A 230,686-nucleotide genomic window follows, 5' to 3' on the forward strand; every position below is an offset into this window, starting at 1 on the left:
ATGGGCGGTTTGACGAAAATGCGGTGTGAGCAGCAGTTTTTTTCGCACCGCATCAAAACGGGTCTGGAGATCACAGATCATGGGGAGTCGGACTTCCCCTAGACGCAGTTGGATATCTTGACCGCCGAAATTGGTTGTGGCCACCAGATTCCGTCCGAAGAGCACTCCGTGAACAGTAATGATGTTATCGTGTATGACTAAACGCTCTACAGACTCCACGGTGATATCACCTTGTAACTGCCGGCTCTGGGAGGGGACTTCCAGGGGTAAGAGCTTTTGTATCGAAGTCAGGACTGTTTCTGCAGGCAGGGAAAGCACAACCGGCTGTTGCTTCGTATTGTCGCCGATTGCATTGGTGGTAAGGAGGGCTGGGAGGAGAACAATTATCAGGCAAATGACGCTGCGGGCAAGAGAGATGTGCATAGTGACTTTGAGGTGAAAAGCAGCGTTGTTGCCGCGTTGATTATCGGGAATATATACATTGAAATTTAAACGGATACTCGTCAGGATGCTCTATTTTCTTTATGCTGTCAAGGTCTACTTCCATGGGCATTTGGAAGAAAAAAATGCAGGATCGGTATGAAAAAAAATAGGGGTAGGCATCCTTCACCGCTTCCGCCTGTGCTGACTGTTGATCGGCAGTGCTGTCTGAAAAATATGCCACCTGATCTCGCTGCTGCGCTCCGTTCTGCGTTAACCATCGATAATCCAAAATACCGGGCAGCCAGACAATTTGGCCGGTGGATCGGTAAAAATCTCAAGCCGAAACTTTTTTTCTACCATGAAACAGAAAACCGCCTTTTTTTCCCCCGTGGTTTTGGTAACCAGGCCGTTCGGCTCTGTCGCAGGATAACCGGTCAGTCGCCGGAAATTGATGACCTTCGTCGTTTGCTGCCTCCTGTTTCGTTTTCTTTTTCAGGTGAACTTCGCCGGTATCAGCATGATGCGGTAACAGCCATCCTGGAGCATTCTTTCGGAGTGGTCGAGGCGGCTACCGGATCGGGCAAGACGGTCATGGCTCTGGCCGTCATTGCTCATCGGTGTCAACCGACCCTGATCATTGTTCATTCTAAAGAGTTGATGTACCAGTGGCGCTCACGTATCGAACAGTTTCTCGGGATAGAAGCCGGGATGGCAGGTGACGGTTTGTTTGATCTCCAACCAGTGACCGTGGCCATTGTAAATACTGCCGGAAAACATCTTGATATGTTGCCTGCACAGTTCGGCCAGATTGTAGTGGACGAGTGTCACCGGGTTCCGGCAAGCTTGTTTACCAATGTTGTGGCTGCCTTTGACTGCAAGTACATGCTGGGCCTGTCAGCCACTGCCTTTCGTCGTGAAGACGGTATGACGCAGTTGATCAATATCTATATGGGAGATCGGGTCCATACGGTTGATGGTAAACAACTGGCAGCCAGCGGTGCTGTTGTCCTCCCGGTGTTTGAACAGCGACCAACCACTTTTGTTTATCGATACCAGGGAGAGTATGCGCGGTTGATCAAAGCGCTCACCGTCAACGAACAGCGGAACCGGCAGATTAGCCGCGATGTGGTGAACCTGGTTGAACAAGGGCATCAGGGGACAATTTTAGTGGTTTCGGATCGAGTAGCGCATTGTCATATCCTGGCCCACCTGCTGACAGAGAAGCATATGTCTGTCCGTGTTCTCACCGGTCAGACACCTCCGGAAGAACGGGCAAGGATTGTTGAAGATGTTCAGTCAGATCAGGTGACTATACTGATTGCCACTGTGCAGTTGATCGGAGAGGGGTTTGACTGTCCCGGTCTGTCCACCCTGGTATTGGCCACGCCGATCAAGTTTGAGGGGAGGCTGTTGCAGGTGGTTGGCCGTATAATGCGACCGGCCATGAACAAACAGGCCAGGGTCATTGATTATGTTGATGAGCATGTTCCGGTCCTGCGTCGTTCCGCTGCAATTCGACGGACAGTGTTTGCGGAATGGTGAGCAGCGTTTTTTCCGGATATTACAGGTTCGGCATCTTTGTTTATTGGATGATCTGCAGTGCAAAGTTCATAAAATGTTCAATAAAGAGAGATGAACGAGATCAAAAATGAGGTGACAAGGGGAAGGATGTGGTAAAATTAGTCGCTGTGCAGAGTTGCCTGTTGCTCGACTGACTCGATCGTGACAGGTGCTTTCTTTCTGTTGGCCGGGGATCAGGGGAGAGGTTGAAGCGACCGCCGGTTAACCCGTGTAGATGGCGGATCCTTCCCCCGGTCAATCTCCGGTTGGAGATATGCGGAAACAGCGAACCAGGGGCATTTGGCGTAAAGATTCAGCCAGGACGGCCATTTTGTTTGAATCAACAGTGCCGATGACCATTCTGTATTCAAAGGACCGGCCATCATCAGAAGTCTGGTACTGCATGTTGTCGACAGTAAAACCGTGTTTGGTCAGTAAACTGATAACTTCATTTTCGTTTAATACGTGGTTTCGATCAAAACAGATGCTGTGGTGTGCATAAAAATTTGACGGTAACTTTCCCTCGATCCACCGGAAAACCGAGAGTATCCCCAAGGCTAACAGAGTTGCAATGATTGCCGGAAACCAGAACCCGATGCCGATCAAAATCCCGGTGGCTGCGGTAATCCATATTGATGCTGCGGTTGTTAATCCGCGCACCGATTGACCCTCTTTAAAGATCACACCTGCACCAAGAAAACCGATGCCTGTCATGATCCCCTGTGCCATTCTGGTTGGATCGGTACGAACTGTGTCCAGGGGTACCCCCGGCAGCCAGTTCCACTGATAATACGTGACCAGCATCAGGAGACTTGAAGCCAGGCAGACCAGTGTATGTGTCCGAAAACCGGCCGGTCGTCCATGATAGCTCCGTTCAAACCCAATAACTCCACCGGCAAGGAGTGCGCCGGCCAGGCGGGTGCTGATCATGAGATAATCTGCTTCCATTGCGGTAAGAACTGATTCAAAACCTGTCATAATATGTCTTTTCCGGTTAGCGATAAACTTATGCTATCTGTTTTTATCCATCTGCGCAACGGTCCGTCTGATACCGAATTCCCTGTTGAGGACATCAGGGTGAACCTTCCTGCTCACTCTCCACTCTGTACGCAGTCCGCATAGAGTTGTGTAAATAAATGTGCTGCCGGTCAATGTTTTTCTGCCGTCAGGTGTGGCGAGTGTTGCCAGAGGAGTTTTTCTGAAATGAGAAGCAGGTGAGTCTCTATGAAACTTAAACATACCTTGAAAGTCGGCTATTTCCCTTGGAGACAGTGTGAATTTAAAAAGGGAAGTCCACTGTTTCTGGAGGATGTTCTGCTGAACCAGGTAGTCGTTCCCCTGGCGATCAATCCTGTACGATCGCCCCTGCTCTGTTTGAACAGTCCCGGTTCTGAGCAGAAGCGGAACTCTGAATGAATCTCCAAAGCCGACATCCACAAGCCAGGTTTCCTCAAGATGCACAAGCAGGACAACATGATCAAACGCAGGTGTGAATGTACGGTCCTCCTGGGCGACTTGAGCAGAAAGAAGGTCGATTTTGTACCCAAGCGAGCGTAAAAGGTTTGCAAAGAGAATATTGTTTTCGTAGCATATGCCCCCTCGATTTTCTGTGACGATCTTCCGGTAGAAATGTTCTGGAGACAGCCGCATCGGTTCCGCCCAGTGGATGGAGAGATTTTCAAACGGTACACAGAGGAGATGAGCTGCCTGTAACGTATGTAGAGAGACCTGATCCGGATGTGTAAAAGTATGGTGATCAAGTCTCTTTAAGTAGGCCCGGAGGTGTTCAGGCTCCATTCGCATCCATTTCACGGCATGCATCCATTCGAGATTTGGTGGATAATCAGGTTGAAAGTAGAAATTAATCGGTGGTCACAACGGGGTCAATTCCAAATGATCGTACTTTTGCTGTTTTCCCGGGATACTGATATCTTCTGTTTGAATTGACAGGGGGTGTATGCTGTTCTTATCTGTTTGCTGAGGACAATGACCGGTGGATGTATGTCGCCAATCTGCAGTGTGCCCCTCTATTACCGACGGCGGGAATAATCCCGATAACGGTGGATGCAGATGCACCGTATATACTGTGGGGACAGGTGGTCTGGACCCGATTGACTGAAGGCAGGATCAGATCATTGCAGCTCTGATCTTTTACATGAATAAAGTTTTTGACAGGATACAGGCCGCTGGGACGGCACGAAAATATTTGCCGTCATCTCTTGTCAAACCGTTGGTTTTTTCATCCCTTGTTGCAATAAGCAGGAACCCATCAGAAAGTCAGGAGTAGTATGAGACAGCAGTTTATTCGTAATGTCGCTATTATCGCCCACGTTGATCACGGTAAAACCACCCTGGTTGATCAGTTATTTCGTTCAAGTGGTATGTTTCGTGATAATCAACATGTGGCCGATCGGCTGATGGATTCCATGGAGATTGAGCGTGAACGCGGTATCACCATTACTTCCAAAAACGGTTCGTATACGTATGGTGATTATCAGATCAATATTATCGACACTCCCGGTCATGCCGATTTTGGTGGTCAGGTGGAACGGGTGCTGCATATGGCAGATGGAGCACTCCTGTTGGTGGATGCGCAAGAGGGGCCGATGCCGCAGACTTTTTTCGTGGTAAAGAAGGCACTGGCTGCCAAGTTGCCGATCCTGGTGGTGATCAACAAGATCGACAAACCTGCAGCCCGGTGCGATTGGGCTGTGGATCAGGTTTTCGGCCTGCTGGACCGGCTCGGTGCTCCGGATCATATCCTGGACTTTCCGGTGGTCTATGCCTCTGCCAAGGCCGGCTACGCTGTTCATCAACCGGATGACCCGGTGACTGTGGACACTGGTATGCAGACTGTTTCCGAGATGATCATTCATCATGTGCCGCCACCATCCGGCAGTCCTGATGCCCCTTTGCAGCTGCAGATCAGCACCATTGACTATTCACCGTATCTTGGCCGTTTAGGGATCGGCAAACTTTTGAATGGTCGACTCAGTCTGCGTACTCCGCTGGTGGTTTCCCGCCGTGACGGGACCATTAACCCCGTACGGATCAGCAAGATCTTCGGCTTTGCGAGTAACCAGAAGGTACCGGTCGAAAATGTACAGGTGGGGGATATTGTAGCTGTTGCCGGTATGGAAGATGTGACCATCGGCGTTACCTTTACCGACCCCACCAATCCTCAGCCATTGCCGCTCATTGAGATTGACCCGCCCACTATTTCAATGAATTTTATTCCCAACGACTCACCTTTTGCCGGTCAGGACGGCAAGTATGTCACCTCCCGTCATCTTGAGGAACGCCTTTCCCGCGAGGTTCTCTCCGATGTGGCTCTTCAGGTCGAACCGCTCAGCAACGAGATCGGTTATCGGGTTTCCGGTCGCGGCGAGCTGCATCTTTCTATTCTTATTGAAAAGATGCGTCGTGAAGATTACGAGTTTCAAGTGACTCGTCCGCAGGTGATTGTTCGCGAGATTGATGGTCAGCTCATGGAACCGTATGAAGAGCTGTTTGTGGATGTTGATGAAAAGTTTCAGGGAGTGGTGATTGAAAAACTTGGCAGGCTTAAAGGGCTGCTCATCGACATGCAGGTCGAGAAAGAAATGACCCGTATGAAGTTTAAGGTGCCGACCCGTGGCCTGCTGGGGTATCGTTCCGTGTTCATGACCGATACCCATGGTATGGGGGTGATGCACTACGTTTTTGCAGAATGGGGCCCCCATGCCGGAGAGATTCAGAATCGGATCAACGGTGTGATGGTTGTTAAGGAGACATGCACGTCAGTCGCCTATGCGTTGTTTAATCTCCAGGAACGAGGTAGACTTTTTTTAGGTCCGGGCGTTGCTGTTTACTCCGGCATGATCATCGGCGAACATTGTCGGCCTGCTGATCTGATTGTAAATCCGGCCAAAGGCAAAAAATTGACCAACATTCGTGCATCCGGAACGGATGAGGCGGTTATACTTGTTCCACCGGTAGACATGAGTCTTGAGGACTGTATCTCGTATATCAATGATGATGAGTTGGTGGAGATCACCCCTAAGGCGATACGGTTACGTAAGAAGAAAGGGGTAAGGATAAGAGGATAAATAGCTTTCTTTTCTTCAGGGAGGTTTCATGAAAGAGTTGTTGCTTATCGGCGTGGCATTCGTTGTCGGTATTGCCGCCTTTATAGTTCTTTTGAAAAAAATCGGTGATGGCTGTACTCCCTGACTGCTGCTCTATGGCTCCGTAGGTGCGGGGCTGTTGACCTATGCGGTGTTGAAATTTTTCCTGTCCGGTTAAGTATGATGGCAACCATCAATCAAAATCGTCAGCTACAGGATCCGATTGTCTCAATACGGGCACGAATTGCGGAAAAACGCATTTTTGAGGCCCGATTTCTCTTTCGTCAGTTTGGAGACGTGATTGCACCACAGCAAAAACAGAAGCTGGCCGATGAACTGGCAGCCGTACTGACAGAAGCGGAACAGCTGTTGCAGCGTGCCCGGGCCCATGTTGCAGGTGGTGAACGTGCCCAGGCTGAGCAACTGTATCAAGAGATAGAAAAGGTGGTCATCGATATGCCCGGGGTTGCCGATGAGGCACGGGCATTGGCCGGAGCAGCGGTACTGACGTTGAAAATGAGGGCATCGGCTCCACTTGTCCCGGATCCGGAACAGCAGTTCAGCATCGATCCGGAACCCCGGATTAGCAATCAGAACCATATAAGATTCAGAAAACCGCAGTCAAAAACACGAGCTGCACGATGGCTGGTGGTCTGCCTGGTAGCCGGTGCAGGTCTTTTAACAGCCTCTTTGCTCGTACTTTGGTACAAAAACGTTACAGATGCTGATTTTTCAATCCCTTTTCTGAGCCGGCCATCTGAAAAGATTCAGATCAGGCCGATTATAACGGCAGACCATCCTGCGATGGAACAGGCAGCTCCGGATACGGTTGTCTCCGGAACGAATGGACGGGATGATTCAGAAATGCAGGCAGCTGTTACTTTGTCTCCTTCGTCTGCAGACACACCGGTCTCGGCACCGGCTGGAAAGGTCCGGGTGCACCCTCTTTCCACCCTGGAGGTGGGTACCCTGCAGGTGGAGCAATCAACAGGGCAATGATGTATTGTGCCGTCAATGCCTGTCGGTTTTTTTACAGGACAGGTCGTTTGCCGGTTTGTTTAAAAACATAGTAGTCCTGTAAGATACGGGTATGATCAAAGACCAGCGGCGGCAGGTTTTCCCGGCGAAAGACTGCAGCGTGTTGCGCGTCATCTGCGGCTTCCGGTTTGCCGCTGGCTGTGGCAATGTACACGGTTGAAGCTGTGTGTTGGCGTGGGTCACGATTCGGGGCGGAATAGGTATGGAGTTGTGTTGTCAGGGTTACAGACAATCCGGTTTCTTCGGCAGCCTCTCGGCGGGCAGCCTCTTCAAACGACTCGCCGTAATCAACGAACCCACCAGGCAGGGCCCATCCGTATGGTGGGTTTTTTCGTTCGATCAAAACAATACCATCTTCAACTTCTATAATGATATCGACGGTCGGGGCAGGATTTCTAAAGGTTTGAACCTGGGACCCGCAGGTTGGGCAGAGCATTGACGGCCTCCATTGTTTCATAGGCACAGGGTGCGGATATCTGTCCAGCTGTGGACAACGGGCAATCCCTGGCGGTTGTGATTCCAAGGCTGAGCAAAAACTATGGAATGAACACCGGTTTGACGTAACTGCAGGCAGGTTTCAACGCGATCGTCGATAAAGGCGGTAAGCCCGAGGCTTTTGATGTGCCTGGCCTTATCGTCGTGGTCACCCATGGCCACCACGTGCAGAGCCTGTGCAATCTGAGCAGGGAACATCTGCTTGAGCCAGTAATGTACCGGCTCAGCTTCGGATCGGGCTGTAATGATCGTCACCGGTGTATGGTCTGCCATCTCTGTCAGCACCTCCACTGCACCGGGCATCGGAAGAAGACCGGTGCCCACGGAATCGTGGAGGATTCGGAGAAAGATCTCTTCAGCAATACCTGCATCCATATCAAGACACTGTTCCACGCTAAACTCGGTGATGTGTTCCCGTTTTATACCGCAATAGTCGTACTGTTCGCAGGCGATACGGATAAAAGCTTCGATTGTATCTGCAATAACCCCATCGAAATCAAATCCGATTTCTGCAGGATGGATTTTACCGGTCTGCATGGGAGCGGGGGCTCTCACTGTTCGATTTTGGCATCCTCAACAATGACCTCGTATTTGTAGCCGGCTCCAAAATCCCGATTAAAGGCGAGTGTTCCGGCAATGGTGACCACCTTGCCCTCTTCCACATCTGCAGTGGTGGTGACCACCAGGTCATGATGATTCTTTTTGGCATCACCGGTTCCATCCTGCAGGTGGAGCCAGTTTTTCCCCATGATCATTCGTGAGATCTTCATGATTTTTCCGCGGACATGAACGGTCTTACCATCCAGATCTTTACCTTGTTGAAAACATTCAGCCACAGAATAACTGTCCGGACCGACTGCTTTGTCGATACTGAGATCAGCAGAGGGAACGATTGCACCGGCACTGCCGGTTGATTGCCCCATGGTGTCGATGGCGCCGGCATGTTCTTTGGTGCTGCTCATCTCTGTTCGCAGTGCCGACTCAAAACTGTTTTCCTGCTTACCGGTTTTTGATGTATCAGAGGCTACATTTTGGGCATTGCCATGTTTTTTATCTAATCCCGGGGAGAAGATAATTGTCTCAAACGTGCGGTTCAGCGTGTTCGAGGTGAAATTGTGCATAGGAATACCCGGCATACAGGCAATTGACTCGCCGGTTGTTACCGAAGTTTCAGGAACAGCAACCCATGTTTTTCCCTCTTTGGTATCCAGGTATACGTATGTGTAGCCATTGCTGTTCATGGTTTCAAGAACTGTCCCCAGAAGGACGGTCTCTCCAGATTTCACCTGCGCGGTCTCCGGATCTGGTCCAGCTGTTTTTGTCTCCTTGGCCAGGACAAGTGAGGGAAAGGCCAGCAGAAAGACAAGGGCGGCATGCAGTAAGGTTGTACGGATATTGGTCATGGGGTACTCCTCTTTGAAAAGAAAGATAGCATTGTCAGTCCTGAGCAGGCACAGTATCCTGCAGTATCTTTTCGATCAGGCTGAATCGAACCTATACATTAGAGACGTCGGAAACACTGTCAACCCCTGTCGGGAAACAGTTGATCAAGGCATAGAGCGATGGACCGGCCCCAGACCTGATAACCTCTGGTACTGAGATGGACCTGGTCGGCCAGGAATCCGGGATGAGTGATGGGCAGGCATTGTTCATGAAACGGCTGTACTAAATCGAGGAAGGTGCACTCATTTATGGAATCGGCTACTTGGTGCAGTTCCCGGTTGATCTGTTCGATTTCATGGGAAGGTACAGCCGGCATGGGCATCAGAGAACAGAGAATCAGCGGTACTTCCGGATAGAAAAGGCGCATTCGCTGCATCATAGTGGAAAAAATTGCCGGCACGAACATGTAGCCCATCAGAAGGTTGTTGGTTCCGGACTGAACCAGGACTGCATCAGGATCGGGACAGTCTTCCATCTCATCGACCAGACGTGCGGCCAGTTCTTCCGTCATTTCACCGGCAAGGCCCCGATTGATCACGAACACATCGGGCAGGTGCTTGGGCCAGTTACCCCACTCCACCAGGGAGTCTCCGAGCATGAGCAGTTTAATCATATTGTTTTCCCTCTGATTGATTGTGATTGCAGAACAATGCAACCCATGGCCGGCACTGATACGGTCTGATTGTACTCTACAGTATCGGCGAGTTGCAGGTCAACGAAGTCGTGTGGAGACGGACGACTGGTATCGATGATCTGCTTCCATATTCGATTGCGGGTGGCAGCAGGAACGATGAACCGGGCTGACTCGTTGGGGCTGCCGTTGAGCATGACAAAAAAATCGTCATCTGTTTGTTCCAGTACCGCTCCATTGAGAAGATAGGCCAGCGTTCTGCACTCATGCGACCAGTCCTGTTTGCCGGGATACAGGCTTTGCCAGCGTATCTCCAGAGAACAGCTGTCTTCTTCGATGCCGGTGTTCCCTGACTGGAAAAAGGTGTCACGTCGGAAAACATGGTGGTTTTTCCGGAGTTTGATCAGCTTTTGGAAGAATCGGAGCTGCCCTTGTCTTTTTTTCAGCAATGACCAGTCCAGCCAACTGATTTCATTGTCCTGGCACCAGGCGTTGTTGTTGCCCATTTGACTGCGTCCGAACTCATCACCGGCAACCAGCATCGGGACCCCCTGGGAAAGGAAAAGGATGGTGGTCATGGTACGAAGACGCCTGGCACGAAGGCGGAGTATATGGGGGTTTCTGGTGGAGCCTTCTATACCGCTGTTCCAGCTGAGGTTGTTGTTGTCACCGTCCCGATTGTTTTCACCATTCAGCAGGTTGTGTTTCACATTGTAACTCACCAGATCGGTCAGGGTGAAACCGTCATGACTGGTAATAAAATTGATTGAATTACACGGGCGGTGATTATGACGCTGATAGAGATCTGAACTGCCGGCAATTCGTGTGGCCAGGGCAGGGACCATCCCTAAGCGACCGCACATGAACGCACGGACATCGTCGCGGAAGCGGCCGTTCCACTCCGCCCAGCGATGGTGCGGTGAAAAATGACCCACTTGATACAGGCCCGCGGCATCCCATGCCTCGGCAATGATTTTGGTATGGGCGAGAACAGGATCTTCGGCAATTCTTTCCACCACCGGCGGGTTGGTAAGAACGTTGCCGTTGCCGTCGCGGCCGAGGATTGAGGCGAGATCGAAGCGGAAACCATCGACATGCATCTCAATAACCCACCAGCGCAGGGCGTCCATGATAAGGCTGCGAACAATCGGGTGGTTGCAGTTACAGGTATTGCCACACCCGGAATAATTCAGGTAGTTTCTTTTGTCTGCGTCGAGCAGATAATAGATGGTGTTGTCGATACCGCGGAAACTGGAAGTTGGTCCATCGGCTCCACCTTCGGCAGTATGGTTGAAGACGATGTCAAGAATAACCTCGATACCGGCACTGTGTAGAGCTTTGACCATATCACGAAATTCATTGAGCGGAGCGTGAAGGTCGCTGCTGTATGACGATTTAGGGGCAAAAAATGAGAGTGGGCTGTAACCCCAGAAATTCTTCAACCGTTTTTTGGTTTCCGGATTAATAAACGTCGTTTCATTCTCATCGAATTCCGTAACCGGCATCAGTTCAACAGCTGTGATACCCAGTTGCTGAAGATAAGGGATCTTTTCGATAATCCCCTTATAGGTACCGGGATGACGGACTTTTGCTGTGGGGTGAAAGGTAAAACCACGAACATGCAGTTCATAGATGATGGTATCTTGCAGAGGGATATTGAGTGGTTTATCACCTTCCCAGTCGTAGCTGTGTGTATCAAGAAGGCAACAGGGTTCATAACCGAGAAAATTTCTCGGCCCACCCCAGTTTGCAGAGAGAATTTCTTTGGCATACGGATCGAGTAAAATATGTTGTGAGTCATAGAGATGACCGGTGATACCAGGTTCATAGGGGCCGGATATCCGATAGCCGTAATGGAGATCCTCCGGTACTCCACTGAGCATGATGTGCCAGATATCTCCGGTTTTGTGTACTTGCGGGTCAAGGGGAATCTCTATATAGTCGTCTCGATGGTGAGGAAAGTTGAGAACTAAGCTGACAGAGTGGGCATGCCGGGAAAAAAGGGCGAAGTTTATACCCAGGGGTAAGATGGTGCTCCCCAGGGGCAAAGGAACACCCGTCTGTGTGCGAATGGAGTTTTTCATATTGCAATGAGAATGGTTATCATTATAGTAAAGGGCAACTGGAGAGATAGTACTCGGTTCTCATTATTTTTGGAACTCTTGCGATGGAGGATTCTATGGGACTGTTCAGTAAGCTGATTGATGGGAATAGACCGGAGATCGATTGGGAGATGACGCCGGACTATACGTTTGGAACCTATGAGAGCTGGGGAGGCGTGGAACGGGTTCGCAGTAAAAATGAGCGGGTGTACTATTTTTTCATTGACGATTGGGGAGATGAACCGAAGCTTTGCCTTATGGAACGGGGGATAAAACATGCCCGTATTGTGGCGGAAATACTTGCCCCAAAAGATATGTTGCAACAGTGCATCAGCGAGCAGGGTAAAGTGGCACTGTTTGAACGTACTCATCCCATTAATGAACAAATCAAACAGTGGTTGATTACCAACGTCATAGAGGGAGATGACGGTTCTACGATTGTGCCGTTGAATGTCAGTACAGATCGTGGTGTCGGTTCAACTGGATTACCCACCAGGGATGATCCGGTGGTTGTTGACAAGTACGTTGATCTCCCCGACAAAATGGAAGAGATGAGTGAAGAGGACGTAGCTGCTCTTGTCTTACAATACAATTTTGCCGATCAGGAGCGTAATCCCGGTGGTCAGTTTGTCAACACCCTGGTTGACAACGAAGACGGTTTGACTGTCACCGATAAAAGCACCGGGCTAATGTGGCAGCGAGGCGGGATTGACATAATGAGTCATCGTTCCATCCGCAAGGAGATTGAAAAACTCAATGCCTCGCAATTTGCCGGTTATTCTGATTGGCGACTACCAACCATGGCTGAAGCTCTTTCGCTACTTGAACAGGAGAAAAGCGAACAGGACCAGCATATACATCGGTGTTTTTCCATTGAACAACCCTTTATTTTTGTTGATGCAGTCAGAAAACCCGGCGGGCATTGGTTTGTTGATTTTAAACAGGGGCGAGCCTACTGGTCGTCAGGAACAATTCCCGGTGGTTTTGGCCGACTTTGCAGGTCGATAAAATAAACTTTGCAAAGAAAAAGCTGTTGATTCACAGGGAAGCAGTGAGTAGGATAAATAGACGAAAAATATTTGAACCAGCCAAGGAGTGCCTGTCTGTTGAAAAGGATATTAGTTGTTGATGACGAATCACAGATACGAACCATGCTGACCCAGATGCTCGAATTAGAGGGGTACACGGTGCATACTGCCGAAGATGGCGCAGAGGGACTTTCCCTGGTGGGACGCTATGCTTTTGATTTGGTCGTTACCGATATGATTATGCCGGTGAAAGATGGCTTGAAGTTCATTATGGAACTTGTGCGTGATTATCCTGATCTGAAAATCCTGGCTATTTCAGGAGGCGGGGCCATCAAGGCAGAACGTTATCTGACCATGGCTGGTTATCTTGGTGATATTGCAACACTGGAGAAGCCGTTCAGGCGGGATGCTTTTCTTGCATTGGTTCGAAAGCAGTTAGGGATCGAATAGGAAAGTAATTTTACAGGAACCATAAAAAAGGCCGGCATTATTGCCGGCTTTTTTTATGGTACAGCTGCTGCTCATCAGTTAACGCTTGCAGCCGTTCTTGTCGTGTTGACTGTTTCAACTTTGGCCAGCCGGCCATCTTTTGCTGTTTGGAAACCATAGTTCACCAGTTTTTCCAGGTCCGCCCACATGGATTCGCTCCCCATCAAGGCGACCACAATGGTACGGTTGTCTCGGGTAAACTGACCGACATAGGTCTGGCGGGCGGCAAGAGTGTACCCTGTCTTTCCCCCATCCGTTCCATCAAGACGCCACAGGGCTTTATTGTGGTTGCGCAGAACCTTTCCATAGGTGGTTGAGATGGATTTCTCATGCATTCTGCGAGCAAAATCCTCATCCTGCATTGCATAGCGAAACAGATTGGCAAGGTCACGAGCTGTTGACTGCTGCCCGTTGGCAGTGAGACCCGAAGCGGTCCGACAAACTGTATGGCGGGCTCCCCACATCCTTGCTGTAATCGTCATGAGATTGGCAAAGTTTTCTTCACTGCCGCTTATTTTTTCGGCAAGGGCTACGCTGGCATCGTTAGCCGAGGCAAGTAAAACTGCGTTGATCAGGTCATTGGCCTGGTAGTCCCTGTTGGGATCCAAAAAAATTTTCGAGCTGGGCATGGCAGCCGCCTTGTTGCTGACGTTGATGGTGTCATCGGGTTGCAGCGATTTAAGGGCAATCATGGCCGTTACTATTTTGATGGTGGAGGCAGGCTGCCGAGGGTTATCAGGGGCTTTTGCGAAGATCTCGCCACCGGTATCAGCGTCGAGGATAATGGCACTTTTCGAACTGATCTGTTCACCTATTTCAGTGAAGCTTTTGTGAGCAAACGTTTGCGGCTTCGAGGGAGTCGAAGAGGGAGCGGTTTTTTTATTGCGTGCAGTTTTGTTGGCGTGAGAGGTTGTGGAAGCTGATTTTGCTGACTTTTGGGTTTGTACTCGTTTTGCAGGAACACGGGACGATAATTTTTTGGCAGTGTTTTTACCTGTCCCTGCAGCGTGCTTTTTGGTTGTCTGTTGACCTGTTTTTCCAGCGGCTGTTTTTATTGCGGGTTGTTTAACCGCAATTTGCGAAACCTTGTTCGTTTTGGCCGGGAGCTTGGTTGGAGCTGGTGATTTTTTTTTGTTTGCAGTTGCGGTGGCCAGCGTGGTTGCCGGTTTCCCGTTTTTTTGCTGTGCTGTGGATAACGCAGCCAGACCATCCGGAACAAGCGGGCAGATATAGAGCAGGTTTAAAAAAAAGAGTGACAACAGAAGAGGGGACCATCGCATAGTGAACATAACCTGTGAAGAAAAATAGAAGTGAATCGAATCATATGCCTAATAATATTTCTTTTTCCATGCTGTCAAGCGAATTGACCGTTTTCTTTGAAAGTGTCTCAGGCTTATGGTAAACAGGCGCCATATTTTATGATTGGATAAAACGAAGTGAAAGAAAAGGCGGTGAACGGGATGGAAACACTACCAGATGCCAGAGAAAGCAGCAGCGATGCATGCGAGGACAGCAGTCAGGATCAGGTCAACGCCGTACATTTGCCCGTGATTCAGGAAAATGCAACTACGATCAACGATTTAATCGATATCAGCTGTCGAAAGTATCGTCAACTTCCTGCCATCGGCATGGCGTTGGAAGAGGCGTTGACCTATAAGGAGTTTCATGAGCGGATTCTTTCCATCGCAGCGTATTTACGGCATTTAGGCGTCAAGCAGGGAGACAGGGTTGCCTTGCTTGGCGAAAATTCTCATCATTGGGGAACCGTGTACCTGGCTGTTGTCCGTTTAGGGGCCTGTGCCGTCCCTATCTTTCCGGACCTGCCGGAGGGAGATGTTCATCACATTTTAGGGCAAATGGGGTGCAATATTATTTTTGTGACCCAGAGACAGATTGAGAAGATTTATGATCTGAAGCAGCAGTTACAACACGTTATAACCTTTGACGATTATCATGATAACACCGGGTTGATCACGACCCAAACCTTCAGTGATTTTCTGGCCGAGGCGCTGGCGGAATTCGGTGAGCAGGCCCGTGACGAAACTCTGGAATTTCCCGGCGTCAAAACCGATGACCTGGCCACCATACTGTACACTTCGGGTACTTCCGGCTTTTCTAAAGCAGTGATGCTCAGTCATGGCAACCTGTGTGCCAACGCTTATTCCGCTGCTGGTGTCATTCAAATCGCACCGGGCTGGGTTTTTCTCTCGGTGCTGCCCATCTCGCATATCTATGAGTTTACAGTCGGTCTCCTACTGCCGTTGTTGAAGGGGTGCCGGGTTGTTTATGCCGGCAAGCCGCCGACTCCGGCGATTTTGCAGAAAATCTGCGAGAAAGAACAACCTCATGCCATGCTGATTGTTCCATTGATCATTGAAAAGATATTTAAAAAACGAGTGGCACCAGCACTGGAAAAGAGCAAAATGCTTAGTTTTCTTTGTAAATTCAGTATGAGTCGCAAGATGGTCTACCGTAAAATCGGTGCCAGGCTCTATGCTTTTTTTGGCAATCGGCTTCAGGTGATGGGAATCGGTGGTGCTGCCCTGAATCCCGATGTGGAAACCTTTATCCGTGATGCCGAATTTCCGTTTATCGTCGGTTATGGCCTGACTGAAACATCCCCTTTGCTGGCGGGGGGGCCCCATGGTGATCAGACGATCGCACATGGTTCTGCCGGAAAGCCGGTGCCGCATGTTGAAATTCGCATTGCTGATCCCCATCCTGAAACCGGAGTCGGTGAAATTCTGGCACGCGGGCGAAACATTATGCAGGGGTATTACAACGACCCCGACGCCACCGAAGCTACCTTTACCGGGGATGGATGGCTTAGGACCGGCGATCTCGGCTTAATTGACGGTAAAGGAAATCTCCATATCAAAGGGCGGTCCAAATCAGTTATTGTTCTCTCCAACGGTGAGAATGTCTATCCTGAAGCGATCGAGCACAAGATCGATGCCTTCCCTTTTGTCCTTGAATCGCTGGTGATCGAGAGCTGCGGTAAGCTGGAAGCCTGGGTTTACCCGGATTATGAATTCATCGACAGCAGGACCATGGGACAAAATCAGACTCAACGCCAGCAGTTCATCACAGAGTTGCTTGAGGAGATGCGGACCAGCATCAACACACAGCTTTCCAACTCTTCACGGCTGTCACGGATTCTTGAGCGACGCGAACCGTTTATCAAAACAGCAACGCATAAAATTAAACGTTATCTGTATTCAACCGGCAACATGCAAGCGTAAGCGCTTTTTTTAAAACATCAGGAGAGGGGAAAATGAAAAAAGTTTTTTTGGCAATTGGAGTGGTGTTGCTGGCAGCACAGGGAGATGTCTGGGCGTCTGCATACCGTATTCCTGAACAGTCGGTAAACTCCACTGCACGTTCCGGAGCTTATACCGCATATACCCCCGGAGCTGACGCCACGTACTTCAACCCAGCGAACATGTCGTGGCTTGACAATAAGACCCAGATCGAGGTGAATGGTACCTGGATTCATCTGACGTCGATTTCGTATACAGATGCGCGCAGCGCAACTTTAAGTGGTGATTCGGAGTCGGAAAACTTTTTTATGCCCACACTGTTTGCAGTTTCTCCGGATTTCAATAATTTTAGATTCGGTTTTTCGGTCACGACGCCGGCTGGACTGTCCAAACAGTGGCAAGATCCGTATCCGCGGACCTTTGCGGAAGAGTTTACTCTTAAGGTGTTTGAGTTTAACCCCACGGTTTCGTATAAGTTGAATGATCTTTTTTCAGTGGGGGGCGGGGTTCGTGCCGTGTATGTTGACGGCAAGGTGAAGAGCCGGGGCATTGTTCAGCAACCCAATGTAACTGCTCATAGAGACATGGATGGAGATACGTGGGAGGCCGGTTATAATCTGGCACTGACCGTACGGCCAACCGAGAAAATGAATTTGAGCCTTACGTATCGTTCGAAAGTTGATTTAGGCGTTGAGGGGCATGCAGACTTGGCCACGAATTTGAACAGACTGCCGATTCCACCATTTTCACCCATCCCCTCCACCTATATCGGTGACACCGGTGTTGAGATTCCGTTGCCCGCAGTGTTATCGGCCGCTGTTGCGTACACGTTTTTTGATCAACTGACTGTGGAGTTCCAGTATGACCGGACGTACTGGTCTGACTATAAAGATCTTGATTTCACCTACCCTGTGTCACTGCTCAACCCCGTGTTGACAGGGGCTTTTGACGATCCGGTTGTCAAAAACTGGCAGGATACCGACTCCTGGCGTTTGAGCCTGGTCTATGATTTAAAAAACGATTGGGTTTTGATGGCGGGTTTTGGCATCGATAAAAACCCGATGCCAAGCAGTACAGTGGGTTTTGAATTGCCCGATTCTGATGCCCTCGTCTACTCTGCCGGTGTGCGGTACACGATTAATCAGGCTATGGAAGTCGGGGCAGCCTACCTGTATGATTACAAGAAGTCACGCAGCGTGAACAATATTGCTGAGGACGGCCGGCTGAACGGTACCTTGAAAGATGCCTCGGCCGGACTGCTGACTGTTGGATTTACGTACAAATTTTAATAAACACGTTCTTTTGCTGCTGTTTTGAAGGCCCGGAGTTTTCCGGGCCTTTTTTTATCCTAGCAGGCTGTTGAAAAACAGGAAAATACGAGACAAGGGTTGTTTGTTTGCCCTTCGATAGCTCTTTGACAGTGAGCCCTTGGCCGTTTGTTTGTCATGATGTGTTGCCGGTTTTCATCTTCCGAGGCGCTTCAAGCCGCTCTGATGAGGATTTCCCCTCTTATCCAGAGGTAACTACCCCCAGATTACGCATTCGGACCATGTTGTAGGCTGCCGCAGAGAGCGTGAACAGCCAGTCTATCTTTTCCACGCCTTTGTATCTGGCTTTGCGTAACCAGGCGACGGTCTTCATCCAGCCAAATATCTCTTCCACCCGTTTGCGTTTTTTCCGGCTCACAGCATAACCTGCATGACGGGTGGTCCGGCCATCGATGGCGGAGCCTTTGACTTTCTGCGCTACATGTGGAGTAACGGTCAGGATGCGCAGGTCATCGACGAACTCCTTGCAGTCATACCCTTTGTCCGCGCCGATGGTGACTCGATGTGTGCCCGGAATATCCGAAGCCATGGAAAGGGCGGCCTCGCGCTCCGCCGTCCCGGTTGCCTGGGTCAGGCGGGTATCGACGACCAAACCGTTCCGATTTTCCATCAGCACATGCCCCATGAAGCAGAGCCTGGCCTCCTTGCCTTTTCCTTTTCTGAACAGCCGGGATTCTGGATCGGTGACCGATGCGTGCGTGTCATTGCGACGCTTTTTCCCGTGGAAATCCACTGCCGGATTGCGGTTGCCGCCGGTAGAGACCGGAGGCTCCTCATCTTTGGGCCGAAAGCTCTTCAGCGATGCCCACGTTTCGATCAGTGTGCCGTCAACGGTGAAATGGTCGTCAGACAAGAGTCCGGCTGCCTCGGCTTGGGAACAGATGGATCGCAAGAACATCACCGCAAGATCACTGTGCAGAATGCGCTCCCTGTTTTTGGAATAGACGGAGTGATCCCAAATTGCTTCATCCATGGACAGGCCGACAAACCAGCGAAAAAGAAGATTGTAATCAAGCTGTTCCACCAACATCCGCTCGCTCCGGATCGAATAAAGGATTTGCAGCAGCAGGGAGCGAAGCAGTTGCTCGGGCGGAATCGATGGTCGTCCTGTTCGTGAGTAGAGTTCCCGAAACACAGGGGAGAGTTCTTTCAGCGCCTTGTCAGCCATGATTCGGATAGGACGTAGGGGATGCGTTTGGGGAACCCGGGATTCGGGGGAGAGATAGCTGAACAATTTCTGTTGCTGAATGTCAGGACCGCGCATATTTCCACCTGTTTGTCAGTTATTCCAATTGGTTGGATAATACACGGTATTGTTTTACATGTCCCGTTGTTTATGAGTTTTTCAACAGCCTGCTAGAAGGAGAGAGTGAGAGAAACGGATGATCGGCATGATCACCGCACTGATGATACCGGTATAAAAGAGGGCAAGCAGAATGAAAAAGCCAAAGGGTTCAAGACGTGCATAACTCCGTGCGGTTTGAGGAGGCAACAGGCCCATGAGTACTTTGGAGCCGTCAAGGGGCGGGATGGGAATACAGTTGAAGACCGCCAGCATGATATTGATCCAGACACTGGCGACCAGCATGCCAACCAGCGGTTGCAGGAAAAAAAGCGGCAGGATTTGAAACGTAACCAGAAAGTGGGCCAGAGCTGCGCTGGCAATGGCCAGAATCACGTTTGATCCCGGACCTGCCAGGGCAACGAGTAACATGTCTTTTTGGGGTTGTCTGAAATAACGTGGATCAATCGGGACGGGTTTGGCCCAGCCTATTTTCATGATGATAAAGGCCAGCACCCCCAATGGATCGAGGTGTTTGAGCGGATTCAGGCTCAGACGACCGGCATTCTTGGCAGTTGGATCACCCAGGCGCCAGGCAACGTAGCCATGCGCATACTCATGCACGGTTAAGGCGAACAGGAGTGGCGGTATTTGAATGATCAACTGTTGCATTAAGGCGTATATATCAACATTCATGAGTGATTCTGTCTCCTCGAAAAAGATGAGGTGTATCTCTGTGTTTAGGTACTCAACGCTATAAATTAAGAAAGTGTGGAGGAAAAGCGAGAAAAAAGATGGTGTTTACGATAAAGCGGCGCCGGGAGGGTAGGTGGACTGAATAAAGGACAGTGCATCTTCACGACTGCCGACCTGACCGTCGAGCTGTACTTCGATCAGATGATTGCGAATGGTCCGGAAGAGGGGCCCGGGGATATACCCCATGGCTTTCAGTTCATCGCCGCGAACCAACGGTACAACATTTCTCCAGGTGGTAACATAGTGGGAAACAGCCTGTTGAATGTAGCGCTTGCGGGCAATTGCCATGAGGTAGAGGAGACCTTCGATGTCGAGTTCATGCAGAAGCCAGTAGGTTTCACTGGGCCGGAGAAACGGTCGTTTCTGCATTTCTTGAGCAACACGTTCAGCCTCTGTTTTTTGGGCAATCAGCTTGCGTCGCTGGCGAGGAGGGAGTGAAAATCGGTTGCAGAAGGCAATGAGCTCCTTGGTTCGTGATCGACTCATGATCGCTAGTAAATAGACCATCCACGGTTCAATCTTATCAGGTAGATACAGCAGTTTGAACCAGGAAATCGCCTGGTTGGCCTGGGTGAGAAAATGAAGGAATCGTCGATCGATTTTGAGGTTGGGACGCAGGTCGGGCCAGAGAAAGGGAAAGAGCTTCAGTGCCGCCATCCGCCGTAAAGCTGGTATGGGGTTGTCTTCGGAAAGAATCAGTTTGAGTTCGTGAAAGAAGCGAGGCTCCTCAACCCGATCAAACAGATTCATCTGGACGGTGTTTTTGATGAGTTTTTCGGTGTGTTTGGTGATGGTGAAGTCTAATCGGCTTTCAAAACGGATCGCCCTGAAGATACGAGTGGGATCCTCAACAAAGCTGAGGTTGTGCAGTACCTGAATTCGTCGCTCCTTGAGGTCGTTTTGGCTGTTGAAGTAGTCAACCAGGATACCGAATCGTTTTGGATTCAGATGGATGGCCATAGCGTTGATCGTAAAGTCACGCCGGTAGAGGTCGAGCTTGGTCGAGCTGTGCTCCACGGTGGGCATGGCGGCCGGATGATCGTAGTATTCCAGGCGGGCTGTGGCTACATCAATACGGGACTGGTCAGGGAAGATGACAGTCGCTGTCCCAAATTTTTCGTGGGGATGGACTATGCCATGGCGCTGGGCGGCCAGGGCTTTGGCAAGCCTGATACCGTCCCCTTCAATGACGATGTCGATATCAGTATTTTGTACCTGCAGGATCAGGTCACGGACAAAACCTCCGGCCACGTAGGCGTTGCATCCCTGCTGCTCTGCTATTTCACCGATTTCTCGTAAAAGTACAATAACGTTTTTCGGCAGGACTTGCGTCATGACGCTGCTGAGATGACGGGTCCGCTCAATGGATGGACGTTCGTCACTGCGCAGCAGATCAAGCGAGAGATGTGCAGGGTCGTTGACAAGCAGGGCAAGCAGATCGGTACGGGTAATCACCCCGACAATGTCATCGTCACGCGTTACCGGTAAAAGACGCTGGCGGTTTTCAACGATCAGTCGCTGGATATCGAAGAGAGTGCCGCTTTCAGGTATGGTGGCGATGTCGGTGGTCATGTAGTCAGCCACCGGTATATTGCCCAGTTTATGAAAAATAGCCTTTTCAGCAACCCGGCGTGAGATCATTCCCAGAAGGCCGCAGGGGTTTTCCCCGTTCCCGTCACTGTTGGTTCGTACCACCGGCAGCACGGTGACATTGTAACGGGTCATTAACTGGTTGGCCTGATCGATACTCACTTCCGGGGTGACGGTGATGACCGGCGCACTCATAATTTCGCCGGCCATGGCTTTGGGGCGGACATGGCGGTGAAGTAAACTGATCAACTGTTCTTCAGCTTCAACAATGGTCAGGTTGCGGACCGTGGCGGAGGCTGCGGTGGCATGGCCGCCGCCCCCGAATTCTCTGGCAATTGTGCCGACATTCACTTCAGGGATGCGACTGCGTGCAATAAGGTAGGTCCGTTCACCCATGCTTAACAGGGCAAAGACCACATCAATATTGTCCAGCACCATGAGACGCTGGACAAGGACTGAGAAATCATCGATATAATCCGGCATGGTCAGTTTGCTGACCACCACTGTCACGCCGCGTATGACATAGGTGTGGGCTTCTTGACGCAGTTGACCGAGCAGACTGATCTGTTCGGAAGACAGTTCGCGGGAAATAAATTGAGTGATGATATCCAGATTGGCGCCATGGGTCAGGAGCCATGAGGCTGCCGCCAGATCTTCCGGGCAGGTGGAGGAGTGCAGAAAGCTTCCGGTATCCTCATAAATGCCGAGTGCCATCAGTGTGGCCTCATCCGGCGAGGGAACGATATTTTTTTCTTGAAAAAGACGGGTGAAAATTGTTGTGGTGGAGCCTACCGGTTCGACGATCTCTTGCGAGCCACGGAGATCTGTCTCGGTATCAGGATGATGATCGTACAGATGAACCGTAACAGCAGGGTTGGTTGCACACTCCGCTAATCTGCCTATTCGATCGGCCTGCCGGGTATCCACAACAATCAGACGTTGTACCTTGTCGATATCAATATGCTTGATCTTTTTGAATGCATAGATGTTGCGAAATTCCTGGGCCAGATAGTTGCGAACGGATTTTTCCTGTGATCCGGGGAAAACCAGGACGGCTTCCGGATACAGTCGTTTGGCTGCGATCATGGATGCCAAGGCATCAAAGTCTGCGCCGATATGCGTGGTGATAATATCCATAGCCGCGATTATACACTACTCGAAGAGTCTGTAAAGACAAGGCCGTGTTCTGTGGATTCAGTAGAGGCCTGCAAGGTGTTCTTTTCCATAATATCGGTCTGTTGCCGGTGTGTTTGTCGAAACAGAAATAGGGATTGATGATCTGCTTGTCCATCGGTATCTGTCCTTTATTCAACAAGGGAGATACCGTTTTTGCAGAGTGAGAATTACGACTCTTTTCCCTGTTGTTGCTTGACAACTATTTGTGAATGCACTATTTTAGTTTGATTCACTCGGATTAGGGCGGGTGTAGCTCAGTTGGTAGAGCACAAGCTTCCCAAGCTTGGGGTCGCGGGTTCGAGCCCCGTTGCCCGCTCCACACGGAGATCTGTCCGATAGTGTTGCCGTTTTAACTTCTGCAGATTGCACGGTGGCATGCACCGGTGTTTTTGAAAGTGGGCTTTGCCCGCTTTTTTTATTGTCTCTTCACACTTTACTTGCTGTGAGATCGGAACGTCCCTGAGGACATGACGAAAAGAATAAGGTTGAAAAGAACGGTTTTTAACAAATGGGCAATGATTCAGAACGAATAGTAACGATTGTCCAGGAATTTGCCGAGCCTCTGTTAGCACAGTCAGGTATGGAGCTCGTTGAGGTTCAATTCCGGAGAGAGGGGCATGGCTGGGTGCTTCGTCTGTTTATTGATAAGGAGGGCGGCGTTACCATCGACGACTGTGCTGAGGTGAGTCGTGAGGTCAGTGCCTATCTTGAGGTTGAAGACCCGGTTGAGCACGCCTACCATCTTGAAGTCTCCTCGCCGGGGCTGGAGCGGCCGCTTCGAGGGCGTCAGGACTTCAGTCGTTTTTCCGACCGGCTGGTCCGCCTTAAGCTGCATGATCCTGTTAAGGGGCAGCATGTTCTTGTCGGTACCCTGCTTGGCCTGGAAGGTGAAGCAGTGATATTGGCGTTGGATAATGAAACCGTTTATATCGATTTGGAAAATATAGTAAGGGCGCGTCTAACGTTGTAAAATCCTTGGGGTGAACGTGGAATTGATCGCCTAGTTGGAGTCAAGCATGGTAGGAACAGAAAATCTTAAACGAATTGTCGATCAGATCTGCCGAGATAAAGGTATTGACCGGGCCTTGCTGATCGATGCGATTGAAGAGGCTGTCCGCTCCGCTGTTCGGAAAAAATATGGGGGTCGCCGGGATATCGAAGTCCAGTTCAGTGAAGATCTGGGAGAGATCGAGGTCTTTCAGTATCGTACGGTTGTGGAAGAGGTCTTTGATGAAGAGACTGAGATCTCTTTGGAAGATGCTCGACGGCTGGATCCGGACGTTGAGGTGGATGATGATCTGGGTGAAAAGCTTGATAGCGTTGCCGATCTTGGCCGCATCGCTGCTCAGTCAGCTAAGCAGGTGATTATTCACCGAATGCGTGACGCTGAACGTGATGTGATTTACGATATGTATCGGGATCGCGAAGGCACTATCGTCAACGGTATCGTGCAGCGATTTGAGCGAGGTGACATGATCGTTAATCTTGGGAGAACCGACGCTGTTCTGCCGCGAGACAATCAGATACCCAAAAGATCTTACAAGCAGGGTGACCGTATCCGGGCCTATTTACAGGAAGTACGCCGAGATGCCCGAGAAGGTAAGCATCGTGATTCACAGTTAATCCTCAGCAGAACCTGTAACGAATTTCTGATCAAGCTTTTTGAAATGGAGGTCCCGGAAATTGCCGAAGGCATCGTCAAGATTATGGGTGCCAGCCGCGAACCCGGGTTTCGAGCCAAAATTGCCGTGTCATCCATTGAATCGGATGTGGATCCGGTGGGCGCCTGTGTCGGTCTTAAGGGATCTCGGGTTCAGAATGTTGTTCAGGAGTTGCAGGGTGAGCGGATCGATATCGTACCCTGGAGTCCGGATCCGGTGAAGTACGTGTACAATGCCCTGGCTCCGGCAGAGGTGTCGATGGTGATTGTTGATGATGAAAAAAAATGTCTGCTCGTGGTTGTACCTGATGATCAGTTGTCACTGGCTATTGGAAGGCAGGGGCAGAACGTCCGTCTCGCTTCACGGCTTTTGGGGTGGAGGATCGATGTGAAGAGTGAGTCGAGATACGCAAACGCCGAAACGACAGGCTATCGGGAACTGCTGACGGTTGAGGGGATTGATGAGGGCTTGGCGGATCGGCTGTTTGGAGCGGGGATAACTTCTGTGGAGCAGGTGGCAGAGACTGATGTTGAAAAATTGGCTGTTGCTGCCCGGATTGATGTGGATCAGGCAACGGCTTTACAGTTGATGGCTGCTCAAGTGCAGCCTGGGCAGGACCGGCAGGTTGAGCCAACAACGGATGAAGGAGCAGGAACAGAAGACACCGTGATCTGATGCAAAGAGGACATGTGCCGGTACGAACTTGTCGGGGATGTGGCCGGAAGGCCTCCCGGGCAACCTTACTACGATTTGTTCTGGTTGAGGGGTGCCTGGTTGAAGATCAACAGGCTGTGCTGACAGGGAGAGGGATTTACTGTTGCAATGATCCCGTTTGCCGGGCGCGTCTGGCAAAAAGCAAGAAAATCGGAAATCGGACTGAGCCTATGCGGTGAATGGCTGATGAAGGGAGTGTTTGATGAGTAAGGTTCGTGTTTACGATCTCGCCAAGGAATTTGGGCTGAAAAGCAAAGAATTGGTAGACAGGCTGGTGGCGATGGGCTACCCAGTAAAAAGTCATAGTTCAAGTGTCGATAGTGATATGGCCGCGGATATTCGAAATAAAATAAAAGGGTTAGTGGCTGCTGGCGTTGCAGAAGGTCGTATCGAGATGCGAAAGGAACCCGAACCGGCCGCTAAAAGCAGAGTTGTTGTCCGTCGTCGGTCCAGGGCGGAAAAAGAAGAAGCCGCGAGGAAACAGGAGGAGGCCGAGGCCCAGGCGTTTGAAGAAGAAGTCCAGGCGCTGGAAGCGCGTCTTCAGAAGGCGGGTGCAGACGAGCCATCGATTGCAGAAGATGTCACAGCACCGGAGCCGTCTGACCTTCAGGATAGTGAGCCTGGCATCGTTGAGCCTGACGATGACACTCCTGCCGGGGAGCAGGAACCCGCTATTGTGGTAGAGAAGAGTGAAGAGCCTGCTGAAGAACCCGTTGTCGCTGAAAAAACTGATGAGGCGGAAGTCGCCGGTACTGCTGATGCCGTGCCGCAGGAAACAGAAGTGGAATCTTCTCCGCCCGCCGAGGAAACAGCTGTTGCAGATGTTGTTGAACGACCGAAGCGATTGGCCAGGGTCGTTGGTCGTGTTGTCATACCTGTCCCTGAAAAACGAACGAAGCCGACAACGAAGCCGCAACCCCGTTCGGCGCAGCCTCCTGTTGCAGGCGCACCTGTTGAGGTCCCGGTGGCCGCGGATGATGCACGGGGGGACAAGGGGAAGAAAAAAGGCAAACGAATGGTGGCTATTCAGCCTGAGGATGATGAGCAGGGCAAAAAAAGCCCGGTTAAAGGTCAGAAGAAGGCAAGAGGCCGATTGGATTTCACAACGGATAGTGATGTCGAGTTCATGCGTCCTCGCAAGGGAAGAAAGAAGAGAGATGCAATAAAAAAAGACCAGCAGATGCAACAGGTGGCTGATACCAAGGCCATCAAAAAGCGAATTAAGGTGGTATCCACCATCAGTGTGGGAGACCTGGCCAGGCGTATGGGTATCAAGGCCAGTGAGGTTATCTCTGCCCTGATGCGGTTGGGTGTGCTTGCTACCCTTAATCAGGCCTTGGATGTCGATACTGCTGCCTTAATAGCCGCAGACTTCGGCTACGAGGTCGAGCAGGCCATGACTGAAGAGCTTGAGCTGGAAGCCTTGCAGGAGCAGGAAAGCGAAATGGGCGGAGAGGCCTTGCCCAGACCGCCGGTGGTCACTGTCATGGGACATGTCGACCACGGCAAAACGTCGATTCTCGATGCCATCCGTAAAACCGATGTTGTTGCAGGAGAGGCCGGTGGTATTACGCAACACATCGGTGCCTACCATGTACAGTCTCCTTCCGGTGATCTGACGTTTGTGGACACACCGGGGCATGCCGCCTTTACTGAAATGCGGTCGCGAGGCGCGAAGGTCACTGATATCGTTGTCCTGGTCGTTGCAGCGGATGACGGCGTCATGGATCAGACAAAAGAAGCTATTGCACACTCAAAGGCTGCAGATGTGCCGATTGTCGTGGCTGTCAATAAGATTGACAAGGACAGTGCGGATCCGGAGAGAGTTAAGCGGGAGCTGAGCGATTTTGGACTGATTCCAGAGGAGTGGGGCGGTACCACGATATTTTGCGAGACTTCGGCCAAGAAAGGAATCGGGATTGAAGACCTCATTGAATCCATTCAATTGCAGGCAGAGATTTTGGAGTTACGGGCAGATGCTCTCCGCCGGGCCAAAGGGACCGTGATAGAGGCTCAGCTTCACAAGGGCCGCGGGCCTGTGGCAACGGTTCTTGTACAGGAGGGGACTTTGCATCCCGGTGACAACTTTGTTGCAGGGAATTACAGCGGGAAGGTGCGTACCCTGACGAACGAGCGCGGGGAGCAGGTGCAGGCAGCAGGTCCCTCAATTCCTGTTGAGGTTCAGGGCCTCTCCGGTGTGCCTCAGGCCGGCGACGAATTCGTCGTTCTTACTGATGAGAAGATGGCTAAATCCGTTGCTTCCGCCCGTCAGCTGAAGGCAAGAGAGACTGAACTGGCATCAGCATCCAAGGTGTCGCTTGAGAATCTATTTGAGAAGATAGCCGAACAGGATGTCAAGGAGCTGAGGGTTATTCTCCGTGCCGATGTCCAGGGTACATTGCAGGCCTTTGGGCAGGCAGCGGAGAATCTGTCGACAAAGGCGATTCGCGTTCGATCGCTCCACGAGGGGACGGGGACGATTACTGAAAACGACATCCACCTTGCTGCTGCTTCAGATGCCATTATTATCGGTTTTAACGTTCGGCCTGCGGTTAAAGTGAAGGAGCTGGCGGAACGGGAAGGTGTTGATGTCCGCTCTTACGATGTCATCTATCATGCTCTTGAAGATATTGAGAAAGCGATGAAGGGCATGCTGGAGCCTGTCTATCAGGAAAGGGTGATCGGTACGGCCGATGTCAGGGAAACGTTCCAGGTGCCGAAGGTGGGCACTGTCGCCGGGTGTGCCGTCATTGCCGGGAAGATCGAACGTAATGCCCGGGTTCGGGTATTGCGGGAAGGGGTGGTTGTCTATACCGGAAAAATCGGTTCACTGCGTCGATTCAAGGATGATGTCAAGGAGGTTCTTACCGGTTTTGAGTGCGGCATAGGGGTCGAGCATTTTAACGATATAAAAGTCGGTGATAATCTGGAGGCCTATGTTATGGATGAGGTGGAGGCAACTTTATAAGCGACACGACTATGGCTGTGGATTTTGATTTTAAATTACCAGGTCTCGGACGTCCGGAAAGTTCCCGGCCTAAACGGGTGGCTGAGGCTATTAAGAATGAGCTGACGATCCTCCTCCTGCAAAAGGTGGCGGATCCGCGGTTGAACGGGGTCAGATTGTCCCGGGTGATCGTCACTCCTGATCTGAAATCAGCCAGGGTATATTTTACCACACCGAGCAACCTGGACAGCGGAGTTGCACTCAAAGGTATGAATCGGGCCAAAGGATACTTCCGCAGTCACCTCGCCAGGGTACTTAATCTGCGCTACACTCCTGAGCTGCTGTTTTACTACGACAATCTCAATGAAGAGATTGATCGCATTGATGGCCTGTTTCGGCAGATCGAGAAGGAGCGGAAGCATGAACAGTCCTGATCCGACCGTATTGGCAACGATCCGAAGCAAAGGACACATTTTGCTGGCCACCCATTTTAATCCCGATGGTGACGCCCTTGGCTCCCTGCTTGGAGCAGCTGATATTTTGCAAAGTATGGGGAAGAGAGTTTTTTGTTATCTTGAGGAGCCTATATCCCCACTGTATCGCTTTTTACCGGGTGCCGGTCAGATTCAAACCGATATGAACAGGGTTCGCGAGTTTGTTGACTACGCTCAGGATGACTTTCTTACTCTGTGTCTCGACTGTGGAGATGTTCAACGCCTGGGCCGGCATTACGAGGAGTTGAGCAGTTTCCGCCCACTGATGGTCATTGATCATCACAGAGGGAACAAGGGGTTTGGTGATGGGTTCTGGGTTGAGGCGCATCGTTCCTCCACAGCGGAGATGGTTTATGATCTGGCAAAAGCCCTTGGAATTGAAGTCTCGTCACGGGCTTCTGAATGTCTGTTTGCCGCTATCAGCACTGATACCGGTTCTTTTCGCTATGAATCGACCAGCAGTCATACCTTCAGGGTTGTCAGTGATCTTGTGAGCAGAGGGGTCAAGCCCGAGCACGTTGCCAACAATCTGTATGACAACTACACGCTGGGGCGTCTGCAGCTCATGCAGGAGGTTTTGGCGACTCTGGAAATGTATGAACGTGATCGTATCGCTATTATTCGAGTAACACAGCATATGCTTGACAGGACCTTCACCACCATGGAGGATACCGAGTACTTTATCAACCTTCCCCGGGCGGTGAGTTCTGTGCGGGTGGCTGTGTTTCTTAAGGAAGTTGAACCATTGCATGTTTCAGTCAGCCTGCGGGCTAAAGGGAAATGTGATGTTGCTTCCGTGGCCCGGCGTTTTGGTGGAGGCGGACATCGGAATGCCAGTGGCTTCCGCATGCAGGGACAGGGGGTGGAAGCGGTGCGGGATCTTTTACTTCCGGTACTTCGCGAGGAGTTGCAGGCATAGTTCTGGTGAAAGGGTGTGACGTTTCATGCAGAGATGAGCGAACCTGGACGCAAGGGGTGTTTCTGGTTGACAAGCCGGTGGGATTAACCTCCTTTGCTCTTGTCCGCCGGATTCGTTGGCTGCTTGGTATAAAAAAAGTGGGGCATGCCGGAACATTGGATCCTTTTGCCTCCGGTCTCCTCATCGTTTGTGCGGGGCGGGAAGCTACCAGGCAAATAAATCAACTTATGGCAGGACGAAAAACATACCTGGCCTGTCTTCAGTTGGGTGCAGAAACATCCACCCTGGATCCCGAGGGAACGATCAATGCCACCTGTCCGGTTCCTCACCTTGACCAGACTGCTGTTCAGGCATGTCTTAAAAGTTATATCGGTCCTCAATTCCAGGTGCCACCGCCTTTTTCTGCAGCAAAACACAAGGGCAAACCGTTATATGCCTACGCCCGTCGGGGCATACTGATTCAAAAAGAGGCCAAACCCATCGAAGTCTATCGTCTGGATTACCTGGCGTACGATGCAGTGTCCCACCAGTTGACTGTTCTTGTTGAGTGCAGCCCGGGAACCTATATCAGGGTGCTGGCAGCGGATATTGGTCGATCCCTGGGGTGTGGTGCTTATCTGGAGAGTTTACGGCGCACCCGGAGTGGGCCCTTTACAGTTGAGGAGAGTCTGTCCGGAAAGATCTTATTGGAAGAGAATGGTCTGCAACTGTTATGCAGCAACCGACGAAGTATTGATGAGGTATTGGAGACCATCGGGCAGCCGTCTCTTTGTACTTGCAACAGTTGATGCCCCTCGGGTATAGAAAGGCAAATCGTTCCTCTGGGTCGCAACCCTCTGCCCCAGAAACAGGAACAAATTATCCAGACTCCAGAAAGGCTGAGGGCGTTGCTTTTCTGGCAGCAGAAGGACAATGGAGTGTTCATGGCACAAACAACGGAGAAGAAAAAAGAACTGATTGAACAATTTAAAACCCATGAGAACGATACAGGGTCCTGTGAAGTGCAGATTGCACTTTTGACAGACCGTATCCTCTATCTCACCGAACATTTCAAAACACATACCAAAGATCACCACTCTCGACGCGGACTGTTGAAACTCGTTGGTCAGCGTCGCAATTTACTTAAATATTTGCAGAAGAAGGATGTTGACAAGTATCGAACTCTGATTCAGCAGCTCGGTATTCGCAAGTAAGTCGTTTTTTTGACGGCGAGCCGAAAGGCTCGCCGTTGATATTTTTACAGACGGCGCCATTGCAGGCTACAAATCTTCATAACGACACAAAGGGCACAGAGAGAATTGACGTGAAATGTCGATTGTCGCTGCACCCTTTGTGCCTTTGTGATGTAACTGAGCTGCACTGGTTTGGCCGTTCCCCACGTTATATTCCGAAGCATTCGGAACAGGAGAATTTATGATGCATACAGTAGCAATCGATATCGGCGGGCACAACATATCAATGGAAACCGGTAAAATGGCCAAGCAGACAAATGGCTCAGTAATGGTTTCCAATGGCGACACCAAGGTGCTGGTCACAGTTGTTGCTGAAACTGAACCCAGGGGTATGGGATTCTTACCACTGACTATTGAATATCAAGAGCGGATGTATGCGGCCGGGCGCATTCCCGGTAGTTATTTTCGCCGGGAAATCGGTCGACCGAGTGAAAAAGAGGTGTTGACCTGTCGTCTGATAGATCGGCCTTTACGACCACTTTTTCCGGAAGGGTATGACTGTGAAACCCAATTGATTGCCACGGTTTTTTCCGCAGATCAGAATTTTGATCCGGATGTGTTGGCCATGAACGGGGCTTCCGCTGCCCTGCTTATCTCCGATATCCCATTTGGAGGACCGGTTGGAGCTGCCCGGGTCGGCTATGTTGACGGCCAGTACGTGCTTAATCCGAGCAAGAAGCAATTGGAACGCTCGCAACTGAATCTGGTCGTTGCCGGTACAAAGACCAATGTGGTGATGGTTGAGGGCAAGGCGAGTGAGCTGTCCGAGGACATTGTACTTGAAGGTATCTTTTTTGCCCATGCCGGTATTCAGCCCCTTATTGAACTGCAACTCGAACTTCAACGGCGGGCGGGTAAAAGTAAACGGGTCGTTGTGGCCCCGCAGGTCAATGCAGTTCTTAAAGAGCAGGTTGAGACCCTGGCTGCTTCTGGAATGGAAGAGGTGCTGAGTATTGCAGAAAAGGTGGCTCGTTCTGATCGGTACAGCCAGCTGAAGGCAGAGGTCCTTGCTCAGCTTGATCCGGAGTTGTACGAGTCTGTTGGTCAGGTTCATGAAATTTTAGATGATTTTAGAAAAAGGATGATGCGAAGCCGTATTGTCACGAAAGGCGAGCGACTGGATAGACGTTCTTTTGAGGAAGTTCGACCGATCAGTTGTGAAGTGGGGATCCTTCCCCGGGCGCACGGCTCAGCCCTTTTTACCCGCGGTGAAACACAGGCCCTGGTTATTTGCACACTGGGCAGTGAGCGCGATGAACAGCATCTGGAGGGACTTGGAGGCGACGTGTTTCGCCGGTTTATGCTCCACTACAACTTTCCGCCCTTCTGCGTTGGAGAGGTTCGTCCTTTACGTGGTCCAAGCCGCCGGGATATTGGTCACGGTACGCTGGCTCGTCGCGGTGTTGAAGCGGTCTTGCCGGCAAACGACGCTTTTCCGTATACGTTGAGAGTGGTTTCAGAGGTGTTGGAGTCGAATGGATCCTCTTCCATGGCAACAGTGTGTGGTTCCAGTCTGGCACTGATGGATGCAGGGGTGCCGGTTCGGACACCCGTTTCAGGGGTGGCCATGGGTTTGATCAAAGAGGGCGACCAGGTGGTGGTCCTGACCGACATTATCGGCGACGAAGATCATCTCGGGGATATGGATTTTAAGGTGGTCGGCACCTCTGACGGGATTACCGGTCTGCAGATGGACATCAAAATCGATGGTGTTGACCGGCAGATCATGTCTCAGGCGCTGACTCAAGCTAAAAATGGTCGAATACACATTTTAGAGAAGATGGAAGAGGCCCTGAGCTCACCTCGTGCCACGGTTTCCGAACATGCTCCGAAGTATATCACCATGAAGATAGATCCGGACAAGATCCGGGATATCATCGGCCCCGGTGGGAAGATCATCCGCGAGATGACAGCTGAGTTCGACTCTAAGATTGATGTTGAAGACGATGGGACGGTGAAAATTTTCAGCAATAATGTTGAGACCGCCAATGCCTTGGTTAAGCGGATTCAACAGATCACTGCAGTGCCTGAGGTCGGTAAGATCTATGAGGGCGAAGTCAGAACCATTAAGGAATTTGGTGCCTTTGTCCAGATTCTTCCTGGAACCGATGGTATGGTGCATATCTCAGAGCTGGCGAACGAGCGGGTTAAAAATGTGACCGATGTTGTTAAGGAAGGCGATATTATTAAGGTCAAGGTCCTTGAGATTGATAATCGAGGCCGAATCAGGTTGAGTCGTAAGGCTGTACTTGCAGAAGATAATGAATAATTAGTCAGATTGTATCTCTGATAGGGGCCGGCAACCGCAGTATCACGGTAGCCGGCTTTTTTGTCCTTGAAAGACGGGTGAAGGAGGGGCGATGAAGGAAGTGCACGTGGCGTTTAAGTGGCTTGAACCGGAGCAAAGTACTGATCTGTCATTACCGACTTATGCCACTGAACTCGCTGCCGGAATGGATGTCTGTGCTGTTCTTTCCGAACCAGTGGTACTCAACCCGGGTGAAAGGAGATTGTTTGGTTGTGGTTTTGCGGTGGCTATTCCTTCAGGCTATGAAATGCAGGTGCGGCCCCGATCCGGCCTGGCAACCAAGCACGGAATCACGGTGATCAATGCTCCCGGTACTATTGATGCGGATTATCGGGGTGAGGTGAAGGTCGGCCTGATCAATCTTGGTCAACAGCCATATACAGTCCAACGAGGCGATCGTATTGCCCAGCTGGTCTTAGCGCCGGTGGTTCGAGCGGTTTTGCAGTCTGCAACCGAACTGCCTGCAACAGCTCGAGGAACGGGAGGATTCGGTCATACAGGTCTTGGTGCCGGAAAAGAGGTTGTCGATAGTACTGGTGGTCGTCGGTGAAATTTTCTGTTCTCGGCAGCGGCAGCAGAGGAAACTGCACTGTGGTGGAGGCCGGTTCCACCCGATTGCTTATTGATGCCGGTTTCAGCGGCAAGGAGATAGATCGCCGGTTGAACATGGTGGGCATTGATGCGAGATCTTTGACGGCCATTATAGTGACGCATGAACATGATGACCATATCAGGGGGATTGGTGTCTTGGCACGAAGATTCAATATACCGATCTATGCCAATGCGGCAACCCACCGGGCTGCGGCACCTAAAATCAATCATCTTCCGATAGCCCGGGAGTTCGGAGTCGGTGAATCTTTTACCATCAACGAATTTTCTGTTCATCCCTTTGCCGTTTCCCACGATGCAGTTGATCCGGTGGGGTTTATCATCAGCGATGGTCGCCGGCAACTTGGATACTGTACAGATACCGGCATGGTCACCCGTTTGATTCAGCACCATCTTCAGCAGTGCCAGGCGGTTATTCTGGAGGCAAATCATGATGTTGAGATGCTGAGAAACGGGCCGTATCCCCTGTTGCTGCAGCAGCGTGTTCTTTCCAACCAGGGGCATTTAGCCAACGAAACCTCGTTAGCCCTGGCTTCATTGCTGGCAAAGGAGCAATTGCAACTTCTGGTACTGGCTCATTTAAGTGAAATAAACAATCACCCTGATGTGGTGCGTCGGGTTGCGCACCACTACCTGTCGGCTGACCCTACCATATCGGTCACGCTTTCAAGGCAGGAGCAGCCGCTGCCGCTTGTATCTTTAGGTTCTTGAAAACACGTACAGGTGTCTGGCAGTGGTCTTTAGCCGCGCGGATGGTATCGCCGGTGGATTTCCTTGAGACGGTCACTGTCGACATGGGTGTAGATCTGTGTGGTGGCAATGTCGGTGTGCCCGAGCATCATCTGCAGGGACCGCAGGTCTGCGCCACCGGCCAGAAGGTGCGTGGCAAAGGAGTGGCGGAGCATATGCGGACTGATTGCTTTGCTGATGCCTGCTTGTATGGCGGTCTCCCGAATGATCTGCCAGAAACGGTTTCTGCTCATTGCCGTACCACGATTAGAACAAAACAGTATGGCGTTGGGTTTCCCCTTCAGGAGCACTGGTCGTCCATACTCAAGGTAGTCGCTGATCATTTTTCCGGCTGTGGCGGAAAACGGGACGATTCGTTCCTTGTTCCCTTTGCCGAGGATACGTACATGGCCACTGCTCAGGTTGCAGCTGTTGAGCGAGAGGTTAACCAGTTCGGATACCCGTAACCCTGAAGCATACAACAGGTGCAGCATGGCATAGTTCCGAAGGACCATGGGGGGGTGCTTCTCAGGTAGGCGCAGCAGGGCGTCAACCTCGGTTATACTGAGCATTTTCGGCAGACTGTGCCCAATTTTCGGGGAGTCGATTGCAGTGGTAGGATCAATTGTGATCACTGCCTGATCCTTCAGAAAGCGGAAAAAGGTACGCAGCGTTGCAAGCCTTCGGGCATTTGATCGTGTACTGGTGCGCTGTTGATGGCAGTGTTGAAAATACCGGATAATCTGATCAGTCTGTATATCGCTCAGATACAGCGGGGAAGGAGTCGTATCAAGAAGGAAGTTGAAGAAAGATTGAATATCGGCGCTGTAAGCAGCCACCGTATTTTTGGACAATCGACGCTGTATGGTCAGATATTGTACAAAAAGCGACAGGTACTGACTGAACTGAGAGGCGGCCTTCAAGAGAGGAAAATGATGAAAAGAAATAACCCCAGTGTATGTACTGGGGTTATTAGCTTAAGATCGATTTCTCAAGCGGTTGAACTTTCGAAGTTTTCGCAGGGCTTCCGCTGCTTTACGGCGTTTCTTTACGCTGGGTTTTTCGTAGTATTCACGCCTTTTCAGCTCACGTTTAATACCGTCGATCTGCAGTTTTTTCTTTAACTGCCTGATCGCGTATTCAAGGTCACCTCTGACTTCTACTTCGATCATCGTGCATCACTTCCTTTGGTATGTGGCCATGGCCATTAATAAGAATATTGCATTAAAAGACATAATTTTATCTGGGTATTTACGATTTGTCAATCTAAACAATTGATACGGCAACTGTTTTCAGTGTTCCTTGTGTCATCAAGGACAAATTGTCATGAAACTGAGGAGCTGCAGGTGGCAGAATGTCCAGGTTCACGGTCAGTGCAGCGCCGGCTGTCCTTTTGATTGTTTTTCTTGATCACGATGGTACCATGGTGCATCTTTTGTGAAACCAAGAGTGAATGTTCATTAAGCAATGGGAGTAAAGCATGGCACAGATTCGATTGGCGTTGATCGCTGGAGGAACATCTGCTGAACGTGACGTTTCGCTTCGTGGAGCTGCTGGTGTGGAAAAGGCCCTGGATCCTCAGAAATATAAGGTTGTCCGTTACGATCCGGCCACTGACCTTGCTCGCATAGCTCAGGATGCCGCTTCCATCGACGTTGCCTTTTTGCTTCTGCATGGTATCAACGGAGAAGATGGTACGATTCAGGGATTTCTTGATCTGCTGGGTGTCCCCTATCAGGGGGCAGGCGTACTGGGGAGTGCCCTGGCCATGGATAAGAATTTGGCCAAAGTCCTGTATCAGCTCAACGGGTTGCCGGTGGCGCCTTGGATCATGCTGGAGTCCGGTGACCTGGATGATCCCGGCCGGATTATAGCTGAGGTTGGGCTTCCCTGCGTGGTAAAGCCAGTGCGACAGGGATCTTCCGTGGGGATGTCGATTGTCAGGGATGTGGAGAATCTTTCGGCAGCGTTGCGCTTAGCCCTGGAGCATGACAATGAAGTCATGGTTGAGAAATATGTGCAAGGTCGCGAGTTAACGGTGGGAGTGCTTGGTACAACCGATGTGCAGGCCCTGCCGCTGGTTGAAATTATTCCCTCGGCTCAGTATGAGTTTTTTAACTATGAGGCCAAATATAAACCAGGAGCCAGCACAGAGATCTGTCCGGCCGAGGTGAGTGACAAGATACGGCAAAAAGCTCAGGACTATGCGGTACGCGCCCACCGTGCTCTGCACCTGCGCTGTTACAGTCGCACCGACATGATTCTTGCTGGTGATGAACTCTACCTGTTGGAGACAAATACAATTCCGGGTATGACGCCCACCAGTCTTCTGCCTCAGGCTGCCGCGGCTGCCGGTTATTCTTTCAGTGATCTGCTGGATCGTTTAATCGAGCTTGCCCTGGAACCTCCGGCTAAACCGGTGTGATCAACTGCATGCGGGTTGTTCTGAGTGTATCTGCATCTGGCATCAGAAACGTTGCGTAAAGTAAGGTTCCAGCGCCGGGGGGAGGCGGACCGTGCCGTCCGGATTCTGGTAGTTCTCCAGGATAGCCAGCAGAGTACGGCCCACCGCCAAGCCGGAACCATTCAACGTATGAACCAGCCGGCTTTTCTTTTCTCCTTTGGGCCGATATCGGATGCCTGCCCGACGGGCTTGAAAATCGAGAAAATTAGAGCAGGAAGATATTTCACGATAGCAGTTTTGTCCGGGTAACCAGACTTCAATGTCATAGGTTTTAGCTGCAGAGAATCCCAGATCACCTGTACAGAGAGTGACAACACGGTACGGTAGTTCCAACAGCTGCAGGACAGCTTCAGCGTCGGCAAGTAACTGCTCCAGTTCATGCCAGGATTGCTCGGGTGTGGTGAACTTGACCAGTTCCACCTTTTCAAACTGATGCTGACGAATCAGGCCGCGGGTGTCTTTGCCGTACGAGCCGGCTTCTGAACGAAAACAGGGCGTATAGGCAGTGTATTTGAGTGGCAGGTCGGCTTCGTCAAGCGTTGTATCGGCATGGATGTTGGTGACCGGTACCTCGGCCGTCGGGATCAGCCAGAGATCCCAACCGTCCAGTTTGAACAGATCTTCCTGGAATTTCGGCAGCTGACCTGTGCCGGTCATGGTTTTGGTGTTCACCATGAACGGAGGGAGAACTTCGGTGTATCCATGACGTTGGGTGTGGAGATCGAGGAAGAGGTTGATCAGAGCCCGTGACAGTCTGGAACCGAAGCCCCTGAGCAGTGCAAAACGGGCACCGGCAAGTTTGGCGGCAGTTTCAAAATCAAGAATACCAAGCAGTTCACCGATTTCCCAGTGTGGCCGTGGTGGGAAAGAAAAGGTTGGTATGGTTCCCCATCGTTTGATTTCGAGATTATCCTGCTCACTCTTCCCCGGAGGCACGGTGTCATCGCAGAGGTTGGGGATGGACAGAACAAGAGCCTGGAGCTCCTCTTCGATCTGCACAAGGCTGGTGTCCAGTTCTTTGATGTGGTCGGACACTGCACGCATCTCAACGATCATGGCTTCAGCCTGAAGGTGATCACCCGACTGCTTCAGAGAGGCGATGGTTTTTGAAACCGTGTTGCGGCGGTTTTTGAGCGCTTCTACTTCGGCAAGGGCGGCGAGTCGACGTTGATCTGTGAGCATAAACTGGTCGATGAGCTGGGGATCAACGCCTCTCAACATACTTTTTTGACGGACCAGATCCAGATGTTCTCTAACAAAACGTAATTCTAACATGATGTGTTGCAGGTATGGGGAATATGAGGAAGTAAAACACCGACCTGTTTCAGAACACGCCGATGTGAACGGTTTTTATCATGGCGTCAAGGGAAACGCAACGGGTATTCATTTGCGTTTATTCTTCTGTTTTGCTACGTATTTGCGGGTTTTGTGCTTATGAACAGTCAGGATACATTTTCAGACCATGACAGGATCACTTAAATCATTTGCCCTTGTTCTGCTCGAGTTGCGTCGTTTTGTCAAGCTGCTGGCCGGAACGATTGCCATGACGACCCTGGTTTTTTTCTTTGTTTCCAGTCGTCTGTTAACAGGGGCTCAAGACTTTCTCGGTCAGAAATTATATTTTTTCTCCGTTGCCGGACCCTTTCTTGCGCATGTTAACGTTGCCTTTTTTGGGGCGCTCTATGTGCTTATGCCGTTGTGTATGTATGTGTTGTGGAAAGCCGTCAGCAGACCATTTAAAATTTCAAAAAAACAGCTGTTCTGGTTTGTGGCTACCACCTGTGTTCTCTTTTATGGGGGGACGATATTCTGTACAGCTGTGACCCTACCCTTTGGCATTCAGTTTCTCCTCAGCTATCAATCAGAAGAGCTGCTCGCCTATATTTCAGTCGGTCATTTTGTCAAGTTTGTTATCCTGTTTATTTTTGCATTCGGCCTCATCTTCGAATTACCGGTATTCATGCTTTTTACCGCCCAGGTCGGTATGATCGGCCGTGCTACATATGAAAAATACAGGCGGTATGCCGTGCTGGTGATTGCGATCCTTGCAGCAGTGCTCACCCCGACTCCGGATGTTGTCAATATGGCTCTCATGGGTGTACCGCTTTATTTTCTTTATGAATCCGGTATTCTTTTGATCCGCCTGGCCGGGGCTGAGAAAAAAGAAACGAACGTTAGGCCGAAGCAGTGAGAATGTTTATGTATTTTGGTGTACTGTGTCTAAAAAGGGATAATCTGTATACCGCGGCTTTGAAGCAAGGCAGCGGTTACACCGATGACAGGCGCGTATCCGCACGATGGGCTGCCTGATTTAAAGAAACAAAGACGGATACCCTGTGCCTGAGCAATGGCCAGGGTCATAAAGGCGCCACGCAGAAAGGCGTCTGTGCGGTCGACGCGGTGCTGATCAACGACACGGCAGATTCCGGCAAGAACGTCATGGCCGTCACCGTTTATCAGGTTTGCGGGAGGACGAGGGGTGGAAAGACCACCTAACTGTTCCGGGCAGACCGGAACCCAGTGATATTTGGCCAGAAGCTGTAAACAACCTGTATGGGTTTTACTCTGACCGTCATATCGGGTACAGAGTCCGGTGAGACAGGCGCTAACCAGACATTTTTCCATCTGTTTCATAATCTTTTTTCACATTTGCGGGTTCGAACGAAAAGTTCCATGGCGTTGCGTAAACAAAAAATCAACAGGCAGCAAAACAAGAAGGTGATCTGGATTCTTGGCGGCATTCTGCTCTTTTTTCTTCTGCTCTGGGTTGTGTTTGCTCCGGGGCGCGGCTTGTTTGCTTACCTGAAGCTGCGTCAGGAGATTGTCAGGTTGACTGAAGAGAACAGGCGACTTGAGATACGTAATGTCGAGTTGTCTGAGGATATCAACCGGTTGCGTACGGATGAGCAGTATCTGGAAGGGGTGGCTCGTCAGAAGTACGGTCTTTTGAAAAAGGATGAAACCGTGTTTGACTTTGCACCGCCAAAGAAAAAAAAATAGGCGTATATCGTCTGATGACATCACTATGAAAGAAAAGCCGCAGGAATATGCCGACACCGAAGACCGGTCAGGAAAAGGCCCGGTACAGACAGTGACAGCAGCTGATGTTGATGTCAACATGCTTGCTGTTGTCGCAAAGGGGCTTCGCGACACACTGCGCTATCACCAGCTCATGGGGATCGAAACCTACCCCCTTTCCCCTGCTCTCAGACAACTGCACGACCCCGGCAAACAGTCGAGGAGGGGGACTGACAAGGGGATCGGTACCCCTGATCGGGTAAAGATCCCACCAGTGGTTGCCTCAGGTCCGGAGAAAAGCGAAGTTGATACCCGGTTGCATCTTTTGCAAAAGGAGCTGGAAGCATGCCGGCTCTGTTCGCTGTCGGGTTCGCGTCAGGGTATCGTCCCCGGCAGAGGACAGGCAGGGGCGTCTTTGTGTGTAGTCGGCGATTACTCATTGCAGGAAGGTTCCTTTTCCGAGGCGACTCTCTTTAGTGCTGATGAAGATATCATGCTGTGGAACATGATGAAGGCCATTGGACTGACTCCGGGTGCAGTGTATGTGACCAATGTGCTGAAATGCTGTCCCAACACGTCTGTACAACCATCCGAGCAGAATCTGTTGCTCTGCCGTCAGCATCTGTTCCAGGAGATCGCAATGGTTCAGCCGAAGGTCCTGTGTGCCATGGGAGAACAGGCGGCTCATGCCCTGATTGACACCAAAGCATCACTTTTTGGTTTGCGTGGACGATTGCATTCCTATCGGAACGATCGATCGATACAGGTCATGGTCACATTGCATCCACGATTGCTTCTGAAAAATGCTTCCCTGAAAAAAGCGGCCTGGCAGGATCTGCAGATGGTGAGTCGTCTGCTGCAGACGATGTGAGAGCTGTATCGATCTCGTTGGGGTTGTGAAAAATCAGGATCTGGTTTTACCGGTAACAAACAGCTCAAAAAGTTTCTCAAAGACAAACGGGATTGCCGATGCCTGAGCATTTGCAGAGCCGGCGTAGGCCTTGGTAAGATCAAAGGCGCGTTCAAAGGCATCTTCATAGGCGGATTGTTTTTCGCGTTTTATAATCGTCACAAGTTCCTGGGCGATGTATTCATCCATAAAGATTGCCTGTTTTTTGTAATGGTTCACTCAAGCGCTGTTTCACTTGACTGTCAGCATGTCTGAGAAGAGTCGCCAGGCGGCCGATAGTTCCAGTAGCTATGTATATAGGCGGAAACACTCCCGGCGCCAAGCTCTTTTTTTAGGTTGTGTCTCCTGTCAGGGATGCTGTTGTTTGGGGCAGCGTTGCACCGGCACGCTCAAAAAGGTGTTCTTGTCATCAACCGAAAAATGTGCGTTTTCTTGCGCTGTAGCAGCTCTTGATGTGATGTCATTTTCTTTGGTGTTGCTTGCCAGGAAAAACAGATGGGCCGTGGCCCTGACTCACCGTACATCTCTCTTATCCCTGACCGGCAACAGTACCGCATCTTAAACCCAGAGTGAGGATGGACAGGCTCACGGGTACTTTGCTTGCAAACGGTGACAATTCACGATATGTAAAGATGCATTGTACGTCACAGCAAGCCAATAACGGTCGTTTTCAGATGCCCCTTTCTACTCTTCAACATCACTCTTCGTTTGTTCGCCGTTGTGTGAGCGATATCCTCAATGGGCTCAGTGACGGCCTGACACACTTCTCCGGAGTGAGCCGGGCAGCGTTGATCTTTGCCCTCAGCCCTGAAAGCCCGATGATGATCTGTGATCCGCAGAATCTGCTCAAGGGGCATGAGCCTATTTTTAAAAGTCTGTATATTGACAACCAGCGATGGAGGATCAACGAAAAGCTCCAGTACTGTCGCAGTCGTTTTGCCGAGATATTACCGGTCAAGGATCCTGGTTTGGCGGGTTTGCTGAGTAATGGAGGACACTCGCGAGCTGTTTTTTTTCAGCAATGGTTTACTGAACATCATCCTGACATGTGCTCCATCGGACCGACCGAGTGCTGGCTTGAACATGCGGTATGGCGCTTATCCCACGATCTCGCCAACGATGCGGAGTTGTATACTGGGATTTCCGGTTATTTCCTCAAGGAATATGCGACGCACGCCGTGCGTGACTACATCATAGACCAGATGAACATGCAGCTCGGCTGGGACAGTTTAATGCGGGTTTATCCGATTCTGGATGCAGTGCTGATGATTTCAGGCACTCAGGAGGAGGGATCGTGGCCTGAAGGCAAGCTGTTGTTTGTTGATTCGAGTATGCACGACCAACTGCATTTTCTGGTGCGGTTCCAAAAGCAGTCACAGCCGCGGTTGGTTAATTTTAAACATGTGCGCAAGCTTCTTCTTACCGTGGAACGATCGACACGGCACCTGGTGAGTGATGGCCGGGCGATTTTGGGTATCTGTGACAGCACGTTACCGGCTTTTTCTCTGTGCGCGGATTTTCAGGGTCGACGGGGTTTTTTCAGGGTGAACAGGGCAAAGGTGTGCAGTTTTGCCGATGGACGATTTACGTCAACGACCTATCAGGGCAAACTGGTCCAGCTGGAAGAGGTGCTGCTGGAGACGAATTTAGAACGTGCCGACAGCTTTTTCATGTTTAAAATTGTGGCCAGTCTGGTGCACCATGCACAGAGACAGAAGCATGGCTGCACCATTGTCATTGATCTCAATGAACAGCCGATCGAAATTTCCGGGCAAAATCTTGTGCCTCCGCTTGATCTGCGCAAACCGCTCATCTTAAAGCTGGCCAGATCTTTAGTGAAGGTGGACGGCGCTCTTCACATCGGAGCAGACATGCATCTTCATGGCTTTGCCTGTCTTCTGGATGGCCGCTCTTTTGCCGGTGAAGATCTGGCCAGGGGGGCGCGTTATAATTCAGCCTTACGTTTTACAGCAGAGCACCCGAACATTATTATTGTTGTGGTGTCCTCGGATCGGCCGGTCTCGATTATACACCAGGGCATGGATGTTCAAGGTGTTTGCACCTGGCACCAGCAGGGAGGATGCTTTTACCGGATTGATCATCTTGATACGTGGGTCGGTATCTAGTTTGGGGCTGCTCCTCAAGAGTGTGCCTATGTACTGTAGCTGCTCACTTCCGGTTTTCCCTGGGTATTGTATGCCGTATCAACCAACTCCTGCAGCTGTTTTCGGACCGTCTTCGTTGCCGGGAGAGCGGGGAGATCAGGAAGGAGATTGTCCGCTGGTATCGGAGCGCGGATGCGCATTTTTTCTGCAAAGTGATCATCTCGTAAAGGGGAGATATCCCCGGCCATTCCCCCTGCCCCCTGCACAGAACCACTGTCCAGTCTACGCAGAAAACCCATCATGGTGCCGAGATCATTGTGCCGATGGAAATCTTCGATTTCTTTGTTTATTGCTTTGCCCTCCTCGATAAGCTGCTTCAGCCGGCTGTTATATGAGGTCACCCCGGCACTTAATCGTGTGTAAATATCAAAAAAAAGGTTGTGGAACCGGGAACGGCGGGTGAACCCGTGGATGGTCAACCCCTTGAACAGACGCTGGCGAATGGTCGGTGAGTGGAGTAAATAGGGATCAAGAAAGACCTGATCGCGCAACCCGGTTAACTGAAAAAAGGCATGAATAAGTGACTCACTGCCAAGAAGGATGTACAGGCGGATCAGGTCGAACCCGACATCGTTTTCCAGTTGCCGATAAGCGTTCTGTACATGCTGATTATACTGTTTGCTGTCATCTTCGATCATCTTCCGGAAGCCGAAGTATCGGTCCGCAATCTCCTTTTTGATCTCCAGGGAGAGCATGTCCTCCATGTCACGAATCATAAGAGACCTCTTGCTGCAGGCTGAATGGATGAGGGCGTGTTGTCATTATTGACGTTGCTGTATACCGTGGGGAGAGCTACGGTTACTCCAGAAGTTCGTAATTGTACATGATAACGGGAAAGAATGCATATATGAATAAAGCGGTCGCCGGCATTGAAGAGTCATGCGCATCTGCCTGTTGAGGCAGGTGTACTGTAGAGGTGAGAAAGGTTTATGAGCGAGTCGCCCTTTGGGGATCAGATAAAAAACTCTGTGAAAGAGGCTGCCGATATTGTCGAGGTTGTCGGCGAAGTTGTGGCGCTGAGGCGTTCTGCCAGCCGGTGGGTAGGGTTGTGTCCTTTTCACAGTGAAAAAACGCCGTCGTTTTCAGTTAACCCCCAGGGACAATTTTTTCATTGTTTTGGCTGTGGTGAGCACGGGGATGTCTTTTCCTTTGTGATGAAATATCATCATATGGAATTTCCGGAGGCCTTAAAGGTTCTGGCGCAGAAATACGGTATACCTGTGCCTGAGCGTCAGCTGTCTGCTGCTCAGCGAAAACAACTGCAGAAACGCGAGCAGCTGTACGAGGCCAATGAGGCTGCCGCCCTGTTGTATCAGCATTGTCTGCAGCACTCAAAGTTCGGTGCCGTAGCCCGGAGCTACCTTGAACAGCGGGGCGTGCCGGCAAAGATTATTGAACACTATCGATTGGGCTGTGCGCCGGATCCTGACCAGGTGGGCTGGAGTTATGCAACTGATCAGTTACGCAACCAGGGCATATCACAGGACAGTCTGAGCAAGGCAGGGCTGTCGGCCGTCAGCAACCGGGGCGGATATTATGACCGGTTCCGATCACGGATCATGTTTCCAATTATAGATATGACCGGTCGGGTTGCAGCTTTTGGCGGCCGTATCCTTGGCGATGGTGCCCCTAAGTACATGAACTCTCCGGAAAGTCCTGTTTTTGATAAAGGACGTTTACTTTTCGGCTTGCATCAGCACCGGGAAACCATACGTCGCCAGCGTCGTGCTTTAATCGTTGAAGGCAACTTTGATTTACTCCTGCTGGCGGCCCACGGCGTTGATTGTGCAGTTGCTCCTTTAGGGACGGCGTTAACCCGTGATCACATCCGTTCTTTGCGTCCATACAGCCTGGAAACTATTCTTCTTTTTGATGCAGACGCTGCCGGTTTGAAAGCAGTCATGCGTTGTATCCCTTATTTTTTGGCGGAACAGGTTGAGGCGCGCGTTGCCCTGTTACCTGCAGGGCATGATCCGGATTCATTTATCCGGGCTGAAGGGTCGGCTGCTGTTATCGACCTGATGGAGAATGCCCGTCCGTTGGCTGAGTTTGCCTTTGACAGGCTGGCAGATGAACATGGGTTGACGCTGGCCGGTAAAAATAAAATCATTGCCGAGTTAAAGCAGCTGCTCAAAGAGGCAACAGATGCTGAACAGCGTGGCTTGATGGCCTCTCATTTCAGTGCAAAGCTGGGGGTCTCGCCGGAGTACTTTATAACGGAAAAGGTGATGGCCAAACGTCCGGCCATGTCCACAGCTGCTGCACAACCGCAGGGGTTGGCAGCCTTGTCGAGAAAGGAAAAACAGTTTGTCGATTTTCTTATTTTGCATCCCCACTCTATCGAAGAATTAGAAAAAGCCGGGCTGGATGTGGTTTTTAAGGATTCAGCGCTCCTTCACTTTGTGCAACTTGTTAAAGATGTCGCCAGGGGGGCGAGTTGCCGGCCTGAAGACGTGCTCGAACAGGTTGTTGAAGAACATGACCGCACTTACATCGTCCGGGTGTTGACTCGGATAGCGCCGTCGGAAAGTGAACAGCCGGACCACGCACGACGAGAGTGTGAAGAGCTGGTCCAATGGCTTCAAAAAAATGCCCGCAAACAAACTGCGGCCTCTCTACAGGAAAAGATCAATCAGGCTGAACGCCTGGGCGATACACATCTGCTGATGGAATTACTTCACCAAAAACAGATTCTGCAGCAAAAATGAAAGTTGAAGATTTAACATGTTGAAAAATGATGGAAATTGAGTAAGTTTAAAAAATTGTATTTTGGATGGAGCTCGCCTCTTCCCGGGGGGATGACAAGTGGGGCTGGTTTCTTGATTTCCATGTGAAGCTGATCGATATGATGTTTTGACTTTCCCTGATCTGGAAAGAATGCGCCGGTAATGCACTGAAACAGTAGAACGTTTTAAGGGAGGGGATAATGAAGGCGGACGACTATCTTTTGGACGATGATCATGATCCTGCCGAAGTCGATGGGGAAGGCCGGGAAAGTTGGCTGCATCCTCAGGAAGAGAGTGACTGGGCTATCCGCCATGGTATTGAACGCCGCTCAGCCTTTGATCGCCGTTTAGGTGATGATCGGCGAGAAAGAGATCGCCGGGGCACAGGGAGCAGCATCGATCCGATGAATATCTACCTGCGCGAGATGGGTAGTCAACGCCTGCTCAGCCACGAAGAAGAGATGGAGCTGGCTCGGATGATCGAAGACGGAGAAACACACATCCAGCGAGCCATACTGCGTCTTACCCTAGGTATCACCGCGCTCAATGATCTGGCTGAAAATCTCCTGCGCGGTAAAGTCCGTATTAACTCTGTGGTCAGGGGACTTTCTGATAATGATGAGAAGGAACTGACCAGAGTGCAGGATGCCCTGCTTGATCAGATAGAAAAGGCCAACGATCTTGATGCCAGACGTCGCGAGCTGTTCCTTGAGTTGAAGCATCACGTGGGTGATACAACGAAAGAGGCTGCCATTGTCGAGGCAATACTTGCTGTGGGCATGGATATTGCCAATTTGTTTCAAGATTACCGGCTTTGCTCCAAGGGATTACTTTCAGTTGCAGATGCGGTTAAAGAGCTGGCCCAGAAGTTCAACAAAGTCAGGATAGTTGCCCGTCAACAGGAGCTTCTGCTGGCTGCGCGCCAGCACCAGATGCAACCCGAGGTTGTCAACGTTGATCCTGCGGAAGTCGAGAGGCGGGTTACCCTTGAGCTTGCCGAAACCATTGGCATCTCCTGGCCGGCGTTTATTGAAACCCAGCAGGAGATTGAAGTGGGGCGGGAAACCGCTAAACAGGCCAAAGATACACTGGTTCGGGCAAATCTTCGGCTTGTCATCTCTGTTTCAAAGAAATTTTTGAACCGTGGCATGCAGTTACCTGACCTTATTCAGGAAGGCAACATCGGGTTGATGAAAGCCGTTGAAAAGTACGATTATCAGCGAGGGTACAAGTTCTCCACCTATGCTACCTGGTGGATCCGCCAGGCAGTGGCCCGTGGTATTGCTGATCAGGGTCGGACTATTCGTCTTCCGGTGCACATGATAGAAACCATCAACAGGCTGCTCCGCTTTTCCAAAGACTTCCAACGGCTCGAAAACAGGGAGCCGACTCCAGAGGAAATGGCCGCCCAATTAGGAACGGATGTGGAGAAGGTACATATAGCTCTCAAAACAGCTAAAGACGCCATCTCTCTCGATGCACCGGTCAGCGACGAGGAGACACCCTGCTCAGTGATTTTGTGGAAAACCATGCGTATCCTGACCCCCAGGAGCATTCGATGTCTGAAAGTCTCAAGCGCTGTCTGTGTAAGGTGATGGGATCGCTGTCCCCGCGTGAAGAAAAGGTGTTGCGCATGCGCTACGGGATTGAACTCGGGTGTGATCACACGTTGGAAGAGGTGGGGCAATGCTTTTCCGTCACCAGAGAACGTATCCGTCAAATTGAAGCCCAGGCGCTGAAAAAATTGCGACATCCGACGAGAAGCGAGGAATTGCAAACGTTCATGATAGATTGAGTTTTTGTCCATGCACCAGGATGTTGAAGACTGGCTGACCTTATCGTTTCTTCCCGGTTTGGGATGCACCCTGATTAACTATCTGGTTGAGCAGTTGGGGACGCCCGGTGATGTTTTTTCCAGGCCGGATCAGGTTGCCTCGTTACCCCGGTACGGGACACGTTTGTCAACGCTGTTGAACAGTAAAAAGCAGCTGCGTGCGGCAAGAACCCGTGCTCAGGAAGAGTTGGAGTTGATCGCGAAAGCTGATGTGCAGCTCCTGGTGCCGCCTTCTCCGCAATATCCTGCTGCCCTGTATGCATTTCCTGATCGCCCGGTGCTGCTGTACTGTCGTGGTAACATCGACGTCTTGCAGCAACGTTCAGTTGCTGTTGTCGGCTCTAGAAATGCCACCGATTATGGAAGACGCGTGGCGATGAAGCTGGCCGGTGATTTGGCCTCTGCAGGGCTTACCGTTGTATCGGGTGCGGCGTATGGAATTGATGCGGCCGCTCATCATAGTGCCCTGGCAGCGACCGGCGCAACCGTTGCTGTTCTGGGCTGTGGACTCGATGTGGTGTATCCCCGGGCCCATGCAGACCTGTTTGGTAAAATTAGTGCACAAGGCCTGTTGCTCAGCGAGTACCCTTTAGGGACACAACCTGAAGGGTTTCGCTTCCCGGCGCGCAATCGGATCATCAGCGGGCTGGTTGAAGGAGTCGTTGTGGTTGAGGCCACTGAAAAGTCGGGATCTTTGATCACTGCCAGGTTGGCCCTGGATCAGGGAAAGGAGGTCTTTGCCGTTCCCGGCCGGATTGATTCACCAAGGAGCGCTGGAACCCACCGCCTGATTCAGCAGGGTGCGCATCTTGTTCACACTGTTGATGATATTTTGCTCGGCCTTTCCTGGAATCAACACAGCGGCACTCCCCGTTCCAACGAACCAGCGGAGGAGGATGACCACGCCGGCAACGCCCTGACTGCTCAAGAGCAGGCTGTCCTTGCCCAGATCGACACCTATCCTCGTGATATCGAGACCATAGCAGACCTCACCGGTCTTTCTTTTGCAGAGTTGCATGGCCTCTTGTTGCAGCTTGAGCTCAAAGGACTGGTCCGCCAGCTCGCAGGACAGCAGTATGAGAGCCTGGAATATACAAACGACTGATCCGCTCACCAAGGTATTGCTCATTTTCCGCAGAGCGCTCCGACAGCCTGTTCTGATACCTGCCGGCTGTATAAAATTTTGATAAACAAGGGAAACCATGCGATCGTTGATGATAGCCCCCTCTATTCTCTCAGCCGACTTTGCCCGGTTGGGTGAAGAGATCAAGGCCGTGGAAATGGCAGGAGCAGATGTTATCCATGTGGATGTCATGGACGGACATTTTGTTCCGAACATCACGATTGGACCACTGGTGGTCCGGGCTGTACGTTCTGTGACCGACCTGCCGATTGACGTTCATTTGATGATAACGGATGCTGATCAGTATATTCATGACTTTATTGATGCCGGAGCCGATTGGGTGACTGTGCACGTTGAAGCCTGTATTCACCTGCACCGTACCCTCACCGCAATTCGAGAACGGGGAAAAAAGGCAGGTGTGGTCCTTAACCCGGCAACCTCTCTCATGACCCTGGAATACGTGTTGACGGAAGTTGATCTCGTTATGCTGATGAGTGTCAATCCAGGATTTGGCGGGCAATCATTTATTGAGACATCACTGGAGAAAACCAGGCGTCTTCGTCAGATGCTTGATGCCGTAAACCCAGCGATCGGTATTGAAGTCGATGGTGGTATCGGTCCTGCAACCATAGCAAAGATGGCGGCTGCAGGTGCTAATATTTTTGTTGCCGGTTCGGCAATTTACGGACAGCCGGATTATCAGGCTGTTATTTCCCAGATGAAACAACTCGCAAGAGATGCCGCAGAAGAGGGGATATGAAAGACTTCACTGCTTTGAGAGCGGTCCATCAGTTACAGGACCTGGCGAAAAGACCATATGACCTGACATCTGATAATGCGTTAACCGTTCAACGTCTTGAAACCTTTAAGACATCGATGTGTGGGTTTGATCTGCTGTATGCAACGCAGCGAGTCGATGAGAACATTCTGAAGGCTTTGCAGGAACTTGCCGATGAGGCAGGGCTGGTTGAAGCGTTGGCGGCAATGCAGACCGGTGCTGTGCTGAACCGGATTGAAGGCTATGCCAGTGAGGATCGTCAGGTGTTACATACGGCGTGTCGGGATATCTTTACCGAGTCACCAATGGCCGGGGACGCGTCTGCCAAGGCGCAGCGTGAACTGGCAAAGCTGCAGTCTTTTCTTGATGAGCTGGCGGATGGAACTGTGGTTAATCAGGCGGGACAGCCCTTTTCAACCATGGTGCAGGTTGGTATCGGTGGTTCAGATCTTGGGCCCAGGGCGATCTGCCTGGCGCTGAAGGCATACAGTCTGCCGGGCCGTTCTGCACAGTTTATTGCCAATGTTGATCCTGATGACGCGGCCGAGGTGTTGCAGGAGTTGGACCTGTCGACAACTTTGTTCAATATTGTGTCAAAAAGCGGAACCACCTTGGAGACCTTGACCAATGAACAGCTGATTCGCGATTCCCTGATAAAGGCCGGTCTTGACCCGGCACATCATGTGTTGGCAGTAACCGGTGAGGGAAGCCCCATGGATGATCCCAGCCGTTATTTACGATCCTTTTACATGGAAGACTATATTGGCGGCCGTTACTCTGCCACTTCAATGGTTGGTGTTGTCACATTAGGGTTTGTACTGGGTTTTGCAGCAGTTATGGAGTTCCTGAAAGGAGCGCACGAAGTGGACCGCGCTGCCCTGCAACCTGCTGTTCGCTCGAACATTCCACTGCTGCTCGCTCTGTTGGGGATCTGGAATCATAATTTTCTTGGGTATCCCACGGTGGCAATCTTGCCGTACAGCCAGGCACTGTCACGTTTCCCGGCACATCTGCAACAGTGCGACATGGAGAGTAATGGTAAATCTGTCACCCGGCAAGGGAGAGAGGTCGCTTGGAAAACCGGTCCCGTGGTCTGGGGAGAACCCGGGACCAACGGGCAACATGCCTTTTACCAGTTGATCCATCAGGGAACAGAGGTGGTACCGGTTGAATTTATCGGCTTTCGTCAGAGCCGATACGGTGTGGATGTCATGATCGAAGGCACCTCTTCACAACAGAAGCTGGTGGCAAATATGCTTGCCCAGTCTTTGGCTCTGGCAATGGGTAAGGACGACGAAAATCCAGCCCGGCGTTTTCAGGGAAATCGACCGAATTCAGTGTTGCTGGCGGATCGGTTAACGCCGAGATCGATGGGGAGTCTGCTTGCAATGTATGAACATAAAATTGCGTTTCAAGGATTTTGCTGGCACATCAACTCATTTGATCAGGAGGGGGTGCAGTTAGGCAAAGTTCTTGCTCAACAGCTTTTATCGATTCTTACCCAACCAGACAACCAGTATGGAGAAGAGGTGTTGGGGAAACAGATGCTCCGCATAGCCGGTTTGTACTGAATCGCAGTCAGGTATTGCGGGGTTTTATGGCAGAGCAGAAGCCGGTTAATTTTGTTGACAAAGATGTGGCGGACGTTTATGCTCTGTGTTCTGAATGACCATTCAATATGGTGTTGTGCGTTCCTGCCTTTAATGACGTGCTTTTTTGACGTGTAGTTACTGTTCAGGCCGCTTGAGTGGGCAGGTACTTTTAATCACATACTCTCTAGGAGGAACCCTGATGGCAAAGCATGAAACGCCTCTATTGGATCAATTGGAATCTGGTCCGTGGCCGAGTTTCGTCACCGATCTTAAAGAGCAGGCTGCCACAAAGCCTGAATGTTGGGACATTCTTGGTCAGCTTGAACTGTCCTACAAGGATCGGATCACCCATTGGAAGCATGGTGGTATTGTAGGTGTTTTCGGGTACGGTGGCGGGATCGTCGGCCGATATTCAGATGTCCCGGAAAAATTTCCTGGTGTAGAGCACTTTCATACTGTTCGTGTTGCTCAACCGTCAGGCATGTACTACACAACCAAAAACCTTCGTGACTTGATGGATCTGTGGGAGAAGTATGGCTCCGGCGTGACCAATATTCACGGCTCCACCGGTGACCTCATTTTCCTTGGAACGCGCACCGAGAATCTCGAGCCGTTGTTCTGGGATCTGACACATGATTTGGGACAGGACCTCGGCGGCTCGGGCTCCAACCTGCGTACCCCCTCTGCTTGTCTTGGTGAGTCTCGTTGCGAATGGTCTCTGTACGATGCTCAGGAGGCCTGTCACCAGCTGACAATGATGTATCAGGATGAAATTCACCGTCCGGCCTTCCCCTATAAGTTTAAATTTAAGTTTTCCGGCTGCCCGAACGACTGTGTTGCCGCGGTTGCTCGTTCCGATTTCTCCGTAATCGGCACCTGGAAGGACAATATCCGGATAGATCAGGCTGCAGTTAAAAAATATATCAACAATGAAGCAGGATATCCGGCCAATGGCGGTGCCCATAAGGGCGGACCGTGGGATGGTAAGTTCGATATCCAGGCGGAAGTTCTTGATCTTTGCCCAACCCGCTGTATGTGGATGGAAGGCGATGAGCTGAAGATTAACGATGCGGAATGTACCCGTTGCATGCACTGTATTAACGTCATGCCACGAGCTCTTCGCCCCGGTGTACAGAAAGGTGCCTCCATTCTTATCGGCGCTAAAGCACCGATTCTAGACGGTGCCCAGTTCTCCACCTTGATTATTCCATTTGTTGAGGTGAGTGCAGAAGACGATTTCCAGGGCCTTGTTGATGTTATTGAAAAGGTATGGGACTGGTGGATGGAAGTTGGTAAAAACCGTGAGCGGGTCGGTGAGACCATGCAGCGCGTCGGATTGCCGACCTTCCTGAGAGTTATGGAGATAGATCCTTTGCCGCAGCATGTGCGAGAGCCGCGTTCAAACCCGTATATCTTCTGGAGAGAAGAAGAGGTGCCCGGTGGTTGGGAACGTGACATTGTAGAATTTAGAAAGCGTCATGCTGCCTAAGCTCCGTAAAGAATATCCTTAACGCAATCACTTTATGAGGAGATAAGATAATGGGTTACGATCCGAAAAATCCTATGGAAGGCCGGATTACCGACTTAGGGCCGCGCTATTACGGTGATTTTTTGCCACCGGTTATTAAAGAGAACAAAGGTAAATGGCTCTATCATGAGATCTTGGAGCCGGGCGTACTTGTGCATGTTTCTGAGACCGGAGCAAAGGTGTTCACCGTTCGTTGTGGCTCAGCCCGTCTTTTGACTGTGAACCGTGTCCGTCTGTACTGCGACATCGCTGATCAACATTGTGACGGCTACGTCCGTTTCACGACTCGCAACAACGTTGAGTTCATGGTTGCCAGTGAAGAGAAGCTGGAAGCACTGAAGGCCACCCTGCTCAAACATAAAAATGTTCTGCCGATCGGCGGCACAGGCGCCTGTGTGACCAACATCGTTCATACTCAGGGCTGGGTCCACTGTCATACCCCGGCAACCGATGCATCCGGACCGGTTAAAGCAGTTATGGACGACCTGTTCGAGTACTTTGGATCCATGGTTTTGCCGGCACAGGTCCGTATCGCGTTGGCCTGCTGCCTCAACATGTGTGGTGCTGTCCATGCTTCTGACATCGCGATTCTTGGTATTCACCGCAAGCCACCGATGATTGACCACGATCGTATTACCGGTGTTTGTGAGATTCCACTTGCTGTTGCCTCCTGTCCTCTGGGCGCAATAAAGCCTGCAAAGGCGACCAACTCGGCAGGCGAGGAAGTGAAGTCAGTTGCAGTCAATAACGAGCGCTGTATGTTCTGCGGTAACTGTTATACAATGTGTCCGGCTATGCCACTGGCAGACCCGGATGGTGACGGCATCGCCATTCTGGTGGGTGGTAAAGTTTCCAATACCAGATCAGCACCTAAGTTCTCCAAGCTGGTGGTCCCGTTCTTGCCGAACACAACTCCACGATGGCCGGAGGTTGTCGCCTGTGTACGACAGATCCTTGTGGCCTATGCTAAGGATGCGAAGAAGTATGAGCGACTTGGTGAGTGGGCGGAACGAATCGGCTGGGAGAAGTTTTTTGAGAAGGCAGGAATCCCCTTTACTGATAAATCGGTCGATGACTATCGACTGGCGTACGACACGTGGCGTACAACTTCACAGTTTAAGTACACCAGCCATACTGCAGCCTACACCGAGTAACGAGGTTAATGTGATGATCGGCCCTGGGATGAACAGGGCCGATCATTTTTGATTTTTTACTATGACGAGGAGCATGTTATGGCACTAAGCATAGAAGAGCTGAAAAAAGCCATCATTGAAAAGGCGAAGAAATCTCCCAAAGCGCAGCTGTACATTAAGGATTTCTACGCATGTGATCCTGATACCAAACCCAGAGACATCAAAAAAGTCGCCAATGCACTGGTCACCGAAGGTGAACTGATGTTCTGGTCATCCGGTTCGACGACCATGTATGCACGTCCAGACCGCATTCAGAACGAAGAAAAATAGATCTTTTCAACTGAAAGGTTGAAAGCAGAGACCATTTGTTGGATCTCTGCTTTTTTTTTTCTGCAGAGTAAGACAGCAGTTAACTTGCATGATCCATTTTCAGACGCACACTGACTCAACAAATCGAATAGCCAGAGAGATGGTCGCTGCTGGTGCTCCGGCCAGGACGGTGGTTGTCGCCGGCAGTCAGTCAGCTGGACGCGGTCAGTATGGCAGGGCCTTCAACTCACCTCCTGGGGGATTGTACTTCTCAAGTATAGTCGAGCCGCCCCTTCCTGTCATAAAGATACCCTTGGTTACACTTGCTACAGGAGTGGCTTGCCGTCGCGTCCTTCATGACAGTTTTGATATTCAGCCAATGCTTAAATGGCCGAACGATTTGTTTCTTTCTACAAAGAAGGTGGCAGGTATTCTATGTGAAAGTATCAGTAGGCAGCACCGCGATCCTGCAAGAGTTAAAGTCATTGTTGGTGTTGGCCTGAATGTAAACAGTACAATCGAACAATTTGATCCTGAGATCAGACCTTTAGTTACAACACTGCAAGAGGAGCTGGGCTATCCTGTTGATTTGAAGAATTTACTTCACCAAATCCTCTCTGCCATTGACAAAAGTGTGAAAGATCTTTCGGTAAATCATAGAACTGTTCTTGATGAGTGGCAGAGATATGATATGCTTCTGCATAAACCGGTGAAGTACCTCATAGAAAATGAGCAAATCAAAGGGGTCGGTCACGGGTTAACACCTGAGGGCTATTATCGGATCTGCGACTATGCCGGACAGGAACACACTGTTATCGGCGGTCAACTTCGGCTGGTCAGTCCCCAGTAGTCTTTTTAAGAACCGGATTGGTTTTTTTTCCTGTAAAGACGTCATCCGTATAATCTGATCGAAATACTGCCAAGCAATACGCCATGAATGATAAAAGGTATCGTGCACTTGTTGCCTATGAAGCTGCTGACAACACAATACAACGTCGGATCGAACAGAAAGATATAGACTCTCTGCCTGCAGGTGATGTTCTTATCCGGGTACACTACTCATCATTGAACTACAAGGATGCCCTCTCAGCCAGCGGTAATCGTGGTGTCACAAAACAATATCCACACACACCGGGTATTGATGCTGCAGGAATCGTCGTAACCTCAACTGATCCGGCATGGCAAAAGGGCGATCCGGTTATCTGTACGGGCTATGATTTGGGAATGAACATTGCCGGTGGTTTCGGCCAATACATACGGGTACCCGGCAGTTGGCTGGTTCGCCTCCCGCCCGGTCTCACACTACTGGAGAGTATGCGATTAGGAACAGCCGGATTCACCGCAGCGCAGTGTGTCTGGCATCTTGAACGAAACAACATCACTCCTGATAAAGGTCCAGTCCTGGTCACTGGTGCAAGCGGAGGCGTTGGAACTGTCGCTATTGTATTATTACGGGCCATTGGTTACAAAATTATCGCTGTAACTGGAAAACCCTCCGAGCACGCCTTTCTTACAGGCATTGGTGCCCATACTGTCATGAGTCGTAAAGAATTATTAAAAGATGCTGATAAGCTGCTGTTGCCGACACGCTGGCATGGGGTGGTTGATACTGTTGGCGGTGCTTTTCTTGCTGCAGCCATTAAGGGCACAGCCTTTGATGGCGTCGTAACCTGTTGTGGTAATGCGTCCTCCAGTGAGTTGGCGCTTTCAGTGTACCCGTTTATACTGCGGGGTGTTCATTTGATCGGTGTCTATTCAGCTAACTGCCCAATGGAAAGGCGAGTACGCATCTGGGAGAAATTAGCGGGAGAATGGAAAATTGACCGACTGGACACCATCAGTCGTCTGGTCAGTCTTGATCATCTTGAGGTTGAAATGAAGGCCATGCTTGCTGGAAAAGGGAAAGGACGCTGTGTCGTCGATTTAGGAGGAGCTGAGGATGTCTCTTGAGTTGGCAAAAGAAGTGATTGCAATAGAAGCTGAGGGGCTTCTTACTGTTCGTGATCGACTTGGTCATGAATTTGAAGTGGCAGTTGATATTATGATGAACTGTCCAAGTAGAGTCGTGGTCACTGGAATTGGAAAATCGGGCATTATCGGTCAAAAGGTGGCGGCAACCCTTAACTCTACAGGAACGTCTGCGATATTCCTGCATCCGGTTGAGGCTCTGCATGGGGATTTAGGCATGGTGACGTCTACGGATGTTGTCCTTGCTCTTTCGTACTCAGGGGAAACAGCCGAACTTAATCGTTTGTTGGGTAGTCTGAAGGAGCGTCGGATTAAAATTATCGCTCTCTGCGGTAACATTCAGTCAACTCTTGCTCAGCATGCAGAGGTGACCTTGAATGTTGCTGTACCCCGTGAGGCCTGTTCCCTTGGTTTAGCACCAACAACTTCAACAACAGCAACCCTGGCTCTGGGTGATGCCCTGGCAGTTGCCCTGTTGAATCGGAAACAGTTTCGAGCCGAGGACTTTCGACGGAATCACCCTGGAGGCAGTTTGGGGGAACGGTTGAAAGTTGCAGTTCGGGAGGTGATGCTGACTGGAGTGCAGGTGCCGGTCATCACAGATGACCAATCAGTATCAGATGCGGTGTTTGAATTAAACAGAAAGAACCTGGGGGCGGTAATGATTCAGGATGCAGCAAACAAGCTGGTGGGAATCATTACGGATGGAGATATCCGGCGGACGCTCTCCGTTCACAAAAATCTGCAGGAAGTTCATCTGACAGAGGTGATGACAAAAAATCCGGTGGCCATCGGTGGCTCACTTATGGCTGCTGATGCATTGAGCATCATGCAGCAACGCGAAATCACCGTCTTGGCAGTCACATCTGAACAGGGCTGTCTGGAAGGTATTTTGCACCTGCATAACCTGCTGGGTAAAGGAGAATTTAGATTTTTGATTTAATCAAAGTCTGTATCTTCGATGTTCAGAGGCATGCCTTCAATCATGGTAAATTGACCAACGACCTGAGCTCGTGTCGAATTGATAGTGCAACTCCAGTTTAGAGGTACTCCCCTGACTGCGTTCCAGACAGGTAAGGTTGAAAATAAGACTGTTCCCGATTTTTTTTGAAAACGTTGCCTTCGGCTGTGAGAGCTTTGACCCTTTAAATGTGGGATAGTTAGCGCGGAAAATAGTCTCAAAATGTTCTTCCAGCCAGGCTATTTTTTCATTTTGTAAGGCAATTTGTTGAGATTTTGCGATTTTTTCGTTTATTTTTTGGCCCACAATTTTCACGGTGGGATCTGACTGGTAGTTACTCGTCCGTATCAGCCTGAGAATTTCTCTGCTGTGTGTTAAAGCCGTATGCATATCACCCTTGTTTTCAGCAACAACAACTGCTTCCTGTAACTGTGCTATTTTAACGAGAAGCAGGGTCTTCTCAATTTTTCCTAAGGACTCCTCCTCCATATTTGTTGCAGAGTCCGGCTCAGTCGCCAGAAGATTGAGAGCATTTTGATATTCCTCTATGGCGGCCGGCCAGTTTTTCTGTTGATAGGCTTCTCTTGCGGTGGACAAGGTGAGATAAAGACGGGAGTTGATGAGGAGCCTGTGTAAATCCTGCCGTTCTTTTTCAGTCACTACAGTCGGGTTAACTGTTATAACCTGTTGAGCCTGCTCGAGGTATCGAATAGTTTCTTTCCATTGAGATTGGGTAAATGCCTTTTTTGATTGATCCAGCTCATGCCGAAAGGTGGCTGCTGTCATTCTGTTGGTTATGTCGCTGGTACTGCCCAGTGTTTGAATGTTACCGGATATGGTCAACGCGTTTCGATACGCTGCCGCTGCTTCATCCCAGTTTTTTTCCCGTTCTGCACGCTCAGCAACTGCCAATGCATACCGCAACTCTAAAGATTGGATAGTTTCATTAAGCATCGACTGCTGTTTCACAAGATTATGCTCAGCAGCAAATTTCATGGCTTGACGGTATAGTGTCAGCGACTCCAACAGCTTGTTCTGCCCGACAAATATCTGGGCTTGATCGGTCATGATGTTGAGTTCTTCCTGTGCCGATGCCAGTCCTGCCGGGATATACTCGCCTTGATAAAAGACTCGTCCCCGCAAACCCTCTTGAAGATGCTGGGATGCAATGAGCTCTGAGATGACTTTTTCCTGAGCACTTTTCTTAAAACGAAGAATGGTCAAGTTCGACAAAACACTTCGGGCGGTTTCCAGATTTTCTAAGGCTGCATCAAACTGTTTCTTATCTATAAGCAGTTGTCCTTTAAGCAGTTGGGCTTGAGATTCGCTCAACAGATCCTGATCGTTAAAGTAGAGAGAGATAGCCCCTATGAGCAGCCCCAGAAATCCGATACTGATGAGAATCGGTTTTATCGGGAGAGAAGATATCTTTGCAAAAGGCTTCCCGGTCGACAGCGGGCGGCGCTGCAGAGGAGTCGAAGCTGCTGGGTCTCTCGCTGTCTGCAACCGTTCAGTTTTTTTTGCGCTGATTCCATCGATTTCGGCCACTTGAAACGATTGCTGAATCCGTGTTCGCAAGGTGTCAACTTCAGGGGCATCAGGTGCAATGGTCAGTAAGTTGTCAATGACTTCAAGTGCCTCTTCGTATTTTCCTACATCTTCAAGCTGCTCAGCCAGTTTAAAGAGTTGATCAGTTTTTCTAAGAGTTCTGCTGATCTCCTGTTGTAACTCTTCGCGGTCAGGGAAATCGATGTTGTCAGGTATTTCGGCCAGGAGTTTGTTGGCCGTAAAAATTTTGTGACTATCAATAAGGTCCCGAATCTGTTGGAGGTCATCCGGCGTAACAGGCTTGACCGGTTCGAGGAAATCATCACTTTCAAGGCCAAGTGCAGCAAAGGTGTCTTCAGTCAGGGAGTCGAGGGGAGCCCCTGTCTCTTCAATATCAGCAATGCTGATGGTGTCAAGGGGGAGCTGGTCACTGTGACGTGTATACCATTCTGCCGCTTCCTGGTTAAAAGGGTCGTTAAGGTTATAGACATTGCCGCAGATCATTTCTCCTATATGGAGAATAAGATCCGGAAGTGACGGATTTTGCTGCCAGTAGTCTGCCAGGCGAATGGCTGCGGGATCAAAATCAGGATGGAAGATCGGGGTCAGTGGCTTGGCAATGGGTGCAAAATGAGGGTAACCAAAGGGCAGGCTAAGACGTATCCTGTGTTTTTCACCAATACTGATCGAATGCTCATTTTCTCTGATATACCCGCGCAGAGTATACTCAATCTCATAATTGTCAGGAGGCTGGCCTGTCGTTCCTACCAGGACTATATGAGGGTACAGTTCCAGTAGTTCTCTGAGTTGCGTATATTCGTCGGCAAGTTGTTGTGAACCCATCACCATAAAAGTAACCTACCTGGTAGAAGCTGTTGTGCGGGTTTCCGATCTTAAACGAGGCAGAATGATCAGGAGCGACCTTTTTTTGTGTGGTACTGCAACAGTCATAGTTTTTTAATAATTGTAAAGTATTTCGGCGTTTGAAACAAGTCAGCGTTGCCTCCAATGCATGAAAAAGTCTTTGGATGGCGGAATGCAAAAGATTGTTTGAGTGCAGGAAAAGAGATGTGTACACTAATTACAGGATTAAGAAAATTGAGACTGTACACACTCCATGAAAACATTCAACACCGCATTTGAAATCACCCACGTTCAGAACTGTCCATTATACATGCAGGATGACTGTTTTGTCCTGACTGACAAGGCAGTGGAATTACCATTGGGACGAGCCTCCTGCCTGATCCTGGTACGAGAACTGACAGGGGTACTCTTCACCTTGATTCCGGATGCGGACCAGTGTTTTGCTAAACATCACAGGACGATTTTTACGTGCGGCGGATGCACCGGGTTGATCAAGTTCAGACTGACCGAGAAACCTGTCATCAGAAATAACAATAAAGATGTGCCGGCTTTTTCAGAAAATCCCCAGTCAGTTATCAGCGGCCGGATTGAGGCGATCCACCCGGCTGAGCTGCTGCAGGTCTTTCATATGCATCAGAAAACCGGTCGTCTTGTCCTCGAATTTGCAAACGGCTCTGCACGGGTAACCTTCAGAGAAGGCGGCTTATTGGCGGCACGTTTTGAAGATTTTGATAATCAGGAGGCGATTTATGCAATGCTGGCTGAAAAGAAGGGAACGTTTCATTTTATTCCCGGTCTGCCGGATGCACTGATGCAGACACGGGAAATCGGTGATTTTATGATGATCCTCATGGAAGGTTTACGGCGTCTTGATGAGGAAGCGTAAAGATATGCCTAATCCTTTGTACAACAGGACGTATTATTTTGAAAAGGCGGCAGCTTCAGGATACTTAAGAAATCATCCACATGATACTGGGCAGTCAACCGCTTGTTTTTGAAGGCAATCAGTTCAACACCACTACCGGCACAGTGCTCCTGGTCAACTTCCGAATCTCCAATGTAGATAGCATGTTTTGGTTCCACTTGAAAATGGTCCAGTATCATGTACAGACCGTCGGGAGCGGGTTTTGGACGTGGCGCTGTCAGTGCGGTGACCACCATGTCAAACCATGGGCGGAGAGCGAAGGTGTCAAGAATCGTATCCATGGTATCGGTGCGATTTGTTGAAATAGCTGTCTTATACCGCACCTTGACCTGTTGAAGAAAGGGCAGCAGATCCGGTTCCATGGTCATATGGCGAAGAAACTGCCTGTAGTCGAGATTTTGACGATACGACTCAATGGTGGCGGGAGGGATATGTGTATGCTTCCGGAATATATGCGCTACGGAATGACGGACATTGTGAATATGAACGTACTGTAGTTCTTCTTCATCCATCTGTGGACAGTCAAAAGCATGCAGAAGGTGGTTGTAGTAGTGGCGGTTTGCCTCAAGAGAGTTAAACATAACGCCGTCACAGTCAAAGATAACAAGTTGTAGCATCGTCTTTAGGAGCGAAGAGGAGAAGGGTTACAGGTTAGTGACTTCCCGGGTAAGTTGTTCGAAAAAGGTGTGCATGAACGCATGCCGCTGCTCAGCCATCTTACGTCCTGCTGAGGTGAGCATCTGTTTGCGGATAGCGGACATTTTGACCACAAATTCACGGTAGGCCGTGTCATCAAGTGAATACGGCAAGGTTGCAAAAGGATCAACTTCAGGGTTATGAAGACGGGCACCGATCTGGCCGGCAAAGAGAAACGCTCTGCCGATCCCGATGGCGCCAATGGAATCCAGTTTATCAGCATCAAAGAGAATTTTTGCTTCCAAGCTCTGCGGTTGCTTGTTGTCACGGTATCTGTGCGTTCGGATACAGTGACAGATCGCTTCGATTGCCACTGGAGTATACCCAAGCTTGTCAAGCAGTGGTGCTGCAAGTTCAGCACCGCGCTGAGCATGGCATATCTGTCCGAAACTCTGACTTTCGTCCTTACGGCCGATATCATGAAGCAGGGCCGCCGGAACGAGAACGTCCAGCCGTCCTCCCATCAGCCGGCCGATGGTGGTAGCGTTGTGCAGGACGCGCAGGCTGTGATCAGGACCATGTGCTCCACCCTCCGCCTCACAGTAAACACGACTGATCGATTTGAGTTGCTCAAGGAGAGCTGGATTGTCGGCGATACTGCTCATCATGCGAAAAGATGATGCTTCATCACTGCTGCTGTCAGGAAAACCATTCGCAAACCAGCCATTCAATACCAAGAAGCAGCAGATCCTCATCACTGCCGGCTACTCCTCTGAGCTGTCGCGTATGCAGTGGTGATGGTAAATGAATGTGCCCACTGACCAACTCTTGGCGGAACCGGTCTATATCATACAGGACAAGTATGTACTGATCCAGTTGTTGAGGTGTTGGGTGGAAGGTCTTGTTGCGGATGCTTTGATGCTGATACAGGGGAAGTAAGGCGTCATTGAACCGATTGTACAGTGTCAGACCTTGCTCCTGGAGATAGGTCTGAGCAGTCTGGGCAACCGGTTCTGTAAACCCTTTACAGTGGGGTTCCCGCAGAAGTACCAGAGATTCGATGACCTCACCACCATCACTACACGCTCCGCCTCTGCCTAAGGGATAGGCCCGACAACTCCCCGGCCGGTCGGGGTAAACGGAACAGCCCTGTTGGTTCACGAAGACGCAGGATGCCCGGCCATCGTCTATCATTGTCAGATAGCAGATAGGTAAAATCTGATCCTGCTGTTGTTCAATAATGACGTATCTCTCAAGAAATTGGCCGGAGGTGACAGCCAAGGCACTTTTCAGTCGGAGAACATCATAGGGACTTAAGGCGAGATCAAGCTCGCGACAGCATTCGGTAAAACAAGAGATCCCGGGATGACAGGCAAAGGCGAATGGCTGTTTTGCCGAAATAGTCTCAAATTGTTCCGTTAATTCGGTCGCTGTCATCGAGAACCTCTCCATTTAAGAGTCAGCATGGGAACGGCAACAAAAATAGATGAGTATGCGGCAATAGCCAGACCAATAAGCAGGGCAAACGAAAAATCATGGATTGTTGAACCACCCAGCAAAAAGAGGGAGAGTACCGTGAAAAGCACGGTGAGGGTCGTAATGATGGAGCGTGCTAAAACCTGGTTGATTGAGTTGTTGATGATCTCGTGAAAAGGAAGCTCCGGATTGTTCCGCATATTTTCACGGATTCGATCAAAGATAACCACCGTATCATTTAACGAATATCCTGCCAGGGTAAGAAGAGCTGTGATAATGAGGAGGGTCAACTCCTTGTCAAAGAGCCAACATATACCAAGAACGGCTAAGACATCATGAAATGTGGAAGCAGCGGCAGCCAGACCGAAGCGCAGGTCGAACCGGAATGCCAGATAGATCCAGACTCCGACCATGGAGAGGATGATGGAGATAACAGCCTTGCTGCGCAGGTCAGCAGAGGTTGAAGCACCGATTTCAGACTTGCTTTCCATGGAGAAATTTTTGTCTGCCTGTTCTTTATTGAGGAGGTCTGTTATTTCGTCACTGATATTACCAAGCTGTTCTTCCGATTGTTTTAACTTTACAATGAGTTCATTTTTGCCGGTTACTTCCTGCAGTTCCACCCCGTGGTAGCCGTGATTTTGCAGGGCATGCCGTATTTCATCCAGAGCAAATGGTTTTTCCGCCCTGTACTGCAATAAGACGCCTCCAGAGAAATCAACCCCCATGTTTGCCTGACCGCGAACTATCTGAATAAAGGCGATTAAGCCCAAGACAGCGAGGGCGGTAGATATACTGTAAGCGACTTTCCTGACTCGCATAAAATCAAAGTTCGATTTTTTTATGAAGCTGAAGAAGTTGAGCTTGTTGAGTTTTTTGTACGTAAACAGGACATCATAAACTGTTCTGCAGAAGAACAGGACAGCAAAGAGGTTGAGTATGAGCCCTATGGACAGCGTAATGGCAAATCCTTTGATCGGGCCGGTACCAAAGAGAAACAGGGCTAAAGCCGTGATCAGTGTGGTGATGTGGCCGTCAATGATACTTGAAAAGGCACGGCTAAACCCCGCATCCACACCGGCGCGAAGTGATTTTCCAAGGGCGAATTCGTCACGCATTCGTTCGTAGATAAGGACGTTAGCATCAACTGCCATACCGATGGTGAGAATAATACCGGCAATACCGGGTAGAGTCAGGGTTGCGCCAAAAAGTGCCAGGCCTACAAAGAGCAGGAGGATGTTCAGCACCATCGCAATGTCGGCGATTATCCCGGAGGTTCGATAGTAAAAGACCATAAAGATGACAACAAACAGTGTCCCGACCAGTCCGGAAAATATGCCCTTGTCAATGGAGTCCTGCCCCAGACTGGCACCGACAGTCAGGTTTTGCACCACATCAACCGGAGCGGGTAACGCGCCGACCCGAAGGACAATTGCCAGATCAGTGGCCTCGTTGTGGGTGAAGTTGCCCGAAATCTGTGCGCTGCCCCCCAGTATTTTTTCACGAATGACCGGGGCGGAACGGACGATTTCGTCCAAAACAATGGCCAGCCGTCTACCCACACTTTTTTCAGTTATGGTTGCAAAGACCTGCCCGCCACGGGAAGTAAGGTCCAGGCTGACGTAAGGCTCATTAAACTGCCCCCCGATCCGGACCTGCGCATTTTTCACCATCTCACCGGTCATCAGGACCGGGGTTTCAAGAAGAATGGGTACCCGGGATTCTCTTTTGGTTTTCTGGTCAATTGTTTTTTCAAAATATATTTCTGTACCCTGGGGTAATCGGTGCTGGAGAGCCAGGTTGAGCTGCTTTCTGCTTTCACCTTCCTGCCATTGGCCAGTTTTTACTGCCTCCTCGACCAGCTCCATCAGGTGTGTTCCCGGGTCTTCAGCCACCATTTTGAATTCCAGCTGTGCAGTTTGCCCAATGAGATCCATTGCCCGCTGCGGGTCCTTGACACCAGGGAGTTGCACAACAATCTGGTTGTCCCCCTGCCGAAGAACAATCGGCTCGGCAACACCGAATTGATCAATACGGTTCCGGATGATTTCAAGGGACTGGTTGACCGAATTCTTTTTAATAAAATCGATCTCATCTCGTTTTAACTGCAGGGTAACCCGCGGGAAAGAGCCGGTCTCGGCGAGAACCTGGGTGTCGAGATTGGGAAACCGTTCTGAAAGAATTTGTTTGACAGTCTCCACCGCGCCAATGTTGGGGAGGGTGAACAGTACACTTTTGGGGTTCGCCGACTCCATCCGCACAGCGTTGATGTTCTGTTCAGCCAGAGCTGATTTGAAGTCTGAAGCGGCAAGGTCAAGGGAGTTCTCGGCAGCTTTTTCCAGATCGACCTGCAGAACTAAATGCATACCACCTTGTAAGTCCAGGCCAAGTTTGAGGCCGGCAGGAGCAAGATATTTTTTCCACCAGTCCGGCAGGTCATGATACAGTGAAGGGGTGAGGGCCAATCCTGCAAAGACGAGTAAGAATACTACCAGCCCGATTTTGAGCTTTAAGATGGAGTTCATGACGACAGTACCTTCAGTGTAAAAGGGGAAAACGGCGCATCATTTATAAAAAGAGTAACATATACGGCGTTTCACTGCTTTGCGCAATGGCGTGTTGTTACTTTTCATAAAAGAAAGATGTTGGGTTGTAAAGAAGATCAGACAATATGTTTAATCTGAAGCAAGAGGTCAAGGCGTACGGTTGATCGCCGCCGCCATGCAGGCTGCGCCAAATCCGTTGTCAATATTAACCACAGCGAGTCCTGGTGAGCAGCTGGTCAACATCCCGAACAGAGCGCTGTAGCCACCGGCGCCAACCCCGTAGCCCACACTGGAGGGGACACCAATGACCGGCGCACCGGTTAATCCGGCAACCACAGAGGGTAATGCGCCTTCCATGCCGGCAACAACAATGATCACCCTGCCTTGCTGCAGTAATGGGGACTGGGTCAGAATCCGGTGAATACCGGCTACTCCGGCATCATAGATAGTTGCGACCGTGTGGCCGAACCACTCTAAAGTGATGCGTGCTTCTTCAGCGACACGGAGGTCTGATGTGCCGGCGGTGACAACAACCACGGTACCCGAACCACTGCCTGTGGGAATATACTGTTTGTTGCCGGTCAACAGGCGAGCTGTTGCATGGTACGTGAGTTCAGGAAGTTGAGCGCAGACGGCTTCAGCCTTTTTACTGTCTACCCGTGTTGCCAGCACCACCGATGGTGTCTTCAGCATGGCTGAGAGAATCTCTACAAGCTGTGGGATGGTTTTGGTTTCCCCGAAAACAGCTTCCGGCAGCCCTGTGCGGAGGTCTCGATGGTGATCAATGCGAACCTCTCCCAATGTCTCCACAGGCCAGTGGCGTAGGCGGTCCATGGCCTGGCTGATTTCGATGGAACCGTCTTGAATCTGTTTCAGCAGTTCTTGTAGCGACCGTTTGTTCATAGATCTGTCTGCAAAGGAAGAGCGGGAACTGTTTATGAGCGTCCGGGCAGCAAACTGTTTACGCAAAACGCTCGTTTTGTTAGATTACAACGATTTATTACCCTTTCTAGATACCTGAATATCGAGCCTGGGTCAACTAACTGGAGAAAACTGATGACCGACAACCTCTTGCCCGACTTTTTGCGTGCGTTGCTGCAGCCCGGAATCTACGACCACCCCGTTCATGAAGTTGAATTGATACAGACGCACATTTCGTGGGTTATTCTTGCCGGTGATTATGTGTATAAATTTAAAAAACCAGTAGATTTTGGTTTCCTTGATTTTTCCGATCTGGCGAAACGACATCGGTGTTGTGAACAAGAGTTGTTGCTGAATCGGCGCTTATGCCCGGACATCTATCTTGCACTCATCCGGGTGACCATTGATGCGGCCGCACACTTTTCCCTCAATGGCAAGGGGGAAGTCGTTGAGTACGGTGTTCAGATGAAGAGAATGCCTGAAGATCGTATGATGGTACATCTTATCAGAGACGGTCAGCTGACAGCAGACCATATTGAGGCCCTGGCCACTGTTCTGGCTGATTTTTACCAGCGTGCTGAGCATGGTGAAGACATTGCCGGATTTGGTACTGCTTCTGCGGTGGGGGTCAATGTTGCAGAGAATTTCGAACAAACAGCCTCTTTTATCGGGAAAGGTGCCTTGAGTCAGGAGCAATACGACAGTATTGTTCGGTATTCACATTCTTTTCTTGCGAATGAAGCCTTATTTCAACGTCGTATTGATGACGGATATATCCGTGATTGCCATGGCGATCTCTATTCAGCCAATATCTGTTTGGCGGATAAAGTCTATATCTACGATTGTATAGAGTTTAATCAACGCTTCCGCTACAGTGATATTGCAAGTGATGTCGCTTTTCTGGTTATGGATCTGGAGTTTTATGGACTGGATGAGCTGGCTCGTCTTTTTGTGGATCGATTTGTACAGAAAACAGGAGATAAAGGACTCATCGGAATGCTGAACTTCTACAAGTGTTATCGTGCCTATGTGCGTGGCAAAATAAATGTATTTACAGCAGCAGACCCTGCAGTCGATCCTGCAACCAGAAGTCTGTGCAACAGGAATGCCGCCACCTATTTTAGGCTTGCCCAGCGCTATGCAGAGGGCTGAAGGAGTGCGTGTGCAGCGAGCTGAGTATATGATCGTCGTCTTCTTTGGTATGACAGCGACCGGGAAGTCTACACTTGGCCGGGCCTTGGCAGCCTATTGCAGTGCACCGTATTTTAATACCGATATGGTGCGTAAAGAACTGACAGGGCTGCAGGCAAGCCACCGGCAGCGCGAAGAAATAGGGCAAGGGATTTATAGTTGTATTTTTAGTGAAAAAACCTATCAGGCTCTTCTTGATCGGACGAACGCGGAGTTTATTAAGGGAAAACGTCTTGTGATTTTAGATGGTTCGTACAGTAAACGTACGGATCGCGACCAGGTTCGGGAATTGGCAGCAAGATGGGGTGGGGGAAGCATGTTTATTTTTTGTACCTGTTCTGAAGAGGAGGTGCGCCACCGACTTGCTAAACGTGCTGCTGACCCATCAGCTGTTTCAGATGGAAGGTGGGAAGTTTATCTGCATCAGCAGAAAACTTTTGAAAAGCCCGACCTCCTTGACGAGTCCGACTGCCTGCAGTTGAATACAGAACAGTCAACAACGGATATGGTGCATTGGTTGACTGCTCAACTCTGTCTGAGCAGGTAGGTCGCTGGTTCGGTTGTTACAGGTTGTCCAGTTCAGGTGCATTTTCCGGGGCAAGTGGTTCTGAAACTTCAGGTGGTATTTCCGGCAGGTTTTCTGCTTCTTTTTCTTCCTTTCTCTCAGATGGCGCCTTGGTCATAAATTCCGGCATCCATCGATTCATCCCCCATTCCGGTTTGTTGCCCGCTTCCAGATGCGTGAGAAGCTCTTCTGCTTTAGGAGCGAGACTTGAATCGGGATACCGAGTCAAAAGATATTTTAACCTGTGCCTGGCCTCGTCGTACCGGGCTGTGCGTACATAAAAAACAGCGACCATGTACTCATGGTTGACGAGAAACTCCGTGGCATCTTTGATGCGTGATTTTGCCTCCTTGGCATAGGGAGACTGGGGATAGGCGTTGATCAGGCGGTTAAATGATTTGATGGCCTCTTTGGGCCCGGAAATGTCTCTGTCAATACGATCGGTCCTGTTATAATCACACATACCGGTTTGAAACAAGACATAGGGTATAGCCTCATTGGTGGGATGCCGTTCCTCGAAGGATTTGTAGAACACCTTGGCTTCAGCATACTGTTTGTCATAATAATGGGCGTCAGCAGATTTTAGTTGTGCCAACATGGCCTGAGTGCTGAACGGGTGCTCGTCAAGGATAATTTTGAACTGCTTTATGGCCTCGCTGTAGTTACCGGTATTGTAGGCATCCATACCAAGAACAATCAGTTCTTCGGGCGGCAAAGATTTTGGTTCTTCCTCCTCTCCGAAGGTGAGTTTGCTGAACATTCCACTGAACGTGGAGCATCCTGAACAGACGCTCATGGTTATGAGTAAAAACATCACTGCAAACCGTGAGATGGCCGTATGATATGTGTTTTGAGATGGAGGCATGAGCGAGAACCTTATTCACTGCAGTTGAGCGGTTGTTCCAGAGTTTGGTTACCGAGGTAGTGTTCTATTGCTAACTCAGCAACCGCACCTTCACCGGCAGCGTTTATAATCTGACGAAAATTTTTGCTGCAGATATCGCCCGCAGCGTAGACACCCGGAATAGACGTTGCCATATCAGCATCGGTTATAATAAATCCACCAGCATCTGTTCGGAGGTGTCCGGCAGGGAAGAGTTCGTTGTTGGGTGTGGTGCCGATGAAAATGAAGATCCCGGTCACCTGAAGGGTCGACTCCTCATCATTTCGGTGTTTGAGGCTGAGACTCTGGACACCGTTTTTATCTCCCTTGATTGCCGTGACCTGTGTGTTCCAGATGAAATCGATTTTCGAATTGCAGAACGCTTTTTCCTGCAGAACTTTGGTCGCCCGCAACGTATCACGTCGGTGAATGACCGTTACCCTGTCAGCGAATTTGGTTAAGTGCAGGGCATCTTGAATAGCGGTGTTTCCACCACCAACGACAGCGATTTTTTGATGACGGTAAAATGGCCCGTCACAGGTTGCACAGTACGAAACCCCACGACCGGCAAAGGTATATTCCCCTGGAATTTCGAGTTTTTTTGGTTTGGCACCTGTGCAGAGAAGAATGGTTCTTGCGGTAAGAGCTTCTCCGTTTTCAAGGACAACGGTTTTGATGTTATCGGTGAGCTCAAGGGATGTAATGGTTGCAAACCGTTTCTCAAGGCCGAAACGATCAGCATGTGCTGTCATCTTATCCATGAGATCAAACCCTGATATCCCTTCGACGAAACCGGGATAGTTGTCGACCCAGTCGGTAACAAGAACCTGACCGCCGGTTGCCCCCCTTTCAAGGAGCAAAACTTTGAGGCGACCGCGAGCCGCGTATAATCCGGCGGTTAAGCCTGCGGGCCCACCTCCAACTATGATCAGCTGATACTGAGCGTGTTGCATGTTCACCTATAACAAAAACGGCACGGTGCTTTCAATGCAGAGTCGAAAAGAACCGTGCCGGAGAAAAGGCGTCAGATAGCTTTTTTAATAAGTTCCTGTAACTGTGTCTTGCCTACAGCGCCGGTGATCTGATCGACAACTTCTCCCCCCTTGAACAGAATGAGGGTGGGAATGGCACGAATACCAAACTTGCCCGGGGTGGCGGGATTATCGTCAACATTCATCTTGGCGATGACAACCTTTCCTTCAAATTCACCGGCCAGCTCATCAATGGCCGGACCGATTGCCTTACAGGGGCCACACCATGGAGCCCAGAAATCAACCAGACAGGGGAGTGCATTGCCGATGACGGTGCTATCGAACTCGCTGTCAGAGACGTGGATTACTTTGTCACTTGCCATTTTGTCCTTCTCCTTTTAGCTTGCCATAAAAAATGAGCAAATTCATAATTTTCGCTTTTCGTTCCTTGCGATCATATGATGATATTTTCCAAATTTGCCATTCTACTCTGCCGACCCCATAGTGACAAGGAGAAATTGATTAACCGCGTGAACACTGGCGATGACGCTGGTCTTCATTTTTTAATTTTGACAGGAAAACATAATTTATTATATAACTTATGCTTTTCTTGTGATGCAATGTTTCTTGCATATTTCTATAGGAGGTCCGATGAAGACAGAACATTCTATGCAGTTGTTTACAGATGCCAGGACACTGATTCCCGGCGGCGTCAATTCGCCGGTTCGGGCCTGTCGAGCCGTTGGGACAGACCCCTTATTTGTTGCTGAAGCATCAGGATGCACGATCACTGATGTTGACGGGAACCGTTTTGTCGACTTCGTTGGCTCCTGGGGGCCGATGATTGTCGGCCATGCTCATCCCGAAGTTGTAGAAGCTATCAGGAGTACGGCCGGTCGAGGGACGAGTTTCGGAGCTCCTTCTCCCCTGGAGATTGACCTGGCCGCTGAGGTGTGTGCAGCTGTTCCTTCACTTGAAAAGGTTCGTTTTGTCAACTCCGGCACCGAAGCAACCATGAGTGCCGTCCGGCTCGCCCGAGGATACACCGGGCGCAAGATGGTTGTGAAGTTTGACGGTTGTTACCATGGCCACGCGGATTCTTTTTTAGTCAAGGCAGGTTCAGGTCTGATAACGCTTGGTATACCTGGAAGCCCTGGTGTTCCTGATGATATTGTCAAAAATACCATTTCGATTCCATACAACGATGAGGCTGTGCTGGATGCGACTTTACGCAACCCGGAGCTTGATATCGCCTGTGTCATTGTTGAGCCGGTAGCCGGGAACATGGGAGTGGTGCCGCCGTCAGAAACCTTTTTGCAAAAACTTCGTCAACTGACCAGTGAACTTGGTATTGTCCTTATTTTTGATGAGGTCATTACCGGATTTCGTCTGGCACTGGGGGGTGCCCAGGAGTATTTTGATGTCACCCCTGATCTGACCTGCCTTGGGAAAATCATAGGAGGCGGTCTGCCGGTGGGGGCATATGGGGGGAGGAGTGATATTATGGACTTAATTGCCCCGGAGGGACCGGTCTATCAGGCCGGCACTTTATCGGGAAATCCACTTGCCATGGCAGCCGGGCTGGCTACGCTTGGCATTGTCAAGCAGCCTGGATTTTATAAGGAGCTGGAAGAGAAAAGCGAGTGGTTCGGTAATGCATTGAATGCGGTGGCTGCCTCCTTGTCGGTTCCGGTTGTTTTGAACAGGGTGGGTTCAATGATGACCTGTTTTTTTACCCCTGATCCGGTGACGGATTTCCAGAGTGCCTCGCATGCAGAGACCGATCTGTATGGAGAGTACTATCGTCAGATGCGATCCCAGGGGATCTGGTTGGCGCCATCGCAGTTCGAAGCACTTTTTGTTTCAGCAGCACATGAACGCAAGCACTTGGAAAAGGCACTGGTCGCGGCTGAATCCTCATTCAAAAAATTGATGAAATAGATTAAAATTTGTTGCCTTTGCCGGTTGAGCATGCTACCACTAGCCCTGATTGTTGCACCTGGATAGATAGACAGTGGGAGCGGAGATATTGAATGACCGCAAGGAGACATTCCGGCAATTGGCGCTGTACAGCCAGGCTGGAATGTCATTTGTGTTTTCCATTCTGATCGGTTTTGGGATGGGATGGATACTTGACCACAAAGTTTTTGCAGGAAAAACCGCCCCGTGGCTTACGTTTATTTTTTTCGGGTTTGGAGTTGCCGCTGGCTTTAAGGGGCTTTGGGATATGGCCAGGAAAATAGAAGATGAATGATCAGGCTTGTTCTGGAGAACCAAAGGACATCACTTGCATACTTACCCGGATAGTTGTCTGCAGCGCGATCCTGACGCTGATACTTGTGCTGGGAAGTTGGTTTGTGGCAGGCTGGCCGTTCGCACAGTCGCTCTTAATTGGTGCGGTGCTGGTCAATGGCAGTTTTCTGTTGTTGAAACGCGATGCCCAGCGATTGATACACAAAGTGAGCTTGAGTCAGACTGTGGAAACAGTGGTCATCGGCAGTGAAAAAACCAGGTTTTTTTTGAGAACCTTTGCCCGATTGACTGTTATCGGGCTCTTTTTGTTTGTGATAGCCAATCATATTCCCATTAATGTGGTTGGATTGATTTTTGGTTGTGTCACAGTTGTGGTGAGCATCGTCATTATTGGCTTAAGCGCTGGCAGGCGCTGGACGCTGAACAAAGTTTGAGGAGTGAGCAGGCTATGGAACATCCGATATTATTCATCTCTCTGATCCTTCAGGCGTTGGGGTTACCGGTGCCGCACACTCCGGTCGGAGCAACGCTTCTTGAGAAAATTTGTGAGCCGTATATGACCTATACCTGGATGGTCATGATCCTGCTGATCATAGTGCCGAGATTAACGATCGGGAAGCTGGAGATGGTGCCCGGCAGTGGACAGAATTTCTGGGAGGTGATGGTTGGCGGTTTGATGGATTTCTTTACCGAAAACCTTGGAGAGAAAGGGGCGAAGATGCTGTTCCCGATGATGGCCACCTTCTTTTTCTATATCATAATCTCCAATATGATCGGTCTTATTCCCGGGTTCATGTCGCCGACGTCCAGTATCAATATCACATTGGCCATGACCCTCATTGTCTGGGTGACTCATCACTTTCTTGGTTTTAAGTATCATGGTTTACGGTACTACAAGCACTTCATGGGGCCGAGCAAGGTAATGGCACCCTTCATGTTCTTGTTGGAGCTTATCAGTAACTTTGCACGACTGATCTCACTCTCCATGCGACTTTTTGGTAACATCCTCGCCAAAGAGGTTTTGCTCGGTGTTCTCTTTATGCTTGCCGGTGCATTTTTTGCCCCGCTGCCTATCCTCTGTCTTGGAGTTCTGGTCTCGGTGATCCAGGCAGTGGTGTTTGTTCTTCTTTCCCTGTTGTACTGTGCCGGAGCAATGGGGGAGGCGCATTAAATCGATTTTAATTTCCGTGTAACGGAGAAGAAGGCCAACATATTTCACTTATTTTGGAGGAACACAACAATGGATAAACTTAGTCTTGCCCTGATTTGCATCGGTGCCGCCCTTAGTATTGGTCTTGCCGGTTTTGGTGCTGGTATAGGTATGGGGCACGGTTTGCGCGGTGCTTGTGACGGGGTTGCTCGTAATCCTGAAGCTAGAGGTGCAATAACCACCACCATGATTCTTGGTATGGCTCTCTGTGAATCTATCGCTATTTACGGGTTGGTTATTGCCTTTATTCTTCTCTATGCCAACCCCTTCAAAGCAGCACTTGGTATGTAAACAGGACGTCGAGATAAAAGAGTCTTTACAGATTAAAAAGGCTGCGATGCTGTTGTCGCAGCCTTTTTTTATGCAGTGTGCCATGGATACTTGTTGTATTGATCCGTCTAAAAAAAAAATGAGCCGGGTTTACCTGCTCTTGGTATTTTAGCTGCCAACCCCACTGATACCTCATCTTTTTTCAAACTTGCCCAACTGTATGGTTTACAGGAGCACAGACTTTTTCATGCAAAGCTGTACTCCGGGGCTACCTTTTTTTTGGCCGGACCGACAGTCGGCGCACCGATGGCGGCCCTCACCCTGGAAAAATTGATTGCCCTTGGAGCACGTAAAGTTGTTGTGTACGGCTGGTGTGGCTCATTACATGCGTCCCTACAACCCGGCGCTCTTTTTTCTCCCACAGGGGTGGGGATGTGTGAGGAAGGAACAAGTGCTCATTATCCCCTGAATGATCCTTATTATGATGAAGAGTGGCACTCTTTACTTGTGCGTGTCTTGACAAATGCCGGTCACCAGGTAAGCCAGGGATTGATCTGGACGACAGATGCGTTGTACAGAGAAACCCGTCAAAAAGTAGTCCAATACAGCGCACGCGGTATTTTGGCTGTTGATATGGAGTATACGGCTTTGCGTACTGTTGCCGCCTACCGCCGGATCAGTCTTGCGGCGGTTATGAAGGTGTCTGATGCCTTGTTTCTTGAAAACTGGGTTCCCCGGTTTCAGCTGAAACGGTTTCAAGCGGATTCTCGGCGGCAGCTTGGTCAGCTTTGCGTGTTTTTGCAGGAAGGTGAGTTAGCTTGAAAACGTTATACATGGTGAGCTTAGGCTGTCCCAAGAATTTGATTGACTCAGAGGTCATGCTGGCCGCTCTGGAACGTGCTGGTTATCGCCTGGTCGCGTCAGCTGATCTTGCAACGTTGGTGTTGATCAACACCTGCGGCTTTATTCGCCCCGCAGTTGAAGAGGCCATCGACACAGTTTTAACCCTGGCCGAGAATAAAGAAAAATGTCCTGGACAGTTGCTGGTTGTTGCCGGCTGTATGGTGCAACGATACGGCGAGGCGTTGGTCGAGGAGTTGCCTGAGGTGGATTTATTTGTTGGCCTTGATGATTTTCATCGTCTGGATGAGCTGGTAGCGGACATTGAATCCGGCACACGATGTATCGTTACCTCCGGAGCGGCCGATTTTTTAATGGATAGCCGTATTTCCCGTCGGATCGCAACCCCACCGTACCGCTCTTATTTAAAGATTACTGAGGGATGCAACAATCGTTGTACCTATTGTCTGATCCCTTCGATCAGAGGTGTGTTACGTAGCCGGACCATCTCGGATTTAACCAGTGAAGCTGTCCAGCTGGAGCAGCTTGGGGTACGTGAGCTGTCCCTTGTTGCACAAGATCTGACCGGTTATGGGCGTGATTTGCAAGAGCCTGCTGATTTGGTTTTGTTATTAGAGTCGCTTCTGGAACACACTTCAATCCCATGGTTTCGTCTGCTGTATGCCTATCCAAGCGGTATCAGTGATGCCCTTTTGCAGCTCATGGTTCAGCAACCGCGAATATTGCCGTATATTGACGTACCATTCCAACACGCCAGTGATACGGTCTTAACCGCGATGAATCGGCATTACCGTCAAGCCGATCTTGACGATGTGGTGCGACGTATCCGATCGCAACTGCCTGAGTGCGCCATTCGCACAACCCTTATTGTTGGCTTTCCAGGTGAAACCGAAAAAGATGTTGAAATTTTGCGTGCGGCCCTTGAACGTTGGCAACTCGATCATGTCGGTGTTTTTCAATACCACGACGAAGAGGGGAGCCTTGCCTCTGCATTGTCTGCAAAGGTGTCGGCGCAGGAAAAAAAGAGACGTTATCAGCTGATTATGGAGGTTCAGGCCAAGATCAGCACCCAGCGCCAGCATCGATTTGTAGGACGGGTAGAACCGGTTTTAATTGAAGGTGTGAGTCAGGAGACCGACCTTCTGCTGGAGGGGAGAAGCAGGTTTCAGGCACCGGAAATTGACGGATGTGTGTACATCACCTCAGGGAATGTAAGCCCCGGTGATATTGTTCCGGTACGTATCACCGAGGCGCATACATATGATTTAGTGGGTGAAGTTATCGCAAAGAGTACCAATGCGTAAAGAGAAGAAGGGCAGGTAGGGTTTTATCAGCTCATCTTGTTGACCCGCTCTCGCAGATCCTTGCCAACCTTGAAAAAAGGTAATTTTTTGGGTTTTACCTTGATCTTTTCGCCGGTTTTCGGATTCCGGCCGGTATAGGAGTCATATTCTTTGACAACGAAGCTCCCAAAGCCCCTGATCTCGATGGATTCACCGCGGGCGAGAGCGTCGCTCATGGTTTCAATAATGGTATTGGTTATTGAAGCTGCCTCCTGGACTGGAATGTTTGTCGCTTCGGCTAAGGCTTCTATTAGTTCTGACTTGTTCATTCGCGTCCTCCTTCAGGGACCCCTTCATCACGGATACCTGTTAGCTCCTCGCTAGTTTACTGTCAGTGATACATCTCTTGTTGGAAAATTATATTCACATTGTTGTGAAATTTAATCAGGTATGTTTTTGATTGTAAAGGATTTTTTACGAAAAGATTTTTTTTATGTCTGTTTCTGTAAGAATTCTATATTTCCCTGAAGCCAACGTACCCAGAGTGAGTTTACCATAGGCAACTCTTTTCAAGTGCAGAACCTTGTGATGGACGGCTTGAAACATTTTTCGTACCTGTCGTTTTTTTCCTTCATGAATGACAATTTCGATCAATGTCTGAGTGTGGGTTTTATTGAGTACACGAATTTTTGCGGGCCTGGTCCGGATGCCGTCGATTTCTATTCCCTGGCTGAGATGCCTGAGGGCACTGGAAGAGGGAGAACCGCTGACCAGGGCCTCATAGGTTTTTTTTACTTCAAATCGGGGATGAAGGATGCTGTTGGTCAAGGCGCCATCGTTGGTCATCAGCAATGCTCCTTCGGTCTCAATGTCCAGTCGCCCAACCGGAAAAAGACGAAGCGGGATGTCGGCCACGAGATCAGTGACAACAGGTCGCCCCTGCGGATCCGAGAGCGTAGTGACATAGCCGGCAGGTTTATTGAGCAGGATGTACACTCTGTGCTCAAAAGAGATCTGTTTACCATCAAAGGTGATGATGTCCCGTAATGGATGGGCTTTGCAGCCCATATTTGTGACGACTTGTCCGTTCACCTGAATCCGGCCTTCACGAATGAGCTGCTCTGCACCACGGCGAGAGGCAAGTCCCGCCTTGGCCAGGATCTTTTGCAGTCGTTCCTCCACCAGGCTATGCATCTGAGGACAGTGATCCGGATGATTTACAAGACGGATTCAATGGAATTGTCTGGGAAGAAGTGCGGCGATCCGGTCATCGACCTGTTGTTTGGTGGCAGGGTCAACTTCTAGGACCTCAGTGTACCAGGGTTTCATTCGACAATCAAAGACGATCGGCGGTTCAAGACCGACATGAAAACGATGGACGGTTTGTTCTCGTCCATGGATATCAGCAGCCGGTTCAAAACGGGTGAAGAACGTCCAGAGAAATTCCTGTAACGAGCAGGTCGCCTCTTTTGTCGAGTCAACGAGCAGAATGACTGGCCATGGAGCTACTCCGGCATGACGGGCCAAATGCAAGGCGAGCTGAGGTGCGTTTTCATACGACTCACCTTGAACGACCAGGGTGCCGGGAAGGAAAGTCAAAGGATGACTGCAGTGCTCCGGCAGGGATCCGGAAAATGCAGTGGGCAGATCACGGAGTTTTTCCCGGCCGAGACCAAGCATCATGGCTTTGGAACCTTTGTTAACCGATGGTCCTGTATAATCCAGGGTGTCCTGGGATACGTTGGCAAAGATAAATAAATCACGCTGCCAGTGAATACGTTCCAGAATGTGCTGCCAGAGTTTTGGAAAGTCTGCAACATCAATGCTGCCATCGGTCAGAAGGAGAAACTTGGTTAAAGAAAGTTGTCCCTCGCCAAGAATCCGCAAACCCGCAGCAAAGGCTTCGCGAGGATACCGGTCGGTAACTCTTGCTGCTGCCAGGCAGTGAAAACCGGTCTCTCCAAAAGTTTTCAACTGCACAACCCCTTTCATAACAAGCGGGAACAGTGGAGAAAGCAGCTCCTGAAGGAAATCGCCGATAAAAAAATCTTCCTGCCTGGGGCGACCGACAACAGTGGCCGGGTAGATGGCATCGCGTCGATGGTACAGGTGTGTTGTCTGAAAGACCGGGTAGTCATGCTGCAATGAGTTGTAGCCGTAATGATCTCCAAATGGTCCTTCCGGTCGGCGGAGATGGGGGGGAACCGAACCTTTGATGGCAAATTCAGCTTCAGCAATAAGCGGATGTCCACCAAGGGGATCAGTGACCATATGCAACTTGCTTCCCTGCAGCAAAGAGGCAAGGAGTAACTCTGGTATATTTTCAGGTAAAGGGGCTATGGCGGCAAGTATGAGAGCCGGAGGCCCGCCAATGTAGAGGGTCAGGGGAAGGGGTTGGTTTTTTTGTTCAGCAGCGAGATAGTGATATCCTCCCCCTTTGTGGATTTGCCAGTGGATGCCGGTGGTGGTGTCATCAAATCTTTGGGTCCGATACATCCCCAGGTTATGTCCTAAACCATCCGGATGCTCAGTGTACACCAAAGGCAGGGTCACAAAGGCTCCTCCATCAGAATGCCAGGATGTGAGCATAGGCAATTCCGTAAGCCGCGCCGGTTGTTGTCGACATTCAAGTATCGGGCCTTTTTTAACCGTTTTCAGGCCGACACGAGCGCCCTGTAGAAGCAGGTCGCGAGCCTGCCAGAGTGTTTGCAGGGACGGTGGCATGGAATGGTTCACCAGATCAACCAGCCGCTGCACAAAATCAAGTGGTCGACGGCCGAAAGCCAGTTCCAGCCGTTGATTGGTCCCGAAAAGATTTGTTACCACTGGGAAGGTAGAGTGCTTTACTCGTGTAAAAAGAAGGGCCGGTCCTCCTTGGGCGATGACTCTTCGATGAATTTCAGCTATTTCCAGGTACGGATCAACCGGTGCGTCAATGGTGAGCAGTTGATTATTTTTTTTAAGTAAATCAATATATTGGCGTAGATCGGTCGGATAGTGCATGCGGTATGATTGAGTGCTGTTTGTTCTGGGCAATCAGTGGTGCTGATGCTCTTCGTTGAGAAAGAGCCGGTGATACTCATCACTGCTCAGGTGGTTGCGCATGATCACTGTCAGGAGATCAACCACCTGGTGGATCTCTTCCTCGCTCATGCGGGGTACCAAAGAGGAGAGAAGGTTCGTATCACTGAACTGACGCAGAAAGGTGATAAGCGATTTTTCGTCGGTAGTGCGGTCAAGTCCAAAAAACATCTTCTTACCCTGCCAGAAATTTCCACCAGACTTTCCGGCTGCGCGGACCATCAAACTCACAGAAGAAAAGACGTTGCCAGGTACCGAGTTGTAACCGCCTGTTCTGCAGTATCAGGGTTACAGAGGAGGCGGTAACAGCGGTCATAAGATGAGCCGGTGAATTACCTTCACCATGAAGGTATGGGTAGTCCGAAGGGATGATCCGAGACAGTGCGCCAAGAATATCTTTTTGCACATCCGGATCAGCTCCCTCGTTAATCAACAGGCCAGCCGTTGTATGTGGGTTGTAGAGAATAACGATGCCGTCCTTACAGTCGAAAGAGGACACCTCGTGTTGCAAGCGGTTGGTTATGTCTATCATCTCCAACCGCTTGCCGGTGATAACAGCTATCTCGCCCCGAACCATGGTCGGCTCACTGCACTGCGTACGATCTTACCGGAGTTGCCATGTACCGTACTGGTCACGACAGGCAGTGCTGTATGTCTTCTGACGTTTACCGTCGATAATCGCTTCAATCTCAGCGCGTCGACACACCTGGCTGGAGCTCGCATCCTGATAGGCCGGCTGCGGTGTTACCGCATATTGGTTACCGCTGTCCGGATTTACCCAGGAAGAGCGCTGGTTGGACATACCTCGTTCATACGCATGGTTCAGCTGTTCACGGTCATATTTATCCATTTCGTTGCCAACAATATAACCGAGCATGCCGCCTACAGCTGCCCCGATGAGGGTTGCGCCTGTATTATGGCCAATTGCCTGGCCGATGAGAGCACCTGCTGCTGCACCACCGGCCGCACCTGTTTGCCCCCTTGTGGCACAGGAAGAGAGGAGTAAAAGGGCCAGTAATGCAAAAATACTCAAGTGTTTCATAATCATTCTCCAATCGTGCAAGACGTTTTTGTTAAAGAGTCAGGGAGTTTTCTACTTGTCTGCACTCCCAGATGCTTTAGGGCCTCAGTTCGGGCAATCAGATTGCCCCGGCCGGTGCTTAAACGGTTTCGGGCCGTGTGCCATGCCTGCTGCGTTTGATTGAGGCGAAGACCAATTTCTTCAAAGGCCTCGGTAAAGCCAACGAACTTATCATAAAGATTACCTGCCTGTTTGGCAATAAGTAAACTGTTTCTGTTTTGTTCGTCCATCCGCCACAGATGATGAATGGTGCGCAAGATGGCAAGCAGGGTTGATGGACTGGTAAGGATGATTTTCTGCTCCATGGCGGAAAGAAGTATCTCGGGATCATGTTCCAAGGCGAGCTGGAACGCCCCCTCAATCGGCATGAACAGCAAGATGAAGTCAAGGGCACCGGGGCCTGGTAACTGTTGATACTGTTTGGCTGCCAGGAGTTTAATATGGCGTTTGATCGAGTCAAGATGCGACTTGATCTGTTGCGTTCGGGCTGCCTCATCAGAGGCGCTGTGCACTTCGGCAAAGGCTTTGAGCGAGACTTTGGCATCAATAATGATCGTCCGATCCTCTGGCAGATAAACCAGGGCATCCGGTTGAAGGATTGATCCGTCATCGGACTTGTAACTGACCTGTAACGCGAATTCAGTACCGTTACGAAGACCGGAGGCCTCAAGAAGTTTGGTGAGAATCATCTCACCCCATTGCCCCTGTACCTTACTGCTCCCCTGAAGAGCCTCGGTCAGGTTGGTCGCATCAATGCTTATTTGCCGGTTCAGCTGTTTGAGGTGTTCAATTTCTTTCAGTATTGATACACGATCGCGGAGATCCTGGTCGTATATTTCTTCCACCTTTCGTTTGAACTCCAGTAACTGTCCGTGAAAGGGACGAAGGAGCATGGTGAGAGCAGAGGTGTGTTGAGCAGTAAGGGCCTGACCTTTCTCAGTTATGATCTTTCCTGCCAACAGCTGGAAATCCTGTTCAATCTGCCGGCGGACTTCGGTGAACAGCTGATTTCGTTCCTGGGTTTGCTGTTGCAGGGCAGTACAGGTTGTCTGTAAGGAGATGTTTTCTAAATCAAGCCGGCGTACTTCTTTGGTGAGCAGTGTGTGTTCTGCCTGCAGACGTTCAAGTTCAGATGCACTGTTTTGAGAGGTTTTCTGTGCATGTTCCAGTCGATGTGACAACGTCCAGTGCCGTCGGTGACTGCGACTGAGGTTCCAGAACAAAATCGGGGCAATCAGTACAGCTGTTACAATTCCACCCAGTAAGAATGAGTCAATGTCGACCTGATGGAATAAAGCAGCCAGTGGATACACGGTGAAGAAAAGAAAACACTGGAAGTTCTGGTTTACCGGCGCCGCGAAAGGCAGCGTAATTCCTGTAACTCATCAAGCAGGTCAAGGATCAGGGCACAGCCGGGCAGATTGACCTCAAGATCACGGTGCAACCGCATTGTTGTTTGTGCTCTTTTGATGGCAAGAGATGTGAAACGCCACTCCATTTCTGATTGTCCTTCCGGGCTGATGATGCCTTCAGCGATCATTTGGTGAATCATCTCGGTATTGACATTGCAAAGTCTGCAGAGGTCGGACAAGGTGCAGCGGGTTGTTTCATTAAACACGACACCTTGAATGTAAATCGTTTGTTCAGTCATTGTTTAGCTCTCCAGTCCGGCACGTGGGTTGAACGCCATCTTTTCCGCCATGGTACGGTAGAGGGCTCGTTGCTCTTCATTCTGTGCCTCTGGTACCACAATCTGTAATGTGACGATTTGGTCGCCAAGGAGGCTGGCTGTGCAGAGACCTCTGCCCTTGAGTCGAAGTTTTTTACCGGCCTGTGATCCCGGTGGAATTTTTAATTGGACATTACCGCCAAGAGTCGGCACAGTAACCTTGGCGCCTAAGGCTGCTTCCCATGGACTGATGGGGAGAGTAAGATGAATATCTCTTTTTTCGGCATGAAAGAGCCGGTCTTCCTGAAAAGAGATTTCCAGATAAAGATCTCCGCCCATGTTCTCTCCATACCCGGGTGAACCCTGCCCTTCAAGGCGAATACGCTGCCCCGCGACAATGCCTTTAGGTATGGTTACATGTAGTATGTGGGGGCGGGTGGTCACCCGTCCGGTAGTATCTACCACAGGTCTGCTTAAGGTAATGGTTTGACGGGAGCCGTGATACGCATCAGCAATGGGAATAACAATTTTTGCATGCTGGTCACTGCCTCGCATGCGCACGTTACGGTCCTGACGGCTCTCCGTGCGGGCATGCCCGAACAGTGCTTCAAAAAAATCACTGAAATCGCCGGCATCACCTGCAGAGTACCCGGTTCCGCTAAATTCAAAGCCTGCGTCCCAGTTGGGAGGTGTTTCAAAGTCCTGTCCATGCTGCCAGTTCGTTCCGAATTTATCATAAGCAGCTCGTTTTTCAGGATCTTTCAGCACCTCATAGGCTTCACCAATCTCCTTGAATTTAGTTTCAGCATTGGTTTCCTTGCTGACATCGGGGTGATATTTACGGGCTACCTTTCGATAGGCCTGTTTTATCTGGTCTTGGGTAGCATCACGTGAAACGTCTAATATTTTATAGTAATCTTTATATTCCATGATTGCAGTAAGAAGATGTTAGAGGGTTTGTCACCAGATAGTAAGGATATCTTCTCAAAAAGAAAAGAAAAAAAGAAAAGAGCCCTTTCCTCTTGAAGGGCTGGTGCTCTTTCCTTTATGCTGACGCCATGTGTAAACAACAAACATGCAACAATATCATAATGACGGGTTTTCGCGGAACCGGTAAGACCACGGTGGGAAGAATCCTGGCCGCCCGTTTACAATGGAATTTTCTTGATATGGACGAATTGCTGACGCAACGGTTCGGTGCTTCAATTTCGGAAGTTGTGGCCCGTCATGGCTGGCACTGTTTTCGGCAATCCGAATCGAAACTGCTCCGGGAGTTGCAGACCATCCGGCATACGGTTTTAGCGACCGGTGGTGGTGCAATCGAGCATCAGCAGGAGTGGCTGCAACTTCGTCAACATGGATTTGTGGTCTGGCTGGACGCTGCTATGCAAACCATTGAGCAAAGATTGCAGGATGACCCTCACTCCATGCAGCTGCGCCCCTCTTTAACAGACCAGACTGTTGCAGATGAAATTCGCACAGTACTGGAACGGCGCACCCCTCTTTACCGAACAGGTTCAGATCTGCGTTTGCTCACAGACAACAGTACACCGGAACAACTGGCCGACCAGATCTTACAGGTGGTTGGTACGGACAGCTGATGACCTGTGAATCCATGAGAAGAGTTATCCTGTAAGATAAAAATACATAGAAGCAGAAGGGATAAAGTGTATGAAAGTGTCAGGGCTATCAGGGGAGCAAGACAACCGTATCCGTTGTGTTTGGATGGTAACCCGTGAATATGATCAGCTGGCCGGAGCCGGTGGTGTTAAGGATGTCTGCCGCCAGTTGGCTGAGACATTGGTTACCCATGCTGATTGCATGGTACGCGTGGTGCTGCCCCGCTACGGGTTCATGAATACCGAACGTCTCGGTTGTCGGCTCCTTCCCGTTACGCAGACAAGTGGTCGCATCGGTGCACGGCGGTATGACCATATCTTTCACGTTGATATGGATTATGCGGATGAAGAGCGACGAGAACCCGTCGCCGTCTGGCAAACCGAACGTAATGGAGTAACACTCTTCCTGGTGGAAGCTGATCGTTATGCGACAAAGCGAGACGTCTATACCTATACTGAGGAGGATGAAGGCGAAGTTGTCTGGCAGCAAAAGGGCCGGGGCCACTATGATTTCTTTGCGATGAATACCCTTCTGCAGAAAGCGGCCCTTGATCTGATGATTCTTCTTGATGAGCATCCCGATATTATTCACTGTCACGATGGGCATTCGGCGACCTTACCCGCCATCATGCGTGAAGCTGCTGGTTATCGTCATTACTTCCGTCGAACAGGTGCAGTGGTCACCATTCATAATGCAGGGAAGGGGTATCATCAGGAGATTGGCGATTTAAAGTTTGCGCAAGCCATCACAGGCCTTCCTGAAAGAGTGGTGCAGGGGGGGATATTAGACGATAGTTTTGATCCATTCATGGCTGCTGCGGATTATGCTGTCATAAATACGGTCAGTCAGCAGTATGCCCTGGAATTACAGCAGACGTCTGAAGATGCCCGGACAGGCTGGCTTGGCCATGCCCTCTTGGAAAGAGGTGTCACCCTTGCCGGTATTACCAATGGCATTGATCCTGGTTCATTTGATCCTCGTTTTGCCGAGCAATTAGGGATAGCGGCACGTTACGATGTGTTTAACGGTGATTTTGAAGGGAAGAGAGTATGCAAGGCTGATCTGCTTACAGCAATAGCCGCCCACGGCTCCTGGGAGCAGGTCAGACAGTACGGTGAGCTGATCAATGATGTTGAAAGGCCTCTTTGCACCTTTGTCGGCAGACTGACTTTGCAAAAGGGGGTTGATATCTTTATCCGCGCTTTACATGAGGTGTTGGGGCAGGATCCAGCTGTTCAGGTGCTCTTTCTTGGTTCAGGGATGCGGGAGTTCGAAGTGGATATCGAGCGATTGGCAACATCAGGGTCGTTTCAAAGAAGGGTTTGTTTTCTGAAGGGCTATGATCCACTATTGGCAAACAAAGTCTATGCAGCCGGTGATTTTTTTATTATTCCATCTCGTTATGAGCCATGTGGTCTGACCGATTACATTGCCCAGCTTTTCGGCAATATACCCATAGTCCACCATGTTGGGGGATTGGTTAAGGTTGTGCACGAAGAGACAGGTTTTTCATACCAGCACAATACGCCGACAGTGCTTGCTGATGCACTTCTGGAAGCCGTACGCGTGTATCAGCAACGACCCCATGTTTTACGATCAATGCAGATGACCGCTGTGCAGCGAATTATGCAACTTCATACCTGGCAAAAAGTGATGGTTGCCTACCTGGAACTCTATCAACGGGCAAAAAAGATGGCAGCCGGAGAGTTTTAAAGGTTTTTTGCTGTGTGCCACGGAATTGTATCGCATCCAGCTGGATTGTGCTGGAATGGCTGCTTGACAGAATGTTGACGAGCTTGTTTTATTGTTTCACTTGGCGGGCAGTTATCGTCCGTGCTTAATTTTGGGTGTGCTTAATATATGCAAAAAGCAGTTGAGCCTTCGGACCAGAGAGGAGCTAAAAAACTGTCACTGTGCTGAGGAAAACAGACTAACCAGTGGAGCAAAGGCTGTGATTACCAGTGACTAAATACAACAGTTCGTCGGAACAAATTTATACAAGGAGTATGTTATGGCTATAAAGGTAGGTATCAATGGTTTTGGTAGGATCGGCAGGAATATTTTTCGTGCCTTGAGTGAAGACACTGCTTTTGCAGACATTGAGATAGTCGGTATCAACGATTTAACTGATGTCAAAACCATAGCCCATCTGTTGAAGTATGATTCAGTGATGGGTCGATTTTTGCACGATGTGTCTGTTGCTGAAAACAGTATTGTTGTAAACGGGAAGAACATCCCGATCACCAGTTTCCGTAAACCCGGCGAGATCCCATGGGCGACTCTGGGGGCTGAGTACGTACTTGAGTGCACCGGCTTGTTTCGTGATCTGGAATCTGCGAAGGCACATATTGACGGCGGGGCCGGCAAGGTCATTATTTCGGCACCGGCCAAGGGAGAGGTTAAAACCATTGTCATGGGGGTGAATGAGGATGAATATGATCCCACCCGGCATCATGTGGTCTCCAATGCCTCTTGTACCACGAACTGCCTTGCACCGGTTGCTCAGGTTATTCTTGCTAATTTTGGGATTAAACGCGGGCTGATGACCACGATACACTCTTATACCGGTGATCAAAGGATCCTTGACTTTCCGCATTCTGATCTGCGTCGGGCCAGGGCAGCTGCTCTGTCTATGATACCAACGAAAACCGGTGCCGCTGCCGCCGTATCTTTGGTCATTCCGGAGCTGAAGAATAAATTTGATGGGTTGGCGGTCCGGGTTCCTACCCCGAATGTTTCGCTTGTTGACGTTGTGATCGAGGTGGAACGTGAGACCACAGTTTCAGAGGTCAACAAAGCCCTGTCTGATGCTGCCAACCGATACCTGGGGTACACGGAAGAACCGTTGGTTTCCATTGATTTTCAGGGAGATCCCCGCTCCTCCATTGTTGATGGACTATGCACCAAAGTATTGGGTACAACCGTGAAAGTTATGAGTTGGTACGACAACGAGTGGGGGTATTCCAATAGGATGCTGGATTTGGTGCTACATATGGAGGCTAATAAATTTTTATAATTCTGATGCAGAGTAAGCAGATGTCTATACAGCAGTAACGTTTTTTAATCTCACCCCAGAAGGTTGGTTCCAGAGACCGATAGAAGACATCGTCTCCCCTGCGCTTTCAGAGCAAGAAGTACAGGGGGATATACTGATCTTCAAACACTTTTCCTGATAAGAAAACCTGTAAGAATCAACCCTCTCATCCTCTGCCGGCCGACACGAAAATCCGTGCCGGTCGGCCCTCATCCAGACTTTTCAAAAGAGGAACCAACACCTTGTTCTTGGAGTATCGGTGTGTGTATATCGGTAAATTCATACCCATTATTACTCTATCCCTTCAGCAGCATGATCTGCTGTTGAGCCGGCTGTGGTGAGCTGTGCTGCCGGAGCAGAGCTGGCGGGGTAGTTCTAGGGACAGGCAGGAAATCCAATTTCAGGGATGGTCAGTTCCCCTGTATCTGATGTTTCTCGTCTTCAGTTTTTTGGGCTTGGATTGAAAGGAACGTGGATTATGGGAGAGTTGAGCGAAATCCGATTGTTCAGAAAAGAGAGATAAGCCATCCGGCAAATTGTTACGACATGCCGGACGGCTTCTGTGTTCTGTGGGCTAGGTGTAGCGGCTGGTGCGTCAAGCCCTTGGGCAAGATAGTGTGGGGCTACCGCGTGTTGATTTTAGACATGGTAAAGCCTGCAGAGGTTTTTCAGCCGGCGACTTTTCCTGTCCCCTTGCATGTCGGACACTTTTGGTCAGGGGTACAAACTTGACCGTCATCTGTTTTTCCTTGCCACTCACTGCTTGTCTCGCAAACACCCTCGATGACTCCCTTACCGTTGCAGGTGGGACAAACATTGGTTTTTTTATCGTCAGCCATTGTAACCTCCGTTAGATGATGTAAAAACAGTTCAATTTGTGGCAGCACTATATATCAAAATAGGAAAAAATCAATGACTTCCTTGGAAAGGCGGTATGCGTAAGGCTGTTGATAACAGGTGCTAAGGCAAATACTATTCGATATGTTCATAGAAATTAGGGGCATAAAAACAGCTGCTTGTTTTCAGTGCGGCCAGGAAATTCGTACAGATGAGGAATACGAAAGAGACAGATGCAATTAATGGATGCTCGTATCTTTCCCTAGAGAAAAATCGACTGACCGGGCAGCAGCATGTACAGCCTGTTGAGCAAGAGAACCGCCGGTCGAATCACAAGGTGTTTCGTTGCCAAAGATAAGTTTTACGACTTCACTGACCGTGAATGCATCTATCGAGGTTGCCGGCATAAAGGATTCATTATCTTCTTTGTTTTGAATGCGTACAAGCAGGCCCCCATGTAACAGGCGGGTGACTGTCTGCCGAACATCGCTTCGTCGAATCTGTGGCAATCGGCTGTTTAAAAATGCAAGGGAAGTGGCGGCACGTCGAGAAAATTGATCATGAACAATTTCCAGGACATCAACGGCTACCTGTAATTGCCTTTGCGGTGAAAGAACTGTTTCGGAAAAATGATAATACCTGTGATGCTGTAACGCATAGGCAAGGGACGCTCCGAGAAGAATAAAGGTCCAGCCGATATACAGCCAGATCAGAAAGAGGGGAATGGAGGCAAAGGACCCGTAGATAGCGTTGTAGTTTGCCAGCCCAATTTGCAGGAAAACATAGAGTTTTTGAAAAGCAAACCAAAAGACTGATGCAAAACAGGCACCGGCAAAAGCGACGGAAGCTTTGACTTTTGTATGGGGGAAAAAAAGGTACATTGTCATCAGGGTCAGAATGATAAAGACAAAGGGTGCCATTTTGATGCTGATGATGAGCATCAGCGCGGAAGGCAGAAGAGCATTCAATTTGTCCATGATGCTCTGATGGGCGAGAATGGTTTCAGCTGCTAAGGCTATGTTAAGTGACAGGGGCAACAGGATGAGCAGTGCCAGATAGTCCATGATTTTACGGAAAAGAGGACGGCCTTCAGATGTGTGCCAGATAACATTCATGGCTTCCTCAATGGAAGCTAATACAAAGAGAATTCCAATAATGAGCCCAAGTACACCAAAGGCACCCAAAGCGGCAAAGTTGGTTCGATCAACGTATTGAAAGACAATGTCGACAGCCTTGTGAAGATGTGCCGTTACCGGTGCTGCATCAGTCTTTGTTGCAGGAGGAGCTGGAGCCGTTGCATCGTTTTCGCTGTGTGCTGCTGATTTTTGTATGTGCAGGGATGGTTGCTCCAGCTGATCAATCAGACGGATTGCCGCTTGTTTGAGCTGTTCGTCGCTGCCCAGGCCCTTTAAGACCGAGGTGCTGAGAGCCAGGATGGGGACAAGAGAAAGAAGTATTAAATAGGTGAGCGAGGACGCTCTGATGGCCAGGTTGGTTTTCCTGAACTCATCGCTCATGATCAGTAGAATGCGTATGCTGATCCGGATGAATTCAGTCACCCTGTTGCTTGCTGGTGAAGATCTGAAAGCCCAACGGTGTAATCGGGCTGTTCTGCTGGACACTGCCGGAGTGTTTGTCTGAGAGGAGGAGATATGCACCGTCTCGTTCATGATCTTACCCGTGTTCATCCCAACCTGTGCTGCAGCCATTTTTCAAGAGTTTCGTCGACAAGTTCCCGTTTAACCGGTTTGGCAATGTAGTCGTTCATCCCTGCTTCAAGGCAGATTTCCCGGTCACCTTTCACCGCATTGGCGGTCATCGCAATGATAGGAACAGCCTCAAACCCTCTGCTGCGCAGTTCTCTGGTGGCGGCAAGACCATCCATTTCCGGCATTTGAACATCCATAAGAATAAGATCAAAATCATCGGGACTGGCTGTGTAAGTATTCACAGCTTTGCGACCATCGGCAGCGACTTCGACCTCATAGCCCAGTTTGTTGAGAATCAGTACGGTCAACTTTTGATTAACCGGATTGTCCTCGGCTAATAGTATCCGTGCCGTTGATGAAGGTTTTTTTAGGGCACTGATTCCGTTCGTTGAAGTTTTTCCGGCAGAGGTGGTTCCTGCAGCTCTTTCATCAGTGCTAAGCAGCTTTTCTATAGTTTTGAAAAGCGTCTCCCGTCTAATGGGTTTGCTTAGAATGGCGTCGAAGCCGATTGTTTCCCAATGTCGAACATTTTTCTCCTGAAAAGAGGTGTGAGCTATCAGGGGAATATCGGCTGTTTCGGGAATGTGATGCCGTATGAGATGAGCTAACGTGCTGCCATCCGGATCCGGCATGTGCATATCCAGGATGATGAGATCAAACGAGACGCCCTGCCTGTACGATTGACGCAAAAGTGCAGGAACCGTACTGCTGTCGCTGACCGTAGTTACCTTAAATGCTGCGGAGCGAAGAGTATGGCTGAGAATGTCCAGATTGTTGGGGTTGTCGTCAACAAGGAGAATCCTTTTGCCGGTTAATGCAACTGTTTTGAAATCTTTCGCCTGTTGATGTGCAACTTTTTTAAATTGTGCAGTGAAGTGAAAGGTACTGCCTTGACCAACCGTACTTTCTGCCCACACATGACCATCCATAAGGCTTGCAATCTTGCGGCAAATGGCAAGGCCTAATCCTGTACCGCCGTACTTCCTTGTTGTGGAGCCGTCAGCCTGTTGGAACGTCTCGAAAATCGATTCGAGCTTGTCTGCGGGAATCCCTATGCCGGTGTCGCGAACTTTTGTATGCAGGGTAATGGTATCCTCTGTCTCTTTAGCGGTCATAAGTGACAGTTCAAGTTCACCCTGTTTAGTGAATTTGACCGAGTTCCCCATGAGGTTCAGCAACACCTGGCGGAATCGACCGGGATCTCCTGTCACAGCGGCAGGAACGGTATCGTCAACCCGGCAGAGAACTTCCACGGACTGAGAAGCAACTTTGGGATGTATGAGATCACACACATCCTGGGCAATGCTCTCCGGATCGAAGCTGACACTTTCAAGCGTGAGCTTTCCAGCCTCTACTTTTGAAAAATCGAGGATGTCGTTGATCAAGAAGAGGAGGGCGTCGGCACTGTGTTTGATTGTCTGAGCAAACTCTTCCTGCTCCGTATCAAGTGCAGTATCCAGTAACATATCTGTAAAACCGATAATGCCATTCATCGGGGTGCGGATTTCATGGCTCATGGCGGCAAGAAACTCGCTTTTGGCGATATTTGCAGCTTCCGCAGCTTTTTTGGCGAGAAGCAATTCTTCTGTTTGTTTGTGAATTTCTGCCTGTAATGTCTCGGAATAGTTGAGCTGTTGTTCCTGTATCTTTCTGTAGTTTTGTTCGTTTTCCGCCATTATTTCCTGAAATTTTCTTTCCAGGACTTCAGATTTACGGTCAAATTGTTTTTTTTGAATTCGAAGCCGATTAGTTGTTTCATTTGCTTCACGCTGGACCAGAAACAGGCGAATCGCCAGACGGATGGCGGACGCAGCCCAGGGAGTGGAGCAGTTGCTCATTTTTTTTGTGTCCGAAGTTGCAAGAACATACCCCGGCAGGTCCGGAACAAGGTACAGGATGTAGTTTCGGTCTTTGAGCTGAAAGGTACCTGAAGATAATTTTTGTTTATTGTCTTGAATGCAAGAGATTGCCAGTGGGGTGGGCAAAGGGAAATCGGCGGAGGCTATATGGTGGCCGAAATGATTAAGACAGAAAAAAGAATGGTCATCAACTTCTTGCACCAGATGTGCGTGGATTAGCGTCAGGTCACCAAGTGGGTCGGCAAAATCAGCAAACAGCGGCGCAGTCAGCATAAGGAAACCTCACACGCCATAGACATCTTTTATTTTTTCTAACTCTTCGGGGAGATCTGCGGCAAGCACCTTATATTCTTCAATGTTATCTTGAATATGGTCTGCCAGTGATGTGTTCAACTGGCCTGGTATCCTGTCGTTAATGGCTGAAAAGTTCAGTTGGTCAATGATGTATTCACTTATTTGCAGGATACCGGTGGGTGATTGCGGTGAAATTAGCGATACGGAATCCAGGTGATGATCACGAATAGCTTCAGCAATCGGAGTGGACATCTGCCAGTTTTTGGCAAGTGTGTACCCAATCTCGCAGTGATCGGTCTGTAGAAGTTGCTGTTCAAGCACGGTGATCAGAGGAGGGAAATCCGGCTCAAGTTGCTCTATGAGTTGTAAAAAGGCAACTGGCTCTGCATCTAAAATAACAATCAAACCGATGTCGTGTAAGATACCGCACAGATAGGCGTCGTCGCCATTGATCGAAAAAATACGCTCAGCAATCATTTTACAGCATGTGCCGGTGGCTGCACTGTGCAACCACAGGCGTTCCGGAGAAAATCCATTCATTTCGGAATGGCCACGAAAAATCTTCCAGATAGCGTCACTGATCACGAAGTTGTGGAGGTTTTTCATGCCCATAAGGGCAACTGCCCGCGAAATTGAGTCAACCTTTCTACTCAGACTGTAGAATGAACTGTTGACCAGGGTCAGCAAGCGGGCGACAAGTGTTGGGTCGAGTCGAATAACCTGTTCAAAGTCCTGGAGGGTGGATTCCTCGTCGTTCATCAATTGGACCAGCTTTGTGGCTATATGGGGGAGTGTTCTAACGGTTTTCGATTTTTCAATCAGTAATTGAGCCGAAGACATAGAATAGCTCCCTCAAAAAGACTGAACGTCGACAACAGGGCCGGGAAGAAATTATCTGGTGAGCTCTTTTTTGCTGATGGCTTCTGACTTAACCCTGTCGAGTAACTCGGCCAACACCGGTTTTACATTTTCCCGGATATCACCGGCCACCACAATGAACAGAAGATCGTCCCCAGGGGTAAACGTCCCGGATTGGGTTTCGATTATTATCTCATAAATTCCCGGCCGCTCAAGGTACTCCTGTCTTAGCTGGGTAATCTTTTCTTCATTAACAACGGTTTCCAGTGCGATTACATCTTGACGGCTGTTGCGAGACCAGTTGCGGGCGATCCCGTTGTGAACGAGGATCATGCCAACGTTGTCTGCAAAGTCAGGCCTCTTTTTGAGATCTTGAATAGTTTTTGAAATATCCATGGTGTGTATAAGGGGAGCTGTTGTGAGAAGTGGTACAGAAGATTCTGTTTTGGTCGCTTGGTTTTATAGTCGTGACTGCTCTACAGTAGATCGTTGGCGTGCAAGACGCAACGAGTTTTGCTTGTCGGCGGGGAGACGAACGAGGTAGTTACCGGGAACCGCGTGTTCGCCATTAAGGACAGGACGAAGTAAAGCAGGGTTGAGTCTGGAGAACTGCTCGGCCGACAGTCGATAATAAGATTGTATCTGTTTGACCGGTGTATCGTTTTTCAGCCGTAAAGTGATGATGGGTTCTGGACGTTCGAGCGAAAATTTGTGAGTTTTCTCGATTTGTTGTGCTACACGCAAGGCGGCTATAAATTCAGAATAAAAATTACGGGATGCAAATTTAAATGCCCCCTGATTGTAAGAAGTAAAGATCCTTTCATAAGTGCCCATTTCTTTTTTTGCCCGCATTGTCCCATTTCGGCCATAGTTATACGCGGTCAGTGCCAGTGGCCAGCAGTGCAACTTGTTGAAGTTGTCTTTAAGCAGTTGTGCAGCAGCTTCGGTGGCGGTATAGGGATCATAACGTTCGTCAACGAGTTCATTAACCGTCAGGTATTCTTTGCCGGTTGAACGGGTAAACTGCCAGAGACCGGCAGCACCAGCCTTACTGTAGGCTTTGGGGTTGAATGAGGATTCAACATGGGGCAGGTAGATAAGCTCGGATGGCATGCCTTTGGAAATGAAAATTCTTCTGAATGTTGGTAGATATTTACCCGAACGGATAACGCCTTCGTAAAAACGATCACTTTGTCCCAGCTGGAAGCGGATCGTCTCTTGAGCAGCATGATACGCTGCAGGTCGATTGGAAGGAAACAGTGATGCTATGCGGCGTTCTTCCGGTGTTCTCGGTGGCAAACCATTACCAAGTCTCAAGAGAATGGCCCTGATCTGCTCTTTGGCAAGTTCAACGCGTTGTCTGTTTATTTGTTCGGCATTTTTTGTTTTTGCTTCGACAAGATGAATAACAGTGTACACCTTTCCAAGGTTGTCTCTGTCATGAATGATTCCCTGGCGAGTGGAGTACCGACCGTAGACATTCTCCCAGAATTTAACATGGGATTTTATACAGGGATAAACAGGAAACCTCTCTGTTGCGTAGACTGGCAGGTGAACGATAAGAACGAGGAAGACTGTAACGGTAAAAACTGAAAACCAGGTGTTACTTTCTTTTTTCGATACAATGGAATTCATGGTACATGTATTTCCGCGTTGGTAAAAGACAGGCCGTACTTGTTCACTTGTAAACAGGATATCGTATTCTGTGTCTTTAAGCCATAGATACTGTCGAATCGATAACTTCTATTGTAGGAAAAAGACTTCAATTGCGTCAAGTTATGTACATGCCGATTATTGGTACCCTTGGCTATATAGTTTCTCCTGATGGGCGGCAAACCCTGCTTGTTCATCGAAATGCCCGCACTGCAGACCAACATTACGGCAAGTATAATGGGCTGGGCGGAAAAATGGAAGCTGATGAAGATGTCGTTGCCTGTATGCGCCGGGAGATCTGGGAAGAGGCCGGTCTTACTTGTGTCGAGCTGCAGCTGCGCGGGACAATTAATTGGACCGGATTCGGCCCGAACGGGGAGAACTGGCTTGGATTTATTTTTTTGATTACGGTCTTTTCCGGTATCCCCAGGTTAATCAATGAGGAAGGGGAGCTTGGTTGGCATGCTGTTGATACGCTTGCCACGCTCCCGATGTGGGAAGGAGACCGTTTGTTTTTACCGTTGGTGTTTGATGGAGATCCACGTCCATTCCATGGGTACATGCCTTATGCCGGCGGTCAGCCGTTGTCATGGAGTTATTCGCGTCTGTGACGACTCTGTTTTCCAAGACAGGTGCCTTTTTTCGGCTGTAAACAGGAAGGATGGTCATGAATCGAGAAAGCCCGGGGATCCATGCGGTTTCCCGTTGGCCAATGGTTCATCGATTTTAAATGGCAACTCGTGTAACCATTCTGATTTATTCAGTATAATGAATGCCTCTCTGTTTTTGGAGGGGATATTTTCAGGTAGCCTGTAAAGTTGTTGCGTACAGACCGCTTGATTTGTATAGTTACACATACGTTGGAAATTTGTAGTTATTGCCATAATTTCATAAGGTTAGAAGATTTACTTTTTGAATAACTAAAAATGTAAAGGATGTAACATGGATAATAATGCAGAACTTATTCGCCTTGAGAATTTTGTTGACAATTTGCTGACCAAATTTAACCAACTTAAAGCGGACTATCACGCCCTGCAGGAAACCTTGCGAGAACGGGATGCGGAATGTGCAGATCTCAAAAACAACGTGTTTAACTTGAGCACTGAACGCACAGAGGTCGGGAACAGGGTTTCAGACCTGCTGACACGCATTCAGGAGTGGGAGACAGAGCAAGGGGGAGCTCATGATAGAGATGACTTTTCCGGTGACAGTATACAAGGCTCGTTGTTCAGAGGTGAAAATGAAGGTGAAGAAAGTTTTGATTAACTTAATTTATTGACACTGATGCAAGATCGTCTTGTACGCTTTCAGTTATTTGGGCAAGAGTTTACTTTCTACAGTAACTCCACGGAAGAAGAGGTTGAGTCGGTTATACAGCTGCTTCGACAGGAGCTGGAAAGTGATGGCAACCTGAATCGTGGCTCAGTTCCCTCCAGTAAGATGCTGGTTCTGGGCTGTTTACGGATGGCTGCAAAGTATGTGCAGTTGCATCGTGAGTTCGAGGAATATCGATCGGCTCAGGAATCGGTGGTCAGCCGTTTACTTCAGAAAATCTCTACAGCAGGAGGATTAAAGGAAAAAGAGATTTTCTGAATAGTAATTTTTTGTTTCAACTTTATAGTTAGTAGAGAACGAACCTGTCATGCCCCTACTCTGTTGGTGATCTGCGGAGTATTGAGCCAACTCTCGTAAAAAGGGCAGTCTTCAGGTTGATCTATGGAAATCTGTTTAGATTTCCAGCAGTCAACCAAGACCTTGCCCACCTAATTTAATTAGGTTTAATCATTTCGCAGACACGGCAGCGTGGGGGCTTTTTGTTTACCCGATAAAGATCGTTTTGCAGTATGTGATTTTTTTTGTAAAAAAGAATGTCTTTCTGTGTGGATAGACGGATGAAACAGGCCCAGTGCCTGGATGATACCCTGAGGCGATCAGGTTTACGATATACGAGTATTTCTCATTATAGGTTGTTCTAGAGAGAAATATCTGTACATGTTTTATAATAATCCTATTTTATAGAACGTTTCAATAGAGTAGACCTCTTGATGGTGCTGAGTTTATCTTAAGTTTTGCTCAGCATCTTCTTCGTGTGCTTTAGCCTACCTTTCCGTCTCCTGCAGTAGTTTCTCTTAACGATGTCAAAAGGCATTTTTTGCTACAATTCATTTTTCCCGACACATAGGATCGTGAATTGTTTTTATATATTATTGAGGTGATGGATGATGGATTTGAATATTATTATTTTACTCTTTACTCTAACAAGTCTTGTAGCAGGGCTTGTTATTGGTATTCTTTTACGGAAAAAATTGGTTGAAGGTAACCAGAAGAATATTGCATTACAAGGACGTCAAATTATTGAAAACTCAATCAATGAGGCGGAGCAGATAAAAAAGGAAGCGATTCTTCAAGCAAAGGAAGAAGCATTTTTTATCAAACAGGAAGCTGATAAAGAGTTAAAAGCTAATCGACTTGAAATTAAAGAGGATCAACGACGATTAGATAGAAAGTTTGATGAAGTACAAAAAGAATTCCAAATTCTTGAAGAGAGACAAACTTATTTAAAATACCGAGAAGAAGAGTTAATTGATCAAGAGGCGGAAATTGTTGGACATCGACAGAAGCTCGACGGATTAATTGAAGAACAACGTTATAAACTCGAACAGATCGCTGGTATCGGTCAAGAGGAAGCCAAAGTTCAGTTGATGCAGCTTATAGAGAGTGAGGTGCGCATGGACTGTGCTAAGCGGCTGGTCCGAATTGAAAATGAAATGAAAATTGAGGCTGACCGTAAAGGTAAGAATATTCTTGCCCTGGCTATTGCCCGATATGCCGGAGATTATGTGGCTGACAAGACTGTTTCCGTGGTCTCCTTGCCCAATGAAGAGATGAAAGGACGTATTATCGGTAGGGAAGGCCGTAATATAAGAGCAATTGAAGCGGCGACCGGTGTGGATATTATTATCGATGATACTCCAGAGGCAGTGATACTCTCCGGATTTAACCCGATCCGACGAGAAGTTGCCCGTCTGGCCCTGGAACAGCTCATATCTGATGGCCGCATCCATCCTGCCCGGATAGAGGAAGTCGTGCAAAAGGTATCAGAAGAACTGGAGGTTGGCATCCGTGAGTCCGGCGAGCAGGCGACCTTTGATGTTGGGGCTCACGGCATGCATGTGGAGTTGATTAACCTGATTGGACGATTGAAATATCGTACCAGCTATGGACAAAATATCCTTCAACATTCACTGGAGGTGGCTTTTCTTTGTGGAGTAATGGCAGCTGAACTGGGCTTAGATGTAAAAAAGGCCAAAAGAGCTGGGTTGCTCCATGATATCGGCAAAGCGGTGGATCATGAGGTAGAGGGGTCACATGCTATTATCGGCCGTGATCTGGCGCGTAAATATGGTGAAGCTGAAGATGTTGTTTATGCCATTGGTGCGCATCATGAAGACCAGCCTCCTAAAAGTGTGCTTGATGTGCTGGTTCAGTCTGCGGACGCACTTTCTGGTGCCCGTCCGGGTGCACGTAAGGAGATGCTGCAAAGTTATGTCAAGCGGCTTGAAGATTTAGAAAAAATCGCTAGTGGATTTACCGGGGTGGAAAAATCTTATGCCATACAGGCGGGCCGTGATTTACGCATTATAGTGGATAGTCAAAAAATCCGGGATGAAGAAACGGTTTTGCTCAGTCGTGATATAGCAAAGGCAATTGAGGAGCAGCTTACTTATCCCGGCCAGATCAGGGTAACGGTAATCCGTGAAACACGAGCTGTTGAATATGCAAAATAGGGGGAGGCATGAAGTCGGTTGCAGAACAAATAGCCTTGATTGAGCGGGGTGTGGTTGATTTCCATTCTAAGGAGGAGCTCGCCAAAAAGCTTACCCGTTCTTTGGAAACCGGAACGCCGTTAATCGTCAAAGCCGGGTTTGACCCAACGGCCCCGGATCTGCATCTTGGTCACACTGTGCTTGTCCAAAAAATGCGCCATTTCCAGCAGCTTGGACACAGTGTGCATTTTCTGATAGGCGATTTTACCGGCTTAATCGGTGACCCTTCAGGGAAATCTGAAACCCGGCCGCCACTGACACCAGAGGATGTGAAACGAAATGCCGAGACCTATAAAGAGCAGATATTCAAAATTCTAGATCCAGAGAAAACAAAAGTCGTTTTTAATTCGACATGGTTAGGAACCTTGACTTCTTTTGACATGATCCGGCTTGCGTCGGAGTTGACTGTTGCCCGAATGCTGGAGCGAGAGGATTTTAAAAAGCGGTTTGAAGCGAACCGGCCGATATCAATCCATGAATTTCTCTATCCCCTTATTCAAGGCTATGATTCTGTTGCGATGAAAGCCGATGTTGAATTGGGGGGGACGGATCAACTGTTTAATCTGCTGATGGGGCGTGACCTGCAGCGCAGTCGCGGATTGGAGCCACAGGTGGTCTTGACGGTACCTTTGCTTGAAGGCTTAGATGGCGTTAATAAGATGAGCAAATCACTTGGCAACTACATTGGTATATACGAGTCGGCGGGCAGCATTTTCGGGAAAGTCATGTCGATCAGTGATGACCTTATGTTTCGTTATTATGAATTGCTCAGTGACCTCTCCATGGCAGAGATTGAGAACATGAAGTGCCAGATCGGCAAGGGAGAATTACATCCCAAAGTAGCTAAGGTTCAATTGGCAAAGGAAATTGTGACACGATTCCACAGTGCTATAGCTGCGGATGAAGCTGAGCGTGCCTTTGAGCAGGTGTTCAGCCGTCATGAGCTGCCGGATGTTATTGATGAGGTCAAGATAGCGACAACTGAAACCGACCTGTGGATTCCAAAATTGTTGGTGAGTGCAGGGCTTGTGAAGTCAACTTCAGACGGTCGGCGCATGATTCAGCAGCATGCAGTGTCTATTGATGGAGAGCGGATAAGTGATGTGAACGGCACCGTCCCTGCAACAGGTAGTGTGCTTGTCAAGGTGGGAAAGCGTAAGTTTTGCCGAATCAGTTTTGTTTAAATTGAGTTAAAGAATCGGTTTGAAGCAGTAGTGAGGAGCCTGTGCACAGCAACACTTTTATTACTGTTTAAAGAAAGATTTTTGTTACTTTCTGTCAGTCAGGGAGTGATGGTCGGACTCTTTTTTTGGCAGTCTTCGCAGATACCGGTAAACTCAATATGATGTCCGAGTATGAGATGTGGTGATGCAGATGCTGCTTGGGCTACGAGGTCTTCTATAATCGGCACGTCGATGTCATCTACCCGACCACATGTTGAACATCGGATATGGTAGTGATCATCGGTTGTTGCGTCGAATCGTTTTTGGGTACCACCGACCTCGACCTTGAGGATCATGCCACAGTCGGCCATCAGTTCGAGGTTACGATAGACAGTCCCCAGTCCGATATGCGGTAACCGCTTGCGGACCATATCGTAGAGTTCGTTAGCAGTTGGATGCGTTTTGACTTTTGACAGCTCTTCAAGAATGACTTGACGCTGTGTCGTCATTCGGATCATCTGGGTAGGTGCATTCATAGTTTGTATCAGTATATATTTCCGTACATAATTGACGCTAAGAGTTACCATGATTGTTTTTTATTGTCAAGATGGGAACTTTCTCCTGGTCGATTTTCTACCACATTGAAGGGTAAAGGTATGGATTGTTTCGATTCCTGCACGTGGCCTGCTGTTGTGCTGTATTTTTTTATACCTGTTGCATGCAGTGATGAAGATAGAGAGGCACGGTCGTCATTCCCGTAACAGGAAGTAATGCGTGTCTGTTTACTCTGTATTACTCAAAAGATATGGGTGGGTTAAAGTAGCCAAATCCCAGTGATGGAAACCTGTGTCGTAATTGCTGTAGCCATTGCCTGATGCCCAATGGTGGTTGCTGAGGCTGGTGGTTGATGACCTGGAGGTAAAATTCCGGATCCATGTTAAGATTACGCAACTGTAAAAAATCAGGTTGAAATTCGCTGATCAAGTTGCAGAGTGCAGTGAACTCCTGGGGATCATCGGTACAGCCCGGCAGCACAAAATAATTAAGTGAGACATGTCGCCTGAATTGCTTCATGACTGTTATGGATCGGCAGACATCAGTCAATGAGAATCCCTTCGGTCGGTAATATGCTCTATGTTTGTCAGACTGTGCACTGTTAAGAGAAATACGGATAGAGTCGAGACCAGCTCTGGCAAGCTGTTTTACTGCATCGGGAAGGCTGCCGTTTGTGTTGAGATTGAGTGTACCGCGGTCTGTTTGAGAACGAATGAGACGGACACTTTTTTCCAGCAGATTCGCCTGGAGAAGTGGTTCACCTTCGCACCCCTGTCCGAAGCTGGCAATGGCTCTCGGCGCCAGCTTCAGATGAGGAACAGCGATTTCTGCAATTTCCCGGGCAGTGGGAATAAAAGATATGCGGTCTTGTGTTGATGGGCAGCTGCCGGACGGTTGTAATGAAATACACCCGGCACATGCTGCGTTGCATACAGGAGAAGTGGGAAGCGGTGCCTCCCAGCGTCTTAAAAAATAATTGCGGGCAGCCGGGCATCCGTACGTGAGGCAGCATTTACCGAGATGTTGAATGAGTCGGTTGTGTTGATGTTTCCCCAGGTGGCTGAGGGTCCGCCGTTTAAGGAGTTTGTGGTCAAACTGATCGGCATCCTGCCGTTGATCCGCATCGCTACGAAATCCTGTGACCCACATCTTGCCATCGGCCCATCCTACAGCAGTATAAGAAAAAAGCGGGAGAAGAGCCGGCTTAGGGCTGCATGTCTGATAAGCTGCCGTGTAAATGGCCGTATGGGCAGGGGCCATAAAAGCGGCAACTGCCTGAATAGGATCTCCCGGAGTATAGGGGTTAGTCGCAAGGAGTGTCGGTTCTCCACTGTTGGGGTCGATGCCGACCGGGAGTCGATCAGGTAAACGGAACAGCTCGCTGCCAGGGGGGAGTTCAATGAGATCTTCAAGTTGCGGTTTGTAAAATTGACCTGCAGAACTGCCGGCCATTGTCAAACCGTTGTAATCGATTATATGCCCGGCTGGATCGGCAAAGAGTAAGGCAGGAACACTTCTTGGATGTTTCTCCGGCATAGAATGACGTGTCTACCGGGACCGTATTTTTGATAATACCGAGTCCACGGTTCGGTAGATTTCCAGATCATCCCCAAAGACATCCTGTATATTCGGATGATTAACCAGATCCTCAATAATATATTGCGTAAGATACAGACTGACAATATTCGGGTCTGGTGTCAGATTACGGATCGGCGCTATTTTGAACTGTATATCAAACTCTTCCTTGTCACCGAGGTTTTGCAGTTGCCGAGCCATAACTTCTTGGATGGCATGCACGGAATTGGTTTCAATAATATGCTGGTCAAGCAACCGTTGAACCAGAGAAACCGCCAGCTCCAATGCCATTTCCCGTGATTTTTTTAACATGAGCTGTCGTTCTCGTTCACGTTTACGATCAATGGCGTCGATGGTCCTGTTGGTGGAGCTGCTCGGGTTAAGATGGCGGGCCATATGGTCTCCTTTTAAAGGGTCAAATTCGCAGGCCTGGCGTGAGTTAAGACATCATCTGTACTTACGCACAAAAACAAGGGTATGCTAGTGGTTGGAACCCCTGTCAACGACTCTTTTTATTGTTGGCAGGTACAGTACAGAGTAGAGAGAGTGACTTGACACCTTTTCTTTGTTAACAAGTCAGCCTTCCATTATACTGTATCGATGCATGTTAGACACTCGATTTTTGTAGAGAAAGTCTATTTTTCTCCGGCACATTACGGATTGGCAAGATTCCTGACCACTGCCTGCTGGTTTGAAGCGTTTTCCTCACTTGTGTACAGTTGGCTTAATAAGTCTATTTTGTCTCTTACCTCAGGGGCTAATTGAAGGGAGTACTGGTTGACGTATTCTGCCGCCATCCTGTGGGTATTGAAGATCGGGATATTAAGACGCAGATTGTTTAATGCTTTTTTCATATAATCATCTGGTCTTTCATAAAAAGTCTGCAGGATTGAAGGGAGCAGGTCATAAAAAGCCGACGCGTCCTCCGTATAGAGAAGGGCATCCGGTGCTTCGCTGAGATCAGCCTTTTCGACCGGGCCTTCGTACCCGAACTTCCAGCCAGTCTGGCCCCCATGATAACCCTCTACCCACCAACCGTCCATAATACTGATATTGGGCGCACCGTTCATGGCTGCTTTCATGCCGCTCGTCCCGCTCGCCTCGAGCGGGCGCTTTGGGTTGTTCAGCCAGGCATGCACGCCACTGACCATCATCTTGGCAACCTGCATGTCATATCCGGGTATGAACACAAGCTTGCCCAGTCCTCTGCTCCGGACAAACAGTTCTTCCTGGTTGTCGAGAATGAGCTTGAGGACAGATTTTCCCGGCTCATCAGCAGGGTGTGCCTTGCCGGCAAAAAGAAAGTTAACCGGCCAGTTGTGAGTTATCAGGATGTCGGACAGGCGGGCGATATCGTCTAGAATGAGATCTGCTCTTTTATAGGTTGAAAATCTTCTGGCAAACCCAATTGTAAAGACACCCGGCCGGAGCCATTCGTTCTCCGGTACGTTTGAAAGATGGTTAGGGGGGTCGATCCACGTTTCAACCATCTGCTCCCTATGGGTTCTCAGCATATTGTTGACATATTGGATCAGTTGGCGGTTGTCCTCATGCCATGCCGATTGAAGCATTGGACGTAATTGCAGCTCGCATTCAGGAGTAATGGTCCGAAAACAACCGGGGTCACTGCGCCACGTCTGAAGGGAAGGTATGCGGTCAAAGCAGGCGGCCCGTTGATCACTGATCCAGGTTAAGTGGTGCACTCCGTTGGTGATTGCCTTTATTTTGTGACCAAATTCGGGGAACTGTTTTTTTGTAACATCCCGGTGCAGCCGGCTGACGCTGTTGATTGATCGGTTGATCCGCATCGCCATGGCTGTAAAATTATACTCATGAGGGACGTCGGTATCATGAGCCAGCAGGTTGAGGATACGATCAAAAACACTGTGGCTGATGGTTGAATAAAGGTGGCGTGAGAAACGATCATGCCCGGCCTTGACCGGAGTGTGGATAGTATAAACTATCTTTCGGGAGACTTTTTCGGCAGCTGTTATTATATTGGCGTCCGTCATCTGCTCCAGGAAATCGTCTCCCAAAGTGGTCTGCAGCTCTTGAAGGATCAGATGAAGGATAACGGTGGCGCCGTGCTGTTCATTAAGGTGGATTGTGTCAGTGCTGAATCTAAGGACATCGAGAAGCGGCAAGATTGCCGAGCCGAGCATACGGCGTTGATTTGCTTTGATGATGGTTGATTTAGCATTGTACAGTTGATGAGCCGAGTCTGTTACCCATGCCGGTGCCCCTGGTAAACAGTAATCAATCAAAAATTCCGGAACAAAATAGTCAAGTTTGTCAGAGATCTCCAGTTTCATCCACACGTGAGCAGAGACAAGCGTCGGCTTTAACTGGCCGTTAAAAAAAGGAACGGAAATCGTCAGTGGTTCTGTCGGCTCGTGAGGATCACGTAATTGAAACAAGGTGGGGGTACTTTCAGGGGCCCAGCGCGTTGCATGATCAATCTGACCGACCTTTGAATCAACGAACTGAGAGAAATACCCTTCGCGGTAAAGAAGACTTATGGCGAAGACCGGAATGTGCAGATCAGCGAAACTTTTGAGGGTATCACCGGCAAGTACACCTAACCCTCCACTGTAATTGGGTATTTTTCGCGGCCCATGAAAATATTTATTCAGGAAATCATTCACCATGGGACGGGATGAGGAAAATATTCCAGCTTGCTTCAAGACATCGCGAACCGGATGGAAGACATCCGGATCAGCCCCTATTTCCATTGATATATATGCTACATTGGCCCTGTGTGGGTCAACAAGCCTGTTCCAGACTTCGTCAAAAACGACTTGACTGACGCCGAAAAATGTACCGAATTGATTTGAGCAGATCATTTGCTCAACGCCAGTGGCGAGTGTTGTTACAGGAAGGTTCATGGGAAAAGGAGTTTTTCTTATTAGCTGAAGTGAATAATTTATTTTTTGTAAGAAGCGATATTAAAAAGCGATCGATATTTTTGCAAGGAGATTCATTTTTGAGAGAGAAAATTCTTGTTTTTCTAGTATAATACGGTAAATTTGGAAAACTTGTGTGGTTTATTTTATCATACTATCGGAGGGATAAATGAGAAGTAAAAATTTGTTACAGTTTGCCACTTTAGTGGTGCTGGCCTTGGGGTTGGTCGTATCGGGTTGCAGTAAAAAGGCGCCTGAGACTGTTCAGCAGGAGGTCGGTGCAGAAGAAGGGGCAGGGGTTAGTGAATCATTGGATACCATGGATACAGGCATCATGGAAGGAAGGACTTCCGGGCCTATGGTTCCGGTGTACTTTGAGTTTGACAGCTCGGAGATCGTAGGTGAGCAGGTGCAGCGTATTCAAACCAATGCTGACTTTCTAAACGGCAACCCTGGTGTCCAGGTAAGGATCGAAGGGAACTGCGATCCCAGAGGGACGCAGGAGTACAACCTTGCCCTGGGCGAACGTCGTGCACAAAGCGCTAAATCCTATCTGACGAGGTTGGGTGTCGGTGCTGAACGGTTGTCAACAATTAGCTTTGGAGAAGAAAAACTGTTGATTTTCGGGCACGATGAAATATCGTATGCGCAAAACCGGCGTGATGATTTTGTTATCATAAAATAACACGGTGCTGTGATGAGATGTGAACCGGGTTGGGAATTGTCCCCAGCCCGGTTTTGTTTTTTTAGAAGGCGTTTTTTTATTGTTGTGCAGGTTGAGAATTTTTTTTGAAGGAGTAAGAACTGTGAGTATAATGAAGAGTTTGTGCGGATGGGTTGGCAGTTTGTTGATAATGGCAGCGCTTGTTTTTAATGGCCAGGCAGCGGCAGCAGATACAAAGATAGCTGTCATTGATATGAAACAGGTCCTCTCAACTTCCACAGCCGGTAAACGAGTAGAGGGCATCATAAAACAGAAAAGAGATTCTTTGCAGAGGTCTTTCAAGAAAGAAGAAGATGAACTGATAGCGCTTCAGCAGGAGATGGAAAAGAAGGGTTCAGCCTGGAGTGATAAGGTCAAGCAGGAGAAATTCGGTGCTTTTCAGCAAAAACGTCGTGATTTTGCTGTAAAACAGGAGGAAGCCGGGCAAGAGCTTCAAAGGCTGCGCGAGCAGCATGTTAACCCTATTTTGAAAAAACTTGAGGAGGTTGTGTCTCAAGTTGCTGCTAAAGGCGGTTATGCCGTCGTTTTGCCGCGCAATGTGGTTTTGTACAGTAGTGATTCCATCGATATCTCGAACACCGTCATCTCTGAACTGAATAAAGTAATGAAATAGCAGTCAGATCTGGTGTTGTTGGTATGATTCAGTCTGTTTTGCAAAAACGTATAGCCCAGTTCGCCGATGCCAGAATTCTTGTCATCGGCGACATCATAGTTGACCATTTTTTGTGGGGAACTACAAATCGTATCTCTCCGGAGGCACCGGTACCGGTCGTTAATGTCCAACGGGAAGAGCTTTTATTGGGTGGTAGTGCCAATGTGCTGCGGAATATCGTCTCTCTTGGGGGACAAGCCGCGTTATGCGGCATTATCGGTAACGATGCGATGGGGCGGAAAGTACAGGAACTCGTTGCTGAGCTGGGGGTATCAACGGAAGGACTGGTTGTCGGTAAGCGACCTACCACAGTGAAGACGAGAGTCGTTGCCCAGGGGCAGCAAATTGTTCGTTTTGACCGTGAACAGACAGGGGCGCCCTCAAGAGATTCGTTGCATGCTTTACTGAATTTCCTGGAAAAGCACCTGCCTCGCTACGATGCGATTATGGTGTCGGATTATGCCAAAGGGGTGATCGGAGAGCCGCTGATGGTTCGTCTGCGGCAGTTTCTACAGGAGATAAGGCGGCATGATAAACGATCATTGCCGCTGATTGTAGATCCTAAACCAGTCAACATGCACTGTTTTGTGGGGGCAACTATTATCACTCCCAATCATTATGAAGCTATGCAGATGGCTGGAATCCGGGCAGATGATGAGCGCGGCCTGGCAGCGGCCGCCCGCCAGATTCGTGACGATCTGGGGTGTGAAGCGGTCCTGATCACCCGAGGTGAAGTGGGAATGTCGTTGCTGCAGTCTGATGATCAGATCGTGACGATTCCAGCTATGGCAAAAGAAGTATATGATGTCACCGGGGCAGGTGATACTGTGGCGGCGACCCTTGCCCTCAGCCTGGCAGCGGGAAGCAGGATGTACGAGGCGGCCGTGTTGGCCAACCATGCAGCCGGCATAGCCGTGGGGAAAATCGGTACCGCCTGCGTGACGTTTAAGGAGTTGGCAGCAGCTGTTCTTCATGGTGCACGTGGATAAAATTGATTCGGCTGAGTCACACGAGACAGGGGAGATGACATGCGTCCACGAAGCATGACAGGTTTTGGCCGCGGTGAGGCCTCTGAAGGTGGGAAGATTTGGGTTGCTGAGATCAGAACCGTTAACCACCGTTTTCTTGATCAGCGAGTAGTTTTACCCCGTCTCTTCACAGTCTTTGAAGAACGTGTGAAAAAGCGGATTGCTTCGGTCTTTGATCGTGGCAGGGTTGACGTCACCTTCAGTTTGACCGGAGCAAAGAGCATTGAGCCGCAACTGGCGATCAACAGAAGTGCTGCTTTGCAGTATCGTCGTTGTCTTGAAGAGTTGATCAGCGAGTACGGAGCCGTTGGTCCGATTACCTTGCAGGATATGTTAACCCTGCGCGATGTGATCAGTCTGGAAGAACAGTGCCCTGATCTGGAGATCGAGTGGTCATTGATTTCAGCCAGTTTGGATATTGCTTTAAAAGATTGTGACATCATGCGGGAAAAAGAGGGTCAGGCCCTGAAGGACGATCTTCTTGCGGGGGTAGAGAGGTTTGCCGCCATCACTCAGCAGATAAAAGACCAACTGCCTGTACTATTACAACAGCGTCAGGGTGATCTGCGCATCAGGATCCAGAATTTACTCATTGGTATCGATATTGATCCAATACGTCTTGCCCAGGAAGTGGCCATTATTGCAGATAAAAGTGATGTGGCCGAGGAGATTACCCGCCTGGAGAGCCACATTGCCCAGTTTGGGTGGTTTCTTGGCAGCAACGAACCAGTCGGCAGACGGCTTGATTTCCTCCTGCAGGAGTTCTTACGTGAGGTAAACACCTTATCCTCAAAGATCGCAAATGCAAGTATTGCTCACCTTGGTGTTGAGATGAAAAATCAAATTGAAAAACTGCGTGAACAGGTTCAAAATATTGAGTAATGCGGTTTTTGTTGTGCTGTGAAGAAGTCGAGTTTGAAAGCCATCCTGCCCGGGTTTTCTCATCAGTAAAAAGTGAATTTTATTATGGATAGCAGACTTGTGAACATAGGTTTTGGCAATGCCGTTAAAGTCAGTCGCATTCTTGCCGTTGTAAATCCAGGCTCGTCGCCGGTCAGAAAATTAAAAGAGGATGCCAAGAGCGAAAGAAAATTAATTGATGTAACCGAAGGGCGACGAACCCGAGCCATCTTGATTCTTGATTCAGGTCACCTTGTTCTGTCTTCTGTGCAGCCGGAAACCCTCCACCATCGTCTGTTGATGATGGAGCATGAACTACGTAACCCTGACTATGCACTGGCCAAGGTAGAGCCAAAATGAACGGGAATGGTGGTATGTTGCTCGTGGTATCCGCACCATCCGGATGCGGGAAGAGTACCATTGTAAACCGGGTGATGCAGATTCTGCCGCGTTTGGTTTTTTCCGTATCCCATACAACCAGGTTGCCGAGGTCCGGCGAAACAGATGGTGTCCATTATCATTTTGTTGATAAGGCCACTTTTGCGGCAATACAAGATCAGCAACCAACAGGTTTCCTGGAGTGGGCTGAGGTACATGACCATAAGTACGGCACAAGTGTGGATGAGATCAATCGGCATCGGCAAGAGGGCATGGACGTCATCCTCGACATAGATGTGCAGGGAGCTGCACAGGTACGACAGCGAGCCAATCCGGTGTCAGTTTTCATCGCTCCACCGTCATTTGCAGAGTTAGAGCGGAGGCTTCGCAGCAGGAAAACTGAAAATGAGGCGACTATCAGGGTACGACTTGCCAATGCACGAAAGGAGATGGCCTGTGCAGATGTATACGATTATCTTGTTGTGAACGATCGGCTGGAAGATGCTGTGGAGAGTTTGAAAAGTATCATTATTGCCGAGCGTTGTCGCCGTCGTCGTCTTTCCGATGGCCAAGACGCAGATTGGGGTGCCTGATGACGCACAACTCCAGCCGGGAAAATCAGTCGTCGCCTGTGGGAACTGCCGGACCTGAACCTGAGTCTGCAGAAGATCTTGTCTGGGGTGTTCATCCTGTCCAGGAAGCTCTGGAAAAAGACCCGACCACAATTCGTGAAATAACCGTTCAACAGGGAAAAACAGGGTATCGACTGCAACGGCTCATTGATTTGGCCAGAGACCAGGGGGTTCTCGTTCGATTTGCGAGCACCGATAGATTAGGGGTACCCCGGCACTGTCGCCATCAGGGTGTGGTAGCCCGATTGAACGCTGTTCGCGTATTCCCCTTTCCCCATCTTTTGGAGCGATTGGCTGATCATTCGCAAGAAAAACCCCGGACAGTCTTAGCTCTTGACTCGCTGCAGGATCCTCGTAATCTTGGTTCCATTCTCCGGTCAGCTCTTGCCGCCGGTTTTTCTGATGTGCTGATGACTCGCGAACGCAGTGTGCCTCTGACAGGTACAGTGGTCAGGGCGTCAGCCGGAGCTGTAGCCCATCTTCACCTCTATCAGGTCGGCAATTTAGTCGATGCTTTAGACTCTTTAAAAAAGCATGGTTACTGGATTTACGGCACAGTAACCGAACAGTCTGCAGCATCGATTTATACGGTTGATTTTTCCGGCCCAATCTGTGTGGTCATCGGCAGTGAGGGGAAGGGATTGCGGCCGCTGGTACGAAAACAGAGCGATTTTTTAGTGACCATTCCCATGCAGGCGGCGTTTAATTCGCTCAATGTCTCCGTCGCTGCAGCGATTGTCATGTTTGAAATAGTTCGTCGTTACCCTGAGTAACCACGTGCTGTTGGCCGAAAAATAGTGTGGTCTTGTCAGGGGGTGTGATGTTTTATCATCACAAACTTCCTTTCTTTTGCAACTGCGTCTTAAGGAGATCACCCAAAGTGCCCATGGAAGAGGGTGTTTTGCTCTCCGGAGCGGGCCTGTACTTTTTTTCCTCGAACTCTTCAGTCTCCTGGTCAGCAAGAGTCAAAGCGATGCGTTTTTGTTCACCATCAAATGATTCGATTTTGATGGTTACCTCCTGCCCTGTTTCGATAACCTCCCGCGGATGATGGATGCGGCGACCTGCTCCGAGTTTAGAGATATGAAGAAGCCCGTCAATGCCTGGTTCCAGAGTTACAAAGGCACCAAACGGTACCAGTCGGCTGACTGTGCCCTGGTGAACTGAACCTGCCGAATATCGAGTACCTGCTGACTCCCAGGGGTTTTCCAGAGTTTCGCGGAGGCTTAAGGAAATTCTGTTTTTCTCCCAATCCAGCGTTTTGATGATCACTTCAACCTGCTGGCCGAGATGGAGCTCATCTTCCACCTTATCGGTTTGTCCCCAAGTGATTTCCGAAATCGGAATAAGGCCATCAACACCACCCAGGTCAACAAAAGCCCCGAAATCACGAATAGAACTGACGGTACCTTTGACTCGCATACCTTCGTTCAGCTGTGACTTCAGCTCCTCCCGTTCCTGCTGGCGCCGTTCTTCCTGGATTGCCCGGGCAGAAAGAACAATGTTTCGTCCCTGGTTACCATACTCGATTACTTTGAAGAGAAAGGTCTTTTCAAGGTAATCTTCAGGGTTTTCCACCTTGCGAATATCCATCTGGGAGTAGGGACAAAATGCCCGTTGGCCGGCAATGGAAACCGAAAAACCTCCTTTTATTTCTTCGGTGACTCTTCCTTCAACCGGTATACCCGAGATAAAGGCCTCTTCAAGCTCTTTCGCAATAACCTGACCGGAACCCAGCCGAGTGGTAAATATCATTTCTCCACCACGATCAGCCAGGAAAAAAACCTGTACTTTGTCACCAGTGGCAACGGTGAGCTCTCCTTCCTGATTGCAGAGTTCTGAGGCACTGAGAACCCCTTCACTCTTCTGGCCAACATCAAGAAAGATATTTTCCCCACTTATACCAACGATCGTTGCCTCCACCTGGTTACCAGGGCGAAGAGATTTTTGAGAAGCAGGAGTATCAGAGAAAAGATCAGCAAAGGTTTCATTACTCATGGCGATGTTGTTGTACTGTAAAAGAAATTGAAGTTGATATGTCCGGTTGGAAGTTATCTGCTCAACAATACGCGTGTCCACAGGGGAGAGCAGGTCAGCCTGTCCGTTTGCGGAGTGTACATATGGTGACCTGGAAAGATAGTCTTTCAGGATTCATATACAAGAAACTGTAGGGTTCTATTCTATATGCCGGTGGAAAAGACAAGTCCGTGTTTACAAAAAGTCATGGCTATACTGTTTTTATTCAACGGTATCTGTTCATGGTACCAGGATTCCGGTGTTCTACTGTCGTATTATTTCGGTTCCCGGAGCGGTGTTAAGTTGGAGTAATAATTGTACTTTTTGTCGATCTCCCCGTTGAAGGGCATTCAGGCGAATGTTGGTAAATTTTAGTTCGGTCATGGCTCCGAAATGGTCCTCCATGAGCAATCGATCAATAATCAGACTGGAGGTGAACCAGAGCTGTACACGTTTAATTTGAGGGTGTGGCTGCCTGGGGGTGAGCAAAACACTTTCCAGATCTTTTGGGGGTTCATTGAGTAAAAAAGATGCATCACCCTGTGCTGCTATAAATTCGTCCACAAGCTTTTTGGTGCCAGTGAAAATAGCATACGTTATATCGGTTTCCAGATCATGTGCCGGGGAGATAATGAGCTGCTTGTCTTCCGGTGTATAAATCGAAAGCGTTGTGCCATCGTTGATAATCGTCTGTTCCAGTGCACCTGTGTAATTCCATCGCATAATCCCCTGTTTGGTCGAGGGGGGGGAGCTGGTATCGGTCAGACGATAAAAAACCGCGTTCCCTGTACCCTGTTTAATCCGACCACTGTTTTGCGTTGTCTGGGAAAAATTAAATTCCAGGCTGTGGAGCTGCTGATACTGCTTCTGCAATTGCGTTACCTGCTGTTCAGGAGTCGGAGGGGACGCCGCAGCAACAGGCGAGGCAAAATACAGCATCAGAATTGTGAGTATCAGACACAGGGGTAAGTGCTTATACATCGGTTTTCTCCAGTGTAACAGAGCGACCAAAAATTGTGCTGGCAAGATCGTGCACCGGTGCAGGTATGTCGGAAACAAAGAAACGACTTGATTGTTCCGGGCAGTAAAGTTCGCTGCGCATCTTCTCGTCAGCGGCAAGAAGAGCTTTGAGGTGCAAAGCTACTTCAACTGAAGAGTCAATAATCTGTACTCGGCGGCCGATCCGAGGAACAATAATCTTCTTGAGCAAAGGGTAGTGCGTGCAACCAAGGATTAAGGTGTCAATTTGTTTGTCCCGGAGAGGCCGCAGGTAGTTCTTAACTATCATCTTTGTTTCGCGCCGCCCCAGCCAGCCCTCTTCAACCAAAGGAACGAGGAGTGGACAGGCCTGGTTGTACACCCTGCAGTCAGATCTTGCCGCCTGAAGTCGCTGCTCGTACAGACCGGAATTGATGGTGGCTCTTGTTCCGATCAGGCCGATTTTTCCTGTTTCACTCACAGAGACTGCCCTTGCCACGGCCGGCGAAATAACATCAATAATCCGTTGACTGTACGTATTTCGCAAGAAGGTCGAGGCAGTGCTTGCAGCGGAATTACAGGCAATAACAATCAGTTTTGCGCCCTGATTCAGTAAAAAATCGGTATTGCGATGGGAGTATTCCGTGATCATGGCCGGACTTTTTGAACCATACGGCGTCCGGGCAAGATCTCCAAGGTAGACAAAGGGATAGCCCGGGCAACACTGCTCAATAGCGCGGGCAACAGTCATACCCCCGACTCCGGAGTCAAAGATGCCGATCATGACAAGCTGATGATTTTACTTGCAAACTATTGGCTGTGGTTCGGTGGTGCACAGGATGAACAGAACATATTACTGAAGTGCGCACTGAAAACTCTGTCAGGTCGGATATATTTATCACAAGGAGCGTCCGGATGTACGACTTTTTGATGAGCAACACTTGGGGTGATTCTTTTAGCCCGTGCCTTTTTACAAGAAACTACCTTTATTTTGTTCTGTTTTTAGTACGCATTTCTATAGCTTTGCGCAGATTTTCAGGTAATCCTCGTTCTTTCCCCGATTGCGAGCGTTTTTCGGAAAGTGCTTTTGAACAGAGAGGCTGTCGTGCCGAAAAACCATGCTTTTTTCGGTATTCCCTGGAGGTGAGCCCATGTGATCTTAAATGTTTCGGAGAGAGCATTTTAAACTCCTGCCCACATTCCAAACAGATAATTTTATTCCTCTGTATGGATTTTTTGGGGTCCATTACAGGGTTGGTCTCTTCGGGTTCTGCTTCAATTCCGTTGGCCTCAGCCTCCTGAAGAGATTTTAAGGTCTGAAAGGTATCATTAAGAGCAGCTTTTATTTCTTCGGTGGTCATTTGTTTACTGCTGATCTGTGACTGAATTATTTCAGCGGTCATTTCAACAAGGGATTTGCTCATTGTGATCTCCTGTGCAGAAAGATGAAGACTATTACTATTATTTTACCACTGTACAAGAATAGAGCATGTATGTATCAAATGCAAAGTTTTATTTCTTTAAAAGGACACATTTTCACATACAGCAGTACTGATAGCAGAGAGATCGAAAATCTGACCAATTATTCTTACCTGTTTGAGGAATAAATTTTATTTGATTGGCCGAGGATGAGGCGTGATTGCGATAGATGTTCTTGTATCACCGTGTTACATTTTTGAATGTCCTGATCAACTGTCTTCAAAATAGTATTTCTGGTCAGTCGCTCTAGAATAATGAAGGTTTCGAGGAAATAGTACAGATGATTTTAAATCATCACTGCTCAGGTCTTTTCCTGCAGTAAAATTTGTGACGAAATAATAGTTCGGGTTGATAGCAGTTTGGACGGTTGCATCATATTTCTTTTGGCGCACAGGCCAAGCAGCAGGAGAGGAGAGGTATCTGCCGGCTGGAATCCGGTGCAGTTCAACGTTGTGTTGCAGATGTTTCATAAAAGGGGACACCGCAATTGACAAATACCGTTGACAGTAAGAAGGACAGGTATTAATTTTTTTCTCCATATCTAACGAATTGGTTATTGTTTGAACCTTTAAATAGAGCGTGTGTGAGGTACAGTTATGCCAGTGTACGAGTACGAATGCAGCGGGTGTAAGAAAATTTTTGAAATACAACAGCGTATCGCCGATGCTCCTGTTTCAACCTGTCCGGAATGTGGTGCTGATGTGAAAAAGCTCATTTCCATGAGTTCTTTTCAGCTCAAAGGTGGCGGTTGGTACGCTGATGGATACAGCTCAGCAGATAAGGGCTCCTGTGCCGACACAGGATCGGCACCATCCTGCCCGGCAGGAGCAGGTGGTTCCTGTTGCCAATGCCCGGCGGCGGCAAGCTGACCGAAATCTTTTGTTTGCAGATCTGAACCCGGCCATGTGCCGGGTTTTTCATTTTCAGACGATGGAAAGATCATGCCTGCGCTACGGTTTGCTGATGATGGCCATGGCATCCCCATAGGAGAAAAATCGATAACCACTGTCGGCAGCCTGCTGGTAGGCCTCAAGGATGCGTTGTCGCCCGGCTAGTGCAGAGACAAGGAGGAGTAGTGATGATTTCGGCAGATGGAAGTTGGTGATCAGGTTGTCCACCGTACGAAACCGGAACCCGGGATAGATATACAGATCGCACTCGCCGGTTCCCGGCTGGATATTGCCGTGCGGATCAGTAATAAACTCAAGGGTCCGCACGGTCGTGGTTCCCACTGCCCAGATTCTTCTGTTTTGATTTTTTGCCCGTTGGATGACAGCCGCTGTCTCAGGAGAGACTGTGTACCATTCCTTGTGAATACTATGCTTTCGAATATCTGAAGTCCGTATCGGTGCAAAGGTGCCATATCCGACATGCAGAAGTATGTCGGCGATTTCAACACCTTTGCTCTGTATCTGCGTTAACAGTTGATCTGTAAAATGAAGCCCGGCCGTTGGAGCGGCAACTGAACCGGTTTGATACGCATATCGGGTCTGGTAACGGTCTTGGTCTGCAGCCAGATGGCCTGTGGGGCGGTTGATGTAGGGCGGTAACGGTATCTGACCATGATGTTCGAGGAGTTGCTCCAGACTCTGTGTGTTTTGCAGGTGAAACTGTAAGGTAACCTCTGCCTTACCGTCCGGATGGAGGGTGTTGATACGTGCCTGCAGCTGCTCACTGAAAAAAATCAGGCTGCCGATTTTTGGCCGTTTGGCACTTTTAATGAGAGCAGGTGCCACTGCCTCTGACCATTGTCCACCCGTTGAGCTGGAAATACTGTGAGGGAAAGACAGAAGAAACAACTCAGCCCTGCCTCCGGTCTCCTTGTGACCGAGCAGCCGGGCGGGAAATACCTTGGTGGTATTAACGACAAGTACGTCACCCGGCCGGAAAAATGTAGAAATATCGGTGAAGATACGGTGACCGATAGCTTGAGTGTTCAGGTCCAGTATGAGCAGACGAGAGCGGTCACGTTGAGGTGCCGGAAACTGGGCAATCTGATCAGCCGGAAGGTCGTAATCGTAATCAGATAATTGGTAAGAGAGTTTAGGCATAGTTTCTGGTCAAGAAAGGACTGGTGATTTACTTGCAAAGCCCGATAGCCTACTTTACATTGAGGTAAATGTCTTGACTAAATCTGTGAAAAAATGGGTGTGCCAAAAGAAGCTCCCTGGTCTGTAGAGGAAGAACTGATGATACTGTTGACAGCCGCAACAGATATTGAAATGGGAGCTTTTCTTCATGCTTACCCCTTGCCTCAAGGTGTATCAACGTTGCTGACCGGTGTTGGACCGGTGGAAGCAGCGGTTCGTGTGTCCGCTTTTCTGGCTGCAAGCGTACCTCCACCATCTGCTGTCGTGAATTTTGGTGTTGCTGGTGCCTATGTGCTTGCCGGTCGAGAAAATGCGGCGCTGCTCGACATCTGTCTGGCTGAGCGTGAAGTGCTGGCTGATTTAGGAATCTGTGAGCAGGACGAGGTGCAGACTTTACATGGTACAGGCTTTGCGCTTGAGTCTTGTGTTGAGCTGGATATCGAACTGCTGGTACGGGCGGCCCGGATACTGACAGCAGCGAAGATTCCTTTCAAACAGGGTGTTTTTGCCACGGTCAGCTGTGTCAGCGGAACGCAAAAACGGGGAGCACTCATAGCAGAGCAGCATCACGCACTGTGTGAGAACATGGAAGGGTTTGCCGTGGCCAGAGCATGCCGCTATTTTGGAGTACCGATGTTTGAATTGCGTTGTATCTCCAACACCGTTATTGATCGGAAATTGCAGGATTGGCAACTGCGTGAAGCTTGCAACAACTGTGGTGCTGCGATCGCTTCTCTTATTAATGGACTCAGGGATGACTGATACTGTTTCACTACGCCTTGGCTATTCTCCGTGCCCCAATGATACGTACATCTTCAATGCCCTGGTGCATGGGCGTATTCCCCTTCATCGGTGCAGGATTGCCGGTGTTCAGCTTGAAGATGTCGAGACCCTCAATGAATGGGCTCTTGAGGAAAAATTGGATATCACCAAACTTTCCTTTCATGCCTTTGCTCATGCCCGGGATCACTATACCTTGCTGCAATCCGGTGCAGCGTTGGGGAGAGGGTGCGGCCCCTTGCTGATCACCAGCAGCCGCAGTAAACCTGCTCGTCCGGCTGATTGGAAAATCGCAATTCCGGGAAAGTACACCACTGCAGCCCTGCTGCTTCGTCTTTTTCAGCCCGCATGTCGCCGTCTGGTGGTTATGCGTTTTGATCAGATTATGACTGCTCTGGCAACGGGTGAGGTTGATGCCGGGGTGATCATTCATGAAAGCCGGTTTACCTACCAAAGTTTGGGATTTTGCTGTCTTCAGGATTTAGGCGAGTGGTGGGAGCAGACCACAGGCCTGCCTATTCCCCTGGGCTGCATTGCTGCAAAAAAATCCATTCCCACAGCGGTGCGGCAGGAGTTTGATCAGGCTATTGCCGCAAGTATTCGTTGGGCTGATGCGCACAGCGAAGCAGGGTGGGAGTATATCCGTACTCATGCCCAGGAAATGGACATTCAGGTTATGCGCAACCATATCGGACTGTATGTCAACGAATTTTCAAAAGACATCGGCAACGAAGGCAGGCGTGCAATCCGTGAGCTGCTCAGGCGCGGTGCAGAGACAGGTCTTTTCCCTGTATATGATGATGAGAGGAGCGAGGAGTAGGTATGGATGGGGTGCCGGTATGGGGTTGTGTGCTTATCGGTGGTAAAAGCCGACGTATGGGACGCGCCAAACATCTCCTTGAGCAGGATGGCATCACCTGGATTGAGCGGACAGTCTGCCTGCTTGAGACCATGGTTGAACAGGTTGTGATCGCCGGTGCCGGGGAGTTGCCCCGATCGTTGTCCAGCATACCACGGGTTGATGATGTGCCGGGTATTGGTGGTCCGTTGGCAGGTATTCTTGCTGTTTTTCGTCGGTACCCCCAGGTTTCGTGGCTGATTACAGCCTGTGATCAACCGGAGATCAGTCCAGCTGCCCTGTGCTGGTTACTCGAACAGCGGCAGCCGGGAGTGATGGCAATACTGCCGAGTTTGGCTGCAGATGGTCGTCTTGAGCCGTTATTTGCCTATTATGATCAACAGTGTCACCATCTGCTGGAAACAATGGCGGCAAAGAGAGCGTTTCGTTTGAGTGGTCTCCGGACAGAGGCGGGAGTCATCACTCCGCAGCCGCCACTCAGGCTGCAGTGCTGCTGGCGTAATGTAAACACCCCTCAGGAGTTGGCACAAAATAGAGGTGATCAATCGTCTCATGAGCAGGGGAGGGACCAGGCATACGGTATGTGCCCTTCTCAAGGGGCGAGCGGGTTACCAGCTGATGGGGTGTAAATGCTACTTGGTGGACAGCTGCCGGATCGAGCGGGTCGTTGCAGTTTTACCCCTTGTCGCGGGGTATACCCGAGGGGTTGATGTAAAAGGGAATGGTTGAATGACAGGTCGGGAAGGAACAGATCAGCAGCAATGGCGGGAGGGGATCGGCAGATTGGAGCGTTTTTTTATTCTCACTGCCGCAGAATGCCCATACGCTATGGGGAAAAAAGCCGTCTATCATCAGGCTGCATTCAGCAGGCTTAACGATGAGACCATGGCGTTGTTTCTTGAACATGGCTACCGCCGCAACGGCAACTGCATGTACAATATGCGTTGTCCGGATTGCTCCCTGTGCGTCCCGATCCGGCTGCGAACAGGACGACTGCAACCAAATCGTAATCAGCGCCGGGTATGGAAAAAAAATCAGGATGTGGAGGTGGAGATTGCACCCCTCACCATGTCACAGGAAAATCTGACCCTTCTGCAGCGGTTTCTTTTCACCCGATTTCCCGAAGGGCAAAGCAGCGCTGAAAGTTATTACGGGGGATTTTTTATTACCAGTACCAGCCGCTGCTTTGAAGTCAGGTATCGGGTCGAGGGACGGCTGTTAGGTGTGGCGATTGTAGATGCCGCCCCGTTGTGGCTAAACGCGATCTATTTTTTTTTCGATCCGGATCAGGGATGGCGAAGCCCTGGTACGCTCAATATCCTGACCCTTCACCATATCTGCACAGCTCAAAAGATTCCCCTGCTCTATCTGGGCTACTGGATCGACGGGCATGCCGGGATGGGATACAAGAACGTATTTCGCCCCCATGAGCTCCTGATCAACGGTGTCTGGCAGGAAAAAGTTTAAGCAGATTTTCTCTGGTACGTGGTGACGGGCCAGGCACTGTTCTCATCGGTCTTTCCCTGTAGTTTGACAGGCATGCGGTTTAAGAAGAGATTTCCGGAACCTGACCGAGTAAAAAAGGTGCCAGGTGTAAGTATCTGGTTGTCTTTCGTTTTGTATCAATGTCAGCATAGACACGTTTTAACTGCTCCACGGTCAGGCCTGCTCCCCGGGCCACCTCTGCGATCGGCAACCCATTGTTTTTCCCATACAGACAGATGTCCATCCGTTCATAGGGCAACGAAAAGTAAAACTCATCCTGTCCCTGAGGAAGTGAATACGTGTCTGTGGTCGGGCGTCTGTTTCGGATCTCTTCCGGCACACCCAGATACTCTGCCAGCATGTACACCTGTGTTTTATAGAGATGGGCGATGGGTTTGACGTCTGCTGCACCGTCTCCCAGTTTGACAAAAAAACCCTGATCGTATTCCAATCGGTTTGGCGTGCCTATAACCGCATAGTGCATCCGGTCCGCATAGTAATATTCCAGCATCTTCCGGGTACGCTGTTTGAAATTAGTGGCGGCAACAATGGCGAGATAGGCGTTGAGCGGCAACCGCTTTTTTATAGTCTGACCATGGGGAGATTCGGCAATAACACTGAAGTAGGTAAATCCCTGGTGGTCGGCAACGTTTGGGATAACGATCTTCGATTTCCAACCCTGACCGTACTCGGGAACAACCGACTGAACAGCCTGATCATACCGTTCATAAAAACGAATGGCTTCAAGAATAGGGGTGATGTCCTCGTCAATGGCTGTCACCCCGAAATGTTTGGCGAGTCTGCCGCTGATGCCGAGGGTTTCTTCGGAGGAATGCAATTCCGCCATCTGCAGGGCGATAACTTTTTCAGGTCCGAGCGCCCTAACCGCCAATGCTAAGCAGACACTGGAATCAATACCTCCGGAAATACCCAGGACCAATCCTCTTCGTTTAAGCTGTTGTACAAGCAGGTTTTTCAGTTGCAAACAGATTCTGTCGACTTCAGTCGCCAGATCCAGGCTGAAAAGGTTTTGTGCGTAGGTCTTGTCAAAGCTCATTGCCGTCTCCTTTCGCTTGATACAACAGATAGAGGATTCAGGCCTTTTCTTTCCAGTCCGGACGCAGGTGCAGCTCGGTGAGCTGCTTGCGAGAGACGGAAGCAGGCGCATCGGTAAGCGGACAGGTTGCCTTCTGCGTTTTGGGAAAGGCAATAACGTCTCGAATGGAGGACGAGCCTGTCAGCAACATCATTAAACGGTCGACACCAAACGCAATGCCGCCGTGGGGTGGAGCACCGTGCTCCAGGGCGCGGAGGAGAAATCCAAATTTTTCTTCGGCCTCTTCCTGACCAATGCCCAGGGCTTGCAGAATGGTTTTTTGCAGTGCCGGGTTGTGAATACGGATCGAACCTCCGCCGATTTCATTGCCGTTGAGCACGAGGTCATAGGCCCGACTTTTGACCGCAGCCGGCTCAGTCTCCAACAGCGGCATATCTTCTTCACGGGGCGCGGTAAATGGATGATGGACTGCCGTGTACCGTTTCTCATTCTCATCGTATTCGAGTAGTGGGAAATCTGTGACCCAGAGGAAGTTGAATGCCCGGCTGTCCGTAATCAAGCCCAATCGTCGCGCTAACTCTAATCGTAGCTCAGAAAGAACCTGATGTACAGTGCCGGCTTTGTCAGCACCAAAAAGAATAAGGTCGCCGGGTTTTGCATCAAGGGCCTGCGCCATGGCGGTAATTTCCGTCTCATTGAAAAACTTTGTGATCGGTGACTGCCACTCATCATCTTTCACTTTGACCCAGGCCATGCCGCGGGCCCCGAAGCGACCGGCATACTCGGTCAGATCATCAAGATCCTTGCGTGAGAAACCGCTGCAGTCTTTAGCATTGATTGCCTTGACCACACCGCCGCTGTTCATTGCTGCTTGAAAAACTTTGAAGTTACAATCGCGAAGGATAGCAGTCAGATCAACCAGCTCCAGGTCAAAGCGGGTATCCGGGCGATCTGTGCCGAATCGGCGGATGGCCTCGTCATAGCTCATACGCGCAAACGGTGTTTGCAGATCGATTCCTTTGATGGTTTTAAAAAGCGTGCTGATCATGCCCTCAACAATGGAGATAATTTCATGTTCAGAAACAAAGCTGAGTTCCATATCGATCTGAGTGAACTCAGGTTGACGGTCTGCCCGCAGATCTTCATCGCGAAAGCATTTGACAATCTGATAGTATCGATCCATGCCGGCAATCATGAGTAACTGTTTGAAGAGTTGCGGTGATTGGGGCAAAGCATAAAATTTACCGGCATTCACCCGGCTCGGTACCAGATAATCCCGAGCACCTTCCGGCGTTGAGCGAGTCAGCATCGGTGTTTCGATTTCAAGAAAATTCTGTTCGTTGAGGTGGGAGCGGACGGTCTGCAGCACCTGATGTCGCAGTATGAGATTGCCTGCTATTTCCGGACGACGGAGATCAAGATAACGATACTGGAGACGCAGGGTGTCGGAAACTTCAATATCTTCGTCCAGGGGAAAAGGTGGGGTTTCACTGGCATTCAGGATGCGCAGATCATGCACCAGCACCTCAATGGTACCTGTTGCCAACTTGGGATTTTCCATGGAAGCCGGACGTTGCATCACCCTGCCCTGAACCGCTATGACCCATTCACTTCGCAGCTGGTGAGCCTTGGCATGGACGGCTTCGTCAACCTCCGGGTTAAACACCACCTGGGTAATTCCCCAGCGATCTCGCAGGTCAACGAAAATAACGCCACCGTGATCACGACGCCGGAGAACCCAACCCATGAGGATGGTTTCCTGATCAAGATGCGACAGGTCCAGATCGTTACAGGTGTGTGTGCGCCGAAGCGCTCCCAATGATTCCATGTTTATTCTCCGTGTAAAAGGTGATCGCCAAGGTGAGTGAGTCTGAAAAGATGTTGCAGTATAATGGTGAGAAGGTGTGGATTACTGCGGTGCAGGACCTATAATATCAGCCAGTCGGGAACACCATTCTTCCGGAGTGTCGGTCAGTGCAAATGGCTGTTGCTCCTGTGTGTGCATGTTGCGAAGAATAGCTTCGTGTTGAAGCCACTCGTCTTCACCAAGAATAAGGCTGTAACGGGCATTTATTCTGTTTGCCTGCTTGAGTTGTGCCTTGAGGCTTCGTCCGGCGTAATCGATGGCTGTTTTAACCCCGTTCTTCCTGAGTAAGTGTGCCAGCCGGCTGCAGGCGTTCAGGGCATTATCACCAAGGGCGATTAAGAAGATGTCCATGAAGCTTGCAGTATACTTTTGTGTGCTCTGCTGTTCCATGAGTAGGGCCAGGCGCTCCAGTCCCATGGCAAATCCAATTCCTGAAAGGGCAGGTCCGCCCAACTGTTCAATGAGGCCGTCATACCGTCCTCCGGCCCCGACAGCAGCCTGTGCACCAAGAGCCGTGGTGAGGAATTCGAAGGTGGTGCGTGTATAGTAATCAAGACCGCGAACCATGAAGCGATTGATTTGAAAATCGAGGTCAAAGTGGTGTAATGCCTGACCAACGCGCTGAAAGTGGTCATCACAATCACGGCAGAGCATATCAAGTAACGAGGGGGCGGACTGTACCACTGCCCGGCAGGTTGCCTGTTTGCAGTCTAAAACCCGGAGGGGATTAGTGTGGGTTCGGCGCCGGCAGTCATCACAGAGGTCGGTGTGATGCTGTTTTAGAAAAGCCACCAGCAGGGCTTTAAAGGGCGGTCGGCAAACCGGACAGCCCAGGGAGTTGATCTCCAGGCTGGTGTGCAGTCCCAGTTCATCGAGCAACATCTGGCCCATGGCGATGAGTTCGGCATCGACCAGGGGCTCTGTGGCACCGATAATCTCTGCATCCAGTTGATGAAACTGGCGTAATCGTCCTTTTTGTGGACGTTCATGACGAAACATCGGGCCAATGGTATAGAGCCGTTGTACTGGTTGCTGTACATGCAGACCGTGCTCAATGAAAGCCCGCATGATGGAGGCCGTTGCCTCCGGACGCATGGTGATGCCCTTGTCGGGAAAGCTGTACATCTCTTTTTCCACGACATCAGTCGCCTCACCGATGGAGCGGACAAAAAGTTCGGTTTTTTCGAGAATTGGCACCCGGATTTCCTGTAAGCCGAAACGTGCAAAGATGTCTCTGGCTCGCTGTTCAATATATTGCCAGCGGTCGATGGTGTCGGGTAAAATGTCTTTGAAACCGTTAATAGCCTGAATTTTCAAGGGTAACTCCAAATACGTCTCATTGTATGCTGCCGGTCAGGAGCAATGGTACTTATCAGTATAATAAAATCCATAAAGTTAATCGAGAAACAGGTGAAAAGTCAAGCGCATGCGGTTGTGGTATGGTAGAATATAACGATTTTGATTTCGTGTTGCAGGACAGGTGACTGCACTTGACAAACACTTCGCGACTGTGCATGGTTTATTTTTTTATTTCGATTCTTTGCCGTAGAGTTAAAGAAGTTTTTATTTTTTTTCAAAAGTAATTTTTTTGTTGATGAAGAGGTTTGAATGAAACTGCCGGAACTGAAAATTGGCTCATTTATCGCAAAAATTCCGATCATTCAAGGAGGGATGTCTGTTCGGGTTTCCACTTCTGCTTTGGCCGTGCCGGTTGCCGAGTGTGGAGGTATAGGCACCATTGGCGGTTCGGGCTTACCAGTGCCGGAGTTACAGGAGGATATCCGTAAAGCCAAGCAGGCGACCAAAGGGGTGATTGCTGTCAATATCATGTATGCCATGAAGGATTTCTATGAACTGGTTATGGGTTCTATTGAAGCCGGGGCAGATATGATTATCACCGGAGCCGGGTTTTCCAGGGACATCTTCAAAATCGGCAAACAACACAATATCCCCATCGTTTCCATTGTCTCTTCTCCGGGGCTGGCTACCATGGCCGAAAAACTGGGGGCTTCAGCGGTCATTGTTGAAGCTGCGGAAGCCGGTGGTCATCTGGGGACACAGTTATCACTGCGCGACCTGTTTCCAGCGATTCGCAAGGTCATTTCAAAAATCCCGCTGATTGCGGCCGGCGGTATTACCAACGGATTTGAGATGGCGGAAATGATGGATAAATACGGTGCTGACGGTGTTCAGATTGCCTCACGTTTTGTCCTCAGCAAGGAATGTGCGGTCTCTCAGGCGTTTAAGGAGGCCTTCCTCAGGGCCAGGAAAGAAGATATTGTCCTGGTCTCTTCTCCGGTGGGGATGCCGGGCAGGGCGATCAAAACACCTTTTGTCGATAAGATGCTCAACGATGAAGATATATCGGCTGGTAGATGTCAGTTTAAATGTCTGAAGAAGTGCAGCCATAAGTATTGCATCAGCGAGCGGCTGCTGGCGGCGCTCAACGGTGATCTGGAAAATGGTCTTTTCTTCTCCGGTGCCAACACGTTCAAGATGAAGGAGATTCTTTCCGTCAAGGAAATCTTCGACAGTTTTGTGCGAGCTGCTGAATCGGTGTACAAAGAAAAGTGCGCTGTCTATTGAGTGCCGGGAGATTTGCGCAGGGCAAAGGTTGATATCCCCTCTCCACTGCAGAGTATCTAGAGATGGAGCCGATCGTTCAAATGTCTGATCAGGATGTACAGGTGCACACAGCTGCTACGATTATTCCTGAATCAGCGCATCCAATTCGAGAACAGCACATTGACCGCGAGGCGCTCAAGGTGCTGTATCGCCTCCGCGACGCCGGATTTAAAGGGTACCTTGTCGGTGGTGGTGTTCGTGATCTTTATCTTGGTAAAATTCCAAAAGATTTCGATATCTCAACAGATGCTCGCCCGGGGCAGTTGCGTCGGATGTTCCGCAATAGCCGCACCATTGGGCGCCGGTTCAGATTGGTGCAGGTGTTTTTTCGGGGCAATAAGATCATCGAGGTTTCAACACTGCGTTCACGAAGTGAATACGATATTGACAGTGATGATCAGGTGCTGCCCTCAAACAACACCTTCGGTACATTGGAAGAGGATGCATTTCGACGCGATCTGACGATCAACGCGTTGTTTTACGAGATAGAGCAGCACACCATTATCGACTACACAGGAGGTGTTGCTGATCTTAAACAGGGAATCATCAGGGTCGTTGGTGAGCCTGCTAGACGTTTCACCCGGGATCCTGTCCGGATGATGCGGGTTGTTCGTCACGCCGCCCGGACAAACTTCGAAATCGAGAAAAGGGTCTTTACTGCACTCAGCGAGAATAGTGAGAAACTGCGCTTATGCCCGCCGTCGCGCGTTCGTGATGAGATTCTGAAAGACCTGCAGTCCGGCTGCTGTCGATCATGGGCAGAGCTGTGTATGACCTCGGGGCTGTGGCCGGTTCTTTTTCCTCTGTATACGTTTGGACAGATGGAAAACGGCGAGCAGGTCCGACAGCAGTTACTTGATGTTTTTTCAGTTCTTGACCGTCTGCACAGCTACCGGGAAGATGCTGAGATACTGAAAGTTCCCGATTCTATCCTGTTTGCCTGTCTTCTTCTCCCGTGGGCCTGCCATCGGTACAATCTTCCGGAAGTGAATGTCCGCGGTCAGGGGTTTCATCGTTTATCCCGAACAATCCGTGACGAAATTGACCATGTTTTCGGAGAACCGTTTAACATGCAGCGTATGGTCAAAGAGATGATAACGACCCTGCTTGTCAACCTGTCCACCTTCCATCATGCCCGAAAGCAGGGTGATGATCCTAAATGGCTGAAAAAGAAAAGCTATTACCGCGATTGCTCTCGTTTTTTTGACATTTATCAGGAGTCACGAGGGATTGGTTTGGTGAAGGTGGAACAGTTTATCCCTGATAAACCCAAAACACAATCTGCCATTGATGCTCTGCCGGTTCAACAAGAACCGAGTGGTGGCGGCCGTTCCCGTGGAAGAGGCGGGATGAGCCCGGCATTCAGTCAGGCCCGCGGCGGCGTGTTTGGCCTGCACCGTGCCAAGAGGTAAGTTGGTTGGAAAGATCAGTGCGGTTTTTACTTTACAACATCCGCTATGGCACCGGCAATGGCGGACGTTTCCACTTTCCCTTTCCTTATGCCGGTTATTTACGGCAATCTGAGCAGAATTTCCTTAAAATTCTCGAGTTTATCAGATCTGTTAATCCTGATGTTCTGGGGTTGGTCGAGGTTGATGGCGGGTCGTTTCGTACCAGACGAAAGTGTCAGGCGGAAATGATTGCCGAGCAGCTTGGCTATCACCATGTGGTTGAAACCAAGTACGGCTTTGGCTCAATGGCTCAGAAGATGCCTTTGTTGAAAGCACAGGGTAACGCGGTTCTCACCCGGGCGCCGATCGTCAGCTACCGGCACCATTATTTCGATGAGGGCATGAAACGATTGGTTATTCAGGCATGTACAGAGCATCTGACTATATTTTTAGTGCATCTCTCTCTCACGTACCGCAATCGTCAGTATCAGCTTGAACGCCTCTACCGGCTTATACGTGCTGTTGATCGACCTATGATTCTGGCTGGAGATTTCAATGTTCTCTGGGGAATGCGGGAGTTGGAGCTGTTTCTGGGTGCCACCGGACTGGTCAGTGCAAATCCTGAGAAAAAGCCATCGTATCCCAGTCGGGCACCAAAACGAGAACTCGATTTCATTCTCCATAGCCCGGAGTTGAAAGTTATCAATTTTCAGGTTGCTCCGGTCACCTATTCAGACCACGCTCCACTCATCTGTGATTTTTCCATGTAACAGTACGAGTGCCTTATCTTCCCTGTATCGGGGGCAGGGCGATAATGCTCCCGTTTCTACCGGTCATACCATTTTGCAGTACACTTGCCCGTCGGTAGGAAAAAAACTGATGGTTGCAGCGAGTGCACAACCCAATCACATCGATGTGGTGTGGCAAAATCCCACTCTCTTCAAGCTGTCGGCAGCTGATTGCCCAGAAATTAAAATAATGCGGTCGTACCTGATAAGCCTGCATCCAGGCTGGTAACTCTCTGCGGTAGTGGATAAATTCGGCACAGCATGGGCCAAGAGACGGACTGATGACTGCCCTGAGATTCTTCGGGTGTACAGCAAACTGTTTGCTTAAGCGCTGGACAGTCTTGCTGATGATGTTGAGGACACTGCCACGCCAGCCGCAATGGACAGCTGCAACCACCTGTTGTTTTGGACATGACAGCAGCACAGCCTGGCAGTCTGCCTGTTGGATGAGCAGGCCGATACCGGGTGCGGTGGTGATAAGCGCATCATATCCGTCTGCCTCTTCGTTTTCTGGATATTTCTCGTCAATTACGGCAATCTGATCACCATGGACCTGGTGGACGGCACAGAGTCGGTCAAGGGTAAGTGTTGTCCGAACCAGCTCACGGTTTGCCTCGACGTGTTCAGCTGCATCACCGACATGGTGGCTCAGGTTTAACGAGGCGAACAGTCCGCTGCTCACACCGCCCACCCGAGTGAACAGAGCATGGGGAACCGGCAGCAGCTCGCTGGTGTAGTGTGGAATCGGGTCTAGGGTATAACGCATATATTCTGCACAGTAGGTAGAGAGAACAGAGCATCGTGCATGCTCAACGCCTGAACACTAGACCATTCTTGTTGACAGAACAACATGAGTCTAAACGATCACAGATAAATGTTCCGATGATCAGATTCTTCCTGCTGATTTTTCATAACAGGATGCAATATACGGTGGAGCAGAGTAACTCAGCGGAGGAGGTGGCTGTGATTGGAGAAAAAGATCACATCTGCGCCAGATTCGTGATGAGGTTGTACGTGAACCAGCCGTCCCCGGTGGAGAATGACTGTGGCTTCGCGGTTTGTGTATCGGCAGCAGCCCGTTGAACTGTTGTCCCTCCAGGCATGGAGTAGTTCTGCTGATTCTGCGGGCTGTGGGTTACGGGGAGGAAGCACCGGTTGAGCGATATGCCCCCAACCGGTGACTGTCCATTAGAGGTAGGAGAAGGTTGTCTTGTTGTTTTTACGATTGACCTTGACCTTGCCGCCTTTGGTTAATTTGCCAAACAGAATTTCTTCGGTGAGCACATCACCGATCTCTTTCATAATCAGGCGCCGTAGAGGTCGGGCTCCAAAAGCCGGCTCGTATCCTGTTTGTGCCAGCCAGGAACGTGCTGCCGGGCTTAAGGTGATGGTGACCTTCTTGCTTGCCAGCTGCTGTTGCAGTTCGAGCACCATCTTGTCGACCACCTTTTCCACGGTTTCCGGTTCCAGGGCCGAGAAGGTGATGATACCATCCAGTCGATTGCGAAATTCCGGTGAAAACAGATTTTTCAAAACCTTTTGTTCCTTTCCCGCAGAATCACCGATGAACCCAATAGTTCGTTCGCTCATTTCCCGTGCACCGGCATTGGTGGTCATAATTACAATGACATTACGGAAATCTGCCCGGCGGCCGGCATTATCCGTAAGAGTGGAGTGATCCATTACCTGCAGAAGAATGGAAAAGACGTCGGGATGAGCCTTTTCGATCTCATCAAGTAACAGGACAGTGTACGGATGTTTACGTATGGCGTCGGTAAGCAGGCCCCCCTGGTCAAAACCGATATAACCGGGTGGGGCGCCGATCAGTCGAGACACTGCGTGTTTCTCCATGTATTCACTCATGTCAAATCGTTCGAAGTGAACACCTAACGAGATGGCTAACTGTCTGGCTACCTCTGTCTTCCCAACACCGGTGGGGCCGGCAAAGAGAAACGAGCCTGTGGGCGATTGGGGATTACCCAGACCAGCGCGTGATCGCTTCACTGCCTTGACAATTGCTTCAATTGCCTCGTTTTGACCGAAGATGACTGCCTTGAGTTTATTGTCAAGGTTGAGGAGCTGGGTCGTGTCATTGCTTACTTTGCTGCTTACCGGTACTCGGGCAATTTTTGACACAATCTGTTCCACATCGCGCACGCCGACCGTCCGTCCGGTTTTACCGTTGAGACGAAAATAGGCACCGACCTCGTCCATGACATCAATGGCCTTATCCGGAAGAAAACGATCGTTAATGTAACGGTTCGCCAGTTCAGCCGCCGCATCAATCGCGGTCCGTGCATAACGGATCTGGTGATGTTCCTCGTAGCGGGATTGTAACCCGCGCAGGATTCTGCCGGTATCAGCCACCGACGGCTCTTCAATATCTATCTTTTGAAAACGCCGGGAAAGCGCACGGTCTTTTTCGATATGATTTTTATATTCCTCATAGGTGGTTGATCCTATGCAGCGGATGGTGCCCGCCTGCAAAGCAGGCTTGAGCAGGTTGGAAGCATCCATGGATCCACCACTGGTCGCCCCGGCACCGATGATGGTATGCATCTCATCAATAAAAAGAATGGCTTTTTTATTTTTTTCGATGGCGGCCACGACTTCTTTTAAACGTTTTTCGAAATCACCCCGATACTTTGTCCCGGCAACCAGGGTACCAAGATCAAGCATGTATATTTCTGCATCCTGTAAGAGATCCGGAACGAGCTTTTTAGGGTCAGGTTGAGGATCTTGACGGGCGACACTGTCTTCGTGAATTCTCAAAGCCAGTCCTTCAGCCATGGCCGTCTTCCCGACTCCAGGTTCGCCGACCAGCAGAGGATTGTTCTTTTTTCGTCGACAGAGAACCTGCATCATTCGGTAGAGCTCATGATCCCGACCTATTAATGGATCAATGCCACCTTCAGCCGCGCGTTTGGCAAAGTTGACGGTGAACTCTTCTAACGCATCACCGGTTGCATTTTCCTGCTTCTTTTTTGAAGGATGTTGTCCGGGAGCCTGTCGCAGGGGTTCACTCTGCAGGTATTCCGGGAGGCTGTGGGAAATATACTCCACCACCTCCAGTCGTCCGACCCCCTCGCTTCCCAGGAAATAGACGGCATGGGAATCCGGTTCAGTGAAGATTGAGACCAGAACATCGCCGGTATCAACCTGTTTTTTGCCGCAACTTTGCACATGGTTGACTGCACGCTGCAAAACCCGGTTGAAGGCAACGGTTTGTGCGGGTTCACCTTCAGCGGTTTTCATGACCGGCATACCGCTTTCAAAAAAACGTTCAAGCCGTTCTTTCAGTGTTTCGTTATTTCCACCACACTTATCAATGATATGGCGGGCAAGGTCATCATGGAGCAGTCCGTACAGCATATGCTCCACGGTGACATACTCGTGGCGATGATTTTTTGCCTCTTTTATGGCCTTGATTAGAGCGATCTCTAATTCTTTACTCAGCATAATGGTGTTCCTCGGTAGAGCGAATATCTTGCACAGCTTTGGGTAACGCCTGGTGCCTTATCGGCTAAGGTTTGGTTGTTAACTGTCTGGTTCCAGTGAACATCTCAGTGGGTATTCGTTTCTTTTTGCAATGCGGTGCACCAGCGCCACCTTGGTTTCTCCTATTTCCCGTGTGTAGACTCCTGCTATACCTCTTCCTTGATGATGCACATTGAGCATGATTTGGGTAGCTTCTTCGATGTTTTTATGAAAAACAGACTGCAGAATCATGACGACAAAGTCCATGGTTGTGTAATCATCATTGTGCAATACAACTCGATAATACGGTGGCTCCTGCAGGGAGGTTTTTTCTGTTATGTCAGGTTTATCCTGAATGAGAGTATCTTCTTTTGCCATCATCAAGGCGGTTCTGGGAAAAATCTATGTATTTTTTACATGTACTGCTCAAGGCGTCGGTAACAAGAAGATGTACGTTAGAACCGTCTTGTCCACGGTCACTCGGCATTTTTCAGTTACCCACAAGTATTTTAATGCTCACTGTGGTTTTTGCAAGGGCAGTGGAGTGGCTCCCGGTTGTTTTACCCGGTGTATGCCGCGTGCATGGAGGTAAGGAGGCTGTGGAGAATCGTATCTGCAGCTACAGGGGATCCTTTGAGTTTCATTTCTGCTTTCAGCAGTAACTGCAACCAGGTGATAAGAACGTGTGTGCTGAAGTTATAGGCTGTTTTGAATTGCATGTATGAGGCGTAAGGGTGGCGGCTGCCAAATTCTTTTTTGAAGAATTCTTTTTCTTTGAGGCGGGACAGACAGACATGTTGGAATGTCTGAGCATTCATGGAGGGCAGAAAACCGATTGCAGGTTGCTCTGCCAATGCTTTGCTGAGAAGAAGACTGCGGGTATGGTTGCGGAGTGTTGCTACAATCGCCAGCGGATGGATATTATTTTCCTGAAGCCTGGTCGCTATGGTTAAGAGGAGCGGCAGGTTTTTACCGGACAGGGCATTGGTCAGCTCAAAAAGTGCTTCTTGACGGGTTCGACCAACAAGGAGATCAAGATCATCACGGGTTATCTCCCGGCGATCACCTGTATAGGCCATTACCTTACGGAGCTCCATGACCAGTGCCACGGGATGGAACCCCACCCGCTCCAGGAGTACGTCGGTCAAAGAGGGAGCCATGATCTTGTTGTCTTCAGCCAGAGTCTGGCGAAGGAGATGGTGAAGGATCTCCAGTTGTGTTTTTTCGGCTTTGATTCTTGAATCGGCTTTGGCGGTTATGTCTATAACAGTCTGTTCATCTTTAAGCATTTTGAACAGTTTCGTGCGTTTATCAACCTCTTCGGCGATCAAAATAAGAAAGTTGCTGTCCGGTATGCCGGCTTTCAGCGTGGTCGCCAAGATCTCACCGGATTGGGAAGAATCGGGAACAGGTGCGGAATTCTCGTCAGTCAGAGTGTCCAGGTAGTCGTTGATATACTGTACGTCCTTGCCGGGATGCAAAAAGCCGAAACACTTTTTCCACTCTGTTGCCGATAACGATGCCAGATCACTTTCGTGGTGTACTGGGTCCAGACCACCACTTTTCAGAAGGGCTTTGAGCGCCCGTTGGGCCTGGTCCGGTTTGTCATCGGCATGAGCTTTGCAAAATCGCTCCCATATTGACTTGGCAATGTTTTTTGAAAGAAAGAGACGTGTGTCGGTCACGCGATAAATCTGACGACCGGGAAGGAGACTGAAGCTGCGCAGCCTGGCGCAGGTAGTGGTGCTGTCTTCCCGGTCACCGTCGATGGGATGAATCGTACCGCCGTGTTTTTGCAACAGCACTTCAGCTAACTGATTGGCTGTTCGCAGGCAAAGGTAGCGTTCGCCGAAAAATAGATACACCTCTGAAGGCTGTTTTGCTGCCTGCTGAAGCAACTCTGAAAGTTTATCGTGGGTATAAAGCGGCACAGTTACCAAATTCCTCTGGAAGGAATAAATCGATCCCGAGTCGCTGTGCCGCTGGTTTGCTCAGTTTCATCCAGGATCTTATGCAGGATAGCGGTGAGCGATCCGGGTAACAGATAATCTTGACCCCACTCACTTCGAAAAATGGGAGCTGACTGTTGAGCTACGGTTTTCCATGTGATATGCGACGGATTGTTGGCAATGATTTCGAAAAACATTTTGTTGTACGGATCGTTAATAATGGCCACTCCTGTGCCGATGCTGGCCAATATATCGACGGAACTGGCAAAGAGTCGGGTCAGAATGGTATATACCTTGACCCCGCCGCACGATCCTAAACTGAGGAATCGTTGTTTGCTGCGAAGATCAGCCTCGGTGATCCTGCCCTCCTCAATCAGCTTGGTCAGTGGTTCAATGATCTGTTCTGAGCGCCAGTAGCTATGCCCCCGCTGAGCAAGCATTTCGTCTTTGGAAAGGATAAAGCGTCTCAGCATCTCCTTTTGATTTTCCATATTGGAATAGACGAATTGTGTGTGAACGATGGTCATACCGCCGACATTCTTGACAAAGGCCACGGCAAAGTGCCGGTCGCGCATTGATCTGAACAACGAGGCCAGACCTGCACCGCTCATCCGTTCAATCTCCTGTCGGAAGGCCGGAGTCAGGGTTGGAATAGTGTACTGTTGTGAGGGGACTAAACGGTAGCCGTTGTTTAACAGAAGGTTGGCATTGGATATGAAAGACTGTCTTCCATCATCATCGGGATGAAACATGGAGACTGAACCAAGGCGGCCATCCTGTTTCCACTCTTGAAATGGCGTTGTCTGATAGTTGTCAAGGTTGAGAGCACCGTAGCGGACAACGAGTCTGCTGATCAGGAGGCGGTCATTCGGGCCAAGGAGTTCCGGGTACGTTTGCAGGTAGTACTGCAGAATAACATTGACCAACTTGGCAAAAGAGGAGTTTTCGGCCTCACTGTTTTCTGCCATGGTCGTGATCAGAAAGGTGCGGGCATCTGGGGTCAACACCTTAAGGAGGTGGCTGAAGGTTGCAGAAAACAGCAGGATAGAGTCCTCATTGCGGAAGGCCGAGGCAGTGACCAGTTTGAGGATTTCTCGTTGCTTGACTCCATCTGTAGGAAAAAAGGTGGTTAATCTGCCCTTTTGGGCACAACTGGAGATGAAGTCTGCAACCAAACGGCTTTCCGGATCGATTGAGCGAAGGAATGCCAGGAGATCTCCTTGATTCCTGTTTGCGATACGGGTCTGCAGCACTGGAACCACAACTGAGCGGAACGAAGAATCATAGAGCTCGCTCCCTTGAGCTGTGATGGCGTACAGGTTGGCAACGGTCAGATCACGAGCGGTTTGGACACGGGCCGCTGCTGTGGCCTGTTTGAGCACTCCAATGGCCTGGCCCCTGTTGCTGCTTCGGAATTGTCCGGCAAACTGTTCTCTGACCGACGGGGGGAGTTCAGCAAATTTGGCGGCCAGCTGTTGTGTTGACCAACTGTTGAGCGTGGCATCGGAGATCTCATAGCCATTGGCATCGGTAACCGAGTGAAAGTTATTGATCCTCCATATCGCCTCGGTCCCTCCATCGTACAAGGCCTCAAGGAGTACTGTTTTCTGCCTGCTGTCCAGTTTGCTGAACTGAGTTTCCTGAACATTGGTGGGCAGTGCAAAGTAACCGACCAGCCAGTTCCAGGCATCCCGGGGAGTCAGCAGTTTGTTGGTAAACAGGCAGCGAGCATTCCAGGCGTCATCCTGGCGGAGTTTTTGCAGGAGTTCAAGGCCGTCGAGCAGAGTTTCCGGGTCCATGCCACGTACTTTGGCATAGGTTTCAGCAGCTCTGGCCTGGTTGTCTTTCAGACGTGCCAGCAAGGGCATTCCTTTCTGCGCCAGATCCATCCGCATGCCTCGAACTGAGAAAAGAGCCTGGGCAGCACGGTTGTTGTAATCAGGCATGTTGTTGAATGTCGTAATCATCGGGACAGCAATACCGGCAGTGGCACCCGGCAGACTGACGTATTTACGAAAGGAACGGCCTGCCTCAAATCCCATTTCTTTGATGGTGTTCAGGCTGGACATGCCCAGGTCAATGTTGACAGTGTCCATATCGGCGAAGGCTTCGAAGGTCTGAACCTGTTCAAAGGTAAATCGCTCGCGTCCGAGTGTATCAATAGCCTGTTTCGCATGCTCGAAGCTGACACCGGGTAATCCACAGATTTTGCGGAATATTCGTTGTGCATTATAAGGCATTCTTGGTATGGCGACTCTGCCGTATTCGACCTGCTGGCTGGTCAAACCAGGGATATTCTGATATAGGTCAAAGGTCTGTGCGGCACTGGCCTGGTTGAGTTGAATGTTGGCTGCAGACGGTGAAGCACCTGCGCCAAAGAGAGGAGAGGCTGTAACAGTTGCAAGGAGTACAGCCACAGCGGACAGTAGACCGGAACATCTGCAGAACCGGAAGAGTCGACGATAAGGGGCATGATGTTGCATAGCGTCATGAGTAGGTTTATGGAATGTGAGAGATTGCACAGATGGGTGCCACGGATGGCCTTGCTGGTGGCCATGGTCTTATGGGGCAGCTCATTTGTAGCGTTGAAGTACGGTTTTCAGGAGATGCATCCTTTACTGATTATTTTTGGAAGGATGGCAGTCGCTTCACTTTGTTTCCTTCCTTTTAGCCGCTCGTTTTTTCGTATGGGGTTGCGAAGGCACCATCTTTTACCGCTTGTGACGATGTGCCTTTGCGAGCCATGTTTCTATTTTCTTTTTGAATCAGCGGCCCTGGTCCATACGACTGCCTCTCAGGCTGCCATGATTACGACCATGCTGCCGCTCATGGTTGCCATAAGCGCTGGTTTTTTCCTTGGCGAACGTATTGCTGTCCGGACTGTTTTTGGTTTTACCATCGCGGCTACCGGTGCAATGTGGCTCAGTATTTCTGCCAAGGAAACTGCTCAGGCCCCAAATCCCATGTTGGGGAATTTCCTTGAGTTTATGGCTATGATCTGTGCAGCAGGCTATACTATTCTAATGAAACGATTAAGTAAAGAACTCCATCCTTTTTTTCTCACCGGAATACAGGCTTTTGTTGGCGCGTTATTTTTTCTGCCTGTCTTGCTGATACCCTCTGTTCAGGACACGTGCCTGTCGTTCAACGGATGGATCGTTATCTTGTATCTGGGAACGGTGGTGAGTGTGGGGGCATACGGTCTGTATAATTTTGGCATCAGTCGCATCCCAGCCGGTCAGGCTTCAGCCTTTGTGAACCTGATACCGGTTTTTACGATAATAATTAGTTTTCTGGTGCTGGATGAACGTTTGACTTCATGGCAGTGGCTGGCCAGCGGCCTTGTCATGACCGGCGTGTTTTTAAGCCAGAGCACTGTTGATATGCACCGAATAAAAAGTAAAACATGAACAAGACATTGATTCTTCTTGGTTTATTGTTCATTGTTGCCGGGCTGTTCTGGCCCTGGTTACGAACTGTGCCCTTTGGACGTTTGCCCGGTGATATTGTCATTGTTCGAGACGGCATCCGTTTATTTTTTCCGCTTGCCACCTGTCTGGTCGTCAGTGTGATCTTGACAGTTTTTTTCTGGCTGTTTCGCAAATAAACATATCGTTTGGGTGAGTGTATTTGGTGATAGAGTTTCCTGCGAGCCGTCCAGGATGGCGCAGGTCTGCGCCGGATTTGCTTGCTGACGAGGTCTGATACCTGTCACACAGGTATTTTCTCTGCAGTGTATTTGATAAACGATGTTCTGCGGTATGTCCTGACGAGGCATTCGTCTTTCTTCAGTGCCTCAGCGTGTCAGCGGAAAGAGGGAGTCGATGACCGTGCAGTTTATGAAGCGTTGCTGCATACCGTATTGAATGCACGATATGTACGCTTATAATGATGCAGAGAGATACGCCGAAGGTCTGACTGTTAGACGGGTCTTTTTGTGACGATCGGGAGCGTTTTGTCTCAACAGGGAGGTGAAAGAGGGCTGTTTCCCTGACTCTGTTGGTCGATTGATTCCAGGTGCAACAAGCATGTACCAAATCACCGTCATGTCCGGCATCTTGCATTGTTCTATGACGGCTTGAAGCAAAATGACCGGGTTGACAGAGTCGGTACAGGTACGTGTACGTCCAAAGAGTGGGATCACCCCTCAACTGTCCTCCGGCAATCGGCTGGAAATACCTACAGCGTTTTGCTGATTAAAACTTGCAGCGCTGCTGTTTTTTACTGGTTGCCCGGAGGACATTGGCTCTCCAGCCCGGTCAGTCGTAACCGCATCCCTGTCCGTAATCTTTCAGGGTCAGTGATTTGGTCTTTATTGAGCCGATAGACCGCCTCCCAGGCGGATTGCCGACAGAGCACGCGTTCTGCAATCAGGCTAAGACAGTCACCTGGCTGTACAGTGTAGTAAACAGCAGGAAGAGGAGCAGAATTATCCTGTGGCTGTCCGTTTTTCTGAACAGTTGTTTCTTCCTGCCTGTCCTCTGTTGAGGGCGTCACACTCGACAGGGTGTTGTTTGTGGTTTCCTTTTTTTTTGCCGGCCGGGGTGCCTCTGCCTGTGTTGTGACGGATTGTCTGTCGGTGGTTGGTGTCGATGGGGGTGCAGGCCTGATCTGGTTTGAAATTTCAGCTGCTGGTGCATAAGAGTCGGTTTTCGCGTTCACAGCAGGTGCTGTCGACGTTTGTTGGTGCGCAGTAATTGTTGTATCCAGAGAAGATTCTTTCGCGATTGGTGGAGGGGATACGGGGTCCTGCCGCACTGTTATAAAGAGGGTGAGTGTTGCCACAGCGGTCAACAGCACTGCGCCGGTTATGATAAAACGTCGGCTTGGGTTGTTGCTTTTCTCCTGGGTTGTTGTCTGGGCAGCTGTTGCACGGATACGTTTATTTCTTCGTTGGATCGCACGCGATAAGGCAATGGCATCGTCCACACGTTTAATATGTTCGTGAAGGCCCGGAAAGTCGCAAACCTCATTGAGAACTGACATATACACTGTTTTAGCTTCTTCGTTTTTACCGGCTTGCTCAAGGCTTTCAGCCTGAGTAATAAATGTCTCGGCTTTGTGCTGCCGCTGTTCAATTTCCAGTCGATAGGCATTTTGTTCGGCAACAGAAAGGGAGGATTCAGTGACGGCAAGGAGTGTGCCGGCTTCAACTATTCGGCCGGCATCAATCAACTCCTGAATGGAAGGTGAGGGCTCGGTCTGCAAAGGTAGCCTCCTGGCAAGATGAACTGTTGCTGAAAGCGTAGCTGCCTGCCGCCTGTTTTGTCAAGACTGGAGACAAAAAAAGGGGTGCCGGAAAGGCACCCCTCTGAACACCGGATAAACCGGTGCATCAATTATCAGCTGATGTGGTCACTGACAGCAGCACGCTCACCCTGGAGCTCTGCCTCAGTTTTCTTGATCATCTCACGGCTGAAGTCGCTGATTTCAAGACCTTCAACAATTTTCCATTCGCCGTTTTCACAGGTGATTGGAAAGGCGAAGATCAGATCTTCATCAACAGCATAGGGGTTGCCCTTGCTGTACACACCCATGCTGACCCACTGACCGTTGCTGCCAAGCGCCCAGTTTCGCATGTGATCGACAGCAGCGGATGCAGCGGATGCTGCGGATGATGCACCCCGGGCCTTGATGATAGCAGCGCCGCGTTGCTGTACCGTTGGAATGAAATCGTTCTTGTTCCATTCGTCGTCCACCAGTCCTTTGACTGCTTTGCCATCAGCGGTGGCATAGCTGATATCCGGATACTGGGTTGAAGAATGGTTACCCCAAACAACCACTTTCTCAACTTTGGTGGAGTGGGTGCCGGTTTTTTCGGCGATCTGCGACATGGCCCGGTTGTGATCCAAACGCATCATAGCGGTAACGTTGCGTGGATTGAGTTTAGGGGCATTTTTCAAGCAGATCAGAGCGTTGGTGTTTGCCGGGTTGCCGACGACCAGGACGCGAACGTTGGGATTAGCATTGTCGCTCAGAGCCTTGCCCTGGACAGTGAAGATCGCGCCGTTGGCGTTGAGCAGATCGGAGCGCTCCATGCCTGGACCGCGTGGTCGGGAACCGACCAAGAGGGCAAAGTCTGCATCTTTGAAAGCAACATTGGGATCGTCGGTGGCGATAACGCCTGCAACCAGCGGGAACGCACAGTCATTGAGCTCCATCAATACACCCTGCAGAGCGCCCATTGCCGGTGGAATTTCCAGAAGCTGCAGGATGACAGGCTGATCCGGACCAAGCATGGTACCGCTGGCAATACGGAAGATGAGAGAATAGCTGATCTGGCCGGCGGCTCCGGTTACTGCTACACGTACTGGTGCTTTCATTTGTTTCTCCTTGTGGTTAAATCGAGTAAATTAGTAGATCAAAACGATTTGGCAATCTACCGTAAGGTTGTTGTTTAAGCCCTGATAACAGGAGTACTGTATGGGAAGTAGCAAGTTTTGATACAGCATGACCAACGAGCAGATATGCAAGTTACGTTGATATTTCAGAAGGAGTCTGGAGAACGAGTTGTCAGGCGTGTCTGAGCAGGCAATCACTTCGCTGCATGTACACTCTCACGTCATCTGGAGTGTTCTCTCCTACGAGATATCTCCTTTCAAATCCGCCGATATTGAATACAGGTCAACGGTTAAAAAGTCAAGAGCTCTTTACCTCCGCGATCACTCTTCTGCTGTTAAATTTTCCACCACAAGATCACTGTAATGATCGGCGATAATCATCATGAGAGTCTCGTAGGTAAAACCCCAGATAAAGCCTTCGGTTGCCGGAATACAGGGAAACAGAACCTCCGGACAACGTGGACTCATGGGACGGCGTATGATATTGTCCGTGTCACGGAGATATTCAAGGTCCAGCCATTCGTGACAACTGATTTCCGCTTTTTGTAATGTTATGACCGGCTGTATTGATATCTCAAAGAGGAACGTTGTGACCGGAACCGGTCGGTTGAGATAGTTGCCGGCAGGTCGGGCCGGATATGTCTTGACAAGGCTGTCTGTTGAAAGATAGATGCCGCACTCCTCATAGGTTTCACGGAGGCAGGTCGCCAGCAGTGACGGGTCGTCTTCATCGTGTCTGCCGCCGGGAAAAGCGTAGTGTCCTGACCAGGGGTCTCGTGGGTTTGCTCTGCGTTTCAGGAAAAGCACCTCTGGGCTGGGGGTGCGTGCAATGATGGCGGCAACAGCGGCCTCTTTTGTCAAAACAGGTTCCATGATTACAGTATCTATACCACAGCATCGGCTGATGCGCTAGATGCAGATATATTCCTTTTGTGGCTCTTTGCGATTGTTCAAGATGCATGGTTGCAGAATTTGAAGTTGTATGAAACTGTTTTTTTGTTCCTATTGCCCTATGCTGTGCACTTCTTTGTGCACCCTCTGTGTCTGTGGCAGCAGCATGTCGGCAATGCAGACCAGAATAGATGTGATTGATGACAGGGCATGATAGAGCGGTATACAACCGTGTCGTTAATCTGAGGTATGAAATGATGGGTAACCAATGGCAGGAGGTCGCCGTCGTATTGGGGAGAGAAACCGATGCATGCAGCTGAGCCGCCCTATCAGGGATTTGAACAGGGACCGATTCGGCCGCCCAGTGAAAGCGGCAGTCTGCTGATTCGGGTGACTCGTAACTGTCCCTGGAACCGTTGTACGTTTTGCGGGTTGTATAAAGGTCAACAGTTCAGTCAGCGGCCTGTAGATCATGTGCTCCGGGACATTGATACTGTGCGATATTGGGTTGAACGGATCCAGAACGGTCAGAACGGGGATGTGGAGGGAGACGTTGTTCTTGATCCAGCCTCGGGTGAGAGTGAGTGGATGGCCGCCTATGCAGCTCGTAACTGGCTGCAGGCCGGAGCTCGTTCAGTTTTTCTCCAGGACTCAAACAGTCTGATTATCAGACCTGATCATTTAGTGGCAATACTTGATCATCTTCAGGCAACCTTTCCCGGTGTCGAACGCATCACGTCCTATGCCCGGTCTCAAACCATTGCCCGGATAGATGATGACAGTTTGCGCGGTATTGCGGCAGCCGGGCTCAACCGCATACACATCGGTCTTGAGTCCGGGTGCGACCAGGTCCTTGATCGGGTACGGAAAGGAGCGAGCCAACACACGCATATTCTTGCTGGATGCAAGGTGAAAGCAGCCGGAATTGAGCTCTCTGAGTACTATATGCCTGGGCTCGGCGGCAAAGAGCTTTCGATGCAGCATGCACTGGAAAGTGCTGAAGCCTTAAACCGGATCAACCCGGATTTCATTCGTTTACGTACCCTGGCATTGCCTGCCGGTCTTGTGTTGACCCGTGAACAGGCAGACGGCAATTTTGTTGCTCTTGGCGATCAGGAAACAGCCAGGGAGTTGTTGGTTTTTCTGCAGTCACTTTCCGGGATTACCAGCCACGTCAAAAGTGATCATATTCTCAACCTGTTTGAGGAGATTGACGGTGTGCTGCCCAATGATCAGCACCGTATGATTGCGGTGATTCACCGGTTCCTGGCCATGCGGCCGGAAGAGCAGGTCGTGTATCAGATTGGTCGCCGAACCGGTCTTTTTCGAAAACTTGATGACTGCAACGATCCGCCTCTTCGCCGGCAGGTGCTTAAGTATGTGGAGCAGTGGGGGGTGACGCCGGGAAATGTGGATCTTGTCTGCAGTGAACTGATGCAACGTTTTATCTGAAATGAACCTTGTTTAGACGACGACACCGTGAGTCAGAAGCAAGCAGGATTTAAGAAGATCTACATTGAAATCACCAACCGCTGCAACCTGGGCTGCTCATTTTGTGTCAGAAGCAAGCGCCCTTTGCAGGATATGGATATCACAGCTTTTGCCGAAGTGCTGGAGCGTCTGCAGGGGTACACGCAAGATCTCTGTCTGCATGTGCTGGGGGAACCGTTATTCCACCCTCGATTTGCATCGTTCCTCACACTCTGTCATGCCTTTGGCATGCGCGTCAACCTGACCACCAACGGTACCCTGATTAAACGGCATCGACAGCTTCTGCTGACAGCTCCTGCCCTGCACCAGCTGAATATCTCTCTCCACAGTTTGGATGAACTCTCTACTGATGCGGCTCGAACACACTTACAGGAGATTATCGCGTTGACCAGGGAGGCAAGCCGATCGACTGCACTGTATGTCAGCCTCCGGTTCTGGAACATGCATGTGCATACACTTTTGCAAGGCTCCGAGAAAAAACACTGGCTGCTCAATGAACTGGTTGCTGCTTTTACTGATGCACCGGTGGATCTCAACAGTGGATTGAACGGGCGTGGCCTTTGTTTGGCAGATCGGGTGTTTCTCAATCCAGAGCTGCCATTCACCTGGCCGCAACTTGCCTCGCCCGAGCTTGATAAGTATGGCTCGTGTCGTGCTCTGCGAGATCATCTGGCCATTTTGGTTGATGGCACGGTTGTCGCCTGCTGTCTGGATGCTGAAGGTCATCTGACGCTGGGCAACATCTTTCAACAGCCTCTTGCTGAGATCCTGGCCGGCTCTCGTGCCGGCCGTATTCGGGAAGGCTTTGCTCATCAGTGGTTACTTGAACCACTTTGCCGCCGGTGTTCGTATCAGCGGCGATTTACCCGTCGTCATCCTGATGGTAACCAGTCAGCCTGGAGAACAAACGTTTGTCGGGATAGTGCGGGCAGTGCGCCGGTAAAGATCCGTTGAGTGAAACAAAAGAACCTCTCTGCCACCGCTGAGAAGCATAGCGGCAGGAAGAGAGGTTGTCCTGTTTGAAGATAAATGGAGAGGATAGACAGCTGTTCGTACAGTTGGTTACATTTTTCGATACATATCAAGGAGACGTTCTTTTGTTATGATCTGCTGCCAATCCTTACCAAAGCAGTTCTCCCAGAGCGGGGTCAGACCAATGGCTACCTCGGCCATGGTCTGCAGGGACTGTTCATCAAGGTCTTTTGTCAGGTTGCGCGGCAGATGGATGTCGTGTTTTTCCATCATGCGGCGGAACTCCCGTACCCCTTCCGGATAGACCTCTTCGAGGTGATCGAAGGTGATGCAACAACCAATACCGTGATGCGTTCCGAGCACAAAGGCCAGTCCGTATGAAAGTGCATGGCAGGCGCCTACCTGGGAGTACGCGATGGACATGCCTCCAAAGTAGGAGGCCATCATGAGTTTATCGTCTTTGTCCGGATGGTCGTCAAGAAAAACCTGGCGGCAGAGAGCAACAGATTTTTCCGCATAGGCACGGCTGAATTCGTTGATGTAGGTGCCATGTAAGGATTCGATATCATGGATATAACAGTCCATGCCAGTATAGAACCACTGGTCCTTTGGTACACCGTCGATAAGTTCAGGGTCAAGCATGATCTGATCGTACACCGTGAAATCAGAGTTGATGCCGAGCTTTTTCACCGGCCCGGTCAGCACAGTGGTGCGGGAGACTTCTGCACCGGTACCGGCCAAGGTGGGCACTGCCGCATGGTAGACCGCTGGATTTTTAATGAGATCCCAACCCTGGTAATCGGCGGCTGAGCCGGGATTGTTGAGCATCAGGGAGATCGCTTTGGCAATATCCATGGTCGATCCGCCACCGATGCCGATAATACCGACCGGCTTGTTCGGATTGTAGGCCTGTATCTGGGCGACAAGCTGGTCGATATACTTTGTGGTCGGTTCGTTATCGACATTGACCAGGATGAGGAGATCGCCTTTTTCCATGGGGATCCGGTTTTTCAGCGGTCGCTCCTTGAAGATATCGTCAAGTACAAAGACGATATAGGAGTCCGGTGTCACTCGTTTGGGAGCAAGGATGTCACCTAACTGGTTGAAACTGCCACGTCCGAATATGATATTGGGGACTATTTTGAAATTTCTATACATTGGATACGTTACCTGTGTAAAAGTGGAAGGATAGACCGGTATGCAGTAGGTTAAAGTTTTTATTCCGGTATGGTGAACAGGGCTGTATTTTTACCAGACAGCGGTATAAATCTCAAGAATGATTTGAGAGCCTGTCTGTTGACAAAGCAAAAGGCAACGGATCAGTATGCAAGAAATCGAGACCTTAACCAGGGTGCTTTACGCAGACACCCCACAGAGCACGCTCTATCATTACACGACCTTCAGCGGGTTACTGGGGATTGTTCAGAGCCGGACCCTATGGGCCAGTGATATTCGTTATATGAACGATTCTGCAGAGTTGCGACATACCGCCGACCTGATAGCTGCCGAGGTGCGTGAACGTATCGAAGATGGTCGGGCCAACTCAAGCCTGTTATCCCAGTTTGCCGACTGGGTTGCACATTGGATTACCAGTGGCCACATGCTGTTTGGCGCGTCTTTCCGCTCCCACGGTAATCTACTCAGTCAATGGCGAGGTTACAGCCTGCCGGGCAAAGGGGTGAGCCTGGGTTTTTGCCCCGAGTATATCCTTCGTTGTGCGGCCAGGCAGGGGTTCATGATTGGTAAATGCATCTATGAGCCGGCACGTCAGCAGAACCTGATCGGGCAGGTGGTCGACGCTGTGGAACGGTTGGGAGGAACTCGGGAGGATGAGAGTTTATCGGCTGTTGAACGGTCGGCCCTGTATCGCGAATCATTTGCCGCCGTGGAAACCGATTTGTTGCGTATCGCTGCTATCCTTAAGCACCCCTCTTTCCGTGAGGAAAAAGAGTGGCGGATCGTCTCGCCGGTCTTGACCCGTTCTGGTGAAATTCCCATTCGTTTCCGTGAGGGGCATGATATGCTGGTGCCGTATATTGAGTTCGATCTTGCCGGAGAAGGTGGGGCTCCGGTCATGGATCATCTGTACCTCGGGCCGACGGAAAATATGAATATTTCAATGAACTCATTGCAGATGTTTCTTGAGCAGTCCGGCATTGTTCCCAAACGCGGTATTGATTACTGCCGGATCCCTTTTCGCCAGCGGTAATCAGGACAGCAAAGAGATAACTCCGGATCAGAGAAATTTTTCCTGCTCAATCCAGGCCCGGGTGCCCAGAGAGGTGCAGGAAAGGCTGGCAACCTCTCCGGAACGCTCCAGACTGAGCAGAAAATCACATTCCAGGATATAGTGGCAGAAAGCACCATGAAAAATATCACCGGCGCCGAGAGTATCAACAGTTTTCACCTGCATGACCGGAATTTCCCTGGTTTGACCCTGACAATGGGCAATGATCGGTTGACCATCCCTGGTAATGGCAATACACTGGATACCCTGTTGTTGTAGAAAATCCGTGAGCCCTTCCTGATTGGTACTGCCGGGCAGAAAAAAAGCATTCGAGCAGATGGCGTAGTCAACCAGCGGTAACAGGTTTTCCAATCCGTCTTTCCAGCTGCCGCCGTCAAACACCACCGGAATTTTCAGTTTTTTCGCCAAAGTGGCCAGTTGAATTGCCTGCGGTAAATAGTAACCGTCGAGCAGCAGGACGTCAGAATACTCCAAAGTGTTTTTATTGATGGTGTCGGAACGAAGTTTGCGCAGATCTGTGCTCGAATACACCACACTGCGTTCACCACAGGAGAGATCAACAATAATTGTCGAAAGAATCGGCGGCCTGCGTGGTTGATCGGTACAGTCGATGAGCCGGACTTTGTGATCAGCAAGGTCCACCTTGGCAATATGAGCCATTGGATGCTGTCCCAGCCCGGTGAGCAGGGTGGATTCGTTGCCAAAGGCGGCAAAGGCAACTGCGGCATTGGTTGCCGGGCCGCCGGCATAAGCGAGCTGTCGCTCGGCTTTGAGTTTTTGGTTGCGTTCGAGAAAATGAGGGACATAGTAGACAGTATCAGCAGTCGCCAGTCCGAGGAATGTACCTTTATGCATGATCGATAGTTGGCTGAGTTAGGAAAACGTACAGCTTTGGTATGTATACTGATTGTATAATAGCCGAAATCGTATTGGAAAAAAGTATTATCCCTGCATTGCAGAGCGTAACAACAATAAAACTTGCAAAGGAGCACTATCATGGTCCTGACCGCATCGACTATGCTGGCCCTGGGGGCCGGCGCACCATCATTCGTCCTGCCGGACACCAGCGGAAACACCGTCCGACTCGAAGATTTCAAAGGGGCTGCCGGTTTGCTGGTGATGTTTCTCTGTAATCACTGTCCTTATGTCAAGCACGTGCAAAAGGAATTAACGGCCCTGGGGCATGCGTACATGGCCAAAGGTATTGCCATGGTCGCCATCAGCAGCAACGATGCCGATGCGTATCCTGATGACAGTTTTGTTCGCATGGGTGAGGAGGCTCGCCGGGCAGGTTATCCCTTTCCCTATCTCTACGACAAAACGCAGGAGGTGGCCAGGGCATACCATGCTGCCTGTACCCCGGACTTTTTTCTTTTTAATCGTGATCTCGAACTTGTCTATCGGGGGCAACTTGATGATGCCCGACCCGGGAAGCCGGTACCGGTCACAGGGCGTGATCTGCGCAGAGCGCTTGATGCTCTTCTGGCAGGTCACCCGATTTCTCCTGAGCAGAAACCGAGCATGGGCTGTAATATCAAGTGGCTGCCGGGTAATGCACCAATATATTTTGCAGGTGGATGAGCGCAGTGTAACGGCGCATCCGGAGAATACGGATAAAACATCTCTCCTGTTCTGCAGGCGGAAGTGGTTTTTATGGTAATGAGCCGGTGAAAAACGGCGCATGAACTGTTGTGCTGTTGACTGCTCTTTCTTTTCTTTACGGCTCATCTGTCGGAGTCAGCGAGTAAAGTCGGCGTCTTTATCCCGCTGGACTGTCTCTCTTGTAGCGATTTACAAGAGGAGTGTTTCTTTGAGCATCCGATGATCCCTCCAAAAGAACCCGGCTTGCCGGATATATTTTTTCCTGTACAATAAGAACGTTGATTGCCTGTTGTACGCAGCCAGAACACTTACCAACGGAGATTTTCATGGATAAACACATTGTTGATCCGGCTGATAACCATGCCTATGCATCTGTTTTCCAGGGAACCGGAATAGAAGATTTTAAGATCTGTATCCGCCATCATCTGATGAGCTTTCAGGGACGTGATCCGGACCGGGCTGGGGATCAGGATGTTTATCGGGCCCTGTCCTATGCCTTGCGTGACGTTTTGATGGAAAAATGGATCAAGACGCAGAAGACCTTTTATGCAGGTAAGATGAAGCGGGTTTATTACCTCTCGCTGGAATTTCTAGTCGGACGTTCGCTTGGTACCGCCATCCTCAATATGGGGCTCATGGATGAGGTGACACAGGCGATTGAGCAGCTGGGATACGACCTTGAAGAGTTGCGGGACTGTGAAGAAGACGCGGCTCTCGGCAACGGTGGTCTTGGCAGGCTGGCCTCCTGCTTCATGGATTCCATTGCCACTATGAAGATCCCGGCCTATGGCTACGGCATTCGCTATGACTTCGGTCTTTTTAACCAGCGAATTGTTGACGGCTACCAGGTGGAGACACCGGACAGTTGGCTGCGGTTGGGCTCACCCTGGATGTATGAGCGCACCTCGTTCATGTATCCGGTTCAATTTTATGGTCATGTGACAGCAACGACGGACAAGTTGGGCAATTACCGCGCCAGGTGGGTTGATACGGAGATTGTCATGGCCATGGCCTGCGATATGCTGGTGCCGGGTTTCAACAATGACCATGTCATCAATATGCGTCTTTGGAGGGCCAAGGCCTCCCGAGAGTTGGATTTACGGTATTTCAACGTTGGTGACTATATCAGCGCTGTAGAAAGTAAAGTGCTGTCTGAGACTATCTCCAAGGTGTTGTATCCCAGTGATGACATCAGTGAGGGCCAGGAGCTTCGGCTCAAGCAGCAGTATTTTTTTGTGGCTGCAACCTTTCAGGATATTTTACGTCGCTATCGTAAAGATAATGATACGTTCGATGATTTTCCCAATCAGGTGGCAGTTCAACTCAACGATACTCATCCTGCCATCGCCATCCCAGAGTTGATGCGCCTGCTTCTTGATATTGAGGGCCTGGGTTGGGAACAGGCCTGGAACATCTGCGTCAACACCTTTGCCTATACCAATCACACGCTGATGCCGGAGGCTCTGGAGACATGGCCTGTTGATATGCTCGGTCGGGTTTTGCCCCGGCACCTTGAGATTATCTATGAAATCAACCGGCGCTTTCTTGAGGAAGTGGCGAACCTGTATCCTGGGAACACCCGAAAAATTCAGGAGATGTCACTGATTGAAGAGGGGTCGGTACGACGGGTACGTATGGCCAATCTTGCCATTGTCGGCAGTCATTCGGTGAACGGTGTGGCTGCGTTGCACAGTGAGCTCCTCAAAACCAATCTGTTCCGTCATTTTCATGAGATGTGGCCGGACAAAATCAACTCCAAAACAAACGGCATTACACCCCGCCGCTGGCTGTTGAAGTGCAATCAGGGGTTGGCGGGATTGATCGGTGACAAGATCGGTTTTGACTGGGTGGTTGATCTGGATAAACTTCGCGGTCTGGAGTCCTACTGCGATGATCCGGTTTTTCATCAGCAGTGGCAGACTGTGAAACTGGAGAACAAGAAGCGATTAGCCAGGATCATTACGGCAACCTGTGCTGTTGACGTGGATCCGGGCAGCCTGTTCGATATTCAGGTGAAGCGTATTCATGAGTATAAGCGACAGTTGCTCAATGTTCTCCATGCGATTGATTTTTACCATCGTATCATCACCCACCGGGACGAACCGGTGACCCCGCGAACAATTATTTTTGCCGGGAAGGCCGCGCCATCATACTGGAAGGCCAAGTTGATTATCAAGTTGATCAACTCGGTGGGCGATGTGGTCAACAATGATCCGCGTGTGGGCGACCGGCTGAAGGTGGTCTTCATTCCCAACTACAGCGTATCTCTGGCTGAACGGATTATCCCGGCGGCTGATCTTTCCGAACAGATATCCACTGCAGGCACCGAGGCATCAGGGACCGGCAACATGAAGTTTGCACTGAATGGTGCCTTGACGATCGGTACCCTTGATGGAGCCAATATCGAGATCCGCGAAGAAGTGGGGGCAGAGAATATCTTTATCTTCGGCATGACCGCTGAGGAGGCTGAGTATGAGAAAAAATGCAAATCTCGTAAGCCCTGGCAGATTTACGAAGCCAACCCTGCTGTGCGTCAGATCATTGATGCCATTGGTGGCGGTGCCTTCAGTAATGGTGATACCGAACTGTTTCGACCGTTAGTCAACGATCTGCTGAGTGAAAACGATCCTTATCTGCTCCTGCTTGATCTGGAATCCTATCTGGACTGTCAACGGCTGGTGGGGCAAACGTATGTTGACAAGGCGATATGGACCCGACGATCAATCCTGAATGTGGCACGGATGGGTAAGTTTTCCAGTGATCGGACGATTAAGGAGTATGCCGAACAGATTTGGGGTCTGAAGTTGGAGAGGTGAGCGGTACTGAACTCTTGCAGCGGGTATGAGCCTGGACTGCTGCCCGGCTTAACTGCAGGGTGGGGGGGGGTCAGGCCTCTTTTCGAATGAAACTGTTACTGTAGTGCTTGAGTTCTGCAATGGATTCGCGAATATCGTCAAGGGCGAGATGATGACACTCTTTATCGAATCTCGGCAGGTTAGGTGCCCAGCGCCAGGCCAGTTCCTTAAGCGTGCTGACATCGATGTTGCGATAATGGAAATATCTCTCCAGTTCCGGCATGAAACGCGCCAGGAACCGGCGGTCGTGCCAAACTGAATTACCGCACATCGGCGAGATTCGACGGCGGACCCACTGTTTGACAAAATCCAGGGTTTCCAGCTCAGCCTGACGACATGTCACTGTACTTTGTCGTACACGCTCCAGCAGTCCTGATTCCCGGTGATGTTTTCTGTTCCATGCATCCATAGCTTCGAGCACCTCTTCCGGCTGATGAATGGCAATAACCGGTCCATCGGCAAGGATGTCCAAGTGGGGGTTGGTCACCACCGTTGCCACTTCGAGGATCTTGTCTTTCATGGGGTTCAGTCCGGTCATTTCCAGATCAATCCAGACTAAGTTGCCGTCACTTTGCATTGAACACCGCCCTCCGTTTCATCTGTTTTAATCAGTTGTATTCAGTGTTTACTTATACTGGACCACAGCAAGTCACCTAATTCAATCCTTTTGTTGAGTGGTACCATGGCTGCTCTTGTCTCTACTGTACATAACGATAATCATTCGAAAAGACTATGGGGGTGACAGTAAGCCTGAATGGAGACAGGGGCAGTGATTTCAGTTTTTTTTAATCTCAGCACACACTGTCTGGGTAGTCTCTGCGGGTTGTGCCAACAGTACGACGGTAGCGACAGGGGATCCAATACCCTGAAAGAGCCCCTGGCAGTCACCTCCAGTAACAGGTAGCTGTTATTTCCTTTTTATATACCATGTTTAAAAAAAATGGTGTCTGAAAACCGGTGTACACGACCATTGATCGTGTATACCGGCAGTCTGTGAGACTGCTGCTGCCCTGCAGACAATCACAATCTGCAACCACAGCGCATAGTGCAATAAAGCAGAAGTGTGATCAGTTGACAGACTCTGACGGGAGCAGTACGGGGAGGACAGCTGTATACAGGCGTGCCTCTTTTGCTTGCCCGGCCGAAACCCGCCCTGATGCAGTCATAGGTGACTGATCTCCGATTATCATGTAAACAGGAGGATACTCCATGCAACAGCGAATACCTGTTATCACACCTGAGGCACCGGCTGCGATAGGCCCTTATTCACAGGCTGTCCGCACCGACTCCTTTTTGTTTACCTCCGGTATTATCCCCATTGATATACAGACCGGCGGTATCTCTGAAGGCAGTATTGAAGAGCATGCCCATCTGGTTTTTCGGTATTTGAGCGCTGTTGCCGAGGCTGCAGGTACGTGTCTGGCCCGGGCGGTCAAGGTGACGATTTTCTTGACCGATATAGCACATTTTCAACAGGTCAACGCGGTGTATACCCAATACTTCAACGAACCTTATCCAGCCCGAACTGCTCTCCAGGTTGCAGCGTTGCCCAAAGGGGCGATGATTGAGGTTGAAGCGGTTATCCTGTTATAAGGTGCACGTTATCCTTTAGGTTCACCGGGCGGTGCGTTTGCAGGTCACCCCCCGATAACTCAACCTGTGTGCGGCTTTTCTTATGTTTTTATTTCCGCAGAAGGTTTTTGAGATATGTTGCATGTCTTGGTCTGCTATCTCACTCGTACAGAAACTTGATCGGAAATGGTTGAAGTATCTGGAAGAATTGAGTTGCAGGCAGCGTGGCAGATTTAAAAAATGTTTGACAGCTCAGCACTTTTACAATAGTAAGTACCCATTTTGTGCTTGCACTATTTGCTTCATTTTCCAAGGATTGATGATGTGAAAAAAGTGCGGGACAATGGTGGAAACAGCACATTTTTTCCTGGTCCGAGAGAAGAGGGGATTGAGTCTGTTTGAGTTTCCTCGTCCGTATCCTGCAATGAGTTTTCTCAACCTGAATGGGAGGTAAACAATGGCCTACACATCCATAGAATTCAGCTGTTCTGATGGCATTGCACGCATAACCTTCAACCGTCCAAAAGCTCTTAATGCACTTAACGCTGCCCTGCTTGACGAATTTGCCGACGCACTGAAAAAAGTCAGTCAAGACGAAGCAGTTCGGGTTTTGCTTGTAACCGGGGCCGGGGAAAAATCTTTTGTGGCCGGTGCGGATATCACCGAGATTGCTCCTCTGAGCCCATTAGGGGCGAAGAAGTTCGCACAACGTGGGCAGACTGTGATCGGGCAGCTGCAGGATCTTGCTGTTCCTGTCATCGCCGTGGTCAATGGCTATGCGCTGGGTGGGGGGTGTGAAGTGGCGTTGGCGTGTGATTTTATCTATGCGTCTGAAAAAGCAATTTTCGGGTTGCCGGAAATCAGTCTCGGGGTCATTCCCGGCTTTGGAGGCACACAGCGTTTACCTCGTATTGTGGGGGAAAGTCGTGCCAAAGAGATGATTTTAACCGGCAAACATATAAGTGCGACTGAAGCCCTGGAGATAGGTCTGGTGAACAGGATGTTTCCTCCGGACACTTTGATGGAAGCCGCCATGGAGACAGCCAGGATGATCGCCTCTAAAGGAAAGGCTTCGCTTTGCGCAGCTAAACAGGCGGTAAATCAGGGGCTGAACGTTGATCTGCCTACAGGAATGCATATTGAACGCGATCTTTTTGCCCTCTGCCTGGCAAGCCCTGATGCCAAAGAGGGGACAGCAGCCTTCCTCGAAAAACGCAAGCCGGTTTTTACCGGCAGTCTGCATGATTAGATGCCTGTTGTGCGTAACTCAAAAAATGGAGCTCGAAATCTATGAATGAGGTGGTGATAGTCAGTGGCTGCCGAACCGCGGTCGGCTCTTTTGGCGGCAGCCTGAAGAGTACACCGGTGGTGGACCTGGGAGCCCGTGTCATGCATGAGGCTTTACGTAAAGTGGGGTTACGCCCGGTGGCTGATGCGGCCACGCTGTCAGTTGCACCGAAGACGCTGAAAGATGAGGGAGTGATTGACCTGGAGCGAGCAGCTGAAAGTTGGGATACAGCTGCACAAGACATTGCCGTTGATGAGGTGATTATGGGTAATGTCCTCCAGGCGGGTCAGGGGCAAAATCCGGCTCGACAGGCCATGATACGGGCGGGGATATCAAAAGAAACTCCGGCCTTCACAATCAACAAAGTCTGTGGTTCCGGACTGAAAGCCATTGCTTTGGGTGCACAGGCAATCATGACCGGTCAGGCAGAGGTCATTCTTGCCGGTGGTCAGGAAAATATGTCCATGGCGCCCATGGCACTGCCGAAAGCACGGTGGGGGCATCGCATGGAGCTTACCGGTGTCGGTGAGATCTATGACCTGATGGTCTATGATGGTCTCTATGAGATCTTCTATGGATATCACATGGGGGTAACAGCTGAAAATATCGCCAGGATGTACAGTATCAGCCGCGAGGATCAGGACAGACTCGCAGTGCTGAGCCATGCCCGAGCCCTTCAAGGTATCCAGAACGGATTGTTTGCAGATGAAATTGTACCGATACCCGTGAAGAAGGGCAGACAGGAGGTAGTTTTCTCCCGGGATGAACGGCCCATGGAGACTTCCATGGAAAAGATGGCCGGGTTGCGTCCGGCGTTTGATAAAAACGGCACGGTTACAGCCGGGAATGCCTCAGGTATAAACGATGGTGCAGCTGCTGTTTTACTGATGAGTGCTGCCAAAGCTGCACAGCTGGGTCTGCAACCAATGGCAACGATTGAAAGCTTTGCCTCCGGCGGCCTTGATCCTGCTTATATGGGGTTGGGGCCGGTACCGGCGATTCAGAAAGCTTTGGCCATGTGCGGAAGAAAAATAAGTGATATCGACCTGATCGAACTTAATGAAGCCTTTGCTTCCCAGGCAATCGGATGCATGTTGGAGCTGGGTATTGATGTGGAGAAGCCCAACGAGTTGGGCAGCGGCATCTCCATGGGACATCCGATCGGCTGCACCGGTGCTCGGCAAATGGTTACTGCGATTCACCATATGCAACGACAGCACTATACCACCGGATTGATCAGCATGTGTATTGGCGGCGGCATGGGAATGGCCATGGTAATCAGTCGAAAATAATTCAGCGGTTTGGTGCATGGATTAGCGTCGCACCTGCAAAAGAGAAGGGGAAACGATATGGATGTCAAAATATTTGGAGTAATTGGTGCGGGACAGATGGGAAATGGTATCGCCCAAGTGGCTGCTGCCAGTGGTCTGAACGTGATCATGAACGACATTAACCAGGATTTTGTTGCACGTGGACTGGCCACAATCAGCAAAAATCTGCAGCGGAATGTTGACAAGGGAAAACTGACAGCAAGTGAGAAAGAAGCTGTTCTCGGTCGAATCAAGACCTCTGTTGACATTAAGGATATGGCTGCCGCAGACTATGTTGTCGAGGCTGCTTCCGAGAACGAGGCTATTAAATTTAAGATTTTCGAAAGCCTTGAAGAAGTTTGTCCTGCACATGCTATCCTTGCTTCCAACACCTCCTCGATCCCGATCGGTAGAATTGCTGCGCATACTAAACGGCCTGGTAAGGTAATCGGTATGCACTTCATGAACCCTGTTCCGGTCATGAAGCTCGTGGAAGTGATCTGCGGCCTGGCCACATCTGCTGAAACTCTGGAGGTGACTCTGGCGTTAATTAAGCGCATGGATAAAACTCCGGCTCAGTCCAACGATTTTCCAGGGTTCATTGCCAATCGAATCCTCATGCCGATGATCAACGAGGCGGTCTTCTGTTTATATCATGGTGTCGGTACCAAAGAGGATATCGACACTGTCATGAAGCTGGGTATGAATCACCCGATGGGGCCCTTGGCACTTGCTGATTTAATAGGGCTTGACACCTGTCTGGCAATCATGGAAACCCTGCATCAAGGCCTGGGAGACTCCAAATATCGACCTTGTCCTCTGCTGCGACAGTATGTTGAGGCCGGTTGGCTCGGTCGAAAGAGCGGGCGCGGTTTTTATAGCTACGAATAAAGCGCTCATGAGTGTTCCAGGCGATTGTCCTTGTCAGTAAATAACACCAGTGGCTGCGCGATGAGTAAACAGGCTTTTCAAGATCAGTATCCTGCTGAATATGCCCACTGTTTCGGTTGCGGCCGTCTCAATCCTCACGGTTTTCACCTCAAAAGTTACTGGGATGGAGAGGAAACCGTGTGTCGATTTACACCGGGCCCGGAATACACCGGAGGCGTTCCCGGCAATCTGTATGGAGGGCTGATTGCCTCGCTCTTTGACTGTCATGGTGCAGGTACAGCGGCAGCGGCTAAATCCAGAGAAGACAGAAAGCCTTTGTCGCGTTTTGTCACCGCATCATTGCACGTTGATTTTCTGTTGCCGACCCCGATCAACACAGAGCTGGAGATACGAGGTAAGGTCAGGGAAATCAGAGGACGAAAGGTAACGGTCGAGCTGGTGCTTATTGCCCAGGGGACGACTTGTGCCACTGGAATGGCGGTTATGGTGCAGATGAAAAATCCGGATATATAAAATGCCTGGCTGCAGGTGTGAGTATGAACAGCTGCAGAGCGTTTGCGGGGGCTGCCGGTTGACAAAAGTATACCGACCATGTCGTTAGGGTCATTGCAATCATGATAGATATAGACGAGAAGTACATCAGATTTATATCCCGGGGGAAATGAGCATGAATTTTGAATTGACTGAAGAGCAGAATCTTATCCGTGACATGGTACGCAGCTTTGCTGAAACAGAGGTGGCTCCATCGGCGGCAGAGCGAGATGAGCAGGAACATTTTGACAGAGCCCTGATGTTTGATCGCCTTGGTGAGCTGGGGTTGACCGGGATCGTTTTTCCGGAGGAGTATGGCGGCGGCGGTGCAGACTACATCAGTTATGCAATAGCTGTCGAAGAGCTTTCCAGAGTCTGCGGCTCCACCGGTGTGACGCTCTCGGCGCATCTCTCCCTTTGTGCCAACCCTATTTTTATGTTCGGGACCGAGGAACAGAAACAGAAATTTCTCACCCCGCTGGCCACGGGGGAAAAGTTAGGGGCGTTCGGGCTGACCGAACCATCGGCCGGTTCCGATGCCGGTGGTACAAAAACCACCGCTGTTCGTGATGGGAATGAATGGATTTTAAACGGCTCGAAGATTTTTATCACCAATGCAGGGGAGGCCGAGACCTACGTCGTTTTAGCCCGTAGTGACAAAACAGCCCAGAAGCACCGTGGTATCAGTGCCTTTATCGTTGAAAAAGGCACGCCGGGTTTTTCTTTCGGCAAGAAAGAGAAAAAGATGGGAATCCGCTCTTCACCGACCATGGAACTCGTTTTTGAAAACTGCCGTATTCCTGCAGAGAATCTTCTCGGTCAGGAAGGGCAGGGATTCAAAGTGGCTATGCAGACCCTTGATGGCGGCCGGATTGGTATTGCCGCTCAGGCCCTTGGTATTGCTCAGGGTGCTCTGGATGCAACTTTGGCATATGCCAAAGAGCGTGAGCAGTTTAATAAGCCGATTGCTGCTTTCCAGGGTGTTTCGTTTCAGCTGGCTGATATGGCAACCCAAATCGAGGCCGCCCGATTGTTGGTATACAATGCCGCCTACCGTGCCAGTGCCGGTCTTTCGTATTCAAATGAATCAGCCATGGCCAAGCTCTTTGCAAGTGAGACAGCCATGAAGGTGACAACCCAGGCCGTTCAACTGTATGGAGGGTATGGGTACACCCGTGAGTTTCCGGTCGAACGTATGATGCGTGATGCTAAAATTACCGAAATTTACGAAGGGACCAGTGAAATTCAACGGGTGGTTATCGGTGCGGCACTTACCAGGTGACCTCGTAACCACTACTGTAGAGGCCAGGAAAGAGAGGCCGGCCGCCTTTCTTCCTATGGTTGCACTAACCGGCCGAAGATCGTTCGTTTTTTCATATGAAGGGGGCCTGCATGGAGTTTACCCGTGAAATTTATTGGAACGTTGGTCATGGGTTCACGACCTTGGGGCCTATGTACGGCCTTCTGCTGGTAGCGCTGGTCTTTTTTACGGTTGGGTTTCTCAAACGAATCACTGTGTACCGTCTGGGACAGCCCTTGAACCGAACCGATCAGCGAGGGGTACGACTGAAGAGTCTGTTGGAAACAGCTCTCCTTCAGACCAAGGTTTTTCGGGTTCCCGGGGCGGGGACAGCACATGGCGTCTTTTTCTGGAGCTTTTTTGTACTCTTCATCGGCACTGTACTCATCGTTATCCAGGCCGATTTTACAGATCTCTTCTTTGGGATCAGATTCCTTAAAGGGACCTTTTATAAACTTTTTTCCTTAACACTTGATCTGGCCGGTCTGGTTGCCCTGTTCATGCTGAGCGGCCTGCTGGTTCGCCGCTATCTGGTGCGACCGGAAGGTCTGACCACCAAGAGTGATGACGCCCTCATGCATTGCCTCCTTTTTGCGATCCTTATTACAGGATTTGCTCTTGAGGGTGCACGCATGGCGGTGACTGAGCTGGGAACACCGTTGGCCGGCTGGTCTCCCGTTGGTTTCGGCGTTGCCTTGCTGCTCTCCGGTATCCAGGAGGCAGATCTGCGTACTCTGCACAGCACCCTCTGGTGGATACATCTTAGTTTAGCGATGGGCTTCATCGCGGTTATTCCCTACTCTAAGTTTCGTCATATCGTGACAACGAGTGCCAATGCCTTTCTAACGGATCTGGGCCCGACAGGCAAATTAACCACCATCAATCTTGAAGACGAGGATATCGAAAAGTTTGGTGCCGATACAGTAACCGACCTGAGCTGGAAGGATATTTTTGATGCGGATGCCTGTACCCTGTGCAAGCGCTGTCAAGACCGATGTCCTGCATATGCCACAGATAAACCGTTGTCTCCGATGAAACTGATCAATCAGATAGGTGCAGTTGCCTTCTCTGATCGTACGGCGAATCTGCTTGATACCATAACACGTGATGCCATCTGGTCGTGCACCACCTGCCGAGCCTGTCAGGATATCTGTCCGGCCTCAGTGGAACATGTGAACAAAATTGTCGAGATGCGGCGGAATCTGGTGCTGATGGAAGGAGAGTTTCCCGGTGAAGAGGTCATGGCTGCCATGGAACAGACCGAAGTCAACGGTAATCCGCTGGGAATGGGCTATGCCTCCCGGGGAGACTGGGCAGAGGGACTCGGTGTCAAGCCTCTTGCTGAGGATCCTGAGGTGGATGTGCTCTATTTTGTCGGTTGCTATGCCTCCTTTGACAAGCGCAATATTGCCGTTGCCCGGAGTTTTATTACCCTTTGTCAGGCTGCAGGCGTCAAGGTAGGCATCCTGGGGAAGGAAGAAAAATGTTGTGGCGAACCGATGCGCAAGATGGGCAACGAGTATCTGTATCAGACCCTGGCCATGGAGATGGTCGAGGCTATTAAGGGGTACGGGGTACGGACTATTGTGACCACCTGTCCACATTGTTTTAATACACTGCATAAAGATTATCGTGATTTTGAGCTTGATGTCACAGTCATTCCGCATGTTGTTTTTCTTCAGCAGCTGATAGCTTCCGGTGCTCTGGCGGTGAAGCCTCTGGAGTTTACCTGTACCTATCACGACTCCTGTTATCTGGGCAGGCATAACGACATCTACGATGCGCCTAGAAATGTCATTCGAACCGCCGGCGGTCGGATTACCGAGATGACCAGGACTCGTGATCAGTCGTTTTGTTGCAGTGCGGGCGGTGGCCGAATCATGGCTGAGGAAAAGTTAGGTACCCGAATGAATATCAGGCGAGTGCAGATGGCGGTGGCTACCGGGGCTGACAGGTTACTGAGTAATTGCCCGTTTTGTTTGACGATGTTTGAAGATGGCATTAAGGGAGCCGATGTTGAAGAACAACTGCGGCCGTATGATATTGCCGAGGTGCTTGCCGAGCGGATTGAACCTGTTGGCACTGAGGGATATTGATATCACGTACGAGATTGCTGGAGGAGCACGATGAAAATTCTTATATGCATCAAACAGGTTCCTGACATGGAATCTAAATTTAAGGTTGATAGTGAGGGCATCTGGTACGATCGTGCTGATCTTGCCTGGCGGATGAACGAGTACGATGAATATGCGGTTGAGCAGGCCATCCGTCTTAAAGAACAGGTGAAAGAGGCTGACCTGACCGTTTTGTGCATCGGTCCGGGGCAGGTTACCGAGACCATCAAGAAGGCGCTGGCCATGGGATGTGATCGGGGAGTGCACATAGCAGATGCAGATTCTTACAAAAAAGAACCCATTGAAATTGCCGCAATGATCGCTGGTTTTGCTCAGGACAAGAACTTTGACATCATCTTTACCGGTATGCAGTCACAGGATCGCGGCAGTGCCCAGGTAGGGGTCATGGTTGCAGAGCTGCTGGGCATACCTGCAGTAACGACCATTGTCGATTTTCTCTACGAGAATGGTACCATTCAGGTCAAACGTGAGCTGGAGGGCGGAAGCAAGGCGGTGGTGACTACCGGCACCCCGGTTCTCCTTACCTGTCAACTGGGATTGAATACTCCCCGTTATCCCACCCTGCCCAACATCATGAAAGCCAAGAAAAAAGAACTTTTAACGGTGGAGGGCAGTACCGGTGACATTAGCCGGATGCAGGCAACAGCAGCCTGTTATTTTCCGGAAAAGAAGGGCGGTGGGCTGGTGCTGGAAGGAGATGTCGCTGAACTTGCCGATAAACTGATTCAAATATTGAAAGAAAAGACCAGCATCCTGGCCTAGGAGAGTCTATGAAAACGTTACTTGTAGCGGAGTTTCGCGAAGGAAAGCTACGCGCTGAATATATGCAACTTATTGCGTTTGCCCAGCAGCAACAGGCCGATTCTGCTATGTTTTTAGTGGGAAGTCCGGACGATCTCCCCCATTTTGCAGGCAACCTGTACCTGGCTGATGTGCATAAATACGGTGAATATAACCCCAGTGTACACAAGCAACTGCTGCTGGATGTTATTGCCAGGGAGCAACCGGCACAGATCGTCTTTATGCATTCCTCTTATGGGTGGGATCTTGCCCCCCGGCTGGCCGTTGCCCTGAAAGCTGCCCAGATTTCCGAGGTCATTGCGGTTGATGCGGATGGATTGCCGGTTATTCCGGTCTGTAATGCTAAGCTGAGACGGAAAATTAAAGCAACCACAGCGCAGAAAATCATAACAATTCAGGCAGGAGCCTTTTCTCTGGAAGAAGAACCTGCTGCAACGCCGACTGTGGTGGCTGTTGATACTGATGTCAGCGGCAAGGTGCAGTGTACCGGCTATGAGGCCGCTAAAATCGAAGGTGTCGATCTTGGGAAAGCTGATGTTATCGTCAGTGCCGGACGTGGTGTGGGTAAACCTGAGAATGTGGCAATGGTGCAGGCCCTGGCCAAAACTCTGGGTGGTGAATACGGTGCCAGCCGCCCGGTGGTTGATGCCGGCTGGCTGGATCATAATCGTCAGGTTGGTACCACCGGCAGCACGGTTGCCCCCAAACTGTATGTTGCCTGCGGTATTTCCGGAGCTATTCAGCACCTTGCAGGTATGAAAAAGTCGGATTTTATTGTGGCTATTAATACAGACAAAGATGCACCCATAGCTGAGGTGGCGCATGTCCTGGTGGTGGCTGATGTCAAGCAGTTCCTGCCCGTGTTGACAGAAAAACTGAGTGCAGGATAACCTGCCTGATCATACACTTCCATTTCTCTTCCGGGACGTGCGGATCATGACTGATCTGTACGTCCTTTTTTTATTTTCTTACAGGAGTTTAGCACCCAGGGGGACCGGGCGGTCGGGTATGCAGAGTACCACTTCGCCTTGTGCATTATGAAATCCGGTGATCAGGCACTCGGACATCAGAGGTCCGATTTGTTTCTTTGGAAAATTGACCACGCCCACAACTAAACGCCCGATAAGTTCTTCCGGACTGTAAAGAGCGGTAATTTGCGCGCTGGATTTTTTTATGCCGATTTCCGGACCGAAATCCACATGAAGAATGTAGGCTGGTGTGCGTGCCGCTGCAAACGCTTCAGCCTTTTTAATTTCACCTACCCGTAGTTCTATCTTTGCAAAGTCATCCCATGTGATAGTGTTCATCGATTGTTCCATTGTGCTGTGCTCTGTTGTGTTTTGTATCGTTTATCTGGCTTGGAGATCGTTGCCTTGAATAAAAAAAGCCGCTCCAATTGACTGGTGCGGCTTTACTCATTGCAATAAAGGAGGGGAAGTTAACCGGAAACCACCTCAATGCCCTCCAGTTTCCAGTTCTCACTGCGGACCGGGCGAGCCCATGTCCACTCTTCGGCAAACTTGACCGGTTCGGTCATGCTGCCTTTCACTACATTGCCGGTGTGTTCGTCAATGGTATAATCAAGCAGGTTTGCGGTAAACAGCACTGTGATGAAGTCTTCCCCATCAGTGCTGCCTGCAGCAACAATTTTCACGTTGCGAATGGCTATACTTTCCAGTTTGTTGATCTGCCCCTGTTCACGCATTTCAGCAAAGTGGTCGGCATACTCTGCAGCCAGCTGGTTGCCCAGGAGATGGCGATAGGCATCCAGATCGCGCCGCATCCACCCGGCCTGTACCTTAAAAAAGACATCTGAGGCCACTTCAAGAAAGTATTTATCATCAAATCCGGGATCTGTTTGACGAATAGCGGTAAGTCCCTGTTCGACCGGATCAACTGCATAAGGAGACGATGTCGGTGATTCGGTTTGGGTGGTTTGCCCGCCAAAGCTTCCCAGGCCGGATTGAAATCGATTGGCTTCAAAGGGTGGTGCCTGGTAACCGGCAGAGGGTGCCTGCGGCCGGTTGATAAACCGTCTGTACAGGAAGTAACCAATCCCGCCAAGCAACAGGAGCGGTAGAATTCCCATACCGCTGCCGCCGGCTCCGAAGAGGCTGCCAAAGAGCAACCCTCCCAGTGCACCGCCAAGCAGGCCGCCCATCAGGCCACGACCAAATCCTCCGGCAGGTTGTTGCGGTGTCTGTTGACGCTGATTGAAATTACCCTGTGTGGATTTGGGGATGACCGGAGAAGCTGGTTGACGAGAGGGTGCACTGAAGGAGCGACCTCCGCTTCGAGATCGGGCGTCGGCATTGTCAGGTGTGATGCCCACGTCTACACAGGTCAGGGTGAACAAAACAAGGAAAAAAGGTATGCATTTTTTCAAGAGTGCAAGCATGATTGGCAGTCCGTTGCTATGTTGGAATGAAGAGAAGAGGGCGGCGATGCGTTTGCCGCTGTTGTCTTTAACCGTATGCTATGAGTGCGCACACCATAACAACGGACTTCTATAAGTCAAGTTGTATCCGTAACGCGCTGATACTGTCTGAACGATTGGAGCTCTAAAGGGAGCTTTTTTACATACACTGTCGTGCTATGATCGGGCCGGATGATCTTTATGAAAAAGGTATAGTCACCATTGCGACGGAACCAGGCGAGCATCTGGAAACGCTGTCACTGGTTCTTTCTGCGGTTGGTATTGATCATTGGCTTGATCCCTCCGGCAGTTCTCTTCTCGTTCCGGTTGATCGAGAGCAGGCGGCTCGCTTTCATCTTGAACAGTACCGTCTGGAAAACCGTGACTGGCCGTTACCGGCACCTGTGAGCCACAGGACTTTAAAGCATCAGACCTTTCCTGCTTTGCTTGGCATGACCATGCTCGTCTTTTTGTATGGGTACACCGGCCCATGGTCGTCAGCACACCACTGGTTCACCAGAGGTATGGTCGACAGTGCCGCTATTCTGGAGCATGGTGAATGGTGGCGACTTTTTACCGCGCTCACACTGCATGCGGACCTTGCGCATCTTCTTGGTAACTGTGTTCTCGGCGGAGTCGTCATCGGTCTGTTAAGTCAGATGCTCGGTTACGGTTTTACCTGGATGTTACTGATACTGTCGGGTGGAGCTGGCAATTTTTGTAATATCGTGCTACGACAGCATCCACATGCTTCAGTGGGGTTTTCGACAGCCGTTTTTGGAGCCATAGGTCTGTTGATCGGCCTGACAATCGGGCGCAGCGCGTCCCCCCGTCCTTATCGCGCGGTACTCCTTCCCTTAGGTGCAGGAGCGGCACTGCTGGCCATGCTTGGCAGTGGTGGTGAACAAACTGATCTGGGTGCTCATTTTTTTGGGTTTGTGATCGGTAGTGTCCTTGGCCTGCTGCTGGGTGTATTTCGTGTTTTCAGACAACTTCAATCACGCGGATATCAACCATACCTTTTCCTGATTGTTCTGTTGGCGTTATTTTCCTCCTGGTATGCTGCATTGCAGTAAAATTTTGGTGTGATCTGCGCAAAATTAGGGCTGCTCCGTGGAAAAGCCGGGTTGTATCCTGAACTTGTTTGACGTAATGGTGTTAAACGCATAATATGTGCGTTGTTTTATTTCAGTCGAACTGATTTCGAGAAGGTGTGATTCGGTCTGCATCGATACACCACATTTTACTTATCTTATTGCCAACAACCGATGGGGTCATGCGATGCCAATGAATGAACAACCGCCCTGGGGCAAGAAAAAGAAGCCTATGGGGCCGGAGGATTTTCTTGCTCAACTTATCCAGAAAATCCGTGATGCTTTTGAAAATAAGGAGGGTGCTCCTTCCGGCGGTGACGACAGCGGACAGGGCAGCCCGCCCTCAGAAACGCCATCCGGCCTTTTTGCAGGGGCCGGCAAGGTGCTGGCAATCATAGCGGCCGCCCTTGTTCTCCAGGGAAGTTTTTCCTCGTTTTTCACCATACGGCCCGGGGAAGTGGGCATCATTCTCCGTTTCGGGCAATATGCCCGCACAACTCTTCCCGGGTTGAATTTTAAAATTCCCTATATAGAGGAATTGCACAAAGTTGATGTTGAGAGCGTTCGCAAGGAGGAGTTCGGCTTCCGTACTCGTGCGCCTGGAGTGGCCAGTACCTTTGAACGCAAGGGATACGATATGGAATCCTTGATGCTGACCGGTGATAAAGACGTGATCGAGGTGGCATGGATTGTCCAGTACAAGGTGAGCGACCCGTTTAATTACCTCTTCAAGGTGCGTGATGTCGCAAAAACCGTGCGAGATGCATCAGAGACGGTGACCCGGCGTATTGTGGGAAATATGGACTTCGATTATGTGCTGGGTAACCGTGAGGTCCTGGCTGCCAATGCCAAACAGGAGTTGCAGGGGCAGGTGGATCGGCTTGAGTGCGGTATCAGTATTGTTACCCTGCAGCTGCTTGACATCAACCCGCCGGAACAGGTGAAACCAGCGTTCAACGAGGTCAACGAGGCGGATCAGGATATGAAACGTCTGGTTAACGAGGCTGAGGAGACCTACAACAAAGTGATACCTAAGGCGCGCGGTAGTGCTAAACAGATCGTTGAAGAGGCCCACGGATATGCTGCAGAGCGCATCAACCGGGCCAATGGAGAGACCACGCGGTTTAAGGCGATTGCCAAAGAGTACCGAGGTGCAGAAGAGGTCACCCGCCAGCGGTTGTATTTAGAGACCATGGAGGAGGTGTTGCCGAAAATCGACTCCCTCTATGTTATTGATAAGAGCCAGCAGGGGCTGTTGCCGCTCTTTGACCTCACCCGTAAGCCGGGCAAAATGCCGGCACCCACCGGTGAGTTGAATCAGAAATGATCTCTTTTCTTTATTTTTTCATCTCCTATTAGTGACGATCTCATGGATAAATTTATTCGCCTTTTTTTATTGATCATTCTCGGTGGCATCGCCATCACGGTTTGGGATGGTTTTTTTATTCTTCCTGAAGGCCAGCAGGCGGTTATCACCCAGTTTGGGAAGCCGGTCGGTAAGCCGGTCAATCAGGCCGGACTGAAGTTCAAGACACCTTTTATTCAGATGGTTCAATATTTTGACAAACGGATACTGGTGTGGGACGGGGATCCTAATCAGATACCCACCAATGACAAAACTTTCATCTACATGGATAATACCGCTCGCTGGCGCATAGTTGATCCCTTGCGTTTTCTCCAGGCTGTGGGCACAGAGGCGCGGGCCAAATCTTTGCTGAACGATATCATTGCCGGTACTGTACGCGACCTGGTTAACAAGCATGACCTGATCGAGATTATTCGCAGTTCTGATTGGTCCGAGGATTATATGGTGGTCTCCATGGCACGGGGGCAGGATATGATTGCGCCACCGAAGGTGGGAAGAGATAAGATCAGTCATATGGTGCTTGAGGCCGCCTCAAAAGTTACCCCGCAGTATGGTATCGAGCTGTTGGATGTGATGTTTACCAGGGTAAACTATATAGAGACCGTTCGTCTTCGAGTCTACGATCGGATGGTTTCAGAACGAAAACGAATTGCAGCGGAGAAGCGTTCAACCGGAGAGGGCCGTAAAGCGCAGATCCTGGGTCGGGTGGATCGGGAACTTCAGGAGATTACCTCAACTGCACAGCGTGAAGCCATTGAAATTCGCGGTAAAGCCGACGCCGAAGCTGTCAGGGTTTATGGGCAGACCTATTCTGAATTCCCGGAGTTTTATGCCTTCCAGAAGAGTTTAGAGAGTTATCGTGCTGTGATCGGCAAGAATGCTTCAGTGGTCCTCACCACTGAATCCGATCTTTTCCGCTACCTGAACAGTCAGAAGGTCCAGAGATAGGCGCAGAACGCTCTTTTTTATGACGAATAGAAGAACTGTATGCCGGAAGTGCTGACGTCAGTTTCTGGAGCAGCGTATTTTTTTGCAGGGTAGTGTCTCCGGCTTTTACTCATCGAACATGATGTACGGACCATCTTCGGCAAAACTGGGCCGCTGTTCCGGGGAATAAGGGATTCTGCCCCGTTGCTCCAGTAATCTCTCGAAGTCGAGGAGTTCTTCTTCTGTGCTGATGGTGTCCAGCCCCAGCTGCTCATAACGGCAGTCACAGTGTATGAGCTGGCCGCCGCACCAGGGACACAGTTCCACCGGACATCCCAGCTCATGGCACTCTCCACTGACGGAATGACAGGCTGGACAGATGTCGGTATCCGTTTGTAAGGGTTCATAGATCATCAGGCTCTCCGGAGCGGCACAGATTGCAGAGAATGCCCCGGCACTTTCGTATCCAAAGAAATCGAGCAGTTCGTTGCTTAAAAAGCCATCCGCCATGCAACCCTGGAATTCAAGGCCTTCATTGGACACAAGGTAGAGGTAACGGTTTTGACTGGTACAGGCGGCAAGCAGGAAGATACCGTGATGCCGGTTGAGTAGGCGTATCTCTTTGATCCAATCCTCCCTGGCCTCCGGCAGATAACTGTAAAATTCATGCAAGACGGCAAGTGCAATACGATCTTCACGGTAGATGTCTAAAAGATCTTCCGCAGCATCCCGGTTTTTTTCCGGCACCGAATAGTCCATGGCCTGGAGGATTCTTCTTCTTTTTTTTTCCAAATCTTCGAGTAGCATTTTGCTCTTCTCCTGTCTGTCCGGGTCCTTATAAATATGCTCAAGATACAGCTGATACCGGGAGGCAAAGTTTACCGAACCGGCACGAGGCTGTCTTGAATTTTCGTGATAAATGCGATATTGTGCACCGCCTCGATATATAGGTTGCGGCAGTGCAGCGTGCTGCTTGAGCGGGGTATGACAAACAACTGCAGATGGAGTCCCGGATCGACTCCTCTTTTTGTTTCAATGTACGACTTCCTCTTTATTGTGAATACCGCCCATATCTTCTTTGGTTGAGCGGGATTATATCCTGAAACTATTCCCGTGTCTTGGAGACATCGTGATGCCTGAAGAAAATTTCTTCGACCGAACCGCAGAGTTAATCATTGATGGTAAGTCTCATTATTTACCTATTCTTGAAGGAATCGAGGGAGATAAATCCATTGATGTCAGCGACTTATTAGTCGATACCGGGTACACAGTGTATGATACCGGATACAAGAATTCAGCCTCCTGCTGCAGTACTATTACCTATCTTGACGGTGATAGAGGTATCCTTCGTTATCGCGGGTACAACATTGAGGACCTGGCATCCCGCTGTCTGTTCATCGAGGTGGCGTACCTGTTGCTCCACAACAAGCTGCCGAATCGGGTGGAGCTGGAAAATTTTCGTACCATGCTTGAAGAGCATGCCCTTATTCATGAAGACATGGTACATTTTTTAGACAAGTTTCCGCCCCATGCCTCACCGATGTCGATCCTGTCGGTGATGGTCAACAGCCTGCACAACTTTTACCCGGAAATGAGTGCTGATCCGCTGGAAAATATTGATCTGACCGCCAGCCGACTCATTTCAAAAATTCGTACCATTGCCGCTTTTTCTTATAAGAAGTCCATTGGGCAGCCTCTGGTCTACCCTCGAAATGACCTCTCCTACTGCGGCAACTTTCTGAACATGATGTTCGATACACCAGTCAGACCGTACATTGTTCTTCCGGAGATCGTTGCCGCCCTCAATAAACTGCTGATTCTTCATGCAGATCACGAACAAAACTGCTCAACTTCGGCCGTCCGCCTGGTTGGCAGCTCCGGAGGAAATCTGTACTCTTCCATCTCTGCAGGCATCAATGCCTTGTGGGGACCTCTGCACGGCGGCGCCAATGAGGCGGTTATTCATATGCTGGAAGCCATTCATAAGGATAACAATAACTATAAAAAATATATCGCCAAGGCAAAAGACCGCAGGGATCCTTTCCGTCTTTCTGGATTTGGACATCGTGTTTATCGAACCTTTGATCCAAGGGGAACAATTATTAAAGATGCGTGCGATGGTATTCTCACGATTCTCAATTTTGAAGATCCGCTCATGGATATTGCGCGTAATCTTGAAGAGATCGTGCTCAATGACCCCTATTTTGTCAGTCGGAATCTCTATCCGAACATCGATTTTTATTCAGGCATTATCTACCGCGCCCTGGGGATCCCAACCAATATGTTTACGGTTATGTTTGCTTTGGGAAGATTACCTGGTTGGATTGCGCAGTGGAAGGAGATGCGTGAAGATCCGGAGACCAAGATATATCGTCCTCGTCAGATCTATATCGGCTCACCTGCCCGCGAATTTGTTCCCCTGGGGCAGCGTACCTGAGTAAACAGGAACTGGCAGGCTGGCCTAAGGCCAAAAGGAGCATTGTGGGAAGGTTGTGCTTCAGCCATAATCGACACCTTACAGTTTGACCTGGACACGATACGTCATCGATATCGTTTTTTCAGCGGGAACGGTGCGCATCCAGGTGGCGGCCTCAGCGGTTTCCTGCACGTTTCTGTTCAATTTTTGAGTATTTTTCACTCTCCTGTACTTTGACGGTTACCTGTTTCTGACAGGCCTTGTTCAGATCAATACCATACTGACTTTCAGCCACTGCAGAATGCGTGTCTGTATTAGTCCCCCTGTACTTTTTTGTAAACTCGAAACATCCCTCCATCCAGTTGTTGGCTCAGGCTGTTTGTTAACGCAGTTGCTGGTTTAATCTGCGTACTCGCGTCCTCGAACGCTAAGATCTGCATCCCTTCCGGCAGGTTGATCAACCGGCGATCTCTGATCAGGTTGAGATTTTGGCTGAACACGGTAACAGTGCGCTAAGTATCGAAAAATATCGTATACGCATGTTGTCCCGGACTGAAAGACAAGGGGAGGGGACAGACTGTTTCCTGTGCAATCCGGCCCTGAAAGGCGAATAAAACAGGAGAATTTGAAGGAGTATTCTTTTTTTTGGGGGGAACGGTCAATCAACTGTTGAAGTGATCAGCTGCTTGATACCGGTTAGAAGTTAAGGCCGGTTTGTCCTCTTTTGTAATCGCTGTGAGAGTAAAAAATCAGGGAGTCATATCAGATGGATGTACTGTTAAAGAGGCGACAGTATTCGCGTACCAGCTGCCAGCGCTGGGGTAGACGAAGACGAAAGTAGAGTGGACTGAGCATCAGGATTCGAATGGCTTCCCGCGAGTTCATGATAACACCTCCATACAGTGGTTTTGTTTTAATCTATTCAAAAAGCATTCCACATTGATAAACAACGGAACATCAATCGGTAACGGTACATTCTTTCAGTTTTCTCCGTATTGTGCTGACTGAAGATACATTTTTTTCCGGGAAAGTGGAGAAAAGATGCTTTTTGTACCGTTTTTACGAACAGATTGAAGTGTGGTCTTTTTGGGTCAGTGGATTTGTATATCCGGGTTGACTGCTTTGAGGTGTTACGCATTTTCGTCTAGATTCTGACCGTGACTGACGTGTACCACCAGGGGAACCCGAAGAGGCATCGCCTCTTCCATCTGCTGCTGAACCAGTGCGGTCACTTCGTCCAGTTCGTTGTCAGGGACTTCCAGAACCAGTTCGTCGTGGATTTGTAACAGGAGCCTGGCCTGGAGTTGACGGTGTTCCAGTTCATGATGCACCCGTAGCATAGCCACCTTGATGATATCGGCTGCAGTGCCCTGAATGGGCATGTTGATCGCCGTACGTTCTGCAAATTCACGCTGTACCCTGTTGTTGCTGCTGATGTTCGGTAAAAGCCGTCTGCGACCCAGAAGCGTGGTGACATAGCCGTCTGTTTTGGCTTGTGTGAGCACTGAGGCCATAAATTCCTTTATACCGGAAAAATGAGCCAGATAGCGGTCAATAAAAGTCTGTGCCTCTTTTCGACTCAGGTGGAGTTGGCTGGCTAAGCCAAAACTGGACATACCGTAGATGATACCGAAGTTAATGGTTTTGGCTACTCTTCGCATCTCTGAGGTCACCAGTTCCGGGTTCACAAAAAATATTTCCGCCGCGGTCTGTCTGTGAATATCCTGGCCACTGTGAAAGGCGGTCAACAGGGCAGCATCTTCCGAGTAGTGAGCTAATACGCGCAGATCGATTTGGGAGTAATCCGCCGAGAGCAGACAGGAACCCTGAGCAGCTACAAATGCGGAGCGAATTCGCCGTCCTTCTTCGGTACGGATGGGAATGTTCTGCACATTGGGATTGCTCGAACTCAAGCGGCCGGTAGCTGTTCCACACTGGTTGAATGAGGTGTGTACCCGACCAGTCACCGGATCACTCAGGCTGGCCAATCGATCGACATAGGTTGATTTGAGTTTGGCCAGGTTACGGTACTGGAGGATTTTGGCCGGCAGTTCATGCGTCATACTGAGGTTCTCCAGTACTTTGACATCTGTTGACCAGCCGGTTTTTGTTTTGCGTCCCTTGGGCAGCTGTAGTTTTTCAAAGAGTACTTCACCCAACTGTTTTGGTGAGTTGATGTTGAATGCCATCCCTGCCGAGGCATAGATGGCCTGTTCTTCAACAGCTAAGCGCTGCTCAAACTCTTGTGAGAGCTGCGTCAGAAGCGCTGTATCAATTAAAATACCTGCCTGTTCCATGGCAGCCAGTACCGGGATCAGCGGTCCTTCCATATCTTCCATCAGTGACAGAAGCTGTGCCTCATCCAGTTTCGGCTGCTGTTCGCGATAGAGTTGCAGTGCACCGTATACATCTTCACAACTGTAGTTTTTGGCAGCCTCCAGCTCGACCCGGCTGAAGGCGTCTTCCTTTTTATCACCAGCAGTTACTTCCGGATAACTGGTCATCTGGAGTTCAATTTCCTGGCAAAGATCGTCAAGCCTGTAAGAATGGCGATCCGGATCAAGAAGCCAGGCACCGACCATGGTGTCATACAGTGGTCCGCGGAGTTGAATGCCTCCATTTCCGGGAAGGGCAAGGACAGCCAGGTCGAATTTCAGATTGTGTCCGATTTTGGTGATATGCTGATCTTCCAGCAGTGGTTGAATGGTGCGGATAAGCTGGCTCAGCTGCAGTTGACCGGGCTGCAGTTGGCCGGCGTTGTCACGATGGCCGCAGGGAAAGTACCAGGCATTCCCTTCATGATCGGCAAGTGACAGCCCAACCAGTTGAGCATGCAGGGTGTTCAACGAGTTGGTCTCCGTATCGAGCACCAGGTGTTGCACCCCGGATAATCGCCGGGCCACTGCCTCTAGCTCCGCCGTTGTCTGGACAAGATGAAAGTTTGCAGTCGTGATCTTTTTTGCAGGAGCCTGATTTTTGAGCAGTGAATAAAATTCTAATTCAGTGAGAAGCCGGCGCAGCTCTTCGCTATCCGGTGGAAGAATATGATAACTGGCAATATCGGTCGGTATGCCGACTGCTGTATTGAGGCGGACCAGGTCACGGGACAGAAAGGCTGCATCCTGATGATCTCTCACCTTTTCCATGGTCTTTGACAGTTTCATGTCTTTGATCTGTTCATACAGGTTGTCCAGGCTACCGTATTCGTTCAGCAGTTTGAGTGCCGATTTGGGGCCGATCCCGGGAACACCGGGAATGTTATCCGAGCTGTCACCGGTCAGGGCAAAATAATCGAGAAGCCGGGAAGGGGGCAGACCGTATTTCGATTGCACAGCAGTCTCATCCATTACCCTGTCGTTCATTGGATCCCACAGGCTGACATGGGGAGAGACGAGTTGTAACAGGTCTTTATCACCTGAGACGATGACGACCCTGTGTCCCTGTTGGACCATCCGGGTGACAACAGAAGCAATCAGATCATCTGCCTCCTGACCCTCTTGTTCGAGCAGACAAAAACGGTACGCCTGAACAAGTTGGCGTATATATGGAATCTGCTGAGCGAGGTCATCAGGCATTGGCGGGCGGTTGGCCTTGTAGTCTGCATACAGCTGATGACGAAACACCGGTCCCCGGGTATCAAAAGCAACCGCCAGGTACTCCGGGGCCCGTTCCCTGATCAACCGACGGAGAATAGCGGCAAATCCATACACTGCATGAGTCGGCAGCCCACGGGAATTGGAAAGCGGCTTAATTGCATGATAGGCCCGATAGATATAGGCGCTGCCGTCAATGAGATAGATTGCAGGTGCAGACATGGAGTCTCCGCGAACTAATGGGAATGAAGATGTATCAGGACGCCGGCAGATAGATTTTGTCGTATGTGGGTGCGGGAAATGCCGTGCGCACTGCTGTTTTTTTAAACAAATCGACTTTAGCAGAGCTTGTCAGGGTGTACCAGATATAAAAAAACCCGCCGTCTGCACGGCAGGTTTTAAAAAGAACAGGTTGTATGCAGATGTATGGCGAGGTTTCAGTCCTTGCCCACCCGAACCCAGATTGCTTGCAGCCCTTTATCTCCTTCTTCCATGGCAAAGGTCACCTCATCACCTTCAGCCAAGTCGTCCAGTGTGCCATCCTTCAGGCTGCTGGCATGGAAGAATACATCAGTATTGTCGCTGCTTACAATGAATCCATACAGTTCGTCCGGCACAATTTTGCGGACGACTCCCGAGGTTTTGTTGTTGGCAGGAGCGCCTTGCGTCTTTGTGGTTTTATGGCTTTGTTTCTTTCTGACAATCTCTTTAAGCCGACCACCGAGAACATCAAAGGCTTCAACCAGCAACGGTCGAACATTTTCACCCCGACGTTTAACGACAACGGTGTCGTTGGGCACAGCTGCCACAAGTCGGACCTCATGTCCACCTTCCTTATATCCTGGAGTGGCCTCAATGGTTACTCGCAGGTGCAAAACCAGATTGGCATAATGGCGAATCAGCTTAGCTTGCTCCTCGTCGATTTTTTCTTGCCAGCTTTTCCGAAGGTCCAGATTCTTGGCTTCGATTTTCAATTCCATAAGCATCCTCCACAAAGAAAGATTCAACGGCCCTATGCCGTTGCCTAAGGTTGTGCGCTGTATCCTCTTGTGAGCAATCTTCACCGGTTCTCAGGTTCTTTGTTTCCTGACAGATAAGTGGGAAGGACGTGACAGAGCAGGAGAGAAGAGGGAGAGAAGCGAGTGATTCTGAAAGGATACAGGTAACCATGCCTGTAATATAGCCATTGAGCCCTGGAGAAATCAAGAGAGAAGCACATTTTCTTGACGGTAGCCTGTGAAGACCTGTATGGTGGGGCCATGAAAATGCAGAGAGTAACAGGAGTTGTCCTGCTTAATCTTGGTGGCCCGGAACGTCCTGAAGATGTTCGGCCGTTCTTGTATAATCTGTTTTCCGATCGGCAGATTATTCGACTGGGGCCGTCTTTTTTACAAAGGCCGATCGCCTGGGCTATTGCCCGTCGCCGTGCTCCGAAGAGCATAGCAAATTATGCGCAGATCGGCGGTGGCTCACCCATCAGAAAGACAACAGAAGAACAGGCCCGTGCACTTGAACAGCTGTTGCAGGAGGATGGTCGTTTTTTCGTCCGGCCCTGTATGCGCTACTGGCATCCCTTTGCGGCGGAAATACTCCAGGAGATGAGACGGCTCGGGGTTGAGGAGATTGTAACACTGCCGCTGTATCCTCATTACTCCATAGCGACCACGGGTTCATCCCTGTCCGATCTGCAGCAGTCGATGGATAGACTCAATTGGCACATCCCTGTTCGCACTGTTCTTTCCTGGCCGACCGAACCACTGTTTATCGCCTGTCTGGCCGATAGAATTCTGGCTGGTGTGCAACGTTTTAATGGGGCGGACGTGCGGGTGGTCTACAGTGCGCACAGTTTACCCGTGCAGTTTATTCTCGAGGGGGATCCCTACGTGGATCATCTGCAACAGTCCATTGCAGCCATTGAAACATGTACCGGTATTCAGGGGCATCTGTGCTATCAGAGCAGAAGTGGTCCGGTGGAGTGGCTGGGGCCGTCGTTACCCGACATGCTGACAACTCTGGCAGCAGAGGGGTGCACTAATGTGCTGGTGGTCCCGATCTCTTTTGTTTCAGATCATGTTGAGACGCTGTATGAGATCGATATACAGTACCGACGGACAGCTGAAGACCTGGGCATGGGGTTTGCCATGACCACGGCTCTCAACGTTGATCCCCGGTTTATTTCCGGTCTCCGCAACCTGGTTCTTGGCAGCCTGAGTGACTGAAATCAGGTTACTGCTGACCGCCCTGCACAGGAAAGCTGCGCATCCGTACATTCATGATAAGACCAATGGCCGCCATGGTGGTCAGCAGCGAAGACCCACCGTAACTGAAAATAGGCAGCGGTACACCAACCACCGGTAAAAAGCCCATTATCATAAACAGGTTGATCAAAGCCTGCCAGAAAATCAGGGCAACACAGCCAAAGGCGAGAATAGAGCCCAGCTTGTCTTTGGCTGACATCGCCACATTCAATCCCCAGATCAGCAAAAAGAAATAGCAGCTGAGCAGAAACAGAGAGCCGGCAAAACCCCACTCCTCAGCCCAGATCGCAAAGGCGAAATCCGTATGTTTTTCCGGTAAGAATTGGAGGTGCCCCTGTGTACCGTCGAGGAACCCCTTGCCGAACATCTTGCCACTGCCAACAGCGATTTTAGACTGCTCGATCTGGTAGCCGTGGTTCATGATATCAGCCTCTGGATTGAGGAAGGTCTCAATGCGTTGGCGCTGATAATCTTTGAGCAGGAATTTCCATGCGAAAACAACACTGCCAATAGCCATGGAGCCGAGAATGACCAGGGTTGTCCAGCGTAGCCTGACATACAAGGTCATGGAAACGAAAAGGATGCAGCAGATGAGTGCCGTGCCGAGATCCGGCTGTTTAAGAATCAGCACAAAGGGCAGCGCTATAAGAATCCCGGGTTTGATAAGATCACGCAGGCGGTACCCGCCCGGCGCATCGGTTTTGGCAAAGCAGGCAGCGAGTACGAGAATGAGGGAGAGTTTTGCCGGTTCAGAGGGTTGGAGGTTGAAAAAACCAAGATCAATCCAGCGCTGGGCTCCGGATATGGGATTGACGAACAGCAGGGTGTACAACAGTAATAGCAGGATGGCCGCATAGAGCGCATAGCTCAGTTTGATGACTTTATGGTAGTCATGAAAAAGGATGAGGAGCATGGTTGCTAGGCCGAAGGTAAAGAAGAGCAACTGCTTGTAAAAGATCTGTGAGGCTCCTTTTTCGGGGATGTACGTCGAACTGTACAGGTTGATGAAAGACAGAGTGGCGACGATGAAGAGCATCATCAGCATGACCCAGTCAAAATTTTGCAGAAGACGTCGGTCAAAATGAAACATATTCATTACTGTCGAGCCTCGTGAGGTTGCCCGGGGGGATTGATTCTGTCAGGATCAGTGTCCGCCGGTGAGAGGGATTCCTGATCTGCTATCATGTCTTGTGAGAGAACGACCTGGCTCCCCGATCGGGTTGACTGAGGGGGCTTACTTTCGTCCTGCTCGGCAAACTTGTCGTTGAAGTACCTGTTGAGCAGCTTGCCGGCAACCGGGGCTGCTGCTGAGCCGCCATGGAGACCGTGTTCAACCAGGACGGTGACGACCACTTCGGGATTTACAGCCGGTGCAAAGCAGGTGAACCAGGCATGATCCCGGTACTTGTAAGGGATATCCTCTTCCTTCAGATGCATATACTGGGCAAGACGGACCACCTGGGCAGTGCCGGTCTTGCCGCCGACGATGATTCCGTGCTCAGGATTGACCTGAGCTTCCCGACCGGTCCCTCTGCGACTGTTGACAGCATCGATCATACCTTCCCGCACCCGTTTCAGGTTGCGTCCCTGCCCCTGCATTCTGGCAAGAACTTCAGGTTGAAAGGCACTGACCACCTGACCATCCGCGTTGATCACCTTTTCAACCACTGCGGGTTTAAACTGCGTTCCACCATTGGCAATAACAGCGGTCATCTGGGCAACCTGCAGGGGTGTGGTCAGGTCGTATCCCTGACCAATGGAGATCGAGAGTGTTTCCCCCTCATGCCACTTGACATTGTATTTTTTTCTTTTCCAGTCGGAACTCGGTATAATACCAGGTTTTTCGTGTTCCATTTCAACGCCGGTTTTCTCTCCCAAGCCGAACATTTTAGCATATCTGGCCAGTCGGTCAACGCCCAGCTTAAGACCAACGGTGTAGAAATAGACATCGCACGATTCAGCCAGAGCCCGGCGAAGACTGACACTGCCATGCCCTCCTCTTTTCCAGCATCGATAGGTCCGGTTACCAAACCGCATGGATCCCGGACAGAAAACCGGGGTGTCCGGCGTGATGACACCTTCAGCCAGGCCGGCAAAAGCAGTGACCGTTTTGTAGGTTGATGCAGGCGGGTACTGGCCCTGCACCACCTTGTTGATCAGCGGATGGAGCGGGTTGTCCAGCATTGCTTTCCAGGATTTCTGGGAAATACCGCCGACAAACTCTTCAAGATGAAGTTCCGGAGCACTGGCCAGGACAAGCAACCTGCCGGTGTTTGCTTCCATCATGACCACGGCACCGGCCCTGTTGTTTGCGGTCATTTCTTCTTCAGCGACTTTTTGCAGTTCAACATCAATGGTCAGGTGGAGATCATTGCCGGGCATGGGCTCGTCTCCCTTCAGGGTTTGCTGTTCAAACCCCAGGGCATTGACCTCCATGTTATCATGGCCTTTTTCGCCCCGCAAATCGTATTCCCGCAGGCGTTCCAGCCCCATTTTTCCTATAAGATCGCCACCTCTGTACAGGGTCTTATCCGCTTTGTCCAATTCATCTTTGTTGATTTCCCCCATGTACCCAATCAGATGAGAGGCCAGATTGCCGTAGTGATAGATGCGTAGCGGTACAACCTGGATTTTAATTTCAGGGAGGTGCATACGGTTGTTTTCAATCCTTGCCACGGTTTCCCAATCGATATCTTCAGCCAGCCGAACAGGGATATGGCCGGGTGTACCTGCCATTTTACGGATCTTTTCAAGTAAGGTGGTGGTGTCCTGCTGAAGCAGCCGTGTAAGATGTTTGAGCCACTCATCGTTGATCTTGTTGCTTTCCCGTATCCAGACGACATTGAATGACGGTCTGTTGGTGACAATCTCCCGGCCTTTACGATCGTAAATGTTTCCCCGTGGAGCGGCAATTTCAATAGAACGAACCCGGTTGGAATCGGCTTTCCGGCTGTACTGCTCTCCTTTTTCCACTTGCAGAGACCAGAGACGGCTGACAATAATCGCAAAGAAAAGGACGACGAGAATAAGGGAGGAGAGCGCTTTTTTTCTGTAACCACTTAAATCGCTTTCATCCCTTTTCGGGAGCTGCGGATGTTTGTCACCGGATGTCAACTCCGCATCCAGTAGGGAATCGACCCTTTTACGGTTCTGTTGACCAGGGTGTTTTGTGTTGCTGCGTAAATGAGTTCTGACTGTCACGTCATTACCTGCACAAATCGAATCGTTTCACGTTGTCCGTCGGCGGCGGTTATCACTGCGTAACCGCAATTTATTGCGAGGCAGAAAATTTCGATGAGAATATTTCTGCAGAAGATCAAAAAGAAAAAATAACGGGTACGTTGCACCGGCAACGAGGACCATGTGGATAACCATTTTCCACCAGGCCCAGGCAGCCTGTTGACCTGGAGCAAAGAATTCCAGGAAAAGATAGAGTGCCCAGGAAACGGCAAGATAGATCAGGGATATTAAGGGGATCTGGTATAAAAGTTCATTCACAGGCAGTTTTGAGGATATCTGCTGCAGGAGAAAGTATCCGCTGAAGCACGACAGAGCATAGGTTCCCAGCACTGTTCCGGAGAGAACATCAAGGACACACACCAGTGGAAAGAGGATAAGCAGGCTGCGCACCAGATCAAGACGGAGGGCAAGATAGGCGACAAAGACATAGTGTAAATCCGGCGAAAAAGATGAAACCGGGGAAGGCATGAAGACTGTGGTCTGCAGCACCACCAGTAAGATGCCGGCAAGTATAAAAAATACAACAACCATTACCACTTTTCCCTGATTGTGCCGGTACCGGCACTGTTCACATAAAGATGTCAGGCTATGCGTTGAGGAGACGGATTGAACGATTACTGCTGTTCCATCTTTTCGATTTCACTGGACTTCGGTTGCTCAAGTATCAGCAGATTCTCCAGTTTCTGATAATCCACCGAAGGCGTCACCTCAATTTCATGAAACATACCGCGGGATTTTTTAATGATTTTTGAAACAACCCCCACCTGCAGACCGGTTGGGAAAACCCCTCCGTAGCCGGCGGTTACCACATAATCCTGTTCTTCAACTTCAGCTGTCTTTAAAATATATTCAAGACGATAGGTCAGCGTGCCATTCCCTTTAAGGATACCACGTACACGGGATTTCTGCAGGAGAACATCAATGGCGCTTGACGGTGCGATTGCCAGCAGGACTTTTGCGTAATTGGGCGTGACGGCAAACACCTGCCCCACCACACCGTCACTGTTGATCACCGGATCTCCTTTGGTTATGCCCTTGTTCGCTCCCTGGTCGATAATGACGGAGCGGTACATTGCCGACGGATCTTTACCAACAATGGTGGCAGGGACAGACTGCTGCTGATCAAGGGTGTTTTTGAACTCCAGCAGCCGGCGCAAACTGGCGTTGGTTGCCAGAGCTTCGCGGCTTCTGTTGAGCAGGACCTCTTTGTCCTGGAGTTGTTTAAGGAGTCGCTTGTTTTCTTCAGAAAGACGCAAGCTATCCTGAAGGATATCAACATACTCCCTTTTAAAGGTTTCGACGTGATTACTGCTTACCGTGACTATCTTCTGCACTGGGCCTACCATTTCAAGGACCAGTTTATGGAGTGGTCCGAAGGTCTGGCTGCTCAGTGTGGAGAACAGGAAGATGAACGCCAGGGTCGTCAACAGTCCGACGAAGATGATGATACGGAAGAGCCGGTAACGGTCGCTCCGTTTTCGGTTGCTTTTTTTTCTCATGAGAGAGGAATAACAGCGGAAACCATTGCAGCGGTAAAGTGCAGGGCAAGATGCCCTGTCCCGGAATGTGTCACCAGTGAACTACTCGATGGCGATTTCTCTCAGGATACTGATGTTATCCAGGGCGCGTCCTGAACCGAGAACCACTGAGGTAAGCGGGTCGTCCGCCACAATGATCGGCATGCCGGTTTCAAGTTTCAGCCGGGTATCAAGATTTTTCAGCAAAGCACCTCCACCGGTGAGCACAATTCCCTGATCAACAATATCAGCTGCCAGCTCCGGTGGTGTCTGCTCAAGAGCGATACGCACGGCATCAACGATGACGTCGACCTGTTCGGCAATGGCGGACAGAATCTCTTTAGAGGTGATGGTGAGGGTTTTGGGAATACCGGCGACCAGGTCGCGTCCCTTGATCTCCATGGTCTGGTAGGGCTCTTCCGGCATTACATCGCCGATGGTATTTTTGATCATTTCGGCAGTACGTTCACCAATGGCAAGGTTGTGCTTGCGTTTGATGTACTGCAGGATGGAGTCATCCATCTTATCACCGGCAACCCGGACAGATTTCGAATACACAATGCCGGCCAGTGAGATAACCGCTACTTCGGTTGTGCCGCCACCGATGTCAACAATCATGTTGGCTGTCGGTTCTGTGATGGGCAGGTTGGCGCCAATCGCCGCAGCCATCGGTTCTTCTATCAGATAGACCTCCCTGGCTCCGGCGGATTCGGCGGTGTCCCGTACAGCCCGTTTTTCCACCTGAGTGATGCCGGAGGGCACGGAGATGATGATCCGGGGGTGCACCAGAGTTCGTCGATTATGGGCCTTGTTGATGAAGTACCGCAGCATGGCTTCGGTCACTTCAAAATCAGCGATAACTCCCTCTTTCATCGGGCGGATGGCAACAATGTTTCCCGGGGTGCGGCCGAGCATCTGCTTGGCTTCCATGCCCACCGCCAGTACCCGGTTACCCCGAGCGTCTTTACGTACAGCCACCACCGATGGCTCACGGAGTACTATACCTTTTCCTTTGACATACAGTACAGTGTTTGCGGTTCCAAGATCGATGGCCAGATCATTGGAGAGCCAACCAAAAAGAAAGTTAAGCGGAGAAAACATTCCGGTAGCACCTATAGATAAGGAGTAGTGGCGGTACCTGCCTTCACAAGAACGATGTGGGAAAATCCGGGGCCGCCATAATGGTCGTCATGGATAAATAAACGGTGTACATTACCAGCTGAACCCCTGCTTGGCAATTGATATGGTGCATGTTTGAAAAAGAATTGAGAAAAACTTGACAGCTTCTGATGAAGCATGGTACATGGTTGAAACCTTGACGTAAGGGGCTATAGCTCAGCTGGGAGAGCGCTTGAATGGCATTCAAGAGGTCACCGGTTCGATCCCGGTTAGCTCCACCATCAGACTTTACAAACCCGCCTTTCTTGAACAGGAAGGCGGGTTTTTTTATTGGCCGTTGATAGCCGTCGTGATACGCCATCATCAGAAATTACCAACAGATCCCTCGCTGTCTTCTCAGCCGTCTTGGCGCAGAAGCTCAGCCGAGCCGTCTATTTCATGCTCAAGAACCGGCAGGGGTTCAGTCTACAGAAATTCCTGATCGTATGATCGAGGGGACGGGCGAGCCTGGCTCTGACTCCGGCATGCAATGGTACGACCAAGTCGTTTTGAATGGAACGGCACGAGGGTATGTGATTGTTTCTGGGATGCAGCAACACAATCCTTGCTGCAACTACCCGGCCTTCTAAGGGTTGGGCCTCGGCGTCATTGTGCGGCCTTTGCGCGAGACAGGATGCTTTCAACAAGTGGGCGAGGAAATACTTGTTGAACTGTCGTAGGATCAGCACGGATTTCCTGAGCGGCTAAGAAATTGGTTACCTCAAAGCGAACTTGATCAATAGCAGCCACTCGTACTGCGCCCTCGCTTACAAGGCCACCGAAGGAGTTGCGAACTTTCACCCAAATATAATACTTGGGATAGGAAATGCCGGTTTGGGTAGGCCTTTGGCGAAGAAGTTCATAGTCGACGCGTGGTGCCTGAAAATATGATTGAAGGTCACGGACTAACAGGCTGGAAAACTGACCTGAAGTGGGGACGTTTGCCTCTATGTGCGAACTCGCAATTGGATCTCCGCATGCCGAGCTGCAGAAAGCAATAAAACAAGCCGCGAGAAATATCATGAAGTGTCGGAGCATAGTATCGCTGTCTTTTAAGAGGCCCAACGTTCCGGTTCAGGCGCGCGCGGCTTTATGCGCGTCGCCTGCAACCGGTTGTTAGAGCGCGGATAAGCAGAACCTACCATGCAGCGCGCTCTGGAGCAGGTAGATCATGCTCGTGACATAGCGAACGCGCTGCCTCAAGAAAAGCCGCTGGTGCGCTTGGGTGCACGAAGACAAGATCAACAGTTGTGGAAAGCTGGATGGGTGGCGCGAACACTCGGAAGTCCGGATTGTTCTCGGCTTCAAAGTGATTATTTCGAAAGTGCTGCTGGTCTAATCCTTCGACGATAGGATAGTCGTCCGTGAAAAACTCTTAATATTCTGAAATATATAGATAAATGATGAAAAGTATAGCACTGTAAATTGCAGGATATTGCACTTTTCCCCTTCAATTTCTGGTGATTTTCGATGCAGCCGAAGAAGCAGATTTCCAGCCCCCAGTTGGACATGTTCCGTAACCGTCTGGAGAGTATTCTCAACCATCGTCATGAGTTGTACCAGCTAAGCAGACTGATTGACTGGGGAGTGTTTGAAAGCGAGTTTGGCAAGCTGTACTCTGAGGAAGGCCGGCCGGGGCTCCCGATTCGTTTGCTCGTAGGCCTGACCTACCTGAGTCATGCGTTCAACACGTCGGACGAAGAGACAGTACGGCGGTGGGTGGAGAACCCGTACCATCAATATTTCTGCGGGGAAGAGTACTTTTGTCATGCGTTACCGATCGATCCGTCTTCGTTGAGTCGCTGGCGGAAGAGGATAGGTGAGCAGGGATCGGAATTGATCCTGAAGCTGACTGTGCAGGCGGGCTTGGCGAGTGGAGCGGTTGCACCGACGAGTTTGGCGCGGGTCATTGTTGATACGACTGTTCAGGAAAAGGCCATTGCGTTTCCGACCGATTCACGATTGTACAACCGCAGTCGGGAACGACTGATCAAGTTGGCTGCGGTTTGGGGCATTCGTCTTCGGCAGAGTTACTCCCGTCTTGGACGTCAGGCCTTGTTGAAGGCCGGCCGGTATTTTCACGCCCGCCAAACCCGAAGAGCCCGTCGGGAGGTAAAACGGCTGAAGACCTATCTGGGCAGGGTGTATCGGGACATTGTGCGCAAGATCGAAGGGCAGCAGGCGCTTGGCCCTGTTTTTCATCCGGAGCTTATGCTGGCGGGGCGGTTGTTGACGCAGCAGAAACAGGACAAGAACAAGCTCTACAGCCTGCATGCACCGGAAGTCGAATGCATTGCCAAGGGCAAGGCACACAAGAAGTACGAGTTCGGGGTCAAGGTGAGCGTGGCCACCGCCAATCGAGACAACTTCGTGGTGGGCATGTTGGCTGAACCTGGCAATCCCTATGATGGCCACACCCTGGGCAGGGCCATTGAGCAGGTGCAGCGGATCACGGGTTGTTTGGTTGAGCGCAGCTTTGTTGACCGGGGTTACCGTGGTCACAACCTCAAAGACCCGCAGGTCTTGATCTCCGGTCGCAGACAGGGGATGACGCCGCAAATGAAAAAAGAACTGAAGAGGCGCAGCGCTGTTGAGCCGGTGATCGGTCACATGAAGACGGACGGCAAGCTTGGACGCAATTACCTGCTGGGTACGTTGGGTGACACCATCAATGCCCTGCTTTGCGGCGCAGGGCACAATATCCGCCTGATCCTCAAGAAGTTGAGGGAAAGGTTGTTTCTTCTTTTTACCGGATTGCTTTTGGTCCTCTGGTGCCGCTTCGATGGGCAAAAAAAGGGTGCCGGAGCGATCGTCCCGGCAATATGAAAAAAGGCTTTTTCAAGGACGACTAGGATACATTGCGACCGCGCGAACTTCGCTTTCGTGTTCGAAGATCTTGTTCTTATGCGTAATGTACTCGAGCATGTTGAGTGTAGGCAGCCGCTCGGTCGTGTAGTCGATGTATCGGACGACTCCGATATCTACGTACGCCGGGAGTGCCGCCCGTAGCTTCGACACGGTCGTCCGTACCGCCACCGACTCTGAGTTGTCCGCGTAAAGGGTCCACATTTCAGGATTGAGGGCATCATTGAGATGCCAGCAGCTCACGTAGTAGCGTGTCCGGAATGCGGCGGCAACCCGAGATATGAGCTGTCGGTTGTGCTCGATCGTGCGTCTTTGCTCCTCTGATGCGGCGCCGTCCACTAGCGCCTGCCAGTAGTTTGAGCCCCCCACCGGCTGCGTACCTTCCAGAGGATCGCCGAGGTGCGCGGCGTTTGGCATGAAAAGGCGACCTTCTTTCACCATCCATTCAAACTTGTGCCGAGTCAGGAATCGCCAAATCGGAGCATGAGGGTTGGCAGGTTGCGGAAATGCGGGATGGTGAACTTGCTCGACCATGAGGAGGTGCCAGCACTCCGCGCTCTAACAAGGTATTAGCTGGACGGAATCGTCCAGCTAATACATTCAATAGTATTGCTAATGATAATAGCACAAAAACATGTCAAATCTATTATATTTCACAATGAAATGATGCTTAAAAATCCAATGGGCTTTTTGCCTCTTTTGCCGTCTTGCCTGGTATGCAGTGGGTATACATCATCGTTGTTCTCACATCGGTGTGGGCCGGCATCGTTTGGATTGTCCGTATGTCGTAGTCAGCTTGTAAAAGATGGGTCGCGAAACTGTGGCGAAAAGTGTGCGATTTAACGCAGTTAACGAGTTTTGCCATCCATACGGCTCTTTTCAACGCGCCCTGAACGTGCGATTCATGCAGGTGATATCGTCTCCATTCTTTTGTTCCTGGAATCGGGGTCAGTTCCTTTTGCGGCAGCAACCATTGCCGGATGAAATATTTTACAGCGGCCGGATACTTCTTTTCGAGTGAACCGACAAGAAATACTCCGGCATAGCCTGTTGCCCATGACTCCCACGGTCTGGATGGGCAAAAGCACGGCAAAGGACTGCCACACTTTGCGGTACCAGCCGCTGTCCTCCATCTCTTCCAGGACAAGGGTATCCTCAACCGGGCAAGAGAATGTCGGCTTCGTTAATGGTAACCAGAGCCTCTTCCTGATACAGCTGGTTTAAGAACTGTTTGTGCTGTTGCCAATCGATACGACCGTCTCGTTCCAGGGCTGCCTGGTATGTTGCTATAGAGGTGGGCTGCTCAAGCAGACGGAGTGTGGCTCGGTAAAAGCTGTGGGGTATGGTGATGATGCCGCTGCCGGTGAACAGACAGACCGTGCGTTGGTAGGGGATCGGCTGTTGTTCGCTGGAGCTCAACTGTTGCAGCAGGGGGAGGAGGTCAAGATAATCCTGCTCGTGTATACTCATGCGACTGCGGTCGAGCTGCACCTTATCGGCATCACAGAGCGCGGGGCGGGTACTGGTTTCCGGTTCAGGTGCCAGGGTGAGTTTGTTGACACTAAACCGGATGAGATCTGGCAAAAAGGGTGGTCGGCGCAGTGAACTGCTGCCAAGTTCTTTGCCCAGTTCCTGGATAATGGAGACCAGTGGTGGTGCCGCGAAAAAAGTGGTTGCTTGCTCGTCTGCCAGATAGGGTTTGAGGACTGTTGACAGGATCTGCAGCCATTGGGTCTCCATAGAGGCCAGTAGAATATGGAATAACTCATGGCAGTACTTTTCGATCAGTTCAAGAACCAGCAGGAGGGCCTCGTGTTGGACCAGAAAATCCTCTTCTGCCTGTGGGACCAGTAAGCAGAGGTTATCGACTGGGAAACGATAACGAATTCCCCTGTCAACCTGCTCTTTTAATAAAAGAAATTGAGAAAAATCACGCGGATTTTTCTGGTGCTCCTCCCAGTACCGACTGGCTATGTCACTGGAGAGATGATCGTAGCGCACATGCACCGGAAGCCCCTCACGTATCATTCGATGTTTAAAGAGGAGGATAGCTTTGATCTCCTCTTCCAGGTCGCGGGTGGACAGGGTTGGATGATAGCGGCTGAAGAAGATCTCTATCCGGACCTTACCGTTAAAAAACTCGGCCACAGTGTGCAGGTTATCTTCCATGGCTGCAAGTTCATAAGTATATCCCCGCTTGATTCTCTCCCGGTGCGTATTCACGGTCACCTCTGGAGAAAATTCGAATATCGGTCGCGTGTTTTCCCAGTGAAAGGCGTACTGATACAGCTTAAGAAACTCCTCATCAAGAAGATGCCAGGCCCCATAGTTGAGGGTAAAGTGGCCGCGCAGATCCGGATCATCACCAATGGCCTGAAACAAGGTTTTGATCATGACAGGGTCGTTTTCGTAGCAGAGATAAAGCACCGTGGTCCACTGTTTGAGCTGATGCAGGTCGGCAAGGGTTGAGGGGAGAGCCCGTACAATGGGGAGGGGGCGACCGGAATGAAGTCGGAAGGCATGACGGCTGCCGCCGCAGTAGGCACAGTCAAAAATACAGCCGCGGCCAAGCAGGAGGGGGAAGCCGAGCTTGCTGTTGATTTTATCGATATAGATATCAGCGTCGAGCAGATGTGAACAGTCGGTAAAGGTCAGCTGATCAAACAACTTTTGGTCGATTAACCACGTGCTATCGTTGCGTCGTACTGTCCCTTCCGTATCTCTCCAGACCAGATTGGCAATTGATTGCCTGGCGTGGCCTTGAACAAGTTGCAACACCGGTTCTTCCGGATCGCCGGTCACGACACAGTCAAGCGCCGGGACACTGCGCAGAAGATCGTCAGCAAAATAAGAGGCTGTGAACCCGCCTGCAAAGGTCAAAACCGTGTTGCTCCAGTTCCGGACCAGCTGCAGGGCTTCCAGCAGGCCATGGGCTGTTTCCTGCCAGTGACAGGCCAGCCCGACATGGGTGGGTTGCAGTGTGGTGAGCACCCTGGTGAGTTGTTTGTGCAAGGTATCCTGAGAGTAGAGTGCCGGATTAAACAAACGGGTTTCGACTCCCTGTCTGCTGAGAAGGTCGCAGAGACCGAAGCATCCCATGGGGATGTAGAAGAAATAGGGGCTGGCACAGTTGATGAGCAGAAGGCGTGGTGACATTGGCAGGCAGTATTTACTGTTTGTTGGTTTGTGAGAAAAAATGCCGTGGTGCCTGCTGCACCATCCGATCTTCAGCAATCTCAGTGAACTGGTTGAGCAGCATGTTCACAAGCAGTGCGGCGGTTTCATCAATTTTTTCGATTTGATCTTTGCGTACAGTCTGGAAAAACTGATCGCAGATACCCAGCTGCTCCCGGCTCCAGTGGCTGGTGAAACCTTCTTTCCCCCCTTCCGGTTGTAACAGCGCCGGGTCTTGCCTGTAATCCCGGCGGCCATGGGCCCAGTTGATAACATGCTGATAGAAAAGCAGGCTTCGGTCAAGGAGGATATAAAGCAGTTGAATGTTGTTGACCGGCCCCACCTGCAGCTGTTCACTATCCAGCTTCATCCCCAGGAGCCGTGAGCCGCTGAGCAGCTCCTTGCCTTTCAAGGCGGTGGCACCGGCACCGATCAGACCTCCGACTGCTGAGAATATCCCAAAGGAGGTACCGATGGTGGCGGCATCAATGCCGACTCCGGCCGCTGCACCGAGTAAGGCCCCGGCCAGAATAAGCTGACGATCGGTCAGGCCGAGAAATTTCCAGGTGCGTTGACTGAACAGATCTTCTTCCAGGATGGACTGGGGGGGCAGGTCGAGATGAAAGATGTTGTGTTTGAAGAGTTTTCGGATTGCCTGTTGGGTCCTGCGTTCCTGATCAGTAACATAGGTGAGGTATTGCTGATGAAGTTCCGTGCGCAGGGATTCCTGCCGGCCCTTTGGACAGGGCTTTACCCGTTGATACGAGAGCACGTCTTGCAGAAATGCGACAACAAGGGCCGCAGTACGCTGATTGCGTGCTTTCCAGTCCTCCTTAAAGGCCTTGATCACGAATCGGAGGGTTGGTTCCAGTTGCTGATCAATGCTTTTCAGGCTCTCCAGCAGCTCAATCCGTTGCCGATAGGTGGCCCGGTGGGCATTAAATATCCGAACCGCATTGAAATGTTGCCGAAAGGTGGCAAGCCATTTTTCCTGGTAAGCACTTTCTTCTTCTTTGCAGTTGAGCACTGCCATACGGGGGGCACCACTGAGACGAAGGATTTCCATCTCCACCTGGTCCACATTTCTCAGCGGTCGCGAACCGTCAGCCACAAAGATAACCCCTGCTCCCGCCGCCACCGGCCTGAGCAGTTCGCAGTCGTCGGCAAAGAGCGGGTTGTCCTGATGGGCGTGAATGAATGCGGGCAATAACTCCTCAGGTCCTTCATGGTTCTGTAACCAGCGGAGGGTCTGACGTGGATTCTGAAAACCCGGGGTATCAATGAAACGAATAATAGTCCGGCCGTCGATGCGCACAGGGAACGTCCGGCAGACAGCCGTTTCACCGGGAACAGGGCTGACCCGCACCGAGTCATCTTCAGCAAGCGTTGAAAGAACAGAGGACTTCCCTTCGTTGGGATGACCGATGATGGCGAATTCGGGTATCTGTGACATCATGACTGTATCAGGGGGCGTACTTCGAGAAAGGCGTCTCCCACGACCTGCATCTTCTTGGTCCAGATCTGCAGGTGTTGCAGATCAACCGGTGTCAGCATGGTTGCCGGTGTCGGCCGACCAATCAGGAGCAGGATGATGGGTTTATGGCGGCCGATCAGCAGTCGCAGGTTGCGCAGCATCTGTTCTGTCTCTTTAAGTGGCGGCTGCCAGGCTTCCTGAAGGATGAAGATACCGGCTGTCATCTCGCCGATGTTCTGAGCATCCAGTTCGTTGTCGCGCGCTGTTTGCAGCGTTTCCAGGCCGTCGTAACGAATCCAGCCAAAACTGACATGGGGTTCTATTTTTCGCAGATATTCACGTAAAAGGTTTTTTGGGCAGTCGTCGAAAAGCTCATCCGGGATGAACACATACCACTGTTCGCCAATGGAATCCAGGCTCGATTCCATTGGTCTGTCTGCCGGAGTTGCCGGTACAGACAAGGAAGCCGCTGCTTTCTGCGATTTTCGGGAAGACGTCTTTTCCAGCATGCCACTGGTGTCAACCTGTGCAGTGGTCATACGCAGCAGAAGCCTGCGGGTCTTCAGATCGTTGCCGTAAAGTCGCTCCACAGCTTTTTGCTGGTAGATCAGACCTGCAACAAGTAAGACGCATCGGGGCAGTAATCCATAGACCAGCACGGCACAGACCAGAAAAGGCCACCAGGAGATGAGATCAGTGGTGGCAAGATGCGCAATGCCATCCTTCAGTATTATCCGGCTGCCCTGAATATGCTCAAGACCCGGCACAGCCGCGGGAAGAAACCACGACCAGGGCAGGGCCGTCCATTGGACAAGGGCAGCTATTGTCTCAGCGGAAAGTTGCAGGCTTGACTGCCAGGCAAAGGCGATATCAGAAAAAGTTACCTTGGCCAGGGTGGCAATGATCACCCCGATGTTAAAGCCGATACCACCCAGTTGCAGAAAGATGAAACCCGGCCGGATAAACAGTGCTGCCAGCTCCTTACGTTGATACATCCCGCTGGTAAACGAGGCCATTTCAAGGCGCTGTCGACCTGTCAGCAGGGGGTGCATCTTTTTGTACAGCCAGTTCAAAGCGCGTATGAACAGGCGGTTTATCAGTCGATAGGTTATGGAGGATGTCAATGAGCGTTGGCAGAGACCACGGTAGATGAAGAGTGCACCCTGTGCCCCGAGCAGTGCGAGCTGGAGGAGCACAAAGAGACCGAAGTACAGGGAAATATTTAAAGGTGCAGTGCCTGAGTAGAGGAGAAGAGAGCCGGCTGCACTCAGACCGGTGAACAGGCCCAGCAACAGGATCAGCCAGCTGCAGAAAAAGGAGAACTCCCGCCAGATTGCACCGGGCAAGGGCGTGTCTTCGTGTTCACCGGCATGTTGATACTGGTGCCGACGGCTGCTTACCCACTCCCGGACCAGCAGGGAGTTTGAGTGTTCTGTCGTGTGTTCGGATCGCCGGGGTTTAATTGCGGTGAGATAGATTGTTCTGTCGCGTTTGTTGAGAGCCGCTGCTCCTTCGCGTTTTTCTATCTCCTCATCGATCTTGAAAAAGTAGTGGAGGTCAATCAGATCAGCGATGTTCCAGCGTTTGGCCACGATCAGTCCTCAGATAAACAACTGCAGTGTCTTTATCGGTATCACGGCACTGCAGGGGGTGGGGCCGCCCGACAGGGAAGACCCCGGGTTGGCGCTCTGATTTTTTTCTTGTCCTCAATGTTGTTTTTCTCCTTCGAGAAAACAGGTGAGCTGGAAACCCTTGCCCTTCATATTGACTTCAGCTGAACAGGAAAAACAAAAATCGCGGTTCAAGCGGGAGCGAACCGCGTGGGAGGCGTTGATACGCATGGGCTCGGAGAGTGTCTGCAAACGGGCGGCAGTGTTGACCGTATCACCAAAGATATCGTAGAGATACTTCTTGGTCCCGACAATTCCGCCGATCACCGGTCCGGTGTGAATGCCGATCCGTACCTCCCACCTGTGGTTGGCTGTTTCGTTTCGCCTGGTTAAGTAGGCGATCATCTCCAGGGCTGCAGTTGCAGCATGCTGGGCGTGGTATTGGTTGGGTTCGGGAAGACCGGCAACATAGAGGTAGGCGTCCCCGATGGTTTTCATCCGTTCACAGAGATTGGCCTCGGTAATCTGATCAAAGGCGGTAAAAAGATCGTTGAGTTCACTGATCAGGGTTTCCGGGGGGAGAAGAGTGGCCGCCGAGGTGAACCCGACAATATCCACAAAGCAGACGGTTACCTCGGCATAGTGCTGGGGTGTGCATGAACCTTTTTCCATCAGTTCCGCCGCCACCTGAGCAGGCAGTACGTTGAGGAGCAAGGCTTCGGATTTTTGCTTTTCCAGTTCCAGTTGCCGGTTTTTTTCGGTCAGTTGTCGCTGCAGGCGACAGATTTTAAGATGGGTGCTGATTCGTGCCAGAACTTCCGATGGCTGAAACGGCTTGGTAATGTAGTCAACGCCACCGGCGGCAAATCCGTTGACCTTGTCACTGGTATTGTCCAGGGAAGAGATGAAGATGATCGGAATCTCAGAGGTTGCAGGATGTTTTTTCAATAAGCGGCACAGTTCAAGTCCATCCATCTCCGGCATAAGGATATCAAGAAGCAGGAGATCCGGCCGCTTTTGGGCAATCTCCGCCAGAGCCTCCTTTCCACCGCCAACCAGTCCGACCTCATAGCCTGCCTTTGAAAGGAGGTTGTACAGGATCTTCCGGTTGATCAGCGAGTCGTCAACAACCAGGATTGAGGCTGGTCTGTCAGGCATTTCACCCCCGGAGGTCTAGAGTGCCGGGTCGGCGTGATCGTTGGTGGAGCGCCATATCGATGAGAACAAGCGCCGCCATGGATTCGACGATGGGTACGGCCCGGGGTACCACGCAGGGGTCATGTCGTCCCTTGGCTGCAAGGGTTACTGTCTTGCCGTCAAAATCGACAGTTTCCTGAGCTATGCCGATGGTCGCCACTGGTTTGAAGGCCACCCGGAAGATGATGGGCTCACCGTTACTGATCCCGCCCTGGACACCGCCGCTGTAATTGGTGCGGGTGCCCAGCGTTGTACCTTTCTGAATAAAAGGATCGTTATGCTGACTGCCGGACAGGCGGGTACCGGCAAATCCGGAGCCGATATCAAAGCCCTTGGTGGCCGGCAGGGAAAGCATGGCCTGGGCCAGACGCGCCTCCAGTTTGTCAAAGACCGGTTCCCCTAAGCCGACGGGTACATTGCGGCAGACACAGGTCACCACCCCACCGGTGGAATCCTTGGCATCCAGCACCTCTCTGATGCGGGCGGTCATACGGGCGGCTGTGGCCGGGTCCGGGCAGCGGATCGTCTGGCTGTCGACCTCGGTCCGGCTGATCTGTTCGATGTCCGCAGGCGGAGCTTCAATATCACCCACCGCACTGACCCAGGCCACGATCTCGGTGGCATAGGTCTCGCGCAGCCATTTCTCAGCAATGGCACCGGCTGCAACCCGACCGATGGTCTCCCTGGCGCTGGAGCGGCCGCCGCCGCTGGAGGCGCGGATACCGTATTTCATCTGGTAGGTGAAATCAGCGTGGGAGGGGCGGGGGATATTGCTCATCTCACCATAGTCCTGTGGCCGCTGGTCCCTGTTATGTACCAGAAGCATGATCGGGGTGCCCAGGGTGCGACCGAACTCGGTTCCGGAATAGATCGTGACCTGGTCCGCCTCCTGGCGGGGGGTTGAGAGGTCGGACTGGCCGGGACGTCTGCGGGAGAGTTGCGGCTGGATGTCGGCCTCGGTAAGCTCCAGTCCGGGCGGACAGCCGTCAACAACAGCACCGACACCCTTGCAGTGCGATTCGCCAAAGGTGGTGACTTTATACAGGGTTCCCAGACTGCTGGACATATGGCCTCCGGACTGTGGTCAATGGCGTTGCGTCGTACAACGTGTGTGAGCGTTGAGCATGGCGCGGCTTCTGTTCTTTTACAGCAGAGGATTGTACCTTGTTTCGTTGCTCAACCAAAGATTGAATCGTTATAATCGTCATTTTATGACGGCAACAGCTGCCGAACAGATGAGGATAGTGACACGTGGCGACACGCTGGGCCCAACAAAGGGTCGGGTCAGGCTCCCCCATCATATAAAAAAAGACTTTTGCCGGGTTTGTCCCGGGCCGGTTGTTTATTGCAGGGTTGTTTTACAGAGGTCAATTACGGACCTAAAAGTTTGTCCATGTACCAGTCCGCCGCCTTATCCAGTCCTGATTGGATTGAAAATTCAGGGGTGTAGCCGAGCAGTCGCCGCGCCTTGCCGATATCAGCCAGGGAATGACGGACATCTCCGGCCCGGAAATCACGATAGACCGGCTCGGCCGTTGCAACGGACGGTGCCCGGTTCGCCACACGCTCTCTGATCAGGAGGAAGAGTTCGTTGAGTGTGGTGCGTTCACCAAAGGCAACGTTGTACACCTGGCCCGCCACCTCTTCACCGGCGGTGGCGGCGAGGATGTTCGCCTGTACACAGTTGTCGATGAAACAGAAGTCACGGCTGGTCTCCCCGTCACCGTTGATAAAAACCGTCTCGTTTTGCAGCAGCCCGGCAAACCACTTGGGGATGACCGCGGCATAGGCGCCGTCCGGATCCTGCCGTTGGCCGAAGATGTTGAAATACCGCAGACCGATGGTTGCAAATCCATAAGCACGATCAAAGACATCGGCATACAGTTCATTGACCAGTTTGGTCACTGCATAGGGTGAGAGTGGATTGCCAATCTGCTCTTCCACTTTGGGCAGGCCCGGAAAGTCGCCATAGGTCGAGCTGGAGGCGGCATACACCATGCGCCGTACCCGGGCATCCCGGGCAGCCACCAGCATGTTGAGAAAGCCGGTGATATTGCACTCGTTGGTGGTGATGGGATCTTCAATGGAGCGGGGAACCGAACCAAGTGCCGCCTGGTGGAGGACATAGTCAACGCCGGTGCAGGCCTCACGGCAGGTGGACAGGTCCCGGATATCACCTTCAATAAAGCGGAACTGTTGCCAGGCTTCCGGTGTGACCCGTTCCTCAACTTCGGTGAGGTTGAACTGGTATCCTGTGGCAAAGTTGTCGAGACCAACAACACGTTGTCCGAGATGCAGCAAGGTTTCGAGAAGGTTGGAGCCGATAAAACCGGCAACCCCGGTCACCAGCCAGGTGGTCGGCTGGGCTTGAAGATATTCCAGACGATCTTGATAGATCTGCATGGTCATTATTTCCCTGTTTGTTGAAGTGTTGTATGGTATCGGTGTCGTTGCCCGGTACTGGTTTGCCCTGAATCATAGCCGTGCGCGTACCGAGCGTCAATGACGATACCACTGTAACCTCCAGATACCTGTTATGCCACTTCTCCGAAAAATTATTCATATTGATATGGATGCTTTTTTTGCTTCGGTCGAGCAGCTGGATCGGCCCGAGTTACGCGGGAGACCGGTCATTGTCGGCGGCAGGCCGGAGAGCCGTGGCGTGGTGGCGGCCTGTTCCTATGAGGCCCGTCGCTTTGGTATCCGTTCAGCCATGCCAAGCGGCCGGGCTCATCGGCTCTGCCCCCAGGCTGTTTTCGTCAAGCCTCGCATGACTCGGTATAAGGAAATGTCACGACAGATCATGACGCTGTTTCACCAGTATACAGATCTGGTCGAGCCTCTGTCTGTGGATGAGGCCTTTCTCGACGTGACTGCCAACCCGCTTGGTGAGCCGTCAGCCACCCGGATGGCTGCAAGGATTCGCCGTGAAATTCAGACAGCCACCGGTCTGACCGCCTCGGCAGGTGTCTCGTACAATAAGTTTTTAGCCAAAATCGCCTCCGGCTACCAGAAACCGGACGGGCTGACCGTTATTGCTCCAGCGCAGGCACAGGGGTTTCTGGCTGTCCTGCCGATCGGTAAGTTCTATGGCGTCGGCCGTGTTACGGAAGGCCGGATGCACAGCCACGGTATTCATACCGGTGCGGATCTGCTTCGTTTTTCCCGTGAGGAGTTGACGGCGCTGTTCGGCAAGGTCGGCGGTTTTTTTTACGACATGGCCCGGGGCATCGACACCCGGCCGGTCTCACCGATCCGCATTCGTAAGTCCATTGGTGCGGAAGTCACCCTGCCCGCTGATGTGCTCGATCTGTCCAAGGTCACAACGATACTGTTTGAGCAGGTGCAGCGTGTTGCCCACAGTCTGGCCGCCCATCAGACCGGTGGCCGTACGCTGACGCTTAAAATCAGGTACAGCGACTTTACGACCATCACACGTTCCTGCACCACTGCTGATGGATTTTTTGATGCCGATGACATGCTCCGACAACTGCCCCGTCTCCTTGCCGCCACTGCGGCCGGCTATCGTCAAATCAGACTGCTCGGTGTCACCGTGGCGAACCTGTGCACTGAAAAAGAGGCGCGTTCTCTGCGCTTGAGGCAGTTATCTCTGCCTTTCCCGTCAGGCTGACTCTGTGGACAAGGTGATCTGTCGTATGTTCACAGAGGATCTCAAGTGTATTACCGGTCGGGCGGGTACGGAAAACAAGGTATTTCCGCACCTGGTCCTGTTCTACTCCCTGATCATGGGACTAGTCCAGGAGTGAGCCGCCATCGCGTCGTTGCACAACTCCTCAAGTTGCACGATCACCGCCTCTAAACGACGGTTGTCGGCCGGTGGCGGCGTTTTCCTCAACTCTTCACGCAACAGAGGCGATTGGCGTCGTGCCAATTCGATCTGATCTTCAATCTGGTCGATGGCCATATGAATGGTCATGGTGATATAGTCGTCAGCTTTGACTGGCTGTTTTTTGAATTCGAAGTGTGAGCGGAACTGTTCGATCAGGTGCTCACCCATGACAAACAGGCTGTGAGAGATGAGTTTGTTCGTAAACCCCGAGGACAGGGGCAGAAAGCTGATGGTGTGGGCATACTGTTGCATCATCGGCCGGTTACGGGTGCGAAGAACCGTGACAATCAACTGGTAGAGCAGCTTCGCATGGGAACGTGCCACGGTGCTGCTCACAGCCTGCAGGTCAGTGGCAGCGCCGGCTGTCTCCCGGTCCGGTCCGGTATCGCGAGCAGCCATTGCCGGGGCGGTTGCCGACCGGGTTGTGAGCTGTGTTGTAATGGCATCTACCATGTCATCACGGGCATTGGTCAGGGCTTCACAGAGCCGGTCGTGGAGAAGCAGCTGGGGACGATACGCGGTTTTAACCAGCATGGCCTCGTTCCAGCTTCGCCAGAGTTCCGGGTTCTTTTTCATGTTTTCAACGAGAAAGACCAGCCTTCTGATGATGGTTTTACGCGGTGTTACCTTCCAGTCCAGGTGATCGCGGGTACGGGCGCTGTCCGCCACCAGCTGCTGATCAATGTAGTCAAGCATCCAGAGCCGTTCAAAGGGTTCTTTGCCCTGGAGGTGACAGAGCACATATCGGGCAAGGACCATGGGTTTGAGAAGCCATCGAGGGGTAAAGAACGGTTTGCGTGGGGCATTGTAATAAAACTGGGTGGCAACATTGAAGAGTTCCAGATGTGAGACAGCCCCGTCCGGGCCGCCGTTGAACACGCAGATCTTCTCCAGCTCGTTGCTTTTGTCTAAGATCCGCAAAAACAGCTGCACCAGATCATGCACGTGGATATAGGGAATGGCTGAACGGCCACGACCGGCAAGGATATGGGATTCGAGTACTTTTCCGGAGCACCAGTTGTTGAGCATCGTGTACAGTGGCGGATACTCACACCAGTCGCTGAACACCGCAGCAATTCTGACGATGGCGCCGGGCACCCATTGGGCATACTCATGGATCAGTTCCTCACCCTTCCGTTTACTGCGGGCATACGGAATCGGGGCGTCGGGCGCTGTCTGTTCATCCACAGTCACTCCAAACCGGCAGGCCGCCTGGGAGCTGGCAAAGATAAAGCGTTTAACGTGCAGCTCTTTAGCCAGATCGAGCATGTTCCTGGTGCCCCACACGTTGGTTCGCACATATTCAGGATGCTCCTGGTTGGTGAAGTCGTAGTAACCGGCCAGGTTCACCACATAGTCGATACCACCATGGTCTCGCAGTCGTTGACTGTTGGCAAGCAGTTTGTCCCGGTCGGCGATGTCAACCTGAATCCAGCGCAGGTTGGCCTCCGGCTGGACACCGGCCTCTTCCATGGAGCGGCGGGCCACACAGAACAGCCGGAAGCTGCCGCCGGCCGCCTTGATAAAGTTGCGTCCGACAAATCCGGATGCACCGGTGAGTAGTATTCCTGGCAGTGTTGCATCCATATCTCCCCCTGTCGACAGGCCAAGGCAGTTCATAGGCGTACATGGGTACTGTTCGTATGGATAGAAAAAGGAAGCGGTTCTGTCAAGCAGGTACACATCTTTTTCGTTGTCAGGCAGATGTGAGATTATGCTGTTTTTTTAGAGGGTATGGTGTAGGACATCTCCATGCAAAAAGAATCTTCCTCAACAGACAGGTACAGAGACAGCAAACCCATTGACTCACCGGTACACTGTCTTGTGGTCGGTGGCGGTGCGGCCGGTCTGCTGGCGGCAGGGCAGGCGGCCCTGGCCGGGGCGGATGTGCTGGTGCTTGAAAAGATGTCTCGCCCGGGCCGCAAGCTGGCGATTACCGGCAAGGGGCGGTGCAATCTCACCAATGTTGCACCTATAACGGAGTTCATCGACCATTTCGGGCCCACCGGTTCTTTTCTTCGCCAGGCCTTTCACCGGTACTTTACCAGTGATCTGCTCGAATTTTTACAGGAACTTGGAGTGGCCACGGTCACCGAACGGGGCGGGCGTGTTTTTCCCGCATCCGGTGGCGCACCGGAGGTGGTAACAGCACTGCTTCGCTGGCTTGAGCGCTGTGGTGCTGCTGTGCGCACCGGTGCACCGGTTGAGCGTTTGCTGATCACCGATCAGGCCGTCACCGGTGTTGTCTGCAACGGTACGGTTCTTCCCTGTTCCACCCTGATCCTTGCCACCGGCGGCGCCTCCTATCCGCTCACCGGTTCCACCGGCGACGGCTACCGGCTGGCCGAGCAGGCCGGGCATCGTCTTGTTCCTGTCCGTCCCGCCCTGGTGCCGCTGATCACCGAGGGTGAGTGGGCCGGCCGGGCGGCTGGTTTGCAACTGCGCAACACCCGGGTGCAGCTGTACATCAGCGGCAGAAAACAGGCTGAAGCCTTTGGCGAATTGACCTTTATGCAGTTCGGTCTCAGCGGTCCGGTCATTCTCACCTTAAGCGGTCGGGCGGTGGATGCTCTGAGACAAAGACTGGAGGTACATCTGGTGCTGGATCTTAAACCCGGCCTTGATGAGAAAAAACTTGATGCGCGACTGATTCGTGATTTTGAACAACGGCACCGGGAGCCGCTTGACAGCGTGTTGCGCGGCCTGCTCCCGCAGGAGCTGGTGCCGATTGCCCTGGAGCTCAACGGGTTGGCCCCTGATCGACTGGCCGGCACTGTTCGCAGTGTGGAGCGTAAACAACTCCGTCACTGGCTGAAGAACTGGCGGCTTCGTATTGTCGGGCATCGACCGATGGCCGAGGCCATTGTCACTGCCGGCGGAGTCGATACCCGTGAGGTGGATCCCCGTACCATGGGCTCCCGGCTGGTACGGGGTCTCTTCTTTGCCGGTGAGATTCTCGATCTCCAGGCCGACACCGGTGGCTACAACCTTCAGGCCGCCTTTTCCACCGGCTGGCTGGCAGGACGTGCTGCGGCTGCTGGGTAACCCGGCCTGCGGTACTGTCTTGCTACCGCCATCTTCCTGCGGTCAATCGCAGCTTGCCCTTGAATCCCTTGGCAGATTGCAGGGGGATGATGAATGCATTGCCATCGTCTTGCGCATCCCGCCCACGGGAATCACTCCAGGCGTCATCGGTCATGTTGTAGCGTACGTTCCAGCTGCCTTTATCAGGGGTGGCACGGATAACAATGGTGTCGCGGAACAGGTATTCACCCGGAATTTTCCGGTCTAAAAACAGAAAACCGTCAATCTCATACTCTGTACTGGAGACGCAGAGCTCCACGCCAAAGACCAGGGTCCGCCCGATGGTGATCTTGGCTGTATCGAGAAAGACCGAGAACAGCACCGGCATACGTGGTGTAGTGAGGCCATCGACCCTGTCGACCCGAAGAATCTCGTCATAGGAGCGAAAGATTGCCGAATAGGTCTCTTTGCGGCGTTCGGTGAGTTTGTAGTCAGCACCGCGGGGAGAGACTGTGGCCTCGAAAAAGTAGGAGACACGGACCTTCTTTTTTTCATCATAGGCCTTTTGCACGGTTGGCGGCAGAGGCAGGTTGTCCACCTCCAGAACACCGTCCACCAGCACGTTGCCAAACAGAAAACGGGTCAGATTCTGATACCCCTCCTCAGAGTTGACAATGCCGAAGGGACCGCTATGACTGCGATGCACAAAGGCGCGGCGGGTATTTTGCACTGCGGCGTTTTCGATCTTGACCAGGCCGTCACTCATCTCACCGGCCATGACTCGGGAAAGACCGGCAGCTGCACCATAATCCTTGTAGTTTGTCCCCACCAGACAGAAAAAACGCTCCGGATCAAAGGTGTTGTTGAGATCGTCAACCCGTTTCGGCTTGCCGGGAAGGGCCAGGTATTCGGCCATCTTGTCGCGGCTGAAGTTGTTCATGTCAAACAGACCGAGAAAATCGGGCACGTTGATCCCGGCTATCTCAATACCGTTGTGGGGAGTGGCATAGGTAAACACCTTGTCCACCAGTTTTTTGACGGCTGGTTCCGACACCTTCGGGTTCTGGAGGAAACAACGGCAGACCAGGCCACCCATGGAGTGGGCCACCAGATACACCTTAAAGGCCTGTTGCGCCTCCTCATCATCCCCGCAGACCTGGTCTCTGATCTTTACAATCAACTCACCCAGCCCGGCCGCCGCCTCGACGATCGACGGGACCTTGCCACTGCCGAGATCCGTATCAGCCTGTTCATAATAGCGGTAAATGATGATGCTGCGCGGCGAGATTGTATCCGTACGCTCCTGACCGTCCTGGTAGACGTCAAGATAGCCGTAATCTTTCATGAGCCGGACCAGTGGTGACTCAAAGATATGCCGGGCCACCTTGCCGGTCCAGTCCTGACGGGTTTTGGTGGCTCCCAGGTTGAACCCCATATAGGGGGTCGACACCGTGGCCTCGATTTCATTTTTGGTCATGGCGTACCCACGGACATAGATGATCGGATAAAAGGGCGGGGTGATCAGCGTCATGTCATCCTCCTGATAATGTGGGGCGAAAGGGGAGATGCGGACTGCAGCCGCACCGGTTTAAGCACTGTATCGAAATTACGCTGTTTCGACCTGGTTGACTGTACGGTTGGAGCAGGTCCGGCAGCGGGGCCACTGCTGGTGTGTCATTTTTTAGACCTGCCGGTGCCTGGAAAAAGAGGACCATAAATACGGGTTCAAGGCAAGGTACAATTGGCGTGGAGAGCCGGAGGTTTTCTTTTTTATCTTTTTTATACTGTCGTGATCAATGCTTTTTTTGCCGGATGTGTGCTGGGTACCGGATACGGCACGGTGATCCAGGTTCAAAAGGAAAACCAGCGATCGATTATTTTGGTGCTTGTTGTTCCCCCTGGTATTGGGTAAGGTGTCATTCTAAACTTGTTACCTGATGATATTATTAAGAATTATTATTTTCTCTTTTGCTGTTGATCAGCCATTCGATATTTCCGGAAAGCTCAACGATCCGGTAGAACATTTTTTGTGCAGGTCGTCGGCCGGCTCGCCATCGGGCCTCAGCAGACATGATCTGTCCTCTCTGTACTCAGTTTTTCCTGACACGGGTGATCCGGCATTATGAGCCTTCCTGACATTCGATACAATATTGACGATCAACCGCCTCCCGTCGCCCTGTTTCTTTTTGGTGTGCAGTGGCTGGCTGTCATGGGGGTAGCCGCCATCATTATGGGGAAGGTGGTGGCAGCCCTGCACTATACCGACCCGGCTGCCCAGTTTCTCTACATGCAGAAACTCCTCTTTTTAATTGCCGTGGCCCTGATCGGCCAAATTTTTCTGGGGCACCGTTTGCCGCTGGTGGTCGGGCCGGCGGTTATCCTGCTGGTGGGGATTATCTCCAGCATGCAGCAGGATATCGCTGCGATTTACTCCAGTATCATGATCGGCGGTCTGTGCCTGAGCATACTCTGCGCCTCCGGTCTTTTTCGTTATGTGGCCCGACTCTTTACAACCAGGGTTGTGGCCACCATCCTTATCTTAATCGCCCTGACCATCACCCCCACTATCCTCAAACTGGTGTTGACTGCACCAGGTCCGGACAGGGTACCAGCCAATCTGCTCTTTGCCCTTATCCTGCTGCTGACCATGATTGCCGGCGATCGCCTGCTTAAAGGAGTCTGGCGTTCAACCCTGCTTGTCTGGGCACTCATCGGCGGCAGTCTGGGCTGCGCCTGGCTGCTTCCCGGCACCACGGCAACGTATCAGAGCAGTTTACCGCTTTTTGCACCGATGTTCAGCCAGTGCACAACCAGTCTGAGTTTGAATCCCGGCCTTATTCTCTCCTTTTTGATCTGTTTTGTTGCCCTGGCCATTAACGATGTGGGCTCCATTGAATCCATCGGCAAGCTGCTCAATCCGCCGGAAATGGAGCGACGCCTGACCAGGGGCATGGTGCTGACCGGTATAACCAATGTGGCGGCCGGTTTTCTGGGGGTGATCGGTCTGGTGAACTTTTCCCTGACCACAGGTATCATTGCCTCCAACGGCAATGCCTCCCGGATCAGTTTTCTGCCTGCAGGCCTGATTCTGTTACTGGTTGCCTTTATGCCGCCGGTGGTGGCCTTTGTCTGGAATGTGCCGGCCGTGGTGGTGGGAACTATCTTACTGCACATCATGAGCATGCAGCTGGCAGCCGGTCTGATGGTGGCCTTTGGTACCTCTGGTTTTACGTTTCAGGACGCACTGGTTATCAGTCTTCCGGTCATGGTGAGTGTGATTGTATCGTACCTGCCGCCGGAGGCGGTGGCGTCTTTTCCTGCGCTGCTGACTCCCCTGGCCGGTAACGGTTTTGTGGTGGGTACCCTGACCGTTCTTCTGCTGGAACATGTGCTGCTGCGCCGGGCAGTGGAACCTGGAAAGTGATGTCCTGTCCGGCAGGGTGCCGCAGCGCGTACCGGTGTTTCCAGAGTGCTGCGGGTGTGTTGCCGGCACGCGCATCTTTTCTGTTGGTGAGGCTGACTGCCTGTTAAAAAATAAGGAAACTACTGTTCTCTCTTTTTTTTCCCGACAAAACAAAGTACACACCGAATGTGTGAGGAAAGGTTTAACACTGTGGTAGTTGCTGCATACAGCTAAAGGAGGACAAGCAATGACAAATCCAAAGGTTCGAGCAGTTTTTTTCTTTTGTCTTGTGCTGGCTTTCGGTGTTTTAATTTTCGGCGGTTACATCATTTACAAAGAAAAACCGCCCATCCCTGACCAGGTCACGGATGTCTCGGGGAAGGTTCTCTTCACCGGTGCGGATGTGATCGATGGCCAAAACTATTTTTACAGCAGAGGCGGTCAGCATATCGGTACTATCTGGGGACACGGAGCCTACCTGGCACCTGACTGGTCAGCCGATTTTCTGCACCGGATGGGACTTTTTCTGGCAGCCAGACATTTCGGTCTGGACGCGGAACAGGCGGCCGGCTTCACAGACAGCGACTTCAAACAGCTCAACCCTGCTGAACAGGCGCAGTTACAGGTACAGGTCACCCAGGAGATGAAGAAGAATCGGTACAATCCGCGTACCGGTGTCCTGACCTTCACTGATTTTCAGGCCGAGTCCTTTGCAGCACTGACCGATTATTACACCGAACTCTTCAAGAACGGTCACGATCGCATGGCCCTGCAACCGGGCATTGTGCGCAGTGCTGAAGAGGGACGCCTGATAACCGTGTTCTTTGCCTGGCTCTCCTGGTCCGCAGGTACACAGCGGCTTGATGCCGATCATACCTATACAACCAACTGGCCCTATGATCCGCTGGTTGGCAATGAACCATTGCCGGACTTTCTCATCTGGTCCATTGTCAGTGTGATCCTGCTTATCTTTGCCATAGCCGGGGCACTGTTTGCCTATCAGCGCTACATCGGCCAGGATGAGTATCCAGCTACACTGCAGCTCGATTTTCCGGAACCCCAACCAACCAGCAGTCAGAAAGCAACACTGGTGTACTTCCTCACTGCCATTGTTTTATTCACGCTGCAGCTGGGGCTGGGGGCAACCACAGCGCACTTTACGGTGGAGGGCAACTCGTTCTTCGGTATTCCACTGGCCTCTTTTCTTCCCTATGCCGCAGTGCGTACCTGGCACATTCAGTTATCCATCTTCTTTATTGCCACCTGCTTTCTGGCCGCCGGCCTGTTCATCGGACCGTTTGTCGGCAAAGAGCCAAAGGGACAGACCTTTTGGGTCAACACCCTTTTCGGGGCCCTGGTGGTGGTGGTGGTCGGTACTCTGGTCGGCACCTATCTTTCAGTGGCTGGTTTTTTTGACGGCGACGGGTTCATGTTCGGTCATCAGGGCTATGAGTTCATCGAACTGGGGCGTGCCTGGCAGCTGCTCCTCATCGCCGGGATGATCATCTGGCTCATTCTGGTCTGGCGTGCCATCCGACCGGCCATGCAGGATGAAAAAGATGCCGGCGGGCTGACCCACATGCTGTTGTACAGCTCCATTGCCATCCCGCTTTTTTACATGGCAGGTCTTCTGTACGGCAAGGGAAGTCATCTTTCCGATGCCGAGTACTGGCGCTGGTGGGTGGTGCACCTGTGGGTGGAGGGCTTTTTCGAGGTGTTTGCCACGGTGGTGATGGCGTTTTTGCTGTCCCGCATTGGTGCCGTCAGCAGAAAGTTTGCCCTGACCAGTGTGTACTTCATTGTTTTTCTGTACCTGGGCGGTGGAATCATCGGTACCTTCCATCACCTCTACTGGAGCGGGACCCCGACTGCTATTATTGCCCTTGGCGCTGTTTTTTCCGCCATGGAAGTTGTTCCGCTTTCCCTGTTAGGGTTTGAGGCTGCGCACAACCTGCGGGTTGTGGACGCCGGTGGCAAGGCCTATGCCTATCGGTGGCCCATCTACTTTTTTGTGGCTGTTGCTTTCTGGAACCTGGTGGGTGCCGGTGTGTTCGGCTTCTTGATCAACCCACCCATTGTCCTGTACTATGCCCAGGGTATCAACACCACACCCATCCATTCCCATGGAGCACTGTTCGGTGTCTACGGCATGCTTGCCATCTCGCTGATGCTCTTTTCGGTCCGTCATATTGTGACCAGGGCATCCTGGTCCGATCGTTTACTGAAGTGGAGTTTCTGGGGATTAAATGGCGGACTTGCGGGGATGATGGTCTTCAGTCTGATCCCTTCAGGTTTTTATCAGTTCTACCATGCCATCAAAGAGGGGTTGTGGTATGCGCGCAGCCCGGAGATCACCTCCGGGGAGTTTATCCGTACCGTCACCTGGATACGCATTGTTCCGGACATGATCTTTGCGGTGGGCGCTCTGGCACTGTTGCTCTTTTTGTTGCGGGCCATTCGCATCAGCTTTTTTTCAAAGACGCAATAAACCATGCATCAGGAGGCGGTTCACCGCCTCCTGAAGTCGCCGAAGATGACTCCGCACTGTTGCAACCGGATGGTTGCAGAAAGTACTGTTCACACACAGGCCATCAACAGCCTGTCCTGCTGACAGCCGCCATCAGGTTGCAGAGAAAACAGGACTGTTTGTTCTGTTTTCTTTTGTCGGGCTGAAGGCGGCGAGACAGTGAAGAGACGCAGGAAAAGAAGAGGAGGGGAAATGATACGCAGGGAAGATACCGGTCTTCTGGTGATCGATATTCAGGGAAGGTTGGCGCAGATTGTTCATGAAAGCGAGCAGATGCTTGCCAATACGGCCAATCTTATTAACGGCGCGCGTCTTTTGCAGCTGCCGGTGCTGTGGTTGGAGCAGAATCCGGAACGGCTTGGGTCGACAACTGCATCTCTTGCCGAATTGCTTGCCCCGGCAGAACCGATTACCAAGTACACCTTTGACGCCTGCAAAGAACCGTCATTTGTCGAGGCCGTCCGTCGTACCAAGGTGTCCACCTGGCTTGTCTGCGGGGTTGAAACTCACATCTGTGTCTATCAGACGGTCATGCACCTGAAAAAGTTGGGCTATGATGTGGAGCTGGTGTGTGATTGCGTTTCTTCTCGTACGCTGTTTAATAAACAGCTGGCCATGGAGAAGATGGCTGCCCGGGGTATTGGCATGACCAGTGTGGAGATGTGCTTATACGAGCTGGTGGTGGACTGTCGGGCCGGGGAGTTCAGAGATCTTCTTAAGATTGTCAGATAGACTTTGGGGGTGTTGTTCGGGCAAGCTGTTGTCTGCGAACTTCCTCTCGATACGGTTTGTTCCTCCCGGCCGTCCGCTGTAAAAAAAGAAGCGGCAGAATGTTTATGTTTCTGCCGCTTCTTTTTTTTAAATGGTCACCTGCAACACCGCTGATTCTGTCATGATCGGTGTAGTACACTGCAGTCCGATGCTTCTGTTTATGAAAGACGGATGAAGCAGAAGGAGTTGCTCATATGGTTTAGTATCCGTCACATCACAGAGCAGCGGTGTCAGGTCTTATCACCTTATGGTGACAGCCTTCTGTTAAAATTGCTTGCCTTCAATATTTTTTCGTAACTGCGCGATTTCCAGACCAAGGGATACGCACTGTTTGTCGTCCATGCAGTAGTCGGCATCCGTAGTCGCCAGGTAATGGTCCAGCTTGTGCACATCTTTTTCAAGATGAACCACCCACATCTTCTCCTGTTCGTCCCAGCTCACATCGACATTCATACCACATGCGCCGATATCAGGGTAGAGAGCCGTGATCTTGTCGCAGAGTTCTTTCTTGTCGTGCATTGTCATTCTCCTTTTCGTCGATAGGTTTGCCTTCTGCCGGTGACGCTGAACAGCCTTTTGCAGTGCGTAAACGACACCAAATTATCGTAGCCCCACTTTAACCATTTTTGGCGGAATAACCAGCGAAAAGCAGGGAAACAGGTTACTGCCGATCAGAAAATTTTGTGACAGGCATGTTTTGTGATATTCTTTTAAAGAGCCGATAAACGGAACGATGCAGATTTTTTATACGCCTCGGGCCTGTTCTTTATCAGATTATTTTCTCATTAGTGTCATGATTATAAAACAGCCGGACGATAAACAGTCGCAGATAGCGTTTCTTACCGAGCTTCTTGTCCATCCTGAGGCTGACTCCACCACCAGAAAGAACATCCGGAAAGAGATCCGCCTCATGCAGGCGGGTATTAAGGGTGAGAAGGAAGCTGCCTATGAGATGAAGCTGTATTGGGGTCACTCGAAGAATTGGATGGTTCTCAACGATTTACGTATAGAACACAATGGCTTTGCCGCTCAGATAGATCATCTGCTCATAAACCGCTGGCTTGAAATGTGGGTCTGTGAGAGCAAACATTTTGCCAATAGCGTCGAGATTAATGAGCATGGCGAGTTTCTGGCGTTTTCCGGGAACAAGTCCTGCGGTATTCCTTCGCCCATTGAACAGAACAACAGACACATTCTGATCCTGCAGCGGTTTTTTGACTCCGGAGTGGTCAAGTTGCCGACTCGTCTTGGTTTTACTCTTAAGCCTGTCCTGAGAAGTCTGGTCCTGGTGTCCAAAGGTGCCAGAATCGACAGGCCAAAGAAAAAGATTGATGAATTGTCCTGTGTTGTCAAAAACGATCAGCTTTTCAAAACCATCGATAAGGCGCTGGATGAGAGTAACCCGCTCATAATGGCGAAGCTCATCGGGCAGGGAACTCTGGAAGAGGTAGCCCGGGATATCGCCGGACAGCACAAACCAATTCAGTTTAACTGGGCTGCAAGGTTCGGTCTTTCCACCATCGAAAAAATGCCTGTATCCGTTGTCTGTGAAGCCGTGCCATCCTGGCAGAAAATCACCGACTCAAAGGCCACGGCAACAGATCCGGGAACAAAACGTGCCGCTGGTGCCGCCATACTCTCTCCGGAGAAGCAGCATACCTGTCATGCCTGCGGCACAGCCATAACCGATAAGGTGGTCAGGTTCTGTCTGGGAAATATATCCAGGTTTAGCGGCAAGGTGTACTGCCTGGCCTGCCAGAAAACTGTACCTGCTGCAGGTAAATGCTCAGCTGAGCCGGCATTGAACAAGCCTGGGCAAAAACGCATCTGTCATGCCTGCGGTGTACCCCTCACCTACAGTGTGGCCAGGTTCTGCTGGACCAACACATCCAGATTTGGTGGCCTTCTGTACTGCATGGATTGTCAGAAGACGGTCTGATCAGGCAGATACAGGGGCAGGCCGGAGATGACCATCTTCGCCTGATATTCCAACCGGCTTACCTCAAAGTGCCGCTTGCAGCGGAAACCCTACAGACTGCCTGTTTTAGAAAGTCGGCCGAGAATGTTGTCCGGTACAAAGCCGGTGAGGCTTCGCTGGGTGGCCCACTGGATGGTCTTGGGGTCTCTTGCCGCCCCGGTGCAGAGGAGCTTGGGGTCTGGCGTTTTTCCGGCCCGCGCGAGATCCAGACGATCTGCATCAAAACAGGTCTGCACCGTGCTGTCGGCATGGGTTGTGGCCCTGGTGTGCAGACTGCACGCTGTATAGAGCAGGTCAAATTCGTCATCCGGCAACTCAAAGTATTTTCCCCGATATAACCTGGCCAGCTGTGCACCCCGGGGGCCATGCTCCATGTCCCGGCCATCTGTAAAACGGCGGCTGTCATGAAACACAGCAAACAGCCGTACCACATTAGTGCTAGCACCAGTGGACTGTGCCAGATGCAGGCCATTATCATACACCCTGGCCCAGTGTCCCACCCCGTGCAGGCCGTTCCAGTCTACCTCAAATTGGTTTTTAACTGCTTGAATAAGTTCGATATTGATCATGGTGTGTACGTTGTGTGTGTGGTTTGTACAGTGAGAAAATCTCTTCCGACAACCCTCCTTGTCAGGCAGCAGGGTTTCAGATGAACCGGTCCAGAAAAAAGAGACCAACAGCAGGCAACAGCAGGATGATCACCACCCCCAGACAACCGCTGCTGTTGCGCGGCTGTCTCTGCTCTTTGCTCATCTCTTCAAAAAGAATGCAATCCAGAGCCGGGTCGTCATCAAGCAGTCCGTCCGGCTCAACAGGTTCATGGTTCATCAGATCCTCTATGGTCCAATTGCCTGGTGATGTGCCCCGTTTTTTCCTGTCAAACTGTTCAGGCCAGCTGGGAGATCGTCTTGCGAAAACGTTGTAAAGAGAGCATAGAGAGCAGGATACCTATGATGAACAGGGCCAGAAAGGGTTTCCACACGGTTTCAATTCCGGCCCCGCGAAACAGGATGGCCTGACCAAGTTCGACAAAATGGGTAGTTGGCACGACCTGCATTAGATCCTGCACAAGTTCGGGCATACTTTCCCGGGGCGTCCGCCCTCCGGACAGCATGTTCATGGGCATGATGGTCAGCATGAGCAACAGGCCGAACTGCGGCATACTGCGCGCAACAGTGGCCATGTAGATCCCCATCGATGTCATGGCAAACAGGCAGAGCACCGTACCGCACAAAAAAAGCAGGATGGAACCTTCAATCGGCACCTGCAGCAACCCGCGCACCACCAGATGAAGCGACAGTGCCGTGGCTGCCAGCACCACCAACCCCATGGCGCAGATCTTTGACGCCATGATCTCACCGGGTGTGATCGGCATCACCAGCAGATGTTCGATCGTGCCGTGCTCACGCTCGCGGATGAGTGCAGCGCCGGTGAGGATGATGGAGAGCATGGCCACCGAGTTGATGACCTCGGCAATACTGCCGAACCAGGACTGTTCCAGGGTGGGGTTGAACCGGATGCGCAGGGCCAGATCCACAGGCAGTGCCTCTGTGCTGCGATAACGATGAACAAATTCGTTGATCTCGGCAAGGACAACCTGCTGGATATAGCTGTTGCCGGTAAAGGCCTGACTCATGCGGGTAGCATCGATGTTCAGCTGGATTTCCGGGTTGCGCGATGCCAGCACATCACGTTGAAAATTCGGGGGAATATTCAGAACAAACGTAAACTCGCCACGGTCCATGCCCGGGTCGGTCTCACGCTGGGTAATCATCTTCGGCCGCGTGAACTCCGGCGGATAAAAGGCTGAGCTGATGCGGGCGGACAGGGGTGAGTTGTCCTCGTCCACAATGGCTATGGCGGCGTTGTGCATGGTTTCCGGCTGCGAGGTGGCCGCAGTATAGATCGAGACTGTGAACACGTAGAAGATGAGGATCATCATCATCGGGTCGCGGGCCAGGCTCCAGAGTTCCTTGCGGCCGAGACGGAAAACATTTTTAAGTGTCCGCGTCATGTCATTTCTCCTGTTTGCGCAGCAGCGCAACGGCTGTGCCGAGGATGACAGGTACGGCGGCTGCCAGCGGCCACAGCGCACTGTGCAGGTCGGAGAACACCAGGGCTTTGTTGAAGACACCGCGGCTGATGATGAACATGTGGGTTGCCGGATACACTTCACCGGCCAGACGGCTCAAGCCTTCCATGGCAGATACAGGGTTCAGAAGCCCGGCCAGCTGAACAGCGGGCAGCATTGTGCCGATCATTGCAAAGAACATGGCCGCGATCTGACTGCGGGTGGCTGTGGAGGCAAGCAGCCCCATGCCTGTGGAGATGATGCAAAAGAGCAGGGTGGCTGCAGTCAGGGTCGGAAAACTGCCCTTGATCGGTACACCAAAGACGGTTACTGCCAGAAGGCTCATGCAGAAGAAGTTGATCATGGCCAGGAAAACGTAGGGCAGTTGTTTGCCGATCAAGAATTCAGTCCGCGTCACCGGGGTGACGTAGAGGTTGATGATGGAGCCCAGCTCTTTTTCGCGGACCACTGCCAACGCGGTGAGCATGGCAGGCAGCATCAGCAGCAGCAGCGGAATAACCGCTGGTACCATGGCAGGCAGACTTTTTACGTCGGGGTTGTAGCGGTAGCGATCCTGGATAGTGGCATTGGGCATGGCACCTGTTCCCAGGCGTTCCTGTGCCTGCATGGCCAGCCAGTGGCGATGCAGGCCCTGTACATAGCCTTGCACAGTCTCGGCACGCTGCGGCATGGCGCCATCAACCCAGGCACCGATCTCCACCTTCCTGCCGCGCATCACGTCTCGCCCGAACCCCGGTGGTATTTCTATGGCCAGCGAGATCTTGCCGCGTCGCATGCGTTGATCAAGATCCTGATAATCCACCAGGGGCGGTTGTTCAATAAAGTAGCGTGAACCGGAGATATTGAGCGCATAGTTGTGACTTACGGTTGTCTGGTCGCGGTCCAGCACTGCATAGCGCAGATCCTCCACATCCATGGTAATGCCGAACCCCATGACAAACATAAGCAGCAGTGAACCGACCAGGGCCAGGGTTGCCCGCACCGGATCCCGCTGGAGTTCAAGCGTCTCACGCCAGGTGTAGCTGAGCAGTCGCTGCAAACTGAAGCGTTGGTGTCGGGCCGGGGGCTCATCAGCACCGGTGAGCACTACCTGCCCGTTGTCCGGACGTTGTCCCTGCTCCTCCGGTTGCGTCTCACCTTCAGCTTCAAGCAGATAGCCGATGAACGCATCCTCCAGGGTTGCCGCCCCGCGTTTTTTCACCAGATTGGTCGGGGTGTCGCTGTCAAGCACCTTGCCGGCATGCATCATGGACATGCGATCACAACGTTCGGCCTCGTTCATGAAGTGGGTGGAGATAAAGATCGTGACCTTATCCCGACGCGACAGCTCGATGAGCAGTCGCCAGAAGTTGTCGCGGGCCACCGGATCGACTCCGGAGGTGGGCTCGTCCAGGATCAGCAGCTCGGGTTTGTGGACCATGGCCACGGCCAGAGACAACCGCTGTCGCATGCCGAGCGGGATGGATGCCGGCAGGCGATCAAGGATCTGTGTCAGGGCAAAGCGCTCGGCCATTTCCGCCACCCGAGCCGCAACCTCTTGTTCCGGAACATGGAACAGCTGGGCATGCAGTACCAGGTTCTGCTTCACGGTCAGCTCATTGTACAGGGAAAACGCCTGCGACATGTAGCCGACCCGTCGCCGGGTATCGATATCTTTGGGGTCAACCGCATGACCAAACAGCCAGGCCCGACCCTCGGAAGCCGGTAGCAGTCCGGTCAGCATCTTCATGGTGGTGGTCTTGCCACATCCATTGGAGCCCAGAAAACCGAAGATCTCACCGCGACGGATGCGAAAGGACACGTTGTTCACTGCGGTGAAATCACCAAAACGAATGGTCAGCCCCCTGGCCTCAATGGCAATGTCGTCCTCATCCACTGCCAGCGGAGGGATCACCACCGGCACATGCCCCTGTTTTTTGTCCTCCGGCAGCAGACGGATAAAGGCCTCTTCAAGGTTGGTGCTCTGTGTGCGTTCCAGCAACTCAGCCGGTCGGCCTGTCGCCAGAATCCGGCCGTCATCCATGGCCACCAGCCAGTCAAAACGCTGGGCTTCATCCATGTAGGCGGTTGCCACCACCACGCTCATGGATGGCCGTTCAAGACGGATGCGATCGATCAGCTCCCAGAACTGCCGGCGGGCCAATGGGTCCACGCCGGTTGTGGGCTCGTCAAGCAGCAGGAAGTCCGGATCATGGATAAGCGCGCAACACAGACCGAGCTTCTGTTTCATGCCGCCGGACAACTTGCCTGCCGGACGTGAGAGAAATGGAAAAAGACCGGTGCTGTGTGTCAGATCATCGATCCGGCGCCTGCGCTCTTTGGCATCATGACCGAACAGCCGGGCAAAGAACTGCAGATTCTCTTCAACCGACAGAGTGGGATAGAGATTTTTCCCCAGGCCCTGGGGCATGTAGGCAATGCGCGGACAGACTGTATCGCGATGGCGTTTTTTTGCCATATCACCGCCCAGTACTTCAACTGTGCCTGTTTGAATGATGCGTGCGCCTGACAGCAGGGACAGTAAGCTGGACTTGCCCACACCGTCGGGACCGATGATGCCGACCATGCAGGCGGCAGGTATGTTCAGGCTGATAGTGTCAAGTGCAGCGGTGTCCCCGTAGTGCAGACTCACCTGCGTAAGGCGGGCAACGCCGGTTGCCGGCAGTTCTGGCATGCCTTACTCCGTAAATCGTGAGGAGAGCTGTGCCGGCCATTTTGTCTGCGGATCGAGTTTGACCCAGGCTTCACCCGGCAGACCGGTTTTGACGTGTTCCAGGTGTTTGTGCAGCAGTGCGGGCGGGATCTGCGCCTTGATACGGAACATCAATTTCTGGCGTTCCGAGGCAGTTTCCACGGTCTTTGGTGTGAACTGGGCTGTGCTGGAGACAAAGGACACAGTTGCCGGAATCGGGATGTCAGGAGCGGCGTCCAGAACAAGACGAACCTCGGTGCCAAGAGCCAGACGACCCGCAGCCTCACTGGGCAGAAAGAAGGTCATGTACACATCGGACAGATCGATGACGTTCAGGACACGACCGCCGGCCCCCAGCACTTCGCCGGGTTGTGCCACACGAAACTGAACACGGCCGTCGCGCGGGCTTTTCAGTTCGTTGTCACGGATATCGACCTCGACCTTGGCCACCGAAGCCGTGGCTGCCTTCACCGCCGCGGTTGCACCGATCAGCTGAGCTTCAGCTGCCTTGATCGCGGCAACAGCAGCTTCGGCCTGGGCACGGGTGGCTGCCAGGGCTGCCTGGGCGCCGAGAACCGCTGCCCGGTCATCGTCCACCTCCTGAACTGAGGCCGCGCCTTCCCTGGAAAGTGTTTCCGAACGGACCAGACGTCGCTTCGCTGCATCCAGCTCGGCTTCCCGCTGAGCAACAAGCGCCTGTGCGGCTGTGGCATCGCTTTTGCGCAGTGCAACCTGGGCCTCTGCTGCCGCCACATTGGTTTCGGTCTGGTGCAGAGATGCTGCAGCCTCATCCTGCTGGGCAATTAAGCTGTCGATATCCATCTTCACAAGCGTCTGACCGGCACGAATAAAGTCGCCTTCATTGACCAGAATGTCGCTGATCCGACCCGACAGCTTGGTGGAGATATCGATTTCAGTGGCCTCAATCCGGCCGTTGCCTTTAATAAAGCCGGCTTCATGGTTGGAGTTGATATACTGCTGCCGGCCCCACCATGCCGCGATACACAGGACTGCGACAATGAGGATAGCGGTGATGATACGGTTGAGGGAAAAAGATCTCTTGGTACTCATGGCCTGTTCAGAGGTTGGGTTGAAGGAGCCTGGTTGTCTGTTGGCGCGGCAGAGGCGGCAAGATCGCTACCACCACCCAGAGCGCTGTACATGGTAACCTGGTTTGAAAGCAGGGCGCGGCGTGTCTGCACCACCTGCTGTTCTGCGTCCAGAAGGCTGCGTTCGGCATCCAGGACTTCCAGATAGGTGGCGGAGCCGTTGTCGTAGCGCAGTTGTGCCAGCCGTGCACGTTCGGTCTGGGCAGCCCGGCTGATCAGCTGGACGTCGAGTTGTTCGCGAAGCCGGAGGCGTATTGCCAGGGTGTCTGCTACTTCGCGAAACGCGCTCTGAATGGTTTGTTCATACTCGGCGACTGCCATGTCACGCCGGATTTCCGACAGTTCGAGGTCTGCCCTGCGCCTGCCGGCATCAAAGATGGGCAGGGAGATGGTGGGCGCAAAGGTCCAGGACCTGCTGCCCGATCTGAACAGGCCGTCCAGCTCCGCGCTGGCGGAGCCAAGGCTGCCTGTCAGGGCAATACGCGGGAAAAACGCGGCCCGGGCGGCACCGATATTGGCATTGGCGGCACGCAGGCGGTGCTCGGCGGCGATGATGTCGGGGCGGTTGGTCAACAGTTCGGCAGGGAGGCCGGGCTGCAGATCAGCAAAGACCGTTGTCTGGTCAGAGGATGCCTGTTGCGGCGGCAGATCCGAATCTCCGCCGACCAGAAATCGCAGGGTATTGAGCTGCACATCCCGCTGCTGTTCGAGTTGTGCCCACTGTGTCTGCGCCTGTGTCAACAGGGTCTGCACCTGAGTGACATCCAGTTTTGAAGTGGAGCCGACTTCATAGCGGCGCTGGAAAATACGGTACGATTTTTCACGGCTGTCAACGCTCTGGCGTACGATCTGCACGCGTTCATCGAGTTCGCGCAGGGTCAGGTAACTGTTTGCAACCTCGGCGATCAGAGCGACGCGGGCAGCCTGTCTGCCGGCTTCCGTTGCCAGCCAGCTCTCCAGAGCCGCACCTTCCAGGCTGCGTACCCGTCCCCACAGATCCAGTTCCCAGGTGGTCAGGCCGAGCTCTGCCCGATATTCGCTACCGGTTGTGGCCTGGCCCATGGGACTCAGGTCTGCCGGTACCCGGGAGCGTGCTCCCCGGCCATCCACATTGATCTGCGGAAACCGTTCACTGCGTTGAATGCGATAGGCGGAGCGGGCCTCATCCACGCGCAAAATGGCCATGCGCAGGTCGCGATTGTTCTCCAGCGCCAGCTGGAGAAGTCGAATCAGGGTCGGATCGTTAAAGTACTCCTGCCAGGCCAACTCAGGGACAGGTGTACTGTGCGCTTCGGGTGACGCCATTGGATACGTTTGGGGCACAGGGGCGTCGGGTCTAGTGTAGGCAGGTGCCATGGAGGTGCAACCGGGCAGGACAGCAAGTGTGAAGATCATCAACACAACAGTCAGCCAAGGCAAACCGCAGCTGTGATGCATGTGTTTCCGCAAGGGGGAAGAGGTCTGGGTAGTCATCTGGTTTATTTTTGCTGGTACGACAGTATACTCATCGTTTCCTTGTGCCGGAGGAGACTTGGGGCGGTGACCATGAGAACAAAGCTGCACAGCACTCTGCAGAGTGAAGGGGCCGCAGCAGCCGGCAGACCTCAGCATTTTTTCCGGGTAGGCAGCAGGCAGTCAACCGGCTCGTGACCCTGCCATAATACGCCTGATTGGCCTTTTTTGCAAACACTGGTCTGTGGAAGAGGCTGGAGAACGTTGCCATGGAATGCTGCTGCACATCATGCCCCTGTGTTGTGCCAACCCCCGATACAACAAGTTGCTCTGTCTCTGCGCAGATTCAGCGTAGGGCCCAGCGCACCATCCACATACCCGGCAGCATGGGCAGCCATAAGGTAAACCCGCGCAACAGCAGGGTTGCCGTCAGTGCGGCCTCCACCGGCACGCCCATGACGCCCAGCATCCCCACGCAGGTTGCCTCGAAACTGCCTAAACCCAGGGGAATCGGCCCGATGGTGGCAACCATGGAGGCGAGCACAAAACACGGGAAAACAGCCCAGATCGAGACCGGTATGCCGACGACCTGCAGCATCACCCAGAGGGTGGCGCTATCGAGGAGGAAAACCGAAAGGTGCAGCAAGGTGGCGATTATCATGAGCAACGGCTTGTGCATCAGTTCGTCGGGCGCATCGGCAACATCGTGCATAAGTTGCTTCAGGCCGGGGGTATGTTGCAGTATCTTCGGCAACTCTTGATACTGCAGATTTCGCAGCCAGAGCGCACCGGTGGGGATACCGGCGGCTACCAGGGAAAAAACAATGACCACCGCCACAATCCAGACATGGACCGCATGATAGAAGTGCAACAACCCAAGGGTTGCCAGCGCGGCAATCAGATAGGCCCCATAGTAGGCCACCAGACTCAGCAGCAGGGTGGCCATGCACAGCTGATTGGGAATTCCGCGGTGATTGAGGGCTGCCATAAAAAACGCGGTTCCACTGATGCCGCCGCTGGGTACGGCCTGATCGGAAAACAATTTGGCAATGCCCAGTGGAATGAGGGGCAGCAGGGGATAGTGCGTCCCGGCGACGCGCAGAGACAGATACCAGACTGCGGCCACGCAGAGATAGGTGGTCAGCTGCAGAAAAAGTGCTGCCACCAGCCAGACCGGCTCAGCCCTGCGCACAAGGTGCACGAAATTCTCCAGCTCCCCGATATGGGTGACCGCGAGTATCAATCCCGCCAGAAGCAGCAGGCCGGGCAGCCGGTTCTTCAGCTTCTGCAGCAGAGACTGTTGCATAGAGACCGGCTCCACTATGAAGAGACACCCGTCTGTTGCGGTCTGCTGAACCGCCGAAAGAAGATATGCTTGGTCATTTCAGAGACCAGCACATAACAACCGGTTATGGCAATAATCGCAATCAGCACCGGACCCGGCAGGGGGGCGAGTTCAAAGACAGCACCGATGGGCAGGAACGGCAGCAGCAACGTCAACACCACCATCCCTGCGATACTCCACATGAGAAAACGCCCGGGTCTGCTCTTGAAAAAGGGTTGATTGGTTCGAATAATCAACAGGACAAGCAGTTCCGTCATCAGCGATTCCATGAACCAGCCGGTGCGGAAAACCTCGGCCACCTCACCTGCCAGGGTCAGCAGTACCGCAAAGGTGATAAGATCGAAGACAACGCTCACCAGGCCGAAGGTGAACATGAAGTTACGGATCAGCTTGATATCCCAGCGATGCGGCGTAACTTCCCAGTCACGGTCCACGTTGTCGTCGGCAATACCCAAAGCCGGAATATCCGACAGGAAGTTGTTCAGCAGGATCTGCTTTGCCAGCAGCGGCAGAAAGGGCAGAAACAGGGAGGCGATGGCCATGCTGATCATGTTGCCGAAGTTGGCGCTGGTGGTGATGAAAATATACTTGATGGTATTGGCAAAGGTCCGGCGGCCTTCATTGATGCCCTTGTGCAGAACCTCCAGGTCGTGTTCCATCAGGACAAAGTCGGCAGCCTCCTTGGCCACATCCACGGCCTGATCCACTGAGATGCCGACATCCGCGGCGTGCAGTGCCGGTGCGTCGTTGATGCCGTCGCCAAGATAGCCCACCACGTGTCCTGTTTTCTGCAGTGCGCTGATGATACGCTCCTTCTGGTTGGGGTCGACCTCGGCAAACAGGTTGACCTGCGGGGCCAGATGCCACAGAGCCTCATCCCGCATCTCGTCCAGATCGGCGCCGGTGATGATGCGCTCCACCTGAAACCCGACCGCCTCGGCAACATGCCGGGCAACATGGCGGTTGTCGCCGGTGATGATCTTGGTCTGCACGCCGAGGTGTTGCAGTGCATCCAGGACATTGTGCACATTTTCCTCGGGCGGATCAAAGAAGAGCAGAAAACCGTCAAACACCATCTGCTGTTCGTCATCGCGCGTGTAATGCCCGGCCTGCTCAGGCATGTCTTTGTGGGCAACACCCAGCACCCGGTAGCCCTCGGCGCTCCAGGCGGCGAAATGCTGTTGGATGGTTTGGCTATACCCTTCATTAAGGGGAGCGATTGTCTGAGCTGTCTGTACCCGGTCACAGACAGCCAGAACGTTCTGCAACGCTCCCTTGGTGATCATCCGGCATGTTTTGTCAGCTTTTCGTCCAACAACAATGCTCAGACGTTTGCGCGTGAAGTCATACGGAATTTCATCCAGCTTTTCATAGTCCTGTGCTGTGAGGCCTTTTTTCTGGGCTGCTGCAATCACAGCCTCATCCAGGGGGTTGGAGAGCCCGGTTTCAAAAGAGGAGTTGAGATACGCCAGATGCAGAACCGTCTCGTTGTTCTGTCCGGTTGTGTCCAGTGTCCTGTCCAGCTCCACCACACCTTTTGTCAGGGTACCGGTTTTGTCGGTGCAGAACACGTCCATGCTGCCGAGGTTTTCGATGGCATTCAGACGTTTGACAATAACACCGTGCGTTGCCATGGTTTTTGCCCCGCGCGACAGGGTGATCGTCATTATGGCAGGCAGCATTTCAGGGGACAGGCCCACGGCAAGGGCCATGGCAAACAGCACTGTCTCAATGGTCGGGTGGTGCAGGATGATGTTGATCGCCAGAATGACCACCACAATCACCAGCATGACACGGACCAGCAGCATGCCGAAATGACGAAGGCCGCGCTCAAACTCTGTCTCCGGTGCCCGCAACGAGAGGGTGCCTGCAATTTGGCCGAAATGGGTTGCTGAGCCGGTTTGCACTACCAGGGCTCTGGCAGTGCCGCTGCGGACCGATGTTCCCATGAACACGCAGTTGTTGCGTTCAACAAGACCGGCACCTTCGGGCACAATACCCGGCTTTTTTTCCACGGGAAAGGTTTCGCCGGTCAGCAGGGCCTGGGTCACATGGAAATCCTGCGCCTCGATCAGCAGTCCGTCACCCGGGATCAGGCTGCCCGCGCTGAGCAGGACAATATCGCCGGGCACCACATCTTTGACGGAGATCGACAGGCTTTGTCCGTCACGGACAACCGTTGCCCGGACCGCCACCTGTTGCTGCAGTTTTTCCACAGCCTTTGTCGAACGAAACTCCACAATAAAACTGAGCACTGTGGTAATGACGACAATGGCAAGCACGATCAGGGCATTCAGCCAATCATGTACCACGAACGCCACGAGAGCAGCAAAGATCAGGATCAGAACCAGCGGGTTGCTGAACCGTTGCAGAAACAGGCGCAGCGTCTTTGCAGAGCCATGGTCAGCCGTCGTCGCATTGGAGCCGTACTGTTGCAGACGTGTTGCCGCAGTGGAAGAGTCCAGCCCTTTGGTATGGCTCTTTAGGGCCTGCATGACCTCATCGGCCGGCCGGCTCCAGTATTGGGCAACTGAGAGGGGAGGGTTCATGGCCTGTTTCTCCGGTAGGTGTTGAAGAAAACCCGTCCACTGTTTTCCATTGTTTTTATGGAACGTTGTGCGCGGGTAACATGGTGCTACGGTAAAACGGGTGTGGCCAAAGCTCGTGTCGAGTGTTACCGGTCTCTTCTTTCCAGGCTAATTAATCAGAGTACTCTGTATTTTCCTGCGGGATCGGCTGATCAGTGGGGCGATGTCCGTTTTTCTTTTCCGGCCTGGATGAAGGATGATCAGCACTCCGCCTGCGTATACGCTGGATTTCGGAATCAAGGTTCATGGTCAGATAGATGTGCTTGTGCGGATGGCCGAATCCCTGTTTCCGGAAAAAATGGAGGGCACCCAGGTTCTCAGCAGAGGTGTCTGCCAGGAGCATGCGAATGCCCCGTTCGATCATAAGATCCTTGAACTTCTGGAAGAGTTTGTCGGCAACGCCGTGCCGCTGGACGTCCGGATGGACCCCCAGCCAGATCAGGTAGCCGTATTTCCAGGCGGAATGGGATTTGATAATGGTTGTCCCCAGTAAAAAACCCTTCAGCTGCTCTTCGACCTCTGCCACAAGGCAGAACTCCGTATCACTGTGAAAAAGCCCCACCACTTCGTAAACATCCCAGGTCCGATAGGTGTTGGGCGCCTCATCAGCCGTGTAGAGCATCTCTCCCAAATGAAAAACCGGGGCTATGTCATCCACCTCCATCTCGCGTATCCGAACTGAAACACGCCTCTCTTTTCCTTCTGAAGATCCCACAGTATCACTTTGTCTGATTGTTGATCGTTTTCGGATCCGGTCTCTGGAGATCCGGTCCTGAAGCATTCTTGAAGTGAGCTATAATAAATTCAGTTGCACATGATGTCCAGAGTGCGAGGGGCTGACGGTGCATTTATCTGATCGGGCAGGGGGGAAGGAATTGAACAGCAGGCGCTGAAGCAGTGGTCTGCGGCCATACGATAGTCTGCCGGGGCAGAGAACGATCAAAAGCTGTGTGCAGAGGGTTGACCGGGTAACAGGATGTTTCTTCTATTCAGATCGAATAATGATGTTTGAGTATTTAATTCGGATGTGGCTGAAATATGGTCGAAAAACAGCATGTAAAACAGTGTTTCCGTACTTGGGATTGAATACTATAAATGACGATGGTATATCCTGTTTCAATTGTTCATGATAACAATGTTAATCAGGACCAGTTCTGTAAAATGCAAGATATAGTAGTCTGTCACTATAGGTTTATGCTGCTGCTGGAGACGAAAAATGGCGATATCAAATAAAAACCGAAACGTTATACGCTTGGAGTCTAACTCATGAACTGGTTGGAAAACCTTTCAAAAATACTTCCTGTGGACAAGATCTACGAGGATATCGCGCAACCAGCATTTCGGGAAATCGGCGATGCTGCACGAAGTAGTGTCAGAGCTGCCCGTTTCCTTCTTGCTCCCGTAGACTATCTCGCTGCTCACCAGGTTCGATGGCAGCGATGGCTGAAGAAAATAAATGACCAAGTCCCTGAAAAAAATCTAATCCTTGCTCACCCTCAGCTAACAGGTCCAGCAATTGAGGGGCTGCGATACCTTGAGGAAGAAAATATTCTGGCGGAGCTGTTTGTTAACCTTTTAGCGCGATCCATTGACAAAGACCGTGTTAGTGAAGCGCATCCCGCCTTTGCAAAGATCATCGCTCAGCTTTCACCGGATGAGGCGCTGATCATCTATCTTTTGAACAAAGAAGAACGAATATTAAAGCAATACTCCAAGTACTTTCACAAAACTTCGACATTTGGCCCGAGGGAAATAGTGGAGAATCATTTTCCCCTCGCTAAACTGGCTTACCCGCAGAACTATTTCATGTACATGGATCATCTTTTCAGTCTGAACTTGGCCGGTGTGTGGCAGCATGGAAATCAAGAGCCAATTATGAAAAATGGGCTCCAAACAGGAGTAAACATCACTAGCTACGCTCAACTGACTCCGTTTGGAAAGCTTTTTTCCAAAGCATGCCTTCCGAATAATATCGATGAATGGACGATATAACAACTGGATAGATGGTGGTCTGAAAACTGGCTGCACCTCAATACCGCTGGTGAATTTCAACGTCAGGCACAATGAAAGAGGGACCATGTTTGTCTGAAATGTAGCTGCTGTTGTCAGTCAATCCAAGTAAGAGGTGGATTTACTTCCTGGGCACCACGTGGGGCTCGCGCCTAATCACTCATTCAAACCAACGCCGTTTTGCGGCGCGGCTTAACTTTAACAGTACCTGGCAAAGATCCTATGGCATCATCAGACATCATCAACATCAAAAGTCCGTACCCTTTTTTCGAGACTGTGCAGCGTCTGCTTGCTGCATTTGCAGCAAAGAACATCAAGGTTTTTGCAACCATTGATCAGCAGGCCGAGGCCAGTGCTGTGGGGCTGACAATGGAACCAACCACTTTGATCATCTTCGGCAACCCGCAGGCCGGCACACCGCTCATGCTTGCCAACCCGCAGGTCGGTGTTGATCTGCCGCTCAAGGTGCTCATCAGCGAGTCAACTCCTGGAGAGGTTGTTGTCTTCTTCACTGCTGCAACAGCCATCATCAAGCGTCACGGGCTGCCATCCGAACTCACTGCAAACCTGGCAGCAGCTGAGCGTTTGATCGAGGCTACGCTGAGCAGGAGCACTGACTCCTGACAGTTTGTGCAGGCTGTTCCACAGTTATCGGTCTGATCTCCAGCAGGTAGCTGCCGGTAAACAGAGGAGCCATCCCGGGCAACTCAGACACAGCAAAGACAATGATCCGCAATCGGACGGATGCTGGTTTTTCTGACCGGTCATTGCCCTCCTTCAGCTTTAACCATCATTCAACAGCTGGAACCTGGTGATGCATTCTCCATGCAACCTCCCAGCTGAACACTGTTGCGTTTAAACCATCTTTTTCAAACTCATCAACCCTGATCGCCCTGGACAAGGTTGATCCCGCCACACTTTCATTTCATATTTTTCTTCATAATTTCAATTAGATATTGAGAAGTTTTCAGGTGAACAGCAGGTTTTTCCTGTTGGGCAATGTAGCTGCATCAAAAAAATTTAGGAGACTCTAACAATTTACTTGTCAGCTTATTTATTTTCGCTATAGTGGATTTCTCGATGAGGGAGCCTGGTCATGCAGGCATCGTGCACCCGACTTGGTCTTTCCATCATCAAAGCATGCAGACGGAGCAATTCCGATTTTTTCTCCGGAGTTTTTTTACCCGTTGAATGCAGACTCTTTAAATCATCAGTGTCTGGTTACGGTACAGATTGAACGCTCTAACTTCTTGTTTTTTTGTTTATAAATAAACAAACATGCCTGTGATCGACTTGAACAGTCATCCCTTTCACCGACACCCTGTTGGAAACTTTCCGGAGGATGGGGCAGGTGCCCATCGGGAAGCTGGTTTTTGCACAGGGCATGGAGCACATGTCATCGGCGGTCTTTTGCCGGTGCATGGCCACATATCAAGGCAGCAGGCAGGTAAGCATGTTCACCTGTCTCGATCAGTTTCTTTGCATGCGTTTGTTCAAATCGCAGACAGGCAGGGCCCCAGAGCCGCAACGGTTTATACACTGGATTCACCAACCATTGATCTGCGTCTCTCTCCGCCTTTTGGGGCAACTTTCCGCAGACAAAAAGGGGGTCCTGCCTGTATCCGACGACAATTATTTGCAGAAAATCCGAGCACGGGTGCTCTTTTGCTTGAAAACGATTTGCAATTTCGCAGGTGCGGTCTGTCCGGGAAAAACTTGCGGAACAAGCATCGGCTTGAGTGGCGGTTAGGCATTTTTCCCCAGGCTGAGCAGGACTTGTTTAACTGAATATTTTCAATATATTCACTAACATCAACCAAGTAGTTGTCATAAGGATCTATCATGTCCAACAGTCCCAGTGCCATGTCGGGCAGAAAAAAACCCGCCCCCCTCAACATGGTTCCGGAAGCACCCGGTGCTGAGGCCTCGTACTTTGCCGCAATCTCTGATTCCCCTGTCAGCAGGGCGTTCAGCCGTAAGGTTTCCGTTCACGCCGGAATGGGCGGTGTTCCGGTTCCCAGGGAAGAGATTCCCGCTTTGCAGGAGCGTTTGCGTGCCGGGCGTGGCGGCCGTCCTGCCGCTGCCTATGTGCACTTGCCCTATTGCGAAAACAAGTGTCTGTACTGCGGATTTTTTGGCGGCAAGTACACTGAAAACGCAGGGGCAGTGTACCTTGAGGCCCTGGTACGGGAGATTGAGCTTGAGCGGGCGTACTGTAACCCGGAAGCTCCCATCAACGCGCTCTACCTTGGCGGCGGTACTCCCACTGCCATGCAACCGGATGAGCTGCTGCATCTCCTGCAGACCCTGAAGCAGGTTCTGCCTCTTGCCAATGATTGCGAGATCACGGTTGAAGGACGCATCCATAATTTTGAACCGAAACGGATAGAAGCCTGTCTTGAAGGGGGAGCCAATCGATTTTCCATCGGCATACAGAGCTTCAATACAGAGATCCGTCGCCGTCTGGGCCGTATTTCCACGAAAGAAGATATTATCCGCAACCTCCGATTTCTTGCCCGCTATAACCAGGCGGCACTCATTATTGACCTTATCTATGGACTTCCCGGCCAAAGCCTCACCGACTGGGAAGATGATATCCGCACCTTTCTTGATCTGCCGCTGGACGGCGTGGATCTGTACCAGCTCAACATTTTTCCGGGCAGCGCACTTTCCAGCGCTATTGATACAGGCAGAGTTCCTCCGGCGGCGTCGTTGCCGCAGCAGGGTGCTTTTTTTGAGCGGGGCGTGGCATTGATGCAGGGTGCCCGTTGTCGCCGGCTGTCCATGAGTCACTGGGGACGCACTGCGCGTGAGCGGAATATTTACAACCCCCTGGCTAAAAAAAGAGCGGACTGTCTGCAGTTCGGCGCCGGTGCCGGCGGTGTTCTGCAGGGGTGGTCCATGTTCAACCATCCCAAGGTTGAGCAGTATCTTCAATGTTGTAATGCCGGAGAAAAACCCGTGGCCATGATGGCTGCGCCGTCGCCGGATATGTCGGTAGTGCGCGTTATTCTGGAGCAGATGGAGTTCTGCCGGTTGAACCTGAACGATGTTGATGCGGCCTTCGCAGGCTGTACAGGCAGGAACGGAAAGAAAAAGGACGCACACACCCTGTATGCGCCTCTATTGGACAACTGGAAAAAGGCGGGGCTTGTCACCCAGGATGGCCCCTGGGTGGAACTCTCGCTCGCAGGCCAGTTCTGGCAGGTAAACCTCACACAAGCGCTCATTGGCTGGCAACGCCAAATGGGCAAGGAGTAAGTATTGATGCATCCACTACATGCATATCCACTTAAACCATTTCTGCTTGCGTTCCCGGTCACGGTCTTGCTCACTGTGGCCGGTATGCCAACGGAAACAAATGCGGCTGAAGACGCTCCGGTTAAACTGGAAAGTGCAGAGACCAAGCCCCGCCAGGGACAGACTACCCCAGGAGAGGCAAGCGCGCAACCAGACACCGCCCCGGATCCTGAAAAAACAACGGAGACTCTCCGGGAGGTATCGATCACTGCGACACGTACCGAACGGGAGATCTTTGATGTGCCTTCTTCCATTGCAGTGATCGGCCCGAAACAATTAGCGCATGAACCGCAAGCCACCATTGCCGAGCAACTGCGGGATATCCCCGGTGTGCAGGTCAATGACGGCGGTATAGGCGGTGGGGCGAAACGCGTGTCCATCCGTGGCGAGAGCGGATCCAGAGTGCTTGTCCTGATCGACGGCATGAAGATTTCCGAACAGAAATCCATGGACGGCAGCATGATAATGATCGACCCGCTCAATATAGAGCGTATCGAAGTCATTAAAGGTCCGGCCTCTGTTCTGTACGGCTCGGAAGCCATTGGCGGCGTGGTGAACGTTATCACCAAAAAAGGTGGAACAAGACCTGTGCAGGGGACTCTGGCGACCACCTATAACAGTGCTACCAACTCGCTCACTCCCTATGCCTCGCTGTACGGCTCGTATAACGGCTTCAGCTATCGTGTTTCCGGTGACTATACGGACGCAGACGACAAACGCGGCGCTGACGGCAAATTGCCCAATACCGGTTACATGGAAAAAAACTGGTCGGCCTACCTTGACTATGCCTGGGAAAAGGGCAGGGTTGGTGCCGGGTATGACCACTATTGGAGCTCCAACAGTATCCCGGGCGTTGTAACGACGGAAACAACAACCAATACGATTACCGCCGGTATGGGATCCCTGAATGTGACAGGTCCGGCAACTGTCGGCATAGATCTGGATCTGCCCAAGTGGAAAAGAGACCGTGTCTACGCATTTGCTGAATTCGACGAGATCTCAGAGGCGCTGAAAAAAATAAAGCTCACACCATTCATGCAATGGACCCATAAAGATTTCACCAACACTATTTCTCTGGACTATGACGCCGGCGCTCCTTCTCCCATGCCACCTCCAGGCGGGCGATTTTTGTTCGAACAGACCATGGAGCAGGATATCTGGACACGCAACAAACAGACCAGCCACGGCCTCAACCTGCAGACAGATTGGATGCTCGGTGCGTCTCATTACGTTATTGCCGGTATGGACTATCTCTATGACGATCTGGATGCATCCACAGAGACGACCATGGACATGCTGCTTCGCATGAGACCCAACAGCAACAACCCGTTTATTCCCTGGGTGGAGGTCCCTGCGCAAACTTATACGAACTATATCTATAAGGGGAGTCAGAAGACATTGGCCGCCTATGTACAGGATGAATGGCTCATTACGCCGGACTGGACGGCCACCATCGGTCTGCGCGCAACCTGGATAGATTCCAAGCTCAGCGACACCAACGACCCTGCTCTGGACGAGAGAAGCACTACGGACAGTCATGTCGTGGGAAGTGCCGGTCTTGTTTACTCCGGCTTTGAAGACTGGCGCCTGCGCGGCACCTATTCGCAGGGGTATCGGTACCCCTCATTGAACCAGTTGTACATCGGCACATCGCATGGCAACAGCGGGTACAATTATCCGGACCCTAATCTGCAACCGGAAAAGTCGAATAACTTTGAACTGGGAGCACGGTACGATGCCAACGGCTTTGTAGGTGATTTCGGCGTATTTTATTCGATGGCGGATGACTACATCGCCATGAAGTCGCTGCCCAACACCTTTGATAACCAGTTCACCAATATGGATTCCGCAATCACCTATGGTGCGGAACTCATTCTCAGCTACACGTTTGAGCCGTGGGAGCTGACACCATATGTCAGTGGAGCATACCTGCACCGCCGCTACGACCAGGGGGAGAACGGGGGCAAAACATCCGACACCGGTGATCCGCACTGGACAGGACGGGCCGGCCTTAAATACGAGCACCGGTACTCCAGCAGATTCAGCGTGTATGCCGATGCCTTCGGCCGTTTTTCATCAAGAGCTAAAGAGAAAATCGACGACGATACCACAGACTATCAGGCGGGCTGGGGAACAGCCAACCTGGCCCTTGGCGCGCGTTTTGGCGAGGAACGCAATGTCTTTGTGGACCTGGGACTCAACAACCTGTTTGACAAGCGGTACACACCGGCAAAAAGCTCTGTGGAAGATGCCGGCTTCAATGCCGTTGTGCGGGTTGGGATGGAATTTTAATGTCGTGCACCTGGTACAAAGGTCTGTGCCAGGTGCACAGTCAATGGTTTTAGATTTTCAGGGGAGTTTGTATGAAATCCGCAGAGATCATGCTTCCAGGAGACACCCCCATGCCTCCGCTTGTGGTGAATGGAGAGGCGAGTGCGTACCGACGGACACACTGGACCACGCGTGAACTTGTGACCATCGGCGTATTTGCCACGATAATCAAGGCCTCGACCATCATGCTGGCCTATGCCGGCGGCGGTATGAATCCGGTCACGCTGGCGGCTAAAAACTGCCTGTATGCCACGTTGATGATTGTGCTGCTGCATAAAGTCCCGCGCACCTGGACCATGACCCTGGCCGTGGGCATAACCTCGCTGATCTCTCTGCTGCTCATGGGGCAGGGTATTCTGCACGGGCCAGCCACGGTGGTTGCCTGTCTGCTGGGCGAAGGGGCCATCTCTATGCTGGGAGGATATGGCAGAACCCGCAACATCGTCGTGGGGGTGATGGTGGCCGAAATTGCCTCTAAGGCGGCAGGCCTCGGCCTTTCCTGGCTGGTTATGCGGGAACAGCCGGGCATGCTCATTGTTGCCACCGTGTTTGTCGCCATAGGTGCTATAGGAACTTTTCTGGGAAGTATTACCGGAATCCGGTTTATGAAGGAGCTGCGTCATGCGGGCATCATTATTCACTAACACCAACACGGAAACCTTTGTCGCCGGGCTGGATGTGCGGGCAAAACTGTTGATCTGCATAGCCGGTTCCGTGGCGTCCATTATTCTTTCCTCACCGCTCAGTCTCGGATTGATTCTGGGGTTGAGTACCATTCTGGCGTTTGGAGCGGCCAGACCCGGAACCATTATGAAGGCATACTGCTTTGGCCTGCTGATGATGTTTATTGCCATGGGCTGCACCGCGCTCATCGGGCTTGCCGTACCAAGTCTGATGCGTTGGAACTTTGTCAGTCTGACGGTACCGTTTTTACGGATGCTTGTTTCCATCAACCTGCTGCTCATGCTTGCGCTTTCCACCTCTGTACAGGAGTTGTTCAACCGGCTGCGGATGGCACGTCTGCCTACCTGGCTCCAGATACCTCTTTCCGTGGCCATACGTTTTATCCCGACCTTTCTTGAAGATTGCGCCCAGATACGCGACGCAGCCCGTCTGCGTCCGAGCAGAGGATTGACCGGGTTATGGCGCGGCATGGTGGTGCCGCTGTTGTTTCGTGTACTGTACTCCGCAGATGACCTTGCAATGGCCGCTGAACTCAAGGGAATCAGCACAGCGGGGCAGGCAGGGGGCGAGACGCTTCCCGGTCTGGGCCAACGTGATTTTGTGATGTTGACGCTGACTGTTGTTGCTTTTTGTGCGGCAATTGCTCTCCAGCACTTCGGACCGCTCTTTCCCCCCCTTCCCATGTGAGTTGTGCCATGTTGCAGATGTCTTCAGTTTCTTACTCGTATCCCCATGCTGCGAACCTGGCCGTGCGTGACATCTCTTTAAGCCTTGCGCCTGGTGAAGTGATGCTGTGCACCGGCCGGAGCGGCTGCGGCAAGTCCACGTTGACCAGGCTGGTCAACGGGCTTGCTCACCATTACCTTGGGGGCACTGTGCAGGGCCAGGTACTGGTGGATGGTCAGGACCCCCTGCACATCTCTCCGGCCGAGCTGGCCCGGCATGTGGGAACACTGTTTCAGGATCCGGAGCGGCAGTTTTTCGCGCTCACTGTCGGGGATGAGCTGGCCCTCAGCTTACAGTGGCGAGGATGGTCAGCGGACGACATTCGGCAGTCGGTCGACGAAAGTGCCTGTTTGCTCGGTATCGAAGACATGCTGTCGCATACGATTCTGGGTTTGTCGGAAGGACAGAAACAAAAGGTGGCTCTGGCCTCTCTGTTGGCGGCCCGGCCAAAGCTGCTTGTGCTGGATGAGCCGACAGCCAATCTGGATCCTGAATCAACAGCCGAACTGACGCAGATCCTTGCCGAATTGAAAAAACAAGGCATTGGGATGTTCATCGTCGATCATCGTCTGCACTGGTTGCGTGATCTGGCTGACAGCGTTCTGGTTCTGGAGAACGGACGGATTATGGCTCGCGGCGATTTTTCCATGCTGGACGATGCTGAGTTGCGGGTGAAGTACGGCCTGCGGGCGGCAACGGTTGACGATCCGCGCACCACCCTGCCTGATATGTACACAAAACAGGAGGCAAAATCGCCTGACCGGGAGACCGCCTTTTTCAGCTGCCATGACCTTGTGTTTGCCTACCCAAAAGGCAAGCCGGTTTTCTCCGGAGAAAGCCATAGCTTCAATCCCGGTGATATCATTGCGTTAATCGGGGAAAACGGCGTAGGCAAGACAACACTGGCCCGCCTTCTCACCGGGCTGGAACGCCCACAAGAGGGAAGTGTTCAGATAGGCGGGAATGCTGTGAAACCCAAACGGCTTTCCCGTCACGTGCAGGTCGTCTTGCAGAACGCCGGACACCAGCTCCGTATGAAAAGCGTCATGTCCGAGCTGGAGGACGCAGCGGAAGGCGTTGTCCCAAAAGAAAAGCATGCGGCGACCGTACAGTCCTGCATGGAAACGTATGCGCTCGACCAACTGGCAAAACGGCATCCCCAGTCGCTTTCCGGTGGCGAAAAGCAGCGTCTGGCAGTGGCCTGTGCGGCTATCAGGCAACCGGACATGCTGATTCTGGACGAGCCGACCAGTGGTCTGGATGGTGAAAACATGCAGCGCATGGCGGAAAGTATGCGGCGCGTTGCCGCTGACGGCGCCTGCCTGCTGGTAATTTCCCATGACCTTGAACTTATTCAACACGTATGCACGGGGAAAATCGTGCTGCAAAAAAATACAGGAGATATTGCGTAATGACTTCCACCAATTCGTCTACAACTGGAACACTCCGCTCGCTGGTGGCGGAAAAACTGGCTGAAAATCCAAACTTCATGCCGCAGATGCTGGCCAAAGAACTGGGCGTTCCCATGCGCCGCATTATCGAAGCACTGCCCGATTCCATGCGATCATACGCACCGGGATCGGCATTCATTGCCATCTGGGAAACCATGACGACATGGGAAAAGGTTACCTTTATGGCTGAGACTCCGGGGGCTATTCTGGAGATCTCCTGTCGGCTGCCCAAAGGCAAGGTTGCCCATGGCATGTACAACCTCATGGATAAGACCAACCCATTGTGCGGACATCTGCTCATGACTCGGGTTGATTCCATCTGGTTTGTTTCCAAACAGTTGTTCGGCCTGGAAAGCCATTCCGTGCAGTTTTTCAATATGCAGGGAGATCAGTGTTTCAGCGTGTATCTGGGACGGGATGAAAACCGGCAGATCATTCCTTCGGTAAAAGAAGGGTTTCTGGCGCTTAAAGCCGAATACCCCTGCACCTGCAAAAACGAAACAGGCTGCAAAGAGAGTGCACCGATTCAAGAGGGGGCATCCATATGAAAACGCTGATCGTCTATTCCAGCCGTACAGGCAATACGCGTATGATCGCTGAAGCTGTACACTCTGTCGCCCCTGCAGACGCCGAATTATTTGCCGTGGCCGATGCACCGGACCCGGCAGACTACGATCTGCTTGCGTTGGGATTCTGGGTGGACAAAGGTGAACCGGACAGGGCCATGACAGACTACATGGGCCGTGTGCAGGGGAAATCCGTTGCACTGTTCGGAACGCTCGGGGCCTGGCCGGATTCGGATCATGCGCGGGAGAGCGTGCAGAAAGCTGTTGATCGTGTGCCCGGCAGCAAGGTGCTCGGCACCTTTATCTGCCAGGGTAAGATTGATCCGAAAGTCCTTGCTGCCATGGCCAAGATGCCGGAGGCGGCCAAACACCATGCCATGACCGCAGAGCGAAAGGCCCGTATCGCCGAAGCCGCAAAACACCCTGATGAAAACGACTGTGCCGCGGCGCGAAAATTTTTCACAGATATTTTGCAACAGGTCAGCGTGAAATAGGTGGTGATTGCCGATGAACCGGTACAGTCAAAATGAACACTTCGGAAAGCTCGTTGTCTGAACGATCAGCTTTTTGACGATCTGGACGAGCGCCAGGAACAGGAGCTGTACCGGTTCATGCAGGGATAAAGCAGCCGGGCCGGTCGATGAAAAGAAGGACAGTGCATATCACCGGCACGGTAAACGGAGATATTGTCTTGCCAGGGTTTTTATCTCAAAAACACGAACACGATTTTCCTGATACAAATGTAAGGTATTCTGTATGTCTATGTCTCTTATTTATCACAAGATAGGACCGGCTGGTGTTGTGCTTGTGCTTCTTTCCTTTGCAGCCCTGTATTTTTCCATAAAAAATGTGACGTTGCTGCTGCTTATCAACAGAGATTTTCGTCAACGTTTCAGCAAAATAGAGTCCGGCGAACTGTCGTATTCCTCCGAACTGCACAGGCCGCAGAATCCGCTCAGTGGTATTATTGCGGCGGTTGTAGAGACACATGCCACCCACTCCAACGATATCCGTGCTGAAGTGGCGTATCTGTTCCACCGTAACTTTGAGCGTATCAACCGCGACATCACCTGGCTCAAGCTCATCTCGGTCATTGCTCCGCTGCTGGGATTATTGGGAACCATGCTCGGGATGGTCGCCGTGTTCCGTGAACTTGCAGCCGGGGCAGGAGCCGCCAACGCAGCCACGTTGGCCAACGGTATCTGGGAAGCACTCATCACAACCATCATGGGGCTGACAGTTGCTGTGCCGACGTTGGTTGTTTTTTATTTTTTGAGTCTGAAAATGAAAGGCTTTCATATTGAGGCCATTGAGCACAGCTACCGTGCTGTGCATCTGTTCCAGCGCAACTGTCCCCATGCCAGGACAGTACACGAAGCAGAATCCTCATCTCAAGGCAGATGCCCCATGAGCGGGCAGGACGGAAAAACAGTTTTGCAAAGCGACTGTCCTTCTGTGGAAGCGGTCTGAAAACGCCGCCGGTAACAGGTAAATTATGTGTTCAGAGGATTGGTTATGTCGGAAACGTTTTCTTTTGAAGATGAAATTGATGCCAATATTGATCTGACGCCACTGATCGATACGGTATTTATGCTGCTGATCTTTTTCATTATGGCGACCAGCTTTTCCAAGCCGGTGCTTGAGGTTGCCCTGCAGGAGGCCCAGGGAGCTGTTGTTCAGGAAAGGGAAGAGGAGCCGCTCACCATCACGGTGACCGGAGATGGTCGTATTATGTGCAACGATGAGGAAACATCCCTGGAAGATTTTGAGTCGGTTATCGCTGCCCGCCCTGAAGGGGAGGCCGTGGTGTTTAATGTGGATAAAACAGCGAACTTCGGCATCTTTGTGCATTTGCTGGATATAGCAAAGAAGAATGGTCAGACTGATTTCGCCATTATCACGGCTCAGGAAGAGAAGCCATGAGTACGACTGCCTGTGCCTCTTTTGTATATGGCCGTACGTCTCGGGTCGTCGGCCTGGCTGGAGCGTTAACCGGCCACGGCGGGCTGGTGATTCTGGCTCTGTTGTTTTTATCGCAGACGCCTGCAATACCTTTGCCGCCGCCTGTTGAAGCGACAACCATTGCTCTGCAGGTTGTTGCTCCACAAAAAAAAGTATCACAACCGGCGCCGGTAGAGCCGCCAAAGCCTGTGCCTGTGTCCAAACCAGCAGTACAGCCGGCAAAATCAGCACCCATAGAGCCTGTAAAGCCAAAGTGCGCCGTGACGCCGCCTGTTCCCAAACCGGCGTTACAGCCGTTACCGGAACCTGCGCATTCTGCTGTTCAGCAAAGTTCCGAGCCTGCACCTGTGCCAGCTCCCCGGCCTGTCACGCAACCGGCGCAGATGGCAAACACCGGGCAACCAACCGCTCCACCTGACACACAGGCCAAACAGACGCTGCTTTCCTATCTGGTGGCACAGATTGAAAAACATAAACGCTATCCTGCCCAGGCGCGGCGAAGGGGTATTGAGGGGACTGTACGGATGAAAGTTTCCATTGATTCGGCAGGCAATCTTCTTGCCATAAGCGTGCTGGATGGTGCAGACCCGCTGTTGGCAAAGGCAACGCAATCCGTTGCCAACAAGATCCGGGAGCAGTGGAAAAGCTCCGGCAGCGGTGCGTCTGTGTCTGTCATCGTACCGCTCAGGTACTCCCTTGTGGAATAAATGCCTGGGCGTAAGCAGGTTCGTTCAAAACTTTAATATGTGTATAAAGCGCAGCTGTGCAGCGAATCGCCCGGGTTGTTGCTCCTTAAACCATTGAAATTGCACGACTGCATTAACCACACGGGACACCAGAGTCATTCTGCGCGGAATGACATCAACCTGACTCAGACATCACCCTGTCACCTGCAACGGTCATTCTGCGCGAAGGACGCACAGCGGCCGTAGTCGCAGAATCTATCGTCCTTGATGTGCCAAACGTGGACTCCACGACTGTACCGCATTCTGCGTGGAATGACATCAACCTGACTCAGACATCACCCCCGTCACCGACAACGGTCATTCTGCACGAAGGGCGCGCAGCGGCCGTAGTCGCAGAATCCATACAATCCAGACTCAAATCTTTCCAATCCGGATTATTTTGCTCAATCAAAGCAATTTTCCAGGCTCTTTTTCTGTTTTGATTTTTTTCTCCAATTCGATAGCAGCATGGATATCTTCTCCAGATTCGTACCAAACCAGCATATGCACAGTATATTTTGCGCTGAAGCTTTCAGTGTGTGTTTTGTTTTTATGTTCATATATACGGTGCTCCAGGTTACTGGTCACTCCGGTGTAAAGCGTTCCATTTCGTTTGCTGGCGAGAATCGGGGTGGAGGTGTGTTTCTCTTCCATGTGGCGTTCCTGCATAAAACTGGATTCCGCGACTACGCGCGGAATGACTAGTGTTCTGTTTGGTTCATATCGTCTTTTAATTTTCAAGGAACTTCTGAAGCCATATGTCAGAACTGCGAGGTCAGAAGAAGGAAGGCTGCACCTGAAACCCTTGAAATTGCATGACTGAACTAACCGCACGGGACACTAGCTCAGACATCACCCTGTCACCCTGCAACGGTCATTCTGCGCGAAGGGCGCGCAGCGGCCGTAGTCGCAGAATCCATCATCCTTGATGTGCCAAACGTGGACTCCACAACTGCACCGCATTCTGCGCGAAATGACATCATTTTTTTTTACAATTTTGTATACCGGAAGCAGCCGTACTTATGGTATTGGCTGTCACAGTCTTTTCTTTGCAGTTTAAAAGGTCCATTGCGGGGTATGATAGGCCATACATGCGAAACACATGCTTATCGGCGGGTTGTCTGTGCAGGGGACCGTTGATGGCACTTGATTGTCTCTGCAAACATCTCCCGTTGTACACACCCCCATTGTCCAGAAACATCAGCTAAAAGCAGGTTGTCTACAGGTACCATGCACATGTATGCAAACACTATTGCCAGGGAACTTGGCATCCGGACTTCTCAGGTAAAAGTCGTCTCTGCCCTTCTTGATGACGGCGCCACCATCCCCTTTGTCGCCCGTTATCGGAGGGAGGCCACGGGCTCTCTTGATGAGACACAGATTACAGCTATCCGTGACAGAAGCGCCGACCTCCTCAATCTGGACAAACGCCGCTCCGCCATCCTTGCCTCACTTGCTGAGCGAGACCTCTTAACCAAGGATGTACAGCAGGCAATCGAGGCTGCGGCCGATCTGACCACGCTTGAAGACATCTATCTGCCTTACCGGCCCAAGCGAAAAACCAGGGCATCCATTGCCAAAGAAAAAGGCCTGGAGCCGCTGGCAACTGTGCTGTATGGCCAGAGTAAACAGCAGGTCGAGGTTGAACCTTTTGTAAATGCGGAAAAGGGTGTGGCCACGGTTGAAGAGGCCTTGGAAGGTGCCCGTGATATCATGGCCGAATGGATCAGTGAGGATGCCTCGATCCGTGCCGGTCTGCGGGATCTTTTTCAGCGCCGATCCACCATCACCTCAACTATTATCAAAGATCAGGAAGAGAAGGGCAGTAAGTTCAGGGATTATTTTGATTGGCAGGAGCCTGTCACCAAGGTGGCCGGCCATCGACTGCTGGCCATGTTCCGCGGTGAGCAGGAAAAAGTTCTCAGCCTTTTGTTTCGACCGCCCGAAGCCGACTCATTGGCTTTTCTGCACCGTTACCTGGTTCGTTCCACAGGTTTTGCCGGGCAGCAGGTGGCCCTTTCCCTTGAAGACAGCTACAAACGATTGCTGGCGCCTTCTCTGGAAAATGAACTGCGCCGAAACCTGAAAACACAGGCAGACCAGGAGGCCATTGCTGTGTTTGCCGAAAACCTGCGTGAGCTCCTTCTCGCTGCACCACTTGGGCAGAAGCGGACCATGGCCCTTGACCCTGGATTTCGAACCGGGGCAAAGCTGGTCTGTCTTGGTGAGCAGGGAGAACTGCTCCATTCCACAACCATTTATCCGGTGTTCTCCGGAAGACAGCAGGAAGAGGCAGCCCAGACAGTCCTGCAGCTCTGCCGGCAGTACCGCATTGAGGCCATTGCCATTGGCAACGGTACCGCCAGCCGGGAGACCGAAGCCTTTGTGCGGGGTTTACCGCTTGCACCGGAGGTGATTGTCACCATGGTCGATGAAAGCGGTGCCTCCATCTATTCGGCCTCAGAGGTGGCACGTGCGGAATTTCCCGACCATGACATCACGGTGCGCGGCGCTGTCTCCATTGGTCGGCGACTGCAGGATCCACTGGCCGAACTGGTCAAGCTCGATCCCAAGGTCATCGGCGTTGGTCAGTATCAGCATGATGTCAATCAAAAGGCATTGAAACAGAGCCTGGATGACGTGGTGATCAGTTGCGTGAACAAGGTTGGTGTCGAGGTCAACAGCGCCAGCAGGGAACTGCTGACCTATGTGTCAGGACTGGGCGAAACACTGGCAGCCAACATCCTGGCCCATCGCAGCGAGCACGGCGCCTTTACCACCAGAAGACAGCTGTTAAAGGTGCCCCGTCTCGGGAAGAAGGCATTTGAACAGTGCGCCGGTTTTTTACGTATCCACGACGGTAAAAACCCGTTGGATCGTTCAGGTGTGCATCCCGAACGCTACGACATTGTCGAGCAGATGGCAAAGGACTGCGGCTGCACCGTGGCAGCGCTCATCGAACAGGAACACCTGCGGCAACAGATTGATCTTACGCAATATGTAGACGATGAGGTCGGGCTGCCGACCCTGCAGGATATCATGGCCGAACTTGCCAAACCGGGTCGCGATCCACGACAGTCATTTACTGCCTTTGCCTTTGCCCCGGGGATTGAAAAGCTGGAGGATCTGCAGGAGGGCATGGTGCTGCCGGGTATTGTCACCAATGTGACCAGATTCGGGGCGTTTGTTGATGTCGGCGTGCACCAGGACGGTCTTGTGCATATCAGCCAGCTTGCTGATCGCTTTGTAAAGGATCCCGCCGAGGTGGTCAAGGTACGGCAGCAGGTGCAGGTGCGCGTTCTGGAGGTGGATACAAAGAGAAAACGCATTGCACTTTCCCTGCGCAACACCTAAGGCCTTGCGGCTACATCGCAGATGTTGCTGTTACGGTGCAGTCTGTGGTGTGGCCGCACTGATAAGCTGGTGGTCATAGCTGTCTGTGGTCGCAGCCTCAAGCAGCAC

208 protein-coding genes, 2 tRNA genes, 1 other RNA gene and 3 pseudogenes (2 of these 214 running past the window's edge) are annotated in these 230,686 nt (G+C 51.0%); 113 read left to right on the top strand and 101 right to left on the bottom strand.

The window, feature by feature from the left end:
- Positions 1-423: the 5' portion of a hypothetical protein gene (locus tag HP555_RS06155; RefSeq protein ID WP_199264299.1), read on the bottom strand. The gene continues 207 nt to the left of window position 1, outside the view; the window shows 423 of its 630 coding nt (coding positions 1-423); the start codon lies at positions 421-423; its stop codon lies off the left edge, out of view.
- Between the two features lie 156 nt (positions 424-579).
- Here HP555_RS06155 and HP555_RS06160 point away from each other — a divergent pair, with 156 nt between their 5' ends.
- Entirely contained in the window at positions 580-1,965 is a 1,386-nt protein-coding gene (locus tag HP555_RS06160; protein ID WP_199264300.1) for a DEAD/DEAH box helicase, read from the top strand.
- A gap of 273 nt (positions 1,966-2,238) precedes the next feature.
- On the opposite strand, the gene HP555_RS06165 is transcribed toward HP555_RS06160, so the two are convergent.
- Together HP555_RS06165 and HP555_RS06170 are read right to left on the bottom strand one after the other, a co-directional pair.
- Positions 2,239-2,961 carry an MgtC/SapB family protein gene (locus HP555_RS06165; protein WP_199264301.1) on the bottom strand — a complete coding sequence of 241 codons (723 nt, stop codon included), beginning with the start codon at positions 2,959-2,961 and terminating at the stop codon, positions 2,239-2,241.
- A gap of 33 nt (positions 2,962-2,994) precedes the next feature.
- Entirely contained in the window at positions 2,995-3,786 is a 792-nt protein-coding gene (locus HP555_RS06170; protein WP_233249291.1) for an arylamine N-acetyltransferase family protein, read from the bottom strand.
- 485 nt (positions 3,787-4,271) lie between these two features.
- Here HP555_RS06170 and typA point away from each other — a divergent pair, with 485 nt between their 5' ends.
- Together typA and HP555_RS06180 are read left to right on the top strand one after the other, a co-directional pair.
- Positions 4,272-6,071, top strand: coding sequence for a translational GTPase TypA (gene typA / locus HP555_RS06175; RefSeq protein WP_199264303.1), 1,800 nt, complete (start codon positions 4,272-4,274; stop codon positions 6,069-6,071).
- A 198-nt stretch (positions 6,072-6,269) separates the two neighbouring features.
- Complete coding sequence (locus tag HP555_RS06180) at positions 6,270-7,088, top strand: hypothetical protein (RefSeq protein ID WP_199264304.1); 819 nt, start codon at positions 6,270-6,272, stop codon at positions 7,086-7,088.
- Between the two features lie 31 nt (positions 7,089-7,119).
- Here the strand turns inward: HP555_RS06180 and HP555_RS06185 are convergent, their stop codons facing one another.
- From HP555_RS06185 to glgX, 5 genes are all read right to left on the bottom strand, one after another.
- Positions 7,120-7,563: an NUDIX domain-containing protein gene (locus HP555_RS06185; protein ID WP_199264305.1), complete on the bottom strand. Its 444-nt coding sequence runs from the start codon at positions 7,561-7,563 to the stop codon at positions 7,120-7,122.
- A gap of 17 nt (positions 7,564-7,580) precedes the next feature.
- Positions 7,581-8,159 carry a 5' nucleotidase, NT5C type gene (locus HP555_RS06190; protein WP_199264306.1) on the bottom strand — a complete coding sequence of 193 codons (579 nt, stop codon included), beginning with the start codon at positions 8,157-8,159 and terminating at the stop codon, positions 7,581-7,583.
- A gap of 14 nt (positions 8,160-8,173) precedes the next feature.
- Positions 8,174-9,025 carry a DNA-binding protein gene (locus HP555_RS06195; protein ID WP_199264307.1) on the bottom strand — a complete coding sequence of 284 codons (852 nt, stop codon included), beginning with the start codon at positions 9,023-9,025 and terminating at the stop codon, positions 8,174-8,176.
- Positions 9,026-9,144: 119 nt separating this feature from the next.
- Positions 9,145-9,678: a GDSL-type esterase/lipase family protein gene (locus HP555_RS06200; RefSeq protein WP_199264308.1), complete on the bottom strand. Its 534-nt coding sequence runs from the start codon at positions 9,676-9,678 to the stop codon at positions 9,145-9,147.
- Positions 9,675-11,780 (bottom strand): glycogen debranching protein GlgX, encoded by a 2,106-nt coding sequence (gene glgX, locus HP555_RS06205; protein WP_199264309.1) that lies wholly within the window; start codon positions 11,778-11,780, stop codon positions 9,675-9,677. The genes HP555_RS06200 and glgX overlap by 4 nt, the downstream gene beginning before the upstream one ends.
- Positions 11,781-11,875: 95 nt before the next feature.
- Between glgX and HP555_RS06210 the strand changes: the two genes are divergently transcribed.
- Both HP555_RS06210 and HP555_RS06215 read left to right on the top strand, forming a co-directional pair.
- Entirely contained in the window at positions 11,876-12,811 is a 936-nt protein-coding gene (locus HP555_RS06210; protein ID WP_199264310.1) for an Lcl C-terminal domain-containing protein, read from the top strand.
- A gap of 93 nt (positions 12,812-12,904) precedes the next feature.
- Positions 12,905-13,276, top strand: a complete 372-nt coding sequence (locus HP555_RS06215) for a response regulator (RefSeq protein ID WP_199264311.1) — start codon at positions 12,905-12,907, stop codon at positions 13,274-13,276.
- 74 nt (positions 13,277-13,350) lie between these two features.
- Here HP555_RS06215 and HP555_RS06220 read toward each other — a convergent pair whose 3' ends face one another.
- Positions 13,351-14,595: a D-alanyl-D-alanine carboxypeptidase family protein gene (locus HP555_RS06220; RefSeq protein ID WP_199264312.1), complete on the bottom strand. Its 1,245-nt coding sequence runs from the start codon at positions 14,593-14,595 to the stop codon at positions 13,351-13,353.
- A gap of 180 nt (positions 14,596-14,775) precedes the next feature.
- On the opposite strand from HP555_RS06220, the gene HP555_RS06225 reads away from it, so the two are divergent.
- Entirely contained in the window at positions 14,776-16,557 is a 1,782-nt protein-coding gene (locus tag HP555_RS06225; protein WP_199264313.1) for an AMP-binding protein, read from the top strand.
- Between the two features lie 32 nt (positions 16,558-16,589).
- Entirely contained in the window at positions 16,590-17,864 is a 1,275-nt protein-coding gene (locus HP555_RS06230; protein WP_199264314.1) for an OmpP1/FadL family transporter, read from the top strand.
- Between the two features lie 220 nt (positions 17,865-18,084).
- Here the strand turns inward: HP555_RS06230 and HP555_RS06235 are convergent, their stop codons facing one another.
- The 3 genes from HP555_RS06235 to HP555_RS06245 all read right to left on the bottom strand — a co-directional run bounded on the left by HP555_RS06235 (position 18,085) and on the right by HP555_RS06245 (position 22,668).
- Positions 18,085-19,167 (bottom strand): IS5 family transposase, encoded by a 1,083-nt coding sequence (locus HP555_RS06235; RefSeq protein WP_199262595.1) that lies wholly within the window; start codon positions 19,165-19,167, stop codon positions 18,085-18,087.
- 81 nt (positions 19,168-19,248) lie between these two features.
- The gene (locus tag HP555_RS06240; protein ID WP_199264315.1) at positions 19,249-19,881 is read right to left on the bottom strand and encodes a site-2 protease family protein; all 633 of its coding nucleotides are present in this window, start codon (positions 19,879-19,881) and stop codon (positions 19,249-19,251) included.
- 105 nt (positions 19,882-19,986) lie between these two features.
- Positions 19,987-22,668: a CBS domain-containing protein gene (locus tag HP555_RS06245; RefSeq protein WP_199264316.1), complete on the bottom strand. Its 2,682-nt coding sequence runs from the start codon at positions 22,666-22,668 to the stop codon at positions 19,987-19,989.
- Between the two features lie 282 nt (positions 22,669-22,950).
- Between HP555_RS06245 and HP555_RS06250 the strand changes: the two genes are divergently transcribed.
- From HP555_RS06250 to HP555_RS06305, 12 genes are all read left to right on the top strand, one after another.
- Positions 22,951-23,026, top strand: a tRNA-Gly gene (locus HP555_RS06250).
- A gap of 189 nt (positions 23,027-23,215) precedes the next feature.
- Entirely contained in the window at positions 23,216-23,677 is a 462-nt protein-coding gene (locus HP555_RS06255) for a ribosome maturation factor RimP (protein ID WP_199264317.1), read from the top strand.
- Between the two features lie 46 nt (positions 23,678-23,723).
- Positions 23,724-25,043 (top strand): transcription termination factor NusA, encoded by a 1,320-nt coding sequence (gene nusA / locus HP555_RS06260; protein ID WP_199264318.1) that lies wholly within the window; start codon positions 23,724-23,726, stop codon positions 25,041-25,043.
- Entirely contained in the window at positions 25,043-25,261 is a 219-nt protein-coding gene (locus HP555_RS14350; protein ID WP_408639835.1) for a YlxR family protein, read from the top strand. Before nusA ends, HP555_RS14350 begins: the two co-directional genes overlap by 1 nt.
- A 23-nt stretch (positions 25,262-25,284) precedes the next feature.
- Complete coding sequence (gene infB, locus HP555_RS06270; protein WP_199264320.1) at positions 25,285-28,050, top strand: translation initiation factor IF-2; 2,766 nt, start codon at positions 25,285-25,287, stop codon at positions 28,048-28,050.
- A gap of 11 nt (positions 28,051-28,061) precedes the next feature.
- Entirely contained in the window at positions 28,062-28,463 is a 402-nt protein-coding gene (rbfA, locus tag HP555_RS06275) for a 30S ribosome-binding factor RbfA (protein ID WP_199264321.1), read from the top strand.
- On the top strand, positions 28,450-29,442 hold the full coding sequence (locus HP555_RS06280; RefSeq protein ID WP_199264322.1) for a DHH family phosphoesterase: 993 nt from the start codon (positions 28,450-28,452) through the stop codon (positions 29,440-29,442). The genes rbfA and HP555_RS06280 overlap by 14 nt, the downstream gene beginning before the upstream one ends.
- 56 nt (positions 29,443-29,498) lie before the next feature.
- Positions 29,499-30,230 (top strand): tRNA pseudouridine(55) synthase TruB, encoded by a 732-nt coding sequence (gene truB, locus HP555_RS06285; protein WP_233249269.1) that lies wholly within the window; start codon positions 29,499-29,501, stop codon positions 30,228-30,230.
- A gap of 135 nt (positions 30,231-30,365) precedes the next feature.
- Positions 30,366-30,635: a 30S ribosomal protein S15 gene (rpsO, locus tag HP555_RS06290; RefSeq protein WP_199264324.1), complete on the top strand. Its 270-nt coding sequence runs from the start codon at positions 30,366-30,368 to the stop codon at positions 30,633-30,635.
- A gap of 220 nt (positions 30,636-30,855) precedes the next feature.
- Positions 30,856-32,943 carry a polyribonucleotide nucleotidyltransferase gene (gene pnp, locus HP555_RS06295; RefSeq protein WP_199264325.1) on the top strand — a complete coding sequence of 696 codons (2,088 nt, stop codon included), beginning with the start codon at positions 30,856-30,858 and terminating at the stop codon, positions 32,941-32,943.
- A gap of 91 nt (positions 32,944-33,034) precedes the next feature.
- On the top strand, positions 33,035-33,532 hold the full coding sequence (gene dut / locus HP555_RS06300; RefSeq protein ID WP_199264326.1) for a dUTP diphosphatase: 498 nt from the start codon (positions 33,035-33,037) through the stop codon (positions 33,530-33,532).
- Positions 33,529-34,302: an MBL fold metallo-hydrolase gene (locus HP555_RS06305; protein ID WP_199264327.1), complete on the top strand. Its 774-nt coding sequence runs from the start codon at positions 33,529-33,531 to the stop codon at positions 34,300-34,302. Before dut ends, HP555_RS06305 begins: the two co-directional genes overlap by 4 nt.
- A gap of 29 nt (positions 34,303-34,331) precedes the next feature.
- Here HP555_RS06305 and xerD read toward each other — a convergent pair whose 3' ends face one another.
- Positions 34,332-35,243 carry a site-specific tyrosine recombinase XerD gene (xerD, locus tag HP555_RS06310; RefSeq protein WP_269846861.1) on the bottom strand — a complete coding sequence of 304 codons (912 nt, stop codon included), beginning with the start codon at positions 35,241-35,243 and terminating at the stop codon, positions 34,332-34,334.
- A gap of 54 nt (positions 35,244-35,297) precedes the next feature.
- Positions 35,298-35,489, bottom strand: a complete 192-nt coding sequence (rpsU, locus tag HP555_RS06315; RefSeq protein ID WP_408639845.1) for a 30S ribosomal protein S21 — start codon at positions 35,487-35,489, stop codon at positions 35,298-35,300.
- Between the two features lie 311 nt (positions 35,490-35,800).
- Between rpsU and HP555_RS06320 the strand changes: the two genes are divergently transcribed.
- Positions 35,801-36,745, top strand: coding sequence for a D-alanine--D-alanine ligase family protein (locus HP555_RS06320; RefSeq protein ID WP_199264329.1), 945 nt, complete (start codon positions 35,801-35,803; stop codon positions 36,743-36,745).
- A gap of 42 nt (positions 36,746-36,787) precedes the next feature.
- Here HP555_RS06320 and serS read toward each other — a convergent pair whose 3' ends face one another.
- Positions 36,788-38,059: a serine--tRNA ligase gene (gene serS / locus HP555_RS06325; protein WP_199264330.1), complete on the bottom strand. Its 1,272-nt coding sequence runs from the start codon at positions 38,057-38,059 to the stop codon at positions 36,788-36,790.
- Between the two features lie 187 nt (positions 38,060-38,246).
- Between serS and tatC the strand changes: the two genes are divergently transcribed.
- The gene (gene tatC / locus HP555_RS06330) at positions 38,247-38,975 is read left to right on the top strand and encodes a twin-arginine translocase subunit TatC (protein WP_199264331.1); all 729 of its coding nucleotides are present in this window, start codon (positions 38,247-38,249) and stop codon (positions 38,973-38,975) included.
- 29 nt (positions 38,976-39,004) lie between these two features.
- Here the strand turns inward: tatC and HP555_RS06335 are convergent, their stop codons facing one another.
- Positions 39,005-39,418, bottom strand: a complete 414-nt coding sequence (locus HP555_RS06335; protein ID WP_233249270.1) for a DUF523 domain-containing protein — start codon at positions 39,416-39,418, stop codon at positions 39,005-39,007.
- A gap of 39 nt (positions 39,419-39,457) precedes the next feature.
- Here HP555_RS06335 and HP555_RS06340 point away from each other — a divergent pair, with 39 nt between their 5' ends.
- Positions 39,458-39,784 (top strand): FtsB family cell division protein, encoded by a 327-nt coding sequence (locus tag HP555_RS06340; protein WP_199264332.1) that lies wholly within the window; start codon positions 39,458-39,460, stop codon positions 39,782-39,784.
- A gap of 25 nt (positions 39,785-39,809) precedes the next feature.
- Entirely contained in the window at positions 39,810-40,673 is an 864-nt protein-coding gene (locus HP555_RS06345; RefSeq protein WP_199264333.1) for a uracil-DNA glycosylase, read from the top strand.
- 33 nt (positions 40,674-40,706) lie between these two features.
- Here the strand turns inward: HP555_RS06345 and HP555_RS06350 are convergent, their stop codons facing one another.
- On the bottom strand, positions 40,707-40,901 hold the full coding sequence (locus HP555_RS06350) for a hypothetical protein (protein WP_199264334.1): 195 nt from the start codon (positions 40,899-40,901) through the stop codon (positions 40,707-40,709).
- Between the two features lie 485 nt (positions 40,902-41,386).
- Here HP555_RS06350 and HP555_RS06355 point away from each other — a divergent pair, with 485 nt between their 5' ends.
- On the top strand, positions 41,387-42,838 hold the full coding sequence (locus tag HP555_RS06355; RefSeq protein WP_199264335.1) for a DNA integrity scanning protein DisA nucleotide-binding domain protein: 1,452 nt from the start codon (positions 41,387-41,389) through the stop codon (positions 42,836-42,838).
- Positions 42,839-42,864: 26 nt separating this feature from the next.
- On the opposite strand, the gene HP555_RS06360 is transcribed toward HP555_RS06355, so the two are convergent.
- Positions 42,865-43,593: a hypothetical protein gene (locus HP555_RS06360; RefSeq protein ID WP_199264336.1), complete on the bottom strand. Its 729-nt coding sequence runs from the start codon at positions 43,591-43,593 to the stop codon at positions 42,865-42,867.
- A gap of 213 nt (positions 43,594-43,806) precedes the next feature.
- Between HP555_RS06360 and dnaG the strand changes: the two genes are divergently transcribed.
- The 12 genes from dnaG to HP555_RS06415 all read left to right on the top strand — a co-directional run bounded on the left by dnaG (position 43,807) and on the right by HP555_RS06415 (position 56,811).
- On the top strand, positions 43,807-45,585 hold the full coding sequence (gene dnaG, locus HP555_RS06365; RefSeq protein WP_199264337.1) for a DNA primase: 1,779 nt from the start codon (positions 43,807-43,809) through the stop codon (positions 45,583-45,585).
- Positions 45,586-45,803: 218 nt separating this feature from the next.
- Positions 45,804-47,198 carry a sigma-70 family RNA polymerase sigma factor gene (locus HP555_RS06370; protein WP_233249271.1) on the top strand — a complete coding sequence of 465 codons (1,395 nt, stop codon included), beginning with the start codon at positions 45,804-45,806 and terminating at the stop codon, positions 47,196-47,198.
- A complete protein-coding gene (locus tag HP555_RS14075; RefSeq protein ID WP_233249272.1) occupies positions 47,162-47,398 on the top strand; it encodes a sigma-70 family RNA polymerase sigma factor in 237 nt (78 codons plus the stop codon). The genes HP555_RS06370 and HP555_RS14075 overlap by 37 nt, the downstream gene beginning before the upstream one ends.
- A 10-nt stretch (positions 47,399-47,408) precedes the next feature.
- The gene (dprA, locus tag HP555_RS06375; RefSeq protein ID WP_199264338.1) at positions 47,409-48,542 is read left to right on the top strand and encodes a DNA-processing protein DprA; all 1,134 of its coding nucleotides are present in this window, start codon (positions 47,409-47,411) and stop codon (positions 48,540-48,542) included.
- A gap of 97 nt (positions 48,543-48,639) precedes the next feature.
- The gene (rpe, locus tag HP555_RS06380; protein WP_199264339.1) at positions 48,640-49,320 is read left to right on the top strand and encodes a ribulose-phosphate 3-epimerase; all 681 of its coding nucleotides are present in this window, start codon (positions 48,640-48,642) and stop codon (positions 49,318-49,320) included.
- Positions 49,317-50,909, top strand: a complete 1,593-nt coding sequence (locus tag HP555_RS06385) for a glucose-6-phosphate isomerase (protein WP_199264340.1) — start codon at positions 49,317-49,319, stop codon at positions 50,907-50,909. Before rpe ends, HP555_RS06385 begins: the two co-directional genes overlap by 4 nt.
- A gap of 220 nt (positions 50,910-51,129) precedes the next feature.
- The gene (dsrA, locus tag HP555_RS06390) at positions 51,130-52,419 is read left to right on the top strand and encodes a dissimilatory-type sulfite reductase subunit alpha (protein WP_199264341.1); all 1,290 of its coding nucleotides are present in this window, start codon (positions 51,130-51,132) and stop codon (positions 52,417-52,419) included.
- A 50-nt stretch (positions 52,420-52,469) separates the two neighbouring features.
- Positions 52,470-53,612: a dissimilatory-type sulfite reductase subunit beta gene (dsrB, locus tag HP555_RS06395; RefSeq protein ID WP_199264342.1), complete on the top strand. Its 1,143-nt coding sequence runs from the start codon at positions 52,470-52,472 to the stop codon at positions 53,610-53,612.
- A gap of 78 nt (positions 53,613-53,690) precedes the next feature.
- The gene (locus tag HP555_RS06400; protein WP_199264343.1) at positions 53,691-53,921 is read left to right on the top strand and encodes a dissimilatory sulfite reductase D family protein; all 231 of its coding nucleotides are present in this window, start codon (positions 53,691-53,693) and stop codon (positions 53,919-53,921) included.
- An 88-nt stretch (positions 53,922-54,009) separates the two neighbouring features.
- On the top strand, positions 54,010-54,750 hold the full coding sequence (locus tag HP555_RS06405) for a biotin--[acetyl-CoA-carboxylase] ligase (protein ID WP_199264344.1): 741 nt from the start codon (positions 54,010-54,012) through the stop codon (positions 54,748-54,750).
- Positions 54,751-54,833: 83 nt separating this feature from the next.
- A complete protein-coding gene (locus HP555_RS06410) occupies positions 54,834-55,850 on the top strand; it encodes a YhdH/YhfP family quinone oxidoreductase (RefSeq protein ID WP_199264345.1) in 1,017 nt (338 codons plus the stop codon).
- Positions 55,840-56,811 carry a KpsF/GutQ family sugar-phosphate isomerase gene (locus HP555_RS06415; protein ID WP_199264346.1) on the top strand — a complete coding sequence of 324 codons (972 nt, stop codon included), beginning with the start codon at positions 55,840-55,842 and terminating at the stop codon, positions 56,809-56,811. The genes HP555_RS06410 and HP555_RS06415 overlap by 11 nt, the downstream gene beginning before the upstream one ends.
- Positions 56,812-56,847: 36 nt before the next feature.
- Here HP555_RS06415 and HP555_RS06420 read toward each other — a convergent pair whose 3' ends face one another.
- Positions 56,848-59,220 carry a ubiquitin-conjugating enzyme E2 gene (locus HP555_RS06420; protein ID WP_199264347.1) on the bottom strand — a complete coding sequence of 791 codons (2,373 nt, stop codon included), beginning with the start codon at positions 59,218-59,220 and terminating at the stop codon, positions 56,848-56,850.
- A gap of 274 nt (positions 59,221-59,494) precedes the next feature.
- On the opposite strand from HP555_RS06420, the gene HP555_RS06425 reads away from it, so the two are divergent.
- A complete protein-coding gene (locus HP555_RS06425; protein ID WP_199264348.1) occupies positions 59,495-60,127 on the top strand; it encodes a DUF4388 domain-containing protein in 633 nt (210 codons plus the stop codon).
- A gap of 8 nt (positions 60,128-60,135) precedes the next feature.
- Here HP555_RS06425 and HP555_RS06430 read toward each other — a convergent pair whose 3' ends face one another.
- The 5 genes from HP555_RS06430 to larB all read right to left on the bottom strand — a co-directional run bounded on the left by HP555_RS06430 (position 60,136) and on the right by larB (position 65,727).
- Positions 60,136-60,783, bottom strand: coding sequence for an HAD family hydrolase (locus HP555_RS06430; RefSeq protein ID WP_199264349.1), 648 nt, complete (start codon positions 60,781-60,783; stop codon positions 60,136-60,138).
- Between the two features lie 27 nt (positions 60,784-60,810).
- Complete coding sequence (locus HP555_RS06435; RefSeq protein ID WP_199264350.1) at positions 60,811-61,470, bottom strand: HD domain-containing protein; 660 nt, start codon at positions 61,468-61,470, stop codon at positions 60,811-60,813.
- A 31-nt stretch (positions 61,471-61,501) separates the two neighbouring features.
- Positions 61,502-62,239: a YkgJ family cysteine cluster protein gene (locus HP555_RS06440; RefSeq protein WP_199264351.1), complete on the bottom strand. Its 738-nt coding sequence runs from the start codon at positions 62,237-62,239 to the stop codon at positions 61,502-61,504.
- Entirely contained in the window at positions 62,236-64,803 is a 2,568-nt protein-coding gene (gene secD / locus HP555_RS06445; protein ID WP_199264352.1) for a protein translocase subunit SecD, read from the bottom strand. Before secD ends, HP555_RS06440 begins: the two co-directional genes overlap by 4 nt.
- Positions 64,804-64,971: 168 nt before the next feature.
- A complete protein-coding gene (gene larB, locus HP555_RS06450) occupies positions 64,972-65,727 on the bottom strand; it encodes a nickel pincer cofactor biosynthesis protein LarB (RefSeq protein WP_199264353.1) in 756 nt (251 codons plus the stop codon).
- 153 nt (positions 65,728-65,880) lie between these two features.
- Here larB and HP555_RS06455 point away from each other — a divergent pair, with 153 nt between their 5' ends.
- On the top strand, positions 65,881-66,897 hold the full coding sequence (locus HP555_RS06455; protein WP_199264354.1) for a hypothetical protein: 1,017 nt from the start codon (positions 65,881-65,883) through the stop codon (positions 66,895-66,897).
- Between the two features lie 10 nt (positions 66,898-66,907).
- On the top strand, positions 66,908-67,483 hold the full coding sequence (locus tag HP555_RS06460) for an AAA family ATPase (protein WP_199264355.1): 576 nt from the start codon (positions 66,908-66,910) through the stop codon (positions 67,481-67,483).
- A gap of 16 nt (positions 67,484-67,499) precedes the next feature.
- Here HP555_RS06460 and HP555_RS06465 read toward each other — a convergent pair whose 3' ends face one another.
- The 3 genes from HP555_RS06465 to trxA form a co-directional block, all read right to left on the bottom strand.
- Entirely contained in the window at positions 67,500-68,315 is an 816-nt protein-coding gene (locus HP555_RS06465; protein WP_199264356.1) for an outer membrane protein assembly factor BamD, read from the bottom strand.
- A 62-nt stretch (positions 68,316-68,377) separates the two neighbouring features.
- On the bottom strand, positions 68,378-69,337 hold the full coding sequence (gene trxB, locus HP555_RS06470) for a thioredoxin-disulfide reductase (RefSeq protein WP_199264357.1): 960 nt from the start codon (positions 69,335-69,337) through the stop codon (positions 68,378-68,380).
- 71 nt (positions 69,338-69,408) lie between these two features.
- Positions 69,409-69,738: a thioredoxin gene (gene trxA, locus HP555_RS06475; RefSeq protein ID WP_199264358.1), complete on the bottom strand. Its 330-nt coding sequence runs from the start codon at positions 69,736-69,738 to the stop codon at positions 69,409-69,411.
- Between the two features lie 268 nt (positions 69,739-70,006).
- Here trxA and hemL point away from each other — a divergent pair, with 268 nt between their 5' ends.
- The 7 genes from hemL (at position 70,007) to rimO (ending at position 75,253) form a co-directional block, all read left to right on the top strand.
- Positions 70,007-71,296 (top strand): glutamate-1-semialdehyde 2,1-aminomutase, encoded by a 1,290-nt coding sequence (gene hemL, locus HP555_RS06480; RefSeq protein ID WP_199264359.1) that lies wholly within the window; start codon positions 70,007-70,009, stop codon positions 71,294-71,296.
- An 88-nt stretch (positions 71,297-71,384) separates the two neighbouring features.
- Positions 71,385-71,609, top strand: coding sequence for an AtpZ/AtpI family protein (locus tag HP555_RS06485; protein WP_233249274.1), 225 nt, complete (start codon positions 71,385-71,387; stop codon positions 71,607-71,609).
- A complete protein-coding gene (locus HP555_RS06490) occupies positions 71,602-72,042 on the top strand; it encodes an ATP synthase subunit I (RefSeq protein ID WP_199264360.1) in 441 nt (146 codons plus the stop codon). Before HP555_RS06485 ends, HP555_RS06490 begins: the two co-directional genes overlap by 8 nt.
- A 14-nt stretch (positions 72,043-72,056) precedes the next feature.
- The gene (atpB, locus tag HP555_RS06495) at positions 72,057-72,779 is read left to right on the top strand and encodes a F0F1 ATP synthase subunit A (RefSeq protein ID WP_199264361.1); all 723 of its coding nucleotides are present in this window, start codon (positions 72,057-72,059) and stop codon (positions 72,777-72,779) included.
- A gap of 69 nt (positions 72,780-72,848) precedes the next feature.
- Positions 72,849-73,109 (top strand): ATP synthase F0 subunit C, encoded by a 261-nt coding sequence (gene atpE, locus HP555_RS06500; RefSeq protein WP_199264362.1) that lies wholly within the window; start codon positions 72,849-72,851, stop codon positions 73,107-73,109.
- 195 nt (positions 73,110-73,304) lie between these two features.
- Positions 73,305-73,910, top strand: coding sequence for a nucleoside phosphorylase (locus HP555_RS06505; protein ID WP_269846869.1), 606 nt, complete (start codon positions 73,305-73,307; stop codon positions 73,908-73,910).
- The gene (gene rimO / locus HP555_RS06510; RefSeq protein WP_199264363.1) at positions 73,907-75,253 is read left to right on the top strand and encodes a 30S ribosomal protein S12 methylthiotransferase RimO; all 1,347 of its coding nucleotides are present in this window, start codon (positions 73,907-73,909) and stop codon (positions 75,251-75,253) included. The genes HP555_RS06505 and rimO overlap by 4 nt, the downstream gene beginning before the upstream one ends.
- Before the next feature lie 26 nt (positions 75,254-75,279).
- Here the strand turns inward: rimO and HP555_RS06515 are convergent, their stop codons facing one another.
- The 9 genes from HP555_RS06515 to HP555_RS06555 all read right to left on the bottom strand — a co-directional run bounded on the left by HP555_RS06515 (position 75,280) and on the right by HP555_RS06555 (position 81,993).
- Positions 75,280-75,561 carry an HU family DNA-binding protein gene (locus HP555_RS06515; RefSeq protein WP_199264364.1) on the bottom strand — a complete coding sequence of 94 codons (282 nt, stop codon included), beginning with the start codon at positions 75,559-75,561 and terminating at the stop codon, positions 75,280-75,282.
- A gap of 145 nt (positions 75,562-75,706) precedes the next feature.
- Complete coding sequence (locus HP555_RS06520) at positions 75,707-76,426, bottom strand: pseudouridine synthase (protein WP_233249276.1); 720 nt, start codon at positions 76,424-76,426, stop codon at positions 75,707-75,709.
- 36 nt (positions 76,427-76,462) lie between these two features.
- A complete protein-coding gene (locus HP555_RS06525) occupies positions 76,463-78,235 on the bottom strand; it encodes a UbiD family decarboxylase (RefSeq protein WP_199264365.1) in 1,773 nt (590 codons plus the stop codon).
- A gap of 33 nt (positions 78,236-78,268) precedes the next feature.
- On the bottom strand, positions 78,269-78,484 hold the full coding sequence (locus HP555_RS06530; RefSeq protein WP_199264366.1) for a hypothetical protein: 216 nt from the start codon (positions 78,482-78,484) through the stop codon (positions 78,269-78,271).
- A 4-nt stretch (positions 78,485-78,488) separates the two neighbouring features.
- Positions 78,489-78,890: a secondary thiamine-phosphate synthase enzyme YjbQ gene (locus HP555_RS06535; protein ID WP_199264367.1), complete on the bottom strand. Its 402-nt coding sequence runs from the start codon at positions 78,888-78,890 to the stop codon at positions 78,489-78,491.
- A 27-nt stretch (positions 78,891-78,917) separates the two neighbouring features.
- Positions 78,918-79,355 carry a glycine zipper domain-containing protein gene (locus HP555_RS06540; RefSeq protein ID WP_199264368.1) on the bottom strand — a complete coding sequence of 146 codons (438 nt, stop codon included), beginning with the start codon at positions 79,353-79,355 and terminating at the stop codon, positions 78,918-78,920.
- Between the two features lie 2 nt (positions 79,356-79,357).
- Positions 79,358-80,707: a DNA recombination protein RmuC gene (locus tag HP555_RS06545; protein WP_233249277.1), complete on the bottom strand. Its 1,350-nt coding sequence runs from the start codon at positions 80,705-80,707 to the stop codon at positions 79,358-79,360.
- A gap of 32 nt (positions 80,708-80,739) precedes the next feature.
- Positions 80,740-81,045, bottom strand: a complete 306-nt coding sequence (locus HP555_RS06550; RefSeq protein WP_199264370.1) for a chaperone modulator CbpM — start codon at positions 81,043-81,045, stop codon at positions 80,740-80,742.
- A 3-nt stretch (positions 81,046-81,048) separates the two neighbouring features.
- Positions 81,049-81,993 carry a DnaJ C-terminal domain-containing protein gene (locus HP555_RS06555; protein WP_199264371.1) on the bottom strand — a complete coding sequence of 315 codons (945 nt, stop codon included), beginning with the start codon at positions 81,991-81,993 and terminating at the stop codon, positions 81,049-81,051.
- Positions 81,994-82,154: 161 nt separating this feature from the next.
- Between HP555_RS06555 and HP555_RS06560 the strand changes: the two genes are divergently transcribed.
- The 3 genes from HP555_RS06560 (at position 82,155) to gap (ending at position 85,699) form a co-directional block, all read left to right on the top strand.
- Positions 82,155-82,664, top strand: coding sequence for a shikimate kinase (locus HP555_RS06560; RefSeq protein ID WP_199264372.1), 510 nt, complete (start codon positions 82,155-82,157; stop codon positions 82,662-82,664).
- A 124-nt stretch (positions 82,665-82,788) separates the two neighbouring features.
- Positions 82,789-84,396: a glycogen synthase gene (locus HP555_RS06565; protein WP_199264373.1), complete on the top strand. Its 1,608-nt coding sequence runs from the start codon at positions 82,789-82,791 to the stop codon at positions 84,394-84,396.
- Between the two features lie 298 nt (positions 84,397-84,694).
- A complete protein-coding gene (gene gap / locus HP555_RS06570; protein ID WP_199264374.1) occupies positions 84,695-85,699 on the top strand; it encodes a type I glyceraldehyde-3-phosphate dehydrogenase in 1,005 nt (334 codons plus the stop codon).
- A 1,094-nt stretch (positions 85,700-86,793) separates the two neighbouring features.
- Here gap and HP555_RS06575 read toward each other — a convergent pair.
- From HP555_RS06575 to HP555_RS06595, 5 genes are all read right to left on the bottom strand, one after another.
- Complete coding sequence (locus tag HP555_RS06575) at positions 86,794-88,113, bottom strand: YihY/virulence factor BrkB family protein (RefSeq protein ID WP_199264375.1); 1,320 nt, start codon at positions 88,111-88,113, stop codon at positions 86,794-86,796.
- Between the two features lie 125 nt (positions 88,114-88,238).
- Positions 88,239-90,395: a response regulator gene (locus HP555_RS06580; RefSeq protein WP_199264376.1), complete on the bottom strand. Its 2,157-nt coding sequence runs from the start codon at positions 90,393-90,395 to the stop codon at positions 88,239-88,241.
- A 9-nt stretch (positions 90,396-90,404) separates the two neighbouring features.
- Positions 90,405-91,256 (bottom strand): HDOD domain-containing protein, encoded by an 852-nt coding sequence (locus HP555_RS06585; RefSeq protein WP_199264377.1) that lies wholly within the window; start codon positions 91,254-91,256, stop codon positions 90,405-90,407.
- Between the two features lie 51 nt (positions 91,257-91,307).
- Positions 91,308-91,670 (bottom strand): molybdenum cofactor biosynthesis protein MoaE, encoded by a 363-nt coding sequence (locus tag HP555_RS06590; protein ID WP_199264378.1) that lies wholly within the window; start codon positions 91,668-91,670, stop codon positions 91,308-91,310.
- Positions 91,671-91,733: 63 nt separating this feature from the next.
- A complete protein-coding gene (locus HP555_RS06595) occupies positions 91,734-92,909 on the bottom strand; it encodes a lytic transglycosylase domain-containing protein (RefSeq protein ID WP_199264379.1) in 1,176 nt (391 codons plus the stop codon).
- A gap of 143 nt (positions 92,910-93,052) precedes the next feature.
- Between HP555_RS06595 and HP555_RS06600 the strand changes: the two genes are divergently transcribed.
- The 6 genes from HP555_RS06600 (at position 93,053) to tyrS (ending at position 97,938) form a co-directional block, all read left to right on the top strand.
- Positions 93,053-93,538: an NUDIX hydrolase gene (locus HP555_RS06600; RefSeq protein WP_199264505.1), complete on the top strand. Its 486-nt coding sequence runs from the start codon at positions 93,053-93,055 to the stop codon at positions 93,536-93,538.
- Positions 93,539-93,869: 331 nt separating this feature from the next.
- Positions 93,870-94,193: a hypothetical protein gene (locus HP555_RS06605; RefSeq protein WP_199264380.1), complete on the top strand. Its 324-nt coding sequence runs from the start codon at positions 93,870-93,872 to the stop codon at positions 94,191-94,193.
- Positions 94,194-94,211: 18 nt separating this feature from the next.
- Entirely contained in the window at positions 94,212-94,520 is a 309-nt protein-coding gene (locus HP555_RS06610; RefSeq protein WP_199264381.1) for a cell division protein ZapA, read from the top strand.
- 49 nt (positions 94,521-94,569) lie between these two features.
- Positions 94,570-94,741, top strand: a non-coding RNA gene (gene ssrS, locus HP555_RS06615) — 6S RNA.
- A 408-nt stretch (positions 94,742-95,149) separates the two neighbouring features.
- Positions 95,150-96,715 carry a ribonuclease Y gene (gene rny / locus HP555_RS06620; RefSeq protein ID WP_199264506.1) on the top strand — a complete coding sequence of 522 codons (1,566 nt, stop codon included), beginning with the start codon at positions 95,150-95,152 and terminating at the stop codon, positions 96,713-96,715.
- 8 nt (positions 96,716-96,723) lie between these two features.
- On the top strand, positions 96,724-97,938 hold the full coding sequence (tyrS, locus tag HP555_RS06625; protein ID WP_199264382.1) for a tyrosine--tRNA ligase: 1,215 nt from the start codon (positions 96,724-96,726) through the stop codon (positions 97,936-97,938).
- 98 nt (positions 97,939-98,036) lie between these two features.
- Here tyrS and HP555_RS06630 read toward each other — a convergent pair whose 3' ends face one another.
- The 4 genes from HP555_RS06630 to glgP all read right to left on the bottom strand — a co-directional run bounded on the left by HP555_RS06630 (position 98,037) and on the right by glgP (position 102,932).
- Positions 98,037-98,453, bottom strand: a complete 417-nt coding sequence (locus tag HP555_RS06630; protein ID WP_199264383.1) for a Fur family transcriptional regulator — start codon at positions 98,451-98,453, stop codon at positions 98,037-98,039.
- A gap of 256 nt (positions 98,454-98,709) precedes the next feature.
- Positions 98,710-100,008 (bottom strand): radical SAM protein, encoded by a 1,299-nt coding sequence (locus HP555_RS06635; RefSeq protein ID WP_199264384.1) that lies wholly within the window; start codon positions 100,006-100,008, stop codon positions 98,710-98,712.
- A gap of 12 nt (positions 100,009-100,020) precedes the next feature.
- A complete protein-coding gene (locus HP555_RS06640) occupies positions 100,021-100,443 on the bottom strand; it encodes a hypothetical protein (RefSeq protein WP_199264385.1) in 423 nt (140 codons plus the stop codon).
- Positions 100,444-100,700: 257 nt separating this feature from the next.
- The gene (glgP, locus tag HP555_RS06645) at positions 100,701-102,932 is read right to left on the bottom strand and encodes an alpha-glucan family phosphorylase (protein ID WP_199264386.1); all 2,232 of its coding nucleotides are present in this window, start codon (positions 102,930-102,932) and stop codon (positions 100,701-100,703) included.
- Positions 102,933-103,119: 187 nt separating this feature from the next.
- On the opposite strand from glgP, the gene HP555_RS06650 reads away from it, so the two are divergent.
- The 7 genes from HP555_RS06650 to rlmB all read left to right on the top strand — a co-directional run bounded on the left by HP555_RS06650 (position 103,120) and on the right by rlmB (position 108,037).
- Positions 103,120-103,635 carry an OmpA family protein gene (locus HP555_RS06650; RefSeq protein ID WP_199264387.1) on the top strand — a complete coding sequence of 172 codons (516 nt, stop codon included), beginning with the start codon at positions 103,120-103,122 and terminating at the stop codon, positions 103,633-103,635.
- Between the two features lie 130 nt (positions 103,636-103,765).
- Entirely contained in the window at positions 103,766-104,287 is a 522-nt protein-coding gene (locus HP555_RS06655; RefSeq protein ID WP_233249294.1) for an OmpH family outer membrane protein, read from the top strand.
- Positions 104,288-104,310: 23 nt separating this feature from the next.
- Positions 104,311-105,315 (top strand): D-glycero-beta-D-manno-heptose-7-phosphate kinase, encoded by a 1,005-nt coding sequence (gene rfaE1 / locus HP555_RS06660; RefSeq protein ID WP_199264389.1) that lies wholly within the window; start codon positions 104,311-104,313, stop codon positions 105,313-105,315.
- Positions 105,316-105,354: 39 nt separating this feature from the next.
- The gene (locus tag HP555_RS06665; protein WP_199264390.1) at positions 105,355-106,236 is read left to right on the top strand and encodes a YicC/YloC family endoribonuclease; all 882 of its coding nucleotides are present in this window, start codon (positions 105,355-105,357) and stop codon (positions 106,234-106,236) included.
- A gap of 84 nt (positions 106,237-106,320) precedes the next feature.
- Entirely contained in the window at positions 106,321-106,614 is a 294-nt protein-coding gene (locus HP555_RS06670; protein ID WP_199264391.1) for a DUF370 domain-containing protein, read from the top strand.
- The gene (gene gmk, locus HP555_RS06675; RefSeq protein WP_199264392.1) at positions 106,611-107,225 is read left to right on the top strand and encodes a guanylate kinase; all 615 of its coding nucleotides are present in this window, start codon (positions 106,611-106,613) and stop codon (positions 107,223-107,225) included. Before HP555_RS06670 ends, gmk begins: the two co-directional genes overlap by 4 nt.
- A complete protein-coding gene (gene rlmB / locus HP555_RS06680) occupies positions 107,225-108,037 on the top strand; it encodes a 23S rRNA (guanosine(2251)-2'-O)-methyltransferase RlmB (protein WP_199264393.1) in 813 nt (270 codons plus the stop codon). Before gmk ends, rlmB begins: the two co-directional genes overlap by 1 nt.
- 58 nt (positions 108,038-108,095) lie before the next feature.
- On the opposite strand, the gene rpsA is transcribed toward rlmB, so the two are convergent.
- From rpsA to HP555_RS06705, 5 genes are all read right to left on the bottom strand, one after another.
- Positions 108,096-109,343, bottom strand: coding sequence for a 30S ribosomal protein S1 (gene rpsA / locus HP555_RS06685; protein WP_233249281.1), 1,248 nt, complete (start codon positions 109,341-109,343; stop codon positions 108,096-108,098).
- A 201-nt stretch (positions 109,344-109,544) separates the two neighbouring features.
- Positions 109,545-110,261 carry a LolA family protein gene (locus HP555_RS06690; RefSeq protein WP_199264394.1) on the bottom strand — a complete coding sequence of 239 codons (717 nt, stop codon included), beginning with the start codon at positions 110,259-110,261 and terminating at the stop codon, positions 109,545-109,547.
- The gene (gene murI / locus HP555_RS06695) at positions 110,254-111,042 is read right to left on the bottom strand and encodes a glutamate racemase (RefSeq protein WP_199264395.1); all 789 of its coding nucleotides are present in this window, start codon (positions 111,040-111,042) and stop codon (positions 110,254-110,256) included. Before murI ends, HP555_RS06690 begins: the two co-directional genes overlap by 8 nt.
- 202 nt (positions 111,043-111,244) lie before the next feature.
- Positions 111,245-111,682: a MucR family transcriptional regulator gene (locus tag HP555_RS06700; protein ID WP_199264396.1), complete on the bottom strand. Its 438-nt coding sequence runs from the start codon at positions 111,680-111,682 to the stop codon at positions 111,245-111,247.
- A 264-nt stretch (positions 111,683-111,946) separates the two neighbouring features.
- Positions 111,947-112,207 carry a hypothetical protein gene (locus HP555_RS06705; RefSeq protein ID WP_199264397.1) on the bottom strand — a complete coding sequence of 87 codons (261 nt, stop codon included), beginning with the start codon at positions 112,205-112,207 and terminating at the stop codon, positions 111,947-111,949.
- Between the two features lie 126 nt (positions 112,208-112,333).
- Between HP555_RS06705 and HP555_RS14080 the strand changes: the two are divergent.
- Positions 112,334-112,441: pseudogene (locus tag HP555_RS14080) on the top strand (FmdB family zinc ribbon protein); the annotation flags it as partial.
- Positions 112,442-112,467: 26 nt separating this feature from the next.
- On the opposite strand, the gene HP555_RS14085 reads toward HP555_RS14080, so the two are convergent.
- On the bottom strand, positions 112,468-112,680 hold the full coding sequence (locus HP555_RS14085; RefSeq protein WP_233249308.1) for a hypothetical protein: 213 nt from the start codon (positions 112,678-112,680) through the stop codon (positions 112,468-112,470).
- Between the two features lie 7 nt (positions 112,681-112,687).
- Positions 112,688-113,788, bottom strand: a complete 1,101-nt coding sequence (gene queA / locus HP555_RS06715; protein WP_199264399.1) for a tRNA preQ1(34) S-adenosylmethionine ribosyltransferase-isomerase QueA — start codon at positions 113,786-113,788, stop codon at positions 112,688-112,690.
- 138 nt (positions 113,789-113,926) lie between these two features.
- On the opposite strand from queA, the gene mqnB reads away from it, so the two are divergent.
- From mqnB to HP555_RS06735, 4 genes are all read left to right on the top strand, one after another.
- Entirely contained in the window at positions 113,927-114,589 is a 663-nt protein-coding gene (gene mqnB, locus HP555_RS06720; protein ID WP_199264400.1) for a futalosine hydrolase, read from the top strand.
- Positions 114,582-115,427: a 1,4-dihydroxy-6-naphthoate synthase gene (locus tag HP555_RS06725; RefSeq protein ID WP_199264401.1), complete on the top strand. Its 846-nt coding sequence runs from the start codon at positions 114,582-114,584 to the stop codon at positions 115,425-115,427. Before mqnB ends, HP555_RS06725 begins: the two co-directional genes overlap by 8 nt.
- A gap of 2 nt (positions 115,428-115,429) precedes the next feature.
- Positions 115,430-116,095 (top strand): molybdenum cofactor guanylyltransferase, encoded by a 666-nt coding sequence (gene mobA / locus HP555_RS06730; protein WP_199264402.1) that lies wholly within the window; start codon positions 115,430-115,432, stop codon positions 116,093-116,095.
- A 100-nt stretch (positions 116,096-116,195) separates the two neighbouring features.
- Entirely contained in the window at positions 116,196-116,933 is a 738-nt protein-coding gene (locus tag HP555_RS06735; RefSeq protein ID WP_199264403.1) for an arginyltransferase, read from the top strand.
- Positions 116,934-117,012: 79 nt separating this feature from the next.
- Here the strand turns inward: HP555_RS06735 and nadE are convergent, their stop codons facing one another.
- The 3 genes from nadE to hisS all read right to left on the bottom strand — a co-directional run bounded on the left by nadE (position 117,013) and on the right by hisS (position 121,192).
- Positions 117,013-118,008, bottom strand: coding sequence for an NAD(+) synthase (gene nadE, locus HP555_RS06740; RefSeq protein ID WP_199264404.1), 996 nt, complete (start codon positions 118,006-118,008; stop codon positions 117,013-117,015).
- A 37-nt stretch (positions 118,009-118,045) separates the two neighbouring features.
- On the bottom strand, positions 118,046-119,836 hold the full coding sequence (gene aspS / locus HP555_RS06745; RefSeq protein ID WP_199264405.1) for an aspartate--tRNA ligase: 1,791 nt from the start codon (positions 119,834-119,836) through the stop codon (positions 118,046-118,048).
- A gap of 81 nt (positions 119,837-119,917) precedes the next feature.
- Positions 119,918-121,192 (bottom strand): histidine--tRNA ligase, encoded by a 1,275-nt coding sequence (gene hisS / locus HP555_RS06750; RefSeq protein ID WP_199264406.1) that lies wholly within the window; start codon positions 121,190-121,192, stop codon positions 119,918-119,920.
- A 291-nt stretch (positions 121,193-121,483) separates the two neighbouring features.
- Between hisS and HP555_RS06755 the strand changes: the two genes are divergently transcribed.
- The 3 genes from HP555_RS06755 to HP555_RS06765 all read left to right on the top strand — a co-directional run bounded on the left by HP555_RS06755 (position 121,484) and on the right by HP555_RS06765 (position 124,661).
- Positions 121,484-122,461: an NAD(P)H-dependent flavin oxidoreductase gene (locus HP555_RS06755; protein WP_199264407.1), complete on the top strand. Its 978-nt coding sequence runs from the start codon at positions 121,484-121,486 to the stop codon at positions 122,459-122,461.
- Between the two features lie 80 nt (positions 122,462-122,541).
- Positions 122,542-123,912 carry a polya polymerase gene (locus HP555_RS06760; protein WP_199264408.1) on the top strand — a complete coding sequence of 457 codons (1,371 nt, stop codon included), beginning with the start codon at positions 122,542-122,544 and terminating at the stop codon, positions 123,910-123,912.
- A 17-nt stretch (positions 123,913-123,929) separates the two neighbouring features.
- Positions 123,930-124,661: an endonuclease/exonuclease/phosphatase family protein gene (locus tag HP555_RS06765; protein WP_199264409.1), complete on the top strand. Its 732-nt coding sequence runs from the start codon at positions 123,930-123,932 to the stop codon at positions 124,659-124,661.
- A 13-nt stretch (positions 124,662-124,674) separates the two neighbouring features.
- On the opposite strand, the gene pgeF is transcribed toward HP555_RS06765, so the two are convergent.
- From pgeF to HP555_RS06790, 5 genes are all read right to left on the bottom strand, one after another.
- Positions 124,675-125,445: a peptidoglycan editing factor PgeF gene (gene pgeF / locus HP555_RS06770; RefSeq protein ID WP_199264410.1), complete on the bottom strand. Its 771-nt coding sequence runs from the start codon at positions 125,443-125,445 to the stop codon at positions 124,675-124,677.
- Positions 125,446-125,867: 422 nt separating this feature from the next.
- Positions 125,868-128,138: an ATP-dependent Clp protease ATP-binding subunit ClpA gene (gene clpA / locus HP555_RS06775; protein WP_199264411.1), complete on the bottom strand. Its 2,271-nt coding sequence runs from the start codon at positions 128,136-128,138 to the stop codon at positions 125,868-125,870.
- Between the two features lie 78 nt (positions 128,139-128,216).
- On the bottom strand, positions 128,217-128,534 hold the full coding sequence (gene clpS, locus HP555_RS06780) for an ATP-dependent Clp protease adapter ClpS (RefSeq protein WP_199264508.1): 318 nt from the start codon (positions 128,532-128,534) through the stop codon (positions 128,217-128,219).
- Between the two features lie 182 nt (positions 128,535-128,716).
- Positions 128,717-130,087, bottom strand: a complete 1,371-nt coding sequence (gene holA, locus HP555_RS06785; protein ID WP_199264412.1) for a DNA polymerase III subunit delta — start codon at positions 130,085-130,087, stop codon at positions 128,717-128,719.
- A 2-nt stretch (positions 130,088-130,089) separates the two neighbouring features.
- Positions 130,090-132,522 (bottom strand): hypothetical protein, encoded by a 2,433-nt coding sequence (locus HP555_RS06790; RefSeq protein ID WP_233249282.1) that lies wholly within the window; start codon positions 132,520-132,522, stop codon positions 130,090-130,092.
- Between the two features lie 84 nt (positions 132,523-132,606).
- On the opposite strand from HP555_RS06790, the gene HP555_RS06795 reads away from it, so the two are divergent.
- Complete coding sequence (locus HP555_RS06795; protein WP_199264414.1) at positions 132,607-133,515, top strand: DMT family transporter; 909 nt, start codon at positions 132,607-132,609, stop codon at positions 133,513-133,515.
- The gene (locus tag HP555_RS06800) at positions 133,512-133,712 is read left to right on the top strand and encodes a DUF2905 domain-containing protein (protein WP_199264415.1); all 201 of its coding nucleotides are present in this window, start codon (positions 133,512-133,514) and stop codon (positions 133,710-133,712) included. Before HP555_RS06795 ends, HP555_RS06800 begins: the two co-directional genes overlap by 4 nt.
- A 614-nt stretch (positions 133,713-134,326) precedes the next feature.
- On the opposite strand, the gene HP555_RS06805 is transcribed toward HP555_RS06800, so the two are convergent.
- The 3 genes from HP555_RS06805 to HP555_RS06815 form a co-directional block, all read right to left on the bottom strand.
- Positions 134,327-135,313, bottom strand: a complete 987-nt coding sequence (locus tag HP555_RS06805) for a LysM peptidoglycan-binding domain-containing protein (RefSeq protein WP_199264416.1) — start codon at positions 135,311-135,313, stop codon at positions 134,327-134,329.
- A gap of 134 nt (positions 135,314-135,447) precedes the next feature.
- Positions 135,448-136,428, bottom strand: a complete 981-nt coding sequence (locus HP555_RS06810; protein ID WP_199264417.1) for a malate dehydrogenase — start codon at positions 136,426-136,428, stop codon at positions 135,448-135,450.
- Positions 136,429-136,767: 339 nt separating this feature from the next.
- Positions 136,768-137,319 carry an NUDIX hydrolase gene (locus tag HP555_RS06815; protein WP_199264418.1) on the bottom strand — a complete coding sequence of 184 codons (552 nt, stop codon included), beginning with the start codon at positions 137,317-137,319 and terminating at the stop codon, positions 136,768-136,770.
- A 324-nt stretch (positions 137,320-137,643) separates the two neighbouring features.
- On the opposite strand from HP555_RS06815, the gene HP555_RS06820 reads away from it, so the two are divergent.
- Entirely contained in the window at positions 137,644-138,789 is a 1,146-nt protein-coding gene (locus HP555_RS06820) for a radical SAM protein (protein WP_199264419.1), read from the top strand.
- A gap of 27 nt (positions 138,790-138,816) precedes the next feature.
- Entirely contained in the window at positions 138,817-139,782 is a 966-nt protein-coding gene (locus HP555_RS06825) for a radical SAM/SPASM domain-containing protein (RefSeq protein ID WP_199264420.1), read from the top strand.
- Between the two features lie 108 nt (positions 139,783-139,890).
- Here HP555_RS06825 and HP555_RS06830 read toward each other — a convergent pair whose 3' ends face one another.
- Positions 139,891-140,958, bottom strand: a complete 1,068-nt coding sequence (locus HP555_RS06830; RefSeq protein WP_199264421.1) for an iron-containing alcohol dehydrogenase family protein — start codon at positions 140,956-140,958, stop codon at positions 139,891-139,893.
- Between the two features lie 166 nt (positions 140,959-141,124).
- Here HP555_RS06830 and HP555_RS06835 point away from each other — a divergent pair, with 166 nt between their 5' ends.
- A complete protein-coding gene (locus HP555_RS06835) occupies positions 141,125-142,009 on the top strand; it encodes a DUF2971 domain-containing protein (protein ID WP_199264422.1) in 885 nt (294 codons plus the stop codon).
- A gap of 27 nt (positions 142,010-142,036) precedes the next feature.
- On the opposite strand, the gene HP555_RS06840 is transcribed toward HP555_RS06835, so the two are convergent.
- Positions 142,037-142,903, bottom strand: a complete 867-nt coding sequence (locus HP555_RS06840) for a PfkB family carbohydrate kinase (RefSeq protein WP_199264423.1) — start codon at positions 142,901-142,903, stop codon at positions 142,037-142,039.
- Positions 142,904-143,044: 141 nt separating this feature from the next.
- Between HP555_RS06840 and HP555_RS06845 the strand changes: the two genes are divergently transcribed.
- Positions 143,045-143,629, top strand: coding sequence for a thioredoxin family protein (locus tag HP555_RS06845; protein ID WP_199264424.1), 585 nt, complete (start codon positions 143,045-143,047; stop codon positions 143,627-143,629).
- A 347-nt stretch (positions 143,630-143,976) separates the two neighbouring features.
- Entirely contained in the window at positions 143,977-146,466 is a 2,490-nt protein-coding gene (locus tag HP555_RS06850; RefSeq protein WP_199264425.1) for a glycogen/starch/alpha-glucan phosphorylase, read from the top strand.
- Between the two features lie 70 nt (positions 146,467-146,536).
- Here HP555_RS06850 and orn read toward each other — a convergent pair whose 3' ends face one another.
- Positions 146,537-147,082 carry an oligoribonuclease gene (orn, locus tag HP555_RS06855; protein ID WP_199264426.1) on the bottom strand — a complete coding sequence of 182 codons (546 nt, stop codon included), beginning with the start codon at positions 147,080-147,082 and terminating at the stop codon, positions 146,537-146,539.
- Between the two features lie 632 nt (positions 147,083-147,714).
- Between orn and HP555_RS06860 the strand changes: the two genes are divergently transcribed.
- The 9 genes from HP555_RS06860 (at position 147,715) to HP555_RS06900 (ending at position 157,223) form a co-directional block, all read left to right on the top strand.
- Complete coding sequence (locus HP555_RS06860) at positions 147,715-148,098, top strand: Rid family detoxifying hydrolase (protein WP_199264427.1); 384 nt, start codon at positions 147,715-147,717, stop codon at positions 148,096-148,098.
- Between the two features lie 436 nt (positions 148,099-148,534).
- The gene (locus tag HP555_RS06865; RefSeq protein WP_199264428.1) at positions 148,535-149,326 is read left to right on the top strand and encodes an enoyl-CoA hydratase/isomerase family protein; all 792 of its coding nucleotides are present in this window, start codon (positions 148,535-148,537) and stop codon (positions 149,324-149,326) included.
- A 41-nt stretch (positions 149,327-149,367) separates the two neighbouring features.
- Positions 149,368-150,657, top strand: a complete 1,290-nt coding sequence (locus HP555_RS06870; RefSeq protein ID WP_199264429.1) for a thiolase family protein — start codon at positions 149,368-149,370, stop codon at positions 150,655-150,657.
- 57 nt (positions 150,658-150,714) lie between these two features.
- Entirely contained in the window at positions 150,715-151,566 is an 852-nt protein-coding gene (locus HP555_RS06875; RefSeq protein WP_199264430.1) for a 3-hydroxybutyryl-CoA dehydrogenase, read from the top strand.
- A 60-nt stretch (positions 151,567-151,626) separates the two neighbouring features.
- On the top strand, positions 151,627-152,079 hold the full coding sequence (locus HP555_RS06880) for a PaaI family thioesterase (protein WP_199264431.1): 453 nt from the start codon (positions 151,627-151,629) through the stop codon (positions 152,077-152,079).
- Between the two features lie 154 nt (positions 152,080-152,233).
- A complete protein-coding gene (locus HP555_RS06885; protein WP_199264432.1) occupies positions 152,234-153,379 on the top strand; it encodes an acyl-CoA dehydrogenase in 1,146 nt (381 codons plus the stop codon).
- A 110-nt stretch (positions 153,380-153,489) separates the two neighbouring features.
- The gene (locus tag HP555_RS06890) at positions 153,490-155,493 is read left to right on the top strand and encodes a heterodisulfide reductase-related iron-sulfur binding cluster (protein ID WP_199264433.1); all 2,004 of its coding nucleotides are present in this window, start codon (positions 153,490-153,492) and stop codon (positions 155,491-155,493) included.
- 30 nt (positions 155,494-155,523) lie between these two features.
- Positions 155,524-156,294: an electron transfer flavoprotein subunit beta/FixA family protein gene (locus tag HP555_RS06895; RefSeq protein ID WP_199264434.1), complete on the top strand. Its 771-nt coding sequence runs from the start codon at positions 155,524-155,526 to the stop codon at positions 156,292-156,294.
- 8 nt (positions 156,295-156,302) lie between these two features.
- Entirely contained in the window at positions 156,303-157,223 is a 921-nt protein-coding gene (locus tag HP555_RS06900; protein WP_199264435.1) for an electron transfer flavoprotein subunit alpha/FixB family protein, read from the top strand.
- A 78-nt stretch (positions 157,224-157,301) separates the two neighbouring features.
- On the opposite strand, the gene HP555_RS06905 is transcribed toward HP555_RS06900, so the two are convergent.
- Positions 157,302-157,640 (bottom strand): tRNA-binding protein, encoded by a 339-nt coding sequence (locus tag HP555_RS06905; protein ID WP_199264436.1) that lies wholly within the window; start codon positions 157,638-157,640, stop codon positions 157,302-157,304.
- A gap of 131 nt (positions 157,641-157,771) precedes the next feature.
- Complete coding sequence (locus HP555_RS06910; RefSeq protein ID WP_199264437.1) at positions 157,772-158,731, bottom strand: Tim44 domain-containing protein; 960 nt, start codon at positions 158,729-158,731, stop codon at positions 157,772-157,774.
- Between the two features lie 197 nt (positions 158,732-158,928).
- On the opposite strand from HP555_RS06910, the gene HP555_RS06915 reads away from it, so the two are divergent.
- The 3 genes from HP555_RS06915 (at position 158,929) to hflC (ending at position 162,157) form a co-directional block, all read left to right on the top strand.
- Positions 158,929-159,825: a rhomboid family intramembrane serine protease gene (locus tag HP555_RS06915; protein WP_199264438.1), complete on the top strand. Its 897-nt coding sequence runs from the start codon at positions 158,929-158,931 to the stop codon at positions 159,823-159,825.
- A gap of 211 nt (positions 159,826-160,036) precedes the next feature.
- On the top strand, positions 160,037-161,170 hold the full coding sequence (hflK, locus tag HP555_RS06920; protein ID WP_233249283.1) for an FtsH protease activity modulator HflK: 1,134 nt from the start codon (positions 160,037-160,039) through the stop codon (positions 161,168-161,170).
- A 42-nt stretch (positions 161,171-161,212) separates the two neighbouring features.
- Entirely contained in the window at positions 161,213-162,157 is a 945-nt protein-coding gene (gene hflC, locus HP555_RS06925) for a protease modulator HflC (RefSeq protein ID WP_199264440.1), read from the top strand.
- A 105-nt stretch (positions 162,158-162,262) separates the two neighbouring features.
- On the opposite strand, the gene HP555_RS06930 is transcribed toward hflC, so the two are convergent.
- On the bottom strand, positions 162,263-162,943 hold the full coding sequence (locus HP555_RS06930; protein WP_199264441.1) for a hypothetical protein: 681 nt from the start codon (positions 162,941-162,943) through the stop codon (positions 162,263-162,265).
- Between the two features lie 325 nt (positions 162,944-163,268).
- On the opposite strand from HP555_RS06930, the gene HP555_RS06935 reads away from it, so the two are divergent.
- Positions 163,269-164,573 (top strand): citrate synthase, encoded by a 1,305-nt coding sequence (locus HP555_RS06935; protein ID WP_199264442.1) that lies wholly within the window; start codon positions 163,269-163,271, stop codon positions 164,571-164,573.
- 741 nt (positions 164,574-165,314) lie between these two features.
- Here HP555_RS06935 and HP555_RS14205 read toward each other — a convergent pair.
- The 3 genes from HP555_RS14205 to HP555_RS06945 all read right to left on the bottom strand — a co-directional run bounded on the left by HP555_RS14205 (position 165,315) and on the right by HP555_RS06945 (position 169,125).
- Complete coding sequence (locus HP555_RS14205; protein ID WP_269846862.1) at positions 165,315-165,437, bottom strand: hypothetical protein; 123 nt, start codon at positions 165,435-165,437, stop codon at positions 165,315-165,317.
- Between the two features lie 245 nt (positions 165,438-165,682).
- On the bottom strand, positions 165,683-168,367 hold the full coding sequence (polA, locus tag HP555_RS06940) for a DNA polymerase I (RefSeq protein ID WP_199264443.1): 2,685 nt from the start codon (positions 168,365-168,367) through the stop codon (positions 165,683-165,685).
- A gap of 215 nt (positions 168,368-168,582) precedes the next feature.
- Positions 168,583-169,125, bottom strand: a complete 543-nt coding sequence (locus HP555_RS06945) for an HPF/RaiA family ribosome-associated protein (protein WP_199264444.1) — start codon at positions 169,123-169,125, stop codon at positions 168,583-168,585.
- Between the two features lie 279 nt (positions 169,126-169,404).
- Between HP555_RS06945 and hemH the strand changes: the two genes are divergently transcribed.
- Positions 169,405-170,364, top strand: a complete 960-nt coding sequence (hemH, locus tag HP555_RS06950; protein WP_233249284.1) for a ferrochelatase — start codon at positions 169,405-169,407, stop codon at positions 170,362-170,364.
- Positions 170,365-170,371: 7 nt separating this feature from the next.
- On the opposite strand, the gene rodA is transcribed toward hemH, so the two are convergent.
- From rodA to HP555_RS06975, 5 genes are all read right to left on the bottom strand, one after another.
- The gene (gene rodA, locus HP555_RS06955) at positions 170,372-171,499 is read right to left on the bottom strand and encodes a rod shape-determining protein RodA (RefSeq protein WP_233249285.1); all 1,128 of its coding nucleotides are present in this window, start codon (positions 171,497-171,499) and stop codon (positions 170,372-170,374) included.
- A complete protein-coding gene (gene mrdA / locus HP555_RS06960; RefSeq protein ID WP_199264445.1) occupies positions 171,499-173,604 on the bottom strand; it encodes a penicillin-binding protein 2 in 2,106 nt (701 codons plus the stop codon). Before mrdA ends, rodA begins: the two co-directional genes overlap by 1 nt.
- Positions 173,605-173,631: 27 nt before the next feature.
- Complete coding sequence (locus HP555_RS06965; RefSeq protein ID WP_199260920.1) at positions 173,632-174,174, bottom strand: hypothetical protein; 543 nt, start codon at positions 174,172-174,174, stop codon at positions 173,632-173,634.
- Positions 174,175-174,257: 83 nt separating this feature from the next.
- Positions 174,258-175,142 carry a rod shape-determining protein MreC gene (gene mreC / locus HP555_RS06970; protein ID WP_199260922.1) on the bottom strand — a complete coding sequence of 295 codons (885 nt, stop codon included), beginning with the start codon at positions 175,140-175,142 and terminating at the stop codon, positions 174,258-174,260.
- A gap of 81 nt (positions 175,143-175,223) precedes the next feature.
- Positions 175,224-176,261, bottom strand: coding sequence for a rod shape-determining protein (locus HP555_RS06975; protein ID WP_199260924.1), 1,038 nt, complete (start codon positions 176,259-176,261; stop codon positions 175,224-175,226).
- A 223-nt stretch (positions 176,262-176,484) separates the two neighbouring features.
- Between HP555_RS06975 and HP555_RS06980 the strand changes: the two genes are divergently transcribed.
- Together HP555_RS06980 and HP555_RS06985 are read left to right on the top strand one after the other, a co-directional pair.
- Positions 176,485-176,560: transfer RNA gene (locus HP555_RS06980), tRNA-Ala, on the top strand.
- Between the two features lie 1,228 nt (positions 176,561-177,788).
- A complete protein-coding gene (locus HP555_RS06985) occupies positions 177,789-179,144 on the top strand; it encodes an IS5 family transposase (protein WP_199260926.1) in 1,356 nt (451 codons plus the stop codon).
- 12 nt (positions 179,145-179,156) lie between these two features.
- On the opposite strand, the gene HP555_RS06990 is transcribed toward HP555_RS06985, so the two are convergent.
- From HP555_RS06990 to HP555_RS07025, 9 genes and pseudogenes are all read right to left on the bottom strand, one after another.
- On the bottom strand, positions 179,157-179,717 hold the full coding sequence (locus HP555_RS06990; protein WP_199260928.1) for a DUF2971 domain-containing protein: 561 nt from the start codon (positions 179,715-179,717) through the stop codon (positions 179,157-179,159).
- A gap of 136 nt (positions 179,718-179,853) precedes the next feature.
- Entirely contained in the window at positions 179,854-180,276 is a 423-nt protein-coding gene (locus HP555_RS14275) for a tyrosine-type recombinase/integrase (protein ID WP_408639826.1), read from the bottom strand.
- Positions 180,233-180,337: pseudogene (locus HP555_RS14355) on the bottom strand (GMP synthase (glutamine-hydrolyzing)); the annotation flags it as partial. The pseudogene HP555_RS14355 and the gene HP555_RS14275, both read right to left, overlap by 44 nt.
- Position 180,338: 1 nt before the next feature.
- Complete coding sequence (locus tag HP555_RS07000; RefSeq protein WP_199260930.1) at positions 180,339-182,339, bottom strand: hypothetical protein; 2,001 nt, start codon at positions 182,337-182,339, stop codon at positions 180,339-180,341.
- Between the two features lie 13 nt (positions 182,340-182,352).
- Positions 182,353-183,813, bottom strand: a complete 1,461-nt coding sequence (locus tag HP555_RS07005) for a GTPase/DUF3482 domain-containing protein (RefSeq protein WP_233249100.1) — start codon at positions 183,811-183,813, stop codon at positions 182,353-182,355.
- On the bottom strand, positions 183,810-185,423 hold the full coding sequence (locus HP555_RS07010; RefSeq protein ID WP_199260932.1) for a DUF2868 domain-containing protein: 1,614 nt from the start codon (positions 185,421-185,423) through the stop codon (positions 183,810-183,812). Before HP555_RS07010 ends, HP555_RS07005 begins: the two co-directional genes overlap by 4 nt.
- Before the next feature lie 114 nt (positions 185,424-185,537).
- Positions 185,538-186,599 carry an adenylate/guanylate cyclase domain-containing protein gene (locus HP555_RS07015; RefSeq protein WP_199260934.1) on the bottom strand — a complete coding sequence of 354 codons (1,062 nt, stop codon included), beginning with the start codon at positions 186,597-186,599 and terminating at the stop codon, positions 185,538-185,540.
- A gap of 1 nt (position 186,600) precedes the next feature.
- Complete coding sequence (gene aroC / locus HP555_RS07020) at positions 186,601-187,704, bottom strand: chorismate synthase (protein ID WP_199260936.1); 1,104 nt, start codon at positions 187,702-187,704, stop codon at positions 186,601-186,603.
- Between the two features lie 305 nt (positions 187,705-188,009).
- Entirely contained in the window at positions 188,010-189,041 is a 1,032-nt protein-coding gene (locus HP555_RS07025; RefSeq protein WP_199260938.1) for an SDR family oxidoreductase, read from the bottom strand.
- A gap of 133 nt (positions 189,042-189,174) precedes the next feature.
- On the opposite strand from HP555_RS07025, the gene dinB reads away from it, so the two are divergent.
- Complete coding sequence (dinB, locus tag HP555_RS07030; RefSeq protein WP_199260946.1) at positions 189,175-190,269, top strand: DNA polymerase IV; 1,095 nt, start codon at positions 189,175-189,177, stop codon at positions 190,267-190,269.
- Positions 190,270-190,371: 102 nt separating this feature from the next.
- Here dinB and HP555_RS07035 read toward each other — a convergent pair whose 3' ends face one another.
- Positions 190,372-192,075, bottom strand: coding sequence for an NAD-dependent epimerase/dehydratase family protein (locus HP555_RS07035; protein WP_199260948.1), 1,704 nt, complete (start codon positions 192,073-192,075; stop codon positions 190,372-190,374).
- Positions 192,076-192,240: 165 nt separating this feature from the next.
- On the opposite strand from HP555_RS07035, the gene HP555_RS07040 reads away from it, so the two are divergent.
- Positions 192,241-193,533: a BaiN/RdsA family NAD(P)/FAD-dependent oxidoreductase gene (locus HP555_RS07040; RefSeq protein WP_199260950.1), complete on the top strand. Its 1,293-nt coding sequence runs from the start codon at positions 192,241-192,243 to the stop codon at positions 193,531-193,533.
- Positions 193,534-193,555: 22 nt separating this feature from the next.
- Here HP555_RS07040 and HP555_RS07045 read toward each other — a convergent pair whose 3' ends face one another.
- Both HP555_RS07045 and HP555_RS14210 read right to left on the bottom strand, forming a co-directional pair.
- A complete protein-coding gene (locus tag HP555_RS07045; RefSeq protein WP_199260952.1) occupies positions 193,556-195,043 on the bottom strand; it encodes an esterase/lipase family protein in 1,488 nt (495 codons plus the stop codon).
- A gap of 415 nt (positions 195,044-195,458) precedes the next feature.
- Positions 195,459-195,584, bottom strand: a complete 126-nt coding sequence (locus HP555_RS14210) for a hypothetical protein (RefSeq protein ID WP_269846834.1) — start codon at positions 195,582-195,584, stop codon at positions 195,459-195,461.
- Between the two features lie 50 nt (positions 195,585-195,634).
- On the opposite strand from HP555_RS14210, the gene HP555_RS07050 reads away from it, so the two are divergent.
- The 3 genes from HP555_RS07050 (at position 195,635) to HP555_RS07060 (ending at position 200,174) form a co-directional block, all read left to right on the top strand.
- Positions 195,635-196,936 (top strand): uracil-xanthine permease family protein, encoded by a 1,302-nt coding sequence (locus HP555_RS07050; protein ID WP_199260954.1) that lies wholly within the window; start codon positions 195,635-195,637, stop codon positions 196,934-196,936.
- Between the two features lie 226 nt (positions 196,937-197,162).
- Complete coding sequence (locus HP555_RS07055) at positions 197,163-199,403, top strand: nitric-oxide reductase large subunit (protein ID WP_199260956.1); 2,241 nt, start codon at positions 197,163-197,165, stop codon at positions 199,401-199,403.
- 231 nt (positions 199,404-199,634) lie between these two features.
- Positions 199,635-200,174 carry a hydrolase gene (locus HP555_RS07060; RefSeq protein WP_199260958.1) on the top strand — a complete coding sequence of 180 codons (540 nt, stop codon included), beginning with the start codon at positions 199,635-199,637 and terminating at the stop codon, positions 200,172-200,174.
- Positions 200,175-200,477: 303 nt separating this feature from the next.
- On the opposite strand, the gene HP555_RS07065 is transcribed toward HP555_RS07060, so the two are convergent.
- Complete coding sequence (locus HP555_RS07065) at positions 200,478-200,732, bottom strand: hypothetical protein (protein WP_199260960.1); 255 nt, start codon at positions 200,730-200,732, stop codon at positions 200,478-200,480.
- 274 nt (positions 200,733-201,006) lie between these two features.
- Between HP555_RS07065 and HP555_RS07070 the strand changes: the two genes are divergently transcribed.
- Complete coding sequence (locus HP555_RS07070; protein ID WP_199260962.1) at positions 201,007-202,152, top strand: nuclease-related domain-containing protein; 1,146 nt, start codon at positions 201,007-201,009, stop codon at positions 202,150-202,152.
- Positions 202,153-202,241: 89 nt separating this feature from the next.
- Here HP555_RS07070 and HP555_RS07075 read toward each other — a convergent pair whose 3' ends face one another.
- From HP555_RS07075 to HP555_RS07115, 9 genes are all read right to left on the bottom strand, one after another.
- Positions 202,242-202,760 carry an HD domain-containing protein gene (locus HP555_RS07075; RefSeq protein WP_199260964.1) on the bottom strand — a complete coding sequence of 173 codons (519 nt, stop codon included), beginning with the start codon at positions 202,758-202,760 and terminating at the stop codon, positions 202,242-202,244.
- A 76-nt stretch (positions 202,761-202,836) separates the two neighbouring features.
- Positions 202,837-203,019 carry a hypothetical protein gene (locus HP555_RS07080; protein ID WP_199260966.1) on the bottom strand — a complete coding sequence of 61 codons (183 nt, stop codon included), beginning with the start codon at positions 203,017-203,019 and terminating at the stop codon, positions 202,837-202,839.
- Between the two features lie 58 nt (positions 203,020-203,077).
- On the bottom strand, positions 203,078-204,205 hold the full coding sequence (locus HP555_RS07085) for an ABC transporter permease (protein WP_199260968.1): 1,128 nt from the start codon (positions 204,203-204,205) through the stop codon (positions 203,078-203,080).
- A 1-nt stretch (position 204,206) separates the two neighbouring features.
- Entirely contained in the window at positions 204,207-206,957 is a 2,751-nt protein-coding gene (gene rbbA / locus HP555_RS07090) for a ribosome-associated ATPase/putative transporter RbbA (RefSeq protein ID WP_199260970.1), read from the bottom strand.
- Positions 206,958-206,960: 3 nt separating this feature from the next.
- Positions 206,961-208,046 (bottom strand): HlyD family secretion protein, encoded by a 1,086-nt coding sequence (locus HP555_RS07095; protein WP_199260971.1) that lies wholly within the window; start codon positions 208,044-208,046, stop codon positions 206,961-206,963.
- A complete protein-coding gene (locus HP555_RS07100) occupies positions 208,043-209,479 on the bottom strand; it encodes an efflux transporter outer membrane subunit (RefSeq protein ID WP_233249101.1) in 1,437 nt (478 codons plus the stop codon). The genes HP555_RS07095 and HP555_RS07100 overlap by 4 nt, the downstream gene beginning before the upstream one ends.
- Positions 209,480-209,882: 403 nt before the next feature.
- Complete coding sequence (locus HP555_RS07105; RefSeq protein ID WP_199260973.1) at positions 209,883-210,842, bottom strand: lysylphosphatidylglycerol synthase transmembrane domain-containing protein; 960 nt, start codon at positions 210,840-210,842, stop codon at positions 209,883-209,885.
- A 14-nt stretch (positions 210,843-210,856) separates the two neighbouring features.
- Complete coding sequence (gene mgtA, locus HP555_RS07110) at positions 210,857-213,430, bottom strand: magnesium-translocating P-type ATPase (RefSeq protein WP_199260975.1); 2,574 nt, start codon at positions 213,428-213,430, stop codon at positions 210,857-210,859.
- A gap of 151 nt (positions 213,431-213,581) precedes the next feature.
- Positions 213,582-214,133, bottom strand: coding sequence for a GNAT family N-acetyltransferase (locus tag HP555_RS07115; protein WP_233249102.1), 552 nt, complete (start codon positions 214,131-214,133; stop codon positions 213,582-213,584).
- A gap of 602 nt (positions 214,134-214,735) precedes the next feature.
- Here HP555_RS07115 and HP555_RS07120 point away from each other — a divergent pair.
- The 13 genes from HP555_RS07120 (at position 214,736) to HP555_RS14215 (ending at position 227,206) form a co-directional block, all read left to right on the top strand.
- Entirely contained in the window at positions 214,736-215,461 is a 726-nt protein-coding gene (locus HP555_RS07120; protein ID WP_199260979.1) for a DUF4393 domain-containing protein, read from the top strand.
- Between the two features lie 240 nt (positions 215,462-215,701).
- Complete coding sequence (locus HP555_RS07125) at positions 215,702-216,103, top strand: DUF302 domain-containing protein (protein WP_199260981.1); 402 nt, start codon at positions 215,702-215,704, stop codon at positions 216,101-216,103.
- 718 nt (positions 216,104-216,821) lie between these two features.
- A complete protein-coding gene (locus HP555_RS14360; RefSeq protein WP_199260982.1) occupies positions 216,822-217,229 on the top strand; it encodes a DUF4372 domain-containing protein in 408 nt (135 codons plus the stop codon).
- A 92-nt stretch (positions 217,230-217,321) separates the two neighbouring features.
- Entirely contained in the window at positions 217,322-218,740 is a 1,419-nt protein-coding gene (hutW, locus tag HP555_RS07135; protein ID WP_199260984.1) for a heme anaerobic degradation radical SAM methyltransferase ChuW/HutW, read from the top strand.
- 6 nt (positions 218,741-218,746) lie between these two features.
- Positions 218,747-221,071: a TonB-dependent receptor gene (locus HP555_RS07140; protein ID WP_199260986.1), complete on the top strand. Its 2,325-nt coding sequence runs from the start codon at positions 218,747-218,749 to the stop codon at positions 221,069-221,071.
- Positions 221,072-221,142: 71 nt separating this feature from the next.
- Entirely contained in the window at positions 221,143-221,754 is a 612-nt protein-coding gene (locus HP555_RS07145; protein ID WP_199260988.1) for an MptD family putative ECF transporter S component, read from the top strand.
- Positions 221,732-222,481 (top strand): energy-coupling factor transporter transmembrane component T family protein, encoded by a 750-nt coding sequence (locus tag HP555_RS07150; RefSeq protein ID WP_199260990.1) that lies wholly within the window; start codon positions 221,732-221,734, stop codon positions 222,479-222,481. Before HP555_RS07145 ends, HP555_RS07150 begins: the two co-directional genes overlap by 23 nt.
- A 17-nt stretch (positions 222,482-222,498) precedes the next feature.
- Positions 222,499-223,932 (top strand): ABC transporter ATP-binding protein, encoded by a 1,434-nt coding sequence (locus HP555_RS07155; RefSeq protein ID WP_233249103.1) that lies wholly within the window; start codon positions 222,499-222,501, stop codon positions 223,930-223,932.
- Positions 223,932-224,519, top strand: coding sequence for a heme utilization cystosolic carrier protein HutX (gene hutX, locus HP555_RS07160; protein WP_199260994.1), 588 nt, complete (start codon positions 223,932-223,934; stop codon positions 224,517-224,519). Before HP555_RS07155 ends, hutX begins: the two co-directional genes overlap by 1 nt.
- Positions 224,516-225,031, top strand: coding sequence for a flavodoxin family protein (locus HP555_RS07165; protein ID WP_199260996.1), 516 nt, complete (start codon positions 224,516-224,518; stop codon positions 225,029-225,031). The genes hutX and HP555_RS07165 overlap by 4 nt, the downstream gene beginning before the upstream one ends.
- 262 nt (positions 225,032-225,293) lie before the next feature.
- Entirely contained in the window at positions 225,294-226,007 is a 714-nt protein-coding gene (locus HP555_RS07170; RefSeq protein ID WP_199260998.1) for a MotA/TolQ/ExbB proton channel family protein, read from the top strand.
- 45 nt (positions 226,008-226,052) lie between these two features.
- Positions 226,053-226,460 (top strand): ExbD/TolR family protein, encoded by a 408-nt coding sequence (locus tag HP555_RS07175; protein WP_199261000.1) that lies wholly within the window; start codon positions 226,053-226,055, stop codon positions 226,458-226,460.
- The gene (locus HP555_RS14215; RefSeq protein ID WP_199261001.1) at positions 226,457-227,206 is read left to right on the top strand and encodes a TonB family protein; all 750 of its coding nucleotides are present in this window, start codon (positions 226,457-226,459) and stop codon (positions 227,204-227,206) included. Before HP555_RS07175 ends, HP555_RS14215 begins: the two co-directional genes overlap by 4 nt.
- A 307-nt stretch (positions 227,207-227,513) precedes the next feature.
- Here HP555_RS14215 and HP555_RS07185 read toward each other — a convergent pair.
- Positions 227,514-227,878 (bottom strand): annotated as a pseudogene (locus HP555_RS07185) (GIY-YIG nuclease family protein).
- 576 nt (positions 227,879-228,454) lie between these two features.
- Here HP555_RS07185 and HP555_RS07190 point away from each other — a divergent pair.
- Positions 228,455-230,578, top strand: a complete 2,124-nt coding sequence (locus HP555_RS07190) for a Tex family protein (RefSeq protein ID WP_199261003.1) — start codon at positions 228,455-228,457, stop codon at positions 230,576-230,578.
- 30 nt (positions 230,579-230,608) lie between these two features.
- On the opposite strand, the gene HP555_RS07195 is transcribed toward HP555_RS07190, so the two are convergent.
- On the bottom strand, positions 230,609-230,686 hold the final stretch of the coding sequence (locus HP555_RS07195) for an NAD(P)-dependent oxidoreductase (RefSeq protein WP_199261005.1). 570 nt of this gene lie beyond the right edge of the window; only the last 78 of its 648 coding nucleotides appear in the window; the start codon falls outside the window, past its right edge — the gene reads right to left on this strand; it ends in the stop codon at positions 230,609-230,611.

It is taken from the genome of Desulfobulbus oligotrophicus, from assembly GCF_016446285.1.
In the GTDB taxonomy this organism is placed as follows: Bacteria; Desulfobacterota; Desulfobulbia; order Desulfobulbales; family Desulfobulbaceae; genus Desulfobulbus; species Desulfobulbus oligotrophicus.

What these genes read in the sequence shown, in the direction of transcription:
- dsrA (WP_199264341.1), top strand. Translation starts at nt 51,130, where the DNA reads ATGGCAAAGCATGAAACGCCTCTATTGGATCAATTGGAATCTGGTCCG.
- HP555_RS06665 (WP_199264390.1), top strand. Translation starts at nt 105,355, where the DNA reads ATGCGTCCACGAAGCATGACAGGTTTTGGCCGCGGTGAGGCCTCTGAA.
- HP555_RS06430 (WP_199264349.1), bottom strand. Translation starts at nt 60,783, where the DNA reads ATGCTACAACTTGTTATCTTTGACTGTGACGGCGTTATGTTTAACTCT.
- HP555_RS14210 (WP_269846834.1), bottom strand. Translation starts at nt 195,584, where the DNA reads ATGTCTGCTGAGGCCCGATGGCGAGCCGGCCGACGACCTGCACAAAAA.
- HP555_RS06180 (WP_199264304.1), top strand. Translation starts at nt 6,270, where the DNA reads ATGATGGCAACCATCAATCAAAATCGTCAGCTACAGGATCCGATTGTC.
- queA (WP_199264399.1), bottom strand. Translation starts at nt 113,788, where the DNA reads ATGCCTAAACTCTCTTACCAATTATCTGATTACGATTACGACCTTCCG.
- HP555_RS07140 (WP_199260986.1), top strand. Translation starts at nt 218,747, where the DNA reads ATGCATCCACTACATGCATATCCACTTAAACCATTTCTGCTTGCGTTC.
- HP555_RS06735 (WP_199264403.1), top strand. Translation starts at nt 116,196, where the DNA reads ATGACAGGTCGGGAAGGAACAGATCAGCAGCAATGGCGGGAGGGGATC.
- rpsO (WP_199264324.1), top strand. Translation starts at nt 30,366, where the DNA reads ATGGCACAAACAACGGAGAAGAAAAAAGAACTGATTGAACAATTTAAA.
- secD (WP_199264352.1), bottom strand. Translation starts at nt 64,803, where the DNA reads ATGAACTCCATCTTAAAGCTCAAAATCGGGCTGGTAGTATTCTTACTC.
- HP555_RS06170 (WP_233249291.1), bottom strand. Translation starts at nt 3,786, where the DNA reads ATGCGAATGGAGCCTGAACACCTCCGGGCCTACTTAAAGAGACTTGAT.
- HP555_RS07190 (WP_199261003.1), top strand. Translation starts at nt 228,455, where the DNA reads ATGCACATGTATGCAAACACTATTGCCAGGGAACTTGGCATCCGGACT.
- HP555_RS07000 (WP_199260930.1), bottom strand. Translation starts at nt 182,339, where the DNA reads ATGTCACCACGCCTTCTGCTCATCAACTGTGCCAGCCCCTATTTCTTC.
- hemH (WP_233249284.1), top strand. Translation starts at nt 169,405, where the DNA reads ATGAAAATGCAGAGAGTAACAGGAGTTGTCCTGCTTAATCTTGGTGGC.
- tyrS (WP_199264382.1), top strand. Translation starts at nt 96,724, where the DNA reads ATGAAGTCGGTTGCAGAACAAATAGCCTTGATTGAGCGGGGTGTGGTT.
- HP555_RS07015 (WP_199260934.1), bottom strand. Translation starts at nt 186,599, where the DNA reads ATGCCTGACAGACCAGCCTCAATCCTGGTTGTTGACGACTCGCTGATC.
- HP555_RS07095 (WP_199260971.1), bottom strand. Translation starts at nt 208,046, where the DNA reads ATGAGTACCAAGAGATCTTTTTCCCTCAACCGTATCATCACCGCTATC.
- HP555_RS07085 (WP_199260968.1), bottom strand. Translation starts at nt 204,205, where the DNA reads ATGACGCGGACACTTAAAAATGTTTTCCGTCTCGGCCGCAAGGAACTC.
- larB (WP_199264353.1), bottom strand. Translation starts at nt 65,727, where the DNA reads ATGAACAAACGGTCGCTACAAGAACTGCTGAAACAGATTCAAGACGGT.
- HP555_RS06210 (WP_199264310.1), top strand. Translation starts at nt 11,876, where the DNA reads ATGGGACTGTTCAGTAAGCTGATTGATGGGAATAGACCGGAGATCGAT.
- HP555_RS06540 (WP_199264368.1), bottom strand. Translation starts at nt 79,355, where the DNA reads ATGAAACACTTGAGTATTTTTGCATTACTGGCCCTTTTACTCCTCTCT.
- HP555_RS06965 (WP_199260920.1), bottom strand. Translation starts at nt 174,174, where the DNA reads ATGGTTGTTGTATTTTTTATACTTGCCGGCATCTTACTGGTGGTGCTG.
- HP555_RS06195 (WP_199264307.1), bottom strand. Translation starts at nt 9,025, where the DNA reads ATGACCAATATCCGTACAACCTTACTGCATGCCGCCCTTGTCTTTCTG.
- HP555_RS06515 (WP_199264364.1), bottom strand. Translation starts at nt 75,561, where the DNA reads ATGAACAAGTCAGAACTAATAGAAGCCTTAGCCGAAGCGACAAACATT.
- HP555_RS06525 (WP_199264365.1), bottom strand. Translation starts at nt 78,235, where the DNA reads ATGCACTATCCGACCGATCTACGCCAATATATTGATTTACTTAAAAAA.
- serS (WP_199264330.1), bottom strand. Translation starts at nt 38,059, where the DNA reads ATGTTAGAATTACGTTTTGTTAGAGAACATCTGGATCTGGTCCGTCAA.
- HP555_RS06165 (WP_199264301.1), bottom strand. Translation starts at nt 2,961, where the DNA reads ATGACAGGTTTTGAATCAGTTCTTACCGCAATGGAAGCAGATTATCTC.
- HP555_RS07050 (WP_199260954.1), top strand. Translation starts at nt 195,635, where the DNA reads ATGAGCCTTCCTGACATTCGATACAATATTGACGATCAACCGCCTCCC.
- HP555_RS06425 (WP_199264348.1), top strand. Translation starts at nt 59,495, where the DNA reads ATGAAAACATTCAACACCGCATTTGAAATCACCCACGTTCAGAACTGT.
- HP555_RS06595 (WP_199264379.1), bottom strand. Translation starts at nt 92,909, where the DNA reads ATGAATTCCATTGTATCGAAAAAAGAAAGTAACACCTGGTTTTCAGTT.
- aroC (WP_199260936.1), bottom strand. Translation starts at nt 187,704, where the DNA reads ATGTCCAGCAGTCTGGGAACCCTGTATAAAGTCACCACCTTTGGCGAA.
- HP555_RS07065 (WP_199260960.1), bottom strand. Translation starts at nt 200,732, where the DNA reads ATGCACGACAAGAAAGAACTCTGCGACAAGATCACGGCTCTCTACCCT.
- HP555_RS07115 (WP_233249102.1), bottom strand. Translation starts at nt 214,133, where the DNA reads ATGGAGGTGGATGACATAGCCCCGGTTTTTCATTTGGGAGAGATGCTC.
- HP555_RS06190 (WP_199264306.1), bottom strand. Translation starts at nt 8,159, where the DNA reads ATGCAGACCGGTAAAATCCATCCTGCAGAAATCGGATTTGATTTCGAT.
- pnp (WP_199264325.1), top strand. Translation starts at nt 30,856, where the DNA reads ATGATGCATACAGTAGCAATCGATATCGGCGGGCACAACATATCAATG.
- HP555_RS06435 (WP_199264350.1), bottom strand. Translation starts at nt 61,470, where the DNA reads ATGATGAGCAGTATCGCCGACAATCCAGCTCTCCTTGAGCAACTCAAA.
- tatC (WP_199264331.1), top strand. Translation starts at nt 38,247, where the DNA reads ATGACAGGATCACTTAAATCATTTGCCCTTGTTCTGCTCGAGTTGCGT.
- HP555_RS07025 (WP_199260938.1), bottom strand. Translation starts at nt 189,041, where the DNA reads ATGCAGATCTATCAAGATCGTCTGGAATATCTTCAAGCCCAGCCGACC.
- HP555_RS06755 (WP_199264407.1), top strand. Translation starts at nt 121,484, where the DNA reads ATGAAACTGCCGGAACTGAAAATTGGCTCATTTATCGCAAAAATTCCG.
- HP555_RS14215 (WP_199261001.1), top strand. Translation starts at nt 226,457, where the DNA reads ATGAGTACGACTGCCTGTGCCTCTTTTGTATATGGCCGTACGTCTCGG.
- gmk (WP_199264392.1), top strand. Translation starts at nt 106,611, where the DNA reads ATGAACGGGAATGGTGGTATGTTGCTCGTGGTATCCGCACCATCCGGA.
- rbbA (WP_199260970.1), bottom strand. Translation starts at nt 206,957, where the DNA reads ATGCCAGAACTGCCGGCAACCGGCGTTGCCCGCCTTACGCAGGTGAGT.
- HP555_RS07055 (WP_199260956.1), top strand. Translation starts at nt 197,163, where the DNA reads ATGACAAATCCAAAGGTTCGAGCAGTTTTTTTCTTTTGTCTTGTGCTG.
- HP555_RS06405 (WP_199264344.1), top strand. Translation starts at nt 54,010, where the DNA reads ATGATCCATTTTCAGACGCACACTGACTCAACAAATCGAATAGCCAGA.
- HP555_RS06370 (WP_233249271.1), top strand. Translation starts at nt 45,804, where the DNA reads ATGAAGGCGGACGACTATCTTTTGGACGATGATCATGATCCTGCCGAA.
- HP555_RS06230 (WP_199264314.1), top strand. Translation starts at nt 16,590, where the DNA reads ATGAAAAAAGTTTTTTTGGCAATTGGAGTGGTGTTGCTGGCAGCACAG.
- HP555_RS06905 (WP_199264436.1), bottom strand. Translation starts at nt 157,640, where the DNA reads ATGAACACTATCACATGGGATGACTTTGCAAAGATAGAACTACGGGTA.
- HP555_RS06840 (WP_199264423.1), bottom strand. Translation starts at nt 142,903, where the DNA reads ATGCATAAAGGTACATTCCTCGGACTGGCGACTGCTGATACTGTCTAC.
- HP555_RS06185 (WP_199264305.1), bottom strand. Translation starts at nt 7,563, where the DNA reads ATGCTCTGCCCAACCTGCGGGTCCCAGGTTCAAACCTTTAGAAATCCT.
- dut (WP_199264326.1), top strand. Translation starts at nt 33,035, where the DNA reads ATGAAGGAAGTGCACGTGGCGTTTAAGTGGCTTGAACCGGAGCAAAGT.
- HP555_RS06760 (WP_199264408.1), top strand. Translation starts at nt 122,542, where the DNA reads ATGTCTGATCAGGATGTACAGGTGCACACAGCTGCTACGATTATTCCT.
- HP555_RS06975 (WP_199260924.1), bottom strand. Translation starts at nt 176,261, where the DNA reads ATGTTTTCTCCGCTTAACTTTCTTTTTGGTTGGCTCTCCAATGATCTG.
- dinB (WP_199260946.1), top strand. Translation starts at nt 189,175, where the DNA reads ATGCCACTTCTCCGAAAAATTATTCATATTGATATGGATGCTTTTTTT.
- HP555_RS06590 (WP_199264378.1), bottom strand. Translation starts at nt 91,670, where the DNA reads ATGGATATTTCAAAAACTATTCAAGATCTCAAAAAGAGGCCTGACTTT.
- clpA (WP_199264411.1), bottom strand. Translation starts at nt 128,138, where the DNA reads ATGCTGAGTAAAGAATTAGAGATCGCTCTAATCAAGGCCATAAAAGAG.
- trxA (WP_199264358.1), bottom strand. Translation starts at nt 69,738, where the DNA reads ATGGCAAGTGACAAAGTAATCCACGTCTCTGACAGCGAGTTCGATAGC.
- HP555_RS06600 (WP_199264505.1), top strand. Translation starts at nt 93,053, where the DNA reads ATGTACATGCCGATTATTGGTACCCTTGGCTATATAGTTTCTCCTGAT.
- HP555_RS06810 (WP_199264417.1), bottom strand. Translation starts at nt 136,428, where the DNA reads ATGAAAGCACCAGTACGTGTAGCAGTAACCGGAGCCGCCGGCCAGATC.
- HP555_RS06555 (WP_199264371.1), bottom strand. Translation starts at nt 81,993, where the DNA reads ATGGAATATAAAGATTACTATAAAATATTAGACGTTTCACGTGATGCT.
- glgX (WP_199264309.1), bottom strand. Translation starts at nt 11,780, where the DNA reads ATGAAAAACTCCATTCGCACACAGACGGGTGTTCCTTTGCCCCTGGGG.
- HP555_RS06605 (WP_199264380.1), top strand. Translation starts at nt 93,870, where the DNA reads ATGGATAATAATGCAGAACTTATTCGCCTTGAGAATTTTGTTGACAAT.
- polA (WP_199264443.1), bottom strand. Translation starts at nt 168,367, where the DNA reads ATGTCTGCACCTGCAATCTATCTCATTGACGGCAGCGCCTATATCTAT.
- glgP (WP_199264386.1), bottom strand. Translation starts at nt 102,932, where the DNA reads ATGAACCTTCCTGTAACAACACTCGCCACTGGCGTTGAGCAAATGATC.
- HP555_RS06340 (WP_199264332.1), top strand. Translation starts at nt 39,458, where the DNA reads ATGGCGTTGCGTAAACAAAAAATCAACAGGCAGCAAAACAAGAAGGTG.
- infB (WP_199264320.1), top strand. Translation starts at nt 25,285, where the DNA reads ATGAGTAAGGTTCGTGTTTACGATCTCGCCAAGGAATTTGGGCTGAAA.
- dsrB (WP_199264342.1), top strand. Translation starts at nt 52,470, where the DNA reads ATGGGTTACGATCCGAAAAATCCTATGGAAGGCCGGATTACCGACTTA.
- HP555_RS06705 (WP_199264397.1), bottom strand. Translation starts at nt 112,207, where the DNA reads ATGAAACATCTGCAACACAACGTTGAACTGCACCGGATTCCAGCCGGC.
- HP555_RS06700 (WP_199264396.1), bottom strand. Translation starts at nt 111,682, where the DNA reads ATGAGCAAATCCCTTGTTGAAATGACCGCTGAAATAATTCAGTCACAG.
- HP555_RS06465 (WP_199264356.1), bottom strand. Translation starts at nt 68,315, where the DNA reads ATGTTTTTACTCATAACCATGAGCGTCTGTTCAGGATGCTCCACGTTC.
- HP555_RS06860 (WP_199264427.1), top strand. Translation starts at nt 147,715, where the DNA reads ATGCAACAGCGAATACCTGTTATCACACCTGAGGCACCGGCTGCGATA.
- HP555_RS06410 (WP_199264345.1), top strand. Translation starts at nt 54,834, where the DNA reads ATGAATGATAAAAGGTATCGTGCACTTGTTGCCTATGAAGCTGCTGAC.
- HP555_RS06385 (WP_199264340.1), top strand. Translation starts at nt 49,317, where the DNA reads ATGAAAGACTTCACTGCTTTGAGAGCGGTCCATCAGTTACAGGACCTG.
- HP555_RS07165 (WP_199260996.1), top strand. Translation starts at nt 224,516, where the DNA reads ATGAAAACGCTGATCGTCTATTCCAGCCGTACAGGCAATACGCGTATG.
- HP555_RS07105 (WP_199260973.1), bottom strand. Translation starts at nt 210,842, where the DNA reads ATGCAACAGTCTCTGCTGCAGAAGCTGAAGAACCGGCTGCCCGGCCTG.
- atpB (WP_199264361.1), top strand. Translation starts at nt 72,057, where the DNA reads ATGGAACATCCGATATTATTCATCTCTCTGATCCTTCAGGCGTTGGGG.
- HP555_RS06915 (WP_199264438.1), top strand. Translation starts at nt 158,929, where the DNA reads ATGATCGGGCCGGATGATCTTTATGAAAAAGGTATAGTCACCATTGCG.
- HP555_RS06585 (WP_199264377.1), bottom strand. Translation starts at nt 91,256, where the DNA reads ATGTCTTCGGCTCAATTACTGATTGAAAAATCGAAAACCGTTAGAACA.
- trxB (WP_199264357.1), bottom strand. Translation starts at nt 69,337, where the DNA reads ATGCAACACGCTCAGTATCAGCTGATCATAGTTGGAGGTGGGCCCGCA.
- HP555_RS06245 (WP_199264316.1), bottom strand. Translation starts at nt 22,668, where the DNA reads ATGGATATTATCACCACGCATATCGGCGCAGACTTTGATGCCTTGGCA.
- HP555_RS06440 (WP_199264351.1), bottom strand. Translation starts at nt 62,239, where the DNA reads ATGACAGCGACCGAATTAACGGAACAATTTGAGACTATTTCGGCAAAA.
- HP555_RS06850 (WP_199264425.1), top strand. Translation starts at nt 143,977, where the DNA reads ATGGATAAACACATTGTTGATCCGGCTGATAACCATGCCTATGCATCT.
- HP555_RS06320 (WP_199264329.1), top strand. Translation starts at nt 35,801, where the DNA reads ATGGCACAGATTCGATTGGCGTTGATCGCTGGAGGAACATCTGCTGAA.
- murI (WP_199264395.1), bottom strand. Translation starts at nt 111,042, where the DNA reads ATGATCGGCATCTTTGACTCCGGAGTCGGGGGTATGACTGTTGCCCGC.
- rpe (WP_199264339.1), top strand. Translation starts at nt 48,640, where the DNA reads ATGCGATCGTTGATGATAGCCCCCTCTATTCTCTCAGCCGACTTTGCC.
- mobA (WP_199264402.1), top strand. Translation starts at nt 115,430, where the DNA reads ATGGATGGGGTGCCGGTATGGGGTTGTGTGCTTATCGGTGGTAAAAGC.
- HP555_RS06235 (WP_199262595.1), bottom strand. Translation starts at nt 19,167, where the DNA reads ATGCGCGGTCCTGACATTCAGCAACAGAAATTGTTCAGCTATCTCTCC.
- HP555_RS06635 (WP_199264384.1), bottom strand. Translation starts at nt 100,008, where the DNA reads ATGCCGGAGAAACATCCAAGAAGTGTTCCTGCCTTACTCTTTGCCGAT.
- HP555_RS06815 (WP_199264418.1), bottom strand. Translation starts at nt 137,319, where the DNA reads ATGGAACCTGTTTTGACAAAAGAGGCCGCTGTTGCCGCCATCATTGCA.
- atpE (WP_199264362.1), top strand. Translation starts at nt 72,849, where the DNA reads ATGGATAAACTTAGTCTTGCCCTGATTTGCATCGGTGCCGCCCTTAGT.
- HP555_RS06930 (WP_199264441.1), bottom strand. Translation starts at nt 162,943, where the DNA reads ATGCTACTCGAAGATTTGGAAAAAAAAAGAAGAAGAATCCTCCAGGCC.
- HP555_RS06670 (WP_199264391.1), top strand. Translation starts at nt 106,321, where the DNA reads ATGGATAGCAGACTTGTGAACATAGGTTTTGGCAATGCCGTTAAAGTC.
- HP555_RS06875 (WP_199264430.1), top strand. Translation starts at nt 150,715, where the DNA reads ATGGATGTCAAAATATTTGGAGTAATTGGTGCGGGACAGATGGGAAAT.
- gap (WP_199264374.1), top strand. Translation starts at nt 84,695, where the DNA reads ATGGCTATAAAGGTAGGTATCAATGGTTTTGGTAGGATCGGCAGGAAT.
- HP555_RS07080 (WP_199260966.1), bottom strand. Translation starts at nt 203,019, where the DNA reads ATGAACCATGAACCTGTTGAGCCGGACGGACTGCTTGATGACGACCCG.
- HP555_RS06535 (WP_199264367.1), bottom strand. Translation starts at nt 78,890, where the DNA reads ATGGTTCGGGGCGAGATAGCTGTTATCACCGGCAAGCGGTTGGAGATG.
- HP555_RS06400 (WP_199264343.1), top strand. Translation starts at nt 53,691, where the DNA reads ATGGCACTAAGCATAGAAGAGCTGAAAAAAGCCATCATTGAAAAGGCG.
- nadE (WP_199264404.1), bottom strand. Translation starts at nt 118,008, where the DNA reads ATGAGCTTTGACAAGACCTACGCACAAAACCTTTTCAGCCTGGATCTG.
- hutX (WP_199260994.1), top strand. Translation starts at nt 223,932, where the DNA reads ATGACTTCCACCAATTCGTCTACAACTGGAACACTCCGCTCGCTGGTG.
- HP555_RS06415 (WP_199264346.1), top strand. Translation starts at nt 55,840, where the DNA reads ATGTCTCTTGAGTTGGCAAAAGAAGTGATTGCAATAGAAGCTGAGGGG.
- HP555_RS06890 (WP_199264433.1), top strand. Translation starts at nt 153,490, where the DNA reads ATGGAGTTTACCCGTGAAATTTATTGGAACGTTGGTCATGGGTTCACG.
- mqnB (WP_199264400.1), top strand. Translation starts at nt 113,927, where the DNA reads ATGATACTGTTGACAGCCGCAACAGATATTGAAATGGGAGCTTTTCTT.
- HP555_RS06820 (WP_199264419.1), top strand. Translation starts at nt 137,644, where the DNA reads ATGCATGCAGCTGAGCCGCCCTATCAGGGATTTGAACAGGGACCGATT.
- mreC (WP_199260922.1), bottom strand. Translation starts at nt 175,142, where the DNA reads ATGAGAAAAAAAAGCAACCGAAAACGGAGCGACCGTTACCGGCTCTTC.
- HP555_RS06990 (WP_199260928.1), bottom strand. Translation starts at nt 179,717, where the DNA reads ATGGTCGAGCAAGTTCACCATCCCGCATTTCCGCAACCTGCCAACCCT.
- HP555_RS06355 (WP_199264335.1), top strand. Translation starts at nt 41,387, where the DNA reads ATGCCCCTTTCTACTCTTCAACATCACTCTTCGTTTGTTCGCCGTTGT.
- HP555_RS14085 (WP_233249308.1), bottom strand. Translation starts at nt 112,680, where the DNA reads ATGATCTTTCCATCGTCTGAAAATGAAAAACCCGGCACATGGCCGGGT.
- HP555_RS06870 (WP_199264429.1), top strand. Translation starts at nt 149,368, where the DNA reads ATGAATGAGGTGGTGATAGTCAGTGGCTGCCGAACCGCGGTCGGCTCT.
- HP555_RS07125 (WP_199260981.1), top strand. Translation starts at nt 215,702, where the DNA reads ATGGCATCATCAGACATCATCAACATCAAAAGTCCGTACCCTTTTTTC.
- HP555_RS06935 (WP_199264442.1), top strand. Translation starts at nt 163,269, where the DNA reads ATGCCTGAAGAAAATTTCTTCGACCGAACCGCAGAGTTAATCATTGAT.
- rfaE1 (WP_199264389.1), top strand. Translation starts at nt 104,311, where the DNA reads ATGATTCAGTCTGTTTTGCAAAAACGTATAGCCCAGTTCGCCGATGCC.
- HP555_RS06520 (WP_233249276.1), bottom strand. Translation starts at nt 76,426, where the DNA reads ATGCATAGCCTGGTGGAGGAACGACTGCAAAAGATCCTGGCCAAGGCG.
- HP555_RS06420 (WP_199264347.1), bottom strand. Translation starts at nt 59,220, where the DNA reads ATGGGTTCACAACAACTTGCCGACGAATATACGCAACTCAGAGAACTA.
- HP555_RS06240 (WP_199264315.1), bottom strand. Translation starts at nt 19,881, where the DNA reads ATGAATGTTGATATATACGCCTTAATGCAACAGTTGATCATTCAAATA.
- HP555_RS06630 (WP_199264383.1), bottom strand. Translation starts at nt 98,453, where the DNA reads ATGAATGCACCTACCCAGATGATCCGAATGACGACACAGCGTCAAGTC.
- HP555_RS07150 (WP_199260990.1), top strand. Translation starts at nt 221,732, where the DNA reads ATGCGGGCATCATTATTCACTAACACCAACACGGAAACCTTTGTCGCC.
- clpS (WP_199264508.1), bottom strand. Translation starts at nt 128,534, where the DNA reads ATGGCAAAAGAAGATACTCTCATTCAGGATAAACCTGACATAACAGAA.
- HP555_RS06490 (WP_199264360.1), top strand. Translation starts at nt 71,602, where the DNA reads ATGAATGATCAGGCTTGTTCTGGAGAACCAAAGGACATCACTTGCATA.
- HP555_RS06910 (WP_199264437.1), bottom strand. Translation starts at nt 158,731, where the DNA reads ATGCTTGCACTCTTGAAAAAATGCATACCTTTTTTCCTTGTTTTGTTC.
- HP555_RS06225 (WP_199264313.1), top strand. Translation starts at nt 14,776, where the DNA reads ATGGAAACACTACCAGATGCCAGAGAAAGCAGCAGCGATGCATGCGAG.
- HP555_RS07155 (WP_233249103.1), top strand. Translation starts at nt 222,499, where the DNA reads ATGTCTTCAGTTTCTTACTCGTATCCCCATGCTGCGAACCTGGCCGTG.
- HP555_RS06610 (WP_199264381.1), top strand. Translation starts at nt 94,212, where the DNA reads ATGCAAGATCGTCTTGTACGCTTTCAGTTATTTGGGCAAGAGTTTACT.
- HP555_RS14075 (WP_233249272.1), top strand. Translation starts at nt 47,162, where the DNA reads ATGTCTGAAAGTCTCAAGCGCTGTCTGTGTAAGGTGATGGGATCGCTG.
- hemL (WP_199264359.1), top strand. Translation starts at nt 70,007, where the DNA reads ATGAAGACAGAACATTCTATGCAGTTGTTTACAGATGCCAGGACACTG.
- HP555_RS07060 (WP_199260958.1), top strand. Translation starts at nt 199,635, where the DNA reads ATGATACGCAGGGAAGATACCGGTCTTCTGGTGATCGATATTCAGGGA.
- HP555_RS06895 (WP_199264434.1), top strand. Translation starts at nt 155,524, where the DNA reads ATGAAAATTCTTATATGCATCAAACAGGTTCCTGACATGGAATCTAAA.
- rbfA (WP_199264321.1), top strand. Translation starts at nt 28,062, where the DNA reads ATGGCTGTGGATTTTGATTTTAAATTACCAGGTCTCGGACGTCCGGAA.
- HP555_RS07045 (WP_199260952.1), bottom strand. Translation starts at nt 195,043, where the DNA reads ATGACGCTGATCACCCCGCCCTTTTATCCGATCATCTATGTCCGTGGG.
- HP555_RS14360 (WP_199260982.1), top strand. Translation starts at nt 216,822, where the DNA reads ATGGGGCAGGTGCCCATCGGGAAGCTGGTTTTTGCACAGGGCATGGAG.
- dprA (WP_199264338.1), top strand. Translation starts at nt 47,409, where the DNA reads ATGCACCAGGATGTTGAAGACTGGCTGACCTTATCGTTTCTTCCCGGT.
- HP555_RS06690 (WP_199264394.1), bottom strand. Translation starts at nt 110,261, where the DNA reads ATGTATAAGCACTTACCCCTGTGTCTGATACTCACAATTCTGATGCTG.
- HP555_RS06530 (WP_199264366.1), bottom strand. Translation starts at nt 78,484, where the DNA reads ATGTTTTTTGGACTTGACCGCACTACCGACGAAAAATCGCTTATCACC.
- rodA (WP_233249285.1), bottom strand. Translation starts at nt 171,499, where the DNA reads ATGAATATGTTTCATTTTGACCGACGTCTTCTGCAAAATTTTGACTGG.
- hflC (WP_199264440.1), top strand. Translation starts at nt 161,213, where the DNA reads ATGGATAAATTTATTCGCCTTTTTTTATTGATCATTCTCGGTGGCATC.
- HP555_RS07040 (WP_199260950.1), top strand. Translation starts at nt 192,241, where the DNA reads ATGCAAAAAGAATCTTCCTCAACAGACAGGTACAGAGACAGCAAACCC.
- HP555_RS07075 (WP_199260964.1), bottom strand. Translation starts at nt 202,760, where the DNA reads ATGATCAATATCGAACTTATTCAAGCAGTTAAAAACCAATTTGAGGTA.
- HP555_RS07175 (WP_199261000.1), top strand. Translation starts at nt 226,053, where the DNA reads ATGTCGGAAACGTTTTCTTTTGAAGATGAAATTGATGCCAATATTGAT.
- HP555_RS06795 (WP_199264414.1), top strand. Translation starts at nt 132,607, where the DNA reads ATGGAATGTGAGAGATTGCACAGATGGGTGCCACGGATGGCCTTGCTG.
- HP555_RS07170 (WP_199260998.1), top strand. Translation starts at nt 225,294, where the DNA reads ATGTCTATGTCTCTTATTTATCACAAGATAGGACCGGCTGGTGTTGTG.
- HP555_RS06800 (WP_199264415.1), top strand. Translation starts at nt 133,512, where the DNA reads ATGAACAAGACATTGATTCTTCTTGGTTTATTGTTCATTGTTGCCGGG.
- HP555_RS06280 (WP_199264322.1), top strand. Translation starts at nt 28,450, where the DNA reads ATGAACAGTCCTGATCCGACCGTATTGGCAACGATCCGAAGCAAAGGA.
- HP555_RS06565 (WP_199264373.1), top strand. Translation starts at nt 82,789, where the DNA reads ATGGTAACCCGTGAATATGATCAGCTGGCCGGAGCCGGTGGTGTTAAG.
- orn (WP_199264426.1), bottom strand. Translation starts at nt 147,082, where the DNA reads ATGCAAAGTGACGGCAACTTAGTCTGGATTGATCTGGAAATGACCGGA.
- HP555_RS06725 (WP_199264401.1), top strand. Translation starts at nt 114,582, where the DNA reads ATGACTGATACTGTTTCACTACGCCTTGGCTATTCTCCGTGCCCCAAT.
- HP555_RS06880 (WP_199264431.1), top strand. Translation starts at nt 151,627, where the DNA reads ATGAGTAAACAGGCTTTTCAAGATCAGTATCCTGCTGAATATGCCCAC.
- HP555_RS06350 (WP_199264334.1), bottom strand. Translation starts at nt 40,901, where the DNA reads ATGGATGAATACATCGCCCAGGAACTTGTGACGATTATAAAACGCGAA.
- HP555_RS07035 (WP_199260948.1), bottom strand. Translation starts at nt 192,075, where the DNA reads ATGGATGCAACACTGCCAGGAATACTACTCACCGGTGCATCCGGATTT.
- HP555_RS06550 (WP_199264370.1), bottom strand. Translation starts at nt 81,045, where the DNA reads ATGACTGAACAAACGATTTACATTCAAGGTGTCGTGTTTAATGAAACA.
- HP555_RS06655 (WP_233249294.1), top strand. Translation starts at nt 103,766, where the DNA reads ATGAAGAGTTTGTGCGGATGGGTTGGCAGTTTGTTGATAATGGCAGCG.
- dnaG (WP_199264337.1), top strand. Translation starts at nt 43,807, where the DNA reads ATGAGCGAGTCGCCCTTTGGGGATCAGATAAAAAACTCTGTGAAAGAG.
- HP555_RS06650 (WP_199264387.1), top strand. Translation starts at nt 103,120, where the DNA reads ATGAGAAGTAAAAATTTGTTACAGTTTGCCACTTTAGTGGTGCTGGCC.
- HP555_RS07070 (WP_199260962.1), top strand. Translation starts at nt 201,007, where the DNA reads ATGATTATAAAACAGCCGGACGATAAACAGTCGCAGATAGCGTTTCTT.
- HP555_RS06845 (WP_199264424.1), top strand. Translation starts at nt 143,045, where the DNA reads ATGGTCCTGACCGCATCGACTATGCTGGCCCTGGGGGCCGGCGCACCA.
- rny (WP_199264506.1), top strand. Translation starts at nt 95,150, where the DNA reads ATGGATTTGAATATTATTATTTTACTCTTTACTCTAACAAGTCTTGTA.
- HP555_RS07145 (WP_199260988.1), top strand. Translation starts at nt 221,143, where the DNA reads ATGAAATCCGCAGAGATCATGCTTCCAGGAGACACCCCCATGCCTCCG.
- HP555_RS06985 (WP_199260926.1), top strand. Translation starts at nt 177,789, where the DNA reads ATGCAGCCGAAGAAGCAGATTTCCAGCCCCCAGTTGGACATGTTCCGT.
- hflK (WP_233249283.1), top strand. Translation starts at nt 160,037, where the DNA reads ATGAATGAACAACCGCCCTGGGGCAAGAAAAAGAAGCCTATGGGGCCG.
- HP555_RS06640 (WP_199264385.1), bottom strand. Translation starts at nt 100,443, where the DNA reads ATGGCCCGCCATCTTAACCCGAGCAGCTCCACCAACAGGACCATCGAC.
- pgeF (WP_199264410.1), bottom strand. Translation starts at nt 125,445, where the DNA reads ATGCGTTATACCCTAGACCCGATTCCACACTACACCAGCGAGCTGCTG.
- HP555_RS06255 (WP_199264317.1), top strand. Translation starts at nt 23,216, where the DNA reads ATGGGCAATGATTCAGAACGAATAGTAACGATTGTCCAGGAATTTGCC.
- mgtA (WP_199260975.1), bottom strand. Translation starts at nt 213,430, where the DNA reads ATGAACCCTCCCCTCTCAGTTGCCCAATACTGGAGCCGGCCGGCCGAT.
- nusA (WP_199264318.1), top strand. Translation starts at nt 23,724, where the DNA reads ATGGTAGGAACAGAAAATCTTAAACGAATTGTCGATCAGATCTGCCGA.
- HP555_RS06835 (WP_199264422.1), top strand. Translation starts at nt 141,125, where the DNA reads ATGCAAGAAATCGAGACCTTAACCAGGGTGCTTTACGCAGACACCCCA.
- HP555_RS06335 (WP_233249270.1), bottom strand. Translation starts at nt 39,418, where the DNA reads ATGAAACAGATGGAAAAATGTCTGGTTAGCGCCTGTCTCACCGGACTC.
- HP555_RS07120 (WP_199260979.1), top strand. Translation starts at nt 214,736, where the DNA reads ATGAACTGGTTGGAAAACCTTTCAAAAATACTTCCTGTGGACAAGATC.
- HP555_RS14205 (WP_269846862.1), bottom strand. Translation starts at nt 165,437, where the DNA reads ATGAACTCGCGGGAAGCCATTCGAATCCTGATGCTCAGTCCACTCTAC.
- HP555_RS06945 (WP_199264444.1), bottom strand. Translation starts at nt 169,125, where the DNA reads ATGGAATTGAAAATCGAAGCCAAGAATCTGGACCTTCGGAAAAGCTGG.
- HP555_RS06580 (WP_199264376.1), bottom strand. Translation starts at nt 90,395, where the DNA reads ATGCTGACTGCGCCGCTGTTTGCTGATTTTGCCGACCCACTTGGTGAC.
- HP555_RS06830 (WP_199264421.1), bottom strand. Translation starts at nt 140,958, where the DNA reads ATGTATAGAAATTTCAAAATAGTCCCCAATATCATATTCGGACGTGGC.
- HP555_RS07005 (WP_233249100.1), bottom strand. Translation starts at nt 183,813, where the DNA reads ATGATGTCACAGATACCCGAATTCGCCATCATCGGTCATCCCAACGAA.
- HP555_RS06200 (WP_199264308.1), bottom strand. Translation starts at nt 9,678, where the DNA reads ATGATTAAACTGCTCATGCTCGGAGACTCCCTGGTGGAGTGGGGTAAC.
- HP555_RS06865 (WP_199264428.1), top strand. Translation starts at nt 148,535, where the DNA reads ATGGCCTACACATCCATAGAATTCAGCTGTTCTGATGGCATTGCACGC.
- HP555_RS06455 (WP_199264354.1), top strand. Translation starts at nt 65,881, where the DNA reads ATGACCGACAACCTCTTGCCCGACTTTTTGCGTGCGTTGCTGCAGCCC.
- HP555_RS14350 (WP_408639835.1), top strand. Translation starts at nt 25,043, where the DNA reads ATGCAAAGAGGACATGTGCCGGTACGAACTTGTCGGGGATGTGGCCGG.
- HP555_RS06885 (WP_199264432.1), top strand. Translation starts at nt 152,234, where the DNA reads ATGAATTTTGAATTGACTGAAGAGCAGAATCTTATCCGTGACATGGTA.
- HP555_RS06220 (WP_199264312.1), bottom strand. Translation starts at nt 14,595, where the DNA reads ATGCGATGGTCCCCTCTTCTGTTGTCACTCTTTTTTTTAAACCTGCTC.
- typA (WP_199264303.1), top strand. Translation starts at nt 4,272, where the DNA reads ATGAGACAGCAGTTTATTCGTAATGTCGCTATTATCGCCCACGTTGAT.
- HP555_RS07100 (WP_233249101.1), bottom strand. Translation starts at nt 209,479, where the DNA reads ATGATCTTCACACTTGCTGTCCTGCCCGGTTGCACCTCCATGGCACCT.
- rlmB (WP_199264393.1), top strand. Translation starts at nt 107,225, where the DNA reads ATGACGCACAACTCCAGCCGGGAAAATCAGTCGTCGCCTGTGGGAACT.
- HP555_RS06560 (WP_199264372.1), top strand. Translation starts at nt 82,155, where the DNA reads ATGACGGGTTTTCGCGGAACCGGTAAGACCACGGTGGGAAGAATCCTG.
- HP555_RS06345 (WP_199264333.1), top strand. Translation starts at nt 39,810, where the DNA reads ATGAAAGAAAAGCCGCAGGAATATGCCGACACCGAAGACCGGTCAGGA.
- HP555_RS06160 (WP_199264300.1), top strand. Translation starts at nt 580, where the DNA reads ATGAAAAAAAATAGGGGTAGGCATCCTTCACCGCTTCCGCCTGTGCTG.
- HP555_RS06900 (WP_199264435.1), top strand. Translation starts at nt 156,303, where the DNA reads ATGAAAACGTTACTTGTAGCGGAGTTTCGCGAAGGAAAGCTACGCGCT.
- aspS (WP_199264405.1), bottom strand. Translation starts at nt 119,836, where the DNA reads ATGGAATCATTGGGAGCGCTTCGGCGCACACACACCTGTAACGATCTG.
- HP555_RS06360 (WP_199264336.1), bottom strand. Translation starts at nt 43,593, where the DNA reads ATGATTCGTGACATGGAGGACATGCTCTCCCTGGAGATCAAAAAGGAG.
- hutW (WP_199260984.1), top strand. Translation starts at nt 217,322, where the DNA reads ATGTCCAACAGTCCCAGTGCCATGTCGGGCAGAAAAAAACCCGCCCCC.